At 60.8% G+C, this 230,686-nt stretch carries 195 protein-coding genes, 2 tRNA genes, 3 pseudogenes and 1 riboswitch (2 of these 201 running past the window's edge); of the genes and pseudogenes, 94 read left to right on the top strand and 106 right to left on the bottom strand.

The features are described from left to right. Both ACXX83_RS27890 and ACXX83_RS27885 read right to left on the bottom strand, forming a co-directional pair. On the bottom strand, positions 1-1,007 hold the 5' portion of the coding sequence (locus tag ACXX83_RS27890) for a multidrug effflux MFS transporter (protein ID WP_458550139.1). Its footprint begins 190 nt before the window's first position; only the first 1,007 of its 1,197 coding nucleotides appear in the window; it begins with the start codon at positions 1,005-1,007; its stop codon lies beyond the left edge, outside the window. A gap of 90 nt (positions 1,008-1,097) precedes the next feature. Next, positions 1,098-1,295 (bottom strand): cation transporter, encoded by a 198-nt coding sequence (locus ACXX83_RS27885; RefSeq protein ID WP_007971846.1) that lies wholly within the window; start codon positions 1,293-1,295, stop codon positions 1,098-1,100. 148 nt (positions 1,296-1,443) lie between these two features. Here ACXX83_RS27885 and ACXX83_RS27880 point away from each other — a divergent pair, with 148 nt between their 5' ends. From ACXX83_RS27880 to cueR, 3 genes are all read left to right on the top strand, one after another. Further along, positions 1,444-1,827 (top strand): hypothetical protein, encoded by a 384-nt coding sequence (locus ACXX83_RS27880; RefSeq protein WP_102702253.1) that lies wholly within the window; start codon positions 1,444-1,446, stop codon positions 1,825-1,827. 191 nt (positions 1,828-2,018) lie between these two features. After that, positions 2,019-4,412, top strand: a complete 2,394-nt coding sequence (locus ACXX83_RS27875) for a heavy metal translocating P-type ATPase (protein ID WP_458550138.1) — start codon at positions 2,019-2,021, stop codon at positions 4,410-4,412. Beyond that, a complete protein-coding gene (gene cueR / locus ACXX83_RS27870) occupies positions 4,409-4,822 on the top strand; it encodes a Cu(I)-responsive transcriptional regulator (RefSeq protein WP_015093328.1) in 414 nt (137 codons plus the stop codon). The genes ACXX83_RS27875 and cueR overlap by 4 nt, the downstream gene beginning before the upstream one ends. 182 nt (positions 4,823-5,004) lie before the next feature. Here cueR and ACXX83_RS27865 read toward each other — a convergent pair whose 3' ends face one another. Further along, the gene (locus ACXX83_RS27865) at positions 5,005-5,898 is read right to left on the bottom strand and encodes a PA4780 family RIO1-like protein kinase (protein ID WP_126049080.1); all 894 of its coding nucleotides are present in this window, start codon (positions 5,896-5,898) and stop codon (positions 5,005-5,007) included. Positions 5,899-6,242: 344 nt separating this feature from the next. Between ACXX83_RS27865 and ACXX83_RS27860 the strand changes: the two are divergent. Further along, positions 6,243-7,433 (top strand): annotated as a pseudogene (locus ACXX83_RS27860) (cache domain-containing protein); the annotation flags it as partial. 90 nt (positions 7,434-7,523) lie between these two features. Then, entirely contained in the window at positions 7,524-8,291 is a 768-nt protein-coding gene (locus ACXX83_RS27855) for a methyl-accepting chemotaxis protein (RefSeq protein ID WP_371319548.1), read from the top strand. A 124-nt stretch (positions 8,292-8,415) separates the two neighbouring features. Here ACXX83_RS27855 and ACXX83_RS27850 read toward each other — a convergent pair whose 3' ends face one another. Then, the gene (locus ACXX83_RS27850) at positions 8,416-9,693 is read right to left on the bottom strand and encodes an acetyl-CoA C-acetyltransferase (protein ID WP_458550137.1); all 1,278 of its coding nucleotides are present in this window, start codon (positions 9,691-9,693) and stop codon (positions 8,416-8,418) included. Positions 9,694-9,956: 263 nt separating this feature from the next. On the opposite strand from ACXX83_RS27850, the gene ACXX83_RS27845 reads away from it, so the two are divergent. Both ACXX83_RS27845 and ACXX83_RS27840 read left to right on the top strand, forming a co-directional pair. Beyond that, positions 9,957-11,309: a 3-oxoacyl-ACP reductase gene (locus tag ACXX83_RS27845; RefSeq protein WP_458550136.1), complete on the top strand. Its 1,353-nt coding sequence runs from the start codon at positions 9,957-9,959 to the stop codon at positions 11,307-11,309. Between the two features lie 2 nt (positions 11,310-11,311). Beyond that, positions 11,312-12,166: a MaoC family dehydratase gene (locus ACXX83_RS27840; RefSeq protein ID WP_458550135.1), complete on the top strand. Its 855-nt coding sequence runs from the start codon at positions 11,312-11,314 to the stop codon at positions 12,164-12,166. Positions 12,167-12,721: 555 nt separating this feature from the next. Here the strand turns inward: ACXX83_RS27840 and ACXX83_RS27835 are convergent. Together ACXX83_RS27835 and ACXX83_RS27830 are read right to left on the bottom strand one after the other, a co-directional pair. After that, positions 12,722-13,135: a response regulator gene (locus tag ACXX83_RS27835; RefSeq protein ID WP_007980910.1), complete on the bottom strand. Its 414-nt coding sequence runs from the start codon at positions 13,133-13,135 to the stop codon at positions 12,722-12,724. A 62-nt stretch (positions 13,136-13,197) separates the two neighbouring features. Then, a complete protein-coding gene (locus ACXX83_RS27830) occupies positions 13,198-13,395 on the bottom strand; it encodes a Flp family type IVb pilin (protein ID WP_458550134.1) in 198 nt (65 codons plus the stop codon). A 322-nt stretch (positions 13,396-13,717) separates the two neighbouring features. Between ACXX83_RS27830 and cpaB the strand changes: the two genes are divergently transcribed. The 5 genes from cpaB to ACXX83_RS27805 all read left to right on the top strand — a co-directional run bounded on the left by cpaB (position 13,718) and on the right by ACXX83_RS27805 (position 19,036). Next, a complete protein-coding gene (gene cpaB, locus ACXX83_RS27825; protein WP_458550133.1) occupies positions 13,718-14,662 on the top strand; it encodes a Flp pilus assembly protein CpaB in 945 nt (314 codons plus the stop codon). Positions 14,663-14,781: 119 nt separating this feature from the next. Further along, entirely contained in the window at positions 14,782-15,972 is a 1,191-nt protein-coding gene (locus ACXX83_RS27820) for a CpaE/TadZ family protein (protein WP_126049062.1), read from the top strand. Further along, positions 15,969-17,249, top strand: coding sequence for a TadA family conjugal transfer-associated ATPase (locus tag ACXX83_RS27815; protein WP_217837095.1), 1,281 nt, complete (start codon positions 15,969-15,971; stop codon positions 17,247-17,249). Before ACXX83_RS27820 ends, ACXX83_RS27815 begins: the two co-directional genes overlap by 4 nt. A gap of 9 nt (positions 17,250-17,258) precedes the next feature. Beyond that, positions 17,259-18,143, top strand: a complete 885-nt coding sequence (locus ACXX83_RS27810) for a type II secretion system F family protein (RefSeq protein ID WP_217837094.1) — start codon at positions 17,259-17,261, stop codon at positions 18,141-18,143. A 2-nt stretch (positions 18,144-18,145) separates the two neighbouring features. Next, positions 18,146-19,036 (top strand): type II secretion system F family protein, encoded by an 891-nt coding sequence (locus ACXX83_RS27805; RefSeq protein WP_126050897.1) that lies wholly within the window; start codon positions 18,146-18,148, stop codon positions 19,034-19,036. Here the strand turns inward: ACXX83_RS27805 and ACXX83_RS27800 are convergent. The 3 genes from ACXX83_RS27800 to ACXX83_RS27790 all read right to left on the bottom strand — a co-directional run bounded on the left by ACXX83_RS27800 (position 19,033) and on the right by ACXX83_RS27790 (position 21,772). Continuing rightward, positions 19,033-19,296, bottom strand: coding sequence for a DUF6124 family protein (locus tag ACXX83_RS27800; protein ID WP_217837092.1), 264 nt, complete (start codon positions 19,294-19,296; stop codon positions 19,033-19,035). The two genes, ACXX83_RS27805 and ACXX83_RS27800, sit on opposite strands and share 4 nt — an antisense overlap. A gap of 1,108 nt (positions 19,297-20,404) precedes the next feature. Then, a complete protein-coding gene (locus tag ACXX83_RS27795) occupies positions 20,405-21,187 on the bottom strand; it encodes a response regulator transcription factor (protein WP_126049055.1) in 783 nt (260 codons plus the stop codon). A 114-nt stretch (positions 21,188-21,301) separates the two neighbouring features. Continuing rightward, positions 21,302-21,772, bottom strand: coding sequence for a prepilin peptidase (locus tag ACXX83_RS27790; RefSeq protein WP_458550132.1), 471 nt, complete (start codon positions 21,770-21,772; stop codon positions 21,302-21,304). 75 nt (positions 21,773-21,847) lie between these two features. Here ACXX83_RS27790 and ACXX83_RS27785 point away from each other — a divergent pair, with 75 nt between their 5' ends. Continuing rightward, complete coding sequence (locus ACXX83_RS27785; RefSeq protein ID WP_458550131.1) at positions 21,848-22,288, top strand: TadE/TadG family type IV pilus assembly protein; 441 nt, start codon at positions 21,848-21,850, stop codon at positions 22,286-22,288. Then, on the top strand, positions 22,285-25,026 hold the full coding sequence (locus ACXX83_RS27780; RefSeq protein ID WP_458550130.1) for a PAS domain-containing sensor histidine kinase: 2,742 nt from the start codon (positions 22,285-22,287) through the stop codon (positions 25,024-25,026). The genes ACXX83_RS27785 and ACXX83_RS27780 overlap by 4 nt, the downstream gene beginning before the upstream one ends. Here ACXX83_RS27780 and ACXX83_RS27775 read toward each other — a convergent pair. The 5 genes from ACXX83_RS27775 to ACXX83_RS27755 all read right to left on the bottom strand — a co-directional run bounded on the left by ACXX83_RS27775 (position 25,023) and on the right by ACXX83_RS27755 (position 29,422). Beyond that, positions 25,023-27,005: a pilus assembly protein TadG-related protein gene (locus ACXX83_RS27775; RefSeq protein ID WP_458550129.1), complete on the bottom strand. Its 1,983-nt coding sequence runs from the start codon at positions 27,003-27,005 to the stop codon at positions 25,023-25,025. The genes ACXX83_RS27780 and ACXX83_RS27775 overlap by 4 nt on opposite strands. 149 nt (positions 27,006-27,154) lie before the next feature. Beyond that, positions 27,155-27,718, bottom strand: a complete 564-nt coding sequence (locus ACXX83_RS27770; protein WP_458550128.1) for a DUF4136 domain-containing protein — start codon at positions 27,716-27,718, stop codon at positions 27,155-27,157. 37 nt (positions 27,719-27,755) lie between these two features. Continuing rightward, positions 27,756-28,358 (bottom strand): DUF4136 domain-containing protein, encoded by a 603-nt coding sequence (locus ACXX83_RS27765; RefSeq protein WP_458550127.1) that lies wholly within the window; start codon positions 28,356-28,358, stop codon positions 27,756-27,758. A 12-nt stretch (positions 28,359-28,370) separates the two neighbouring features. Then, positions 28,371-29,120, bottom strand: a complete 750-nt coding sequence (locus ACXX83_RS27760) for a methyltransferase domain-containing protein (protein ID WP_102700479.1) — start codon at positions 29,118-29,120, stop codon at positions 28,371-28,373. Continuing rightward, positions 29,120-29,422, bottom strand: coding sequence for a MazG-like family protein (locus tag ACXX83_RS27755; protein ID WP_126049043.1), 303 nt, complete (start codon positions 29,420-29,422; stop codon positions 29,120-29,122). Before ACXX83_RS27755 ends, ACXX83_RS27760 begins: the two co-directional genes overlap by 1 nt. 260 nt (positions 29,423-29,682) lie before the next feature. On the opposite strand from ACXX83_RS27755, the gene ACXX83_RS27750 reads away from it, so the two are divergent. Together ACXX83_RS27750 and ACXX83_RS27745 are read left to right on the top strand one after the other, a co-directional pair. Beyond that, positions 29,683-29,976 (top strand): hypothetical protein, encoded by a 294-nt coding sequence (locus tag ACXX83_RS27750; protein WP_458550126.1) that lies wholly within the window; start codon positions 29,683-29,685, stop codon positions 29,974-29,976. 176 nt (positions 29,977-30,152) lie between these two features. After that, positions 30,153-31,502 (top strand): MATE family efflux transporter, encoded by a 1,350-nt coding sequence (locus ACXX83_RS27745; protein WP_015093315.1) that lies wholly within the window; start codon positions 30,153-30,155, stop codon positions 31,500-31,502. Positions 31,503-31,513: 11 nt separating this feature from the next. Here the strand turns inward: ACXX83_RS27745 and ACXX83_RS27740 are convergent, their stop codons facing one another. The 6 genes from ACXX83_RS27740 to ACXX83_RS27715 form a co-directional block, all read right to left on the bottom strand. Further along, the gene (locus tag ACXX83_RS27740; protein WP_458550125.1) at positions 31,514-32,314 is read right to left on the bottom strand and encodes a DUF4123 domain-containing protein; all 801 of its coding nucleotides are present in this window, start codon (positions 32,312-32,314) and stop codon (positions 31,514-31,516) included. Further along, positions 32,311-33,630 carry a type VI secretion system Vgr family protein gene (locus ACXX83_RS27735; protein WP_458550124.1) on the bottom strand — a complete coding sequence of 440 codons (1,320 nt, stop codon included), beginning with the start codon at positions 33,628-33,630 and terminating at the stop codon, positions 32,311-32,313. Before ACXX83_RS27735 ends, ACXX83_RS27740 begins: the two co-directional genes overlap by 4 nt. 231 nt (positions 33,631-33,861) lie before the next feature. Then, a complete protein-coding gene (gene speA / locus ACXX83_RS27730; protein ID WP_095964774.1) occupies positions 33,862-35,775 on the bottom strand; it encodes an arginine decarboxylase in 1,914 nt (637 codons plus the stop codon). 219 nt (positions 35,776-35,994) lie between these two features. Then, entirely contained in the window at positions 35,995-36,366 is a 372-nt protein-coding gene (locus ACXX83_RS27725) for a translation initiation factor Sui1 (protein WP_007991289.1), read from the bottom strand. 326 nt (positions 36,367-36,692) lie between these two features. Further along, positions 36,693-37,226, bottom strand: a complete 534-nt coding sequence (locus ACXX83_RS27720; protein ID WP_458550123.1) for an NUDIX hydrolase — start codon at positions 37,224-37,226, stop codon at positions 36,693-36,695. 3 nt (positions 37,227-37,229) lie between these two features. Continuing rightward, positions 37,230-38,297, bottom strand: a complete 1,068-nt coding sequence (locus ACXX83_RS27715; RefSeq protein WP_217837079.1) for a DUF2333 family protein — start codon at positions 38,295-38,297, stop codon at positions 37,230-37,232. A gap of 483 nt (positions 38,298-38,780) precedes the next feature. On the opposite strand from ACXX83_RS27715, the gene gcbA reads away from it, so the two are divergent. From gcbA to tspR, 14 genes are all read left to right on the top strand, one after another. Then, entirely contained in the window at positions 38,781-40,397 is a 1,617-nt protein-coding gene (gcbA, locus tag ACXX83_RS27710) for a diguanylate cyclase GcbA (protein WP_458550122.1), read from the top strand. Between the two features lie 106 nt (positions 40,398-40,503). Continuing rightward, positions 40,504-42,450 carry a methyl-accepting chemotaxis protein gene (locus ACXX83_RS27705; protein ID WP_458550121.1) on the top strand — a complete coding sequence of 649 codons (1,947 nt, stop codon included), beginning with the start codon at positions 40,504-40,506 and terminating at the stop codon, positions 42,448-42,450. Between the two features lie 168 nt (positions 42,451-42,618). After that, on the top strand, positions 42,619-44,364 hold the full coding sequence (locus tag ACXX83_RS27700) for a protein-disulfide reductase DsbD (RefSeq protein WP_458550120.1): 1,746 nt from the start codon (positions 42,619-42,621) through the stop codon (positions 44,362-44,364). Positions 44,365-44,496: 132 nt separating this feature from the next. Continuing rightward, on the top strand, positions 44,497-44,952 hold the full coding sequence (gene aroQ, locus ACXX83_RS27695) for a type II 3-dehydroquinate dehydratase (RefSeq protein WP_217837075.1): 456 nt from the start codon (positions 44,497-44,499) through the stop codon (positions 44,950-44,952). A gap of 24 nt (positions 44,953-44,976) precedes the next feature. Beyond that, positions 44,977-45,441, top strand: coding sequence for an acetyl-CoA carboxylase biotin carboxyl carrier protein (accB, locus tag ACXX83_RS27690; RefSeq protein ID WP_007971363.1), 465 nt, complete (start codon positions 44,977-44,979; stop codon positions 45,439-45,441). Positions 45,442-45,458: 17 nt separating this feature from the next. Further along, positions 45,459-46,817, top strand: a complete 1,359-nt coding sequence (gene accC, locus ACXX83_RS27685; RefSeq protein WP_095964765.1) for an acetyl-CoA carboxylase biotin carboxylase subunit — start codon at positions 45,459-45,461, stop codon at positions 46,815-46,817. A gap of 273 nt (positions 46,818-47,090) precedes the next feature. Then, positions 47,091-47,969, top strand: a complete 879-nt coding sequence (gene prmA / locus ACXX83_RS27680; protein WP_015093304.1) for a 50S ribosomal protein L11 methyltransferase — start codon at positions 47,091-47,093, stop codon at positions 47,967-47,969. A 30-nt stretch (positions 47,970-47,999) separates the two neighbouring features. Next, positions 48,000-49,253: a DUF3426 domain-containing protein gene (locus tag ACXX83_RS27675; protein WP_458550119.1), complete on the top strand. Its 1,254-nt coding sequence runs from the start codon at positions 48,000-48,002 to the stop codon at positions 49,251-49,253. 184 nt (positions 49,254-49,437) lie between these two features. Further along, positions 49,438-50,448 carry a tRNA dihydrouridine synthase DusB gene (gene dusB, locus ACXX83_RS27670; protein ID WP_015093302.1) on the top strand — a complete coding sequence of 337 codons (1,011 nt, stop codon included), beginning with the start codon at positions 49,438-49,440 and terminating at the stop codon, positions 50,446-50,448. Then, positions 50,445-50,765: a DNA-binding transcriptional regulator Fis gene (fis, locus tag ACXX83_RS27665; protein WP_015093301.1), complete on the top strand. Its 321-nt coding sequence runs from the start codon at positions 50,445-50,447 to the stop codon at positions 50,763-50,765. The genes dusB and fis overlap by 4 nt, the downstream gene beginning before the upstream one ends. Positions 50,766-50,847: 82 nt before the next feature. Further along, positions 50,848-52,455 (top strand): bifunctional phosphoribosylaminoimidazolecarboxamide formyltransferase/IMP cyclohydrolase, encoded by a 1,608-nt coding sequence (gene purH, locus ACXX83_RS27660; protein WP_015093300.1) that lies wholly within the window; start codon positions 50,848-50,850, stop codon positions 52,453-52,455. A 155-nt stretch (positions 52,456-52,610) separates the two neighbouring features. Then, complete coding sequence (gene purD, locus ACXX83_RS27655; protein WP_095964762.1) at positions 52,611-53,906, top strand: phosphoribosylamine--glycine ligase; 1,296 nt, start codon at positions 52,611-52,613, stop codon at positions 53,904-53,906. Between the two features lie 100 nt (positions 53,907-54,006). Further along, a complete protein-coding gene (locus tag ACXX83_RS27650) occupies positions 54,007-56,784 on the top strand; it encodes a hybrid sensor histidine kinase/response regulator (protein WP_458550118.1) in 2,778 nt (925 codons plus the stop codon). A gap of 65 nt (positions 56,785-56,849) precedes the next feature. Continuing rightward, positions 56,850-57,446: a type III secretion system genes modulator TspR gene (gene tspR / locus ACXX83_RS27645; protein ID WP_007971378.1), complete on the top strand. Its 597-nt coding sequence runs from the start codon at positions 56,850-56,852 to the stop codon at positions 57,444-57,446. On the opposite strand, the gene ACXX83_RS27640 is transcribed toward tspR, so the two are convergent. The 6 genes from ACXX83_RS27640 to cobG all read right to left on the bottom strand — a co-directional run bounded on the left by ACXX83_RS27640 (position 57,443) and on the right by cobG (position 63,645). Further along, a complete protein-coding gene (locus ACXX83_RS27640; RefSeq protein ID WP_458550117.1) occupies positions 57,443-58,177 on the bottom strand; it encodes a hypothetical protein in 735 nt (244 codons plus the stop codon). The genes tspR and ACXX83_RS27640 overlap by 4 nt on opposite strands. A gap of 54 nt (positions 58,178-58,231) precedes the next feature. Further along, positions 58,232-59,047 (bottom strand): hypothetical protein, encoded by an 816-nt coding sequence (locus ACXX83_RS27635; protein ID WP_225923719.1) that lies wholly within the window; start codon positions 59,045-59,047, stop codon positions 58,232-58,234. Positions 59,048-59,266: 219 nt separating this feature from the next. Further along, on the bottom strand, positions 59,267-60,973 hold the full coding sequence (cobJ, locus tag ACXX83_RS27630; protein WP_458550116.1) for a precorrin-3B C(17)-methyltransferase: 1,707 nt from the start codon (positions 60,971-60,973) through the stop codon (positions 59,267-59,269). Beyond that, positions 60,973-61,704, bottom strand: coding sequence for a precorrin-2 C(20)-methyltransferase (locus ACXX83_RS27625; protein WP_217838358.1), 732 nt, complete (start codon positions 61,702-61,704; stop codon positions 60,973-60,975). The genes cobJ and ACXX83_RS27625 overlap by 1 nt, the downstream gene beginning before the upstream one ends. Further along, a complete protein-coding gene (locus tag ACXX83_RS27620) occupies positions 61,704-62,330 on the bottom strand; it encodes a precorrin-8X methylmutase (RefSeq protein ID WP_015093293.1) in 627 nt (208 codons plus the stop codon). Before ACXX83_RS27620 ends, ACXX83_RS27625 begins: the two co-directional genes overlap by 1 nt. After that, entirely contained in the window at positions 62,323-63,645 is a 1,323-nt protein-coding gene (gene cobG, locus ACXX83_RS27615; protein ID WP_458550115.1) for a precorrin-3B synthase, read from the bottom strand. The genes ACXX83_RS27620 and cobG overlap by 8 nt, the downstream gene beginning before the upstream one ends. 286 nt (positions 63,646-63,931) lie before the next feature. On the opposite strand from cobG, the gene ACXX83_RS27610 reads away from it, so the two are divergent. From ACXX83_RS27610 to ureC, 25 genes and pseudogenes are all read left to right on the top strand, one after another. Then, positions 63,932-64,579: a hypothetical protein gene (locus tag ACXX83_RS27610; RefSeq protein ID WP_458550114.1), complete on the top strand. Its 648-nt coding sequence runs from the start codon at positions 63,932-63,934 to the stop codon at positions 64,577-64,579. A gap of 158 nt (positions 64,580-64,737) precedes the next feature. Further along, positions 64,738-65,949 (top strand): precorrin-6y C5,15-methyltransferase (decarboxylating) subunit CbiE, encoded by a 1,212-nt coding sequence (gene cbiE / locus ACXX83_RS27605; RefSeq protein WP_217837068.1) that lies wholly within the window; start codon positions 64,738-64,740, stop codon positions 65,947-65,949. Further along, on the top strand, positions 65,942-67,039 hold the full coding sequence (locus ACXX83_RS27600; protein ID WP_217837067.1) for a cobalt-precorrin-5B (C(1))-methyltransferase: 1,098 nt from the start codon (positions 65,942-65,944) through the stop codon (positions 67,037-67,039). Before cbiE ends, ACXX83_RS27600 begins: the two co-directional genes overlap by 8 nt. After that, positions 67,036-67,764, top strand: coding sequence for a cobalt-precorrin-6A reductase (locus ACXX83_RS27595; RefSeq protein ID WP_458550113.1), 729 nt, complete (start codon positions 67,036-67,038; stop codon positions 67,762-67,764). The genes ACXX83_RS27600 and ACXX83_RS27595 overlap by 4 nt, the downstream gene beginning before the upstream one ends. Before the next feature lie 258 nt (positions 67,765-68,022). Then, positions 68,023-68,342 (top strand): annotated as a pseudogene (locus ACXX83_RS27590) (addiction module antidote protein). Between the two features lie 37 nt (positions 68,343-68,379). Beyond that, positions 68,380-68,778 (top strand): DUF2946 domain-containing protein, encoded by a 399-nt coding sequence (locus ACXX83_RS27585; RefSeq protein WP_015093286.1) that lies wholly within the window; start codon positions 68,380-68,382, stop codon positions 68,776-68,778. 47 nt (positions 68,779-68,825) lie between these two features. Then, positions 68,826-69,305, top strand: a complete 480-nt coding sequence (locus tag ACXX83_RS27580) for a copper chaperone PCu(A)C (RefSeq protein ID WP_458550112.1) — start codon at positions 68,826-68,828, stop codon at positions 69,303-69,305. A 21-nt stretch (positions 69,306-69,326) separates the two neighbouring features. After that, complete coding sequence (locus ACXX83_RS27575) at positions 69,327-69,770, top strand: DUF2946 domain-containing protein (RefSeq protein ID WP_458550111.1); 444 nt, start codon at positions 69,327-69,329, stop codon at positions 69,768-69,770. A 239-nt stretch (positions 69,771-70,009) separates the two neighbouring features. Beyond that, complete coding sequence (locus tag ACXX83_RS27570) at positions 70,010-72,079, top strand: TonB-dependent copper receptor (protein ID WP_458550110.1); 2,070 nt, start codon at positions 70,010-70,012, stop codon at positions 72,077-72,079. Between the two features lie 101 nt (positions 72,080-72,180). Then, positions 72,181-73,560 (top strand): PepSY-associated TM helix domain-containing protein, encoded by a 1,380-nt coding sequence (locus tag ACXX83_RS27565; protein WP_458550109.1) that lies wholly within the window; start codon positions 72,181-72,183, stop codon positions 73,558-73,560. Between the two features lie 180 nt (positions 73,561-73,740). Further along, complete coding sequence (locus ACXX83_RS27560; RefSeq protein WP_458550108.1) at positions 73,741-74,529, top strand: ABC transporter ATP-binding protein; 789 nt, start codon at positions 73,741-73,743, stop codon at positions 74,527-74,529. Next, complete coding sequence (locus ACXX83_RS27555) at positions 74,526-75,485, top strand: ABC transporter substrate-binding protein (protein ID WP_458550107.1); 960 nt, start codon at positions 74,526-74,528, stop codon at positions 75,483-75,485. The genes ACXX83_RS27560 and ACXX83_RS27555 overlap by 4 nt, the downstream gene beginning before the upstream one ends. After that, on the top strand, positions 75,482-76,492 hold the full coding sequence (locus tag ACXX83_RS27550) for a FecCD family ABC transporter permease (RefSeq protein ID WP_458550106.1): 1,011 nt from the start codon (positions 75,482-75,484) through the stop codon (positions 76,490-76,492). The genes ACXX83_RS27555 and ACXX83_RS27550 overlap by 4 nt, the downstream gene beginning before the upstream one ends. 200 nt (positions 76,493-76,692) lie before the next feature. Then, positions 76,693-77,115, top strand: a complete 423-nt coding sequence (locus tag ACXX83_RS27545; protein WP_217837059.1) for a hypothetical protein — start codon at positions 76,693-76,695, stop codon at positions 77,113-77,115. A 228-nt stretch (positions 77,116-77,343) separates the two neighbouring features. Continuing rightward, positions 77,344-78,609, top strand: a complete 1,266-nt coding sequence (gene urtA / locus ACXX83_RS27540; protein WP_458550105.1) for an urea ABC transporter substrate-binding protein — start codon at positions 77,344-77,346, stop codon at positions 78,607-78,609. Positions 78,610-78,772: 163 nt separating this feature from the next. Further along, positions 78,773-80,275 (top strand): urea ABC transporter permease subunit UrtB, encoded by a 1,503-nt coding sequence (gene urtB, locus ACXX83_RS27535; RefSeq protein ID WP_458550104.1) that lies wholly within the window; start codon positions 78,773-78,775, stop codon positions 80,273-80,275. Then, complete coding sequence (gene urtC / locus ACXX83_RS27530; protein WP_102700441.1) at positions 80,275-81,354, top strand: urea ABC transporter permease subunit UrtC; 1,080 nt, start codon at positions 80,275-80,277, stop codon at positions 81,352-81,354. Before urtB ends, urtC begins: the two co-directional genes overlap by 1 nt. After that, the gene (urtD, locus tag ACXX83_RS27525; RefSeq protein ID WP_458550103.1) at positions 81,351-82,220 is read left to right on the top strand and encodes an urea ABC transporter ATP-binding protein UrtD; all 870 of its coding nucleotides are present in this window, start codon (positions 81,351-81,353) and stop codon (positions 82,218-82,220) included. The genes urtC and urtD overlap by 4 nt, the downstream gene beginning before the upstream one ends. Before the next feature lie 132 nt (positions 82,221-82,352). Then, positions 82,353-83,051 (top strand): urea ABC transporter ATP-binding subunit UrtE, encoded by a 699-nt coding sequence (urtE, locus tag ACXX83_RS27520; protein WP_458550102.1) that lies wholly within the window; start codon positions 82,353-82,355, stop codon positions 83,049-83,051. Between the two features lie 165 nt (positions 83,052-83,216). Further along, positions 83,217-84,056 (top strand): urease accessory protein UreD, encoded by an 840-nt coding sequence (locus ACXX83_RS27515; protein WP_217837056.1) that lies wholly within the window; start codon positions 83,217-83,219, stop codon positions 84,054-84,056. Positions 84,057-84,211: 155 nt separating this feature from the next. Then, positions 84,212-84,514: an urease subunit gamma gene (locus ACXX83_RS27510; RefSeq protein WP_015093271.1), complete on the top strand. Its 303-nt coding sequence runs from the start codon at positions 84,212-84,214 to the stop codon at positions 84,512-84,514. Positions 84,515-84,523: 9 nt separating this feature from the next. Further along, positions 84,524-85,057 (top strand): GNAT family N-acetyltransferase, encoded by a 534-nt coding sequence (locus tag ACXX83_RS27505; protein ID WP_015093270.1) that lies wholly within the window; start codon positions 84,524-84,526, stop codon positions 85,055-85,057. Between the two features lie 6 nt (positions 85,058-85,063). After that, on the top strand, positions 85,064-85,597 hold the full coding sequence (locus ACXX83_RS27500; protein ID WP_104451521.1) for a GNAT family N-acetyltransferase: 534 nt from the start codon (positions 85,064-85,066) through the stop codon (positions 85,595-85,597). Then, positions 85,597-85,902: an urease subunit beta gene (locus ACXX83_RS27495; RefSeq protein ID WP_007979653.1), complete on the top strand. Its 306-nt coding sequence runs from the start codon at positions 85,597-85,599 to the stop codon at positions 85,900-85,902. Before ACXX83_RS27500 ends, ACXX83_RS27495 begins: the two co-directional genes overlap by 1 nt. A gap of 160 nt (positions 85,903-86,062) precedes the next feature. Further along, entirely contained in the window at positions 86,063-87,763 is a 1,701-nt protein-coding gene (ureC, locus tag ACXX83_RS27490) for an urease subunit alpha (protein WP_458550101.1), read from the top strand. A gap of 65 nt (positions 87,764-87,828) precedes the next feature. Here ureC and ACXX83_RS27485 read toward each other — a convergent pair whose 3' ends face one another. Then, a complete protein-coding gene (locus ACXX83_RS27485) occupies positions 87,829-92,916 on the bottom strand; it encodes an NEL-type E3 ubiquitin ligase domain-containing protein (protein ID WP_458550100.1) in 5,088 nt (1,695 codons plus the stop codon). A 262-nt stretch (positions 92,917-93,178) separates the two neighbouring features. On the opposite strand from ACXX83_RS27485, the pseudogene ACXX83_RS27480 reads away from it, so the two are divergent. Then, positions 93,179-93,373: pseudogene (locus ACXX83_RS27480) on the top strand (DnaJ C-terminal domain-containing protein); the annotation flags it as partial. A gap of 81 nt (positions 93,374-93,454) precedes the next feature. On the opposite strand, the gene ACXX83_RS27475 reads toward ACXX83_RS27480, so the two are convergent. Next, positions 93,455-98,725: an NEL-type E3 ubiquitin ligase domain-containing protein gene (locus ACXX83_RS27475; RefSeq protein WP_458550099.1), complete on the bottom strand. Its 5,271-nt coding sequence runs from the start codon at positions 98,723-98,725 to the stop codon at positions 93,455-93,457. A 248-nt stretch (positions 98,726-98,973) separates the two neighbouring features. On the opposite strand from ACXX83_RS27475, the gene ACXX83_RS27470 reads away from it, so the two are divergent. Continuing rightward, entirely contained in the window at positions 98,974-100,101 is a 1,128-nt protein-coding gene (locus ACXX83_RS27470; RefSeq protein WP_458550098.1) for a sensor histidine kinase, read from the top strand. A 114-nt stretch (positions 100,102-100,215) separates the two neighbouring features. On the opposite strand, the gene ACXX83_RS27465 is transcribed toward ACXX83_RS27470, so the two are convergent. Next, positions 100,216-100,521: a chaperone modulator CbpM gene (locus tag ACXX83_RS27465; protein WP_007979663.1), complete on the bottom strand. Its 306-nt coding sequence runs from the start codon at positions 100,519-100,521 to the stop codon at positions 100,216-100,218. Positions 100,522-100,548: 27 nt separating this feature from the next. Further along, positions 100,549-101,496, bottom strand: a complete 948-nt coding sequence (locus ACXX83_RS27460; protein ID WP_015093265.1) for a DnaJ C-terminal domain-containing protein — start codon at positions 101,494-101,496, stop codon at positions 100,549-100,551. A gap of 297 nt (positions 101,497-101,793) precedes the next feature. On the opposite strand from ACXX83_RS27460, the gene ACXX83_RS27455 reads away from it, so the two are divergent. Continuing rightward, complete coding sequence (locus ACXX83_RS27455; RefSeq protein WP_458550097.1) at positions 101,794-103,068, top strand: Hsp70 family protein; 1,275 nt, start codon at positions 101,794-101,796, stop codon at positions 103,066-103,068. A 117-nt stretch (positions 103,069-103,185) separates the two neighbouring features. Here ACXX83_RS27455 and ACXX83_RS27450 read toward each other — a convergent pair whose 3' ends face one another. The 3 genes from ACXX83_RS27450 to ACXX83_RS27440 all read right to left on the bottom strand — a co-directional run bounded on the left by ACXX83_RS27450 (position 103,186) and on the right by ACXX83_RS27440 (position 105,619). Beyond that, on the bottom strand, positions 103,186-104,199 hold the full coding sequence (locus ACXX83_RS27450; RefSeq protein ID WP_015093263.1) for an AI-2E family transporter: 1,014 nt from the start codon (positions 104,197-104,199) through the stop codon (positions 103,186-103,188). Between the two features lie 252 nt (positions 104,200-104,451). Next, complete coding sequence (locus ACXX83_RS27445) at positions 104,452-104,760, bottom strand: PsiF family protein (RefSeq protein WP_111284342.1); 309 nt, start codon at positions 104,758-104,760, stop codon at positions 104,452-104,454. 64 nt (positions 104,761-104,824) lie between these two features. Continuing rightward, positions 104,825-105,619, bottom strand: coding sequence for an AraC family transcriptional regulator (locus ACXX83_RS27440; protein WP_458550096.1), 795 nt, complete (start codon positions 105,617-105,619; stop codon positions 104,825-104,827). Positions 105,620-105,716: 97 nt separating this feature from the next. Between ACXX83_RS27440 and ACXX83_RS27435 the strand changes: the two genes are divergently transcribed. Then, positions 105,717-106,604: a DMT family transporter gene (locus tag ACXX83_RS27435; protein WP_015093260.1), complete on the top strand. Its 888-nt coding sequence runs from the start codon at positions 105,717-105,719 to the stop codon at positions 106,602-106,604. A gap of 103 nt (positions 106,605-106,707) precedes the next feature. On the opposite strand, the gene ACXX83_RS27430 is transcribed toward ACXX83_RS27435, so the two are convergent. From ACXX83_RS27430 to ACXX83_RS27420, 3 genes are all read right to left on the bottom strand, one after another. Continuing rightward, positions 106,708-107,598, bottom strand: a complete 891-nt coding sequence (locus ACXX83_RS27430; RefSeq protein ID WP_458550095.1) for an alpha/beta fold hydrolase — start codon at positions 107,596-107,598, stop codon at positions 106,708-106,710. Positions 107,599-107,705: 107 nt separating this feature from the next. After that, positions 107,706-108,011 carry a DMT family transporter gene (locus tag ACXX83_RS27425; RefSeq protein ID WP_007979676.1) on the bottom strand — a complete coding sequence of 102 codons (306 nt, stop codon included), beginning with the start codon at positions 108,009-108,011 and terminating at the stop codon, positions 107,706-107,708. Continuing rightward, entirely contained in the window at positions 108,012-108,650 is a 639-nt protein-coding gene (locus tag ACXX83_RS27420; RefSeq protein WP_458550094.1) for an FMN-dependent NADH-azoreductase, read from the bottom strand. It lies immediately after the preceding gene. 110 nt (positions 108,651-108,760) lie between these two features. Here ACXX83_RS27420 and ACXX83_RS27415 point away from each other — a divergent pair, with 110 nt between their 5' ends. From ACXX83_RS27415 to ACXX83_RS27405, 3 genes are all read left to right on the top strand, one after another. Continuing rightward, positions 108,761-109,687, top strand: coding sequence for a LysR substrate-binding domain-containing protein (locus ACXX83_RS27415; protein WP_458550093.1), 927 nt, complete (start codon positions 108,761-108,763; stop codon positions 109,685-109,687). A 253-nt stretch (positions 109,688-109,940) separates the two neighbouring features. Further along, the gene (locus ACXX83_RS27410) at positions 109,941-110,723 is read left to right on the top strand and encodes a hypothetical protein (RefSeq protein ID WP_458550092.1); all 783 of its coding nucleotides are present in this window, start codon (positions 109,941-109,943) and stop codon (positions 110,721-110,723) included. A 68-nt stretch (positions 110,724-110,791) separates the two neighbouring features. Then, positions 110,792-111,490 (top strand): hypothetical protein, encoded by a 699-nt coding sequence (locus ACXX83_RS27405; RefSeq protein ID WP_458550091.1) that lies wholly within the window; start codon positions 110,792-110,794, stop codon positions 111,488-111,490. Between the two features lie 77 nt (positions 111,491-111,567). Here ACXX83_RS27405 and ACXX83_RS27400 read toward each other — a convergent pair whose 3' ends face one another. Further along, positions 111,568-113,637 carry an AsmA family protein gene (locus tag ACXX83_RS27400; RefSeq protein ID WP_458550090.1) on the bottom strand — a complete coding sequence of 690 codons (2,070 nt, stop codon included), beginning with the start codon at positions 113,635-113,637 and terminating at the stop codon, positions 111,568-111,570. 387 nt (positions 113,638-114,024) lie between these two features. Here ACXX83_RS27400 and ACXX83_RS27395 point away from each other — a divergent pair, with 387 nt between their 5' ends. The 7 genes from ACXX83_RS27395 (at position 114,025) to ACXX83_RS27365 (ending at position 119,394) form a co-directional block, all read left to right on the top strand. Continuing rightward, positions 114,025-114,537, top strand: a complete 513-nt coding sequence (locus ACXX83_RS27395; protein ID WP_458550089.1) for a WD40 repeat domain-containing protein — start codon at positions 114,025-114,027, stop codon at positions 114,535-114,537. A gap of 171 nt (positions 114,538-114,708) precedes the next feature. Continuing rightward, the gene (locus ACXX83_RS27390) at positions 114,709-115,341 is read left to right on the top strand and encodes a TetR family transcriptional regulator (RefSeq protein WP_007979686.1); all 633 of its coding nucleotides are present in this window, start codon (positions 114,709-114,711) and stop codon (positions 115,339-115,341) included. A 308-nt stretch (positions 115,342-115,649) separates the two neighbouring features. After that, on the top strand, positions 115,650-116,150 hold the full coding sequence (gene ureE / locus ACXX83_RS27385; RefSeq protein WP_015093252.1) for an urease accessory protein UreE: 501 nt from the start codon (positions 115,650-115,652) through the stop codon (positions 116,148-116,150). Then, complete coding sequence (locus ACXX83_RS27380; protein ID WP_458550088.1) at positions 116,147-116,821, top strand: urease accessory protein UreF; 675 nt, start codon at positions 116,147-116,149, stop codon at positions 116,819-116,821. The genes ureE and ACXX83_RS27380 overlap by 4 nt, the downstream gene beginning before the upstream one ends. Before the next feature lie 23 nt (positions 116,822-116,844). Then, entirely contained in the window at positions 116,845-117,459 is a 615-nt protein-coding gene (ureG, locus tag ACXX83_RS27375; protein ID WP_007979691.1) for an urease accessory protein UreG, read from the top strand. Positions 117,460-117,485: 26 nt separating this feature from the next. Next, a complete protein-coding gene (locus ACXX83_RS27370; protein ID WP_015093250.1) occupies positions 117,486-118,058 on the top strand; it encodes a HupE/UreJ family protein in 573 nt (190 codons plus the stop codon). A 202-nt stretch (positions 118,059-118,260) separates the two neighbouring features. Continuing rightward, positions 118,261-119,394, top strand: coding sequence for an AGE family epimerase/isomerase (locus ACXX83_RS27365; protein WP_458550087.1), 1,134 nt, complete (start codon positions 118,261-118,263; stop codon positions 119,392-119,394). A gap of 102 nt (positions 119,395-119,496) precedes the next feature. Here ACXX83_RS27365 and ACXX83_RS27360 read toward each other — a convergent pair whose 3' ends face one another. The 10 genes from ACXX83_RS27360 to amaB all read right to left on the bottom strand — a co-directional run bounded on the left by ACXX83_RS27360 (position 119,497) and on the right by amaB (position 130,641). Further along, the gene (locus ACXX83_RS27360; RefSeq protein ID WP_015093248.1) at positions 119,497-120,402 is read right to left on the bottom strand and encodes a cation diffusion facilitator family transporter; all 906 of its coding nucleotides are present in this window, start codon (positions 120,400-120,402) and stop codon (positions 119,497-119,499) included. Positions 120,403-120,574: 172 nt separating this feature from the next. Beyond that, positions 120,575-121,345 (bottom strand): SDR family oxidoreductase, encoded by a 771-nt coding sequence (locus ACXX83_RS27355; protein ID WP_217837041.1) that lies wholly within the window; start codon positions 121,343-121,345, stop codon positions 120,575-120,577. Positions 121,346-121,639: 294 nt separating this feature from the next. Continuing rightward, positions 121,640-121,888: a hypothetical protein gene (locus ACXX83_RS27350; RefSeq protein ID WP_083884527.1), complete on the bottom strand. Its 249-nt coding sequence runs from the start codon at positions 121,886-121,888 to the stop codon at positions 121,640-121,642. A gap of 292 nt (positions 121,889-122,180) precedes the next feature. Further along, positions 122,181-122,897 carry an ABC transporter ATP-binding protein gene (locus tag ACXX83_RS27345; protein WP_007979701.1) on the bottom strand — a complete coding sequence of 239 codons (717 nt, stop codon included), beginning with the start codon at positions 122,895-122,897 and terminating at the stop codon, positions 122,181-122,183. Beyond that, positions 122,894-123,766, bottom strand: coding sequence for an ABC transporter ATP-binding protein (locus ACXX83_RS27340; RefSeq protein WP_015093246.1), 873 nt, complete (start codon positions 123,764-123,766; stop codon positions 122,894-122,896). Before ACXX83_RS27340 ends, ACXX83_RS27345 begins: the two co-directional genes overlap by 4 nt. Beyond that, complete coding sequence (gene livM / locus ACXX83_RS27335; RefSeq protein WP_015093245.1) at positions 123,763-125,046, bottom strand: high-affinity branched-chain amino acid ABC transporter permease LivM; 1,284 nt, start codon at positions 125,044-125,046, stop codon at positions 123,763-123,765. The genes ACXX83_RS27340 and livM overlap by 4 nt, the downstream gene beginning before the upstream one ends. Before the next feature lie 3 nt (positions 125,047-125,049). After that, positions 125,050-125,964: an ABC transporter permease subunit gene (locus ACXX83_RS27330; protein ID WP_008048116.1), complete on the bottom strand. Its 915-nt coding sequence runs from the start codon at positions 125,962-125,964 to the stop codon at positions 125,050-125,052. A gap of 250 nt (positions 125,965-126,214) precedes the next feature. Beyond that, positions 126,215-127,348 (bottom strand): ABC transporter substrate-binding protein, encoded by a 1,134-nt coding sequence (locus ACXX83_RS27325; RefSeq protein ID WP_007979707.1) that lies wholly within the window; start codon positions 127,346-127,348, stop codon positions 126,215-126,217. Positions 127,349-127,712: 364 nt separating this feature from the next. Beyond that, positions 127,713-128,996 carry an L-pipecolate oxidase gene (amaA, locus tag ACXX83_RS27320; protein ID WP_015093244.1) on the bottom strand — a complete coding sequence of 428 codons (1,284 nt, stop codon included), beginning with the start codon at positions 128,994-128,996 and terminating at the stop codon, positions 127,713-127,715. Between the two features lie 154 nt (positions 128,997-129,150). Further along, positions 129,151-130,641, bottom strand: coding sequence for an L-piperidine-6-carboxylate dehydrogenase (gene amaB / locus ACXX83_RS27315; RefSeq protein ID WP_007973303.1), 1,491 nt, complete (start codon positions 130,639-130,641; stop codon positions 129,151-129,153). Between the two features lie 174 nt (positions 130,642-130,815). Between amaB and ACXX83_RS27310 the strand changes: the two genes are divergently transcribed. From ACXX83_RS27310 to nadE, 3 genes are all read left to right on the top strand, one after another. Further along, entirely contained in the window at positions 130,816-131,727 is a 912-nt protein-coding gene (locus ACXX83_RS27310) for a LysR family transcriptional regulator (RefSeq protein ID WP_217837038.1), read from the top strand. 192 nt (positions 131,728-131,919) lie between these two features. Beyond that, complete coding sequence (gene pncB, locus ACXX83_RS27305) at positions 131,920-133,146, top strand: nicotinate phosphoribosyltransferase (RefSeq protein ID WP_458550086.1); 1,227 nt, start codon at positions 131,920-131,922, stop codon at positions 133,144-133,146. 4 nt (positions 133,147-133,150) lie between these two features. Beyond that, the gene (gene nadE / locus ACXX83_RS27300) at positions 133,151-133,978 is read left to right on the top strand and encodes an NAD(+) synthase (RefSeq protein ID WP_407799674.1); all 828 of its coding nucleotides are present in this window, start codon (positions 133,151-133,153) and stop codon (positions 133,976-133,978) included. A 176-nt stretch (positions 133,979-134,154) separates the two neighbouring features. Here the strand turns inward: nadE and azu are convergent, their stop codons facing one another. Next, positions 134,155-134,601, bottom strand: coding sequence for an azurin (azu, locus tag ACXX83_RS27295; RefSeq protein ID WP_015093240.1), 447 nt, complete (start codon positions 134,599-134,601; stop codon positions 134,155-134,157). Positions 134,602-134,945: 344 nt separating this feature from the next. Between azu and ACXX83_RS27290 the strand changes: the two genes are divergently transcribed. After that, positions 134,946-135,533: a cytokinin riboside 5'-monophosphate phosphoribohydrolase gene (locus tag ACXX83_RS27290; RefSeq protein ID WP_007973290.1), complete on the top strand. Its 588-nt coding sequence runs from the start codon at positions 134,946-134,948 to the stop codon at positions 135,531-135,533. Positions 135,534-135,601: 68 nt separating this feature from the next. Beyond that, on the top strand, positions 135,602-135,781 hold the full coding sequence (locus ACXX83_RS27285) for a hypothetical protein (RefSeq protein ID WP_007973286.1): 180 nt from the start codon (positions 135,602-135,604) through the stop codon (positions 135,779-135,781). A gap of 225 nt (positions 135,782-136,006) precedes the next feature. On the opposite strand, the gene ACXX83_RS27280 is transcribed toward ACXX83_RS27285, so the two are convergent. The 11 genes from ACXX83_RS27280 to rnr form a co-directional block, all read right to left on the bottom strand. Further along, positions 136,007-136,897: a transglutaminase family protein gene (locus tag ACXX83_RS27280; protein ID WP_458550085.1), complete on the bottom strand. Its 891-nt coding sequence runs from the start codon at positions 136,895-136,897 to the stop codon at positions 136,007-136,009. Then, complete coding sequence (locus ACXX83_RS27275) at positions 136,897-139,383, bottom strand: circularly permuted type 2 ATP-grasp protein (RefSeq protein WP_458550084.1); 2,487 nt, start codon at positions 139,381-139,383, stop codon at positions 136,897-136,899. Before ACXX83_RS27275 ends, ACXX83_RS27280 begins: the two co-directional genes overlap by 1 nt. A gap of 88 nt (positions 139,384-139,471) precedes the next feature. After that, positions 139,472-142,744 carry a transglutaminase family protein gene (locus tag ACXX83_RS27270; RefSeq protein ID WP_458550083.1) on the bottom strand — a complete coding sequence of 1,091 codons (3,273 nt, stop codon included), beginning with the start codon at positions 142,742-142,744 and terminating at the stop codon, positions 139,472-139,474. A gap of 362 nt (positions 142,745-143,106) precedes the next feature. Continuing rightward, positions 143,107-145,410 (bottom strand): YgiQ family radical SAM protein, encoded by a 2,304-nt coding sequence (locus ACXX83_RS27265; RefSeq protein ID WP_217837035.1) that lies wholly within the window; start codon positions 145,408-145,410, stop codon positions 143,107-143,109. A 188-nt stretch (positions 145,411-145,598) separates the two neighbouring features. Then, positions 145,599-146,996, bottom strand: a complete 1,398-nt coding sequence (gene dnaB / locus ACXX83_RS27260; protein ID WP_007973277.1) for a replicative DNA helicase — start codon at positions 146,994-146,996, stop codon at positions 145,599-145,601. A 134-nt stretch (positions 146,997-147,130) separates the two neighbouring features. After that, a complete protein-coding gene (gene rplI, locus ACXX83_RS27255; protein ID WP_007973276.1) occupies positions 147,131-147,577 on the bottom strand; it encodes a 50S ribosomal protein L9 in 447 nt (148 codons plus the stop codon). 19 nt (positions 147,578-147,596) lie between these two features. Further along, entirely contained in the window at positions 147,597-148,490 is an 894-nt protein-coding gene (locus tag ACXX83_RS27250; RefSeq protein ID WP_458550082.1) for a YybS family protein, read from the bottom strand. 36 nt (positions 148,491-148,526) lie between these two features. Then, entirely contained in the window at positions 148,527-148,757 is a 231-nt protein-coding gene (gene rpsR / locus ACXX83_RS27245) for a 30S ribosomal protein S18 (RefSeq protein WP_002551829.1), read from the bottom strand. Positions 148,758-148,785: 28 nt separating this feature from the next. Continuing rightward, positions 148,786-149,208 (bottom strand): 30S ribosomal protein S6, encoded by a 423-nt coding sequence (gene rpsF / locus ACXX83_RS27240; protein ID WP_007973274.1) that lies wholly within the window; start codon positions 149,206-149,208, stop codon positions 148,786-148,788. A gap of 306 nt (positions 149,209-149,514) precedes the next feature. After that, entirely contained in the window at positions 149,515-150,282 is a 768-nt protein-coding gene (gene rlmB, locus ACXX83_RS27235; RefSeq protein ID WP_007973273.1) for a 23S rRNA (guanosine(2251)-2'-O)-methyltransferase RlmB, read from the bottom strand. Then, positions 150,279-152,906 carry a ribonuclease R gene (rnr, locus tag ACXX83_RS27230; RefSeq protein ID WP_458550081.1) on the bottom strand — a complete coding sequence of 876 codons (2,628 nt, stop codon included), beginning with the start codon at positions 152,904-152,906 and terminating at the stop codon, positions 150,279-150,281. Before rnr ends, rlmB begins: the two co-directional genes overlap by 4 nt. Positions 152,907-153,130: 224 nt before the next feature. Here rnr and ACXX83_RS27225 point away from each other — a divergent pair. The 4 genes from ACXX83_RS27225 to ACXX83_RS27210 all read left to right on the top strand — a co-directional run bounded on the left by ACXX83_RS27225 (position 153,131) and on the right by ACXX83_RS27210 (position 156,348). After that, positions 153,131-153,217, top strand: a tRNA-Leu gene (locus ACXX83_RS27225). A gap of 168 nt (positions 153,218-153,385) precedes the next feature. Then, positions 153,386-153,472, top strand: a tRNA-Leu gene (locus tag ACXX83_RS27220). A gap of 309 nt (positions 153,473-153,781) precedes the next feature. After that, the gene (locus ACXX83_RS27215; RefSeq protein WP_458550080.1) at positions 153,782-154,792 is read left to right on the top strand and encodes an extracellular solute-binding protein; all 1,011 of its coding nucleotides are present in this window, start codon (positions 153,782-153,784) and stop codon (positions 154,790-154,792) included. After that, the gene (locus ACXX83_RS27210; RefSeq protein ID WP_458550079.1) at positions 154,792-156,348 is read left to right on the top strand and encodes an ABC transporter permease; all 1,557 of its coding nucleotides are present in this window, start codon (positions 154,792-154,794) and stop codon (positions 156,346-156,348) included. Before ACXX83_RS27215 ends, ACXX83_RS27210 begins: the two co-directional genes overlap by 1 nt. Before the next feature lie 120 nt (positions 156,349-156,468). On the opposite strand, the gene ACXX83_RS27205 is transcribed toward ACXX83_RS27210, so the two are convergent. The 12 genes from ACXX83_RS27205 to ACXX83_RS27150 all read right to left on the bottom strand — a co-directional run bounded on the left by ACXX83_RS27205 (position 156,469) and on the right by ACXX83_RS27150 (position 171,463). After that, positions 156,469-158,403 carry a methyl-accepting chemotaxis protein gene (locus ACXX83_RS27205; RefSeq protein WP_458550078.1) on the bottom strand — a complete coding sequence of 645 codons (1,935 nt, stop codon included), beginning with the start codon at positions 158,401-158,403 and terminating at the stop codon, positions 156,469-156,471. 138 nt (positions 158,404-158,541) lie between these two features. Further along, a complete protein-coding gene (locus tag ACXX83_RS27200; protein ID WP_007973267.1) occupies positions 158,542-159,831 on the bottom strand; it encodes an adenylosuccinate synthase in 1,290 nt (429 codons plus the stop codon). 54 nt (positions 159,832-159,885) lie between these two features. Then, positions 159,886-161,073 (bottom strand): ATP phosphoribosyltransferase regulatory subunit, encoded by a 1,188-nt coding sequence (locus tag ACXX83_RS27195; protein WP_007973265.1) that lies wholly within the window; start codon positions 161,071-161,073, stop codon positions 159,886-159,888. Positions 161,074-161,386: 313 nt separating this feature from the next. After that, positions 161,387-162,256: a protease modulator HflC gene (gene hflC, locus ACXX83_RS27190; protein WP_102673159.1), complete on the bottom strand. Its 870-nt coding sequence runs from the start codon at positions 162,254-162,256 to the stop codon at positions 161,387-161,389. Beyond that, entirely contained in the window at positions 162,256-163,431 is a 1,176-nt protein-coding gene (gene hflK / locus ACXX83_RS27185; protein ID WP_007973262.1) for an FtsH protease activity modulator HflK, read from the bottom strand. Before hflK ends, hflC begins: the two co-directional genes overlap by 1 nt. A 96-nt stretch (positions 163,432-163,527) precedes the next feature. After that, a complete protein-coding gene (gene hflX, locus ACXX83_RS27180; RefSeq protein ID WP_096819817.1) occupies positions 163,528-164,829 on the bottom strand; it encodes a ribosome rescue GTPase HflX in 1,302 nt (433 codons plus the stop codon). Positions 164,830-164,841: 12 nt separating this feature from the next. Further along, positions 164,842-165,102: an RNA chaperone Hfq gene (gene hfq / locus ACXX83_RS27175; RefSeq protein WP_003221112.1), complete on the bottom strand. Its 261-nt coding sequence runs from the start codon at positions 165,100-165,102 to the stop codon at positions 164,842-164,844. 94 nt (positions 165,103-165,196) lie between these two features. After that, positions 165,197-166,168: a tRNA (adenosine(37)-N6)-dimethylallyltransferase MiaA gene (gene miaA / locus ACXX83_RS27170; RefSeq protein ID WP_015093229.1), complete on the bottom strand. Its 972-nt coding sequence runs from the start codon at positions 166,166-166,168 to the stop codon at positions 165,197-165,199. Beyond that, positions 166,168-168,078, bottom strand: a complete 1,911-nt coding sequence (mutL, locus tag ACXX83_RS27165; RefSeq protein ID WP_458550077.1) for a DNA mismatch repair endonuclease MutL — start codon at positions 168,076-168,078, stop codon at positions 166,168-166,170. Before mutL ends, miaA begins: the two co-directional genes overlap by 1 nt. Beyond that, positions 168,075-169,505, bottom strand: coding sequence for an N-acetylmuramoyl-L-alanine amidase (locus tag ACXX83_RS27160; protein WP_458550076.1), 1,431 nt, complete (start codon positions 169,503-169,505; stop codon positions 168,075-168,077). Before ACXX83_RS27160 ends, mutL begins: the two co-directional genes overlap by 4 nt. After that, entirely contained in the window at positions 169,506-169,976 is a 471-nt protein-coding gene (tsaE, locus tag ACXX83_RS27155; RefSeq protein WP_007973252.1) for a tRNA (adenosine(37)-N6)-threonylcarbamoyltransferase complex ATPase subunit type 1 TsaE, read from the bottom strand. Beyond that, entirely contained in the window at positions 169,964-171,463 is a 1,500-nt protein-coding gene (locus ACXX83_RS27150; RefSeq protein WP_458550075.1) for an NAD(P)H-hydrate dehydratase, read from the bottom strand. The genes tsaE and ACXX83_RS27150 overlap by 13 nt, the downstream gene beginning before the upstream one ends. A 63-nt stretch (positions 171,464-171,526) precedes the next feature. On the opposite strand from ACXX83_RS27150, the gene queG reads away from it, so the two are divergent. Continuing rightward, a complete protein-coding gene (queG, locus tag ACXX83_RS27145; protein WP_458550074.1) occupies positions 171,527-172,591 on the top strand; it encodes a tRNA epoxyqueuosine(34) reductase QueG in 1,065 nt (354 codons plus the stop codon). A gap of 87 nt (positions 172,592-172,678) precedes the next feature. Here queG and ACXX83_RS27140 read toward each other — a convergent pair whose 3' ends face one another. Together ACXX83_RS27140 and orn are read right to left on the bottom strand one after the other, a co-directional pair. Continuing rightward, entirely contained in the window at positions 172,679-173,290 is a 612-nt protein-coding gene (locus ACXX83_RS27140; RefSeq protein WP_007973246.1) for a trimeric intracellular cation channel family protein, read from the bottom strand. Positions 173,291-173,475: 185 nt separating this feature from the next. After that, positions 173,476-174,018 carry an oligoribonuclease gene (orn, locus tag ACXX83_RS27135; RefSeq protein WP_007995036.1) on the bottom strand — a complete coding sequence of 181 codons (543 nt, stop codon included), beginning with the start codon at positions 174,016-174,018 and terminating at the stop codon, positions 173,476-173,478. Positions 174,019-174,124: 106 nt separating this feature from the next. Here orn and rsgA point away from each other — a divergent pair, with 106 nt between their 5' ends. From rsgA to ACXX83_RS27115, 4 genes are all read left to right on the top strand, one after another. After that, positions 174,125-175,156 (top strand): small ribosomal subunit biogenesis GTPase RsgA, encoded by a 1,032-nt coding sequence (rsgA, locus tag ACXX83_RS27130; protein WP_015093224.1) that lies wholly within the window; start codon positions 174,125-174,127, stop codon positions 175,154-175,156. 197 nt (positions 175,157-175,353) lie between these two features. Then, positions 175,354-175,761, top strand: a complete 408-nt coding sequence (locus ACXX83_RS27125) for a TIR domain-containing protein (protein ID WP_007978807.1) — start codon at positions 175,354-175,356, stop codon at positions 175,759-175,761. Positions 175,762-175,763: 2 nt separating this feature from the next. Next, positions 175,764-176,723: a caspase family protein gene (locus ACXX83_RS27120; RefSeq protein WP_015093223.1), complete on the top strand. Its 960-nt coding sequence runs from the start codon at positions 175,764-175,766 to the stop codon at positions 176,721-176,723. Then, positions 176,723-177,214 (top strand): toll/interleukin-1 receptor domain-containing protein, encoded by a 492-nt coding sequence (locus ACXX83_RS27115; RefSeq protein ID WP_015093222.1) that lies wholly within the window; start codon positions 176,723-176,725, stop codon positions 177,212-177,214. Before ACXX83_RS27120 ends, ACXX83_RS27115 begins: the two co-directional genes overlap by 1 nt. A 238-nt stretch (positions 177,215-177,452) precedes the next feature. Here the strand turns inward: ACXX83_RS27115 and motB are convergent, their stop codons facing one another. Next, the gene (motB, locus tag ACXX83_RS27110; RefSeq protein WP_458550073.1) at positions 177,453-178,481 is read right to left on the bottom strand and encodes a flagellar motor protein MotB; all 1,029 of its coding nucleotides are present in this window, start codon (positions 178,479-178,481) and stop codon (positions 177,453-177,455) included. Positions 178,482-178,484: 3 nt separating this feature from the next. Then, complete coding sequence (gene motA / locus ACXX83_RS27105; protein ID WP_015093220.1) at positions 178,485-179,336, bottom strand: flagellar motor stator protein MotA; 852 nt, start codon at positions 179,334-179,336, stop codon at positions 178,485-178,487. Between the two features lie 167 nt (positions 179,337-179,503). On the opposite strand from motA, the gene ACXX83_RS27100 reads away from it, so the two are divergent. The 3 genes from ACXX83_RS27100 to asd are packed head-to-tail and all read left to right on the top strand — an operon-like array spanning position 179,504 to position 182,779. Continuing rightward, on the top strand, positions 179,504-181,042 hold the full coding sequence (locus ACXX83_RS27100; RefSeq protein ID WP_458550072.1) for an HDOD domain-containing protein: 1,539 nt from the start codon (positions 179,504-179,506) through the stop codon (positions 181,040-181,042). A 42-nt stretch (positions 181,043-181,084) separates the two neighbouring features. Continuing rightward, positions 181,085-181,900: a rhodanese-like domain-containing protein gene (locus ACXX83_RS27095; protein ID WP_217837024.1), complete on the top strand. Its 816-nt coding sequence runs from the start codon at positions 181,085-181,087 to the stop codon at positions 181,898-181,900. Between the two features lie 18 nt (positions 181,901-181,918). Further along, positions 181,919-182,779 (top strand): archaetidylserine decarboxylase, encoded by an 861-nt coding sequence (gene asd / locus ACXX83_RS27090; protein ID WP_015093217.1) that lies wholly within the window; start codon positions 181,919-181,921, stop codon positions 182,777-182,779. Between the two features lie 131 nt (positions 182,780-182,910). On the opposite strand, the gene serB is transcribed toward asd, so the two are convergent. Next, positions 182,911-184,125 (bottom strand): phosphoserine phosphatase SerB, encoded by a 1,215-nt coding sequence (gene serB / locus ACXX83_RS27085; protein ID WP_057395688.1) that lies wholly within the window; start codon positions 184,123-184,125, stop codon positions 182,911-182,913. A gap of 135 nt (positions 184,126-184,260) precedes the next feature. Here serB and ACXX83_RS27080 point away from each other — a divergent pair, with 135 nt between their 5' ends. Further along, the gene (locus tag ACXX83_RS27080) at positions 184,261-185,778 is read left to right on the top strand and encodes an AhpA/YtjB family protein (RefSeq protein ID WP_458550071.1); all 1,518 of its coding nucleotides are present in this window, start codon (positions 184,261-184,263) and stop codon (positions 185,776-185,778) included. A 260-nt stretch (positions 185,779-186,038) separates the two neighbouring features. Here the strand turns inward: ACXX83_RS27080 and ACXX83_RS27075 are convergent, their stop codons facing one another. The 9 genes from ACXX83_RS27075 to ACXX83_RS27035 form a co-directional block, all read right to left on the bottom strand. Next, positions 186,039-186,752, bottom strand: a complete 714-nt coding sequence (locus ACXX83_RS27075) for a PqiC family protein (protein ID WP_458550070.1) — start codon at positions 186,750-186,752, stop codon at positions 186,039-186,041. 175 nt (positions 186,753-186,927) lie between these two features. After that, positions 186,928-189,195 (bottom strand): DNA topoisomerase IV subunit A, encoded by a 2,268-nt coding sequence (parC, locus tag ACXX83_RS27070; RefSeq protein WP_015093214.1) that lies wholly within the window; start codon positions 189,193-189,195, stop codon positions 186,928-186,930. Positions 189,196-189,202: 7 nt separating this feature from the next. Then, on the bottom strand, positions 189,203-189,727 hold the full coding sequence (locus ACXX83_RS27065) for a retropepsin-like aspartic protease family protein (RefSeq protein WP_458550069.1): 525 nt from the start codon (positions 189,725-189,727) through the stop codon (positions 189,203-189,205). Beyond that, positions 189,724-190,713 (bottom strand): esterase-like activity of phytase family protein, encoded by a 990-nt coding sequence (locus ACXX83_RS27060; RefSeq protein WP_458550068.1) that lies wholly within the window; start codon positions 190,711-190,713, stop codon positions 189,724-189,726. Before ACXX83_RS27060 ends, ACXX83_RS27065 begins: the two co-directional genes overlap by 4 nt. Further along, entirely contained in the window at positions 190,713-192,617 is a 1,905-nt protein-coding gene (gene parE, locus ACXX83_RS27055; RefSeq protein ID WP_458550067.1) for a DNA topoisomerase IV subunit B, read from the bottom strand. Before parE ends, ACXX83_RS27060 begins: the two co-directional genes overlap by 1 nt. Positions 192,618-192,667: 50 nt before the next feature. Then, positions 192,668-193,276, bottom strand: a complete 609-nt coding sequence (locus tag ACXX83_RS27050; protein WP_458550066.1) for a YqiA/YcfP family alpha/beta fold hydrolase — start codon at positions 193,274-193,276, stop codon at positions 192,668-192,670. A gap of 203 nt (positions 193,277-193,479) precedes the next feature. Next, on the bottom strand, positions 193,480-194,295 hold the full coding sequence (gene cpdA, locus ACXX83_RS27045; RefSeq protein WP_217837019.1) for a 3',5'-cyclic-AMP phosphodiesterase: 816 nt from the start codon (positions 194,293-194,295) through the stop codon (positions 193,480-193,482). Positions 194,296-194,407: 112 nt separating this feature from the next. Beyond that, positions 194,408-194,860 carry a DUF1249 domain-containing protein gene (locus tag ACXX83_RS27040; protein ID WP_007977461.1) on the bottom strand — a complete coding sequence of 151 codons (453 nt, stop codon included), beginning with the start codon at positions 194,858-194,860 and terminating at the stop codon, positions 194,408-194,410. Next, entirely contained in the window at positions 194,851-195,468 is a 618-nt protein-coding gene (locus ACXX83_RS27035) for an NUDIX domain-containing protein (RefSeq protein WP_015093209.1), read from the bottom strand. The genes ACXX83_RS27040 and ACXX83_RS27035 overlap by 10 nt, the downstream gene beginning before the upstream one ends. A gap of 224 nt (positions 195,469-195,692) precedes the next feature. Between ACXX83_RS27035 and ACXX83_RS27030 the strand changes: the two genes are divergently transcribed. Further along, a complete protein-coding gene (locus ACXX83_RS27030) occupies positions 195,693-196,439 on the top strand; it encodes an RsiV family protein (protein WP_458550065.1) in 747 nt (248 codons plus the stop codon). Here ACXX83_RS27030 and cytX read toward each other — a convergent pair. Both cytX and thiC read right to left on the bottom strand, forming a co-directional pair. Continuing rightward, entirely contained in the window at positions 196,408-197,700 is a 1,293-nt protein-coding gene (cytX, locus tag ACXX83_RS27025) for a putative hydroxymethylpyrimidine transporter CytX (protein ID WP_458550064.1), read from the bottom strand. The genes ACXX83_RS27030 and cytX overlap by 32 nt on opposite strands. A 151-nt stretch (positions 197,701-197,851) precedes the next feature. Next, complete coding sequence (thiC, locus tag ACXX83_RS27020; RefSeq protein WP_007977453.1) at positions 197,852-199,741, bottom strand: phosphomethylpyrimidine synthase ThiC; 1,890 nt, start codon at positions 199,739-199,741, stop codon at positions 197,852-197,854. 150 nt (positions 199,742-199,891) lie between these two features. Next, positions 199,892-199,997, bottom strand: a riboswitch (TPP riboswitch). 205 nt (positions 199,998-200,202) lie between these two features. Here thiC and ACXX83_RS27015 point away from each other — a divergent pair. Next, entirely contained in the window at positions 200,203-201,642 is a 1,440-nt protein-coding gene (locus ACXX83_RS27015) for a TolC family outer membrane protein (protein ID WP_458550063.1), read from the top strand. Positions 201,643-201,775: 133 nt separating this feature from the next. On the opposite strand, the gene waaA is transcribed toward ACXX83_RS27015, so the two are convergent. Together waaA and ACXX83_RS27005 are read right to left on the bottom strand one after the other, a co-directional pair. After that, positions 201,776-203,053 carry a lipid IV(A) 3-deoxy-D-manno-octulosonic acid transferase gene (gene waaA / locus ACXX83_RS27010; RefSeq protein ID WP_458550062.1) on the bottom strand — a complete coding sequence of 426 codons (1,278 nt, stop codon included), beginning with the start codon at positions 203,051-203,053 and terminating at the stop codon, positions 201,776-201,778. An 11-nt stretch (positions 203,054-203,064) separates the two neighbouring features. Beyond that, positions 203,065-203,967, bottom strand: a complete 903-nt coding sequence (locus ACXX83_RS27005) for a LysR family transcriptional regulator (protein WP_458550061.1) — start codon at positions 203,965-203,967, stop codon at positions 203,065-203,067. A gap of 103 nt (positions 203,968-204,070) precedes the next feature. Here ACXX83_RS27005 and ACXX83_RS27000 point away from each other — a divergent pair, with 103 nt between their 5' ends. From ACXX83_RS27000 to ACXX83_RS26985, 4 genes are all read left to right on the top strand, one after another. After that, positions 204,071-204,403 (top strand): DMT family transporter, encoded by a 333-nt coding sequence (locus ACXX83_RS27000; RefSeq protein WP_015093202.1) that lies wholly within the window; start codon positions 204,071-204,073, stop codon positions 204,401-204,403. A 201-nt stretch (positions 204,404-204,604) separates the two neighbouring features. Beyond that, on the top strand, positions 204,605-205,780 hold the full coding sequence (locus ACXX83_RS26995) for an NAD(P)/FAD-dependent oxidoreductase (protein WP_458550060.1): 1,176 nt from the start codon (positions 204,605-204,607) through the stop codon (positions 205,778-205,780). Next, the gene (locus ACXX83_RS26990; RefSeq protein WP_458550059.1) at positions 205,777-206,589 is read left to right on the top strand and encodes an aldo/keto reductase; all 813 of its coding nucleotides are present in this window, start codon (positions 205,777-205,779) and stop codon (positions 206,587-206,589) included. Before ACXX83_RS26995 ends, ACXX83_RS26990 begins: the two co-directional genes overlap by 4 nt. Positions 206,590-206,621: 32 nt before the next feature. Next, positions 206,622-207,590: a hypothetical protein gene (locus ACXX83_RS26985; RefSeq protein WP_007977441.1), complete on the top strand. Its 969-nt coding sequence runs from the start codon at positions 206,622-206,624 to the stop codon at positions 207,588-207,590. Positions 207,591-207,732: 142 nt separating this feature from the next. Here ACXX83_RS26985 and hldE read toward each other — a convergent pair whose 3' ends face one another. Next, positions 207,733-209,157 carry a bifunctional D-glycero-beta-D-manno-heptose-7-phosphate kinase/D-glycero-beta-D-manno-heptose 1-phosphate adenylyltransferase HldE gene (gene hldE / locus ACXX83_RS26980; protein WP_015093200.1) on the bottom strand — a complete coding sequence of 475 codons (1,425 nt, stop codon included), beginning with the start codon at positions 209,155-209,157 and terminating at the stop codon, positions 207,733-207,735. Between the two features lie 176 nt (positions 209,158-209,333). Beyond that, complete coding sequence (gene msbA / locus ACXX83_RS26975; RefSeq protein WP_015093199.1) at positions 209,334-211,136, bottom strand: lipid A export permease/ATP-binding protein MsbA; 1,803 nt, start codon at positions 211,134-211,136, stop codon at positions 209,334-209,336. A gap of 154 nt (positions 211,137-211,290) precedes the next feature. Here msbA and ACXX83_RS26970 point away from each other — a divergent pair, with 154 nt between their 5' ends. Continuing rightward, complete coding sequence (locus ACXX83_RS26970; protein WP_458550058.1) at positions 211,291-213,153, top strand: O-antigen ligase family protein; 1,863 nt, start codon at positions 211,291-211,293, stop codon at positions 213,151-213,153. 84 nt (positions 213,154-213,237) lie between these two features. Here ACXX83_RS26970 and ACXX83_RS26965 read toward each other — a convergent pair whose 3' ends face one another. From ACXX83_RS26965 to glnE, 15 genes are all read right to left on the bottom strand, one after another. Then, positions 213,238-214,122 (bottom strand): glycosyltransferase, encoded by an 885-nt coding sequence (locus ACXX83_RS26965; RefSeq protein ID WP_015093197.1) that lies wholly within the window; start codon positions 214,120-214,122, stop codon positions 213,238-213,240. Beyond that, positions 214,119-215,273, bottom strand: a complete 1,155-nt coding sequence (locus ACXX83_RS26960) for a glycosyltransferase family 4 protein (RefSeq protein ID WP_458550057.1) — start codon at positions 215,271-215,273, stop codon at positions 214,119-214,121. Before ACXX83_RS26960 ends, ACXX83_RS26965 begins: the two co-directional genes overlap by 4 nt. After that, on the bottom strand, positions 215,270-216,712 hold the full coding sequence (locus tag ACXX83_RS26955) for a PIG-L deacetylase family protein (protein WP_458550056.1): 1,443 nt from the start codon (positions 216,710-216,712) through the stop codon (positions 215,270-215,272). The genes ACXX83_RS26960 and ACXX83_RS26955 overlap by 4 nt, the downstream gene beginning before the upstream one ends. An 8-nt stretch (positions 216,713-216,720) precedes the next feature. Beyond that, a complete protein-coding gene (locus ACXX83_RS26950; RefSeq protein ID WP_458550055.1) occupies positions 216,721-217,617 on the bottom strand; it encodes an antimicrobial resistance protein Mig-14 in 897 nt (298 codons plus the stop codon). After that, complete coding sequence (locus ACXX83_RS26945; protein WP_458550054.1) at positions 217,617-218,747, bottom strand: glycosyltransferase; 1,131 nt, start codon at positions 218,745-218,747, stop codon at positions 217,617-217,619. The genes ACXX83_RS26950 and ACXX83_RS26945 overlap by 1 nt, the downstream gene beginning before the upstream one ends. Further along, positions 218,731-220,488, bottom strand: a complete 1,758-nt coding sequence (locus ACXX83_RS26940; protein ID WP_407799743.1) for a carbamoyltransferase family protein — start codon at positions 220,486-220,488, stop codon at positions 218,731-218,733. Before ACXX83_RS26940 ends, ACXX83_RS26945 begins: the two co-directional genes overlap by 17 nt. Before the next feature lie 166 nt (positions 220,489-220,654). Further along, entirely contained in the window at positions 220,655-220,990 is a 336-nt protein-coding gene (locus ACXX83_RS26935) for a YceK/YidQ family lipoprotein (RefSeq protein WP_217837005.1), read from the bottom strand. 210 nt (positions 220,991-221,200) lie between these two features. Then, entirely contained in the window at positions 221,201-222,652 is a 1,452-nt protein-coding gene (locus ACXX83_RS26930) for a lipopolysaccharide kinase InaA family protein (RefSeq protein ID WP_458550053.1), read from the bottom strand. Next, a complete protein-coding gene (locus ACXX83_RS26925) occupies positions 222,652-223,404 on the bottom strand; it encodes a lipopolysaccharide kinase InaA family protein (RefSeq protein WP_217837003.1) in 753 nt (250 codons plus the stop codon). The genes ACXX83_RS26930 and ACXX83_RS26925 overlap by 1 nt, the downstream gene beginning before the upstream one ends. Beyond that, entirely contained in the window at positions 223,401-224,135 is a 735-nt protein-coding gene (locus tag ACXX83_RS26920; protein WP_015093188.1) for a lipopolysaccharide kinase InaA family protein, read from the bottom strand. The genes ACXX83_RS26925 and ACXX83_RS26920 overlap by 4 nt, the downstream gene beginning before the upstream one ends. Continuing rightward, positions 224,135-224,941 (bottom strand): lipopolysaccharide core heptose(I) kinase RfaP, encoded by an 807-nt coding sequence (gene rfaP / locus ACXX83_RS26915; RefSeq protein WP_218483235.1) that lies wholly within the window; start codon positions 224,939-224,941, stop codon positions 224,135-224,137. Before rfaP ends, ACXX83_RS26920 begins: the two co-directional genes overlap by 1 nt. Then, positions 224,942-226,063 carry a glycosyltransferase family 4 protein gene (locus ACXX83_RS26910; RefSeq protein ID WP_217837002.1) on the bottom strand — a complete coding sequence of 374 codons (1,122 nt, stop codon included), beginning with the start codon at positions 226,061-226,063 and terminating at the stop codon, positions 224,942-224,944. It lies immediately after the preceding gene. Beyond that, positions 226,063-227,124: a lipopolysaccharide heptosyltransferase I gene (waaC, locus tag ACXX83_RS26905; RefSeq protein WP_458550052.1), complete on the bottom strand. Its 1,062-nt coding sequence runs from the start codon at positions 227,122-227,124 to the stop codon at positions 226,063-226,065. The genes ACXX83_RS26910 and waaC overlap by 1 nt, the downstream gene beginning before the upstream one ends. Position 227,125: 1 nt before the next feature. Beyond that, positions 227,126-228,160, bottom strand: a complete 1,035-nt coding sequence (waaF, locus tag ACXX83_RS26900) for a lipopolysaccharide heptosyltransferase II (RefSeq protein WP_015093185.1) — start codon at positions 228,158-228,160, stop codon at positions 227,126-227,128. 307 nt (positions 228,161-228,467) lie between these two features. Then, positions 228,468-230,686 carry the 3' portion of a bifunctional [glutamate--ammonia ligase]-adenylyl-L-tyrosine phosphorylase/[glutamate--ammonia-ligase] adenylyltransferase gene (gene glnE, locus ACXX83_RS26895; RefSeq protein WP_458550051.1) on the bottom strand. It continues 721 nt past the right edge of the window, so 2,219 of the gene's 2,940 nt are visible here — the last part of the coding sequence; its start codon lies off the right edge, out of view — the gene reads right to left on this strand; it ends in the stop codon at positions 228,468-228,470.

Below are 230,686 nucleotides of genomic sequence, written 5' to 3'. Positions count from 1 at the left end.
GCGCTACCGGCCCGTGCGCCCTGCCCGCTCATCGCGCAGGCGGCGGCGTTGGGGCTGATGCAACCGAGGCTGGAAATACAGATGAACAATGGAATCAGCAGCGGCCACAGCTGGGCCGTGTGCAAAGCGCTGACAGCGAGCAGGGTCAGACCGGCCGCGAGATAAACCCACACCGCGCGCGCCAGCAAGAACGTCGGGCCACGTTTGGCCAGCAGCCGCGCGTTGACCTGCGCCACCAGAATGAAGCCCGCCGCATTGGTGCCGAACAACCAGCCGAAATGCTCGGCCGGAACGCCGTAGAGCTTGATGATGATGAAGGGTGAACCGGCGATGTAGGCAAACATCCCGGCGATGGCGATGCCCCCGGTCAAGGCATGGCCAAGAAATATCGGGTCGGCCAGCAACCGACCGTACTGGCGCAGCGCGCCCGACAGCGGTTGGCGCGGTATGTGGGCCGGCAAGCTTTCCGGCAATCCCGTGGCCACCGCCAGCCCCGCCAACGCACTGAACCCGGTCAAGGCCAGGAAGATCGACTGCCAGCCTGTGGTGTTGACCAGCAACCCACCCAGCAATGGCGCGAGGATAGGCGCAAGCCCCATCACCAGCATCAACTGTGAAAAGACTTTCGCCGAGCCCACTGCATCACACTTGTCGCTGACCACCGCCCGGGAAATCACCATGCCCGCGCAGCCACCCAACGCCTGGACGAAACGCGCACCGATCAGCCATTCCAGATTCGGCGCATAGGCGCACGCCACCGAGGCCGCGGTGAACAGACCGACACCGGTGAGCAACGGAATGCGTCGCCCGAAACGATCCGCCACCGGGCCATAGGCCAACTGACCGATGGACAAGCCGAGGAAGTAGGCCGCCAACGTCATCTGGACGTGATTTTCGTCCGTACCAAAAGCCAGCGCCATGGCCGGGAAGGCCGGCAGGTAGAAATCGATCGCCAGCGGACCGAAAGCGCTCAAGGCGCCGAGAATCAGAATGGTACGGAAGTTCATCAGGCATCCAGTGAGGCAGGAGTCGGCAGCCCGACAGTCTAGCCGCGCATGGACGCCTTGAACATTCCGGTAGCTCGCTAACTATCAAAATCAGGCCAGTTTGACACCATACCCCTCTTCGCTGATCGCCTCGATCACTTGCTGGGCAGTCAGCGCACTTTCGACACCGACTTCTTTAGCCGCCAGATCGACCCGCACACTGGCTGCCGGGTCCCTGGCCTGCACGGCCTGAGTGATGGCCTTGACGCAGTGGCCACAAGACATGCCTTCAACGTTGAACACTTGCATGGGATGACTCCTTTTCCGAGGGTTGAGTCCAGTTTCGAGCTTGCCACCATGGCAAGGTCAAGTTCTGAAGATTGCTGCCGGGCTGGCAATCGGCGCTACGCTCGGCCAAGCTGCGTCCATCAATGACTCGAACTCAGGAGATTCAGCCATGCGCTGGTCGGTTTTCAGCCTGTTTGGCTTTCTCAGCCTTTTCGCCGCCGTGCCTTCGGTCAATGCTGCCGGTCAGGATTATGGCGTGCTGATCATTTCCCGCGAACGCCTGGAAGTCGCGACCAGCTGCGAGATCGGTGTGTACATCCAGGATCAATTGGCGGCGCGGCTGTTTCAGGAGCAGAGCACCTCGTTCAACCTGCCGCCCGGCATCGTCTCGCTGCGCCTCAAGTTGCTCCCTGGTCAGATGCCGGGTTGCAATCCGGGCATGCTCGCGCCGGGATCGCAGGATATCCAGCTCAAGGCCGGGGATGTCCTCAAATACCGGATCGCGATGACGCAGGAAGGCATGTATCTGAAACGCGCCGGTCTCGGCTACTGACACACACCCCTTGTGGGAGCGGGCTTGCTCGCGAAAGCGGTGCGTCATGCAACATTGATGTCGACTGACACGACGCCTTCGCGAGCAAGCCCGCTCCCACATTCAATCAGTGACACGTCTAAGATTGGCACTTGACCTTGCCAGCATGGCAAGGTTGATCCTGTGGTCATCTACTACAGGGAGTGCGACCGATGTCCGAATCCACCACGTTCGACCTGCCGATTGCCGGCATGACCTGCGCCAGTTGCGCCGGGCGTGTCGAGCGCGCCTTGAGCAAAGTCATTGGCGCCAGTGCCGTCAGCGTCAACCTCGCCACGGAACAGGCCCGGGTCCAGGCACCCAGCGACAGCCTGCCAGCCCTGATGGATGCCGTGGCCAAGGCCGGCTACAGCGTGCCACAGCAAAATCTGGAACTGAGCATCGACGGTATGACCTGCGCGTCCTGCGTCGGTCGGGTCGAGCGGGCACTGGGCAAGGTGGCGGGAGTGAAAAGCGTCAGCGTCAACCTGGCCAACGAACGCGCCCACCTTGAACTGCTCGGCCACGTCGATCCGCAAACCTTGATCGCGGCCGTGACCAAGGCCGGTTACACCGCCAGCGTATGGGAAGCCGAACACCCACTGGCCGACAATCAGCAACAGCGCCTGCATCGCGAACGCCTGGCCTTGATCATGGCCATCGTCCTCGCCTTGCCGCTGGTCTTGCCGATGCTGCTGCAACCGTTCGGCGTGCACTGGATGCTCCCGGCCTGGGCGCAATTCGTCTTGGCCACGCCAGTGCAATTCATCTTCGGTGCACGGTTTTACGTCGCTGCCTGGAAAGCCGTACGCGCCGGTGCCGGCAACATGGATTTGCTGGTGGCCCTGGGCACCAGCGCCGGTTATGGCTTGAGTGTGTATGAATGGGCCACCGCCGCCGGGCGCATGCCGCACCTGTATTTCGAAGCCTCGGCGGTGGTGATCGCCCTGGTATTGCTGGGCAAGTACCTGGAAAGCCGCGCCAAGCGCCAGACCGCCAGCGCCATCCGCGCCCTCGAAGCCTTGCGCCCGGAACGGGCGATTCAGGTGCTCGATGGCCGCGAGCAGGAAGTCGCCATCAGCGCCCTGCGCCTCAATGACCTGGTGATGGTCAAACCCGGTGAGCGCTTCCCGGTCGATGGCGAAGTGATAGAAGGCCAGAGCCACGCCGACGAAGCCCTGATCAGTGGCGAGAGCCTGCCGGTGCCCAAACAGCCCGGCGACAAAGTCACGGGCGGCGCGATCAACGGTGAAGGCCGGTTGCTGGTGCGTACCCAGGCCCTCGGTGCGGAAACCGTACTGGCACGGATCATCCGCCTGGTGGAAGACGCCCAGGCCGCAAAGGCACCGATCCAGAAACTGGTGGATAAAGTCAGCCAGGTGTTCGTGCCCACCGTGCTGCTGATTGCCCTGGCAACCCTGATCGGCTGGTGGCTGTATGGCGCGCCGATGGAAACCGCGCTGATCAACGCCGTGGCGGTGCTGGTGATCGCCTGCCCTTGCGCACTGGGCCTGGCCACGCCGACGGCGATCATGGCCGGCACCGGCGTTGCGGCACGCTACGGGATTCTGATCAAGGACGCCGAAGCACTGGAGCGTGCCCACGAAGTCAGCGCAGTGGTGTTCGACAAGACCGGCACCCTGACCTCCGGCGCCCCGCGCATTGCTCATCTGAGTGCCATCGACGGCAATGAAGCGAGCCTGCTGCAACTGGCCGGCGCCCTGCAACGCGGCAGTGAGCATCCGCTGGCCAAGGCTGTTCTGGATACCTGCGCCGAACGCCACTTGAAGGTGGCCGACGTCAGCGACAGCCAGTCCCTGACCGGCCGCGGCATTGCCGGCACACTGGAAGGTCGTCGCCTGGCCCTGGGCAATCGTCGCCTGCTGGAGGACAGCGGCTTGAACGCCGGACCGTTGGCCGACTCGGCGATCGCGTGGGAACAAGAAGGCCGGACCTTGTCCTGGTTGATCGAACAATCCCCCGCCCCCCAGGTGCTGGGCCTGTTCGCCTTCGGTGACACCCTCAAGCCCGGCGCGCTGCAAGCGGTGCAGCAACTGAACGCACGGAACATCAGCAGCCACCTGCTGACCGGCGACAATCGCGGTAGCGCCAAGGTGGTGGCCGAGGCGCTGGGCATCCAGGACGTGCATGCCGAGGTGCTGCCGGCGGACAAAGCCGCCACCGTCGCCGCTCTGAAGGAAACAGGCGTGGTGGCGATGGTCGGCGACGGCATCAATGACGCCCCGGCACTGGCCGCCGCCGACATCGGCATCGCCATGGGGGGCGGCACCGACGTCGCCATGCACGCGGCCGGCATCACCCTGATGCGCGGCGATCCGCGACTGGTACCGGCTGCATTGGAGATCAGCCGCAAGACCTACGCCAAGATTCGGCAGAACCTGTTCTGGGCCTTTGTCTATAACCTGATCGGCATTCCGCTGGCGGCGTTTGGCTTCCTCAATCCGGTGCTGGCCGGTGCAGCCATGGCGCTGTCGAGCGTCAGCGTGGTGAGCAATGCGCTACTGTTGAAAACCTGGAAACCCAAGGACCTGGAGGACAACCGATGAACATCGGCCAAGCGGCCCGCCACAGCGGCCTGAGTGCAAAGATGATCCGTTATTACGAATCCATCGGCCTGCTCAAGGCGGCCCATCGCACCGACAGCGGTTATCGAGTGTATGGCGATGACGATCTGCACACGCTGGCGTTCATCAAGCGCTCGCGGGACCTTGGGTTTTCCCTGGAGGAAGTCGGCAAGTTGCTGACCCTCTGGCAAGACCGCCAGCGCGCCAGCGCCGATGTGAAGGCTTTGGCCCGTCAGCATATCGATGAGCTGAACCGGAAGATCCGTGAACTGGGGCAGTTGCGCGACACGCTGCAGGATCTGGTTGAGCACTGCCATGGCGACCATCGGCCGGATTGCCCGATTCTGAAGAATCTGGAGTCGGGGTGCTGTGCCACCCCGGCCCGCGCGTGATTGCAGGGCACCGCAAAACCCTGTGGGAGCGAGCTTGCTCGCGATAGCGGTGTATCTGATACATCAATGCTGGATGTGCCGACGTCATCGCGAGCAAGCTCGCTCCCACAGGTATGGTGTCTGTCACATTGAATCTGTAACCCACAAAAAACCCGGCCGAAGCCGGGTTTTTCTTTAGCCGATCACTGCATCCACGGCGGAGGCGGTTCTTCGGTCTTGCCCGGCGGCGCATCGTCCGCCGCGCGTACGGCTTGCTTGCGCTCTTCATCCAGGCGTGCGGCCTCGATTTCGCGCATGATGCCGCCCACATCGGCCAGCTCTTCCGTATCGGCGAACTCGCCGGTCAGGACACTGGCCGGGTGCAAGGTGCCGGCCTCGTACAAGGCCCACATTTCCTTGGCGTATTTGGTCTTTTTCAACTCCGGCGCAAATCGCCCGAAGTAGGACGCCATGTTGCCCACGTCGCGCTCGAGCATGCTGAACGCGTGGTTGTTGCCCGCCGCATCCACCGCTTGTGGCAGGTCGATGATCACCGGGCCGGTCGGCGTCAGCAGCACGTTGAACTCGGACAGGTCGCCATGCACCAGACCGGTACACAGCATCAGTACGATCTGCGAAATCAGGAACGCGTGATATTCACGGGCCTGGTCCGGTTCCAGCACCACATCGTTCAGGCGCGGCGCCGCATCACCGTACTCGTCGGCCACCAACTCCATGAGCAGCACGCCTTCAAGGAAGTCGAACGGCTTGGGCACGCGCACACCGGCATTGGCCAGACGGAACAGCGCCGCCACTTCAGCGTTCTGCCAGGCGTCTTCGGTTTCCTTGCGGCCAAACTTGGAGCCCTTGGCCATCGCCCGGGCCTGACGGCTGTTGCGCACCTTGCGGCCTTCCTGATACTCGGCCGCCTGACGAAAACTGCGTTTGTTCGCCTCCTTGTAGACCTTCGCGCAACGTAACTGGTTACCGCAGCGCACCACATAAACAGCTGCTTCTTTACCACTCATGAGTGGGCGCAGCACCTCGTCGACCAGACCGTCCTCGATCAGGGGTTCAATGCGTTTTGGAGTCTTCATCAGCTTTTATTGTGGGTCCTTTATTACCAAACACGCGAAAGTCATTCGTTATACGGCAATCCACTCACGGGGGGGAGGGGTTGCCGACTTATGAACATTGCACAAGCACACAATGTGCCGATTTCAACGGGTAAAACCGACGACCGCCACGGGTCACACCGGATCATAGCCGAGCCTGCGTCACTTGTTGTGCAAGGACATTGAGGGCAATTGCGACAGAAGCCGACACCACTTCTCAATCCTTCCGTAGGATTTTTCCCAACAGGCCTCAATTTCCTCCGACAACAGCCGAAGTCCTTAGTGACAAAGTGATTTGTCCGACAATCGCAGCCACAACAAAAGCGATGCCGCACTCAAGGACCCGGGTTGACCAAGAACGATTACGGCTGCCAATAAACCGCGAGTCATCTGCACTGCGTGGGCCTACAAGAAAATCTGGAGCGCGGATGAACATCAAACAGAAGTTGACCTGGGCGTTTGCAATCATCGCCTGCCTACCCGTGGTGCTGGTCGCCACCCTCGTTGTGCTGAACCTGCGCAGTGATGCCAGGGACGAATTTATCGACGGCAGTGCCCGCGAGATTCGTCAGGTCAGCAACGCCATGCAATTGTTCTTTGACAGCATCAGCCAGAACGTCGATTACCTGGCCAGGCAGCCGCTGATCCGAAACTCCGACGACAGCCTCAAGACTTACATGGCTGCCAACGCCGAGAGCGTTCCCCAGGGCGAGATGGACAAGAAGGTCTTCACCCTGCTCCAGGACCTGGGCAACAGCCACCCGTCCTACGCCTATGCCATCCTCGGCACGGCGGCGGGCGGCTACGTGTCGTGGCCGGATGATCCGAAGCTGAACAACTACGACCCGCGCCAGCGCCCCTGGTACAAGGCCGCCCAGGCCAAGCCGGGCAAGCCGTTCCGCACCGAGGCCTACTACTGGGCCCAGGACGACGCGACCTACGTCAGCACCGTGCGCACCATCGACAACAAGTTGGGCACCAACGGCGGCGTGGTCAGCATCGATGTGACGCTCAAGCAGCTCACCGAAATCGTCAAACAGATCAAGCTCGGCGAAACCGGCTACCTGATGCTGCTGGAAAACACCGGCACGGTCCTGGTGGATCCGAAACAACCGGAACACAACTTCAAACCCCTGAACAGCCTGGGCGACGGCTACGCGCAACTGGCCAAGGCCGGCAAGGGCCTGGTGGAAGTGGAGCTCAACGGCGAGCGCTACATGGCCAACGTCTGGCCATCGGAGCAACTGGGCTGGACCTTCATCGGCCTGATCAAACAGAACGACGTGATGAGCTCCGCGACCCGGTTGACCTGGTTGATCGCCATTATCGCCGCCGTCCTGGCCGTCATCTTCGCCATCGTCGGCGCCAGTTTTGCCAGCCTCATCGTGCGTCCGATCCGCAGCGTGGCCAGCGGCCTTGAGGGCATCGCCCAAGGCGAAGGCGACCTGACTCAGAACCTGCAAATCCGTGGCAACGACGAAACCGCGCAGCTGGCCAACTGGTTCAACCAGTTCCTGACCGCGATTCGCAACCTGATCCAGAACATCGGCGGCGCGGCGGGCAAGATCCTCGCCACCTCCAAGAGTTCGACCCAGGTCTCCAGCGACATGGCCGAAGCCGCCGGACGCCAGCGTGAAGCGGTGGACATGGTGTCCACGGCATTCCACGAAATGGTCGCCACCGCCAACGAAGTTGCGCGCTCTTGCAGCCAGGCGGCGGAATCCGCCGACAGTGGCCAGCGCCAGGCGCGCGAAGGTCAGCAACAGATCGATGCGGCGGTAAACAGCGTTGATCGCCTGAGCCAGGAAATCGAACAGTCAGCCCAGTCGATGCAACAACTGGAGCGCGACAGCAACGACATTCAGTCGATCCTGGGGACCATCCGTTCGATCGCCGAACAGACCAACCTGCTGGCGCTGAACGCCGCGATCGAAGCGGCCCGGGCCGGTGAACAGGGCCGCGGCTTTGCCGTGGTGGCCGACGAAGTACGAGCCCTGGCCAAGCGCACGGCCGACTCCACGGCGGAAATCGACGGACTGCTGGGCAACCTGGCCAAACGCACCAGCCAGGTGACCCAACAGATGCACGCCAGTCTGGAAGTGTCCCAGCAATCGGTGACGCGCATCGGTGAGGCGCGCAACAGCTTCGGGCAGATTCGCGAGTCGGTGGACGTGATCCGTGACATGAACACCCAGATCGCCACGGCGGCGGAACAACAGCATCAAGTGGCCGAAGACATCAACCGGCACATCAGCCAGATCCATGGCGATGCGCAACTGGTGGCGGAACTGGCCAACTCGGCACGCCTGGACTCCCAGAGCCTGGCCGGGCTGTCGAACGAACTGGACGGGCTGGTGCGCAGGTTCCGTACCTGATTTGCAAACTCACCACTAAACCCTGTGGGAGCGAGCTTGCTCGCGATGAGGATGGTTAATCCAACATAGATGTTGGCTGACACTCCGCCATCGCGAGCAAGCTCGCTCCCACAGTTGTTTTAACTCAGCGTTCGATGATCGCGGTCACGCCCTGCCCACCCGCCGCGCAAATCGAAATCAGTCCCCGCCCCTTTCCCGCCGCATCCAGCAACTTCGCCAGGTTGGCGACGATGCGCCCGCCCGTGGCGGCAAACGGATGCCCTGCCGCCAGTGAACTGCCCTTGACGTTGAGCCGACTGCGGTCAATCGAGCCCAACGGCGCATCGAGCCCCAGACGGGTTTTGCAGTACTGCGGATCCTCCCACGCCTTCAATGTGCACAGCACCTGCGCGGCGAAGGCTTCGTGGATTTCGTAGTAGTCGAAGTCCTGCAAGGTCAGGCCATTGCGCGCGAGCAAGCGCGGCACAGCGTAGACCGGCGCCATCAACAACCCTTCGGCACCGTTGACGAAATCCACCGCAGCAGCCTCGCCGTCACGCCAATACGCGAGAATCGGCAGACCGCGCTCCTTCGCCCATTCCTCGCTGCCCAGCAGCACCAGTGACGCCCCATCGGTCAGCGGCGTGGAGTTGCCCGCCGTCAGGGTGCCCTTGGCGCTTTTCTCGTAGGCCGGCTTGAGTGCGGCGAGCTTTTCCAGGGTCGAATCCGGGCGCAGATTGTTGTCGCGAGTGAGTCCCAGGAACGGCGTCATCAGATCGTTGTGCCAGCCTTCGGCATAGGACGCCGCCAGTTTCTGATGGCTCTCAAGCGCCATTTGATCCTGGGCTTCGCGCGGGATGTTCCAGGTCTGGGCCATCAGCTCGCAATGCTGGCCCATGGACAACCCGGTGCGTGGCTCGCCGTTGCGCGGGAACTCGGGGATCAGATGTTTGGGGCGCAATTGCAGGAAGGTCTTCAGTTTGTCGCCGGTGGTTTTGGCGCGATTGGCTTGCAGGAGGATTTTACGCAGCCCTTCGCTGACACTGATCGGTGCATCCGAAGTGGTGTCCACGCCACCGGCGATGCCGCAATCGATCTGGCCCAGGGCAATCTTGTTCGCCACCAGCAACGCCGCTTCCAGCCCGGTGCCGCACGCCTGCTGGATGTCATAGGCCGGGGTGGCGGGCGACAACCGCGAGCCGAGTACGCACTCGCGTGTGAGGTTCATGTCCCGCGCCAACTTGAGCACGGCCCCGGCGACCACTTCGCCGATGCGCTGGCCATGCAGGTTGTAGCGCTCGATCAGGCCTTCGAGGGCAGCAGTGAGCATCACCTGGTTGCTGGCCGTGGCGTAGGGGCCGTTGGAGCGGGCGAAAGGAATCCGGTTACCGCCGATGATCGCGACGCGGCGCAGCTGGGTCATAAGAACTCCTGATGAATTATCTGAACTGAACACTGCCCCTTGTGGGAGCGGGCTTGCTCGCGAAGGCGTCGTGTCAGTCGACATCAATGTTGCATGACACTCCGCTTTCGCGAGCAAGCCCGCTCCCACAGGGACAGCGTTGCACCATAAATCCTGCGACAAACTAATCTGCTGTAACCAAGCGTAGGCCTTATCTCGTGGATCGAACGACTGATCGCCATTCATGGTCCACACTTTGAACCTCAGCTTTCGGAGCGCGTTCCATGTCTGACCGCTATATCGACTTCGCCAATTCGTCCATCGGCCATCGCCTGGTCGGTGCCCTGGGGTTGCCGGCACCGACTCGACTGGAGCGCTGGCAGGCAGGCCGGCTGCGGCCCGTGGAAGGTGCGCTACTGATCGGCGGCGGGCCATTGGCGGAACACGTCAGTGCCTTCGCCAACCGCCTGACCGACGCGATCTACAGCTACGGCACCGAGCCTTCGATGGCCACGGCCTGGATTCCCGGCCATGGACCGAAACTCAAGGCCGTGGTGTTCGACGCCAGTGACCTGCTGCACACCGATCAGCTCAAGCAACTGCGCGAGTTCTTCCAGCCGCTGATGAAGAACCTCGATCACTGTGCGCACCTGGTGATTCTCGGACGCGATCCGCAAACCCTGCGTGACCCGTTCGCTGCCAGTGCCCAACGCGCCCTGGAAGGTTTCAGCCGTTCCCTGGCCAAGGAATTGCGCAGCGGTGGCACCCTGCAATTGATCTACGTCGGCGAAGGGGCCGAGGCGCAACTGGAAGGCCCGCTGCGGTTTTTCCTCTCGCCCAAAAGCGCCTTCGTGTCCGGGCAGGTCATTCGCCTGAATCCGTGCTCGACGCCCGTCAGCGACTGGACGCGCCCGCTCGCCGGGCGCAAGGCACTGGTTACCGGCGCGGCGCGCGGCATTGGCGCCGCCATCGCCGAAACCCTGGCCCGTGACGGTGCCGACGTCATCCTGCTCGATGTGCCGGCGGCCAAAACCGATCTCGATGCCCTCGCCGCACGCCTTGGCGGGCGAAGCATCAGCCTCGACATCTGCGCCGAAGATGCAGCCTCGCAGTTGATCGAACAATTACCCGACGGCCTCGACATCGTGGTGCACAACGCCGGCATCACCCGCGATAAAACCTTGGCCAATATGACCCCGGACTTCTGGGACGCCGTACTGGCAGTCAACCTCAACGCACCGCAAGTGCTGACCAAAGCCCTGCTCGATAGCGGCGCCCTGCACGACAACGCTCGGGTGATTCTGCTGGCCTCCATCAGCGGCATCGCCGGCAATCGCGGGCAAACCAACTACGCCGCGAGCAAGGCCGGGCTCATTGGCCTGGCGCAAGCCTGGGCGCCGCTGCTCGCCGAACGCGGCATCAGCATCAACGCCGTGGCACCCGGATTCATCGAAACGCAAATGACCGCGCACATCCCCTTCGGCCTGCGCGAAGCCGGACGGCGCATGAGTGCCCTCGGCCAGGGCGGCCTGCCACAGGACGTCGCCGAAGCCGTGGCCTGGCTCGCGCAACCCGGCACCGGCGCATTCACCGGACAAGCGTTGCGCGTATGCGGGCAAAGCGTTCTGGGGGCTTGAGGATGATCACCGACTGGCACACTCTCAACCGCGAACCGAGCCTCCCGGGGCTGTACGCACGAGCGGCGACACGGCGAAAAATCACCGGCACCACCCTGCCCGATTCGGGTTTGCGCTGCTGGGTCGACGTCGATCCCAAACGCCTGGCGGCCTATCGCAAGGTCTGTGGCTTCGCCGACAACGGCCTGCTGCCGCCGACCTATCCGCATATCCTCGGCTTTGCCTTGCAGATGCAATTGCTCACAGCCAGGGACTTCCCGTTCCCGCTGCTGGGCCTGATTCACCTGAGCAATCGAATTCGTCTGCTACGCCCCATGGGTGGGGTGAATCGGGCGCGTGTCAGCGTGCAGGTGCAGAACCTGCAACCCCACGCCAAAGGCGCGACATTCGACTTGCTGACCACCCTCGACGATCAACTGGGGCCGTTGTGGGAGGCACAAAGCCGGATGCTCTGCCGCGGCGTCAAACTCGAGGGCGAACCGCTTGAGGAGAACCTGGAAACGAGTCTGGACATGAACGAAGTCGAACACTGGAAAGCGCCCTCGGACATTGGTCGGCAATACGCCAAGGTGTCCGGCGACTACAACCCGATCCACCTGAGCGCGGCCAGCGCCCGACTCTTCGGTTTCCCGACCGCCATCGCCCATGGCCTGTGGAACAAGGCGCGCACACTGGCGGCACTGGCCGGGCACCTGCCAGTGGCGAACGTCGAGATCGCCGTGCAGTTCAAGAAGCCGGTACGGTTGCCCGGTGAGGTGACGCTGCTGGCCAGCGAGCCGGGGGCGAGCGGGGATTTTCAGTTGGTGGGTGTCGGGGATCTGGAGCACATGGTCGGGCACTGGCGGCCGGTGGCCTGACAAGGCCGATGTTTGTGGCGAGGGCTTGCTCTCGCCGGGCTGCGTACATCCAGATAATCAGGCCGGCCGGTAGGCCGCCTTCGCGAGCAAGCCCGCTCCCACAGGGTCGAGGTACATCCGCCAGGTTCAGGTCGGCTGTCAGGCCGCCTTCGCGAGCAGGCTCGCTCCCACAGAAGAGCAAAGACAGAGCGGCGTACATAGAGGCTCTTCACCACTCAACAGGCCGAGCGTTAGCTCGCCTGCCGCTTTTGATCTTGATCCACCCGCCCCCTCGGCAGGCTGAGCGCAGGTGTTCATCCGGGGATGGGCGCGCAGCGCCGTTCGACGCAGTCGAACTCATTGCATGTAGGTCGAAGCGAAGCCGACCGGAGGGCAATGCCCCTGGATGAATACCGGAGCGAAGGAACCCCGAGCCTCAGCGAGGGGCCGTACGTAAGGGGCGAGACTTTTTGGTTCCTTTTGTGTCGTTTGACAAAAGGGACTCGCCGTAAGGGCGAAACCATAAGTCGCCGTTACCGAAGAACCGGATATGTACTCAACCCAGAGGTCACCCAATCACCCCTTGACCAAATAAACCTGCGGCAACGGAAACAGATTATTCAACGTCTCCAACAACCGCACGTGATAAATCGGCTTGCGAAAAAGATCCAGCACCTGCAAGCGCAACATATCACTGACATCATCCATGCCCGCATGCCCCGACATCACAATCACCGGCAAATGCTCGCGAGACGTATGCTCGCGCAACCGCCTGATCAACGACATGCCGCTCTCCTCCGGCATGCGCAAATCAGTGATCACCAAAGCGATATCGGGATGCCGGGTCAGATGCTGCAGTGCAAGCTTGACCGAAGTGGCGGTAAAACAATTGAACCCCTCACCCTCCAGCAACTCCGCCAACTCAAGCAATGCGTCCTCTTCGTCATCCACCAGAAGCAGCTGTTGGCGTGGCTGTGCGTGAGCGTTCATGAGGTGACACCTGCAAGGGACAAAGCGCTGACGTTAGAAACCCTAAATTGTCGACGTCCTTGTCACAGCGCCGCTTGGATAGCGGTGAACGTGGTCGTGATGGCGGTCTGGACACCCGGGCTGAAACCGGCGAGCACCACCGCGACCATGGCGGCAATGATCGCGTACTCGATACCGGACGCACCCTCGGTATCCTTGGCCAGGCCCTTGTAAAAAGCGATCCCGGATTTGACCTTCTCAACAAGCTTGGAAAAAGACATGACATTTCTCCTGGACGACGACGGGTGTTGCACGGACGCAACATGATTCCCCAGTGCCAGCACCAGCATTGTCGGCATTCCCCGGCCCAACAACTGTAAATACGCATTAACACTAAAGTATTAACCGTTTCGTTGACGTCAAAAACGGGTCGTTTTATCGCAACTTTGCACTTTCGTTAGATATTTTCCACGCGCTAATGGCATTTTGCTCTACCTGCGCTACGGTCAAATAGCGAAATAGTTCCATGTTCATAGCTGCCTGATTGCGAAGTTTTCTCGTTGGACTTGACGGGGTTTGCGCAGCAGGAAAGGGAGAGCCTTCATGAACAGCCGTGTCACTCTGGGTCTCGCCGGATTGTTTCTGGTCGGCGCCATCATTACCGGTTACTGGGGACTCACATTAAGTCGCCAACCGGCTCCCGAGGCCGTTGCCCAGCCCACCGTCAATGCACCGCTGGTCATCACACAGGCGCCACTGTCGACAAATGACCCGACCCGCCATCCCGTGGTCGTGCTGGTCAACGATGTCGCGCCCTATACGCCGATCACCGCCGCCGATGTCGTGCTGGAACAGTTGCACACTGCTCCGGCCGGCAGCCTGACCAGCCTCGACCAGGCGATTGGCCGCACCCCTTGGCGCGCCCTCACCGCCGGCAGCTGGCTCAACGACGAAAGTTTCGAAGCCGGCAGCAAGCTGTCGCGGATGATCCGCCCCAATGAACGCGCCCTGGCGGTCGCCACGGACGAAGTGGTCATTGTCGGCGGGCAACTGACGCCGGGCGACTATGTCGATGTGCTGCTGTTTCTGCGCATGGACACCCTCAATCCGCAGCCAACGGCCCAACTCGTGGTGCCGGCCTTGCGGGTGCTCGGAGTCGGCGAGCAATTGGGGTTGACCAACGACGGCCAGCCTTCCAGCCCGACACGCAACGCCGAGGAAAAACTCAAACAGGATCAATCGCGCGCCGCGGCCCGGACCGTACTGCTCGCCGTTCCTGAACAACTGGTGAGCCGCCTGATGCTCGCGACCCAAGCCGGCGTGCTGCGCCTGGCCGTGCGCAGCGCCGATGAGAAACGCCTGGCGCGCTACTGGGCCGGCGAAAGCAACTCTGCCGCCAACCTGGCCAATGCCAACCGCGAGTTGTTGCAATTCAGCCAGCTGGCCATGACCGGGCCACCCAAACCTGTCACCAACTCTGTCGCCGCCCCGCGCAAGCAGAGTGTGGAAGTCATTCGCGGTATCGAGATCACCCAACAAACACCCTGAGTCGAGCAAGGATGCCTTTCCATGCGCAGACCTTTTACGCCAATGTTCAACGGCTTGATCCGGGCCACTTTGCTCGGCGGCCTGTCGGCAAGTGCGATATCACGTAGCGAGTTATCGCAATGAGCCAGAACTTGAGTCAAACCTTCCTCGCGATCACGCGCAACAGCACCGACCTGGAATGGCTGCAAGGTGCCCTTGCGCCCCTGGGCCAGGTGGTCAGCGCCGGTGGCGGCAGCCTCGACGAACTGTTGGCACTGGTGGACGTGACCTGCGCCAGCCTGGTGTTCATCGGCCTGGACCGCGACCACGTGGTCACCCAAAGCGCGCTGATCGAAGGCGCGCTGGAAGCCAAGCCGATGCTGGCGATCGTCGCGCTGGGCGACGGCATGGACAACCAGCTTGTACTCAATGCGATGCGCGCCGGGGCCAGGGATTTCGTGGCCTATGGTTCACGCTCAAGTGAAGTCGCGGGGCTGGTGCGACGCCTGAGCAAACGCCTGCCCGCTGTCGCGCCGAACACGCACCTGGGCCGCCTGACCGTGCTGTATGGCGTGCAGAGCAGCGCCGACGGCGCGTTGCTGGCCACGCACATGGCGCAAGTGGTGCAAAAAAGCGGACAGCACACGCTGTTGCTGGACCTGGGATTACCCCGGGGCGATAGCCTGGCGCTGCTGGGCCTTGAAAGCTCGTTTCATTTCGGCGATGCATTGCGCCATTTGCGACGCCTGGACGCGACGCTGATCGACAGCGCCTTCACCAGTTGCGAAGCCGGGCTGCGCATCCTTGCCTACGCCAGTGGCGATGAACCGCTGGAGCACACCAGTGCCGCCGAGCTGTACATGCTGCTCAGCGCCCTGCGCCAACACTTCCAGCACATCGTGGTAAACCTCACCGGCCAACCCGACAGCGAAGCGCTGCGCACCTTCGTCAGCCATTGCGACAAACTGCTGTGGTACACCGATCAGAACGTGCTCGACTGCCGCCGCAACCTCACGGTGCTCAACTTTTGGCGCGAAAAAGGCATGAAGCTCGATCACGCCAGACTGCTCGTGGACCGCTACCTGCGCAACGTCGCACCGGACGCCGACACCCTGGGCAAGACGTTCGGCCTGGAGATCATCGCCACCCTCGCCTACAGCCCGGAAGTGCGGCTCAACGCCAAGAACCAGGGCCTGACCTTGTTCGAGCTGGCCCCGCGCGAGGGCCTCACCCAGAGTCTGCGAGCACTCGGCGAGCGCCTGGCCAGGCACTCCGAAGGCCTGGTCAAACCCAAGACCGGCTGGTTCAACCGCTTGAGGGGCGCACAATGAGCAGTGAAAAACTCTTCGGTTCCCCCCATCGCGGCGCGGTCGGCAATACCGACCACGAAGGCCTGAAACTGGTGCTGCACCGCTACATCATCGACGCCATCGAAGAGTCGGGGAAAAACCTGCTGGAGGGCACGCGCCAGGCACTGTCGCAATTCGTGATCGACAAGGTGGCCGAGTACATCGCGCGCTTGCACCTGGCGATTTCCCGCTATGAAATGGAGCGTCTGGCCGAGGAGATCGTCGACGAACTCACCGGTTTCGGCCCGTTGGAAGTACTGCTGCGCGACCCGGCGGTGACCGAGATCCTGGTCAACGGTCCACACCGTGTATTTGTCGAACGCGAAGGCTTGCTGCATCTGAGTGACTTGCGTTTTATCGATTCGCACCACGTCGAACGTGTCATGCAACGGATTCTCGCGCCCCTGGGCCGGCGGCTCGACGAGTCTTCGCCCATGGTCGACGCGCGCCTGCCGGACGGCAGCCGGGTCAACGCCATCATTCCGCCGATAGCCCTCGATGGCCCGTGCCTGTCGATCCGCAAATTCCGCCAGGACATGCTCAAAAGCTCCGACCTGGTGGCGATGCAATCCATCGATCACGCGATCTTCGAATTCATTCAGGAAGCCGTAGGCAAACGCTGCAACATTCTGATCAGCGGCGGCACCGGCACCGGCAAGACCACGCTGCTGAACATTCTCAGCCAGTTGATCAACCCTCAGGAACGCCTGGTCACCATCGAAGACGTCGCCGAACTGCAACTGGGCCATCCTCACGTCGTGCGCCTGGAAACCCGTCCACCGAATGCCGAAGGCCATGGCGAAGTAAAAGCCAGCGACTTGATTCGCAACGCCCTGCGGATGCGCCCGGACCGGATCATCCTCGGCGAAATTCGCGGCGTCGAAGTGGTCGATGTGTTGACCGCGATGAACACCGGCCACGACGGCTCGATGAGTACCGTACACGCCAACAACGCCCAGGATGCGCTGCTGCGCCTGGAGACCCTGGTGGGCCTGACCGGCCGCAGCATCGCCGAGCGCACCCTGCGGCAGATGATCTGCGCGGCGCTCGACGTGGTCATCCAGCTCACGCGCATGCCCGACGGCCGCCGCTGTGTCAGCGAAGTGGTGGAAGTCGTCGGTGTGCGCGACGACGTGTATGTCACCAACACGCTGTTCCGTTTCGACCGCCACACCGGGTTCGGTTTCCTGCGCGAAGCCGTGAACCCGGCTGGCGACAAATTGCGCCGGGACTCGGCGCTGTCTCCCTCGGCGTACTGAGGCCACGGCATGCTCAAACCGGCGCTGCTCACCCTCGTTTGCCTGATCTTTCTCGGCCTGGCGCTGCGCCTGTTCTATGACGGCTTACGCCAGACCGGCAACGAACGAATTCTGGGACGCCTGAGCCAGGGGCTACCGCTGCGGGTCGAGCACAAGTCGTCATGGGCGGGCCTTGAGCGGGCGTTCCTGCGCGCAGGACTCGGACGGCCCACCGAACGCCTGGGTCAATGGCTGCTGTTCTGGATGCTCGGCGTGCTGCTGGGGATTGCCCTGGGAGGCTGGATCGGCGCGCTGCTGGTGCTGCTGGTGCCTCCGGTGGCGGTAAGACTGTTCGTCAGCTGGCGTTACCAGCGTCGCCTCAGTCGCATGATCGAACAGCTGCCGATGTTGCTCGACCATGCCGTACGCAGCCTGAAGTCCGGGCGGACCCTGGCCGATGCCGTGCTCGGCGCCATCGATGCGGCCGAAGACCCGTTGAAAAATGCCATGGGCCGGATTCAACGCAATGTGCAACTGGGGGTCAACCTGGCAGACGCCGCTTCGGACTTCGCCGAGCTGTACGAAAAAGACGAACTGCGCCTGTTCGCACTCGGCTTGAAGGTCAACCACCGTTACGGCGGCAATGCCAGTGAGCTGCTGGAAAACCTGATCAAGATGATCCGCGAACGCGAGCAAGCGGCACGCCAGTTGAAGGCCATGACCGGCGAAACCCGCATCACCGCCGTGGTCCTGGCCCTGCTGCCGGTCTCGGTCGCAGGCTATTTTCTACTCACCAATCCGACCTACCTGCTTTCCATGTGGCACGACAGCTCGGGGCAAACCATGCTGGCGAGTGCCTTCGGATTTCAGGTGATCGGCTGCCTGGCGCTTTGGCGCATGTTGCGTAGCCTATGAATATGAAGATGCTCTTGCTGGTGAGCGCGCTGCTGCTTTTCGGGGCTGCACTGTTGTTGCTCAGCGCTTTGCTGGAGCAAAGCCGACGGGCACGCCAGGTGGCCCAGCGACTCGATGGCAAGGCGCCGGGTGATAGCCACCTCACCCAACTGCTGCAAGCCCTGGGCGCCAGCCGCCTGGGGCAACAGTCGGTCAAAATGGACAACGAAACCCAGACCCTGCTCAACCGCCTGGGCTGGCGCAGCGTACGCCAACGCTCACTGTTCGCCGCCTTGCAAGTAGGCGTGCCGGTACTGGCGCTGTCCTTGTGCCTGTTGATCCAGGGGCTGTTCTACCCGAATGTGGAGAACCACTGGATCGCCCCGATGCTAGCCACCTGCATGGGCTATCTGTTGCCCAAGCGCTGGCTGGCCGCCGCTGCACAGCGTCGGCAAAAACAACTGGCCACTGAAACCTCGACCTTCATCGCGCTGCTGCGCACCCTGTTCGAATCGGGCATGGCGGTGGAGCAATCACTGCGTGTACTGAGCCAGGAGGGCAGGCAGTTGCTGCCCGCCCTGACCCATGAACTGCGTCTGATTCTGACCCGCGTCGATTCAGGCCTGGAACTGGGCGAAGAGCTGAACAAGACCACCCGCTTGCTTGCGGTAGACGAGTTCACCGACACCTGCGTGATCCTTCAACAATTGATCCATCAGGGTGGCGGCGCGATGAAATCCCTGCTGGCGCTCAAACAGTTGCTCGACGACCGGCGCCTGACGCGCCTGCAGGAATACATCTCCAAGATGTCCGCCAAAATGTCCGTCGTGATGATGCTGTTTCTCTTCCCGGCGTTATTGATCGTCCTGGCCGGCCCGGGCTTCACAGCCCTGGCCCGATCCTTTGGCCACTAATCCTGCGGATCGAGATTATCCAGCGCCCGATTCACTGCCAGCTCACCCAGCATGATCACCTGCGCAATCCCCAGCATCGTATTGCGCTGCGAGCCCTGCAGAAACCCCGCGAAATCACTCGCCATCACACTCGCCGACGCCAGTGATTCACAGGCGTGGGCCAGCAGGGTTTCGGTGTCGATGTCCGGGGCGATGACGAACATCGTGCTGGGTTTGCGGGGGACAGATTGTTTGGGGGGATTTGGGGTGGGTTTGATCATGGTGAAGCTCCATTCTTGGATTGGAGTTCGCCATCACTGCGACCAAGCAGAAGGGTGGCGAACTGTACGCAGGTTGGTCGACCAGGGAATGGAAACCCGGCAGGGCCTGGGCCCTCCCACGCACGGCTCGCCATTAAGCAAGCACAAAAATGCCGCTCGCGCGGCACTGTGCGCCATTCTAAACCCGGGCGACCAAACCCGATCACTGAATTTGCAGTGACCGACAAAGGCTAGAGATCGCGCTTCCGACGGACAACCTGAAAAGCGTGTCGGAGATTTCCTGGGGATTTGAGGAAAACTACACAGGAATGTGTCGACTGGAAGGACGTCATCGCGGGCAAGCCCGCTCCCACAGGGTCGAGGTATATCCGCCACATTCAGGTCGGCCGGTAGGCCGCCTTCACGAGCAAGCCCGCTCCCACAGGGTCGAGGTACATCCGCCAGATTCAGGTCGGCCGGTAGGCCGCCTTCGCGGGCAAGCCCGCTCCCACAGGGTCGAGGTATATCCGCCAGATTCAGGTCGGCCGGTAGGCCGCCTTCGCGAGCAAGCCCGCTCCCACAGGGTCGAGGTACATCCGCCAGATTCAGGTCGGCCGGTAGGCCGCCTTCGCGGGCAAGCCCGCTCCCACAGTGTCGAGGTACATCCGCCAGATTCAGGTCGGCCGGCAGGCCGCCTTCGCGAGCAGGCTCGCTCCCACGGAAGAGCAAAAGCAGAGCAGCCCACACCGCGCCGCGTCTCACCACTCATCAGGCCGAGCGTTAGCTCGCCTGCAGCTCTTGATCTTGATCCACCCGCCCCCTCGGCAGGCTGAGCGCAGGTGTTTATCCGGGGATGGGCGCGCAGCGCCGTTCGACGCAGTCGAACTCATTGCATGTAGGTCAAAGCGAAGCCGACCGGAGGGCAATGCCCCCGGATGAATACCGGAGCGAAGGAACCCCGAGCCTCAGCGAGGGGCCGTACGTAAGGGGCGAGACCTTTTGGTTACTTTTGGGGCGTTTGCCAAAAGTGACCCGCTGTAAAAGCGGAACCGTAAGCCGCCGTTACCGCAGGAATGGATATGTACTCAACTCAAACCACCAGCATGGTCGGCCCAGAGGCCGCCAAGCCTCAGTGCGCCGTAACCCGCTGCCGCCCCCCGGAACCATTGGGCGACAAAGCCAACGCCAACTGCGTCCGATTATGCATATGCGTCAACCGCAAAACCTGCGACACATACAACTTCACCGTGTTCTCGGTAATCCCCAGCTCACAGGCAATCTGATAATTGGTCTGCCCCTTGCCCACCAACCGCGCCACTTCCAGTTGCCGCGGAGACAGCTGATTGAAAATCGCCGGAACCTCCACCGCATCAGTATCAGCAACACCCCGGCCACCCGCGTCTGCCGCCTGCGGCCCGCGCCGAACCTTGTCCAGGTCCTGGTACAGATCATCGATCGACTCGGACAAATACTGCAGCTTCTGGTTCAAATGCCCCAACTGCAGGTTCTTGTGCCTCTCCTGCAAGGCCACTTCCTGGCGCTGCAAACCTTCGAACAACTCATTCAGATCGATCGGTTTCTGGTAATAGTCGGACACGCCAGCGCGCAAGGCCTTGATCACGTCCTGCTTGTCGGCACACCCGGTGAGCATGATTGCCTCGAACGCCCGGTGCTTGCCTGACAATCGTTGCAGCTCCTGCATCAGCTCGATGCCGTCCATGCCCGGCATGTGAAAGTCCAGCAACACCAGGCCGATATCGAGGTCTTCGCTGAAACGCTTGATCGCCTGATAGCCCGATTCGCAGGGAACACAGCGGTAACCTTTGCCTTCCAGAAATTCGCAAAGCTCTTCAACGATCAATGGCGCATCGTCGACCACAAGGACTTTTACTGCCGAAGTAAACTTGCTCACGAGCAACTCCCTGTCAGGTCAAAGGTTGACCCGTCCCCCACCGACAGCCAGCGGCTGTACAACTTCTGTCTGAAAAGTAGACGTACTTTCCGGCTCTGTACACAAAAGGGTCGACTAGTGGAACCAGGCCAATGTCAGCATCAGCCCCGCCAGTACGAAGGGTGCAAATGGCTGCTTTTTTGACATTTCGGGCGCCATATAAAAAAGATGGGTTCTAAGCCATTGACTCATATGAAGCCAGACTCTTGGCGCCAGCAGCAGCCAGAAAACGCTGGCCAATCCGGCGCCAATAAACGTGCCGAGCACGTGCATACCGTCCGTCGCAAGACCCAGGGCGGCCATGAGCTTCACGTCCCCGCCGCCCATTCGCTTCATGGCGTAGCCCGGTAGTGTGAAGCCCACGGCCAACAAAAAAGCCCAGCCGCCCTGTTGCGCTTCGGCCCCCAGCCAGGTCGTGCCGTTCCACAACAACCACGCCAGGGCCAGGGCGCCGGCGCCCAGGGTCAGTCCATTGGCGATGTGGCGTTGCCGGGCATCCTGTGCGGCGCAAAGCGCCAGCCAGATCAATAGGACAAAGCTCTGCATTCGGTAAAAAACGTCCGTTTTGGCTGAATGATTCTATGCTGACATTACTCAGTGTTGGTCAGGGTAGACGCACTCATGAAAGCCAGCCTCCCCCACAAACAAAAAGGCGCCGCCGCGATTGAATTCGCCCTGGTGTTCATCATTTTTTTTGGCGTGTTCTACGGCATCGTCAGCTATAGCCTGCCGCTGCTGTTGATGCAGTCATTCAACCAGTCGACCGCCGAAGCCGTGCGCCGCAGCGTGGCGCTGGACCCGGCCACCCCCGGTTACAGCGCCGCGCTGATCGCCCGCGCCACGACGGAGCTGACCACGCAAACGGCCTGGATTTCACCGGCCCTGAATTTCAATGTCGCCACCGACGCCAACATCACTTACGTGGGTGGGTTGCTGACAGTCCGCATCAGTTACCCCACCAATAAAATCAGCGCCGTCATTCCGTTCCTGAACCTGCCCGGCATCGGTCGGGTACCCAATCTGCCGGCGACCCTAACGGCCAGTGCGAGCCTGCAATTTTGAGTGCCGGGGATAAATTGTTCGGGCGCCTGCTCCACCGCCACCCGCCGCCCCCACCGGAGCCGCCGGAAGCACTGCGGGTGCACAGTTTCGGATTGCAGATGCAGCTCAATGCCGATGGGCGTGTCGTTCAATTGAGCGGTCCGCTGCGGCACTTGCTGGCCCAGCATCCCCCCGGCGCACAGGAACCACACCTGCTCGACTTCCTGTTGCCCCACAGCGGCCTCGTCATCGAAGGCGCGCCGGCGCACTGGCAGGGACAAACCCTGGACCTGGACTTCTACAGTCTCAATGGTCCGCCCTTGCATTTGCGCGGTTGGGTGCAACCCTTGGCCGACGCCTGGCTGTTGCAGATGCTCGACATCGGCGACTTGTTGCTCGAGCGCCGGCAATCGCGCAATCGTGAGCAATGCCAGGTGCTGGCGCTGCAAATCGCCGAACAGTTGCGCCTGTGCAGCCTGACACGCCTGCCCGAGGTGCTGGGCGAACAACTGCAAAGCCTGGCCCAGCGCTTTCAGATCCCCTGCATTGCCCTGGCCTTGCTCGATGAGCAGGAGCAGGGTTGGCAGATTCACCAGCACTACACGGCTTTCGATGCACCGCAGCTATGGCAAAACGACCAGCGCCTGGGCACGGGGCTGGACAGTTTGAGCGGCTCGGCACCCCAGTACCTGATCCCGCGCGAACACCCGCGCCTGCAAGGCACGTTCGGCAATACCGATGGCTTCGCCGTGCCCTACCACGATGCGCAAGGGGTGGTCGCCTGGTTGCTGTGCGGTTTCTACACGCCGCAACAACGCGCCCCCGATGTCACCGAACGCGACTGGCTGCAAATCACCGCCGCGCTCGCCAGCCCCTTGCTCGAACGCCTGCGCGAGCACCGGCATCACCTGCAACTGGAACGCCTGGAATCGCTGCAAGCGTTGCTGGGCACAGGCTGGTGGGAAGTTTTCAGCGACAGCGAAGAAGTACAGTTGGCACCTTCGCTGGCGACGACCCTGAACCTTGGAACGTCGCGTTTATCCGTACAAGACTGGCTCGACCAGGTGTATCCCGCCGACCGCGAAGAGCTGCGCATCCGTCTGCAGGACTTGCAGGTGTCGGGCATGCCGCTGCTGTTGTGCGTGCGCCTGTATCGTCCCGACGATGCACTCGAACCCGTCTGGTATCGCCTGCAAGGCCAGGCACTGGGCGTGGGCAAAAACCGTCGGCTGGTGGGTTTCATGCACGACATCAGCGACATCAAGAATCAGCAGCAGAGCGCCGCCGCCGCCCATGCACGCCTGGACAATCTGATCGCCAGTTCACCGGCGGTGATTTATGTACAGCGCTATGAAGAAGGCGCACTGCGACCGGTGTTCTTCAGCGACAGCCTGCTCCCGTTGCTCGGCTGGACCCTGGCCGACTGCGCACCCGGGGCACTGGTGGAGCGGGTGCACCCCGACGACCGCCTGCAGTATTTCGAGCGCACGCGGCGGCTGCTGCGTGAAGGCTCGGTGCGCGCCCGCTATCGGTTGCGCGACAGTCAGGGTGACTATCACTGGCTGCTCGATGAAGCGAAGTTGTTGCGCGACGACCTCGGCTTGCCGGTGGAGGCCGTGGGCTTGTGGCTGGACGTCACCGAAGCGACCCTGGCTGCCGAGCAGGTCCGGCAGAGTGAAGAACGCTACCGGATTCTGGTGGAAGACTCGCCGGCGATGATCTGCCGCTACCAGCCGGACCTGACCCTGACCTTCGGCAATCGCCCGCTGGCCACCTATCTGGAATTGGCGCCCGAGCAATTGCCGGGGGTGAATCTGGGCAACTGGATGTCCGGGGAACAGCGCGAGGCATTCACCCGGCGGCTGAACCAGTTGAGCCCGGAGTTTCCGGTCAGCACCGCCGAGATCAACCTGCAACTGCCCGGCCGCGAACACGCCTGGTGGGTCTGGTCCGATCGCGGGGTATTCGACGAACAGGGCCGCTTGCTCGAGGTCCAGGCCGTGGGGCGCGACAACACCGAGGTACGACGCTCGCAGCAGCAGCTCACACAAAGCGCGAAAATGGCCACCCTCGGCGAAATGGCCACCGGCCTGGCCCATGAGATCAACCAGCCGTTGAACGTAATGCGCATGGCCATCGTCAATGTCCTCAAGCGCCTCAACAACGGCGACGTACAGGTCGATTACCTGATCGACAAGCTCACCCGTATCGACAGCCAGGTGCAACGCGCCGCGCGGGTGGTGGACCACATGCGGGTGTTCGGCCGCCGCTCGGAAATCGAGCAGCAACCGTTCAACCCGGCCCAGGCCATCGAAGGCACGCTGGCGCTGTTGTCCGAAGGGATGCGCGGCAAAGGTGTTGACCTGCGCATCAGCGAGACCGGTTTTGATGTGCTGGTGCGCGGCTACGTCGATCAGCTTGAGCAGGTGCTGATCAACCTGATGGTCAACGCCCGGGATGCATTGCTCGGCAAGCGCCAGGCCAACCCCGATTTCAAACCGTGGATTTCGGTGTACGCCGAACGGGATACACACGCGGTACGCCTGTGGGTCGAGGACAACGGCGGCGGTATCGACCCGCGTTTGCTGGAGCGGATTTTCGAGCCGTTCTTCACCACCAAACCGGTGGGTGTCGGCACCGGCCTGGGACTCTCGGTGAGCTACGGCATCGTCGAGAACATGGGTGGAAAACTGAGCGTGCAAAACGCCACCGAGGGTGCGCGTTTCTGCATTGAACTGCCGATAGTGAATCCGGATTAGTTCACCAGCGTCGCTCGACCCGAGTGACAACTGAGGTTGGCACCCACCTCGACTTTGTTCAGGTCGATCCCCAGGCTCGCCAGCAACGTATTGATCAGCGTATCCAGTAACGGACTGAGTACCGTATTGATCGCATTGACCAACGCAGTCGTGACCTCACTCAAAATACTGCCCAGGCCACCGACGATACTGCCCGACGGCCCGTACATGTTCACGCCAAGGTCGCTCACGGTAGTGCTCAGACTGTTGACGATGTTGGTCGTGGTGTAGGCGTAGTAAAACGGCGGCTGATTGATCTCCGGCAAGTTGATGGCCGCCGGCGCGGAATAGACGTGAGGCATGTTGGCATTCTGGGCAACCGCGGTGTTGACCATGATATCGACGCTACCGCCAACGCCAGGCTGATGGTTGTAACAGGTTGGCGGCAAGATCAGCAGCCGCTGGCAGGTCTTCACGCCGATATCGATGACCTTCAAGGGATTGACGTTGTTGCTGGGTGGAACAGTGGGCGAGCCAAACACATCGGCAGGGTTGATCTGCCCGATCTTCAATCCGATCAGTGTGGTGGTGGTGTTGGTCGTCAGGCTTTTGTTCGTCGCACTCACACAACTGTAAGCCGTGACATGACTCCAGCCACCGGCCGCCTCCAGCGCCACGTCGATGCGTATCGGAGATGGCAAGAGCTTGATGTCCGGCGTGTCGCACGGCACGAGCAACGCACAGGTCAATGAGTTGACGACGCCCACCAGGTCCAGATCAAACAATGCGTTCAACGTGTTGGCCAGGGGTGCAGCGAGATCGATGACAGCGTTGACCAGAGGCGTGATGGCGTCCAGCACGGGCAGGTTGATCGATAACAATGTCTTGACCTGAGCCGTGCGTACATAGATGCGGTTGGGGCCCAGAGGGGCCAATGCCGCGTTTTTCGGATTGCCGATGGCCGACAATTGCGGCGGCTCCATCACCTGCACCCGTGCAGTGATCTGCGCCAGGCCCGCGAGGTTGATCGGCAAAGTCGCGACCAAGGCGTTCTTCTTGTTGGCCAGTTGCACAAAGCCTTCAATCAGATCGAAGGCTTTGAGATTCACGGCAAGGGTCGAGATGTCGGTGCCACTTTCAACATGCAACATATTACCCAGCACAACGGACGTCGTACCCGCTGCCACCTTCAACGCTTGCAAGCCGACAATGGCTTCGGATGCTGCAAGTGTGCCGTTGGTGCCCAGTACGTTGATAGCGGTCTGGATCAACTGGCTGACATTGACCGTGCTACCCAGTACCTGATCGTAGCCGCCAGCAGTCAGGCCGAGGTCAATTTTCAACCGATTGAGGTAGCCGAGCAGGCTGATGTCGGTATTGACCAAACCGTTCCAGCCCGCTGCACTGATACTGACATTGCCTCCCAGCAATCCCCCGAACAGCAGACTGGTAATGGCCGCCTTGCTGTCATCGAAAGTCAGGGTCGCACTGCGGATCGTCAATGAAGCCACTGGGGGCGGCAGCGCAGCGACCGCCGTAGCGCTCAGCGTCAACGTCGAGCCCGCCGGTGCACCGCCGGCCAGCGCGCCGATACCACCGGCAATGCTCTGTTGCACGACATGGCTGGCGATAACCCGGATAGCTTCGCTTTTGCTTGGGTCTGCACCGAATACCCGAAGGTTGTTGGCATCCAGGGTCAGCGTGCCACACGCCACCGCCAATGCTCGTCCAGTGGAGGGAATGGCGAAACCATTTCGTTGCGCGCTGGCCGTGGCATAGGTGTTCGCGGTTGAGCCGGAGGAACAGTCTCCTCCCCTTGTGGCGGCCTCAAGGGCGGCCATGTCAGCCACGCGCTGCAAACTGCGTTTTTCCAGGTACAGCCTGCCGGTATCGACCACCAACAACATGAATGCCAAAGCCAAAGTCAGGGTCAAAGCGGCCATCAAGCCGATCGCCCCCCGTTGCCGGGCCGGGCCGCGAAACTGCAGGCGGGGAGACATGGCGCACTCCTTTGCCGGCGCACTGCCGGGCGCAACCTCCGTTGGTGAAAAGCAGTGTAGACAAGGGTGGCCGAGACTGCTGGCAACTCGCCAGCGCAGGCAACAAAAAACCCCTGTGAGGCACAGGGGCCTTTATGAGCTGGCTGATTCTAGGAGGCGTGCGGTGGATAGTTGGCCAATATCCGCGTGACCGTTTCCCAGATGGCATCGCGTCGATCCGAAGGGTTCGGCGTGCGGCTGAGTATCTGTTCGTCACTGCCACGCCACACCAGTTTGCCGTCCTTGCCATCGAGCAGGTCGATCTGGATGGTCGCTACCTTGTAGCTGACATTGCGGGTTTCGTTATACATGGGCGCGCCATAGTAGCCATACCACGGGTACCCCCACCCGCCGCCGTAGTTGGTGGTCACCTGCTGTTGCCGCTCTTCGACAATCAGGTAGGTCTGCACATTCAAGTCACCCTTGGCACCTGCGGCGGCTGGGCGCAAACCGCGCTGGTCCAGTTGATCGGCAACCGCCTGACGGATGCGCTGGTCGGTCAGGTCGCTCTTGATCCGTGGATCATCGGGACGATATTGCACGGCGGGTTCTTTCCACGCCCAGCTGCGATAGGCAGCAAAGTCGCGGCTGGCGTCAAAATCATGATTGACCTGGTTGGCGGCGCAGGCACTGAGCAGCGCGACCATGGCCAGTAGAATGAAACGGCGGAACATGATGGTTCTCCTGCGAAATGCTTCTTATCTACAGAAGCTAACTGGGAGGATACGCCGACATCGCCTTTTCCACAGCCTCCCGTATGGCATCGGCGCGCTCGCTTTCGCTGCCCCGGTTGCCGGTTTCAGCGCTGGAACTCCATATCGGCTGACCGCTTTTGGCGTCATACATATCCACCTGAACCACCACGACCTGTTCCGAATAGGTGCGCACGACTGGCACGCTGCCGTACATGCCGTATCCCGGACCGTAGCCACCGTAACCGCCGTAGTAACCGTAATCGTCCTGAACCTGGCGCAAGCGGGTTTCCATCCGCAGGTCTGCGCTGACAAACAGGTCCGCTGGACGATTGTCGTGCAACGGGCGCAGGCCGCGCTGGTCCAGCGCATTGCTGACCGCTTCGGCAATCTGTGCGGAATCAGCCCAGGCCGTGCCCGGTGGCAGGTGCCCGTCGAGCCAGGCCCAACTGCGATAGCGTCCATAGTCACGGGGTGGTGCCGGATAAGCGCTGCGGTCGAAGGTCTTGGCGGCCTGTGGTGGCGCCGGAGGCAAAGGGTTGGACGTGGCGACATAAGGGTTGCTGCCCTGACAGGCCGCCAGCCCCAGGCAGAACAGCAGTACACCTGAATGACTTTTCATTGCGTGCTCCGATCACACAGGCCGACAGATCCAGTGCAAGTAACGCCCAAGTCCGGCATAGGCAGGATGGCGGCGGTGGGCCAGTTCCATTTCCAGCAGGTCCACCAGCTCAGCGCGAGCCTGGAATTCCACCGGCATGTAATCGTGAAAAACCCGCACGCCACTCTGGGTTTCGACCCGCCATAGCCCCTCAAGTTGCGCCGCCAGCTCCCGCGGATCAAGGGGCTGCTGCGGGGTCAGGCTCTGCTTTTCACCGGCCATGTCGTTCTTGCGCATCTTGCGGAAATGGCCCTTGAGCAAGTTGCGGTAAATCAGCGCATCGCGGTTGTAGAACGCCAGGGACAGCCAGCCGTCCGCCTTGGTCAGTTGATGCAACACCGGCAGGATGGCGTGGGGTTCGGCCAGCCATTCCAGCACGGCGTGGCACAGCACCAGGTCGTAGGGTTCGGTAAGCTGCCCGAGCAGTTCCTGCCAGGGTGCCTGTATGAAGGTGGCGCTCTGCCCGGCTTCGGCAAAACGTTGGCGGGCGCCTTCGAGCATCGGTTCGGCAGGTTCGGCGAGGGTCACCTGATGGCCACGCTGGGCCAGCCACAACGACATATGGCCAAGGCCTGCGCCGATGTCCAGCACGCGCAGCGGGCGGTCGGGCAAGGTTTCGGCCAGATCGGCCTGCAACACCGCCAGACGGATCGCACCCTTGGCACCGCCGTAGATTTTTTCGGCGAAACGGGTCGCCAGTTGATCGAAATGACGGTCGCTCATCAGCTGAACCTCCGCTCGCTGTCCGCCAGTTTGCTGCGCACCACGGCCTCCATGTCCAGGCCCAGCTCGCTGCACAACAGCAACAGATAAAGCACGATGTCACCGACTTCCTGCCCGGCATGGGCGAGTTTGTCCGCCGGCAACTGGCGTGACTGGTCTTCGCTCAGCCACTGGAAAATCTCCACCAGCTCGGACATTTCCACGCTCGCGGCCATGGCCAGGTTTTTCGGGCTGTGAAATTGCCGCCAGTCATTGCGGTCACGGATGGCGTGCAGGCGTTCGGTCAGTTCAACAAGGTTCATCGGGTTCTCCTGAAGGCGTATAGCTTCGGGGGGATGACGAGTGAAGGCAAGTGACAAAGATTGAGCGGTTGGCATTGTTTTTTTGTGGGAGCGGGCTTGCTCGCGAATGCGGTTGTCCAGTTAATAATGATTCGACTGACACGCCGCCTTCGCGAGCAAGCCCGCTCCCACAGTTGCGGTGCAACGCTCTATGCTTGTGGGAACTCGGCGCATGATCGACAGCCCAAGGCTCAATTCTCTTTGATCAGGACGTTCACTCAATGCAGGTAGAAGATTTTTCCGAATGGCTCGGCCAGGTACTCGGCTCGATCATCCGCTTCATCGTTGATGGCCTCAGTGGGCTGTTCAATCTGTTGAGCAACGCCAGCAGCAATTTTATCGAAGGCTTGTCCCAGGCGCTGGGCATGGAGACTTCGGTCATCAGCATCGTGACCTTGATCCTCGGGCTGATCCTGCTGTGGACGGCGATCCGCGCCTTTCTCAATGCGTCGTTCATCATGGGGATCATCTGGTTGATGCTGGGGCTTTGGCTGCTCAGCTGGATCATCCACTGACCCCACCGAACACTGTGGGAGCGGGCTTGCTCGCGAAGAGGGAGTGTCAGTCGAATCAATATTGACTGGACGACCGCTTTCGCGAGCAAGTCGGATCGCCGCACCGCCGCTCCCACAATTGAACACGGCATGCTCTGAATGTGCCGCTACAATGCCCGCTCCCCCAAGGAGCCTGCATGTCCGACCTGACCGCCGACTGGCGCGACCGCCCTACCCATCGCCGGGTCTGGGCACTTGCCGCGCCGATGATTCTTTCGAACATTTCCGTACCGCTGGTGGCACTGGTCGACAGCACCGTCATCGGTCACCTGCCCCACGCCCACCAACTCGGCGCCGTCGCGGTCGGGGCCAGTCTGTATACCTTCCTTGCCTGGGCCATGGGTTTTCTGCGCATGGGCTCCACCGGGTTCGCCGCCCAGGCGGCCGGGCGCGGGGATGGCGCGGCCTTGCGGCAGATTCTGTTGCAAGGCCTGTTGCTCGCCTTCGGCCTGGCCCTGGTCCTGGGTGCTGTGGGCGTACCGTTGAGCACAGTGGCGCTGCACTTCATGCAACCGTCGGCGGAGCTCGATCAGCTGACCCGCGAGTTTTTCCACACCCGCCTGTTCGGACTGCCCGCGGCGCTGGCCAGTTATGCACTGGTCGGCTGGTTTCTCGGCACCCAGAATGCCCGGGCACCGCTGGCGATTTTGCTGAGTACCAACCTGGTCAATATCGCCCTGAACCTGTGGTTCGTCCTCGGCCTCGAATGGGGCGTGGTCGGTGCCGCCCGAGCCTCGGTGATTGCCGAATGGACGGGGGCGCTGATCGGCTTGCTGATGACCCGCAAGGCCCTGCGCGCCTATCCCGGGCATATCGTCTGGGCGGCATTGGCGCTGTGGCAGAGTTGGCGGCCATTGCTGGCGGTCAACCGCGACATCTTCATCCGCAGCCTGGCGCTGCAATCGGTGTTTTTCCTGATCACGGTGCAGGGCACGCGGCTGGGCGACGCCACGGTCGCGGCCAATGCCCTGCTGCTCAACGGTTTGCTGCTGACCGCCCACGCCCTCGATGGCCTGGCCCACGCCGTGGAAGCGTTGTGCGGGCATGCCCTCGGTGCCCGCGACCGCGATGCCCTGCGTCGTTCATTGGTGGTGGCGGGCGGCTGGTCGTTGTTGGCGAGCCTGGGCTTTGCCGCGCTGTTTCTGTTCGTCGGGCATTTGTTCATCGAGATGCAGACCGACATTCAAAGTGTGCGCGACACCGCGTTCATCTACCTGCCCTACCTCGCCGTATTGCCGCTGATTGCCGTCTGGAGCTACCTGCTCGACGGCCTTTTCATCGGCGCCACCCGCGCCAGGGAAATGCGCAACGGCATGCTGCTGACCGTGGTGCTGGTGCTGCCTTTCGGCTGGGCACTGCAAGGCTGGGGCAACCATGGCCTGTGGATAACCTTTTTGCTGTTCATGCTGCTGCGCAGCCTGACCCTCGGCGTGATCGCCTGGCGCCTGCGCCGTCACGATGGCTGGTTTGCCGGCAGCACTCACTGAGCGGGTCGAGCTCATGGCCAGGGTCGGTCGTTCTGCCACCGGTGGCGCAGGCTGTCGAGGCGCTCCTGCTGAGTCCTGCCCGGCAATGGCTGCACGGGCACGGCGTCGGGATACTGCAAACGTAGCCATATCCAGCCATCAAGCACCGGGCGCTCGCTGAAACCCAGCGCCAGCCCTTCCTGCACATGGGCCCACAGGCGGGAGAAATCGGCCCCGGTGGATCGGTTCCAGCGCCAGGCATGTTGTTCGAGCAGGCAGGTTTGCAGTTTTCCCTGTTGCCCGGCACTGAGGCTCTCCTCGACGGCCAACGGGCTGACCGCCAGCCCGGGGTTGGACAAGCGCTGCCAACCCTCGCATCCCGTCGCGCGATCTGCCCAACTGCCGCCGAACCAACGCAACTGCTGGATGGGCCCTAGCCAGCGACTTAGTTCAGCGGCATCGCAAGCATCGAAAAAATAGCTGGCCGTGATCGGGTTGTAGTAGTTCAAAAGGGCCCGGTGCAAGCCAAGCGTAACCGTGAGCATGCGCCGTAAATGCGCCAGCAACGACGCAGCGCCGGCCTCGCTGACCATCAGCAATCCGGGCCAGCGTTGGCCGTCGACAATGCACAGATCGGCCAGTGCCGGGCAGGTGCGCAGATCGACCAGGACCGGCCCCTGCTCTCGCAGCGCATGCCACTCCGTCCCTTCGAACAACCCATACCACCGGGCTTGTGCAAACATCTGCCGAAGCGTGACACCCGCCTGCGGCGTGCCCGGCACATCCAGCAACAACCACTGCGGGGGCGCCTCGGTCGTGCGTGTGACGATCATGCTCCAGAGCTCTGGCCAAGCTGCGTCGCCAGACGACAGGTGCACAACGCCTGTGCGCAATGATTGAAACTGCCACCGCCGGGCAGCAGGCACAGCATCAGCAGCGGTTCTGCCGAGTGCAACCATTGCTCCAGGCCCTCATCAGGGGTACAGATGACCTGGGGAGTGTCCGCGCTCATCTCCTCGATCGTTGCCGGCGCATGCAACACCCCGGTTATCTGCGGCTGATCGGGATCACCTTCGACAAAACTCACGACCAGCTCGGTTCCTTCGCGCAATGGCGAGTACGTCTCGGCCTGCAACGGCCCGGCCAATGGCAGCCAACAGTGACTGGGCGCTGCCCCTTCGCCCTGGTAAAGCCAGTCGAATTGCACCGGTACCGGCCTTGCCGGGTCGGGGCCTTGCTCATCGACCTCGACGACCCACGCCCGCTGCAGGCTGTGCATCTGAGGTTTGCTCGTTGCGCAGGGCGGCTCGAAGCGGGCCGGCCATTGCAGGGCGCGGGCCTGGTTGTAGTACGGCGTCGCCGTATCCTGGCTGCCCCAATGTTCAACGTGGGTCACCAGCCAGAGCCGATTGCAATCGGCAACCGGATGACCGGACAGCGGCATCACCCGACCGCTGCGCAAAGTCGCCAGGTCTGTCCGGCATTCGAGACATTGCGCCGCTGTCGCAGCGCTACGCTGGCGTTCGAGCTGCCGCACTGCCGGCCGATCACCCTCACTGCGCATTACCTCAGGCTCACCGGTTCGAAAATGTTGCTGATCGTCGCTGAACACCACGCAGCCCCCCCCGACCCGGTTTTCGAAGTGGTAATGCAGGCCTTCCTGGGCGCAAAGTCGCTGGAGAAACTGCAGGTCCGACTCTCGATATTGCGTGCAGAAATCCCGGGGCGGGTGGTCGCCGCTCAGCGCCAGGCGCCGATCTTTACCGGTAATGCCGTGCTCCTTGAGCACCTGATCGAGGATTTGCGGCACCGAACGGGCACTGAAGATTCGTTGGCTGAAGCGCTGGGCCAGACAAGCCAGTCCTGGTCCCAGGCGCACCTGGCAGAGTCGGGGCCCCGAGGCATGATCACGCTGGACGAGTTCATGCAATTGTCCATGCACATGGTTTCCGGCTGGCCCGAAATGCAAGGAGGCCGGACGGTACAGCAAACTGGCAAGGTCAAGCACCGGGTCATCGATCAGCAGCTCCAGGTCGAACACGAACGGCTCGCTGATGGCTTCTCTACCGGTAAAGGCCAGGACCTCAAGGGAGTCGGGCAAACCTGCAACATCCAGACGAAATAACGGTTCGCTGACTGGATTGAACATCGGCGTTTCTCTACGGGAGGGGCGGCCGGGGATTCTCGCTGAGAGACATGGCCGAGTAGAGTGCCGAAATACAACTTAGGAAATAACCTACGCGAAAAGAAGACCAAATGCGCTAAGTAGTCGAAACGCAGGTAATTTCCCATGGAATCGGAGAATTGTCGCACCAGGTCATCTGAAATTTCCGAGGCAAAAGGAAAATTTTCAGACAACCTGGTGAGCGTGGAACTTACCTCAGGAAGACAGGTAAGACGAACGGGTCAGCCCCAGACGCAAGGCATCGAGGAACTGCGTGCGCTCGGTTGCGCTGATGCGGGCACTGGCGCACTTGTCGCGGTAGTGAGTCATCAACTCCTCCGGCGACAAGTGCACGTAACGCAGCATGTCTTCGATGGTGTCGTGGGTTTCGATACCGGCGTGGTACACGCTGCCGTCGGCGTTCTGGTAGATATTCACCGAGTCGGTGTCACCGAACAGGTTGTGCATGTCGCCAAGAATTTCCTGGTAGGCACCGACCAGGAACACACCCAGCAAGTAGTCCTCACCTTCCTTCAGCGCGTGCACCGGCAAACTGGTTTCGATGCTTTGCTCGTCGACGTACTGGTTGATCTTGCCGTCGGAGTCACAGGTCAGGTCTTGCAGCACCGCACGACGCAACGGCTCTTCGTCGAGGCGGTGCAGCGGGATGATCGGCAGGACCTGATCGATGGCCCAGGTGTCCGGCAGGCTCTGGAACACCGAGAAGTTGCAGATGTATTTGTCGGCCAGTTTGTCGTTGAGTTCGTCCAGCACCTGACGGTGGGAACGCTGGCGCGCCTTCAGCGAGTTGTGCAGGCGACGGCACACCGCGAAGTAGCACTGCTCGGCCAGGGCTTTCTCGGCCAGGGTCAGCTTGCCGTCGGCGTACTGGGAGGCAACATCGCTCATGTAGTGCGTGGCGCGCCAGTAGGTTTCGGTGACCATCTCGATGTCGGTCGGACCCAGAAGGTCCACCAGCCACTGTACGGTTTCCGGCAGCGCTTCCTTGTTCTCGATCTGTGGCACGTCGTCGTTGTGTTTCTCGACGTCGGTCACCTGGATCACCAGCATGGCGTGGTGCGCGGTCAGGGAACGGCCGCTTTCGGAGAAGATGTTCGGGTGCGGCAGGCTCTGCGCATCGCAGAACTCCTTGAGCATCCCGACCACGACACCGGCGTAATCGTCCATGTCGTAGTTGATCGAACTGGCGTTACGCGAGTGCGTGCCGTCGTAGTCCACGCCCAGGCCGCCACCGACATCGATGTGGTCCACCGGCAGGCCGAGGTTGCGCAATTCGCCGTAGTAACGGATCGCTTCCTTGAAGCCGTGCTGGTAGTCCGCCAGGTTGGCGATCTGCGAGCCCATGTGGAAGTGCAGCAGGCGAATGCCCTGGTCCAGGCCGGCCGCGCGGAAACGCTCGACCACCGACAGCAGTTGTGCCGCCGACAGGCCGAACTTGGATTTCTCGCCGCCGGTGTCTGCCCACTTGCTCGACGCCAGGGATGACAGGCGCACGCGCAGGCCGACCTGAGGCTTGACCTTGAGCGAGGCCGCTTCTTCGATCACCAGGCCGACTTCGGATTCTTTCTCGATCACGATGAACACGTTGTGGCCGAGCTTCTGGCCCATCAGCGCCAGGCGGATGAACTCACGGTCCTTGTAACCGTTGCAGACGATGGTGCCGCCCTTCGGCGCCAGTGCCAGCACCGCCAGCAGTTCGGGCTTGGACCCGGCTTCCAGACCGATGGAAACGTTCTGGGTGGCGATGATGTTTTCAATCACCGCTTCCTGCTGGTTCACCTTGATCGGATACAGTGCGGTGTACTTGCTCTGGTATTCCAGACGCTCGATGTTGGCATCGAACGCGCCGGTCAGCTGACGCACGCGGTCTTGCAGAATGTCCGGGAAACGGACCAGCAACGGCAAGGACAGGCCGCTTTTGCGCAGCTGGTCGACTTGCTCGAACAGGTCGATAGGCGAGCTGCTCGGACCGTTCGGACGAACTTCGACGCGACCGGCGTCATTGATCGCGAAATACCCGGCCCCCCAATGGCGAATCCCGTAAACACTGCGGCTGTCCGCAACTGTCCATTGGCTGCCATCGTCTTTGCGTGTGCGTCGTACGGACATCGAAGTCCCCTATAAAGAAGTCATAGTGCGTCGCCTGGATTCAGGCCGGCGCAGTCTAAAGAATGAAAATGACGGTTCGTCAACGAGGCAATAGACCCCGCCGACCGCAGTGAGTTTAGAAACCGGTCATGAACAGGCTCTGTGAAAACCATGTGGACGGCGCCAGGCCTGAATGCCATCAGGACCGGATCAAGCCGAGGGTGGTTTTCACAGAGGCTGCTAGCCGCCGGACTTCTTCGCCTTGAAACCGAGCTTGATCAGTTCTGCCAAGAGTAGCTCGACATGATCGCCCTGGATTTCGATGACACCGTCTTTCAACGCCCCACCGGTACCGCAACGCTTCTTCAACGTCGTGGCCAGTTCCTTGAGCGCATCTTCAGCCAATGGCACGCCGGTGATGGTGGTCACCGTCTTGCCGCCACGGCCCTTGCTTTCGCGACGCACGCGCGCAATGCCGTCGCCGGCCGGGATAACGGTCTGTTTGCAGATGCAGGCGTCCACCGGTTTACTGCATTCCGGGCAATGACGACCTGCGTCGGTGGAAAATACCAGGCCGCCCAAGGCGGCGAAGGATGCGGCTTTTTTGGCCACCGGCAATCCTCTTCGGAGGACAAAGACTGGTCGCAGCACTTGGGAAGGCTATCGACCGCGAAGCCCCACTCAGGCAGGGGCAGCGCTACTGAAACGGTACAACATTCACTTCACTGTGGGAGCGAGCTTGCTGGCGATGAACTCAAAGGCGACGCGTTCATTCTGGATGCCCGCGTAATCGTTGACATCCATCGCGAGCAGGCTCGCTCCTACAGCAACAACCAGCGATACCGTTACAGTTTAAAAAGGTCGCGCAGTGTAACGGCAAAAACGCCGATTGCTAAGAGCCAATCGGCGCCAATTTATAGTTGTTTTGCGACGTTGCTTTATTGAGCCTTCAGATAGCGCGTCAACGCTGCCAGAGAGTCCGGGCAATAAGGCTTTTGCTTGATCTCCAGCATGACCTGATCGATGGAGATAAAGCGTGCTTCGAGTACCTCTTCCGGTTGCAGGGTCAACGGGCCGTCCCACACCGCCGAGAACGCCGAGCACCACAGGCGATTGCCAGTGTCCTCGAAGAAGAAATGGTCATGGGCGGTCAGCTCCACCCCACTCACGCCCAGTTCTTCTTCCAGTTCACGGGCTGCCGATTCGGCGTAGGTCTCAGTGGCGAGCACCATGCCCCCCGCTGCCACGTCCCAGTAACCGGGATAGATCGCCTTGCTCAGGGTGCGGCGATGCACGCACAACTCGCCAGCGGAATTGAACAACATAATGTAGGTACCGCGCCCGATCAGCCCGCGCTTGCGCAAATCGGAACGGACCAGGGCGCCGAGCAGGTTGTCCTGCTCGTCGACCCAGGCGATCTGTTCGGCATCGGAAGCCGCACGGTGCGCGGCTTCCCTGGTGTTTTCGACCATGACTCAGCCCTGATTGAGCAGTTGACGCAAATCGATCACCGCCGCGTTGGCCCGGGAAATGTAGTTGGCCATGACCAGCGAGTGGTTGGCCAGTACGCCGAAGCCACTGCCGTTAAGGATCATCGGGCTCCATACCGGCTCCTGCGAAGCCTCCAGCTCACGAATGATCTGGCGCACGCTGACCGTGGCGTTTTTCTTGGCCAGTACATCGGCGAAGTCGACTTCGATGGCGCGCAACAGGTGCGACAGCGCCCAGGCCTGGCCGCGGGCTTCGTAGAACACGTTGTCGATCTGCAGCCATGGAGTTTCGACGATTTCCTCGTCGACTTGCGGCGCCACACCCGGTGTCACTACCTCGGTCTTCAGCGCAGTGTTGAGCTTGACCCGACCCACACTGGCCGACAGCCGTTGCGACAGCGAACCCAGGCGGGTACCGACATCACCCAGCCAGTTGTTCAGGTTGTCGGCACGGGCATAGAACAGCGCGCTCTTCTGGCTCGGATCGGACAGGCGCGCCTGATAGCGGCTCAGGGAGTTGATGCCTTCCTGGTACTCGGACTCACTGGACGGCAGCACCCAACTCTTGTTGTCGAAGTTGAAACGCGGCTCGGCCTTGGCCAGGTCGGCGTCTTCGGCGGACTGCGACTGCGAACGGGCGAAATCTTTGCGCAAGGCCCGGCTCAGGTCGCGGACCTGCACCAGCACGCCATATTCCCAGCTCGGCATGTTGTCCATCCACAGGCCTGGCGGGAAACGGTCGTTGGATATATAGCCGCCTGGCTTGGTCAGCAAGGTGCCGGCGACGGTCTTGAGGGTTTCCACCGTGGTGTAGCCGACGACCATCTGCTTGCCTTCTTTCTCGGCCGCCAGTTGTGCGGTTTGCTGGACCGGGAAAAGTGCCGGCTCCTGGCTCCAGTACCAGCCCAGGACACACGCCACCAACAGGTAGATGCCCAGCAGAGTGGCCAGCGCCCGGCTGAACAACAGACCGCCCAGGTAACTGCGGGCCTCCGACTTCGGTTCAGCAGTACGTTCAGGCGCACTGCCTGTGCGGTTCTTCCAGTCCAGCATGGCGATATCCTTTAAATCTCTTGAGTTCAACGGTTCGACCACAACCATACAACAACGTGCCTTGGCCCGGCACCCGCCAATGCACCGATGCGGAAAATTACCGGGCTTGTGGATGAAAAGTGTTCCTGGTCTCCCGACGACGCTACGACCTTCAAAATCCGGCTAATGCCCTGAACTACCGCCTAAGGGAATCCCCTACCCCCCGAAACCGAAAAAAAGGGCCACTGCGCAGAGGCTGGAAAATCATGAATCTCCAAATGCCAGTCACATTTCAATTACCGCGCCACGCCCACCAAGTGCCCTGAATAAAGCGTTTCACCCCCGCACACCGCGACTTTAAAGGGCCAAACCAGACTGATCGGTCACAAACTGAATGAGGTTGCATTGCAGATTATTGACGTACAGCACTCATGTAATGGAAAAGTGATGCTAGCATAGAGCCACCAGTCGACCTCAGTGTGCACCCTAACTAGTAGTCAGGATATGACCGAGCCAGAAGACCCCAGCCGCGAGCGCCTCAAGCACCACTTTGCCCAGCGGGTAATTCATCAGGCTCGTCAGATTCTTGAGATATGGCAGCGCCTGCAACGCAGCGAGTGGTCCACCGCCGACCTGTCGGAACTGAGCGAGGCCAATCTGCGCCTGCTGCGTTTCGCCGAGCGCTTCGAGCAAACGGAACACACGCAACTGGCGCGTCATATCGGTCAATCCCTGGAGGCGGTCGACGCCAACCGCGGACGCCTGAGCAGCGGTCTGATCACCGACCTCAACCGCTTGATGCAGCGCCTGTCACGCACCGGCCTGCGCCATGGCGACCAACTCGATCAAACCTTCCTGCCGCCACTGCGCAAGCCCATCTATGTAATGCTGCAGGATCACGACCGCGCCGAGCGCCTGGCCAAACAACTGGAATTCTTCGGGCTCAGCGCCCAGTCCCTGGACAGCGTAGACGCGTTTCGCTCGTCGATGGTCGAGCGCTTGCCGGCGGCGATTGTCATGGACGTGGATTTCAGCGGCCCCGGCGTCGGCCTGAAGCTGGCCGCCGAAGCCCAGGAAGGCCTGGACCATCGCTTGCCACTGCTGTTCTTCAGCCTGCACGAAACCGACACACCTACCCGCCTCGCCGCCGTGCGGGCCGGAGGCCAGGAGTTCCTCACCGGCACCCTCGAAGCGTCGAGCCTGCTGGAGAAAATCGAAGTCCTGACCTGCGTCGCCCAGTACGAACCTTATAAAGTGTTGATCATCGACGACTCCCGCGCCCAGGCCCTGCACACCGAGCGCCTGCTCAACAGTGCCGGGATCGTCACCCGGACGTTGATCGAGCCGATCCAGGCCATGGCCGAACTGGCGGACTTCCAGCCGGACCTGATCATCCTCGACATGTACATGCCGGCCTGCACCGGTACGGAACTGGCCAAGGTGATCCGTCACAACGACCGTTATGTCAGCGTGCCAATCATTTACCTGTCGGCCGAAGACGACCTGGACAAGCAACTCGACGCCATGAGCGAGGGCGGCGATGACTTCCTGACCAAACCGATCAAGCCCCGGCACCTGATCACCACCGTGCGCAACCGCGCAGCAAGGGCCCGCAACCTCAAGGCACGGATGGTCCGCGACAGCCTCACCGGCCTGTACAACCACACGCACATCCTGCAATTGCTCGAAGACTGCTCGTTCCGCGCCCGTCGCGAGAACAAGCCACTGAGCTTTGCCATGCTCGACATCGACCATTTCAAACGGGTCAACGACAGCCACGGCCACCCCATGGGCGACCGGGTGATCAAGAGCCTGGCGCTGTTTCTCAAGCAACGCCTGCGCAAAACCGACTTCATCGGCCGCTACGGTGGCGAAGAATTCGCCATCGTCATGCCGGACACCGATATCGAAGCGGCCTACAACGTGCTCGATGAAATCCGCCAGCGTTTTGCCGAGATTCACTACCCCGCTCAACCCCAGGACCTGTGGTGCACCTTCAGCGCCGGGGTGGTGGAGTTATGCGAAAGCTCTGACAGCCTGATGATGGCCAGCCTGGCAGACGAGGCGCTGTACCGCGCCAAGGGCGGCGGACGCAATCGCGTGCAGGCCGCCCGCACATAAAAGCAAAGTGCCACTTTTTCATCGGATTCGACCGACACGGTCATAACCCTGTAACAGAAACGCAATAACTTCAGGCGCTTACCATTTCTGCCGTTGGTAGTCCTTAATGCGCCTGAAGCTGCTGACCAATCTCAATACCCTCCTTTTGGTGGCTGTGTGCGTGGCCCTCGGCGCCACGCTGTGGTGGTCGCAAAAAGCCCTTGAGCGTCCGTATCTATTAATGGCGCGCTACCTGGGCCTGTCGCAGCAGTTTCAGAATGAAGTCGCCCGCAGCGTCGAGGATTACCTTGACAGCGGCGATGCCCTGCGCCTGAGCAGTGCCGCCCAAGGCATCGACAGCCTGCAAAAACAGCTCGGCGAATTGCCACCCGCCCTGGCCGAGACCTTGCGTCCGAGCCTGTCGACCCTTGAAGAGTTCAGCAAAACCGACCTGCTGGCAGCCGGCAAACTGGCCGGCGATCCGCAGGCCCTGCTGCTGCAGGCCGAACGGGAGCTGAGTGCCAGTCTCGATCAGCTCAGCCAGTACGCCAGTGGCAATGCCGCCTATCTGACGCCGCTGCTCATCGCATCGCAGCACCTGGGCAAGTTGTCCCTGGCGCGGGACAAACTGGTCAGTAGCGGCCGCAGCGAACTGGCCGCCGACGTCGAACGCGAAGTGACCAACATCCGCACCCAGGCAGAAAAACTCGATGCCCTGCCCTTGCTGGGGGTGACCTCCAGCAGCGAATCGAACACCGATGATTTCGCCGCGATGATGGGCCTTGAGAACCAGGAAAAAACCGTCGCCGAAGATGCCGGCGTCGGCCTAAAGCGTGAACTCAACAGCCTGCTTACCCGCTACCCGGCCGAGCTCGCACGTACCCGCGATCAAATCGGCAAACGCGCTGACCTGAGCACCGCGACTCACCTGAAAATCGCCGACGTGCAACAGGCCATCGCCGGGCTGGAGCCGGTGGTACGCGCCCAGCACGGGCAGATCCAGGGTGAAGTACGGCTGATGCAAGGCGTGATGATCGGCTTGATTCTGTTGATCGCGCTGCTGATCGACACCTTGCAACGCAAACTGGCCCGGACCCTGACCAACCTCGCCCCGGCCCTGTCGACCTGGGCCGAAGGTGACTTCAGCCGCGACATTCAACTGGGCAACACCAACCGCGAACTGCATGACATTGAAGCCTCGCTCAACCGCCTGCGCGCTTACCTGGTGGACCTGGTAGGGACCATCCGCCTCAATGCAGAGCAAGTGGCCGGCAGCAGCCGCACCCTGGCCGACCTGAGCAATGATTTGCATGACGGAGCAGAACATCAGGCCGGCGACACGGCGCTGATCCGCGACTCTCTCAGCGAACTGGAAGCGACCATTCAGCAAGTCGCCGGCGATGCCAGCCAGGCCGCCGACGCCAGCCGCCACGCCGGCCTGGCCGTGGAGCACGGACAGAAAGTCATCGGCCTGAGCCTCACCGGCCTGCACGCGCTGGTGGATGAAGTGCAAGGCAATGCGCAAATGATCGAACACCTGGCCGAGGAGTCGGCCACCATCGGCGGCGTGTTGACGGTGATCCGCTCGATCGCCGACCAGACCAATCTGCTGGCCTTGAACGCTGCCATCGAGGCGGCCCGGGCCGGGGAAATGGGCCGCGGCTTTGCCGTAGTGGCGGAAGAGGTGCGCTCACTGGCGCAACGGACCGCCGGGGCCACGGCAGAAATCCAGACGCTGATCGCCGGGCTGCAAACCGCCGCGCGGCAGTCGGTGGAAGGCATGCGTGCTCAGGTCGAACACGCCGAAGCCACGGCCAGCCAGGCCCAGGCCGCCGACGGCGCGCTGGATAAAATCGTCGGGGCGATCCAGACCATTTCCGACACGGCGGTGCGCATCGCCGATGTCACCGCCCAGCAAAGCGGCGCGGTCAGCGAGATTCGTGATCACAGCGAGCGGATTCATCAGTTGGGTGGGGATAACTTGCTGCGCATTGGCGAAGGTCGTGAGCAGGGGGAGAACCTGCTGGTGCTGGGTGGGCGATTGCACACCGCCGTTCAAGCCTTCCGCGTCTGATAGGCCGCCATCGCGGGCAAGCCCGCTCCCACATTGATTTGTGCACGACGCCCCCCTGTGGGAGCGGGCTTGCTCGCGAAGGCGCCAGATCAATCACCACAGATTCCCAGCCTGCACACCCCGCCGCTGTCCGCTATCATCCCCCCTATTCCGATACGCGAGATTGTCATGCGCCGTTTGCTCTGCCTGCTGCTTTTAGTATTCGCCCTGCCGGCCAGCGCCACCGGCTTGCTGGAAAATCGTCCAAGCTCGACCTTGGGCTCGATCAACAACAGCGCCGACTTCCTGCCCGTGCGCGAAGCCTTCCAGTTGAGCCTGGTAGAAAGCACGCCGCAATCGATCAAGCTGCGCTTCGTCGCCACTGAAGGCTATTACCTCTACCGTCACCGCTTCCAGTTTCGCGCCGATCCGGCCGAAGTCGTGCTCGGCGCGGCGAAACTGCCCGATGGCCAGAAAAAGCACGACGAGTACTTCGGCGACGTCGAGGTCTACCACGGCATTCTCGACGTCGAACTACCGCGCACCGATCAGCGGGCCTTCACCCTGGCCGTGACGTATCAGGGTTGCGCCGACAAAGGCCTGTGCTATCCGCCGGAGACCGAGCGCCTGAGCATCGACGGCAGCGGCGCGACGACGACGGCTTCTCAATGGAGCTGGCGCGAACTGGCATTGTTTTTCCTCGCGGGCCTGGGCCTGACCTTTACACCCTGCGTGCTGCCCATGCTGCCGATCCTGTCCGGGGTAGTGCTGCGTGGCCAGGTCGGCGGCTGGCGCGGCTTCAATCTGTCACTGGCCTATGTGCTGCCGATGGCCGCGTGCTTTGCCCTGCTCGGCGCGCTGATGGGCCTGTTCGGTGCCCAGCTCAATCTGCAGGCGCGGCTGCAATCGGCCTGGGTGCTAGTGCCTTTTGCGATGTTTTTTGCGCTGTTCGCGCTGGCGATGTTCGGCGTCTTCGAACTTAAGCTGCCGCAGGCCATCAGCAGTCGCCTGGACCGCATCGCCGGTCGCACCGAAGGCGGGTCACTGTGGGGCGCCGCGGTGTTGGGCGTGGTCTCCAGCTTGCTGGTTTCACCCTGTGTTTCGGCACCACTGGCCGGCGCGTTGCTGTACATCAGCGCCAGTGGCGATGCGCTGGGCGGCAGCCTGAAACTGTTCATGCTCGGCCTCGGCATGGGGGCACCGCTGTTGCTGGTGGCCACCGGTGGCGCAGCCTGGTTGCCAAAAAGCGGTCCTTGGCTGGTCTACGTGAAAAACGCGATTGGTGTGCTATTGCTCGGGTTGGCCGTCGGCCTGCTCAGTCGCGTCCTGCCGGGCCAGGTCACCTTGCTGCTGATCGGTTTGCTGGCCGGCGGTGTCGGCCTGTTCATGGGGGCGCTGGAATTCGTCTATAAACCACCACGCAAACGTCTCGGACAGTTGCTCGGCATGTTCCTGGTGTTTTACGCGCTGGCCTGCTGGTACGGCGCGTTCAGCGGCCAGACCGACCCGTTCAACCCGATAGGCCAGCCCCGTATCGTTGCCAACGGCGGCGCCATGCAAAACACCAGCGCCTGGCAAACCGTCAGCACGCCAGCCGATCTGGACCGCGCTCTCGCCGACGCACGCGCCTCCGGCACACCGCTGCTGCTCGACTGGTATGCCGACTGGTGCATCAGCTGCAAAGTCATCGAGCGTGAGGTGCTGGACGACCCTGTCGTCATCGAACGCCTGAAGGGTTACCGGCTGATCCGCTTCGACATCACCGCCAGCAACGCCGAGCAACGCGCCTTGCTCGACCGCTACCAGTTGTTCGGCCCCCCGGCCCTGATGTTTTTCGGCAAGGACGGCGTCGAACGCGCCGATGTGCGGGTGATCGGCGAGATCAACGCCAGGGACTTCGCCGAACGTGTTACCAGGGCGAATGACCGCATTTAATCAAGCAGTCATATATTTCGCGCAAACATCGGTCATCGTGCTGCCTATTGCAGAGAACTGGACAGTCACAAAGGCTTTGCGGCATAGTCGCCGGGTTCTGACAATTGCTCACGGAAAATAAAGGAACAGCCGATGGCGACCCTACTGGTTCTGCACGGACCCAACCTGAACTTGCTCGGCACTCGTGAACCGGGCACCTACGGCGCCACGACGCTGGCGCAGATCAACCAGGACCTGGAACGCCGTGCCCGCGAATCCGGTCACCATCTGCTGCACCTGCAAAGCAATGCCGAGTACGAATTGATCGACCGTATTCACGCTGCCCGCAGCGAAGGCGTGGACTTCATTTTGATCAACCCGGCAGCTTTTACACATACAAGTGTCGCATTACGTGACGCGCTGCTGGCGGTGAGCATCCCATTCATCGAAGTGCATTTGTCGAACGTGCACAAACGCGAACCTTTCCGCCATCACTCTTACTTCTCCGACGTAGCGGTGGGAGTGATCTGCGGCCTTGGCGCCAGCGGTTATCGACTGGCCCTGGAGGCCGCCCTGGAACAACTTGAACAACAAGTTAACCGCCCCTGACCGACCCTTGGGAGTTGATGATTCATGGATATCCGTAAAGTTAAGAAACTGATCGAATTGCTGGAAGAGTCCGGCATCGACGAGCTCGAGATCAAGGAAGGCGAAGAGTCCGTACGCATCAGCCGTCATAGCAAGACCCCGGCTCAGCAGTACTACGCGCCGGCTCCAATGCCTGCTCCGGCTGCCGCGCCTGTCGCTGCCGCTGCTCCGGCTGCCGCTGCCGCACCTGCTGCCGCCGCCGCACCAGCGCTGAACGGCACCGTTGCCCGTTCGCCGATGGTAGGTACGTTCTACCGCAAGTCTTCGCCAACCTCGCCGTCCTTCGTTGAAGTCGGCCAGACCGTGAAGAAAGGCGACACCCTGTGCATCGTTGAAGCCATGAAGATGATGAACCACATCGAAGCTGAAACCAGCGGTGTGATCGAATCCATCCTCGTCGAAGACGGCCAGCCGGTTGAGTACGACCAACCGCTGTTCACCATCGTTTGAACCGCGGAGAGCCTTTGATGACTGCGAAGTTGGAAAAAGTTCTGATCGCCAACCGCGGTGAGATCGCCCTGCGGATCCTGCGCGCCTGCAAAGAGATGGGCATCAAGACCGTCGCCGTTTACTCCAAGGCCGACAAGGAACTGATGCACCTGGGCCTGGCAGACGAATCCGTCTGCATCGGTCCGGCATCGGCCGCCCACTCCTACCTGCACATTCCGGCAATCATTGCCGCAGCCGAAGTGACTGGCGCCACCGCCATTCACCCGGGCTACGGCTTCCTTGCGGAAAACGCCGACTTCGCCGAACAGGTCGAGAAATCCGGCTTCGCGTTCATTGGCCCGAAAGCCGAAACCATTCGCCTGATGGGCGACAAGGTATCGGCCAAGCACGCCATGATCGCAGCTGGCGTACCGACCGTTCCGGGTTCTGACGGCCCGCTGCCGGAAGACGAAGAAACCGCTCTGCGCATTGGTCGCGAAGTGGGTTACCCGGTGATCATCAAGGCCGCTGGCGGCGGCGGTGGTCGCGGCATGCGCGTTGTGCACAAGGAAGAAGACCTGATTTCCTCGGCGAAACTGACCCGCTCCGAAGCAGGCGCGGCGTTCGGCAACCCGATGGTCTATCTGGAAAAATTCCTGACCAACCCACGGCACGTGGAAGTCCAGGTTCTTTCCGATGGCCAGGGCCAGGCTATCCATCTGGGCGACCGCGATTGCTCGCTACAACGTCGTCACCAGAAGGTTCTTGAAGAAGCGCCGGCACCGGGCATTGACGAAAACGCACGCCAGGAAGTACTCGCACGCTGCGTCAAGGCGTGCATCGACATCGGCTACCGTGGCGCAGGCACTTTCGAGTTCCTGTACGAAAACGGTCGTTTCTACTTCATCGAGATGAACACTCGTGTCCAGGTAGAGCACCCGGTTTCGGAAATGGTCACCGGTATCGACATCGTCAAGGAGATGCTCAGCATCGCCGCCGGCAACAAGCTGTCGTTCACCCAGGATGACGTGGTCATCCGCGGTCACGCGCTGGAATGCCGGATCAACGCCGAAGACCCGAAAACCTTCATGCCGAGCCCTGGCACGGTCAAGCATTTCCACGCTCCAGGCGGCAACGGCGTTCGCGTCGACTCGCACCTGTACAGTGGTTATGCCGTTCCGCCGAACTACGATTCGTTGATCGGCAAGCTGATCACCTACGGCGCAACCCGTGACGAAGCCATGGCGCGCATGCGCAATGCGCTGGACGAGATCGTGGTTGACGGGATCAAGACCAACATCCCGTTGCACCGCGACCTGACCCGCGATGAAGGCTTCTGCAAAGGGGGCGTGAACATTCACTACCTCGAGCACAAGCTGGCTGGCGAGAAGCACTAAGCTTTAGCTGGCACATGACAAAGCCGCCTCTGGGCGGCTTTGTTGTATCTGGACATTTCATCAGATAGGTGGCTTTGCACAATCCCTGTGGGAGCGGGCTTGCCCGCGAAGACGTCGGCACATCCAACATCAATGTGACAGACAGTACGCATTCGCGAGTAAGCCCGCTCCCACAGGCACAGCGGACTCCCACAAAAGCCCCGCTCTCGCGTAAACTTGCGCCCTTCTCGCAGCCCGCCTGGCTGCAATCAACATTTTTCAAAGGTGCCCGCCATGCCTTGGCTGCAAGTACGTCTCGCCATCAGCCCAGAACAAGCCGAAACCTATGAAGACGCTTTCCTTGAAGTGGGAGCCGTGTCGGTGACCTTCATGGACGCCGAAGACCAGCCGATCTTCGAGCCGGAACTCAATACCACGCCGCTGTGGTCGCACACGCACCTGCTGGCCCTGTTCGAAGGTGGCACCGAGCCCGGCCCGGTACTGGCCCACCTGGAGCTGCTGACCGGCAGCCCGCTGCCTGAACACCACAGCGAAGTCATCGAAGACCAGGATTGGGAACGCAGCTGGATGGACGGATTCCAGCCAATGCGCTTCGGCCAGCGCCTGTGGATCGTGCCGAGCTGGCACGCCGCGCCGGAACCTGACGCAGTGAACCTGTTGCTTGATCCGGGCCTGGCGTTCGGCACCGGGACCCACCCGACCACCGCACTGTGCCTGGAATGGCTCGACGGTCAGGACCTGAAAGACTGCAACGTGCTGGACTTCGGCTGCGGCTCGGGGATCCTGGCGATCGCCGCGCTGTTGCTGGGCGCCAGGGAAGCCGTGGGCACCGACATCGACGTGCAGGCGCTGGAAGCCTCCCGCGACAACGCCGGGCGCAACAACATCGCCGAACACCTGTTCCCGCTGTACCTGCCGCAGGACCTGCCGCAGGTGCAGGCCGACGTGCTGGTGGCCAACATTCTCGCCGGCCCGCTGGTTTCCCTGGCGCCGCAGCTGTCCGGCCTGGTCAAGTCGGGCGGTCGCCTGGCGCTGTCGGGCATCCTCGCCGAACAGGGTGACGAAGTCGCTGCCGCCTACGCCAAGGACTTCGATCTGGATCCGATCGCCAATCGCGATGGCTGGGTGCGCATCACTGGCCGTCGGCGCTAGAATGGCCGCCTGCATAATCCGGAATGCCGCATGACCGATAGCTTCGTCACTCAATGCCCGCATTGCCAAACCAGCTTCCGCGTCAGCCATGCCCAATTGAGCGTGGCTCGCGGCGTGGTTCGCTGCGGCTCCTGCCTGCAGGTGTTCAATGCCGCCAGGCAATTGCTTGAGCAGGCCGGCAAGGAACCACCGGTAGCGGCGCCGTTACCGCCTGTGCAGCCTGCCGAACCGCTCGAGCCATCGGCACCACGCGCCATCAGCCAAAAGCAATGGAGCGCGACTGAACTGGACCTGGACAGTCTCGACCTCGACGAAGAACTCGCCCGGCTCGAACAGCGGGAAATCCAGCCAGCCACCGAGCTCGGCCGCCATCGCGACGACTCGCTGAGCGCCCGTCGCGACAGCACCAGGCAGGATGACGAGGAGCCCTGGCCCGACAGCCTGTTCAGTGAGTCGGCGGCCGATCGCGCGCAAGTCGACGAACCGTTAGACCACCCTGAATTGCCAGAGCCGACGGTTGAACCGGGCAAAGTCTCGCGCACCGAACCTTCGCTATCCCTGGAACCGGTCGATCTCGACGACGAACTGCAGCCACCCCAGTTGCGCTTGCATGACCCACTCGATGCGCCGCTGCACCACGAACGCCTGTCGGCCGCCGACGAGAACGAAATCGACGACAACCTGCCCTCGATCGAACCGCTGCGCAAGCGACGCGAACGCAGCGAGACGGGCCCGCGTGCCGAAGTGCTGCAAGACCTGACCGACGACCCGCTGCAACTGGACTGGCAAAAACGCCGCTCGCCCTGGGGCCGACGGCTGTTGTGGTTGCTGCTGGTGCTGATTGCCGCTGGCGCGCTCGCCGGCCAGTACATCGCCTACCATTTCGACGAACTGGCGAGACAGGATCAATATCGCCCGTGGTTCCAGCAACTGTGCCCGCAAATCGGCTGCACGGTGCCCTCCAAAGTCGACATTGCAAAAATCAAAAGCAGCAACCTGGTGGTGCGCAGCCATCCTGAATTCAATGGCGCGCTGGTGGTCGATGCGATCATCTATAACCGCGCAACCTTTTCCCAGCCCTTCCCGCTGCTGGAACTGCGCTTCGCCGACCTCAATGGCCACCTGATCGCCAGTCGCCGCTTCAAACCCGGCGAGTACCTCAATGGCGATCTCGAAGGCATGGCGGAAATGCCTCCGCAGACGCCGATCCACATCGCCCTGGACATTCTCGACCCCGGCGCCAAGGCCGTGAACTACAGTCTGAGCTTCCACTCTCCGGAGTGAAACGCTTCATCGCTCCCCGATTGAAGTCGGCTTTCTGACTCCCCCTGGCCAACCAAACCACGGGGAATAACAGAATAACTGTTCAGATTTTGTTCAATTCAGCCTTTATCCAGTCATCGAGAGCGGGTATCATGCCCACCCTTTTTCGAACTCTCATGATCCGGCCCCACAACAGGGAAGTCCTATGTCGGCGGTACGCATCGGCCCATACACATTGCATAACAGCTTGATTCTCGCCCCCATGGCGGGTGTCACCGACCAGCCCTTTCGTCAGCTGTGCAAGCGCTTGGGCGCGGGACTGGTCGTCTCGGAAATGGTCACCAGCGACATGAGTTTGTGGAACACCCGCAAGTCGCGAATGCGCATGATCCACACAGGTGATCCCGAGCCACGCTCGGTACAGATCGCCGGTGGGGACGCGCAGATGCTGGCGGACGCTGCCCGTGCCAACGTTGAAATGGGCGCGCAGATTATTGATATCAACATGGGCTGCCCGGCCAAGAAAGTCTGCAACAAGGCTGCCGGTTCTGCACTGCTGAAGGATGAAACCCTGGTAACCGAGATCCTGCAGGCCGTCGTGGCTGCGGTCGATGTGCCGGTTACCCTGAAGATCCGGACCGGCTGGGACCGGGACAACAAGAACGGCCTGACGGTGGCGAAGATCGCCGAGCAGGCAGGCATTACGGCGCTGGCAGTGCATGGCCGCACCCGTGCCGACCTGTACACAGGTGTTGCCGAGTACGACACCATTGCCGCGATCAAGCAGGCGGTGTCGATTCCGGTCTTCGCCAACGGCGATATCGATTCACCGGAAAAAGCCCGGTACGTGCTCGACGCGACCGGTGCCGATGGTTTGTTGATTGGCCGGGCTGCCCAGGGGCGGCCATGGATTTTTCGCGAGATCGACCACTTCCTGCGTACCGGCGAGAAACTCCCGGCGCTGGAACTGATCGAGGTGGAACGCATCCTGCTAGAGCATCTGGCTGCCCTGCACGCCTTCTATGGCGATGTCATGGGTGTACGCATTGCTCGAAAGCATGTGGGCTGGTATCTCGCAACCCTGCCGGGCGCCAGGGAGTTTCGCGCCCACTTCAATCGTTTGGATGGTACGGATACACAATGCGCCAACGTTCGGGCGTTTTTCGCCGAGCGTTACAAGAGCCTGACAGGGGACGGAGAGTGGGTGGCCGCATGACGATGATGACCGAGACTTTAGTGAGTGGAACAACACCCGTGAGCGACAACGTGAATTTGAAACAGCACCTCAATACACCGAGCGAAGAGGGCCAGACCCTTCGCGGGAGTGTCGAGAAGGCGCTGCACAATTATTTCGCCCACCTTGAGGGCGCTGCCGTCACTGATGTGTACAACCTGGTGCTCTCCGAAGTCGAGGCTCCCCTGCTCGAATGCGTGATGAACTACGTCAAGGGCAACCAGACCAAGGCCAGCGAGATGCTCGGACTGAACCGGGGCACGCTGCGCAAGAAACTCAAGCAGTACGATTTGCTGTAAGCATTCAATCAAACCAGAAAGGCGCCCGCGTAAAACCGGTCGCCTTTTTTGCTGACTTCCTTTGCTTTTGATGGAAATTGAGATGACCGACCAGACTACCCGCCTGCCGATCCGCCGCGCCTTGATCAGCGTTTCCGACAAGACCGGGATCCTCGAATTCGCCAAGGAGCTTGAAGCCCTGGGCGTCGAGATCCTCTCCACCGGCGGGACGTTCAAGCTGCTGCAGGACAACGGCGTTGCCGCAGTGGAAGTCGCGGATTACACCGGTTTCGCCGAAATGATGGACGGCCGGGTGAAAACCCTGCACCCGAAAATCCACGGCGGGATCCTCGGTCGTCGCGGTATCGACGACGCGATCATGAACGAACACGGCATCAAGCCGATCGACCTGGTCGCAGTCAACCTGTACCCGTTCGAAGCCACCATCAACAAGCCAGGCTGCGACCTGCCGACCGCCATCGAGAACATCGACATCGGCGGCCCGACCATGGTTCGTTCGGCCGCGAAAAACCATAAAGACGTAGCGATCGTGGTCAATGCCAGCGATTACGCCAGCGTCCTTGAAAACCTCAAGGCCGGCGGCCTGACCTACGCTCAGCGCTTCGACCTGATGCTCAAGGCGTTCGAACACACCGCCGCCTACGACGGCATGATCGCCAACTACATGGGCACCGTGAACCAGGCGGCCGACACCCTGAGCACAGAAGGCCGCAGCGAATTCCCGCGCACTTTCAACAGCCAGTTCATCAAGGCCCAGGAAATGCGCTACGGCGAGAACCCGCACCAGAGCGCGGCGTTCTACGTGGAAGCCAAGCCTGCCGAAGTCGGCATCGCCACCGCGACCCAGCTGCAAGGCAAGGAACTGTCGTACAACAACGTGGCCGACACCGACGCCGCGCTGGAATGCGTGAAGAGCTTCGTCAAGCCGGCTTGCGTGATCGTCAAGCACGCCAACCCGTGCGGCGTCGCTGTCAGCCCTGACGCCGAAGGCGGCATCCGCAAGGCCTACGATCTGGCCTACGCCACCGACACCGAATCCGCTTTCGGCGGCATCATCGCCTTCAACCGCGAACTGGACGCCGAGACCGCCAAGGCCATCGTCGAGCGCCAGTTCGTCGAAGTGATCATTGCTCCGAGCGTCAGCGAAGAAGCCCGCGCCATTGTCGCCGCAAAAGCCAACGTACGCCTGCTGGCCTGTGGCGAGTGGTCGGCTGACCGCGCCGCTGCCTGGGACTACAAACGCGTCAACGGTGGCCTGCTGGTGCAGAGCCGCGACATCGGCATGATCGGCGCCGACGACCTGAAAGTGGTGACCAAGCGCGCACCGACCGAACAGGAAATCAACGACCTGATCTTCGCCTGGAAAGTCGCCAAGTACGTGAAGTCCAACGCCATCGTCTACGCCAAGAATCGCCAGACCATCGGTGTCGGCGCCGGCCAGATGAGCCGCGTGAACTCGGCGCGCATTGCTGCCATCAAGGCAGAACATGCCGGCTTGCAGGTAGCCGGTTCGGTGATGGCTTCCGACGCATTCTTCCCGTTCCGCGACGGTCTGGACAATGCGGCCAAGGCGGGCGTGACTGCCGTGATCCAGCCAGGCGGCTCAATGCGTGATGCTGAAGTGATTGCTGCGGCCGACGAAGCCGGCATCGCGATGGTATTCACCGGCATGCGCCACTTCCGTCACTGATACAACGATCAACTGTGGGAGCGGGCTTGCTCGCGAAGACGGCGGCACATTCAATATTGATGTGACTGAAACACCGCTTTCGCGAGCAAGCCCGCTCCCACATAAGAGCATCCCAGCGGTGCTATCAAGAATTAGCGTCATCCGAGGTTTTTGAAATGAATGTTTTGATCATTGGCAGCGGTGGCCGTGAACACGCCCTGGCCTGGAAAGTGGCTCAGGATCCGCGCGTGCAGAAAGTGTTCGTGGCGCCGGGCAACGCCGGTACCGCCATCGAAGCCAAGTGCGAGAACGTCGCCATCGACGTACTGGCGCTTGAGCAACTGGCAGACTTTGCCGAGAAAAACGTTTCCCTGACCATCGTCGGCCCTGAAGTGCCGCTGGTTGCCGGTGTTGTAGACCTGTTCCGCAGCCGCGGCCTCGACTGCTTCGGCCCGACCGCTGGCGCTGCGCAGCTGGAAGGTTCGAAAGCCTTCACCAAAGACTTCCTGGCTCGCCACAAGATCCCGACTGCCGACTACCAGAACTTCACGGAAATCGAGCCGGCCCTCGCCTACCTGCGTGAAAAAGGCGCTCCGATCGTGATCAAGGCCGACGGCCTGGCCGCCGGTAAAGGCGTGATCGTCGCCATGACCCTGGCCGAAGCCGAAGACGCCGTGCGCGATATGCTGGCGGGCAATGCCTTTGGCGATGCGGGTTCGCGTGTGGTCATCGAAGAGTTCCTGGACGGCGAAGAAGCCAGCTTCATCGTCATGGTCGACGGCAAGAACGTGCTGCCAATGGCCACCAGCCAGGACCACAAACGCGTCGGCGACGGCGACACCGGTCCGAACACCGGCGGCATGGGTGCTTACTCCCCGGCGCCAGTGGTCACCGCCGACGTGCACAAGCGCGTCATGGACCTGGTGATCTGGCCGACCGTGCGCGGCATGGCCGAGGAAGGCAACGTCTACACTGGCTTCCTGTACGCCGGCCTGATGATCGACAAGGCTGGTAACCCAAAAGTCATCGAATTCAACTGCCGTTTCGGCGACCCTGAAACCCAACCGGTGATGCTGCGCCTGCAGTCGAGCCTGGTGTTGCTGGTTGAAGCCGCCCTGGCCCAGGCGCTGGACAAAGTGGAAGCGCAATGGGATCCACGTCCGAGCGTTGGCATCGTTCTGGCCGCTGGCGGCTATCCTGGTGACTATGCCAAGGGCACAGCCATAAAGGGTCTGGATGCTGCCGCCGCACTGGAAGGCAAGGTTTTCCACGCCGGTACGGCGCTCAAGGACGGTCAGGTAGTAACCGCCGGTGGTCGTGTGTTGTGCGCCACCGCCATGGGTGCCAGCGTCGACGCTGCACAGCAGCAGGCCTACAAGCTGGCGGCAACGATTGACTGGGAAGGTTGTTTCTATCGCAAGGACATTGGCTACCGCGCCATTGCCCGCGAGCGTGGCGAAAGCCAGGAATAAGGTAGACACCGCGCCAGGCAATGAACACGGTTCATTGCCTGGCTATTCCGGCGCCGCGCATCGTTATACTCTGGCATCAACCTATCGAAGGGATTTCGCCGTGCGCTGGCTCAGGATTGCCATAAGCTTAACCGTCACATTGCTGACCCTGCTCTGCATGCTACCGGCCCAGGCCGCGCAAGGCAGTGGCTGGGCGGTATTGCTCGACGAACAGGGCGATCTGCAACTGAGCGACATCCGTTCCGCACGCTACACCAATCAATTCAGCCCCATCGAACTCGACCGCATTACCGCGGCTGAACCCGATGGAGCGCTATGGTTGCGATTCAAGCTTGCACCGGGCAAGCACGAACAGGTGCTGCGATTGTTCGCGCCTGATCTGCGCCAGTTCAACATGTACGTACTGGACGGCGACAAGCTGATCGACCAATCCAGCACGGGCAACGAACAACCCCAATCCGAGCGTCCATTGCCCAGCAGCGACTTCATGCTGCCCCTGCCACAAAGCGACAGCCCACTGGACGTCTACCTGCGACTGGCCTCCGACCACCAGTTACGACCCTACATCACCCTGCAATCGGCGGTCATCGCGGCTGCCAACCAGAACCAGACGCTGATCTATGGCCTGCTGTTCGGTTGCATCGCCATGCTGATCCTGCACAACCTCATCCGCTACGCCTACACCCGCTCGCACAGCGCCCTCTGGCTGGCAGCGTGTGAAGGACTGCTGATGCTCAGCCTGCTGTTGCTGCTGAACCTCGCCGGCCCCTGGCTACCGGACTGGCCCGCACTGCAGACGCCGGGGGCTTACCTGACATTACTGCTGACGGCGCCCTGCGGCCTGATGCTTGCCTATCGCTTCTTCTCCCCGCTCGGGCCACACCCGCTGAACCGGTTACTGCTCGGCGAAGTCCTGCTGATCACCGCCTGCGGCCTGATGCTGCTGTTCGTCAATACCTTGCCGCTGAACTTCATTACCTACGGCCTGGTAGCCCTGGCTGGCCTGACCATGCTGTTCATCAGCGCCTATCACTGGCAAAAAGGCTATCGCCCGGCCCGTCTCTTCGTGGCGGCCATGGTGGTATTCAACCTCGGGACCCTGGTCATTCTGCCTGCGCTGTTGGGGCTGACCCTGCTCGAACCCCATGGCCTGATCACCACCTTGCTGGTATTCATCTGCATCAGCGGCCTGCTGATGAGCATCGCGTTGAGCGAGCGCCAGCGCCGCATCACCGAAGACCGTTTCAGCATCAGCCGCGACCTGGCGGCCAGCAATGCCGAGATCAACGCCAAGGCCGAGTTCCTGGCGAAGATCAGCCATGAAATCCGCACCCCGATGAACGGTGTTCTCGGCATGACCGAGCTGCTGTTGGGCACACCGCTTTCGGTCAAGCAACGCGACTATGTGCAGACGATCCACAGCGCCGGCAACGAGCTGCTGACACTGATCAACGAAATTCTCGACATTTCCAAACTCGAGTCCGGGCAGATCGAACTGGACGATGTGCAGTTCGACCTCAACGCACTGATCGAAGACTGCCTGAGCATTTTCCGCGCCAAGGCCGAGCAGCAAAACGTCGAGTTGATCAGCTTCATCCAGCCGCAAGTGCCTAGAGTGATCAGCGGTGACCCGACACGCCTGCGCCAGACCCTGTTGAGCCTGCTCGAAAACGCCCTGAAAAAAACCGATGAAGGCGAAGTCCTGATCGTCGTGGCGCTCGACGAGCGCAACACCAAACCGCGCCTGCGTATCGCCGTGCAGGACAGCGGTGAGCCGATGGACGCCGAAGAGCGCGACGCCCTGATGCACGCCGAACTGCACAGCCGGCATTTTCTGTCGGCCACCCACCTGGGCGGCAACCTGGGCCTGGTGATTGCCCGGCAACTGATACGCTTGATGCAAGGGGAGTTCGGAATCAAGAGTGGCAGCAACCAGGGCAGCACCCTGTGGCTGACCCTGCCGCTGGATCCGGATCGACTCGAGCACCCGACCTCTGACCTCGATGGCCCGCTGCAAGGTGCACGGGTATTGGTGGTGGACGACAACGACACCTGTCGCAAGGTGCTGGTGCAGCAATGCAGCGCCTGGGGCCTTAACGTCAGCGCCGCGCCTTCCGGCAAGGAAGCGCTGGCACTGCTGCGCACCAAGGCGCATTTGCGCGATTACTTCGATGTGGTCCTGCTGGACCAGAACATGCCCGGCATGACCGGCATGCAACTGGCGGCCAAGATCAAGGAAGACCCGAGCCTGAACCATGACATCCTGCTGATCATGCTCACCGGCATCAGCAATGCGCCGAGCAAGATCATTGCGCGCAACTCCGGCATCAAGCGCATCCTCGCCAAACCGGTGGCCGGCTACACCCTCAAGACCACCCTGGCCGACGAACTGACCCAACGCAACAAAGGCCTGGTCGTCACGCAATCACTGCCAAGCGGCCCGCCCCCGCCGGTCAAGGTCCCCAGCGATTTCCGCATTCTGGTGGCCGAAGACAACAGCATTTCGACCAAGGTGATCCGCGGCATGCTGAGCAAGCTCAACCTGCAACCGGATACCGCCTGCAACGGCGAAGAAGCCTTGCAGGCGATGAAAGCCCAGCGTTACGACCTGGTCCTGATGGACTGCGAAATGCCGATCCTCGACGGCTTCTCGGCCACCCAGCAATTGCGCGCCTGGGAAGTCGGCAACCAGCGGGTCCGCACCCCCGTGGTGGCATTGACCGCCCACATTCTGGCCGAACACAAAGAGCGTGCGCGCCAGGCCGGTATGGACGGACACATGGCCAAACCGGTCGAACTGTCACAACTGCGTGAATTGATCGAACACTGGGTCGCCCAGCGTGACCAGCAGAATCGCGCAACGACCCAAACGTCCTGAGCCGACAGACTGCGCAACCCCTGATAGACTCCCCCTCGACTTCCCTCGCCAGTGAGCCCGGCACCATGCTCCATGTGTTGTTCAGCGTTTACCTGAAGATGCTGGTGCTCTACAGCCCATTCTTCGTGTTGTCCTGCTTCATCAGCCTGACCCGTGGTTATTCGCGCAAGGAACAGCGACGGCTGGCCTGGAAAGTTGCGGTCGCCACACTGGTCTCCAGTGTGCTGCTGTACTTGTTCGGCCGAGTGATTTTCAGTGTTTTCGGCATTACCGTGGACGCATTCCGCATCGGTGCCGGTAGCGTCCTGTTCATCTCGGCGCTCGGGATGGCACAAGGCAAATCGGCGGTACAGACCGACAACGTGCAGCAGGATGTGACCATCGTCCCGCTGACCATTCCACTGACCGTCGGCCCCGGCACCATCGGTGCGTTACTGGTGATGGGCGTGAGTCAGCCGCACTGGGACGACAAACTCACGGCCATAGTCGGCATTGCCATGGCCAGTTTTACAGTGGGCGTGGTGCTGTTTTTGTCCAGTCGAATCGAGCGCATTCTCGGTGATCAGGGATTACAGATCGTCAGCCGTTTGATGGGGCTATTCGTATGCGCACTGGCGGCGCAGATTATCTTCACCGGGGTGAGGGGGTATCTGGTGCCTTAGCCCGCCCCCCCCTGAGCAAGCTGCACCGCATGTTCGCCGACCTTGATGCACAGTGCCTGCCGTTGCGGCCCTAGCCACCGCACTGTGTCTTCTCGGAATGCCGTGTATTCGTTGACAGCAAATCGGGCGTGAAGAAATGAAGTCATCACACCTCCCTCTACGCGATTCAAAGCGAAGTCTTGCCCGATAAACTGGCCTTCAATCGGCTGATCTGTTTCAAAGAACACGGTGGCCAATGTTAAAAAACCATCAGCCTCGACTACGCCTGCCAGCACTCTCACACGATGAGTACGCTTGAGATTGTCTTCGATACCGACTGAATGAGTCCCACTCTCCAATATCGATTGCTCACGGAAAACCCCAGCCCCCAGCGACTGTACCGGCAGTTGCGCAATCATGCGCAAAGCACTTCCCATCAGAATGACTTGCTGAGCGGACAGCCTTGATTGAAAGGCTGCATGCACAGCGTCATACACGGAAAAAATCGTGACGCCTGATCGAGGGAACATTCCTGAGGTTGCCCCCTGGTCATGGAACTGCCAGCCACAAGCGGCCAGCGTATCCACGAATACTTCGGCCCATTTGACGTGGGCGTGACCATTCGGAAAATCTTCCTCGGCGGTGAGTTGCGCAAACAAGACAGTGTCAAGGCTGTCCTGCAGGGCCGCAGGCGACAACGCCTTCGACATCAGCAAAACGCTGCCTGAATTTATTACTACGGAGTACGTCATTCGCTTTCCTTGATTCAGGAAGGCCAAAGACCTAAAGCCTCTGGCCTCGTTCCTTCACTTGCGCCGGCTGAACCGCCTGACCAACACATCTTTTCGGTGTTCGCCGAGGTACTCTTCGATGTCCGACTTGATTTCCGCATAACGGGCAGGGTTGAACGTTACAAACGACTTTCCGTGAAAGATTTCCAGGGAAGAAGTCTTCCAGTCGACAAACAGCGCACCGCCATCATCACTACCACCCTGATGATCAACCGCGCCTACCGCGATCAGGATAATTCCGTTGGCCATTTGCTCGCAGGGAATAGTGCTCAGGCGTACGCCTTCCGTATTCTTCGCTTCAAGGTTGAACAGATTTAGTGCATCAGGCTCTTTCTTCAATGCATCCAGCGTGGAGTTGGTGATTGCACTGAGCACAGTTGCGCCAGGAATTGCGGCCTTTGCAGCCTCGACGGCAGCCTGGATAATATCGACCATGACATTATCCATCGTGATCTTCAGCGAAGTGGCACTGTACTTTGAGTAACCTTTATCTGGAACGAAACACCCCAACTCTTCCAGGCACTTGGTAAAGGCGTGATACCAAGCCTTGGGATCCTTATTCCCCGGCACTTCGTAATTAGCTTCCATCTTCGACATGGTTATCAGGTTTTCAATGATCGCCATGTTCTCGATGCTGATCTTGTCACCGTAGCCAATCAGACTATTGCCCAACACTAGTGCGTCCAATTCCTTGGTAGGACTCGAAGCGACCGACGACATCAACGACATTGTGCGCGGCCGCTTGGCCATGGCACTTTTACGCATCTTAATGCATGCCCTTACAAAATCAGCACTTTTCGAAAAACTTACAGAACTTTTAAAATCATCCACAAGTAATACTCCTTTATTTATTAACAAGCGCTCCATCCAGAAGCGCCTTAAAACTAACGCAGCTCACTCCAACCATCAAGCGCAACTAAATACAACATGTGTATATCAATCATTACAAACTAGCGAGACACGCATTCAACAACAAATTAACAGACACCGCCCACCAGGCCATTACTAATTAATAATGGCCTGGAGTTATTCAGCAGTCCGGAATAGTAACTATTGAATGGGGGTAAGCTTGTCGCCATAACTGCGTGGCGTGTACACCCAGGTACTACCGTCCAGGCGAGGGAACACACGAGTTGTCGAAGACCCGATGAGTACCATTGTCCGCATGTCCACCTGATCGACACCCAGTTGACCCAGCGTGGTCACCCGTAACGTCTGACCCGGACGGCCAATATCCCGCCCCAATACGACGGGAGTTCCCGGCTCACGGTGTTGGCTGACAATCTCCAGCGCCCGGCCCAGTTGCCAAGGGCGTGAACGAGAGATCGGATTGTAGAAAGCCAGCGCAAGATCGGCTTGCGCGGCCAGGTCCAGACGTTTCTCAATGATCGACCAGGGCTTGAGGTTGTCTGACAGCGACAGCACACAAAAGTCATGACCCAACGGCGCACCGGCCTGGGCGGCCGTCGCCAGCGAGGCTGAGACACCTGGCAGGATTTCGAGATCGACGTTGTGCCAGGCGGCATCGCTGGACTCGTGAAGCGCCTCCAGCACAGCCGCGGCCATGGCAAAGACCCCCGGATCACCGGACGACACCACCACCACCGAACGCCCTTGAGCCGCCAGTTCGAAGGCGTGACGGGCACGCTGCATTTCTTCGCGGTTATCCGTGCAGTGCAGCACCTGGTCAGCCCGGAATGGCCCGGCCATGCGTACGTAGGTTTCGTAGCCGAGCACATCGTTGGCGCGAGCCAGTTCTGCCTTCACCGCCGGCACCATCAAGTCGGCAGCGCCTGGCCCGAGGCCAATCACCGCCAGCCGTCCGCGCGGTCGGCCGATCTGCGATGGCTCCAACGGCTGCTCGGCGACTGCAATGGCAATCACGTCATCGCCGACGATGGATACAGGCCTGATGGCATGATGCACCAGCTCACTCGCCGCACCTGCAGCGCTGACAAAACGCAACGGCACACTCAGCTCGAGCGCCGCTTCGCGCAACGTGGAGCCGGCCATTTCACTGTCGGCTGCCAACAGGCAAGCCACCGATTGCACTGCGATTCCGGCCTGACGCAAAGCCTGGCGAATGGCGGCCGATGCATCGGCCACTTCACCCGCCACGGCAACCAGCACGTTGCGTGGATAGATCCGCAATTCGTGGGCCGCAGGCGCTCGCTCGGCATGACCGACATGAACGGTCAGTCGCGCGTGTTCATTCTCAGGCAATTGCGCTTGCGCCAACCACGGTGCAGAACCTTCGATGCGCACCGTTTCACCCGCCAGCAAATCGGACACGAAACGCTTGCCCAATTCCAGATCGCCCAAGACATACCCACTGGGCGGATTGAGCAGGCAGGTGCCGAAACGCAGTTCACCGCTGGTGGTGATCGCCGCCGAGACCTCCAGTGCGGCGGCAATCTCGCGCGCCATCACATTCACGCCGCCAAGACCACCAAGCAGAGGCACCACCGCGCTGCCGTCTTCGGCCACGGCCAGCACTGGCGGCTCGGCGCCTTTTTCCAGCAGCAATGGCGCCAGCGTCCGGATCACGATCCCGGCTGCGCACAAGGCTATGATCGGCGTGTCCTGTTGATAAAGCTCACGCAGGGTCGCACCGAATTCACGGTAGACGCGGTCAGCGCCCTCAACCCGCCCGGTCAGGCCGTGGATCAACGCCCCCGGATAAAACTGCTGAATTTTCTGTGCGGTCGCGAGGCTGCCATTGCCGAGAATGACAATCGCCGGAACTGGACGGGTCATCAGCCTTGCCACCTTTCACCGGGAACGATGATCAACGAGAAGTACGGCGAAGACATCGGCTCGACCTGATCCAGCGGCACGATCTTCTGATTGGCCATGGTTGCGCGTTCGACGTACAGCGCACGCTCGGCCAGGCCGAGATCTTCGAGCACCTGGCGGACCTTGGGAAAGTTGCGTCCCAGTTTCATGATCACCGCCGCATCGGCATCGGCCAGGCGACGCTTGAGTTCGTCGTGCGGCAGCACACCGGACAACACCGACAGACTCTGATTGCGATACACCAGCGGCGCACCGAGTACCGAGGCTCCGCCGAGCATCGAGCACACGCCAGGCACGACCTCAGCCTGATAACGCTGGGCGAGCCGGTCGTGCAGGTACATGTAGGAGCCGTAGAAGAACGGATCGCCCTCGCAGATCACCGCCACATCGCGGCCTGCGTCGAGATGCGCGGCCAGCTCTGCGGCAGCGTCATCATAGAAGTCGCTGATCACTTGCTCGTAGGACAAAGGCGCCGGCAAGGCTTCTGTGGTCACCGGGTACACCAGTGGCAACAAATTCTGTGCGTCCTGCAGGTGTGCTTCGATGATACCGAAGGCGTTGCCCTTCTTGCCCTTGGCGACGAAGTACGCCACTACAGGCGACTCGCGCAGCAACCGCAGCGCCTTGACGGTAATCAGTTCCGGATCACCGGGACCGACGCCAAGGCCGATCAAACGTCCAGGTTGCTGCATCATTCGATCTCCGTGGCGAGGGCATTGACGGCGGCGGCAGCCATGGCGCTACCGCCCAGGCGACCCTGCATGATGACAAAAGGCACGCCACGGCTGTCAGCCGCCAGCGCTGCCTTGGATTCGGCGGCGCCGACGAAACCTACAGGGAACCCGAGGATCAGCGCCGGTTTCGGCGCACCGGCGTCGAGCATTTCCAGCAAATAAAACAATGCCGTCGGGGCGTTGCCGATGACCACCACGCTACCTTCCAGATGGGGCCGCCACAGTTCCAGCGCAGCGGCTGAGCGGGTGTTGCCCAATTCACGGGCCAGCTGCGGAACGCTTTCGTCGCGCAAGGTGCAGATCACCGGATTGTTCGCTGGCAACCGCGCGCGGGTCACGCCTTCGGAGACCATTCGCGCATCGCACAAAATCGGCGCGCCGGCCGCCAGCGCATCACGCCCGGCCTTGCCCGCCCCTTCGGAAAACTGCAAACCGTCGATGGCCTCGACCATGCCGCAGGCGTGAATCACACGGACCGCGAGTTTCTCCAGATCGGCAGGAATTCGGTCGAGGTTGGCCTCGGCGCGAATGATCGCGAAGGAGTTGCGATAGATCTCCTGACCGTCGCGGATGTAATCAAGCATCAAGGGGGCTCCGTGAGCGAGCGTCGAGCAAGGCCGCGACCGCTTCAATAGTAAGGTTGTGTGCGTGCAGCGCGCCGAAACCCGGCTGCGCGGCGTCGCGAAAATATAGATCGTAGTGACCGGGGGCGACGGCCAGCAACGTGACGGGCGCGATATGCGCGGCGGCGCAGGAACGCGGGCAACCGCTCAGGTGTATGTTCAGCGCCGGTCCGTGGCGGCGCAACAGCGCGGCCAATTGCAGGGCATCGCCCTTGGTCTCGGCCAGGCCTTTGGCGCAACCGTTTGAGCCGGTGCAGGCGATCAGCCGGGACAATGGCTGATCGGCTTCGCACTGCAGACCCAGACACTGCAGTCGCCGAATGACCTCAGCGGCATTTTCCGCGCGAACATTGGGCACCAGCAGACTTTGCCAGGGTGTGAAGCGCAGACTCGAATCACCGAGTTCGCACGCCACTTGCGCCACGCCCCGCAGCATCGTCGGATCGAGCCGTCCCAGTGGCGGGACAGCCCCCACATAGACAACGCCGGAGTCGGCCTGGGGATGGGCGCCGATGTGCAAATCGCTGCCAGCCGAAACCCGCTGCCAATCGACAACCGCTTGCATCGATACACACTCAGCCAGCCGAAGCAGAACGTGCTCGATCGAGTACTCGGCCAGCAAATGACGCATCCGCGTCTGCTCGGGGCGCGCCCGTTCAAGGAACAACTCAAGCACCGCGACTACCAGGGCATGGCCATCGTCGAGCGCGACCGAACCGGCCGGTTTGTCCGTCGGGCATCCGGCCAACCCAAACGCCAGCCGTCGCACACCGTTTCGCTCGAAGGCCGCGAGCCACAGGTCGTGGGGATGCTCAAGCATCGCCAGAGCCTCGCCGCCATCGAGTTGCATGGCGAACTTGGCACTGAGATCGTGAAAGCGTTCTTGCTGTTGCACCGTGGCCAAAATCCGATCGGCAAGTGCTCGGGTATCGAACAGCATCTGCCGATCGAACCCGGCGGCAGGGCTGAGCATCAGATTGCGAACATCGTCACCCGCCGCATGGCTCGGGCCCAATCCTGCGGCAAGCAGGCAGTCGATCAAGGCGGCCTGTTCGTTGCCGATGCCACGAATCTGCAAGTTGCCGCGATTGGTCGCCTCGATCACGCCACCGGCATATCGCTCGGCTGCATCGGCCACCGCGACGGCCTGCTGTGCGCGGATGGAACCACTGCTGAGTTTGATTCGGCAAATGCCGCCGTCCAACGCCTGGACGATACGCAGCAACCCGGGACAGGCCGAAGGGCGTAAAGGGTTGGATTTCTGACGAGGATTCACTGGATGACCGGTACGAGGCGAAGGGCAGCATTATGCCTGCTTTGTCAGGCGGGATGAAAAGTCCAGGCAGATGGACGACGAAAAGCGCCCGGCTCCGGCGTCAGGATATTTGTTCTGGCGCACGAGTCGTACTGGCTCATGTCAGGCATAAACGCCGCAAAAAATACTGACAACAAAAATCAACTTCACAACCCGCTCTTATTTCAACCCTATATCGACTCCTGTACTTTTAATTCGCAAACAACAATAGCAAACATATCAAACAGCTAACTATCAGGAGCAATCCATGAGCAAAAACAGCCTGTCTGGAGCATTGACCGGACACAGCCTTACTTCATGCATAGACGAACTTTCACCGCAAGATCACAAGGACCTTACCGATTGCACGCAAATAGCCACAAAATCCGCTGACATGCTTTGTAGTCGCTTCACTGATTCGTCAAAGTGGCTTCATGAGTATGTAAATACGCTGGATTTCCTGGGTTGGTCTGTCTTTGAAGACGCGATTTTCACCCGCACCCGTAGCGTCATTTCACAAAGCGTTGCGCACTTTCTGGTGCAAAGCGCTGAAGGCATGCGGGACTCCCGACAAGGCAATGCCATGATAGACACGCTCGACGCGCTGAAGCCCGACAAATCGGCGCTGCTTTCACTGGATAAAGAGAGTCTTATGGGAGAAGGTTTTCAGGTAATACCTGCACGCTACGATTCAAGGGGGGTCCTTGAAATAGCCGTTTTTAATCTTGAATTGCTAGTAACCACAAGAAAAAATGGTTTTTTGTTCTGGGACTGGGAAGATCAGGATGCACAAATCACCCAGAGACGGGCCAGTCTTAAACTGGACAGATACAAACTCGAAAGTATAAAACCGCTGATTGAAAAAAAGCTTCGCGAGATCACCATGAAGAGATTCGAACTGCGCAAACCATCATAAGATTGAATATCCTGACACTTGAACGGTGTCATCACGGTCAAAAGCACGCCTTCACCCGATGACAACAGGCGAATGCCGCGCCGCGGTATGATGCGCAACCGCCAGCCCGGCACGGACCGGCTCCGTGATTTGGCTTCGATTGATAGATGAGGAACAGCATGACCCCCTGGCTGACAGTAGTAGGCATCGGAGAGGAAGGCTTCAAGGGGCTTGGAAAAAATGCCCGACATGCTCTGCTGAAGGCTTCGCGGATCATTGGCGGTCAACGACAACTGGATCTGCTGCCAGCCTGCATCCGTGGCGAACGGCAACTGTGGCCAAGTCCTTTTTCCCTTGAACCGATCCTGGCCAGACGTGGCGAGCCCGTCTGCGTCCTGGCCAGTGGCGATCCAATGTTCTATGGCGTCGGCGCCAGCCTTGCCCGACAACTCCCTGCCAGCGAAGTGCTGACGCTTCCAGCGCCCTCCTCCTGCTCACTGGCTGCAGCGCGAATGGGTTGGCCCTTGCAGGACGTGGTCACCCTCTCGGTGGTGGCCCGGCCGCTCGCCGCACTCAACGCCCACCTGTCCAGCGGCGTGCGCTTGCTGGTATTGAGCAACGACGGCCGCAGCCCCGCGGCCATCGCTGCACTGTTGCGCGAACGAGGCTTCGGCCCCAGCCGCCTCACCATCCTGGAACACCTTGGCGGTGAAAACGAGCGGCGTATCGACGGTATCGCCAGCGACTGGAACGCTCCGCTGATCGCCGACCTGAACCTGGTCGCCATCGAATGTGTCGCTGAACCGAATACACCTCGCCTGTCCCGACTGGCCGGACTGCCGGACTCCGCCTTCAGGCACGACGGCCAATTGACCAAGCGCGATGTGCGCGCCATCACCCTCGCACGTCTGGCCCCGGTCCCCGGCGAACTGTTGTGGGATGTCGGTGCCGGCAGTGGCTCGATCGGCATCGAATGGATGCGCACCCACCCCGGTTGTCGTGCACTGGCCATCGAGGCGGATGACGGCCGCCAGGCGTTGATCGAGCACAACCGCGATGCCCTCGGCGTTCCCGGTCTGCAACTGGTTCGCGGCAATGCGCCACAGGCCTTGGCCGGCCTGGAACGACCGGACGCGATTTTCATCGGTGGCGGTGTCACCCGTGAAGGCGTGCTGGATACGTGCTGGGCCGAACTCAAACCCGGTGGCCGGCTGATTGCCAACGCGGTCACCCTGCAAAGTGAAATGACCTTGATGACCTGGCGCGAGCAACACGGCGGAGAACTGACACGAATTCATATCGCGCAAGCACAACCGCTGGGCGACTTTGACACCTGGCGCCAGGCCCTGCCGATTACCTTGCTGGACGTGACGAAGCCTTTCGATGCGTGACGAAACCGCCGAACAACCCGCCCCGCTGCGCAGTGGCCTGACCACCGGCAGTTGCGCAACCGCTACCAGCCTCGCTGCCGCACGCTTGCTGTTGGCCGGTGTAACGGCCGATGCGGTGGAAATCATGCTGCCCAAAGGCAAGCACGTGCAGATGCGCCTGGAGTTCTGCCGCCTTACCGAGGACGGCGCCGAAGCGGGAACCCTCAAGGACGCCGGCGACGATCCCGACGTGACCCATGGCGCCCTGCTGTACTCGCAGGTGCGTCTGAGCGCCGAGCCGGGGATTCGCTTCCATGCCGGCCGCGGCGTCGGCACCGTGACCCGGCCCGGGCTGGTGCTGGGGGTCGGCGAACCGGCGATCAACCCGGTGCCACGCAAGATGATCGGCGATCACCTGGCTCGACTGGCCGACGAGCTCGGTTATGCCGGCGGTTTCGACGTTACGGTCAATGTCGAGAATGGCGAGGCACTGGCACTGAAAACCATGAACCCGCGCCTGGGCATTCTTGGCGGACTGTCGATCCTCGGCACCAGCGGCATCGTCCGACCGTTTTCATGCGCGGCCTACATCGCCTCGATCCATCAGGGCATCGACGTGGCGAAAACCAACGGATACCTGCACATCGCCGCCTGTACCGGCAACGCCAGCGAAGACACCATGCGCCAGGTCTACAACCTGCCGGAAATTGCCCTGATCGAAATGGGCGACTTCGTCGGTGCCGTACTCAAGCACCTGCGCAAAGTGCCCGTGGACAAGCTCAGCCTGTGCGGTGGTTTCGGCAAGATCAGCAAACTGGCAGCCGGGCATATGGATTTGCACAGTCGTCATTCGAGCATCGACCTGCCGCAACTGGCGCAATGGGCCGCACAGGTCGGTGCCGATACGGCATTGCAGCAAAGCATCCGCGAGGCCAACACCAGCCAGCAGGCACTGGCCATGGCCGCCGCAGCCGGGGTTGCCCTGGGCGACGCAGTCTGCCAGCACGCCCTGGATTTTGCCCGCAGCGTGGTGCCGGCACAGGTTCAGGTGGAAGTCTTTGCCATCGATCGCCAGGGCGGGATTGTCGGCCATGCAGGCGCGTTTCAATGAAGCGCATCCTGTTGCTCGGCGGTGTGACCGAAGCCCTGGCCATTGCCCGCACGCTGGGGCCGCAACACATCTATAGCCTGGCCGGTATCGGTCGGGTGCCGACGGATCTGCAATGTCAGATCCGCGTGGGAGGTTACGGCGGTGCCGAGGGTCTGGCGCAATTCATTCGCGATGAAGGTATCGAACTGCTGGTCGACGCCACTCACCCCTACGCCGCCCAAATCAGCCAGAACGCTGCGACCGCCGCGCGCTTGAGCGGTGTTCCCTGCTGGGCGCTGCGACGTCCGGCCTGGCAAGCCCGGGCGGGTGATGACTGGCGGGAAGTTGCCGATTGGGCCGAACTGATCGAAGCCCTGAAACCCTTCCGCCGACCGCTGTTCACCCTCGGCCGCGAGCCCCTGCAACACCTGGATGAAATTCCTGCGGAGCAATTCTGGACTCTGCGCGCGCTGGATATCTATCCGGGCAACGAGCGCTGCGAAGTGATAGGCGCACGGGGACCGTTCCTGATCGACGATGAACGCGCGTTGTTCGAACGTCGGCAGATCGACGTATTGATCAGCAAGAACAGTGGCAGCACGGCGACCGAGCCGAAGCTGGAAGTGGCGCGTGAGCGTGGGGTGCCGGTGATTGTTTTAAAGCGCGCCGAATTGCCAAGCGTGGAACGGGAGTTCGATTCGGTCGTAGACCTGTTGCGAGCGATGACAGAGCAGTTTTTAACCTGATTTTTGCGAACGCGTCAGGACGCCTTCGCGGGCAAGCCCGCTCCCACAGTGGACCTCACCGAACACAAGTCCAGGGCTATACAAAGAAACCCTGTGGGAGCGGGCTTGCCCGCGAAGGCGCCATCAGTGGCGACGCAAAGGTTGGAACCTACTAATCACTCAGACTTTACGTACAAATCTTTAAGGAACTACTGACTGACCGGCTCAGCAATCAAGTTACGCTTTCGTTTCATGTAAGCAATGTGTCCGAGAACCGAAATGACTGAACAGTTCACCCGTTTCGATGCCGTGCAGTTTCTCAAATCGCCGGATGAAATGGCCGCATATCTTAATGCCTGCTTTGAAGAAGATGTGGGCGATGGCCTCCTGATACGCGCAGCACTCAACGACATAACCCGTGCACGAGGCGCAACACAACTTGACCGTGACACCGGTACAGCTCGTGAGATTCTGAACAATGTTTAAGCGGTGCTGGCATTCTGGAATTCGCAGCTATGATGAAATCAATGAACGCAGCGCACTGCGACACCAAACCGCACACCGCGTTTTTACTTATCGGCCCTGATCAGGCTAAATAGCCCGTGCCTGATCGCCCACCCAAACGGATTTTGTCCCATGTCCCGACAACGGCTCGCAATTGCCTGGATAGCCTGCTTCGCAGTGCTGTTCAATTTGCTCGCCATGCCGATGTCCGGAGCGATGGCGCAAACGTCGAAGTCACCTGCCGAACAGTTGTTGTGGGGCAGCTTCTGCAGCGCCAGCGGCACCAGGATGGTGGCGATTTCCATCGGCGACCTTGAACAGAAAGCCCCGCAGAACGACGATCATTCCAATATGCAGCATTGCTGGTGCTGCTCGGGTTCTGCGCCATTGGTGGCGTTGCCGGGGCATTCGCCACAGCTGTATTTCGCGCACTTCGAATCCAACCGAAGCTTGCCTGCCACCTCGCTCGACAGCCCGTCACCACGCCAGCAATGGCCGAGCCTCAACCCCCGCGCTTCACCTCTGGTGTGATTTTTTCTCGCAATTGACCTGCGTTTAAATCGTTCCGGAGAACTGCCATGTTGAACAAACTCATCGTTCTGGCCGCGTTGCTGCTGCCTGCCTGCTTTGCCAATGCCCACGAATACAAGGTCGGCACGCTGGAAATCGCCCATCCGTGGTCTCAGGAGTTGCCACCCAATGCGCCCACCGTTGCGGCGTATTTCGTGATCGACAACGAAGGCATGACCGCCGACCGCCTGCTCAGCGTCGACACCCCCATTGCCGGCGAAGCGCAATTGCATGAGCACGTGATGCAAGGCGACATGATGAAAATGCAGCATGTACCGAGCGTGGAAGTGCCCGCCGGTGGCGAGGTCACTTTCGCACCGATGGCCTATCACGTGATGTTGCTGGGTCTGAAGGACCGCAGCCTGCTGGTTGACGGCAAGCGCTTCCCCATGACACTGCACTTCGAGAAAGCCGGTGACGTGACGGTCGAAGTCGCGGTGCAGAAGCAGGCGCCGGACGGCACGCAAGCGCACATGCACAATCCATAATCGCCTGAGCTGAAAACGCCCATGCGCTCGCTTAGCGCCAGGTCATCCAGGCCACGCAGTCAGGCATTGAGCCTGACACGCGGCAGCTGGATCAGCCTGTTCGCCATGCTGATGATCTTTATCGGTCCGCTGATTTCCCAGTCGATGCCGATGGATTCGCGCGCCATGTCGATGAGCATGCCTGCGGGTATGAGCATGGACATGTCGGCGATGGAGCATGCCGACCACGGCAAGCAAACCTCTGCCGAGCATTGCCCGCCTGCCCCGGGGCACCATGTGCTGTGGGAAAAGTGCGGCTATTGCAGCCTGCTGTTCAATTGCCCGGCGCTGACCGGCGGCGTGTCCTTCGCCAACTTCGTCATTGCACCCGTCAACACCTTCACCACACCCTCTCCGCGCCTGGGCCATGCCCGGCAAACCTTCTTCCCCGGCGCCCGCACCCGCGCCCCGCCTTCCGTCGCGTAAACACCCACCTCCGATCTCACACGGTCCGCAAGACAACCCAAGCAACCGGTGGGAGCGGGCTTGCCCGCGAAGAGGGAGTGTCAGTCAACGTTGATGTCGCCTGGCACACTGCTTTCGCGAGCAAGCCCGCTCCCACAGGGAAAGCTTCAGGCTGCCGGCCGTGTCGTTTACGACTGTTCGATGGAAATTTCATGTCCAGGTTTTCTGCTGACACACGCTTGAGCCCAGCTCAAGTCTCCATGGCCCAAAACGAATCCGGCATTCGTTTCAGGCACGCCACTGCGATTTTGTGCAGTGCATTGCTGGCGCCTTCCGCGCTGGCCGATGAACACGCCGGTCACACTGAAGAACTGAGCCCGACGGTGATTACCGCCGTTGCTCCCAGCTCGCCATTGACCATCGTCACCAACCCCAAGGACCCGCGCCAACCGGTGCCGGCCAGCGACGGCTCGGATTATCTGAAAACCATTCCCGGTTTCGCCCAGGTGCGCAACGGCGGCACCAACGGCGACCCGGTGCTGCGCGGCATGTTCGGCTCGCGGCTGAACATCCTCACCAACGGCGGCATGATGCTCGGCGCCTGTCCCGGGCGGATGGACGCGCCGACCTCCTACATTTCGCCGGGAACCTACGACAAGCTGACCGTGATCAAAGGCCCGCAAACCGTGCTCTGGGGACCGGGCGCTTCGGCCGGCACCATCCTGTTCGAGCGCGAACCGGAACACTTCGGCGAGCTAGGCACACGGGTCAACGCCAGCGTGCTGGCCGGCTCCAACGGGCGCTTCGACAAAGTGGTGGACACCGCTGCCGGCGGGCCACTGGGCTACGTGCGGGTAATCGGCAACACCGCACATGCAGACGACTACCAGGATGGCAACAACGACACCGTCCCATCGCGCTACGACAAATGGAACGGCGACGTCGCACTCGGCTGGACCCCGGATGCCGATACCCTGCTGGAGCTGACCGCCGGCAAGGGTGACGGTGAAGCGCGCTACGCCGGGCGCAGCATGGACGGTTCGCAGTTCCTGCGCGAAAGCCTCGGCCTGCGCTTCGAGAAATCCAACATCGGCGATGTACTGGATACGGTCGAGGCGCAGGTCTACTACAACTACGCCGACCACGTGATGGACAACTACACCCTGCGCACGCCGTCCGGCACCGGCATGATGGCCGGCCCCATGGCCTCCAACGTCGACCGCCGCACACTCGGCGCACGGATCAAGGCCACCTGGCGTTGGGCTGATGTGCAACTGATCAGCGGCATCGACGCACAGACCAACGAGCATCGCCAGCGCGGTGCCATGGGCGTCGACACCTACAAGGACCTGCCCTACACCAAGGATGCCGACTTCCATAACTACGGTGTGTTCGGCGAACTGACCTGGTACGCCGCCGACCGTGACCGCTTGATCAGCGGCGCACGCCTGGACCGCGCCTCGGCCAAGGATTATCGGCAGACCATCGGCTCGGGAATGATGACCCGCCCGAATCCGACCGCCGACGACACCCGCGCCGACACCCTGCCAAGCGGCTTCATCCGCTACGAGCATGACCTGGCCGACAGCCCGACCACCTTGTACGCGGGCCTCGGTCACACCCAGCGGTTCCCGGATTACTGGGAGCTGTTTTCACCCAAGTCCGGCCCCGCCGGTTCGGTGAATGCCTTCGACTCGATCAAACCGGAAAAAACCACCCAGCTCGATTTCGGCCTGCAATACAAGACCGAAACACTCGAAGCCTGGGCCTCGGGTTACGTCGGGCAGGTGCGCGATTACATCCTGTTCAACTACACCCCAACGATGATGGGCACGACCTCGCAAGCCGAGAACATCGACGCACGAATCATGGGCGGCGAACTGGGCGCCGCGTACAGCCTCACTGAACACTGGAAAGCCGACGCGGCCCTGGCCTACGCCTGGGGCAAGAACAGCAGCGATGGCTCTGCATTGCCGCAGATGCCGCCGCTGGATGCCCGTTTCGGTCTGACCTACAGCGAAGACAACTGGAGTGCCGGCGCACTGTGGAGAGTGGTCGCCGCACAAAACCGTATCGACCAGAACAAGGGCAACGTGGTCGGCAAGGACTTCGGCAAGACGCCGGGGTTCGGCGTGTTCTCCCTCAACGGTGCCTATCGGATCAACAGCAACTGGAAGGTCAGCAGCGGCGTCGACAACCTGTTCGGCAAGGCTTACGCCGAGCATTTGAACCTGGCAGGGAACGCCGGTTTCGGCTACCCGGCCAATGACCCGCAAGCCATCAAGGAGCCAGGGCGCACGCTCTGGACCAAGGTGGATATGAGCTTCTGACAACAAGATCAAAAGATCGCAGGCTTCGCCAGCTCCTACAGGGAATGCGTACTGCGATCTTTTAAAAAAAACAATTGATTCGCCAATGCGGAGCACACGTGATGAAACAGCCCAAAGTGAATTTCTACAACCTGGCCTGGCGCTGGCATTTCTATGCCGGATTGTTCGTTGCGCCATTCATGGTGATGCTGGCCCTGACCGGCACCATTTACCTGTTCAAGCCGCAACTCGATTCGCTGATGTACAGCAGCCTGCTCAACGTGCCGGCCGGTCATCACACTGTCCCGGCTGACGACCTGCTCAAGCGGGTAAAAGATGCGTATCCCCAGGCGACGATCAAACAGTACCTGCCACCGGTCAATGCCGAACGCAGCGCCCAGTTCGTCGTGATCAACGACGGCACCGAGCTGAACGTTTTTGTCGATCCGTACCACGGCGACATCCTCGGCGAGCAAGATGCCAAGAAGAACCTGCAAGCCATTGCGCGCGCGATTCACGGCGAGCTGATGATCGGCACCGTCGGCGATCGGCTGATCGAACTGGCCGCCGGTTGGGGTGTGGTGCTGGTAGTGTCCGGGGTATTCCTGTGGTGGCCGCGCGGTCAGGCCGCCGGCATTCTGTGGCCACGCCTGAGCAGTCGCGGGCGGGTGCTTTGGCGTGACTTGCATGCCGTCACCGGGTTCTGGGGCGCCTCCCTGCTGCTGGTGATGCTGCTCAGCGGCATGACGTGGACCGGCTTCTGGGGCCAGCAATACGCTGCCGTGTGGAATGTCTTTCCGGCGGCAATGTGGGACAACGTACCGAAGTCCGACGTCGAGGCGCGCAGCCTCAACAGCGCCACCCGCCAGACCGTGCCCTGGGCCATGGAAAACACGCCGATGCCAATGTCCGGTGACCACGCCGAACACATGGCCCACGATGGCGCGCAAGCCGGCCCGGCCGCACCGACCATCAGCCTGCAGGACGTGCAGAACATCGCCAACCAAAGCAAGGTCGAGCCGGGCTACAGCATCACCTTGCCAACGACCGCCACGGGTGTGTTCACCATCGCCGTGTTCGCCGATGACCCGCGCAATGACGCCACGTTGCACATCGACCAGTACACCGGCAAGGTCCTTGCCGATGTGCGTTTCGAGCACTACGGCGCCGTCGCCCGCGCCACGGAAATCGGCGTGATGCTGCACGAAGGCAAGATGTTCGGCACCCTCAATCAGATCATCGTTTTGCTGATCTGCCTGATGATCCTGCTCAGCGCGGTCAGCGGCGTGGTGATCTGGTGGAAGCGTCGTCCGCAAGGCAAGTTCGGCGTTCCTCCGCTGCGCCACGACCTGCCGAAATGGAAAACCGCCATGGTGATCATGTTCGCCCTCGCGGTGGCCTTCCCGTTGGTGGGCGCTTCGCTGGTGGTGGTGTGGGTGCTGGATCGTGTACTGCTGTCGCGTTTTACCCGGCAGACTGAGAACGCCTCATCTTCATCATGAAACAGCTGAGATGCGCGGGGCTCAAGGGGCTGTAAACTGCCCCGCGCGTCACCCTCTCGCATCAAGGGTGTCCTTTCGGGCCTCTTCGCGGGCAAGCCCGCTCCCACAGGATTTGCGCAATTGCTGTGGGAGCGGGCTTGCTCGCGAAGAGGCCATCAGCATCACCTCAAGAGCCACTGCATGACCTCGCTGAACCTCGCAAACATTTCCTGGACGCCCCTGGGCCACGGCCATTGCCACCATCAATTCCAGCTGCGTGATGCCTCCGTGCACGTGGCCGCGGGTGAGTTCGTCGGGTTGATCGGCCCCAACGGCAGTGGCAAGACCAGCCTGTTGCGTTGTGCCTGGCGCTTCAGTAAACCGGAGCACGGCGAGGTCAGGCTCGATCACCAGAATGTCTGGAAACAGTCTTCACGCTGGTGTGCGCAACGCATCGCCGTGGTCTTGCAGGAGTTCCCCGACGCCTTCGGCCTGACCGTCGAGGAAGTGGTCGCCATGGGCCGCACGCCGCACAAAGGCCTGTTCGATGGCGACTCGCTCGAGGACTCGACACTCATTCATCAGGCGCTGGAGTCCGTCGGCCTCAAGGGCTTCGATGACCATGAGTTCGCCACCCTCTCAGGCGGTGAAAAACAGCGGGTTATCCTCGCCCGAGCCCTGGCCCAGCAACCGCAACTGCTGATCCTCGACGAGCCGACCAACCACCTCGACCCACGCTATCAGCTTGAGCTGTTGAAGTTGGTCAAGCACCTGAACATCGGCACCCTGGCGAGCATCCACGACCTCAACCTGGCGGCGGCTTTTTGTGATCGGCTGTACGTGATCAACCATGGCCGCATCGTCGCCAGCGGCACGCCGCAAGAGGTACTCACCACCGCCCTGCTGCGCAATGTGTTTGGCGTCGAAGCGCTTATCGATGACCATCCGCTGCACGGCTACCCACGAATCACCTGGATAACCCAACCATGAATTTGCGTTCCCTGCTGCGCTCCGGCCTCTGCCTCGTGATGCTGTCGATCAGCGCCCAGGCCTTGGCCGAAGCCACCCATTACCCGCTGACAGTCAAAAGCTGCAACCGCGAAGTGACCTTCACGCAAGCACCGCAACATGCCCTCAGCCACGACATCAACATGACCCAGATGATGCTCGCCCTCGGCCTCAAACCACGAATGGCCGGCTACAGCGGCGTCAGTGGCTGGAAGGCCGTGACACCCGACATGCAGTCGCTGCTCGACGGTCTGCCGGAACTGGCGGCCAAGTACCCGTCGGTGGAAACCCTGCTCGATGCCAACGTCGATTTCCTCTTCGCCGGCTGGGACTACGGCATGCGCGTGGGCGGCGATCTCACTCCGCAAACCCTGCAGCCGCTGGGCATCAATGTGTATGAGCTGAGCGAATCCTGCGCCTTCGTGATGAAGCGCCCACCGGCCAGCCTCGAAGACACCTACAACGACCTGCGCAACCTCGGCAGGATCTTCGACGTGCAGGACCGCGCCAACGCCCTGGTCGCCCACATGCAGGCGCAAGTGGCGGACATTCGCAAAACCCTGCCCGCGCAAAGACCGCGGGTCTTCCTGTACGACAGCGGCGAAGACCGGGCCATGACCTCAGGTCGCCTGGGCATGCCGCAAGCACTGATCGACGCCGCTGGCGGGCGCAACATCCTGGAGGATGTCGAGGCAAGCTGGACCCGGGTCAACTGGGAAAGCGTGGTCGAACACAATCCACAGGTGATCGTGATCGTCGACTACAGCGAAATCACTGCCGAACAGAAGATTCAGTTCCTGCTGGCCAACAAGGCCCTGCAATCGGTGGACGCGATCAAGCACCGGCGCTTCATCGTCATCCCGTACGTGCAGGCCACGCCGGGCATCGATAACGTGCTGGCGGTCGCCACCCTGGCCAAGGGCTTCCACAGCGAATGATCAACCGTCGCTACGCCCTGTTGCTGATTGCCCTCGGTGCGCTGTTGCTGGTGTCGTGCGTGGTGTCCCTGGGTTTCGGCCCGGCGCGGGTACCGCTGGACGTGGTGTGGCGCATTCTGTTGCACAAACTGTTCGGCTTCGGTGTGCCGCACTGGAGCCCCGGGCAGGAACATATCGTCTGGCTGATCCGTGTCCCGCGCATGCTGCTCGGCGCACTCGTGGGCGCCGGGCTGGCTTTGATCGGCGCCGTGCTGCAAGCGGTGACGCGCAATCCGCTGGCTGACCCGCATTTACTCGGCGTCACCTCCGGCGCGACGTTGGGCGCGGTGATCGTGGTGTTGCATGTCGGAGAAATCGTTGGCCTGCTGACCTTGCCGGTCGCAGCCTTCATCGGTGCATTGCTGAGCATGCTGGTGGTGCTGATGATCGCCAGCCGCCACGGTCGCCTCGACAGTGATCGCCTGTTGCTGTGCGGCGTGGCGGTGTCGTTCGTGATGATGGCGATCGCCAATTTGTTGCTGTTCCTGGGCGACCATCGAGCCAGTTCGGCGGTGATGTTCTGGATGCTCGGCGGACTCGGGCTGGCGCGCTGGGAATTGCTGGCGGTACCGACCGCCAGTGTGTTGTTCGGGCTGGTTTTGCTGCTGGGCATGGCGCGACCGTTGAATGCGCTGATGGCCGGTGAGCAGACGGCGGTGACCCTGGGCCTGAATGCGCGCACCGTGCGCCTGCGGGTATTTCTGATTGCATCGCTGATGACCGGGGTGCTGGTGTCGATCAGCGGCTCGATCGGTTTTGTCGGACTGATGGTGCCGCACATCGCACGGCGTCTGGTCGGGGCTGAACACCGAAGGGTGCTGCCGGTGTGCGTGTTGCTCGGCAGCGTGTTTCTGGTCTGGGTCGACGTCGCCGCCCGGACGATGATCGCGCCCGAAGACTTGCCTATCGGGGTGGCCACGGCGGCGATTGGCGGGTTGTTCTTCATCGGCTTGATGCGACGTCGTTAACGTCATGTTTAATTAAAACAAACTTCAAAACTGCATGCATGCCTGGAAAAACCTCGTATTGGGTTAGCACTTAACAAATCCATTACCACGCTCATACTCCGCTCCCGCGAGTTGAATAATAAAAACACTCGCGCACTTCAATGATGATTATTCCTACACCTTAATCGTCACAACTCTTACAAGAGCGGAAAGAGCTAACCATGTTCAAAAAACTCATCATATCCATCGCACTTGTTTCAACGCCTGCATGGGCAGCCAAGCCACCCTTTACTGGCGTTGACTACAGCGGCCGATATCAATGCACCGGGATGGACAGCCATATCGGTGCGTTTGAAGGAGTTGTCGACATGAAACTCAATGCCGAACAAAGCACCGGCGAACATGGCGCCTACGGTTTTACCCTGACGCTCCTCGACAACTCCCGGTATGACGGGTTTGCCGCCGCCAACTTGAATTCCCTGGCGATTTACTTTGCCCATACGGATCCGTCGCATAAGGACTACGGTGTCGGAATAGCGAACATCGCTTCCACGCCTGACGGAAAAACTTCATTCACCAAGTACTACTACGGACCGGAGTACGAAGGTGGCGGACATGGTTTTGAAACCTGCATCAAAAGCTGAGTTGATGCGCCGCTCCCACAATTGATCGATGCTGCCCGCCCCAATCTGGCGCAACGCTTCGCACCAATACGCCTGCAGCGATCCTTCATGGTGCGCCATCAAACCGCCCAACCGCTCTAAAACGCCATTCCCGTACCTTTCCCCGACCGGGCACAGCCCTTGCTAAAGACCCTTCAGTAGTCCGCATCTGCCAACCAAGAAAACTCATAAGTTCATGGAGATCGCACAATGAAGCGTCGCAGTTTGATCAAGGCTTTCACTCTCTCGGCATCCATTGCCGCAATGGGCATGACCTGGACCGTCCAGGCCGCCGAGACCATCAAGGTCGGTATTCTGCATTCGTTGTCCGGGACCATGGCGATCTCCGAAACGTCGTTGAAAGACATGGCGCTGATGACCATCGACGAGATCAACGCCAAGGGCGGCGTGAACGGCAAGATGCTGGAACCGGTGGTGGTCGACCCGGCGTCGAACTGGCCGCTGTTCGCCGAAAAGGGTCGTCAGTTGCTGACCCAGGACAAGGTCGCCGTGGTGTTCGGCTGCTGGACTTCGGTGTCGCGCAAATCGGTACTGCCGGTGTTCGAAGAGCTCAATGGCCTGCTGTTCTACCCGGTGCAGTACGAAGGCGAAGAAATGTCGCCGAACGTGTTCTACACCGGCGCCGCGCCGAACCAGCAGGCGATCCCCGCCGTTGAATACCTGATGAGCGAAGAAGGCGGCAGCGCCAAACGCTACTTCCTGCTCGGCACCGACTACGTCTACCCGCGCACCACCAACAAGATCCTGCGCTCGTTCCTGCATTCCAAAGGTGTGGCCGACAAGGACATCGAAGAGGTCTACACCCCCTTCGGTCACAGCGACTACCAGACCATCGTCGCCAATATCAAGAAGTTCTCGGCGGGCGGCAAGACCGCCGTCATCTCCACCGTCAACGGCGACTCCAACGTGCCGTTCTACAAAGAACTGGCCAACCAGGGCCTGAAAGCCACCGACGTTCCGGTCGTGGCGTTCTCGGTCGGCGAAGAAGAACTGCGCGGCATCGACACCAAGCCACTGGTGGGCAACCTCGCCGCGTGGAACTACTTCGAATCGGTCGAGAACCCGGTGAACAAGAAGTTCGTCGAAGACTGGAAAGCCTACGCCAAGAAACACAACCTGCCGGGCGCCGACAAAGCGGTGACCAACGACCCGATGGAAGCCACCTATGTCGGCATCCACATGTGGGCGCAAGCCGCCGAAAAAGCCAAATCCACCGAGGTCGACAAAGTCCGCGAAGCCCTGGCCGGCCAGACCTTTGCTGCGCCGTCCGGTTACACGCTGACCATGGACAAGACCAATCACCACCTGCACAAGCCGGTGATGATCGGTGAGATCCAGTCTGACGGTCAGTTCAACGTGGTGTGGCAGACCGAAGGACCGATCCGCGCCCAACCGTGGAGCCCGTTCATCCAGGGCAACGACAAGAAGCCGGAGTATGCGGTGAAGAGCAACTAAAGCCATTGGGTGTCGGGGCCGAACATGGAGTTCAGACCCGACACGATTCCTGTGGGAGCGGGCTTGCTCGCGAAGACGGCGGCACATCCAACAACTATGTGACAGACACACCGCTTTCGCGAGCAAGCCCGCTCCCACATTTAGTCCGCGCAAGGCCAAGCATATGCCCACTGCCCTCTACCGCTTCCTCCTCGCCATCGCACTCTTGCTGCCGATGGCCACCCACGCCGGCGACGCCGAAGACTTCGTCGCCGCCAATCCCGTGCAGCAAGCCAAACTTCTGGAAGCCTGGGCCGCGCAGCCCGATCCGGCCCGTATCGAGTTGATCGATGCCCTGCAACAAGGCGAACTGACCATCGACGGGCAACCGAAAACCCTGCGCCTGAACAACCGCCTGCGGGGTCTGATCGACTCGGCCCTGGCCAGCCATCAGTTGCTCGCCGCCGACGCCAAAATCCGTCTGGCCGCCGCGCAGCAATTGCAGAAGAGTGCCAAACCGGCGCAGTTGAAATTTCTCGACCGGCAACTGGCGGGTGAAACGGATGAAGGCGTCCACGCAGCCCTCAGCCTGGCCCTGGCCAATCTGCAACTGGTCGACGGCGATCCGGCCGTGCGCCTCGCTGCCGTGCGCCTGCTCGGCGAAACCGGCGATCCGCTGGCCCGCACCCGCCTCGAAAGCCTGCTGGAGCCGGGCGTTGAAACCGATGCGATGGTGCGCACCGCCGCTGAAACCAGCCTCGCCCAGGTCAAGCGCAAACTGCTGGTCGGCGAGATGCTGGGCCAGGCGTTCAGCGGCATGTCCCTCGGTTCGATCCTGCTGCTCGCGGCACTGGGCCTTGCGATCACCTTCGGCCTGCTTGGCGTGATCAACATGGCTCACGGCGAGATGCTGATGCTCGGCGCCTACTCGACCTATGTGGTGCAACTGATGTTCCAGCGCTTCGCCCCGCAGGCCATCGAGTTCTATCCGCTGATCGCGCTACCCGTGGCATTTTTCGTCACCGCCGCCATCGGCATGGCGCTGGAGCGCACGGTGATTCGCCACCTTTATGGCCGACCACTGGAAACCCTGCTCGCCACCTGGGGCATCAGCCTGATGCTGATTCAGCTTGTTCGGTTGCTGTTCGGCGCGCAGAACGTCGAAGTGGCCAACCCGGCCTGGCTGTCGGGCGGGATTCAGGTGCTGCCCAATCTCGTGCTGCCCTACAACCGCATCGTCATCATTGCCTTTGCGCTGTTTGTGGTGGTGCTGACCTGGCTGCTGCTGAACAAGACACGCCTGGGCCTGAACGTGCGAGCGGTCACCCAGAATCGCAACATGGCCGCCTGCTGCGGCGTGCCCACCGGGCGCGTCGACATGCTCGCCTTCGGTCTCGGCTCGGGCATCGCCGGCCTCGGTGGCGTGGCCCTGAGCCAGATCGGCAACGTCGGCCCGGACCTCGGCCAGAGCTACATCATCGACTCGTTCCTGGTGGTGGTGCTCGGTGGCGTCGGCCAGTTGGCCGGTAGCGTGCTGGCGGCATTCGGCTTAGGGATAGCCAACAAGATTCTCGAACCGCAGATCGGTGCGGTGCTCGGCAAGATCCTCATCCTCGCGCTGATCATTCTGTTCATCCAGAAACGTCCGCAAGGCCTCTTCGCACTCAAAGGACGGGTGATCGACTGATGAACCAGCCCCTGCTCGTTACCGCGACCCAAAAAGCCGGCCCCAAAGTCTCGATTGCCATCGGCGCAGTGATCCTCATTGTGTTGCTGGCGTTACCGCTGCTGTCGTTGTTACCGGTGGATAGCACGCTGCATGTTTCAGCCTATACGCTGACGTTGGTGGGCAAGATTCTCTGCTACGCCATCGTCGCCCTGGCGCTCGATCTGGTCTGGGGCTACGCCGGCCTGCTGTCCCTGGGGCACGGCCTGTTCTTCGCCCTCGGCGGCTATGCCATGGGCATGTACCTGATGCGCCAGGCTTCGGGCGATGGCTTGCCGGCGTTCATGACGTTCCTGTCGTGGACTGAAATGCCGTGGTTCTGGACCGGCACCAGCAGCTTCCTCTGGACCCTGTGCCTGGTGGTATTGGCGCCGGGGTTGCTGGCGCTGGTGTTCGGTTTCTTCGCCTTCCGTTCGCGGATCAAGGGCGTGTATTTCTCGATCATGACCCAGGCCCTGACCTTCGCTGGCATGTTGCTGTTCTTCCGCAACGAAACCGGTTTTGGCGGCAACAACGGCTTCACCAACTTCCGCACCATTCTCGGCTTTGGCATCACCGAACCGGGCACCCGCGCGGTGCTGTTTTTCGCCACGGTGCTGTTGCTGGTGGCGAGCCTGTACATCGGCTGGCGCCTGGCGCAAAGCAAGTTCGGGCGGGTGCTGACCGCACTGCGCGATGCGGAGAACCGCCTGATGTTCTGCGGCTACGATCCGCGCGGGTTCAAGTTGTTTGTCTGGGTGTTGAGCGCGGTGTTGTGTGGTCTGGCCGGTGCGCTGTACGTGCCACAAGTCGGCATCATCAACCCGAGTGAAATGTCGCCAACCAACTCGATCGAAGCCGCCGTATGGGTCGCCCTCGGCGGTCGTGGCACCTTGATCGGTCCGTTGCTCGGCGCCGGTGTGGTCAACGGCATGAAGAGCTGGTTCACCGTGGCATTCCCCGAGTACTGGCTGTTCTTCCTCGGCGCGCTGTTCATCGTCGTGACCCTGTACCTGCCCAAAGGCGTGATCGGTTTGCTGAAGAAAAGAGGTGAATCATGAGAATCACGGCAACCGCTGAATTCATGCTCGAACCGGCGTTTTTCCCCGTAGAACCCAACAAGGACGCCGGTAGCAGCCGCGACGCCATCGGTCTCGGCCAGCGCGCCGGCAAAGGCCTGAATACACGCCACGGCACCATCCTGACCCTGGAAGACATCAGCGTCAGCTTCGACGGCTTCAAGGCGCTGAACGATTTGAACCTGTACATCGGCGTCGGCGAACTGCGCTGCATCATCGGCCCCAATGGCGCAGGCAAGACCACGCTGATGGACGTGATCACCGGCAAGACCCGCCCCAGCCACGGCAAAGCCTGGTTCGGCGAAACCCTGGACCTGACGCAGATGGGCGAAGTGCAGATCGCCCAGGCCGGCATCGGGCGCAAGTTCCAGAAGCCGACGGTGTTCGAAGCCTTGAGCGTGTTCGAGAACCTGGAACTGGCGCAGAAAACCGACAAGTCGGTGTGGGCCAGCTTGCGGGCGCGCTTGAGCGGCGAGCAGAAAGACCGCATCGACGAAGTGCTGGATACCATTCGCTTGACCAGTTCGGTCAATCGCCCGGCCGGCCTGCTGTCCCACGGCCAGAAGCAGTTCCTCGAGATCGGCATGCTGCTGATGCAGGACCCGCAATTGCTGCTGCTCGATGAACCGGTGGCGGGCATGACCGACGCCGAAACCGAATTCACCGCCGAGCTGTTCAAGCGCCTGGCCGGCAAGCATTCGCTGATGGTGGTGGAACACGACATGGGCTTCGTCGGCTCGATTGCCGACCACGTCACCGTGTTGCATCAGGGCAGCGTGCTGGCCGAGGGCTCACTGGAGCAGGTGCAGGACAACGAACGGGTGATCGAGGTGTATCTCGGTCGATAGACCTGCAAACACATACCAATGTGGGAGCGGGCTTGCTCGCGAAAGCAGTGTGTCCGTCGATGCAAATGTTGAATGTCAGTCCGCATTCGCGAGCAAGCCCGCTCCCACAGGGGAATTGAGGAGTATTTGAGAATGCTACAAGTCGAAAAACTGCACCAATACTACGGCGGAAGCCACATCCTGCGCGGCCTGACGTTTGACGTGAAAATCGGTGAGGTCACCTGTCTGCTCGGGCGCAACGGCGTGGGCAAGACCACCCTGCTCAAATGCCTGATGGGCCTGCTGCCGGCCAGGGAAGGCGCGGTGAACTGGGAGGGCAACCCCATCACTGCGTTCAAGCCGCACCAGCGCGTGCATGCCGGCATTGCCTACGTACCCCAGGGCCGGGAGATCTTCGGCCGCCTCACCGTGGAAGAGAACCTGCTGATGGGGCTGTCGCGGTTTCCCGGCAGCGAAGCCAGGGAAGTCCCGGCGTTTATCTACGAGCTGTTCCCGGTGCTGTTGCAAATGAAGCAGCGGCGCGGCGGCGATCTGTCCGGCGGCCAGCAACAGCAACTGGCCATCGGCCGCGCGCTGGCCAGCCGCCCTCGCCTGCTGATCCTCGACGAGCCCACCGAAGGCATCCAGCCGTCGGTGATCAAGGAGATCGGTGCCGTGATCAAAAAACTCGCGGCCCGGGGCGACATGGCCATTCTGCTGGTGGAGCAGTTCTACGATTTCGCCGCCGAACTGGCTGACCAATACCTGGTGATGTCCCGGGGCGAGATCGTGCAACAGGGCCGTGGAGAAAACATGGAAGCGGAAGGCGTACGCGGGCTCGTTACCATCTGAGCCGTCACCGTCCGCCTTTATTGACAGGGCACCAATTTGTCGCGCCAAAGCTTCGGTTTCGCACGCTATTGGTGCGTCGCAACACTCAACAGCCTCATCCTGCCTGCAATGTCTGGCGGCACAGCCTTTGCAAACATCCTGATGACCTCTCGACAAGCATTGACTATGACTCTTCCAGCTTCAGGCGTTTTGTTCACCCCCAGTTGGCACGCCGAACTGGAACTGGGCTACGCCCGATTCGACAACACCACGCGCCCGGTCCAGCGCCGGCACAAAGGCCCGCTACGGGTACAAAAGCACCTGTATGCCGAAGGGCCGGAAGTCTGCCAGCACATCATCGTCCACCCACCCGGCGGAATTGCCGGCGGCGATCGACTGGATATTTCTGCCAGCGTCGAGGGCAATGCCTGGGCGCAAATCACCAGCCCCGGCGCGGCCAAGTGGTATCGCGCTGCCGGCCCGGCCTTTCAGCAATTGAAGTTGAAGGCGGCGGCCGGTGCGACACTGGAATGGCTGCCCCAGGAGACGATCATTTTCAGTGCGGCCCAGGCTGAACTCAGCACCGCCATCGACCTTGAAGGCGATGCGCGTCTGTTCTACTGGGACGTCGTGGCCCTGGGCCGTCCGGCCAGTGGCGAGCGCTTCGACCTCGGGCATTTCCAGGCACGCCTGGATGTGCGCCGCGACGGCCAGTTGCTCTGGCATGAACGTCAGCGCATTGTCGGAGCGGACGGTTTACTTGATTCGCCCATCGGGCTCGACGGGCAGCCGGTGTTTGCCACGTTGTTGGTGACGGGTGAGATCGATAGCGAACTGCTGGAGTCCTGCCGCTCGCTGCCCAACGACGTGCGCGGGGATTTGACCCAGTTGCCGGGGTTACTGGTTGCACGGTGCCTGGCGAGTGAGGCGTTGTTGGCGCGGGGATGGTTGATTGAACTTTGGAAGTTGTTACGCCCCGCCCTTCTGGGTCGCGAGGCCGTATCACCCAGAATATGGAGCACCTGAAATGCGATCGAATGTGGGAGCGGGCTTGCTCGCGAATGTGGTGGGCCAGTCAGCATTGATGTTGAATGACACTCCGCATTCGCGAGCAAGCCCGCTCCCACAGGGTTTGTACTCACAGATCCGAACTTTTTAATCTGCCCAGATGGATGTCTACGATGGACCTGACCCCACGCGAAAAAGACAAGCTGCTGATCTTCACCGCGGGCCTGGTGGCCGAGCGGCGTTTGGCGCGCGGCGTGAAACTCAATTACCCGGAAACCATGGCCTATATCTCCGCGGCTCTGCTCGAAGGCGCCCGTGACGGCCAGACCGTGGCCGATCTGATGCACCTGGGCACCACCCTGCTGACTCGCGAACAAGTGATGGAAGGCATCCCGGAAATGATCCCGGAAATCCAGGTCGAGGCCACCTTTCCCGATGGCACCAAACTGGTCACCGTCCACCAACCCATCGCCTGAGGTCGCGCCATGACTTACCGCATCCGCGATGCCGTGCATGCCGACTTGCCGGCCATCTGTGACATCTACAACGACGCCGTGCTCAACACCACGGCGATCTGGAATGAACAGGCGGTCGACCTCGGCAACCGCCAGGCCTGGTTCAGCGCCCGGCAATCCCAGGCTTACCCGATTCTGGTGATCGTCGATGGTGAAAACTCTGTACTGGGCTATGCCTCATTCGGTGACTGGCGACCTTTCGATGGTTTCCGCCACACCGTCGAGCACTCGGTCTACGTGCGCAGCGACCAGCGCGGCAACGGCCTCGGCCCACAACTGATGGAAGCGCTGGTCGAGCGCGCCAAAGGCTGCGGCAAGCACGTGATGGTCGCCGCCATCGAAAGCGGTAACGCCGCGTCCATTCGTTTGCATGAGCGCATCGGCTTCATCACCACCGGGCAAATGCCTCAGGTCGGCACCAAATTCGGCCGCTGGCTGGATCTGACGTTCATGCAACTGACCCTCAACCCCGGCGCGCAGCCGCCAGGCATCAACCAGGAGTAATACCCGATGAACGCCGCCCAACTGCGACGCGTCAACGTTGAAAGCTTTGCGCACTATCGTCAGGGCCTGATCGACCTGCTGCTCGACGCCGTCGGCTACGGGGCCAGTGTCGGCTTCATGGCCGGCCTCGATGCGACCCAGGCACACGCCTATTTCGATGAGGTCCAGGACAACCTGAACAAGGGCAATCTGTTGCTGTGGGTGGTGGTCAAGGACGAACAGGTGCAGGCCAGCGTGCAGTTGGGCTTGTGCCAGAAAGCCAACGGCCTCAACCGCGCCGAAGTGCAAAAGCTGCTGGTGCGCGAACATGCCCGGCGTCGCGGTCTGGGCCAGCAACTGATGAGCGCGCTGGAGGCGGCCGCCCTGCAGCACAAGCGCGGCATGCTGTACCTCGACACCGAGGCCGGTTCGCCCGCCGAAGCCTTCTACCAATCGCTGGGCTATACCCGCGCCGGTGAAATTCCCGACTACGCCTGCGACCCGAGCGGCCGCTACAAACCGACCGCCCTTTATTACAAGATTCTCCAAGGAGCCCATTGATGATTCCCGGTGAATACCAGATCCAGCCCGGTGACATCGAACTCAACGTCGGCCGCCGCACGATCAGCCTGAAGGTGGCCAACAGTGGTGACCGGCCGATCCAGGTCGGTTCGCATTATCACTTTTTCGAGACCAACGACGCCCTGGCGTTCGACCGTGCCGCCAGTCGTGGCATGCGCCTGAATATCCCGGCCGGCACGGCGGTGCGTTTCGAACCGGGGCAGAGTCGCGAGGTGGAGTTGGTGGATCTGGCGGGGCATCGTCGGGTGTTCGGGTTTGCCGGCAGGATCATGGGCGATCTCTGATTGATGCGATGTCTGCACCGGCCCCTTCGCGAGCAAGCCCGCTCCCACATTCGACCGAGTTCCTCCGGTTGGAATGCGGGCAACTGTGGGAGCGGGCTTGCTCGCGAATCTGTGAGCGAAGCGAACAGTCTCAAACACAATTGAATCCCAAGGCAAGCGCATGAAAATCTCAAGACAAGCCTACGCCGACATGTTCGGTCCCACCGTCGGTGACAAGGTGCGCCTGGCCGATACCGAATTGTGGATCGAAGTGGAACAGGACTTCACCACCTACGGCGAAGAAGTGAAATTCGGTGGCGGTAAAGTCATTCGTGACGGCCAGGGTCAGAGCCAGTTGCTGGCCGCTGACGTGGTCGACACCCTGATCACCAACGCGCTGATCATCGATCACTGGGGTATCGTCAAGGCCGACGTCGGCCTCAAGGACGGGCGCATCGCGGCGATCGGCAAGGCCGGCAATCCGGACATCCAGCCCAACGTCAACATCGCCATTGGCGCCAGCACCGAAGTCATCGCCGGTGAAGGCATGATCCTCACCGCCGGCGGCATCGACACCCATATCCACTTCATCTGCCCGCAGCAGATCGAAGAGGCATTGATGAGCGGTGTCACCACCATGATCGGTGGCGGCACCGGACCGGCCACCGGCACCAATGCGACCACATGCACCTCCGGGCCGTGGCACCTGGCGCGCATGCTTCAGGCCGCCGACGCGTTCCCGATGAACATCGGCCTCACCGGCAAGGGCAACGCCAGCTTGCCGGAGCCGTTGATCGAACAGGTCAAGGCCGGTGCCATCGGCCTCAAGTTGCATGAGGACTGGGGCACCACACCCGCGAGCATCGACAACTGCCTGAGCGTGGCCGACCGGTTCGATGTGCAGGTAGCGATCCACACCGACACCCTCAACGAATCAGGTTTCGTCGAGACCACCCTCGCCGCCTTCAAGGGCCGCACCATTCACACCTATCACACCGAAGGTGCCGGTGGCGGTCACGCGCCGGACATCATCAAGGCCTGCGGTTTTGCCAACGTGCTGCCGAGTTCGACCAACCCGACCCGGCCGTTCACCCGCAACACCATCGACGAACACCTCGACATGCTGATGGTCTGCCATCACCTCGACCCAAGCATTGCCGAGGATGTGGCCTTCGCCGAAAGCCGCATTCGCCGCGAGACGATTGCCGCCGAAGACATCCTCCACGACCTCGGTGCGTTCTCGATGATCAGCTCCGACAGCCAGGCCATGGGGCGGGTCGGTGAAGTCATCACCCGCACCTGGCAGACCGCCGACAAGATGAAAAAACAACGCGGGCCGCTGCCCGGTGATGGTGAGGGCAATGACAACTTCCGCGCCAAGCGCTACATCGCCAAGTACACCATCAACCCGGCGATCACCCACGGCATCAGCCATGAAGTGGGTTCGGTCGAAGTGGGCAAATGGGCGGACCTGGTGCTCTGGCGTCCGGCGTTTTTCGGCGTGAAACCGACACTGATTCTCAAGGGCGGTGCCATCGCGGCCAGCCTGATGGGCGACGCCAATGCCTCGATCCCGACACCGCAACCGGTGCACTACCGCCCGATGTTCGCCAGCTTCGGCGGCTCGTTGCATGCCACCAGCATGACCTTCATCAGTCTGGCGGCGCAGGAGGCAGGCTTGCCTGAAGCGCTGGGTTTGAAGAAGAAAATCGCAGTGGTCAAAGGTTGCCGCGACGTGCAAAAAACCGACCTGATCCATAACGACTACCTGCCGAAAATCGACGTCGATCCGCAGACCTATCAGGTCAAGGCCGATGGGGTTTTGCTGTGGTGTGAACCGGCGGATACGTTACCAATGGCGCAACGGTACTTTCTGTTTTGACTCGATAAAAAAACCGAATGCCGCTCCTTGCGACATTCGGGGTTCGGTTGAACCAGTGCGCATCGTCACGCGTGGTTATCGCCATCTTCCAGGTCGAGAATTTCCTGCGGAGTCAACAGATCGGCCAGCTTGCGCTCGGCCTCCCTTGCCTCATCAGCCAAAGCCCGGGACTGAGTGTTATAGGCATTGCTGGTCAGCGATTCTCTATCAATGTCCAGTTTTTCCAGGCGCTGCTCGATGGGTGCATAAGCCAGATCGAACCTGGATCGGTACTTTTCTTTCAGGTATTCGCCCCAGAAATCACGGCGCGCAATCGAATCAATCTCTGCCTTCGAATCTTTCAGGCTGTTTACATGCAGCTCTGCTGCCTTCAGTTTGGCGGCAGGCACGTACTGCGAACCGGTGTAATCGGCCTGAGTAGGCTGTCCCGGCAAATCGAGCTTTTCCCGGAGGTTCACCCGGTAGGAAAGCCGTACTTCAATTTGATCCATTAATATCAGTTGCTGGCCCTTCTCCTTTACCGTGGCATTGGAGCGGGCAATCGCTTCAATACGCTCTTTTATATCTTTGAGCGCAAATGTTTCAACCTGATCCAGACGGAACAATCCTTTGGCCAGCTTGAGCAGTTCAGCGCCCGCGCCTTTGTCGCCAACACGTGCCAAGGCTTTATGAACCTGCACCTTGATTTCCAGGTCGCTGAACATCAGGGCTGCACGATCGCTGCAGGTTTGCGGCTCTCCCGCCGCCTGGAACAGCTCGTCACGCAACTGCGCATTCTCTCCAGCCGCTTCCAGGACTGCCCAGACCCGAGCTTCGAGATCGGGATAAGCCTTCTTGTACTCCGCCGTTTTACTCAGTTTTTCCAATAATCGGAAAAACTCCTCGCTTTCACTGACTGCGCCACCCACCTCATCTCCGGCCGCTTCCCGATCGAGGGACTCTGTGTCGAGGCGCGTCCATAGCTGTTTTTTTGCTGTGTGTTCAACAGCAGGAATATTGCTCAGCCATCGATCGACCCTCTGCTCCGATGGCGCCAACGTGCCCCCTTCGGCCCCCCGATTAGCCGGTGCCTCGGCGGGAACCGGCATCAAACCCGCGCCATCCTCATCCAGGTAAATACGCGCCAGAATGTCCGCGTACTGCTGTATGCCACGCTCTGAAAGAGGATTGCCGTTCAACTCGGTGACCCTCAATACTCGATTGATTGCCCTCGCCTGGTCCGGTGGTGGATTCACCGCCCAATCGGGAAACGAAGTGAGCTGGTTATCACGCAGATCGACCATTTGCAGATGGCGTGGCCCAAAAAGACCTTCCGGCCATTGACTGATCCCGGTGGCCTGCAAGCGAACTTCGGTCAACTCGGTCATCTGACTGAAGTCAGGAGTACGCTCCAGCGGATTATGGCTGAGGTAGAGTTTTTCAAGATTACGCCTGCCAGCCAGTAAAGCTGCGTCATCGGGGGTTAGCCTGATGTTGTTTCTGGAAAGGTCCAATCTGACCAGACTCTCCAGCTCATACAGCTGCGCGGGTATGTCTACCAGTCGGTTTGCCTGGAGATTCAACTGTCGAACGTTGTAAAAGGATTCGAGAAACTCGTTGGGAGTCGCTACGAGCCCCATTTCACTCAGGTTCACAAATTCCACATGGGGAAAGGTCGCGTCCAGAGCAGGAAGCGCCCCGACGGTCCGACCTCGCAGAGTCAATTCGCCTCCACGAGGATAACCACTGGCAGAAAGCCTGTTTGTCTTTCTTTGCCAGCAGCGCTTGAGGAACTCAACGACCACTTGTTTATCATACTGCTCGACCGCCACGACACTGCCATCTGGCAAAATACGCGTAGAAGGGGTCGCCAGCCATTGCTCCGACCAATTCAGCAAACCTTGAAACTCGGCCTCCAGGTTAGACAGAATCAGTTCGGGATTCTCTGCTTCAATAAACGCCAGATAGCGCTCGGCTTGACCATCGGTGAAACCCGGGAAAAGCCTGAGTATTCGCTCCTTGTTCGACAACTGCCGCGGGTTCATACCAGCCCCACGCCCGGACAGCGAATAGCCCACGCGACCATCGGCCCAGCGCTGAGGCGCCCTGAAACCGGGCCTGATCGGTTGCATGCCCAGCCGTGAGCGCAATTCACCGCGAGTCAATACATGCCGCCTGATCAATGCCTGCAATTCCGGTCCTTGCCCCACATCGGGCAAACCTATTGCATTGCGCGCCCCATCGGGCAAGGCATGCTGAAGCGCGGCGTAGAAATTATCCGCGCCGTGCAAATGACCATCGTTCTGGTCACGGGCCTCGTACAGCCCCTCTGCACCGCGCACCAGAACCTTTCGGCTGACGGCCGTTTCCGCACCGACACTGGCCCTTAGATCACCATTGAACGAGCCGTCTCGAACTTCCAGGCGCAGATCGTTCGACCAGCCTGGCAGCTTCTCGAGTGAGTTGAGCACAAGCGTCTCGGCATCCTGATTGATCACCGCCTCCAGATACAGCCCCTCGTACGCTCGCGACAGACGCACTTCGCGCTGGATCCAGCGCAGTTCCTCCGCCAAACGCAGAGGTATGGGTTTGGTTTGAAACCTGTCGTCGAAATCCCATTTAGCCATTTGCTGTCGTTCACTGCTGCTGGCTTCAGCCAGCAACTGTTCGATCACTTTCACGGGCACACTGGAAAAGCGCGATTTGATCAAATTGAGCCGTGGATCGCTGCTCCCGCTCCTGGCGTTGTAGACATCATTGAAGAACTCGACTTTATGATGTTCGGCGAACTTGGCGAGACTTGCGCACAGCGTCTCGACACGCTTATCCAGAGTATCGCGGGGGGTTCCAGGCCGCTGACCAAGCACAACATTGGTTTCACTTTCATCAAGGCTCTCCAGGAACGTTCTCAACAGACGCCCGTCACGTATCTGCGCATCATGTATCTGCACGACCCGTATCTTGTCCGGTGCGCCCCGTGGATTGACGTATTCCCAGAGCGTATTTGCCTGCCCATCGAGAACCCGTATCGACACCGTGTCCGGCCACCTGCCATAACGCGTCATGACATGCAGTTGATTGATCGAATGATCCACTGTCGGCCCGGCGGGTAAGTCGCTCTTCATGTCGGCGATAAAGCTCTCGACCTGCTTGTATGCGTCAAATCGACTGATGGTATCGACCAGCATCGGCGCCGGTGACTCGTTTTCGACGTACATCTTGCGCAAGACGCTTTCATCGGTGCCGCTGGCTTCGCGAATCTGCACCAGCTCGGTATCGCTGAACCCGCTGACGCTATGCCCCAGGCGCCTCATGAGTTCTGGCCCCTCCCAGGTCCTCGGCTGTTCCACTTCATGACTCCAGGCGCCGGAGCCGTTATGGCTCAACTCAGGTGCATAGGCATTCGCCCGGTCAGGATGCGCGATTCTGTATTTGCCGCTAACCGGGTCCTTTTTCACGGCATAGCGCTTATCTCCCAAGGGCAAAAACTCCTGACCATCGTGCCGCAACAGGCCCAGTTCATTCGGCGTCAGACCTTCTGACAATGCCCCCGTGTGCTCATAGGGTTTTAGATCGGGTTTCCACAAACGGGCTTCCCCATTCGGTAGGGTGACCTGCTTCATACTGTCGAAGAAAGGTGAGCGCTTAAGCGGCGCAACGGGCTCAGCGCTCTCGGCGCCAAGCGCCGCCAGAAGGGCAAGCTGAGCAACGTTTTGCGTGACATCCATCAGATACGCAAATCCCTCATCCGAATCGCCCTGCGCCAATGACTCGATGCCCTCTACCAACTCATCAGTCAATTGAACGGCCATGACCGCCATCATCGCCACCCCCAGGGGCGGGACAAATAATGCAACCACGTTGAAGACAGACAGCGCGATCCCCAAATAGCCGAGCATTTTTTCATGGCGGGCCTGTGCATCGGCATCTGCCGTGGACACCGCAACATACTTCGCATCGTTGAGGAGTTTGTTCATTTGCTGGTCGAAGAGAAATACCCAAAGCGCCCCTCCGACCGGCGTTTCCTCCATATGGATCCTGGCGGCAGGATCAGGGGCTCGTACATATACACGGCTGTTCGGTTCCTGCTTAAGGGGTGTCAGGCGATCATTCAACCGCTTGAAAAAACGCGCTTTATCCTCCTGTTTGACAAACCGGCTGAAAAAATCCTGATACTTGCGATCACGCAGCCGCTCACGCAATTCGTTATGGAATTGCTGCGCGGATGCGTACTCTTTGATCGGGCTGGCGGGGTCATGGGGAATATAGACAACCAGGCGCTGCACCCGATCACTGCTGAGGCGATCAGGACCGATCAGCACAACTCCGATCAACTCGGTGTCCCCAAGCAGTTTCAACCCATTGAACTGAACGGGCTTGCCATCCAGCATCAAGTCGTTCGAGTGCTCCTTGATCTTCATCAGGACGTTAAAAACACTCGAATCATTACCGGACTTGTCAATATCCCCCTGCATTCGCGCGAGATCGATCGCCGCGTGGAACGCATCTTGTTGACTGAGCACGACCCTGGCTTTCAAGACCCCTTCGGCCACAATTTCCCCCAGACCCAGCGCCGAATTGATATGCGCCTGATACTTACCCCCCAAGTCCAACTGTCGACACAGTGCTGCAAACTGTTCAACGGTAAAAGGCAACCGTCCCTGCGACGAAAGAAGGCGCACCGAGTCACCAGTTCGCGTTGCACCATAAGTATCCGTTTCGTCATCCTCGGAAAAATTATGCAAGGCCGCGTCCAACAGGCTACTGCTCAATGAAATAGCATCGGCAAATGGTTCTGGGCTGGGGACCGAGTGCCGCAACTGCGTACGATCGACATCAACCGAGACCTGGAACTGCTCCAGGATTGCATCCCTCAAGAGAGGGCGTGCGAATGCCTTGACGTCCTCCAGATTAACCAGCAGTTGATCGACCGCGTTCTGCGAAGAGCAACTCTGCTGACTACTGTGTTTGAACGCATCCTGGTGAGCTTGCGATGCAGCTATATACCAAGCCGGAAGCGTGAGACCAACATCGCGCAAGGCCTTTCGTCGTTGTCGCGTGGCGCTCAAAAGCCAGGCTGGAAGTTTATCTTTGACAAACTCATAGTGGCGCCCATTATCTTCAGTTGACACAACTTCGCGATTACTTGTAAGCGGCACATTTAATTCAGGCATGATTTTAAACGCTCATGGTATTTTATCGAGCATAAAACCTACTAAAAGCCTGCCCAAATAAAAAACCAAATAACCACGGAAAAACCACGAAGATACATACTATAGCCATCGAACATTCGAATACTGAAATATACTTATATACCACCCGCACAGACAATCCACGCCGCGTCACTAAAAACATTACATCTCTATGAATTACTTTGACCTCTCGTACTGTTCAACACCGCTATTGCTCGATTAGTTCAATACACTCTTACAGTAACTGGGTGCCGAAGTCGCCGCGCCGACCCTGACCGGCAAGATCAACCTCAAGGTGCCGGCCGGCAGCCAGAATGGCCAGCGCATGAGTACCAAGGGCCATCGCCTGATGAACAAGGCCGGTGAGCGCGGCTACCTGTTCGTGCAGCTGAAGGCCGTCATGCCGAAGAAGTCGGACGATGACATCAAGGCCCTGTAGCAGGACCTGGCAGAATAAGGCTACCGCGACACGAGCAAAGGCCTCGCACACCCTGTGTCGAGGCCTTTGTTTTTTTCGTGATTACTGAACGGATTCAATCCGCAGCCGATCCAGCTTGGCCCGAATCATCGCTTCCCGTGTCAGTTTTTTCAGCAACTGCGTAATCTGCAGATCGATGTCATCCAAGGCTTGAACATATTCCTCGTCAGTCATCAGCTTGCCGTCCGCAAAGTCAGTTTCACTTTTGCCCAACTCACTGCACAACCCCTTGATTTCCGCCTCCACCGCCGCCTTTCCCTCGGCAGTGAGCCGCGTACCTTCGGCCCGACGCTGCAACGCATCCTGCAAATCGGTAGTGGCGTCGATCCTGCGCTTCAAGCCGTTCAATTCCTCGCGGTAAGTAGTTTCCAGCCAGGTTCGCCAGAGCGGTTGCTCGAAGAGGCGATCGACCAGCAGATCACCTTCCTCCAGCGCCTTGATCCGCTGGAACGCTGCTTCGATCATCTCCTTGCTCACACCGGCGATGTTGCGAAACTGCATGCCCCGCGCCTGCCACGGCAGATCCAGACGTTCCGCCAGATCGGTCATGTAGGCCAGGTGCACTTCCACTTCATCGATAGTGCCGATCACATCGCCATTGGCGTCGTAGCGACGGAACCGTTCGCCGTCAGCCAACCGCGCAGACACCCGCTGACGGGCGATGGCACCGAGTTCATCGAGCCGGGACTTGCCCAGGGCCAGTTCCAGCAATTGCGCCTCGATCAGGTCCGCACGCACCAGTGCGTAGGCTTCATGCACCATCACCTGCACGCCCATGGCATTGAACAGTTGCGTACCGCCATCCACGCACTCGGTGGGCGTTGCCGCCTCGTTGAACAGCTTGCTTCGCAGTTCACTGTCGCTGGCCATGGCTTCGAGCATGCGCCAGACCTTGGTCGTCAGTTCCGTCTGATAGTCACCGCCGGCCTTGAAGTCGGCGGACTGGGTGAGCTTGCGCAGTTCATTGAAAAACGGCACCGAACCAAACTCGTCTTCAACGTCGTTCCAGACTTCCTGCTTTTCCTGCCATTGCCGCTCGGTCATGCCCATCCACCATTCCGCGCTGTCGAGCAGACCTCGGGGTGGGTATGGGCGGTCCGGGTCCATGCCGACCGACTCGATGTAAGACTTGAGGATCTCGAGATTTTCCGACGAGATCCAACGCGGGCCCCGGCTGATTACGGTACGCGCCAGTAGCTCTGCGCGAAATGAACCGGGTGCGACCTCGGGTATCCGACTGATCGGGTTGCTGCTCAAGTCAAGGTAGATACTGCGCGGTCGCGATTGCGAAAACAGCCCGACGGGCCAACTGTCCAGTCCGGTTTCGCCCAGCAACAACACCTGCAAATGCGGCATTCGGCTGATGTTCGGAATGAGCTTGAGCGGGTTGCCGCGCAAGCGCAGGAATGCCATGCGCGTCAGGTTTTTCAGGTGATCGAGCGCCAATGCATCCAGTTCAATGTTATTGCCGTCAAGAAACAGGTGAGTGAGATGACGCATGTCTTTCACCGCCTGCGGAAGCGTCGTCAGCAGATTGTCTTGCAGATTGAGGTAGCGCACCTGATGGAACGAGTCGAGGAACGACAGGTTCCCGGAACGCAACTGCCCACCGCGCAGGCTCAGGCTGGTGACATGATCGAAGTTGGCCTCCAGTTTCGGCAGGGTTTCCAGCAGTCGGTTCAGTCTGGGAATGTTGTCCAGACTCAACGCCTGCGGCCGCACTACCCCGAAAGCCTCGATGCCCTCCGGCCCGGTGCGCTGCCAGCATTGCCTGAGCGTTTTGTAGATGTTGTTTCGCGCATGCCATTCCGCCACGCCCGCCGGGGTAAAACGAGCGGATTGCGTCGGCGAATTCATCCAGCGTTGCAGGGCACGGTTCAATTGGTTGAACTCGGCCTCCAGCACGGTCAGCCGTTCATGCACCGCCCCTTCACCCTGAGCGAAACCCGCCAGCAGTGCCTCGACTTCCTCCGAAGTAAAATCCGGATACAGTGCATGAGCCCGTTGTCGCAGCCCCACGCCTTGCGGTGCTTGTCGGGCATAGCCACGCATGCCGCCACGCAAGCGCATGACGCTCGGGTCGTAAGCCGGCCTGGTGATCGGGTTGTCCCGCAGAATCGGCTCAAACCGGGATCGATCCAGCGGCTGCGCCCTGACCGCTTGCTCAAGGCGTGAAGACTCATGGATTTCAAAGCCAAGCGCTGTGCGCTCAGAGTCGGGCAAGGCATGCAGCACTGCCGCGTACAGATTGTCCGCACCGTGCAGCTGTTGATCGCTGCCGTCCCGTGCCTCGTATTGGCCATCCTCACCCAGGACCAGCACTTTGCGGGTCGTCGCGTCGACGGGGCCGAGGCTGTCGGTCAGTGATCCCGTGAATGAATACTCACGGATTTCCAGACGCAGATCCGCCGGCCAGCCCGGCAATGCGGCCAGCGAGTGCAGCTCCAGGCGTGCGGTATCGCGATTGTGCAGTGCGTCGAGGTACAGGCCTTCATAAGCCCGTGTCACACGCAGTTGTTCCGCTGCCTCCCGAGCTTGTTGAGCCAGTCTCAACGGAACACGTTTTTTTTCGTTCAAATGCTGCACATCCGAGGGATGCGCTTCACTCAGCAACTCCTGCGCCTGACTGACAGAGATATCAGCCCCATCATCCTTGAGCATGTTCACCAACGGATCGTCCGACCGGGTACGGCGCTTGTACAACAGGTCGAACAACTGACTTTTGCGCTGACGCGCCAGCGCCGCCCATTGATCACAAAGTGCCTGGGCACGTTTCGCCTGGTCACCGGAATACCCTTCTCCAAGCAGTTCGCGTAGCGCTGTTTCGTCAAGGAAACCGACCACCCGTTCCGGCAACTCACCCGCAAGCAGTTCAGACCAGGTTATCTGCAAGGTATTGGTCGCTGACGCATTGGCGTAGCCATCCTTGATCGATACACCGGTCAGGCCCGGTCCCTGGAAGACTTCAATGGCCTTGTCGCCGGGCCAGCCGCGCAATTCCGTCATGAGTCGAAGCGAGTAATCCGCCCAATCGTTACTGATCCGATGGGCCAGAATCTGTTGCGCACCGGCTTCGGCATCGGCATGGGCCTTGAAGCGCTTGAGAGTATCGGCCAATGACGCGGGCGGAGTTTCATGTTCGACATGGAGCCGGCGCAAGGTGTTTTCATGCACGCCGCTGGCAGTCAAAACCTGCTCCAGGGTCTCATCGGAAAGCCCCTCCACCGAAGCGCCCAGACGCCTGAGCACTACACGCCGATCCCATTCGAGCGGTTGATCGAGCTCGGTCTTCCAGCTGCCGGCACCGTTGTGCTCCAACAGCGGCTGATAGGCTTCGGCGCGAGTCGGGTGTTGCAGCCGATGCTGGCCGGTTTCCGGGTCTTGCCTGACGGCATAGCATTTGTCATCGAGGCGTAGCAGGTCTTGCTCCTGATAACGGTACAGCCCAGTGTCACCAGCCTTCGCCCCATCGGGCAATGCGGTCTTTTGCTCATAAGGGGCGAGATCAGGATTCCACAACCGCTCCTTGCCGCCGACTTCCACTGGCTTGAGCCCCTCGACAAACGGCGACACCTTGATCGGTGCGACAGCTGTGCCGGGCAACACATGTCCGGCGCCCATCAGTGCCAGTTGCGCGAAGTTGATCAAGACCCCGTTGAAGTACGCCGAAGCCTGTTCCTTATCACCCTTGCTCCAGTCTTCGACGCCTTCGGCAACCTCGGCGAGCATTTGCGCGACCATGATGCCGAGCATGGCTTCCCCCAGCCCCGGCACCAGCATTGCGGCGAAATTGAAAACATTCCAGCCGATCGACAGGTAACCGGTCAGGCGTTTGAAGCGTGCGTTGGCATCCTCGTCGCCGGTCGGTACGGCGATCAGCCGGGCATCGGCGATGGCCTTGTCGCGGCGCTCCACAAACAGCGTGGTCCACAGTTCATCGCGGATCTGGTTAGTCACCGGTTCCGCATCGGGATTTTCGACCGCCGTTTCACGCCACCATGGGCCCATGTCCAGCGGTTCGCGCTCATGCCAGGTGTAGGTCGTGAGGCGCTCTTTGACCCGGGCGAAAAACAGCCCCTTGTCCTTCTGCGCCACAAAGCGGCTGAAAAAAGCCTGGTAATCGGTACTTCTCAACTGACCCAGCAGCGCCTTCATGAACGCGGTCAGCGAGGGATACTCCTTCAACGGATGGTCAGGATCATCGGGTACATAGGCGATCAACGGACCGCTTACACGACTCTGTTGATAGATATCGTCGCGGCGCAACAGTTCATCGCTCAACCCCTGCGGCCCATTGGCGAAGAAGGCTTGCAACAGTTTGAATTGATCGTATTCCCGGCCCGGCAGAACAGGAATGCGGCGCGACCAGTCGATCCAGAATCTCAACAGCGCCGGCGTCAATGCTTCAACTTCGCGCTTTACTTGCGATGGCTCGCTGACCGCGCTGAACAACACGATGCCGGTCAACCGAAAACCCATCAGCGACAAGCGATGAGCATGCAATGGCCGGTCGTACAGCCTGATGTTTGCCTGCCCCTCACGCACCTGGCCCAGTTTGGCGTAGCCATGGTCACTGATATCACCCTTTAATCGGGCAATCAGTGCGGCCACATGAAAGGCCGCCTGTTCACTGGCCACCGAGTCTTGTTGCAAAGTTCGCTGTGCTTGCGGGGTATCGGGCAACAGGACGGACTTGATGTGCCGCTGGTATTGCCCGCCGATGTCCAGGCTGCGACACAACGCGGCAAAATTCGGCAGGGCAATGGTCGGCTCCAAGCTGAGACTGCCCCGGCTGTCCTTGCGGTAAATACCGGAACTGTCTCGGAACGCCCCTTCGACGGTTTCAGCTTCCTCGAAGTTGTGCAGTGCCGCCTCCAGCAAGGTGGACTGGCGGACGCGACTGGCGCCGGTGTCGATGCCGAAGATGATCGTACTGGGCACCTCGAGCTGCACGCTGAGTTCGTCGGCGCGTTCCACCGAGCTGAAGTTCGCCTGCAACATCTCCCTGAGCAGCGGCTCGGCGAAGGTCTCAATGTCGTGTTGCAAGCTGCCCAGGGTTTTGTCCAGTACACCCTGAAAACGCCAGCGCTCCTCGATCAACTGCTTCAGGTACTGGCGGTCCATGGCCCGTGCGCCGCTGTACCACTCGGGCATCACCGGCTTCAGGGTTTCGAGGGATTTGAGCCTTGCAAGCGGGGCATTTTTCAGGGCGCCCGGTATCCCGTCGAATACGCGACGGTAATGCACGCCCTGGTGTTCGACGCCTGTGGTTTCAATGGTTTGCTGTGAATGGCTTCCATGCAATTCAGACACTTTTACAACACCTTGATGGCTGGATTTGAACCCACAGCTTCGCCAACCCGCCCGCCAAACAAAAGCCCAAAAAACCGTTGGGCCGCCCCCGAAAAAAGGCCTTCACCGTTCGAAATTCAAAGAGCCGTCATTACATAAGTACCGCCACAGGGGCCTGGACTTATGCCACCGAACGAGCGGTCGTGTTTTTTCCGGCAAAGGGACTACTATTCGATTCGCTGTCCTCGATTCATGCTCAGGTAACCGCCATGCGTCTTTCCGAATTCATCGTGCTACAGGTTGATCGCATCGTCGATGAGTGGGAGCAGTTCGCCAAAACCATCACCCCGGCCGCCGAGTCCATGGACAGCGCCGCCTTGCGCGACCATGCCAGGTCGATCCTGCTGGCCGCGGCCCGGGACATGTGCAAACCCCAGACACCCGCCGAACAAGCGGCCAAGGCACGCGGCGAAGGCCCGGAGAAAACCCCGAGCCTCGACGAGGCCGGCGCCAGCCATGGCGAGTTGCGCCATACCGTGGGTTTTGACCTGGTGCAGATGACCAGTGAATTCCGTCATTTGCGCGCCTGTGTCATCCGCCTGTGGGTCAACAGCCTGCAGTCACCTGACCTGGCCTACTTCCAGGACATGATCCGCTTCAACGAAGCCATCGACGAAGCCCTGGCCGAATCCACCGCCGCCTATGCCGAAATGGTCAACCGCTCCCGGGACATTTTCCTCGCGATCCTCGGTCATGACCTGCGCGCGCCTCTGCAGGCGGTGAGCATGTCCACCGAAATCCTGCTGCGCAAAGCCGCGCTGGAAGGTGATGCGCTCAAGTGCGCGATCAATATCCAGCGCAGCACCGGACATCTGGCAGTGATGGTCGGGGATTTGCTGGAACTGGTGCGCAGTCGCCTGGGCAAGCACCTGCCGATCGAACCGACGCCCATGGACCTGGCCGAAGCGGCACGGGACGCGATTGCGCGGGCCTGTGTCAGTCAACCGGAGTGCGATCCGACCCTGACGGTACAGGGTGACACCCGCGGTACCTGGGACCCGCGCAGGATCGATCAGATGCTGCAAAACCTGATCGGCAATGCCTTGCAGCATGGCTCGAGCAAACGTGAAGTGACCTTGACTCTCAAGGGCGAGGCCGACGGCGTTCGGCTGACGGTGCAGAACGACGGAGCCCCCATCCCTTGCGATGCGATCCCGACCCTTTTCGACCCGCTGGTGCGCAGTGCCAGCGAAGAACTCGGCGAGCCCACTACCAGCCTTGGGTTGGGGTTGTTTATTGTCAAGGAAGTGGTCGACGCCCATCAGGGGACGATTGAAGTCAGTTCCAGTGAGATGGATGGCACGACCTTTACCGTGGTGTTGCCACGCAAAACCTGAAGCACCCCGTGTAGGAGCTGCCGCAGGCTGCGATCTTTTGATCTTGTGTTTCATTGCCCCTGCGGATGCAAAACTTCAGAAGCAAAATCAAAAGATCGCAGCCTGCGGCAGCTCCTACTCGACCAACAACCGCCCCAACCGCTGCTTGAGCATGCGGTTCTCGGCGCGCAGCTGCTGCACTTCTTCGAGCAGGTCCAGCGCCAGGGCGACGCCTTCCCACTCCAGGTCAAGGTCGCGCCGCAGCTTGGCGGCACGCTTGGCCAGGGTCAGCTCATAGTCGTTGAAAACCCAGTCCTTGGGCTGAGCGCCCTGAGGTTCGAGGATGCCGTGCTCGACGATTTCGATCACGTAGACGTCCGACAGCTCGGTCGCCTCACAGAATTCTGCCATGTCCAGTTGAACGATCAGGGGACTGCTCATTGTCAGTGACTCCTTGGTTCTATGGGATCAAAAATGCTCTCGCGGGTCGAACGCGGCTTTTTTCGCCAGCTCCTGCCACAGGGCCTTGATGTCATCGTCGGATTTCTTCGGCATCACGGCCTTCAATTGCACGAACAGGTAACCGCGCTCACCGGCCTTGTTCATCAGGCCATGGCCCTTGGCGCGCATGCGCTGGCCGTTCTGGCTGCCGGCCGGCACCTTGAGGTTGATCTTGCCGGTCAGGGTCGGCACGGCGACTTCAGCCCCCAGCGCCAGCTCCCACGGAGCCAGTGGCAAGGTGATGATCAGGTTATCGCCTTCGACGTCGAATTTCGGGTGCGGTGCGAATCGGATCGTCAGGTACAGGTCGCCATTGGCGCCGCCACCCACACCCGGAGCGCCCTGCCCCTTGAGGCGAATGCGTTCGCCGTCGGCCACACCGGCCGGAATCTTCACGTTCAGGCTTTTGCTGGTGTTGCTCACATGCTGGCCGGCCGCGTTGTACTGCGGTACCTGGAAGGTGACCTTCTTCGATTCGGTCGACAGTGTTTCTTCGAGAAAAACCCCAAGCTCCATTTCCACGTCTTGCCCTCGACGTCCGGTGCTGCGACGCGACTGTCCACCGCCATTGAAACCAGGCCCACGGTTGCCGAAGATCGAACTGAAGAAGTCCGAGAAATCGCCCGTGTCCTGACCACCGCCACCGAAACCGCCACGGCTTTGCCAGCCTGGTGGTCCCTGGAACGGTTGGCCGTGCTGGCCATAGCGGCGCAGATCATCGTATTCGGCGCGCTTGTCGGCGCTTTTCAGCGCTTCATAGGCTTCCGAGGCGTCCTTGAACTTGGCCTCGGCGTCCTTTTCCTTGCTGACGTCGGGGTGGTATTTGCGCGCCAGCTTGCGATAGGCGGCCTTGATCGCCTTATCGTCTGCGGTCGGCTCCACACCGAGAATCTTGTAATAGTCTTTGAAGTCCATCGCGGGAATCACCATCCGTTATCAAATCGCGCCACGGGCCACAGCATGCGCTTGTTTGCAGCCGTTGGTTTGACCGATCTCAAATTTGTGACCGGGCGGCGCGGCAGAAGTTTATCGGCAGCCGGCGGGGCTTCTTGCGAGCACGCCCGCCGCTGTCCGGTTGATGCAGGGTAGTTTGGGGGGAATGCCCCATCTTTCAAGGCATTGTTTGCGAAGAATTAGCAGATAACCGGCCTTCGATTCTGGCGCGCACTGGCATACACTGCGCGGCCGTTTTTTAACCGGAACCTGAAAGACATGAACAACGCATCTCCAGCCCGTGCCGTGGGTATCGATTTTGGCACGTCCAACTCCACCGTCGGCTGGTTGCGCCCCGGCGTGGAAACGCTGATCGCGCTGGAGGACGACAAGATCACCCTGCCGTCGGTGGTCTTCTTCAATATCGAAGAACGTCGCCCGGTGTACGGCCGGCTGGCGTTGCACGAGTACCTGGAAGGCTACGAAGGCCGCCTGATGCGCTCGCTCAAGAGCCTGCTGGGTTCCAAGCTGATCAAGCACGACACCAGCGTTCTGGGCACGGCCATGCCGTTCAAGGACCTGCTCGGGCTGTTCATTGGCCAGCTCAAGAGCCGTGCCGAAACCGCCGCCGGTCGGGAATTCGAAGAAGTGGTGCTGGGTCGCCCGGTGTTCTTCGTCGATGACGACCCGATGGCCGACAAGGAAGCCGAAGACACCCTGGTCGAAGTGGCGCGCAAGATCGGCTTCAAGGAAGTCTCGTTCCAGTTCGAACCGATTGCCGCAGCATTCGACTACGAGTCGACCATCGAGAAAGAAGAGCTGGTACTGATCGTCGACATCGGCGGGGGTACGTCCGACTTCTCCCTGGTGCGCCTGTCACCGGAGCGGCGCGCTGTGGATAACCGCCAGGACGACATCCTCGCCACCGGCGGCGTGCACATCGGCGGGACCGACTTCGACAAACAACTCTCGCTGGCCGGCCTGATGCCACTGTTCGGCTACGGCAGCCGGATGAAGAGCGGCGCCTACATGCCCACCAGCCACCACATGAACCTGGCGACCTGGCACACGATCAACTCGGTGTACTCGCAGAAATCGCAACTGGCCCTGGGCAGCATGCGCTACGACATCGAGGACACCGGCGGCATCGATCGCCTGTTCAAACTGATCGAACAGCGCGCCGGCCACTGGCTGGCGATGGAAGTGGAAGAAACCAAGATCCAGCTGACCCACGCCGACAAGCGCCACGTGCCGCTGGACCGCATTGAAGCGGGCCTGAGCGTGGACTTGAGCCGTGCGTTGTTCGAGTCGGCCATCGACAACCTGCTGGAACGGGTGCGCAACAGCGTCACCCAATTGCTGACAGACGCCGATGTCCGGGTCGATCAGGTCGACACGGTGTTCTTCACTGGCGGCTCGAGCGGTATCCCGGCGCTGCGCAACAGCGTCTCGGCGATGCTGCCGAAGGCGCGGCATGTGGAAGGGAACATCTTTGGCAGTATCGGTAGTGGTCTGGCGATCGAGGCTGCGAAACGCTACGGGTCGATGGACTGATCCGAAATCTGCGGTGCGCTCTTCGCGAGCAAGCCCGCTCCCACAGGTCATGCACAGTCCTTGTGGGAGCGGGCTTGCTCGCGAAGGGGCCAGCTCAGACAACAAAGATCCAGCAGATCAAACCATCCCCACCTGCTTCAACTCACTCTTCAGATACGCGTAGTAAATCGGCCCCGCCACCACCCCCGGCAGGCCGAACGCGGCCTCGAACACCAGCATCGCCAGCAGCAACTCCCACGACTTGGCACTGATCTGCCCGCCAACGATGCGCGCGTTGAGGAAGTATTCGAGCTTGTGGATAACAATCAGGTAACCCAGCGCCGCGACGGCGACCCAGATCGACAGCGACAGACCGACGATAGTGATCAGGGTGTTGGACATCAGGTTGCCGATCACCGGCAGCAGGCCGAGCAGGAACGTCAGTACGATCAGGGTTTTGGTCAGCGGCAGTTTGATGCCGAACATTGGCAGGATCACCGCCAGGAAAATACCGGTGAAAATGGTGTTGAGCAGGGAAATCTTGATCTGGGCGAACACGATGTTGCGAAACGCCTGGACCAGCAGGTGCAGACGATCAAACAGCGCCGCCGCCAGCGGTTTGCGCTTGGTCAGATCCGGTACACGCTGCAACGCAATGATCGCGCCCAGCACCATGCCGATCAGCAAGGTCACGAACATGTGTGCCGCATCCTTGCCCACCAGTTGCAACTCGCTCAGGTGCTTGCTGACCCACTCGCCAATGGCCACACGAAACTCGGCGGCACTGGCTGGCAAATAGGCGTCGATGAACGGCGGCAGTTGTCCGCGTGCGCGGTCGACCACCCCCATGAATTTGTCGAGGGAGGCGCCGGGGTTTTCCGCTTCGTGCAACAGGAAGCTGAATGCACCGGCAAAGATCAGCGACAGTACGCTGACAATCAGCGTCCCCAGCAATGCCACCGCCAGCCAGCGCGCACGCCGGCCTTCGATCAGCCGTTGCAGTTGCGGGGTGAGCATGTTGACCAGCTCGAACACCAGCAACCCGGCGAGCAGGCTCGGCAGCAACCGCAGCGGCAGGACCAGCAGCAGCCCGCCAAAAATGATGACCCAGCTGATGACCAGCAAAACTTGACGCTGAGAAAACGTTGGCATACAGCCTCAAAAACGAACGGCGTAAAAAGGATTGGCAGTCTGCCAGCGATCCGATGCGAGCACTAGGGATTGTGTGGCTCGACCTTGGTCGGGGGCAGCTCAAGCGACTCGGCGCCCTTGTCGGCCTCTTCGCGGGCAAGCCCGCTCCCACATGGTTTCTGTGCTGAACAAAAATTGCGCAGGCATCCAGGATCCCTGTGGGAGCGGGCTTGCCCGCGATGAGGGCGGCACATTCACCACTAGCGTCCAGGTTTATTTTTTCTTCAGGCAATCGCTCATGAACGCCTTGCGCTCATCACCCTTGAGGGCTTTGGTGGCGGCGTCGGCGTTGCAGGTTTTCATTTTCTCTTGCTGCGGCGTCAAGGCCTTGCCGGCATCGTTTGCCGCCGGTGCGGCCTTCAGGCAGGTACTCATGAAGGCTTTGCGCTCGTCGCCCTTGAGGCTTTTGGCCGTGGCATCGGCATTGCAGGTAGTCATCTTTTCCTGTTGGGCTGTGGCGGCGAAACCCTGGGAGCAGAGCAGCAAACCGATCATCAACAACGGGACACGCAACATCTTCATGGAGTTCTCTCCTTGTTGCCACACCAAGGGGGGCGGCCTCGTACTGGAGTGTAGACAACCCCTGTTACACCTTCCTGTTCTCCAGATGACTGCGCCGGTACTGCTCCGGCGTACACCCGGCCTGGCGCTGGAACATCGCGATAAACGCCGAGCCGGTGCTGTAGCCCATGTCGAAAGCGATTTCCTGAATGCTGCGCTGGCTGTCCAGCGCTTCGATCGCCGCCAGAAAACGCAGGCGCTGGCGCCACTCACCGAAGCTCATGCCTAGCTCCCGCACGAACTGCCGCGCCAGGGTGCGTTCGCTGACATGGATGCGTGCGGCCCATTCCGCCAGCGGCCGGTTATCCCCAGGCTCGGCCTGCAATGCTTCCAGAATCCCCAGCAATCCCGGGCTGCTGGCGTAGGGCAGATAGCACTCGTGCACCGGGGCCTGTTGCAGTTGATCCACCAATACCTGGGCCAGACGCTGGTCCGCATCGCGCTCGGGAATTTTCACGTCCCGGGCGGCGAAGTCCTTGAGGATCGCCTTGAGGATGTCGCTTATGGCCAGGGTACAGGCTCGCGACGGCAGTTCGGCGCACACCTTGGGCGCCAGGCACACGGCGCGGTAGTTGACCGGTTGATGGCTATAGAAACTGTGCTCGATCTGTGGCGGTACCCACACCGCGTATTGCGGCGGCGACATGAAGCGGCTGCCCTCGACGTCCATGTGCAGTACGCCGTGGGCTGCATATTCCAGCGTCCCCCAGGGATGCCGATGGGGGGCGGCGTATTCGTGGGCGTCAAAATCGGCGTAGCGGAAGTACACCGCCGACGGCAGTTCGCTGAAATCCAGCAGGTCGATGTGTTTACTGCTCATGCTGTCCGTCATCAAGGGCGAGTTGTCCGGATCGAAGTATAGGCTTGCATCCAGACAAGCGGATAATTGCTCTTCATTAACGTTCTGGTTTTTCCCGATGCAATACGCTTACCCCCTGCTGGCCATTTTCATCTGGGCCGGCAACACAGTGATCACCAAAATGTCGGCCGGGGCGATCTTCCCCGCCGAGATCGGTTTCTACCGCTGGCTGCTGGCCGGGTTGCTGTTCACGCCCTTCATGCTCAAACCGGTGCTCGCCCATTGGCCCCTGATCCGCCCGAAACTGGGCAAGATCTTTGTCCTCGGTGTTCTCGGCATGGCGGTCTATCAAAGCCTGGCGTACTTCGCCGCGAGCCTGACCTCGGCCACCAACATGGGCATCATCCTGTCGCTGATGCCGCTGATGTCGCTCGCCATGGCGATCATCAGCCTCGGCCAGCGCCTGACCATGGGGGCCCTGGCCGGAGCGGTGCTGTCGTTCGCCGGTGTCCTGGTGGTGGTGTCGTCCGGCAGCCTGGGCACATTGCTCGAACACGGAGTCAACCTGGGCGACGCGATGATGCTGATCGCCACCCTGGCCTATGCGGTCTACAGCACCCTGTTGAAAAAATGGCAGCTGAAACTGCCGCCGCTGGTGCTCTTGTATCTGCAGGTGCTGGTGGCCGTAGTAGTGCTGTTTCCGCTGTTCCTCGCCTCACCGAAAGTCGGCCCGACCCTGCAGAACATTCCGCTGGTGCTGTACGCCTGCCTGCTGGCTTCGATGGTCGCGCCGTTGGCGTGGATGCAGGCGGTGGTACGTTTGGGTCCGAGCCGGACCACGCAGTTTTTCAATTTGCTGCCGTTGATTACCGCATTGATTGCAGCGGTGGTGCTGCATGAACAACTGGCGATGTACCACTTGGTGGGTGGGGTGTTGACGCTGGGCGGGGTGATTGTTTCCGAGCGTTGGACCACCGTGCTTGGTCGCAAGATAAGCGTTGCCTGATCCGGCGCTTTCGCAGGCAAGCCCGCTCCCACAGGGGATTGCATTCCATTGTGGGAGCGTGGCTTGGTCCGGGCGGCGTTCCGACGATGAACGATAACGCGGTCTAAAGCCCCGTCGCGCTTAGTCGCGCCGCATGTTCGACAAACAAACGGATCGGCTCTGCCCCCTTGCCCACCAGCCCCAGCGACTGATTGACGATGTCGAAGTGATCCAGCGGATACTCATCGCCAATCACCGTGCCCAGGTGCGAGCTGTAACGCCCGACCATGCCGTCGCAATGCCCGGCTTCACGGACGAAGGTTTTGGCGAATAACCGGCAACTGCGGTTGGTACCGTCCAGCAGATTGCGCCCACGATCGGTGATGCCCGGCTGCAAAGTGCCGGACCAGGAGTAATAGCGCACGCCGTTGACCTCTTCCGGCCCGTGACCGCCCCAGGTTTCAGGCAAGCCCTGTGGATAACGCTGGTTGAACAGCGCGACGCCAGCGGTGGTAAGGGCGTGATGGGAGGCATGGATATCCACCGGCAACTTGGGCCCGTGGTAACCGGTATCCAGCCACCCCATCAGCGTGCCGATCATTCGCAGCAAAAAGCACAGCAGATGACCACGCAGGCTGTCATGGGGATAGTGTTGATGCAGGTAATCGGCGAGCTCCGAACCGTGGTTCGGCCCCGCCACCGAGGTCACCGATGCCACCAGGTCCGGGCGTTTGGCCGCGGCGTAACGGGCGGTCAGCGAGCCCTGGCTATGGCCGATCAGGTTGACCTTGTCGGCCCCGGTTTCCCGCAGGATTTCGTCGATACGTGCCAGCAATTGCTCGCCGCGTACTTCGTTCGAATTAAGCGGCGAGACCTGCACGGCGAACACCACGGCCCCACCATGGCGCAGCGCCTCGACGATCCCGAACCAGTACGGATAAAGCACCAACCGGATGAACCCGAGCATTCCCGGGACCAGCACCAGCGGGTAACGCGGGGCAGAACCTTGCGACATGGGTGGACTTCCTTGTGGTCGGGTGGTGACGCAAGGCGGTAGACAAGACATCCGCCAAGCTACGCCTGCGAAGATGACAACTCGACGACAAGTCTATGTCATCCGCCCTACTTCAACCCTGCCACGCCCGCCACGATCAGCCCGACCGAGACCAGTTTGATCACGCTCAGGCTTTCCCCAAGCAGCGCGAACCCGAGAAACACCGTGCCCAGCGAACCGATGGCAGTCCAGATCGGGTACGCGATGCTCACAGGTAGCTCGCGCATGGCCAGGGTCAGGAAGTAGATCCCGCCCACAGCGGCCACCACCGTGATCAGCGAGGGCCAGAGCCGGGTGAAGCCCTCGGCGTATTTCATGCCCATGGCGAAGGTGACTTCGAACCCGGCGGCGACCAGCAGAAACACCCAGGCCATCTAGAACTCCCAGGCCAGCGCCAGCAAGCGCTGCTCAGCCTCGGCGGCAGAGATTTCAAAGCTGCGTTCGGCGGACTCCTCGCCCTCGGCAGCCACCACTGTGACATCGGTGATACCGATGAATCCGAGCACCGTGCGCAGTAGCGTGTCGGCATGGTTCATGGCTTCCAGCTCGCCGCCCGGACCAAAACCGAAGCCGCCACGGCTGGTGATGATCAGGGCTTTTTTGCCTTGCACCAACGGTTGGTACTGGGCCACGCCATTGTCCAGGGTGTGATCGAAGGTCACCCCTACCCGCACGATCTGATCGATCCAGGCCTTCAAGCCGCTGGGTACGCTGAAGTTGTGCATTGGTGTGGAAATCACCAGCACATCATGGCCAAGCAGTTCGCCGACCAGTTCATCGCTGAGCGCCAGATCGGCCTGCATCGACAGCGGCCGAGCAGCGGGCTCGGGGTAAAACGCGGCGGCCACGAATGCCTCGTTGACCGGCGGGATCAGTGCCCGACCGACTTCGCGCCGGGTCAGTTGCGAGTGTGGATGACGGGCCCGCCAGGCAGACAGAAACACTTCGGCCAAACGCCGGGAGTGCGAACGATCGCCACGGGGGCTGGCATGGACAGCAAGAATTTTACTCATCTGAATCTCCTCAGGGACTAAACTAAATCGGCTTGTGGCTTGCAGCTTGAAGCTCGCGGTTGCGCCACTTCAAATGAGTAAAAATCAGCCAAGATGAATCTATTTCATCTGTGGAGTGTTCAATGTTCGCCTCATTGCCCTTGACTGCCCTGCGCGCCTTCGAATCCGCCTCACGCCTGTTGAGTTTCAAGGCCGCCGCCGAAGAGCTGTCCGTTACCCCGACGGCGGTGTCCCATCAGATCCGCTCCCTGGAAAGCTGGCTCGGCGTGCCGCTGTTCGAACGCCTGCCACGCCAGGTGCGCCTGACCGAATGCGGCGAACGGCTGTTCCAGAGCCTGCACGGGGCATTCCTCGAAGTGGCGCAAAGTGTCGATACCCTGCGCCCGCAACGCAGCGGCGCCAACCTGACGATCTCCACCACCGCGGCCTTCGCCGCGCTGTGGCTGGTGCCTCGGCTGGGACGCTTCTACGCCCGGCACCCGAACATCAACGTTCGCCTCGACACCCACTGCGAAGTCATCGATTTGCATCAGGACGCCAGTGTCGATCTGGTGCTGCGCTACAGCCTCGACGATTACCCCAACCTGTACGGCCAGTGCCTGTTCGATGAGTCCTTCGGTGTCTACGGTTCGCCCGAACAAGTGGCGCTGGCGATCAATCGTGCCCCGACGCTGATCAGCGTGCGTTGGCACAACTCGAAACTCTATGCCCACGGGTGGGAGGCCTGGTGCGCGCAATCGGGCGAAACCTGGCTGAGCGGTCGGCCAGCGGTGCGCGAATACGACGAAGAGCATTACGCCCTGCAAGCGGCCGTTGCCGGGCAGGGTCTGGTGCTGGCGAGCAATATTCTGGTGTCGGAAAGCGTGGCCAGTGGATTACTGGCGCCTTATCGCGGGGACGTTCAGGTGGATGGCGCCGGATACAGTGCGCTGTGTGTTCCGGGACGCGAACGCCATCCACCGGTGCGGGCGTTTTTTGCCTGGCTGCAGGAGGAAGCAGCGTTGTCGGGACTGTTACCAAGATCGCAAACAAAGTAACAACGCAACTCCCAGCAGGAGTTGCCGCAGGCTGCGATCTTTGCTTTTACATGACCCGACAACTAACGCCCTCCAAAAAAAACATACAACAACAAACAAGCCTGATGACAAACAAACCGCCATAACACTTTTTAATGCAAGCAACCAAAACTCAACCAACAAAGTTACAAACCCTCACTAGACTTGCAAACTCAATTCTTTATATTCGACCCACAGACAAGAATGTCTGATCACCAAAAATAAAGGACTTATTATGCACTTCGAACAACGCCTTGAGTTCATTGACTCATTACCCAGGCTACCCATCACCACCCCGAGAGTGGCAGCTTTTTCCTCGAACTCCGTCACACAGACACCTCCCCCAGAGCATGATATTGACAAACCCACAGCAAGTGTAATGCCGGATAACATCAATGCCTTTCTTCCGGGCGCCACAGAAGAAAACATTAGTGACGTCAACCTTTGCAAGTTGGTCATGCAGAATGCCGCCACCAAAATGTACCCAGAGGATTCGCAGCTCTTTGAATGGTACAAATACTATGTCAACGGCCTGAGCCATCTTGGCTGGGTCACCCAGGACCGGTCCATGGAAGGGACCACCATCAGCAGAACCGGGTTGACCATGAATCAGGTTGCCGTAGAAATGGCCGCAGGATTGATAGGGGCTAATGCAGCTGCCGTATTGGCAAAAGTTGCGGAGCAGGCAGTGGGCCTTGTACAGAAGAACTCCGACATCATCCGGGTTTATGAACACAACAAGAAACTCGGAACACAGGCCAAGTTCGATATTTCGCCGGTCTGGATTGATAACTACAAACAACCGAACATGATCCTCAACTGCATCTCTCTGGACGCTCGGGAAAGCTCGCGAGGCATCCTGTTCTGGAAATCCACCACCCAATCCACCACCTTAAAAACCGGTGCCGTGCGCTCTTATCTGGATACAAAGGTATTTTCCGGATTACGTGAAACTCTGTATGGCAAGTACTCCGAGAATGGCAAGAAATACATCATTGACTTGCCGGATCTTGATTGAGTCCATTCGTTGGATCGGCGAGATATCGCCTATCCAACCCCCAACCGCCAATAAAAAGCAACCCAATCATGAACGAAGAACTAGTTGATATTCATCTTGTCAGCGGAAACATCACGGTTTTCTGCGGGCCGCATACCCAACAGTTCAAGAGCGACATTTTGAACTCCAGCTTGTATGTCGAACTTTTAGCTGCAAGAGCAAGCAACGACCGCGATATATCCTGGACGACTTATTCGAACACCCTGACGAAATTAGGATGGGTCATTAACAGTCGAGTCCCCGAGCGTTCTGAATTTAATAAATCAAGCCTGCTGGGGCTTGTAACAGAAAGCATCGACAGTTACTTGCCAGCCTATGACCATCAAGCCCTCGTCGACGCTTTTTCAAAACTGACGGCGCTTCCAGCTGACTCTTTGGCAGTTGAAACGCTCATCAATAAACTGAAGGTAAACGCCGCAGTCACGGATGATCAGAAAATCACATCGTTGACGAACACAGCGGTTCCTACCGCAATGCTGTTGACGATAGTCAGGCAGGACGAGGCCATCCTGACCCTGCAAATCGCCTTCACGACAACCGTCGGGATCGCAATCGATCTGCTCGATCAGCCCGTATTGAAAGCAACCAAGAGTACAAAAAACAACATACGGCTACTGCGCTGCTCGTTGGATAAAACCCGGTACGAGCAAATCAGAGACACCGTCATTACAAAACTCGGAAGCAAAATCAAAACCGAGTTGCTTCACGTAGAAGTACCGAGCGCTTGAAGCGAAAGTCCAACCGCACGTTGATGCCCAGGCACTGCGAACTCCGCCAGTGCCTGGGCATTTTTTACCGAGCCCCGTCAGTCTTTGACCGTTTTCGGCGCCTTGCCCGACTTCATCTGCTCCAGCAACGGCGCGCATTGATTCGGCTCACCACCACTTGGTGCCACCAGCGCCAGCAACCCTGCCGCCGGTGCGGCGATCACGCCCAGCGCCACCATCCCGGCGCCGCGCAGCATCAACGGCACGGCCTTGACCCCGGCATCGGGCTTGATGAACTTGCCGCGCACATACAGCGGCGAACGCAATGAAATCAGGCGCCAGCCCTTGGATTCCGGGGTGATGGTCAGGTCCAGTTGTTCCGTCGCCATGTTAGCGGTGCCGTCGATGTAGACGACGGCGTTCTCAGTGTCGAATACAAACAGCCGGGTGGTTGCCAGGCCGGACTGGATACCGAAGTCGGCGGCCGCGCAGTTGATCTTCACTTCCTTGTCGCCAAAGATCTTGCCAACCACGTAGTTGCCGACGTTCAGGCCCGCCAACTCCATCAATTCGCGACTGATGGCACCATCGTTGATCAGCATTTTCAGATCGCCATTGGCGCTGCCCAGCAGCCTGGCCACCGAATTGCCGCGCCCGCTGATATCAGCGTCGCCATTGAGCTCGCCAAAACTGGTTTTCATCGGCTCAAAGCCGGGGAACAACTGTTTGAGCTTGAATCCCCGCGCCGTGAGCCTGGCGTGGCCTTCCAGGGGATCGGTGTGGCCGTTCAGGCGAATCTGTGCGTCCAGCTTGCCGCCGGCCACGCCGAAGCGCAGCGGTTCGAGGCTGAGCACACCATCGGTGAGCACCAGATGGGTATAGAGGTCGTTGAATGGCAGTTTTTCGCTGTGCACGATGCGCTTGCCGGTGAACTCGACATCGGCGTCCATATCGCGCCAGCGGTCTGTCTTGAACTCTTCGACCGGCAGCACTTTGTCCGCCGGTTGTTTGCTGTCACCGCCACGGGCCTTCTGTTTGGCGTTGGAATCGGCGCCGATCAGCGGCGCCAGGTCAGCGAACAGCAATTGATTGGACAACAGCGAGCCGCTGAGTTTTGGCCGTGGCTGGCTGGCCACGTAGGTCAGACTGCCGTGGATGTCACTCTCGCCGATCTTGCCGTTGAATCCTTCATAGCGGAACACCGCGCCGCCCGGCTCGTGCAACTTGGCGATCAGATGACCGTCGGTGGCATAGGGTGGGGTGTCCGGCAGGATCACGCCGGTCAGTGGGTAGAGGTTGCCCAGGCTGGTGCCGGCCAGTTTCAGCCGCAGGTCCAGGGCGCCAAGATTCAGCGGATCGGTCAGGGTGCCAGCCAGGTCGACGCTGGAATCGGCGATCTTCACCTGCGCCTGCAGCGGAAACGGGCGTGCCGCATCCTGCAACGCCAACAACCCGCCAATCTTGCCCTGGCCGGCGAGTTTCTGGCCGTGGTACTGGCCGTTGACCTTGAGGGCGAACGCATAATCCTGGGGTGACGAGCCCTTTTCCTGCACGGCTTTCGCCGCTTTGTCGCCGACGATATCGCTGAACGGAATCGGCTTGCCCAACGGATCGATCAGTACGTCGAGCTGAGTCTTCAGGCTCTGGTCGTCGAGGATGACGCGGCCCTTGTCAAAACCGATTGCACCGATATCCACCACCCAACTGGAAGGCTCGGCGTTCGGGTCCTTGGGGTCGAACTTGAACGTCCAGTTGGCGCGCCCGTCAGCCAGGCGTTGCAGCTGCGCATTCGGCTCGGCGAGGTCGATACGCGGGATCACCACCCGCTGTGCCAGTAAAGCCAAGGGTGAAATGCGCAACTCGACACGCTTGAGAGTGGCCATCTGCGGTTGCTTCGACCAGTCCGGGTTGCCCAGGCTGAGGTCCTCGGCCACCACATGGGGCCACGGCACCCAGGCGCGCCAGCCGCTTTCATCGGGCTCGGTCTGCCAGACCACCGACAGATTGCCGTTGATGGCAAAAGCGCGGTGCAGTTCTTCGGAAACCTTGGCATTGAGCGGCGGTTTGATCCGGTTCCAGTCGAAGAACACGATGATCAGCACCAGCAACGCCAACAAGGTAAGGAAGGTGGAAAGGGTCCAGACAAACGTCTTTTGGGTGCGCGTCATTGCACAGGGCTCCTGATACGACTGAGCGCCCCGACTGCGACGCACAGGTGAAACGGTGGGCCGGAAGCGGCTCGCCATGAAGTCTACGACTGATAAAGACCCGGCAGGTTTAATCGATAGACCGATTTCGCCGAATTCAGCCAGTCCAATACTGACCAATCAGTCATTCAACGTTACCGACCCCGCACTTTTACACGTCACGAGTGGGTCGAAAATACCCAAACCAGTGCCAGACAACTCGCCGGAAACGCCCGGCCTAGAGCCTCCCCAGCAAACAATCAATTCCGTTGATTATTACCATTGCGTTTATGAACTTTTATATCGACTTATCGAGAGTAGCATTGCCCTCGTACCCACTTTTTCGCACCCCCGAGGAGCACAACAATCATGAAACGCCAATTACTGCTTAGCCTTTCACTCTCGATGCTGGCCAGCACTGCTTTTGCCCTGCCAGCAGCTGACCAGGCCACCCCACAAGTGAAGCAAGACCACTCTGTGTTCAGCCAGACCGTCGCCGCCGATGGCTCCGACCGCACCCCACAAGGCCAGACCCTTGCCGAAGGCGGTAATGATCGCCTGAAAGAAAAAGGCCTGATCACTCAGGATGGCTCGGAACGTACTCCACAAGGCCAGACCCTGGCTGCCGATGGTTCCGATCGCACCCCACAAGGCCAGACCCTCGCCGCTGACGGCTCGGATCGCACCCCACAAGGTCAAACCCTCGCTGCCGACGGCTCGGATCGCACCCCACAAGGTCAAACCCTCGCTGCCGACGGTTCGGATCGCACCCCACAAGGTCAAACCCTCGCTGCCGACGGTTCGGATCGCACTCCACAAGGTCAAACCCTCGCTGAAGGCGGTGGTGACCGAGTGATCGAACGCAACAGCACTCTGAGCTAAGCCCCATGGCCGCCCAGAAAAAAAGCCCAATCCCCGGATTGGGCTTTTGACTTTTCAGCACTGCGCTTTATAGATGCCGCACTTCCCCGCTTGATCCCTCACAGTCGTTCGACGCCGGCAAAGCCGATTTGCTAGAGTGCGCCGCGTCCTTGTCCAGAAAACGCCCTTGCGATGCTGCCCCGCGCCGAACAGAAACAACAGACCCGTAATGCCCTGATGGACGCTGCCCGGCGCCTCATGGATGGTGGCCGAGGATTCGGCAGCCTGAGCCTGCGTGAAGTCGCGAAAACCGCCGGCATCGTACCGACCGGTTTCTACCGCCATTTTGCCGATATGGATGAACTGGGCCTGGTGCTGGTCAGCGAAGTCGGCCAGACCTTCCGCGAAACCATTCGCCTGGTACGGCACAACGAATTCGTGATGGGGGGCATCATCGATGCCTCGGTGCGGATCTTTCTCGACGTGGTCAGTGCCAACCGCTCACAGTTCCTGTTTCTCGCCCGCGAGCAATACGGCGGTTCGCTGCCGGTGCGCCAGGCCATTGGCCGTCTGCGCGAAGGCATCAGTTCGGACCTGGCGGCGGATTTGTCACTGATGCCGAAACTGCAGCACCTGGACATCGCCGACCTGAGCGTCATGGCGGATCTGATCGTCAAAAGCGTGTTCGCCACCCTGCCGGACATCATCGATCCGCCAGCCGAGGCCTTGCCTGAGCACCTGACGCCCCAGGCCAAGATTACCCAGCAACTGCGCTTCATCTTTATCGGTCTCAAGCACTGGCAAGGGCTCGGCAGTACCGAGTAACCCTTAACCTTCAGTCTGGATCAAGCCCCTGTGGGAGCGAGCTTGCTCCGGGCGGCGTTCCGACGATAGCGTCGGCACATACAGAATCAATGTGACAGATACGCTGTCATCGCGAGCAAGCTCGCTCCCACAGTGAACTGCATCGCTTCAACTTGGTGCGCAAATCAAAAACAACGCACCAACTTCAACCAAAAAACTCACTCAATCGATAACCTTCCTACGCCTCTGTCAGCCATTTCCTACGCATCATGTCAATTGGCAAGCCCCTTGCTCTAGCCTGAGCATCGTCCATTGCTGGAAGCCTTCCGATGCTGGTGATTCATCGCAGAATCGACCCTCAACCCGTTTGGGCCGCCGAACTGCACCTGACGTTCGAAGCCCGCAGCAAAAGCCGTTTGCGCTGTTTCAGTGCCGAGGGCGAAGACGTCGGGTTGTTTTTGGAGCGCGGTCAACCGCCCCTGCATGACGGCGAATGCCTGCAAGCCGAAGACGGGCGAATCGTGCGTGTCTGCGCCCGCCCCGAACAACTGCTACACGTCACCTGCGCCAATGCCTTCGAACTGACCCGCGCGGCCTACCACCTGGGCAACCGCCATGTCGCCTTGCAAGTCGGCGACGGCTGGTTGCGCCTGCTCGACGATTACGTGCTCAAGGCCATGCTCGAACAACTCGGTGCCATTGCCTCGAACATCGAAGCGCCATTCCAGCCGGAACATGGCGCTTACGGCGGTGGCCATCATCATTCGCGCCACGGTGATGAAGACTTCAACTACGCGCCGAAACTGCACCAGTTCGGCGTACGCCCATGAACCCGGCCTGGGCGCTGCTGCGCCTGGCCAGTCCGCAATTGCCAATTGGCGGCTACAGCTACTCCCAAGGGCTGGAAATGGCTGTGGATAACGGCCGGGTAAACGACCCCGACAGTGCGCGTCGCTGGATCGGCGATCAGTTGCTGTTGAATCTGGCACGCTTCGAAGCACCCTTGCTGCTCGCCCATTGCGTGGCCGCCAGCGAGGACAACTGGGGCCAATTGTTGCAACGCTGCGAGGAACACCGCGCCAGTCGCGAAACTCGCGAGCTGCATCAGGAAAGCCGGCAGATGGGCTACTCGTTGCAGCAGTTGCTCAACGGCTTGCCGGAACTCGACACACCCGCCCGTGCCTTCCTCGAACAATGCAGCGAGCCCCATCTGGCCCTTGGATGGGCCTTGGCCGCGCGCGCCTGGCAGATCAGCCCGCAGGACGCCTTGGCTGCGTGGCTATGGAGCTGGCTGGAAAACCAGTTGGCGGTGCTGATGAAGACCTTGCCATTGGGTCAGCAAGCCGCCCAACGCCTGACCAGCGAACTGTTGCCGCTGCTTCAACAGGCGCAACAGAACGCCACCCGAATCGATCCCGATCAATACGGCAGCGCCGCTTTCGGCCTGTCCCTGGCGTGTATGGCCCATGAGCGCCAGTACAGCCGTCTGTTCCGTTCCTAGGGCCTGTTATTTTGGAGAATCACATGAACACACAACCTCTGCGAGTTGGCATCGGCGGCCCGGTCGGTTCCGGCAAAACCGCCCTGACCCTGGCCCTGTGCCTGGCCCTGCGCGAGCGCTATAACCTGGCCGTGGTGACCAACGACATCTACACCCGCGAAGACGCCGACTTTCTGGTGCGCAACGAAGCCCTGGCGCCGGAACGCATCATCGGCGTGGAAACCGGCGGCTGCCCCCACACGGCCATCCGCGAAGACGCTTCGATCAACCTTGAAGCCGTGGATCAACTCAATCGCCGTTTTCCGGGGCTGGACCTGATTCTCGTGGAGTCCGGTGGCGATAACCTCTCCGCGACCTTCAGCCCGGAACTGTCCGACCTGACGATCTACGTAATCGATGTCTCCGCTGGCGACAAGCTGCCGCGCAAGGGTGGGCCGGGGATCTGCAAATCCGACCTGCTGGTGATCAACAAGATCGACCTGGCGCCGCTGGTCGGCGCCTCGCTGGAGATGATGAACAGCGACACCCAGCGCATGCGCAACGGCAAGCCATTTGTCTTCAGTAACCAGAAAACCGGCCAGGGTCTGGAACAGATCATCGCCTTCATCGAACGCCAGGGCTTGCTGACCGCGGCCTGATCACCCCTTCAACAAGGAAGCTTTCCATGACACTGAAACGCATTCTCGGCGCCCTGGCCCTGCTGCTGACGCCAGCCCTCGCCCTCGCCCATCCGGGGCACGGCGACAATGGCTTGATCGCCGGTATCAGCCACCCGCTTGGCGGTCTCGATCACCTGCTGGCGATGCTCGCGGTCGGCCTGTGGGCCGCACAGCAGCAGGGTACTGCGCGCTGGGCGCTGCCGTGTACCTTCGTTGGCACCATGCTGATTGGCGGGATGCTGGGTTTTGAAGGGTTGAACCTGCCTGCACTGGAGAGCGGGATTGCCGCTTCCGTTTTGGCCTTGGGGCTGGCGGTGGCGCTGGCTGTGCGTCCACCGTTGGTGATGGCGGTAGGTGCGACGGCGTTGTTTGCGCTGTTTCATGGTGTCGCGCACGGGCTGGAACTGCCGGACATGTCGAGTCCATGGACCTATGCCGCAGGCTTTGTCGCCGCGACGGCGGTGTTGCATGCGGCGGGTTATGCGCTGGTGCGGACCTTGCCGCTGGCGGCAGCACCGCTGGTTCGACTGGCGGGCGCGGCTTCGGCGGCGACCGGGGTGTGGTTGCTGGCGGGTTGATTCTCTAGCGCCTTCCACGGCCTCTTCGCGAGCAAGCCCGCTCCCACATTTGATCTTTGTTGTTCACAAGTACTGTGTTCACAGCAAATTCATTGTGGGAGCGGGCTTGCTCGCGAAGGCGGCCTGACAGACACAGCCTCTCTCAAGTCAGCCTCTCTGCTAACATGTCGCGCAATCGCCCTTGCCGTGACGACGCCAGCCAATGCCACCTGTTTCCCGCTCCGCCTCCCAGCCTGAATTGACCGCCCTGTTCGCCTCGGTGCAGCAGCATTTCCTGAACGTCATCGTGCCGCTTTGGCAAGGTCCGGGCTGGAATGCCGACATGGCGTTGCCTTATGAGGCGCTGGATGCCGGACACCACCCGCTGCCACCGCAACGCTACCGGGCCATGGCCTGTGCGCGGCAGTTGTATCTGTTTGCCAGCCTGATCGGTCAGGTGCCGGGCGCCGAAGAGCGTGCCGCCGCTTTGTTCCGCTCGTTGCAGCGGCACTTCCACGATGCAGAGCACGGCGGCTGGTTCTACAGCGTCGATGCACATGGTGCGCCGCTGGATCAGCGCAAGGACCTCTATACCCACGCGTTCATACTGTTCGCCTGCGCCCATTACTGGGACAAGGTCCGCGAGCCGCTGGTCGAGTCGGTACTCAACGCCTCGCTGGAAGTGATCGCGCAGCGTTTCGCCACGGACGACGGTCTGTATGAAGCCACGCTCGACCGCGACTGGGCATCGCTGGGCAGCGGCCCCTTGCAAAACCCGCTGATGCACCTGGCCGAAGCATTCCTCGCCACCCTGTCGGTGCGTGAAGACCTCGACGTGCAACAAGCACTCACCGAGTTATGCACAGCCATGCACGCGCGCTTCATCGATCCGCAGCACGGCGTGTTGATGGAAAAGCCGCTGGGGTCTGTGGATAACTGGTTTGAACCGGGGCATCAGTTCGAGTGGTATTTCCTGCTGGAATCCTCGGCGCTGCTGCGCACTTCAACCCTGCATGCCGATCTGGAAAGGGCCTTCGCCTTTACCGAGCAATTGGGCGTCGACCAACAGACCGGTGCGGTACGGGCCATGCTCGATCTCGAACCAGGTGGCGGCGTCCGGGATGGCACACAGCGTATCTGGGCCCAGGCCGAGTACCTGCGCGCCCTGACGCTGCGACCCGATAGCGAGTCGGATGTTCTGCGCCAGTTGCAGGCGTTGCAGCAGCGCTCGCTACATACCGGCGGCTGGTATGAGTGTCGTGACGCCCACGGTGAAGTCAGCCGCCGCGACATGCCGTCGACCACGCCTTATCACCTGGCGACCTGTTATCGCGGGCTGGCGGAATATCTCGGCTGAGTGTTTGGTTGCTTTCGCGAGCAGGCTCGCTCCCACAGTTGATCGCATTTCAATGTGGGAGCGAGCCTGCTCGCGAATGACCTCAAAGAGGTCACCTGACTGTCACTCAATCCACTTGCGATCCCCGGTAAAGCTGATGGTCAGCCATCGTGCGGCATCCGGCTCGCCAAGCTTTGTGGAAATTTCCTCGCGCAAACTGTCCAGTTGCCCCACACCGTCCAGCCAGTAATCCTTCGGCAATACGATGTGGATCTCGATAAAACACGCCCTGCCGTGCTTCTGCACGTAGGAAATGTAGTCGTCGAAACCATGCTCGACCTTCGCCACCTCCATCACCTGACGCACCTTGTCGTCCAGCTGATCCGGGACGATCCCCAACACATCGCGCAAGGCTGGTCCGAGGATTTTGAGCGCTGGAGGGAGCATGCCCAAGGCCAGCAGAATCAGGATCATCGGGTCGACATACACCGCCCACTTGTCGTAACCCTGAGTCTTGAGCAGCAGCGCGATGAGGAAACTCACCAGCAGGCCCGCCGACAGCATCGCGTCCACCAGCCAACTGATGTTGTCGAACTGGATCAGCGATGAGTTGAGCGTGCGGTTGCGGTGGCGGACGTAGAAAAAATAAATGAGCTCGACGACGGTAAACACTGCCGCATAGACGATCACCAGTCCGAGCTCGACCTCGCGGCCACCATTGATGATGCCGAACACGCCGTTGAGAAAGGCGTAAATGGCGACCAGGAAAATGAAGCTACCCTCGATCACCAGCACCATGGGTTCCAGGTGCCAGGAACCGAACTGGAAGCGCTGGTTGCTTTCCTTGGCGATCAGCCGGGCGGTGATCAGCATCAGGACCTTGATGAAGGCCGCGATCAACGAAAAGAAGCCATCGAACAGGATGGATTGAGCGCCCGACACAAAACCGGTGATGATCCCGGCGAATGTCACGGCGAGCATCAGGAAGGTCGATTGTTTGAGCAGCGCCTGCTCGCCTCGATTACTCACTGGATCTCCTCTAAGACCTCTAGACCGCCGGGTGCGGCGGCGTTAGTAGGTGAGGAGTCTAGCCGATCTACAGCGGTGGCCGAACTGGCCTCATCGCGGGCAAGCCCGCTCCCACAGGTTCAGCGCGATTCCTGTGGGAGCGGGCTTGCCCGCGATGAACGATGACTCGGTATTAAGCCTTGCCACCGCTTCGATCAATAGCAAACCCGGCCCAGGTCTGGCTCACTGGCATCAGCTCCAGGCTGTTGATGTTGATGTGCGCAGGCGCATTGAGCACCCAGAAAATAGTGTCGGCGATGTCCTGCGGCTGGATCGGCTCGGCGCCGGCGTAGGTGGCGTTGTAGCGCTCCTGGTCACCGGCAAAACGCACCAGCGAGAACTCGCTCTCGCACAGGCCCGGCTCGATGTTGCTGACCCGTACGCCAGTACCCTGCAGGTCGCAGCGCAGGTTCAGGGAGAACTGTTTGACGAACGCCTTGGTCGCGCCATACACATGGCTGCCCGGGTACGGGTAGTTGCCGGCGATGGACCCCAGATTGACGATGCCGGCGCCACGACCGTGGGCAATCAGGCGTGGCAACAGCAGACGGGTGCTGTACATCAGGCCTTTGACGTTGGTGTCGACCATGGTGTCCCAATCGTCCAGGTCGCACTTGGGTGCCGGATCGACGCCCAGGGCCAGCCCGGCGTTGTTGATCAACCCACGCAGCTTGGCAAAGGACGGCGGCAGATTGGCAATCGCTTCCTCCATGGCCTTGCGATCACGCACATCGAGCACCAGGCCGTGGACTTCGGTCTGCTTCGACAGCTCGGCGCACAGTGCATTGAGGCGCTCTTCACGACGGCCTGTCAGCACCAATTTCCAGCCAGCGTCGGCAAAACGACGGGCACAGGCTTCACCAAAACCGGAGGTCGCGCCGGTAATAAACAGGGTGTTGGACATCGTGTTCTCCTTGCTTCGGCTGATCGCCAGCCATTGGAATGGTAAATCAGCAGGCAGAATGCCCGGCCTTGCCCATAGCGGCAACCGCACTTTCTGTACAAAAAACGATCAATCCTCGCAATCCCTTGGCCAGCCTGGCTTGCAGCCATGTGCGCGCACGTTATCCACAGGCCGGTCCACAGTCTTTGGGGGCAAGTGGAAAAGCTGCAAGCCGCTGTCCACAAGGCTTTGCGCGGTTTTTTGAAACTTTTTTGCTTGACCCTCAATAGCCCGCCGTGTAGCCCCTGGGGATTTTCATGACTGACGGGTCAAACCAGCGATGGCGCCAAGCCAGTAACCACGGCCTTCAGCCGGGTCTTTCCAGAGTTTAATCACAGACTTATCCACAGGTTTGTCCACGCTGATTCCACCCACTTTCATCTCGAACAAAAAGGTTGACAAAGCGCTCTTCAAGTTGCGCAAAAACACTTGATCAAAAACTGAACACGCCTCTGCAGGCCACGGTTTAAAAGGCCTGCAGCCAGCTACTCCCACGTTATTCACAGCCGGCTCCACAGCAAACGGGGACAAGTCAAAACCGTGACAAAACAACTATTTGCAGCGGCTTTATGTCGCGCTTCGGGAGCTCTTGAATATTGTTTTCCACAATTTCCTGAATGCCGCCGCTGAACCTGTGGGAGCGAGCCTGCTCGCGAAAGCAGACTCACATTCAACATCCTCCTTGCCTGACACACCGCTTTCGCGAGCAGGCTCGCTCCCACAGGGTTTGTGGCGTTACAAGAATGAAAAAGCCCCGGCGATTGCGCGCCGGGGCTTGTGCATAACCCACTGAAACTCAGTGGCCGCCGAGGTAAGCGTTACGCACATCCTCGTTGACCAGCAGCTCCTTGCCGGTGCCGGTCATGCGGATTTCGCCGTTGACCATCACGTACGCCCGGTCCGACAACCGCAGGGCGTGGTTGGCGTTCTGTTCCACCAGGAAGATGGTCATGCCGGTCTTGGCCAGTTCTCGCAGGGTCGCGAAGATCTGTTTCACCACGATCGGCGCCAGCCCCAGGCTCGGCTCATCAAGCAGCAACAACTTGGGCCGGCTCATCAAGGCGCGAGCGATGGCAAGCATCTGCTGCTCGCCACCGGACATGGTCATCGCCCGCTGGGTACGCCGCTCTTCCAGTCGCGGGAACAGCTCGAACATGCGCTGCATGTCTTCCTTGGCGTACTTGTCACCGATAGGGATGGTACCCATCAGCAGGTTTTCTTCGACTGTCATGTCGGGGAACACCCGCCGCCCTTCCGGCGATTGCGCGATGCCGTTGGAGGCGATGTAGTGGGACGACTTGTGGGTAATGTCCACGCCCTGATAAAGGATCTGCCCATCGGCGGCCCGTGGCTGGCCGAAGATCGACATCAGCAGGGTTGACTTGCCGGCGCCGTTGGAGCCGATCAGGCTGACGGTCTCCCCTTCGTTGATGTGCAGCGAAACGCCTTTAAGGGCCTGGATCGGGCCGTAGAACACGTCCAGGTCCTTGAGTTCGAGGATGGGTTTGCTCATACCACCTCCTCTTCGTCGGCGCCCAGGTACGCGGCAATCACTTTCGGATCGTTGCGGATGTCATCGGGACCACCCTCGGCGATGACGACGCCGTGGTCCAGCACCACAATGTGGTCGGAAATGCTCATTACCATGCCCATGTCGTGTTCGATCAGCACCACGGTCAGATCGTGCTCATCGCGCAGCAGCCGGATCATCGCGCTTAGCGCTTCGGTTTCCTGAGGGTTGAGGCCGGCGGCCGGTTCGTCGAGGCAGATGATCTGCGGACGGGTGCACATGGCGCGGGCGATTTCCAGGCGGCGTTGCTGACCGTAGGACAGTTCACCGGCCAGGCGGTTGGCGCAGTCCACCAGGTCCACCACTTCCAGCCAGTAGAAGGCATGGTCCAGCGCATCGCTTTCGGCCTTGCGATAGCCCTTGGTGTTGAGAATGCCGGCCAGCATGTTGCGGTTGACCCACATGTGCTGGGCCACCAGCAGGTTTTCCAGCACCGACATTTCCTTGAACAGGCGAATGTTCTGGAACGTCCGCGCCAGGCCGGCACGGTTCACCAGGTGGGTACCGCCGAACATCTTGTAGCGCAGCCGGGTGATGAAGCTTTTTGGCGAAACGAAATCGGTCGGCTTGAACGATTCGCCCAGCAACTTGATGACGTTGGTCTGTTGCCCGCGCACGTTCAGTTCGATCTTGCCGCCGGAGGCCTTGTAGAACCCGGTCAGGCAGTTGAAGACCGTGGTCTTGCCGGCGCCGTTGGGGCCGATCAGGGCGAAGATCGAGTTGCGCTTGACCTTCAGGCTCACATCATTCAACGCCTTGATGCCGCCGAAGTGCATCATCAGCTTCTCTACGGAGAGTACGACTTCGCTCATGGCGCTACTCCTTTACGCGGCGTCACACCGGTACGGCTGATCCGAATCAGGCCGCGCGGTCGCCAGATCATCATCAACACCATCAGGATGCCGAACAGCAGCACGCGGTACTCGGCGAAGCCACGCAGCAGTTCCGGAGCGACGGTCAGCACGAAGGCTGCAATCACCACACCTATGGTCGAACCCATGCCGCCCAGTACCACGATGGCGAGGATCAACGCCGATTCGAAGAAGGTGAACGAGGTCGGGTTGACGAAGCCCTGGTAGGTGGCGAAGAACACCCCGGCCAGACCGGCCGTCGAGGCGCCGATGGTGAATGCCGAGAGCTTGACCAATACGTGGTTCAGGCCCATGGAGCGGCAGGCGATTTCGTCTTCACGCAGGGCTTCCCAGGCGCGGCCGACCGGCATCCGGGTCAGGCGATGCTTGATGTACAGCACAGCCAGTACCACCAGGAACAGCACCGCGTAGATGAAGTAGTACTTCACGTCGGGGTTGTAGGCGATGCCGAAGAACTCATGGAACGGCACACCGCCGTCCTTGGCTCGCTTGCCGAACTCCAGGCCGAAGAAAGTCGGCAGCGGTGCCGGCATGCCGTTCGGGCCGCCAGTGAGCGACAACCAGTTGTTGAGGACCAGGCGGATGATTTCACCGAAGCCCAGGGTCACGATCGCCAGGTAGTCGCCGTGCAGGCGCAGCACCGGGAAACCGAGGATGCAACCGGCCAGGCCGGCGATGATCGCCGCCAGCGGCAACACCGTCCAGAAGCCCAGGCCGAGGTATTGGTAACCGAGTGCCAGGCCGTAGGCGCCAATGGCGTAGAACGCCACGTAACCAAGGTCGAGCAGGCCGGCCAGGCCGACCACGATGTTCAGCCCCAGCCCCAGCAGTACGTAGATCAGCCCGAGGATGACCACGCCCAGCAGGTAGGAGTTGGAGAAAAACGGAAACACCACGGCAATCAAGATCACCAGCGGGATGATCCAGCGCAGCCGCGACTTGTAGTCAGGCGCCAGCACATGCACCCCGGAGCCTGTCGTTTCAAAGCCTTCGAGGATTTTCAGGCCCTGGGCTGTCTGCAGGAACATGCTCAGGGCAAAACGTCCGGCCATGACGATCGCCACGATCCACGCCACCCGGGTGGTTTCCAGGTTGAAGCCATAGCCATCGAGAACGACACCGACAATCGGCCCGAACACAATCAGGGCAATGAGACCGGCAAGAATCGCGTCAACCAGGCTTTTTTTGATATCGATTGTTTTATGAGTGGTTGAAGACATCGCTTACACCTTCGACACAAGAGGACGGCCGAGCAGGCCTTGAGGCCGAAAGACCAGAACGAGGACCAACAGCGAGAAGCTGAAAACGTCTTTGTAGTCCGAGTTCACCAGGCCGGAAAACAGCGACTCGGAAATCCCGAGAATGATCCCGCCAAGCATCGCGCCGGGCAGTGAGCCAATCCCGCCGAGCACCGCGGCGGTGAACGCCTTGATCCCGATGATGAAGCCGGCATAGAAGTCGAATGTGCCGTAGTTCATGGTGATCAGCACGCCGGCCAGGGCCGCCATCGCTGCACCGATGATGAACACGTAGGAAATCACCCGATCGGTGTTGATCCCCAGGATCGAAGCCATCTTGCGGTCTTGCTGGGTTGCACGGCACATGCGACCGAGCTTGGTGTACTTGATGATGTAGGTAAGCGCGGCCATCCCGACAAACGCGGCGACCAGAATGAAGACCTTGGTGTAGGTCAACTGAACGAAACCGGTACCGATATCAACGCGCCAGGCACCCGAGAGCAAAGTCGGAACGCCTTGTTGCTTCGCGCCTTGGGAGATCTGTGCGTAGTTTTGCAGGATCAGGGAAATACCGATCGCACTGATCAGCGGTGCGAGTCGAGTGGAGTTGCGCAGGGGTTTGTAGGCGACACGCTCGATGACCCAGCCATACACCGCCGTGACGACGATGGTGAAGATCAGCGTGCCAAGCATCAGCAGCGGAAAGGATTCGATACCGAAGTAAGCCAGCAGAGCCAGACTGATTGCCGCGAGGTAAGCGGAAATCATGTAAACCTCGCCGTGGGCGAAGTTGATCATGCCGATGATGCCATAGACCATTGTGTAGCCGATGGCGATCAGGCCATAGACCGACCCGAGGGTCAGGCCGTTGACCAGTTGCTGCAGGAAAATACCATCCATAACGCAATCTCACGCAATGAGAACCTGCACATGTGGCTGTGCGGTTCTTCTAAGGAAAATACAGATATACGTCGGAGCAATGACAACCAAGATCAGGCTGGCCACCACCGCCCCCTGTAGGAGCGAGCTTGCTCGCGAAGAACCTGAGGACAACGCGTTGAACCAGCAAGCACGCGTTATCGTTGACGTTTTTCGCGAGCGTGCTCGCTCCTACAGGGAATCAGTGGGGTTCAGGTGATCGAGTCAGCCCTTACTTCTGTTTTTCCAGCTGGTGGTATTTGCCGTCCTTGTCCCACTGGTAAACCACGTAGTCGGAGACTTTCAGGTCGCCCTTGCTGTCCCAGGTCTTCTCGCCCATGACGGTCTTGACCGGGTTCTTCTTCAGCCATGCGGCCGCTTCTTCACCCTTGTTGGACTTGGCGCCGTTGAAGGCTGCTGCCAGGGCCTGGACCGAAGCGTAGGCGTACAGGGTGTAGCCTTCAGGCTCGGTACCGGCCTTGCGGAAGGCGTCTACCACGGTCTTGCTGTCTGGCAGCAGGCGTGGGTCGGCGCCAAAGGTCATCAGTACGCCGTCAACGAATTGCGGACCGCCAGCGGTGGTCACCAGTTCGTCGGTCACGATGCCGTCGTCGGACATGAACTTGACGTCCTTCAGGCCTTGTTCACGCAGTTGACGCACCAGAGGACCGGCTTCCGGGTGCAGGCCACCGAAGTAGACGACGTCAGCGCCAGCGCCGCGGATCTTGGTCACGATGGTGCTGAAGTCTTTCTCGCCACGAGTCAGGCCTTCATACAGCACAGGTTTCACACCACGCTTCTCAAGCTGAGCCTTGGTGGCATCCGCCAGGCCCTGACCGTAGGTGTCCTTGTCGTGCAGCACGACCACTTTCTTGCCCTTGAGCACGTCGACAATGTAGTCGCCGGCCACGATGCCTTGCTGGTCGTCACGCCCGCACATGCGGAACATGGCGCTCAGGCCGCGCTCGGTCACAGCCGGGTTGGTGGAGCCTGGAGTGATGGCGATGATGCCTGCTTCGTCGTAGATCTCGGAGGCCGGGATGGTCGACGAGGAGCAGAAGTGACCGACCACGCCGGCGACTTTCTGGTTGGTCAGGTCCTTGGCGACCGTCACAGCCTGTTTCGGTTCGCAGGCGTCATCGCCCTTGACCAGTACGATTTTTTCCCCGTTGACGCCGCCCGACGCGTTGACCGCATCGGCCGCCGCTTGTGCACCCTTCATGTACTGTTCGCCAAATGCCGCGTTGGCGCCTGTCATTGGTCCCGCTACGCCGATCTTGATGTCAGCCTGAGCAAACGCAGAAACACCCAGCGCAGTTGCCACTGCGAGGGCCAGAAAGCCTTTCTTGTAAAACGTCTGGGACATGAGGTGGTGCTCCATGGTTTTTTTTAATTGGCACTGCGACTTCACTGAATGCTCAGAGCAAGGGCCGTGCCATCGGTTTTTTATTCTGAAAAAAGTCGCTGCTTTCTTGTTATTTCGACTGTTTCGATCCCATTTTCATTGGGCGTGCAACCGTCTAAACCGCGGAAGGTAAAACCATTATTTTTTTGAGGCGCAACCCGCCCGCGCCATCATTGCAACCGCGGCTTTAAACGACGTGCAACCAGCCTGTAACAACGTGCGTCACCGAAGTGCACACTGCTGGTGCGAGACTGCTACAACCCGCACCACTACAGGCTAGCTGCAGATCGAAAAAGCGCCGCTTGCGCCCTGCAAAAATCAACATTCAGATCACGATCCGCAGGCACTGGCCTGCGTGATACAGCGAGAACCCCGCCTCGTACAGACAGCTGCGCAACCCCACCCCGGCCAATGGCTGCATGGGCGCGAAAGGAATCGGTAGCGCTTGAGGATTTCCGTTACACAGGTAATCGGCAAAGGCCTTGCCGACCACCGTTCCCGTGGTCACGCCCCGACCGTTGTAACCGGTGACTGCCACCAAACCGGGCGCTGGCTCGAACAGGCGCATCAGATGATCGGGGGTGAAGGCGATGCGGCCGGTCCAGGTGCACTCCCATTCCACCGGTTTGAGGTACGGGAAGTAGTGCTGCTGCACCCGGTCGGCCCAGGCCTTGAGGAACCAGGTCGGCTTCTGATTGCCATTACCCAGGCTGCCCAGCAGCAGGCGACCGTCTTTATCCCGGCGGATGCTGCTGAGCACCTGTCGGGTGTCCCAGGAACCCTGGCCACCGGGCAGAATTTGCCGGGCGGCTTCTTCGGTCAGCGGCACCGAGGCCACCTGATAGTAATAACCGGGGAAGAAATTGCGCCGCAGTTCCGTCCAGTCGCCTTCGGTGTAGGCATTGGAGGCAATCACCACTTTCTCGGCCATCACCGAACCCTGGGCGGTTTGCACCGACCAGCGCTGGCCCTGGCGTTCGAGCCGGGTGACCGGGGAATGATCGAACAATTGCCCGCCCAGGCCGATGGCCGCCTTGGCCAGCCCCGTGGTGTAAGCCATCGGGTTGAGCGTGCCGGCGCGGCGATCGAGCAATGCCGCGGCGATCTTTTTCGTGCCGGTGGCTTGCTCGCAGGCCTGACCGGTGAGCAGCTCTACCGGCGCACCGCGACGTTTCCATTGTTCTTCACGACTGCGCAAGTCGGCTTCGCCACGGGCGTTGTGCGCCATGTGCAGCGTGCCTTCGCGGCGCAACTGGCAATCGATGTTGTACTTGTCCACAAGGCTGAACACCAGGGATGGCGCCGCGCCCAGCATGCGGTTGAGCTGGCTGCCGACCTCAGTGCCGAACCCGGCTTCGATCTCGTCCGGGGGAATCCACATCCCGGCATTGACCAGCCCGACGTTGCGCCCCGAGCCACCATGGCCGGCACGATGGGCCTCCAGCACACAAACGGTCTTGCCTTGCTCCAGCAGATGCACCGCCGCCGACAAACCGGTAAACCCGGCGCCGATGACACAGACATCCACCGTGACCTCACCCTTGAGGGCCGAATTGTCCGGCCTCTGTGGCGTCAGTTTTTCCCACAGACACTCTTCGCGTAACGGCATTGCCAGACTCCAACAGAAACCTAACAAACACATTCATTCAATGTGGGAGCGGGCTTGCTCGCGAAAGCGTCGGCACATCCAGCATCAATGTGACTGATAAACCGCTTTCGCGAGCAAGCCCGCTCCCACAGGGGATCACTGTCCGACTCGAGAATCAGTCGAACGTGATGCCCTGCGCCAACGGCAACTCCAGCGAATAGTTCACGGTGTTGGTCTGGCGGCGCATGTAACCGCGCCATGCATCGGAGCCGGACTCACGACCGCCGCCGGTTTCTTTTTCGCCACCAAACGCGCCACCGATTTCCGCACCGCTCGGGCCGATGTTGACGTTGGCGATGCCGCAATCGCTGCCCACCGCCGACATGAACTGCTCGGCCTCACGCACATCGGTGGTGAAGATGCACGAGGACAGGCCTTGTGGCACGGCGTTGTTCAGGCGCAGCGCTTCCTGGAAGTCGGTGTAGCCGACCACGTACAGGATTGGTGCAAAGGTTTCGTGGCAGACCACATCGCTCTGCTCCGGCATTTCGACAATGGCTGGCGACACGTAGTAAGCGTTCGGGAACTGGTCTTCCAGCTGGCGCTTGCCGCCGAACACCTTGCCGCCTTCGCTCAACGCCTGCTCCAGCGCATCCTGCATGTTGTCGAAGCTTTGCTTGTCGATCAGCGGGCCGACCAGGTTGCCTTCCAGCGGATGGCCGATACGTACTTTCGAGTACGCGGCTTTCAGGCGGGTGACGATTTCTTCTTTCACCGATTCATGAGCGATCAGTCGACGCAAGGTGGTGCAGCGCTGACCGGCGGTGCCGACGGCACTGAACAGGATCGCGCGAACGGCCATGTCCAGGTCGGCGCTCGGGCCGAGGATCATTGCGTTGTTACCGCCCAGTTCGAGAATGCTGCGGGCAAAGCGCGCGGCCACTTTCGGTGCCACTTCGCGGCCCATGCGGGTGCTGCCGGTGGCGCTGATCAGGGCTACACGCGGGTCGTCCACCAAGGCTTCGCCGGCATCGCGACCACCGATCACTACCTGGCACAAATTCGCAGGCGCATCGCTGAAGTTCTTCACGACGCGGTCGAACAGCGCCTGACAGGCCAGCGCGGTGAGCGGGGTCTTTTCCGAGGGTTTCCACACCACAGGGTTGCCGCACACCAGTGCCAGCGTGGTGTTCCAGGCCCAGACCGCAACCGGGAAGTTGAAGGCGCTGATCACCCCGACAACGCCCAGCGGGTGCCAGGTTTCACGCATGTGGTGGCCAGGACGCTCGGAAGCGATGGTCAAACCGTACAGTTGACGGGACAGGCCGACGGCGAAGTCGCAGATGTCGATCATTTCCTGAACTTCACCCAGGCCTTCCTGGGTGATCTTGCCGGCTTCCCAGGACACCAGCTCGCCGAGGTCGGCCTTGTATTCGCGCAGCACTTCTCCGAATTGACGCACCAACTCACCACGGCGCGGTGCCGGAACCTTGCGCCACAGTTCGAACGCATGATCTGCGCGACTGATGTGCTGCTCGACTTCAGCCGCGCCTTCCCAGTTCACGGCGGCGATCCTGCTGCCATCGACCGGCGAATGCACCGGCACTTTGCCGTTCTGGTACAGGGCCGGGTTCACACCTAGACGATCAAGCAATGCGGCAACCATGGGTCACTCCTCAAGCAAAAGACAGAACACGTGCAGCCGGAAAATCACGGCTGATCAGACCTGTAGTTTTAGCTGCCCGGAGGTTACTCAACAAACGACCTTTAAGAGAGATATCATTCCGTTTATTCATGCTGTGCATTGCTGGCAATAAGAAACAAGAACCAAGGACCGCCCATGCTGAATAAACGCTACCTGCCATCGATCGCTGCGTTGCAGTGCTTCGAAGCCGTCACCCGGCACTTGAGCTTCACCCGGGCTGCCGAAGAACTGAACCTGACCCAGAGCGCCGTGAGCAAACAGGTCGCGCAACTCGAGGAACTGTTGCAACACCTGCTGTTCCGCCGTGTGCGCCGCCGCTTGCAGATGACGCCGGCCGGCGATCTGTACCTGGTCGAGGTGCGAAAAATCCTCACTCAGGTCGAGATGTCGACCCACTACCTGCGTTCCTACGGTGGCGAAACCGAAGTCCTGCGGGTTTCGACACCGCCCACCTTCGGCGCCCGCTGGCTGGTGCCGCGCCTCAAAGGCTGGCGTCTGCGCCATCCGTCGATCCATCTGGACCTGTGCAGCGAGCAGGAAGCCGACGACCTGCTGCAAGGTCGCAGCGACCTGGCGTTCTACTTCGGCCAGGGCTCGCGGCCCGGTACCGAATGCCTGAAGCTGTTCGGCGAAGAGCTGGTGCCAGTGTGTGCCCCGGGCAGCCTGCCGGACACGCCGTTCACCGACCCGACGCAACTGACCGACCTGGTCCTGCTGCAAAACGCCTCACGCCCCCAGGCCTGGCATGACTGGTTCGACCACCAGGGCTACCACACCGAGCACAGCTACCACGGCCCGCGTTTCGAAACTTTTTACATGTGCATCCGCGCCGCCCAGGTTGGCTGCGGCGTGGCGCTGCTACCGCGCTTTCTGGTGGAAGAGGAACTGGCCGACGGCAAGCTGGTCATTCCCTGGCAGCATGCAATGCCCAGCAGTGACGCCTATTACCTTGCGTACCCGGAACACTCGGCGGAAGTGCCCAAGGTGCGGGACTTTGTGAAATGGATGCTGGAGCAGATTGATAGCCCGGAGCTGTCGCAAATCTAGGGTTGCACGCCGTACCTGTGGGAGCGGGCTTGCCCGCGAAGAGGCCTGCACATTCAATATCAATGTTGACTGTACTTGCGCCTTCGCGGGCAAGCCCGCTCCCACAGGGATCTAAGGCGCTCTAAAAAATTGCTGGCAATCCCCATCACCGATATGCGCCACTAGCTCTATTGAATGTGGAGAACCCCCGTTATGAGCGAGAGTGTGTTTGCCGATCGCATCGTGCAGAACCTGCTCGACACCGACTTCTACAAGCTGACGATGATGCAGGCGGTGCTGCACAACTACCCCAACGTCGAAGTCGAATGGGAGTTTCGTTGCCGTAACGGCGAGGATTTGCGCCCGTACCTGGCGGAGATCCGTTTCCAGATCGAGCGTCTGGCCGAACTGAGCCTGAGCGCCGATCAATTGAGCTTTCTGGAACGCATCAGCTTCCTGAAGCCGGATTTCCTGCGCTTTCTCGGCTTGTTTCGCTTCAACCTGCGCTACCTCCACACCGGTATCGAAAACGGCGAGCTGGTCATCCGCCTGCGCGGCCCCTGGCTGCATGTGATCCTGTTCGAAGTGCCGCTGCTGGCGCTGGTCAGCGAGGTACGCAATCGCTATCGCTATCGCGAAGTCGTGCTGGAGCAGGCCCGCGAGCAGCTCTACCGCAAGTTCGACTGGCTGAGCGCCAACGCCAGCAGCGAGGAGTTGTCCGAATTGCAGGTGGCCGATTTCGGCACGCGCCGACGTTTTTCTTACCGCGTGCAGGAAGAAGTGGTGAATGTGCTCAAGCACGACTTCCCCGGACGCTTTGTCGGCACCAGCAACGTGCACCTGTCCCGGGAGCTGGACATGAAACCGCTGGGCACCATGGCCCACGAATGGATCATGGCGCACCAGCAGCTCGGCCCGCGGCTGATCGACAGCCAGATCGCCGCACTCGATTGCTGGGTCCGCGAATACCGTGGCCTGCTGGGGATTGCCCTGACCGACTGCATCACCATGGATGCCTTCCTCGGCGATTTCGATCTGTTTTTCGCCAAGCTTTTCGACGGTTTGCGCCACGATTCGGGCGATCCGGTAGTCTGGGCGGAAAAAGCCATCGCCCACTATCACAAGCTCGGTATCGACCCGATGAGCAAGACCCTGACCTTCTCCGACAGCCTGACCCTGCCCAGGGCCCTGGAGATATTCCGGGCGCTGCGCGGTCGGATCAATGTCAGCTTCGGCATCGGCACCAACCTGACCTGTGATATTCCGGGTGTCGAACCGATGAGCATCGTGCTTAAAATGGCCGCCTGCAACGGCCAGCCGGTGGCGAAGATCTCGGACGAGCCCGGCAAGACGCACTGCAAAGACCCGAATTTCGTCGCGTACTTGCGACACGTTTTCCAAGTACCTGCCGCCCTTTCAAGTACATCAAGCAAGGAGTGAATTCATGCAAGCCGTACAGCGTGAGATTGCTGAACAGCTCAAGGTCCAGCCGCCATTCGCCGACGAAGCCGCCCTTGAGGCCGAAGTCGCCCGGCGGGTGACTTTCATTCAGGACTGCCTGGCCAACTCCGGGCTCAAGACCCTGGTCCTGGGCATCAGTGGCGGTGTCGACTCCCTGACCGCCGGCCTGCTGGCCCAACGGGCCGTGCGTGAACTGCGCCAGCGCAGCGGTGATGCCGCGTACAAATTCATTGCCGTGCGCCTGCCCTACGAAACCCAGTTCGATGAACACGACGCCCAGGCTTCGGTAGATTTCATCAAGCCGGACGAGCGTCACACCGTGAACATCGGTCCGGCGGTCAAGGCCCTGGCCAATGAAGTGGCGGCCTTCGAAGGCAAACATGCGGTGTCGGTGGACTTCGTGCTCGGCAACACCAAGGCGCGCATGCGCATGGTCGCCCAGTACACCATCGCCGGTGCGGCCCATGGCCTGGTGATCGGCACCGATCACGCGGCGGAAGCGGTGATGGGGTTCTTCACCAAGTTCGGTGACGGCGCCTGCGACCTGGCGCCACTGAGCGGCCTGGTGAAAAACCAGGTCCGCGCCATCGCCCGCAGCTTCGGCGCGCCGGAATCGCTGGTGGAAAAAGTCCCGACGGCGGACCTTGAAGACCTGTCGCCCGGCAAACCGGACGAAGCCTCCCACGGCGTGACCTATGCCGAGATCGACGCGTTCCTGCACGGCCATCCGGTGCGTGAGGAAGCGTTCAAGATCATTTGCGACACCTACAACAAGACCCATCACAAGCGTGTGATGCCATTTGCGCCTTGAAGCGTGAGTGAATGAAAAAGCCCGCTGAAGTGTTGAGCTTCATCGGGCTTTTTCTTTGGCCAAAACATATGTCGATGCTTCTGGCCCCTTCGCGGGCAAGCCCGCTCCCACATTTGATCGCGGTCTAAATGTGGGAGCGGGCTTGCTCGCGAAGAACGATGACGCGGTGTACCTGATTACTTCAGGGTCACGGTGCCTTTCATCATCGAGATGTGGCCCGGGAACGAGCAGAAGAACCCGTACTTTTCACCGGCCGCGAGCTTGGACACGTCGAAGGTCACCGAATCGGTTTCCTTGGCGCCGATGATCTTGGTGTGGGCGATCACACGGGCGTCACCTTCTTTCAGGTAGTTCTTGTCGATGCCGGCGCTCAGGCCATCGGTGGCGATCGGCTGCATGTCGGCTTCTTTACTCAGCACCCAGTTATGGCCCATGACGTTCTTCGGCAAGCTGCCGGAGTGCTTGAGTTCCACGGTAAACGTCTTGCAGCTCTTGTCGATTTCAATGGCCTTCGTGTCGAAAGACATCTGGTCGGTGGAGTCGACAGTGACTTTGCACTCGGCAGCCATCAATTGGCTGCTGGCCAGTGTCAACAGGGATACCGCAACAAGTTTGGCAAACATGGTGAATCTCCAAGGCAGGGTTAACGAAATCGCGAATAAACAGAAGACTGCCTGAAAACTTCGCAAGTTCATATGACTTGAATCAAAAATTGTATACAACTTTCGAGCTATGGCACCGATGCGAAATATCTAACGGCCAAGTGTCTGGCCCGGGCCTATCATCAGGCCGTCCCCCTTCAAATGGAATACCTGTCATGTCGATCAACAGCCTGTTGTGCAGTTTGCTGGCCGCCTACGCCTGCGGCGCCAGCGGTACGTACGAAACGCCAAAACACCAAGTCTAGCCCTTGGAGTGCCGCGCGCCTGCCTTTACTCTGTGGCCCTGATCGACCATGGAGCAAGGCATGTCTTTAACATCCGTTTGTGTATTTTGTGGCGCCAGCACCGGCACCCACCCGGCTTACCGCGAAGCAGCCGTGGCCCTTGGCCGGGCTCTGGCCGAACGCAAGCTGACCCTGGTGTATGGCGGTGGCGCCGTGGGGCTGATGGGCATCGTCGCTGATGCGGCCCTGGCGGCCGGCGGAGAAGTGATCGGCATCATCCCGCAAAGCCTCAAGGACAAGGAAATCGGCCACAGTGGCCTGACCCGCCTGGAAGTTGTCGATGGCATGCACGCGCGCAAGGCGCGGATGGCCGAACTCAGCGATGCCTTTATCGCGCTGCCCGGTGGCCTTGGCACCCTCGAAGAACTGTTCGAAGTCTGGACCTGGGGCCAGCTCGGCTACCACGGAAAACCGCTGGGATTGCTGGAAGTGAACGGTTTCTACAGCAAATTGACGTCTTTTCTTGATCACATCGTCGGCGAAGGCTTCGTTCGCGGCCAGCACCGTGACATGCTGCAAGTGAGCGAATCGCCGCAAAACCTGCTCGATGCTCTGGATGCCTGGCAACCGTCCGTAGCGCCAAAGTGGGCCGAGCAAAAACCCAGCTAACGGCTCGGCACCGATACAGGGCAGAATATGCGCCGCTCAACCTCACCTTCGACCCCAGAGGATCGCCCATGGCTAAACCTAATTATTCCTTCGCCAAACGTCAGAGAGACTTGGCCAAGGAGCAGAAGAAAGAGGAAAAGCTTCAGCGCAAGAAAGCTACAGCTGAAGAAGCGGCACTGAACCCTGAGGGTGAAGTGGCGGCAGAAGACGATGTTGATGCACCGAAAGACTCGGCGCCCGACGCCTGAGAACCTCCGGGCCGGTTGATCTGATCTGGCCCACCGGATCTGTGTAATGGATTGGCAGTTTCGCTGCCGATCCTCACAGGCCAATCGAATGACTCCCCACTCTCGAATCAAAATGCAGTTCCCTGTGGGAGCGGGCTTGCTCGCGAAAGCGGTTTCACATCCAAAAATGATGTTGCCTGATACTCCGTCTTCGCGAGCAAGCCCGCTCCCACATTTTGATCGTTGTTATTCCAGTGGCATCACGGTTACCCGAACTTCCGGGTCGTGGTTCCCTCCTCCCAGGATTACCCCCCGCAACGGCGACACATCGGAAAAATCCCGTCCCCAGGCCAGGGTGATGTGCTCCAGCGCCGGCTGCACATTGTTGGTCGGATCGAAATCCACCCACCCCGACACCGGACAAAACACCGAAACCCAGGCGTGGGACGCATCGGCGCCGATCAGCCGTGGCTGGCCCGGTGGTGGCTGGGTCAGCAGGTAACCACTGATGTAGCGCGCAGCCAATCCACGGGAGCGTACGCAAGCGAGCATCAGGTGAGCAAAGTCCTGACAGACCCCGCGTCGGCGCTCCAGCACTTCCACCAGCGGCGTCGCCACTTGGGTAGCTTCAGCATCGAAGGTGAATTCGCTGAAGATTTTCTCCATCAGCGCCTGCACGCCGAGCAACAACGGTCGACCGGGTGGAAAACAGCTTTGCGAGAACTCGACGAAGTTTTTCTTCAAATGCACATACGGCGATTCGAACCGGTATCGACAGGCTTCGAGCAATTCCGGCGACAACGGTTGGCTGCTGTAGGTCAGTGCGCTTCGTGTGTGTTCCCACGCCGCAGACCCACTGAAGTCCAGCACAGGTCGGGGCAACACTTCGATCGTGAGACTGGCGTTGACCAGCAACTCATCGTGGGGACGCTCGAACGCCAGCCGGGTCAGCGGATTGCCGAATACATCGAGCTCATCGCGACGCGAGGTTGGCTGCGGACTGATCTGCAATTGCCGGTCGGTGCAACGCTGCCAGGCACAAGGGCGCGGCCACAAATGCGCCAACTGCTGGGCCAGGGACACCGGGCTGTCGTAGTGATAATGGGTGTCGTGGAAAATCTGGTAACGGGCGCTCATCAGACAGACACCGTGCGCTGGCTGACATCGTCGACATGGGCGAAATGCCGCAGCGCCAGGCGATCGGAGACTTGCCCGCTGGCGTCGGCGATCTCCTGCAACAGTGCGGCCAGCCCTTCGATGGCGGCGCGAACACTGGCGTCGCCGAACAGCGGGTTTTCCAGGCAACCCAGATCGAATCGCGCCAGACGCTCGACCAATTGCGGCAGTACTGTTTCACGCGGTACGCCAAAGTCGTCGTTGAGACGCTTGAGGGTGCGTGTCACCAGTTTCAACTGGAACAACACGGCGTGAGGGTTCTGCTCGTCGAGCAACAACAGGTCGAGCACCGGGATCAACTGCGCGACCGCCAGATAGCGCGAGCGGTAGGTGATGCTGCTGTTGCCCAGTTCCAGCAACCATTCCAGCCCGGCCTGATCGAAGACCCCGGCGCCCCGCAGGAACGCCGCCAGACTGCCGCTGAGAAACTGCAAGCGTTCGATCCGCCGGCCAATCATCAGGAAACGCCAGCCTTCGTCCCGGGTCATGTCGTCCAGGGCAAAGCCGGACAGCGCCGCCAGGGACATCACCAGACGGTTGAGGAAATCCAGCAACTCGCCGAAATCCGGTTCTTCGGTTTCCAGCTCCATGGCTTCGCGCTGCAACTCCACCAGCGCCTGCCAGTTTTCCCGCGAGAGCTTGCCGCGCACTTGCGAAGCGGCCCACTGCAAGCGTTGCAGGTTGGAACGCAGGCTGAACGGCCAGTCGTCACCGAGCAATGCCGCCAACAGGCGTTCGGGTAATTCGCCCTCTTCGGGCAGCAGCATCAACCGTTCGCCGAGATCGACTGCGGCCTGCAAGGCTTGCGGGTCGTCGCCGTCGACATAGCGCGCGAGCATGATGCGCAGCAAACGGGCACTGTCGTCGCAACGTTCGCAGTAACGACCAAACCAGAACAGGTTTTCCACCACCCGCGATGGCAGATACGGATCGCGCCGCACCAGATCATGCACGCCGATGTTGCGCTGGGCCTTCCATTGCTCGCCACTGGGCGCTCGATCGCCCAACACCCAGGTGTCCTTGCTGGCGCCGCCGCGTTGCATCGACACCACTTCGGCATCGGCTTGCGCGGCGACCCGGGTCAAGCCACCGGGCAACACCCGATATCCCTCGCGGCTGGCCACCGCATACACGCGCATGCCGATGGCCCGGGGTTGCAGTTGACCGTCTTCGGCTTGCCAGATCGGCGCCTGGGACAGTTGCGCAAGTTCTTGCGCCACATAAGCATATGGCCGTGCCTGCATGCGCTCGGCGAGCTCCTGGCGCTGTTTTTCACTCAAGTCGCGGCCAAATACCGGTGCAAAGCTCTGGGACGGAAACGCCGGTTTGATCAGCAGCTCCGGCAGTTTTTCCAAAGCCTGGGCCAATACCGGCGCTTCGCCGCACCACCAGGTGGCGATGGACGGCAGGATCAGCTCTTCGCCGAACAGGAACTGATTGATCTTCGGCAGGAAACCCAGCAAGCCCGGCGATTCCAGCACACCACTGCCGAGCGCGTTGGCTACCAGCACCCGCCCCTGCCGCACCGCTTCCAGCAGGCCCGGCACACCGAGGGCCGAATCAGTGCGCAGTTCCAGCGGGTCGCAGAAGTCATCGTCGAGCCGACGCATGATCGCGTGCACCCGGCGCAGTCCACTCAGGGTCTTCAGGTAGACCGTGGCGTCGCGCACCGTCAGATCGCCGCCCTCCACCAGCGGATAACCGAGCTGACGCGCCAGGTACAGATGTTCGAAATAGCTTTCGTTAAACCGCCCGGGTGTCAGCAGCACCACCAAGGGTGCGTCCTCGTCACTCGGGGCCTGACGCGCCAGTGTTTCCTGCAAGGTTCGGAAGAACCCGGCCAGGTGTTGCACCTTCAAATCACGGTACAACTCGGGAAAGGCCCGGGACACAATCGTGCGGTTTTCCAGCGCATACCCGGCACCCGAAGGCGCCTGGGTGCGGTCCGCCGTGACCCACCAGCGGCCATCGGGTGTGCGCGCCAGATCCACGGCATACAGATGCAGAAAGGCTCCGTCAGGCGGGTTGATCCCCTGACAGGGCCAAAGGAAGTTGTTGTGACCGAACACCAGTTCGGCGGGCAGCAGACCTTCGGCAATCAGCCGTTGCGGACCGTAAAGGTCAGCCAGCACGGCATTGAGCAAACGCGCCCGCTGCGCGATGCCGGCCGACAACTGTTGCCACTCATCGGCAGCGATGACGTGGGGTAGCAGGTCCAGCTCCCACGGCCGGTCAGCGCCCTTGGGGTCGGCATAGACGTTATAGGTAACGCCGTTTTCCTGGATTTGCCGGGTCAGCAGAGCCTGACGCTGCACCAGTTGCGCCGGCGTGCTGCGTTGCAACTGCTCGAACAGCCGGCGCCAGTGCGGGCGCACGGCGCCACTGTCGTCGAGCAGTTCGTGATAGGTGCCCGCCGTCAGCGGGTAGCGGTCTAGCAGGTCAGGCATGGAAAGCTCGGCAGACAGCAATGATCGGTCAGACTAGCGCATGCTCGTGACGCCCGGACATACGAAAAATCCGAGCGTCGCGGACGGTTTAGAAACGTCGTAAATCGAGCGTCATCGGTAGCTCATCGTTAATGTCCAGATGGGGTACAGTCAGTTTCCCCGGTGTGTGCCCGATGCGGAAGAAGCGCGCCATCCGCCGGCTCTCGGCCTCGTTGGCATTGACCGGCAAGCTGTCGTAATTGCGCCCGCCCGGGTGGGCGACGTGGTACTGGCAGCCGCCGAGCGAACGCTGCATCCAGGTATCGAGCAGGTCAAATACCAGCGGCGCGTGGACCGGGATGGTCGGCTGCAGGCAATTGGCCGGTTGCCAGGCACGAAAACGCACGCCCGCGACGAACTCGCCGACTCGCCCGGTGGGCTGCAATGGAACAGGAATGCCGTTGCAGGTCAGCAGATAACGCTGGGGCGGCAAGCCGCTGAGCTTGACCTGCAAACGCTCCAGCGACGAATCCACATAACGCACCGTGCCGCCCATGGCGCCCTCTTCACCCAGCACATGCCAGGGCTCGAGCGCCTGGCGCAGCTCCAGTGCAATACCGCTGACGGCGTAATCGCCCACCTTGGGAAAACGAAACTCCAGATGCGCGGCGAACCATTCAGCCCGCACCGGATAACCGGCGGCGTTGAGGTCGACGATGACATCGGCAAAATCCTGCTCGATAAAGTGCGGCAACAGGAAGCGATCGTGCAGCTCCGTGCCCCAGCGCGCGAGTTTTGGCGGTGCATAGGGCTCGCGCCAGAACCGCGCCACCAGCGCCCGCAGCAACAATTGTTGCGCCAGGCTCATGCGGGCATGGGGCGGCATCTCGAACGCACGCAGCTCCAGCAATCCGAGGCGCCCGGTGGCACCGTCCGGCGAATAGAGTTTGTCGATGCAGAACTCGGCGCGGTGGGTGTTGCCGGTGACATCGATCAGCAGGTTGCGCAGCAGTCGATCCACCAACCATGGCGGACACTCCTCACCCGGTGAGGGCATTTGTGCAAATGCGATTTCCAGTTCGTACAAGGCATCGTTACGCGCTTCGTCGACGCGGGGCGCCTGGGACGTCGGGCCGATGAACAGACCGGAAAACAGATAGGACAGCGATGGATGGTTATGCCAGTAGCTGATCAGGCTGCGCAGCAGATCCGGGCGACGCAGAAACGGCGAGTCCCCCGGGGTCGCGCCACCCAGCACGAAATGGTTACCGCCGCCCGTACCGGTGTGCCGGCCGTCGATCATGAATTTCTCGGTGGTCAGGCGGGTCTGGCGCGCTTCTTCATAGAGGAACTCGGTGCGCTCGACCAATTCATCCCAGGTGGCGGACGGCTGCACGTTGACTTCGATCACCCCCGGGTCCGGGGTGATGCGGAAGTTGCTCAGGCGTGGATCGCTCGGCGGCTCATAGCCCTCCAGCAATACCGGGCACATCAGTTCTTCAGCGGTGGCTTCGATGGCCGCGACCAGTTCAAGGTAATCCTCGACCCGCTCCAGCGGCGGCATGAACAGGTACAACCGGCCTTCCCGCGCCTCGGCACAGAAGGCCGTACGGGTCAGCCAGTCGGCGGACTCATCGATTTTTGGCGCACGCTCTTCTGTAACGGCTGCGCCTTGGCTCTGAAGCTGACCGGTGTCAGGCAACGGCGGGAACGCCTGATTCGGGTCTTGCGCATGAATGAATGGATATTCCGCCGCTTTCACCCAGGGTTGCGACCCCAGCGGCAAGCGATAGCCCAGCGGCGAGTCCCCCGGCACCAGACGGCAGTGCTCTTCGCGCAGATACCAGCGGCCGCTCTGCCACTGATCGCCCTTGGCGGTGCGCGCCAGCGGAAGGACCTGGCCAATCACCTTGTCCAACCCCTGGCTGAACACCTTGCGCAGACGTGCCCGCTCCAGCGGTTCCTCCAGACGGGAATCTTCGGCGCTGACGTTTTGCGGCAACATCCCTTCGCGCCAGAGGTAATAGAAATTGTCTTCGTAGGCTGGAAAAACGAAGCGAGTCGGAATTTTCAGGCGTTCGGCGACACTCGCCAGAAAACGTCCGGCCAGCGCGCCATCGGCGCCGTAGTCTTGTTGTTCGTCGGCGATCAGCGCGCTGTTGTGCCAGATCGGCACGCCGTCGCGGCGCCAATAACAATTGAGCGACCAGCGCGGCAGTTGCTCGCCGGGGTACCACTTGCCCTGCCCGAAATGCACCAGTCCATTGGGCGCGTAGTGTTTACGCATGCGCTGGAACAGTTCGGCGGACAATCGCCGCTTGTCCGGCCCCAGTGCCGCGGTATTCCACTCGGCACCGTCCGGGTCATCGATGGACACAAAGGTCGGCTCGCCGCCCATGGTCAGGCGCACATCGCCCTCCAGCAAGTCGGCATCGATCTGTCGGCCCAGGGCCTGGATCGCCATCCACTGGTCGTCGGTGTAGGGCTTGGTGACCCGCGGCGCTTCCCAAATCCGCTCCACGGACATTTCGTGGCTGAATTCGCACTCGCAGGGTTCCACCAAGCCACTGATCGGCGCCGCAGAAGACGGATCGGGACTACAGGCCAACGGAATATGTCCTTCACCGGCAAACAGCCCGGAGGTTGCGTCCAGGCCGATCCAGCCGGCACCGGGCAAGTACACCTCGCACCAGGCGTGCAGATCGGTGAAATCCACTTCGGTGCCGGACGGACCGTCGAGACTTTTCACGTCGGCGGTCAGCTGGATCAGGTAACCCGACACGAAGCGCGCCGCCAGTCCCAGGTTGCGCAGCAGTTGCACCAACAACCATGCCGAGTCGCGGCAGGAACCGGAGGCGTGTTCGAGGGTGTGTTCCGGCGTCTGCACGCCGGGTTCCATGCGAATCAGGTAGTCGATGTCTTCGCTCAGGCGCTGGTTGAGCGCGACGAGGAAGTCCACGGCAGGCAACGGTGTGCGGTCGATGCCGTCCAGATAGGCCTTGAATTTCGGCGTCAGCGGCAGGGTTTCCAGATACGGCGCCAATTCCTTGCGCTCATCTGCTGCATACACGAAGGGGATCTTTTCCGCGTAGGGTTCGAGGAAGAAGTCGAACGGATTGAAGATCGCCATCTCCGCCAGCAGATCGACCTCGATCCGCAGTTCTTCGGTTTTCTCCGGGAACACCAGCCGCGCCAGGTAATTGCCCTGGGGGTCCTGCTGCCAGTTGATGAAGTGCTGCTCGGGCGAGACTTTCAGCGCATAAGACAGAATCCGCGTGCGGCTGTGGGCGGCGGGACGCAGGCGAACAATCTGCGGACCCAGCTCGACAGCGCGGTCATAGCGGTAATGCGTGACGTGGTGCAATGCGACATGAATCGACACGGCGTGCCTCCTGCGAGCCTTGAGCGTATTGGAAAGCGCGCAAGACTTATGCCATCCCGCATTGCTGGCGCTTTCTTCGGTTGCCTGAGGCAGTACAGCACCAAAACCGGGCGAGACGGAGAATTGGATTGCAAGAGTTGCACGTATTTGTGGCGTTCCGTTGCATAGTCGCCGCCAAAACCGGCCTCTTCGCGGGCAAGCCCGCTCCCACAGGTTTAGAGGCGTTCGCAAAATTTGTGTTTGACTCGGACACTGTGGGAGCGGGCTTACCCGCGAAGAGGCCAGCAGCCCTGCACACCCTCCAAGCCCGGAATGCAAAACGCCAACCCGAAGGTTGGCGTTCTGTTCAGCGCAGTCGAGGCTTAGCGCGGTACGACGGGCTTGCGAGCCGGCTTCGGCCCCTTGCCCTTGGCCGCGTCCTTGCGTTCCTTGGCCGCCTGCTGGTTGCGGGCAAAAGCCGCCGCCTTGGCCTGTTCGCGCTTGTCCCACGGGTTGCCGCCATCGCTGGCACGCGGTGGCAGGCCGGTGTGCTGGGTAAGGATCTTGGTGGTCTTTTCCTTGGCCACCTTATGGCTACCGGCCGGCGTCGAGTTCTTGCGACGGGCGCTCTGGTAGCTGTCGGTCGACGGCTGGTGCAAAGGAATCAACTGATTCTTGCCCGGCCCGATCAGGTCGGCGCGGCCCATGCGGGTCAGTGCCTCACGCAGCATCGGCCAGCCTTTCGGGTCGTGATAACGCAAGAACGCCTTGTGCAGACGACGCTGCTCCTCGCTCTTGACGATGGTCACCGCGTCACTCTTGTAGGTGACCTTGCGCAGCGGGTTCTTGCCCGAGTGGTACATCGCGGTGGCGGTGGCCATCGGCGACGGGTAGAACGCCTGCACCTGGTCGGCACGGAAACCGTTGCCCTTGAGCCACAGGGCCAGGTTCATCATGTCTTCATCGGTGGTGCCCGGGTGGGCGGCGATGAAGTACGGGATCAGGTACTGCTCCTTGCCCGCTTCCTTGGAGTACTTCTCGAACATGCGCTTGAACTTGTCATAGCTGCCGATGCCCGGTTTCATCATCTGGTTGAGCGGACCTTCCTCGGTGTGTTCCGGGGCGATCTTCAGGTAACCACCGACGTGGTGGGTCACCAGCTCTTTAACGTATTCCGGCGACTCGACCGCGAGGTCATAACGCAGGCCGGAAGCGATCAGGATCTTCTTCACACCCGGCAATTCACGGGCACTGCGATACAGCTTGATCAGCGCCGAGTGGTCGGTGTTCAGGTTCGGGCAGATACCCGGGAACACGCACGATGGCTTGCGGCACGCGGATTCGATTTCCGGGCTCTTGCAGGCAATGCGGTACATGTTCGCGGTCGGGCCACCGAGGTCGGAGATCACGCCGGTAAAGCCAGGAACCTTGTCGCGAATTTCTTCGATTTCGCGAATGATCGACTCGTGGGAACGGTTCTGGATGATCCGCCCTTCGTGCTCGGTGATCGAGCAGAAGGTGCAGCCGCCGAAGCAGCCACGCATGATGTTTACCGAGAAACGGATCATCTCGTAGGCCGGGATCTTTTCCTTGCCGTACGCCGGGTGCGGAATGCGCTGATAAGGCATGCCGAACACGTAGTCCATTTCTTCGGTGGTCATGGGAATCGGTGGTGGGTTGAACCAGACATCGACTTCGCCATGCTTCTGCACCAGCGCGCGGGCGTTGCCCGGGTTGGTTTCCAGGTGCAACACACGGTTGGCATGGGCGTAGAGCACCGCGTCGTTGCGGACCTTTTCCACCGACGGCAGACGGATCACGGTCTTGTCGCGGGTCATGCGCGGGCTGGCCAGGATCTGCACGACCTTGGCTTCCTGCGGATCCTCGACCGGCCCCTTCTCCTGCTCGATGGCGCAGGCCTGGGTGTCCTGGGTGTTCACGTACGGGTTGATGATCTTGTCGATCTTGCCCGGACGGTCGATGCGTGTGGAATCGACTTCGTACCAGCCTTGCGGTGTATCACGACGGATGAACGCGGTCCCGCGCACGTCGGTGATGTCTTCGATCTTGTGACCGTAGGACAGACGCTGGGCGACCTCGACGATCGCGCGCTCGGCGTTGCCATAGAGCAGGATGTCGGCGCTGGCGTCGATCAGGATCGAGTTGCGCACGCGGTCCTGCCAGTAGTCGTAGTGGGCGATGCGGCGCAGCGACGCTTCGATGCCGCCGAGCACGATCGGCACGTGCTTGTAGGCTTCCTTGCAGCGCTGGCTGTAGACCAGGCTGGCGCGGTCCGGACGCTTGCCCGCCAGGCCACCCGGGGTGTAGGCATCGTCGGAGCGGATTTTCTTGTCCGCGGTGTAGCGGTTGATCATCGAGTCCATGTTGCCGGCCGCGACACCGAAGAACAGGTTCGGCTCGCCGAGCTTCATGAAGTCGTCTTTGGACTGCCAGTTCGGCTGGGCAATGATCCCGACGCGGAAGCCCTGGGACTCCAGCAGCCGGCCGATGATCGCCATGCCGAACGACGGGTGATCGACGTAGGCATCACCGGTGACGATGATGATGTCGCAGGAATCCCAGCCGAGCTGATCCATCTCCTCCCTGCTCATGGGCAGGAACGGCGCTGGCCCGAAACATTCGGCCCAGTACTTGGGATAGTCAAATAACGGCTTGGCTGCTTGCATGTCGATAACCGGTGTTGGCTTTCATTGAATTTCGCGGGCGCGGAATATAGCACAAATTTTGACCAATTCCGACGGCTGTGGTCGGAAATTGCGGCGACCCCATCGCGAGCAAGCTCGCTCCCACAGGTTCAATGAAGTTCCTGTGGGAGCGAGCCTGCTCGCGAAGAGGCCCGCACAGTCGCTACAACTTACTCATCATCATCGAAGTTATAGCTACCCGGCGCCAGGTTCTCGAACCGTGTGTACTTACCGATGAATGCCAGGCGGATAAAGCCGATCGGCCCGTTCCGCTGCTTGCCGATGATGATCTCGGCAATGCCCTTGTGCTCGGTTTCCGGGTGATACACCTCGTCGCGATACACGAACATGATCACGTCGGCGTCCTGCTCGATCGCTCCGGATTCCCGCAAGTCGGAGTTCACCGGGCGCTTGTTCGGCCGCTGTTCCAGGGAACGGTTGAGCTGCGAGAGCGCCACCACCGGGCAGTTGAATTCCTTGGCCAGGGCTTTCAGGGATCGGGAGATCTCGGAAATCTCGTTGGTCCGGTTGTCACCGCTGGAACCCGGGATCTGCATCAGCTGCAGGTAGTCGATCATGATCAGGCCGACATCGCCGTGTTCGCGCACCAGACGGCGGGTCCGGGCGCGCATTTCCGACGGGCTGATGCCCGCGGTATCGTCGATGAACAGCTTGCGGTCGTTGAGCAGGTTGACCGCCGAGGTCAGGCGCGGCCAGTCGTCGTCTTCCAACTGACCGGAACGCACCTTGGTCTGGTCGATGCGGCCGAGGGAAGACAGCATACGCATGATCAGCGATTCGCCAGGCATCTCGAGGGAGTACACCAGGACAGCCTTCTCGCTGCGCAACACGGCGTTTTCCACCAGGTTCATCGCAAAGGTGGTTTTACCCATGGACGGACGGCCGGCGACAATGATCAGGTCGGCCGGTTGCAGGCCGCTGGTTTTCTCGTCGAGGTCGGTGTAGCCAGTGGACAGGCCGGTGATGGCGTTGTCGGTGTTGAACAGGGTGTCGATGCGGTCGATGGCCTTGGTCAGCAACTCGTTCACACCCACCGGGCCGCCGGTTTTTGGCCGGGCCTCGGCGATCTGGAAGATCTGCCGTTCAGCTTCATCGAGGATTTCTTCTGCCGTGCGCCCTTCAGGGTTGAAGGCGCTGTCGGCGATTTCGGTGCTGATGCCGATCAATTGACGCAGGGTCGCGCGCTGGCGAACGATCTGCGCATAGGCCTTGATGTTGGCGACGGACGGCGTGTTTTTCGCCAGCTCGCCGAGGTATCCGAGGCCACCGACTTGCGAAGTCTGACCTTCCTTGTCCAATTGCTCGGCAAGGGTCACAACGTCGATCGGCGAGTTCTGATCGGCCAGTTTGGCGATCGCACGGAAAATCAGGCGGTGGTCATGTCGATAGAAATCGCCGTCGGAGACTTGATCGAGCACACGCTCCCAGGCGTTGTTGTCCAGCATCAGACCACCGAGCACGGCCTGTTCGGCCTCGATGGAATGCGGCGGCACCTTCAGCGCGGCGGTTTGCAGGTCGTATTGCTCGGGAGCTAAGATTTCGTTCATGGCCACTTGGTTTTTTTTTGGAAAGCAGGAATGTAAAAACTGGGATGCCAGAAAGACAAAGGGCACGACCTGTAAACAGGATCGTGCCCGATGTTACCGGCAAGCACCCGAGGGTGCCAGCCGACAAGTGCTGCTTAAGCTGCTACCACGACAACGCGTACGGTGGCTTCAACTTCGGCGTGCAGGTGCACGGCTACGTCGAATTCGCCTACGTTGCGGATGGTGCCGTTCGGCAGACGAACTTCGCTCTTCTGCACTTCAACGCCGGAGGCGGTCAGTGCGTCAGCGATGTCGTGAGTACCGATCGAACCGAACAGCTTGCCTTCGTCGCCAGCGGTGGCAGTGATGGTCACTTCCAGCTCGGCCAGTTGGGCAGCGCGGCTTTCAGCCGATGCTTTGCGATCTGCTGCAGCTTTTTCCAGCTCAGCGCGACGCTCTTCGAACGCAGCCAGGTTGGCTGGGGTCGCAGCGGTAGCTTTGCCGTAAGGCAGCAGGTAGTTACGACCGTAACCAGCCTTAACGTTCACTTTGTCACCCAGGTTGCCCAGGTTGGTGACTTTTTCCAGAAGGATCAGTTGCATGTGAAAATCCTCTTAACTTTTAACCTTCACCGTTCGCGTTATCGGCATCTTTCGGTGCCGAACGACCGCGAAAATCAATCAGGCTGTCGACGATGGCCAGGACCACCAGCAACGGATAGATCAGTTGCATGAACAGCAACAGCGTCACGTACAACCCCACCAGCCAGAACCTGGCCAGTCGCTTCTGCGCCACCAGCCCGTGAATCAGGGCCAGCCCGGCGAACACCAGCGGTACGCTGCACAACGGCGTCAACATGGCCAACTGCGGACCGATGTTCGGCCCCAGAAGCATGCACGCCAGCAGCAACATCGCCGGCAACAGCGGGATGCGGATGGCGCGAAACTCGCGACCAAAACCGCCCGGGTTGTACAACAACGCCTGCCAGTAGCGCCCGACAAGCAGGCTCAGCAAGCTGACGATTTGCAACAAAGCCGCAATCAGGCCGGTCAGGACCGGTGCAATCAGGGACGCGAAACGCGCTTGTTCGTCTACCGACAACTTCTGGTAGACATCACCGAGTAGCGACGGCATGACTTTGATCAAAGCCTGCGCCAGCATCTCGATCTGGGGAGCAAAAGCTGTCCCCAACACCACTGAAAACACCACTCCCATCGCTATGCTGACCAGCAGCACGCGGTTCCAGGACTCGCTTGCGCGCAAAACCAACGCAAGACTCGCAGACCCCAGCAGCACCAGAAGTGCCCGTGGGTCGTCGGAGTAAAGCCACCAGGCCAATGCCGGCAGCAGTCCCAGAGCAAGAACGCCCAGGGCGTCCCTCAATCCGCGCCGCAGGAGCACAAGGCATCCGGCGGCAGCACCCAACCAATACAACAACGGCATCGCCGCGCCTCCAGCCACTACCAGAGTGGCCTGCATACGGCCGCGCATGATGAACTCAGCTATGGCCCGCATGCATTCAATCCTTTGCTACGTGTCGACTGCCCGGTCTCAGCGGCCGTGGCTGTCGGTGTAGGCCAGCAGGGCCAGGAAGCGGGCGCGCTTGATAGCGGTGGCCAGCTGACGCTGATAACGAGCTTTGGTACCGGTGATGCGGCTTGGAACAATTTTGCCGGTCTCGGATACGTAGGCTTTCAGAGTGTTGAGATCTTTGTAATCGATCTCTTTCACGTCTTCAGCGGTGAAGCGGCAGAATTTACGACGACGGAAGAAACGTGCCATTTGATAGGCTCCTTAAAAGGTCCGTGGATTACTCGTCAGCGTTATCGCTGTTGTCGCTGTCATCACTGTCAGCGCTTTCAACGCCTTCGTGCTCAGGACGGTCGCGACGCTCACGGCGCTCACTGCGGTTTTCTTCAGCCTTGAGCATCTCGGACTGGCCGGTAACGGCTTCGTCGCGACGGATGACCAGGTTACGGATCACTGCATCGTTGTAGCGGAAGTTGTCTTCCAGCTCGGCCAGGGCCTTGCCAGTGCACTCAACGTTCAGCATCACGTAGTGAGCCTTGTGAACATTGTTGATTGCGTAGGCCAGTTGACGACGGCCCCAATCTTCCAGACGGTGGATTTTGCCGCCGTCTTCTTCGATCAGCTTGGTGTAACGCTCAACCATGCCGCCGACTTGCTCGCTTTGATCCGGGTGGACCAAAAAGATGATTTCGTAATGACGCATGAATGCTCCTTACGGGTTGTAGCCTGCCGCTCAAAAGCGGTCAGACAAGGAGTGAATGACACTTATGGACTTGCGTGGGTAAGGCACATGCGTGCCTGCCGTCACAGCAAGGGGCGCAATTGTAGAGAAGGGGCGAGGGAGGCGCAAGGTAATTGGTGATTATTTGAACAGCCACCAAATTCATGCCACACCGCAAAACACTGTGGGAGCGGGCTTGCTCGCGAATGCGGTACGACATTCAACATCTTTGCTGAATGTTACTCCGCTTTCGCGAGCAAGCCCGCTCCCACAGGGACTGCAACCGGATCAGGATTTCTTGGCGGCGGCCTTGGCTTTGACACTGCGCTGGCGCTGCGCTTCGAACAGGCAAACGCCGGTGGCCACGGAAACGTTGAGACTGCTGACGCTACCGGCCATCGGCAGGTTCACCAGATAATCGCAATGCTCACGGGTCAGGCGACGCATGCCCTTGCCTTCGGCCCCCATGATCAGGATGGTCGGACCGGTGAGATCCTGGTCATACAGACTGACCTCAGCTTCGCCAGCCGTACCGACAACCCACAAGCCGCGCTGCTGGAGCTTTTCCAGGGTGCGCGCCAGGTTGGTCACGGCAACCAGCGGAATCACTTCCGCCGCGCCGCAGGCGATTTTTCGTACAACCGGCGTCAGGGTCGCCGACTTGTCCTTCGGCACGATCACTGCCAGCGCGCCCGCTGCATCGGCGGAGCGCAGGCAGGCGCCGAGGTTGTGCGGATCGGTCACACCGTCGAGCACCAGCAACAACGGTGCACCGTCGGTGCGATCGAGCAGTTCGTCGAGCATTGCCTCGCCCCAGACCTGGCTCGGACTCACGTCCGCGACCACGCCCTGGTGCACGCCTTCAACCCAGGCGTCCATTTCGCGGCGCTCGGCCTGGCCGACCTGGACCCGGTTTTCGTTGGCCAGCTCAATCAGCGTCTGGACCCGAGGATCATTGCGGCCTTCGGCCAGCCAGATCTGCTTGACGCGTTTCGGGTGGTGACGCAACAACGCTTCTACAGCATGGACGCCGTAGATCTTTTCCAACTGACTCATGGCTTGGCCTTAGGTTTACGCGCCCCGCCACTCTTGGCTGGAGCCGAGCCCGCTTTTGGCGGGCCTTTACGATGTTTGCTCGGTTTGGCTGGCTTGCCGCCGACGGCCTTGTCAGGCGCCGACCGGCTGGTCTTTCCCCCAGACGCCGCTTTACCGCCGCTTTTCGCACCGGCCAGCAACGCCTGTTTCATTTCACGACTTTTGCGCACTTCGGCGTTTTTCGCCGCTGCATCGCTCGGGCGATAGGCCTCGACAACCTTTTCCTTCGCAGGACGACGGCCGGTTTTCGCCGGGGTAGGTTCTGCTTCAACTTTCGCTGCAGGCGCTGCACTTTCGGTACCGCGTTTTTTACGGCCGATCGGTGCACTGATGGTTTTTTCAGCCATCTCGAAGTCGATCTTGCGCTCGTCGAGGTCGACGCGCATGACCCGCACTTCCACGGTGTCGCCCAGGCGGAAGCTGCGACCGGTGCGCTCACCGGCCAGGCGGTGGTGCACAGGATCGAAGTGGTAGTAATCGCCCGGCAGCGCAGTGACGTGCACCAGGCCTTCGACGTAGATGTCGGTCAGTTCGACGAACAGACCAAAACCGGTCACGGCCGTGATCACACCCGGGAACGACTCGCCCACGCGATCTTTCATGAACTCGCACTTGAGCCAGTTCACCACGTCGCGGGTCGCTTCGTCGGCACGGCGCTCACTCATCGAGCACTGCTCGCCGAGTTGCTCCAGGGCCGCTTCGTCGTACGGATAGATGCGTGCCTTCGGAATGGTCATCGCACCGGCACGGCGAACGTGCGGGGTATTCTGCTTCGAATGGATCACGCTGCGGATTGCGCGATGCGTGAGCAAGTCCGGATAGCGGCGGATCGGCGAGGTGAAGTGGGTATAGGCTTCGTAATTCAGGCCGAAGTGGCCCTGGTTATCAGCGCTGTACACCGCCTGGCTCAACGAACGCAGCATGACGGTCTGGATCAGGTGGAAATCCGGACGATCCTTGATACCGGCCAGCAATGCCTGGTAATCCTTCGGCGACGGACCGTCCTTGCCTTTGTGCAGGGACAAACCAAGTTCACCGAGGAAGGCGCGCAGTTTTTCCAGACGCTCCGGCGGCGGACCATCGTGAACGCGGTACAGCGCAGGAATTTCGTGCTTTTTCAGGAATTCGGCAGTGGCCACGTTGGCCGCCAGCATGCATTCCTCGATCAGCTTGTGTGCGTCGTTGCGTACGGTCGGACGAATTTCGGCAATCTTGCGCTCGGAACCGAAGATGATCCGGGTTTCCTGGGTCTCGAAATCGATCGCACCACGAACGTGACGAGCCGCCAGCAATACCTTGTACAGCGAGTACAGCTGCTTGAGGTGCGGCACGACGTCGGTGTATTCGCCGCGAAGCTTGCGCGCCTCGGTGGCTTTCGGCGTTTCCAGCATGGCGCTGACTTTGTTGTAGGTCAGGCGCGCATGGGAGTGAATCACCGCTTCGTAGAAGCAGTAGTCGGTCATTTCGCCGGACTTGGAGATGGTCATCTCGCAAACCATGGCCAGACGGTCGACTTGCGGGTTCAGCGAGCACAAACCGTTGGACAGCTGCTCAGGCAGCATCGGAATCACGCGCTCGGGGAAGTACACCGAGTTGCCGCGAACCTGCGCTTCGGCATCCAGCGCCGAACCGAGCTTCACGTAGCTCGATACGTCGGCAATCGCCACGTACAGCTTCCAGCCGCCCGAGAACAGACGCAGCTTGCCCGGACGGGCTTCGCAATAGACCGCATCGTCGAAGTCGCGGGCATCTTCGCCGTCGATGGTGACGAACGGCAGATGGCGCAGGTCGATGCGCTTCTCTTTGTCTTTCTCTTCGACTTCCGGCTTGAGCTTGGCGGCTTCCTTGAGCACGGCGTCAGGCCAGACGTGAGGAATGTCATAGGTACGCAGGGCGACGTCGATTTCCATGCCCGGCGCCATGTAGTTGCCCACGACTTCAACCACGTCGCCTTGCGGCTGGAAGCGCGGCGTCGGCCAGTGAGTGATCTTCACTTCGACGAACTGACCGATCTGCGCGTTGGCATTACGGCCCGGCGTCACCAGCACTTCCTGCTGGATCTTCGGGTTATCCGCAACGACGAAACCGATACCGCCCTCTTCGAAGTAGCGACCGACGATGGTCTCGTGAGCGCGGGACACCACCTCGACGATCATGCCCTCTCGGCGACCACGACGATCCAGACCGGAAACACGCGCCAGGGCACGGTCACCGTCGAACACCAGACGCATCTGCGCCGGGCTCATGAACAGATCGTCACTGCCGTCGTCCGGCACCAGGAAGCCGAAACCATCGCGGTGACCGCTGATGCGGCCCAGGATCAGGTCAAGCTTGTCCACCGGCGCATAAGTACCGCGACGGGTATAGATGAGTTGAGCATCGCGCTCCATGGCGCGCAGGCGGCGGCGCAGGGCTTCGATCTGGTCTTCTGTGGTCAGACCAAACTCTTCGACCAGTTGCTCGCGGTTAGCAGGCGAACCCCTGTCAGCAAGGTGCTGAAGGATCAGTTCGCGGCTAGGAATAGGGTTTTCATATTTTTCCGCTTCACGAGCGGCCTCGGGATCGAGGGACTGCCAATCGGCCATTAGAGAGTTTTCACCTTGTCTATATGCGGGTTAGTTTGGCATAGGCGTAATGAAACGGGAAATTTCAGGCTAAGACGACCCATCTAAAGCCCTGTATCGACACCGCAAAGCTGTTTTGAAGACCGCTGGCGAAATTTTCCAGGTTTTTTTGATTCCGGGGGTTTACAGTTAAAAAGACGCTCCGTATAGTGCGCGCCATCGACGACGGAGACGTTGCCGATACTGCCCAGATGGTGAAATTGGTAGACACGCCAGCTTCAGGTGCTGGTGACCGCAAGGTCGTGGAAGTTCGAGTCTTCTTCTGGGCACCAATTTCGAGCTTGAGATTAGATCAATTTCAAGGCTCACACAAAAACCCGCGAAAGCGGGTTTTTGCATTCTGGACCACTGGTTTATTAATTTTTAAAATCAGGGGTTTACAGATCAAAACGCTCTCCGTATAGTGCGCCACATCAACAGCGGCAACGCTGAAGATGAATGCCCAGATGGTGAAATTGGTAGACACGCCAGCTTCAGGTGCTGGTGACCTTACGGTCGTGGAAGTTCGAGTCTTCTTCTGGGCACCAATTCAAGTTCAAGGTTACGGCCTTTAACTTCACAAAAACCCGCGAAAGCGGGTTTTTGCGTTTCTGGCATCCAGAAATGTTCTCTACCGCCCTTCTGTAGGAGCGAGCCTGCTCGCGATGCACGCCCAGACAACATTTGCATGCAGGCACCCCGCGTTATCGTTGGAGACCATCGCGAGCAGGCTCGCTCCTACAGGGTCATCGGCAGCCCGTACCAAAAGCAAATCCAACCCGCAAGGCGCATTTGAGAAGCAATATCGTTTATCATTGTTACAAGTTTTTGCAATGCGACAGTGAGGAACCCTGCGAATGATGTTTCGAAATACCCTGCGCCGCGGCTTGACCATTACCCTGCTCGGCCTGGCACTTGCCACTCCCCTCACCCAAGCCGCCGACCCGGTTTCCCTGACACTCTACAACGGCCAACACAAAGAAGTCGGCGACGCGGTCGCCAAAGCCTTCGAAGCCAAGACCGGGATCCACGTCAATGTACGCAAAGGCAGCAGCAACCAGCTCGCCAGCCAGGTCGTCGAAGAAGGCGATCGCTCCCCTGCCGATGTGATCTACACCGAAGAATCGCCGCCACTGAACAAACTTGGCGAACAAGGCCTGCTGGCCAGGGCGGATGACACCACGCTGGCCGTTCTGCCCAAGGAATACGTCGCCAGCAATGGCACCTGGATTGGCGTGACTGCCCGGGTGCGCGTCGTCGCCTACAACCCCAAGCTGATTGATGAAAAAGACCTGCCGACCTCGGTGATGGAATTCTCCAATCCAAAATGGCAAGGCAAGGTCGGCTTCGTGCCCACCAGCGGCGCCTTCCAGGAACAAGCCGTCGCCATCATCAAAGTGCACGGCATGGACGCTGCCGAAGAATGGCTGACCGGGCTGCGCGCATTCGGCAAGACCTACAGCAACAATATGGTCGCGCTCAAAGCCGTGGAAAATGGCGAAGTGGCCACCGTGCTGGTCAACAACTACTACTGGTTCGCCTTGCAGCGTGAAAAGGGCCAGCTCGATTCGAAACTGCACTACTTCACCGGCGGCGACGTTGGCGGGCTGATCACCGTGTCCAGCGCAGCAGTGCTGAAATCCAGCAAACACCCAACAGAAGCACAGCAATTGCTCGCCTACATGGCCAGCGAGGAAGGCCAGCGCGTGATCACCCAGACCACCGCCGAATACCCGCTGCACAAAGGCATGGAGTCTGATCGCGGACTCAAGCCATTCAGCGAGCTGCAAGCACCGAAAGTCACGCCAGCCGACCTGGGCAATGCCGAAGAAGCCCTGGACCTGGAACGTGACGTTGGCCTGAACTGATGAGCGCATCGCTTTCCGCACATGGCGGGTACATGCCACGACGCAAGCGGCCGTCAATCTGGCTGGTCCTGCCGGTTTTGCTACTGGTGGTGCTCAGCCTGCTGCCGTTGGCCTATGTCGGGCTCAAGGCCTGGCAAGCAGGCTGGGCCGAGGCGCTGCATTTGCTGTGGCGCCCCTATGTGTTCGGACTACTGCGCAACACTCTGGCGTTGATGGTCGGCGTGACGCTGGCCTGCGGCGTGATCGGCCTGTCGCTGGCGTGGTTGCTGGAGCGCAGCAGTCTGCCGGGGCGACGCCTGTGGGGTGTGATCCTGTGCCTGCCCTTCGCCGTACCGGCGTTTGTCAGCAGCTTCACCTGGGTTTCATTGAGCGCTCATTTCGAGGGACTCGGCGGGGCGATTCTGGTGATGACGCTCTCTAAATACCCGCTGATTTTCCTGCCGGTGGCGGCGACCCTGCGCAATCTCGACCCTTCACTGGAAGAATCGGCGCGCACCTTGGGACAGAACCGCTGGGGCGTGTTCTTCAAGGTCACCCTGCCCCTGCTCTGGCCGTCGCTGCTCGCCGGTTCCTTGCTGATTGCCCTGCACATGCTGGTGGAATTCGGCGCGCTGTCGATCATCGGCCTGCAAACCTTCACCACCGCGATCTATCAGCAGTTCGAGCTGGAATTCAGCAATGCCAATGCGGCGATGCTCTCCGCCGTACTGCTGATGTTGTGCCTGGCGTTGTTGTGGCTGGAGCTGCGCGTGCGCGGCAAGGGGCGACACGTGCGCACCGGCCAGGGTGCGGCGCGGCAGGCGGAGCAGGTTCAACTGGGGCCTTGGGCAGTGGCGGGACAGCTTTATTGCCTGCTGCTGGCAATCATCGGCAGCGGGATTCCGTTGGGCATGCTGGCTTACTGGCTGGCAGTCGGATCATCGGCGGCCTTTCCAATGGCAGCCATCGGTGAAGCATTGCTGTCATCCCTCGCGCTGTCGCTGGGTGGCGCTGCGTTTTGCCTGGTGCTGGCGGTGCCGGTCGGCCTGCTGGTCGTGCGCCATAAGGGCCAACTGGCGATCTGGGCCGAGCGCTTGCCGTATCTGCTGCACGCCCTGCCGGGACTGGTCATTGCCCTGACCCTGGTGTATTTCGCCCTGCACTACGTGCCGATGCTGTACCAGACTTCGGCATTGCTGCTGATCGCGTACGCCCTGCTGTTTCTGCCGCTGGCCCAGGCGCCGATCCGCACCGCCCTGAACAAGGCGGCACCGCAGCTTGAAGAAGCGGCACGTACACTGGGCGCCTCGTCTTTCAGCGCTTTCTGCCGAGTGACACTGCCGATCATTTTCCCGGCACTGGGCGCAGCTTTTGCCTTGGTATTCCTGGATGCGATGAAGGAACTGACGGCGACCTTGCTGTTGAGTCCGACGGGGCTGAATACACTGGCGACGGAAGTCTGGGCGCATACCGCGAATGTGGAATTTGCCGCTGCGGCGCCTTATGCGGCGTTATTGATATTAGTGTCGGGGTTGCCGGTCTATCTGCTGACGACCCGGATGTATCTGAGTCGTTAAGACCGTATTCGCGAGCAAGCCCGCTCCCACATTGGCCCTTTGTGAACATCATATTTGTGTTCGACAGAGGACCACTGTGGGAGCGGGCTTGCTCGCGAAGGGGCCGGCACCAACAACCAATCAAGCCCTGAACTGCCCCAGGCTCGCCTTCAACTGCGCCGCCAGGCCATCCAGCACCTTGCCGCTGGCCGTGGTCTCCACCACAGCTTGCGCGGCTTTCTCGGCCTGGGCATGAATGGTCTGGACCCGCCCTCGCACCGCTTGCGCCCCTTGCGCCTGATGCGCCGCGGCCTGGGTCGCCAGACCGATCGCCGCATGCACCTGCTCAACCGACGCCTGCACCGACTGCTGCAATCGCGCACTGTCACGCAGCACCACCAAACCTTCGTTGGCCTGGCGTCCGGCCTGACCGATTGCCGCGACCGCCTCGCGCGCGCCCTGCTGCAACGCCACGATGTGCGCCTGGATATCGCCAGTGGAGCTCTGCGTCTTGCTCGCCAGCGCCCGCACCTCATCTGCAACCACCGCAAATCCGCGCCCGGTCTCGCCGGCACGCGCCGCTTCAATAGCCGCGTTCAGCGCCAGCAGGTTGGTCTGCTCGGCGATGCCGTGAATCACCGTCAACACCACTTCAATCTGCTCGCTTTGCTGCGCCAGGCGCTCGATCACCTGGGCGCCGGTATTGACCTGCCCCGCCAGCTCCTCGATCAGGCTGCCGACTTTCGCCGAGGTCCGGGTGTTTTCATCGGTGGCCTGACGAATCTCCACCACCTGTTTCAGCGCCGCCTGCATGGCGTGGCTTTCCGACTGCGCCTCATCCGCCATTTGCGACAGGGCACGCAAACTCTCCGCCACTTCGTCGCGCTGCATGCCAGCCGCTGCGTCCGCACCCGCGTTGCGCAGGGTCATGGCACCAATCTCGACGCCGGTACGCTGAGCCACATCGCCCGCCTCGCGCACGATCGGCTGCAACTTATCCACAAAGCGATTGACCGCCGAGGCCATGTCGCCGATTTCGTCCTTGCTGTTGATCTGCACACGCTTGGTCAGATCGCCCTCGCCCGCCGCCAGGTCATCCATGGCAACGATCAGCATTTTCAGGCGATTGACCACTCGACGACCGAGCACCACCGCCAGCAACAGCAGGACACCAAAACCCACCACCGCCAGACACACGCCGATGCGCCAACGCAATGTTGCAGCGGCTTCCTGTACGGTGCTGGTGGTGTTGGCTTTCATTTCAGCTGCTGTGGATTGCGCGGACTGCAGACGCGCGCGCATCGCCGTTGCGCTGTCGGCAGCCGCGCCTTTGAGGCTGTCGCCGACCAGTTGGTCGCTGCTGGCGATCAAGGCCGAGAAGCGCTTGTCGAGGGCCGCAAGGTCCGTCTCCACGGAAGCCGTCGAGACCCCCATCAGGACCTTGCCGATTTCCACGCCATTGGGGTTGATCGAAGCCTCGATGTAGAAGACCGAAGGATCATTCTTCGCTGCATCCAGCACCTTGTCGAGCGCCCGCTCGCCCTGGCCTTTTTCCAGCAGCGCCTTGTTGATCGGGTTTTCCCGGTTGAGGTAGCGCGTCAGGTGCTGACCGGTAGCGTCGTCATACACCACGAACAGCACATTGGGATTGCGCTGGGCCCGGCGGGCGAATTCGGACAGCGTCGGAATGTCGTTGTCCCACATGGCGCGGGGCGCGACCGAAGCCAGAAGCTGCGCCATATCGTTGGCGGAGTCCTTCAGGTCCTTTTCCAGGGTCGAACGCAATTGCGCCTGCTCTTCCTCAAGACGCGAGGACAAACCGGCCGTGAGGCGCTGACGCGTACTGGTAGAAAGGCTGTCCAGACTGGACGTGACTTCACGCCCGGCCTGCTCGAGCTCGGCGGAAAGCTTTTGACTGTCCGCACCCAAGCGCGTGCCCAGATCGGCTTCGAGCGCGGTTACCGTGCTCCGGGTCAGAGCAACAGCCACCAGCACCTGCACCAAAAGGGCGATACCCAGGGTAACGAACACAGGCCGCAACAAACGGCTTTGTAACAGTGAGAGAACGGCCGACACTGTGAATCCCTCTACTTGGACGCCATTAATTTGATGGCATTCTTTTGAAGATATTTACAGCAAAGGTCATGCCGTCCTGCAGACAAATACGACAAAGGCCCCGATTAAGGAGCCTTTGTGTTTTACATCAACGACTTATCAAGCAAACGGATGACGCAGAACGATGGTTTCGTTGCGGTCCGGGCCCGTCGAAATAATGTCGATCGGCGCACCGATCAGCTCTTCAACGCGCTTGATGTAAGCACGGGCGTTAGCTGGCAGCTCTTCCAGGGTCTTGGCACCCACGGTCGACTCGGTCCAGCCCGGCACTTCTTCGTACACAGGCTGCAGGCCCACGTAGCTGTCAGCATCAGTCGGGGCAACGGCCTTGCCTTCTGCGTCTTTGTAGCCGACGCAGATGTTGATGGTTTCCAGACCGTCGAGCACGTCCAGCTTGGTCAGGCAGATGCCCGAGATGCTGTTCACATCGATAGCGCGACGCAGGATAACAGCGTCGAACCAGCCACAACGACGAGCACGGCCGGTAGTCGCGCCGAACTCGTGACCTTGTTTGGCCAGGTGCGCACCGACTTCGTCGAACAGCTCCGTCGGGAATGGACCCGAACCTACACGCGTGGTGTAAGCCTTGGTGATGCCCAGGATGTAGTCCAGGAACATGGGGCCAACACCCGAACCGGTAGCAACGCCGCCAGCGGTGGTGTTGGAGCTGGTCACGTACGGGTAGGTACCGTGGTCGATGTCCAGCAGGGAGCCTTGGGCGCCTTCGAACATGATGTCTTTGCCAGCGCGACGCAGGTCGTGCAGCTCGGCAGTCACGTCCAGCATCAGCGGCTTGAGCAGCTCAGCGTATTCCTTGCACTCGGCCAGGGTCTTGTCGAAGTCGATGGCCGGCTCTTTGTAGTAACCCACCAGCATGAAGTTGTGGTAATCCACCAGTTCACGCAGCTTGTCTTCAAAGCGCGGCATGTTGAGCAGGTCGCCCACACGCAGGCCACGACGTGCAACCTTGTCTTCGTAGGCCGGGCCAATGCCGCGACCGGTGGTACCGATCTTCAGCTCGCCACGGGCCTTTTCACGGGCCTGGTCCAGCGCAACGTGGAAGGACAGGATCAGCGGGCAGGACGGGCTGATACGCAGGCGCTCGCGCACCGGCACACCTTTTTCTTCCAGCTTGGTGATCTCGCGCAGCAGGGCGTCAGGTGCTACCACCACGCCGTTGCCGATCAGGCACTGTACGCCTTCGCGCAGCACGCCCGACGGGATCAGGTGCAAGACGGTTTTTTCGCCATCGATCACCAGAGTGTGACCCGCGTTGTGGCCACCCTGGTAGCGCACTACGGCGGCAGCATGTTCGGTCAGCAGATCAACGATCTTGCCTTTGCCCTCATCACCCCACTGGGTGCCCAGGACTACGACATTCTTACCCATAACACTTGTCCTCATTCGCGCAAACTTGGTGCCGGCGGCAGCCGGCGGGAAAACTCAAGAAGCCAGTGGCGATACTTGCCAAAGCCCGTTCTGCTGAATCAATTGCCGGTCGCAGTCCGCTTCACGGGCGGCGGCCAAAGGTTGTCCAGGCAAGGCCTGAACGACACGCTGACCCTCACTGCGCAACTGGCAAACCTGCTGCCAGAGTGCCGCATCCGTACTGTCAGGCATCCAGATACCGCCAGACGGTAGCTCGATCTCAGCACGCCCCAGGGTCACCAGGGTTTTCAAATCGGTGGAAAAACCGGTCGCCGGACGGGCACGACCGAAGTCGGCGCCGATGTCGTCGTAACGACCGCCCTGGGCAATGGACTGGCCAACACCCGGCACGAACACGGCGAACACCACACCGGTGTGGTAGTGGTAGCCACGCAGCTCGCCCAGGTCGAAATACAGCGGCAGTTCAGGGAAACGCACGGACAACCGCTCGGCAATTGCCAGCAAGTCGTCCAGCGCCGCCAGAACCGGGGCAGGCGCCTTGGCCAGACGCTCACGGGCCGCAGCCAGCACTTCACGGCCGCCACACAGGTCGACCAACGCCCGCAGCATGCCCGACAGATCGGCAGGCAAGCCTTCGGTCAAGGTAATGACCTCATCGATGGCCTTGCGTTGCAAGGCATCGAACAACTGCTGCTCGACTTCACCGGATAAACCGGCGGCGCGGGCCAGGCCGCGATAGATGCCGACATGACCGAGGTCCATGTGCACATCCGGCACATCGGCCAGTTGCAGCATGGCCAGCATCAGGCTGATGACTTCGACGTCGCTGCTCGGGCTGCCGTCGCCGTACAACTCGGCACCCAGTTGAATCGGGCTGCGCGAGGACGACAAGGCACGCGGCTGAGCATGCAGCACGCTGCCGGCATAGCAAAGGCGGCTTGGGCCTTCACGACGCAGGGTATGCGCATCGATGCGCGCCACTTGCGGCGTGATGTCGGCACGGAAACCCATCTGGCGACCCGATTGCGGGTCGATGACCTTGAAGGTGCGCAGATCCAGGTCCTGGCCCGCGCCGGTCAGCAGGGATTCCAGGTACTCGATATGGGGAGTCACGACAAACTCGTAACCCCAGCTCTGGAACAGATCCAACACCTGACGACGCGCGACTTCAATACGCGCAGCTTCCGGTGGCAGTACTTCTTCGATGCCATCTGGCAGAAGCCAGCGGTCTACCGTTGCCATTACGCCTTCCCCTATCTCCGGGCGACCAGCCTGTCGGCGAGCCTTGAGTGAAGCAGAAAATGATCGACTTGCGCACAAACCACGCGCATGAGCGACGGAGCGAAAAGCCCTTCTACCGGCTTCGCCAACCACTTTCCTCGAAAAACTGTCGAGCCAATCGGCCCGGCATCTGCTTTAAAACAGCAATCAAACATGCAGACGCAAAAAAGCCGGGAATTTCCCGGCTGCCGCATCATACACACGTTTTCCCAAAGGATCACCCCGCCAGAGGTTTTAGCCGCCCGGCGGGGGGATAAATCAGGTCAACGCCGTATCAAGGCTTGGCTTTTTCCAGGTAGTGGAAGAAGTCGCTGCTTGGGTCGAGGACCATGACGTCGGATTTGTTCGCGAAGCTTTCACGGTAGGCACGCAGGCTGCGGTAGAACGCGTAGAACTCCTGATCCTGGCCGTAGGCCTTGGAGTAGATCGCAGCGGCCTGGGCATCGCCGTCACCGCGAACCTCTTCGGATTCACGATAGGCTTCAGCCAGCAGCACGCGGCGTTGACGATCGGCGTCGGCACGGATGCCTTCGGCCAGTTCGTTACCCTTGGCGCGGTGCTCGCGAGCTTCACGCTCACGCTCGGTGCTCATACGTTCGAACACGCTGCGGTTTACTTCTTTCGGCAGGTCGATGGTCTTGACCCGGACATCGACCACTTCGATGCCCAGTTCTTTTTCAGCCATCTTGTTCAGCGAAGCAGTAATGTCCGCCATCAACGCATCGCGCTCACCGGAGACCACTTCGTGCAAGGTGCGCTTACCGAACTGGTCACGCAGGCCCGATTCCAGACGACGGGACAGGCGTTCGTCGGCGATCTGCTTGAGGCCGGAAGTCGCGGTGTAGTAACGCTCTGCGTCCTTCACGCGCCATTTGGCGTAGGCATCGACCATCACGGCTTTCTTTTCCAGCGTCAGGAAGCGTTGTGTCGGTGCATCCAGCGTCATCAGGCGTGCGTCGAATTTACGCACCTGGTTAACGTAAGGCACTTTCACATGCAGGCCTGGCTGAACATCGGTCTGGACCACGCGACCGAACTGCAGCAACACCGCACGCTCGGTCTGAGCCACGATGTAGAAGCAGTTCCAGGCAGCGATCGCCAAGACGACGCCGACAATAAGGGCGATCAGCGATTTATTGCTCATCAGCGACTCTCCCTGGTACGTGCTTGCTGTTGCTGCAGATCAGCTGCCGCACGCGCATTCGCTTCATTGCTGGTGGCTGCCGCACTGGTCACCGGAGTGCCGGTGTTGCGACCACTTTCGACCATCTTGTCCAGCGGCAGGTACAACAGGTTGCTCTGGCCGTTCTTGTTGCCGGTCACGAGAACCTTGCTGGTGTTGCTGAAGACTTCCTGCATGGTGTCCAGGTACAGACGCTGGCGGGTGACTTCAGGCGCCTTGCGGTACTCGGCAACCAGCTTGGTGAAGCGATCGGCCTCACCCTTGGCGCGCGAGACGGTTTCGTCACGGTAACCATTGGCATCCTCAAGGATGCGCTGGGCCTGACCACGGGCTTCCGGCACGACGCCGTTGGCATAGGTTTCGGCCTGGTTGCGCGAACGCTGCTCGTCTTCCCGGGCACGGATCACGTCATCGAAGGCTTCCTGGACTTCGCGCGGTGCCGCTGCGCTCTGAACGTTGACCTGGGTAACGGTGATACCTGTGCGATAGGTGTCCATGAAGCGTTGCAGACGCTCCTTGATCTCGCTGGCCATCAACTCACGACCTTCGGTCAGTACCTGGTCCATTGCGGTGGAACCCACCACATGGCGCAAGGCGCTGTCGGTCGCGTGCTGCAGGCTGATTTCCGGCTGATCGACGCTCAGCACGAAATCCTGCAGGTTGCTGATCTTGTACTGCACGGTCAGCGGCACTTCGACGATGTTCTCGTCTTCGGTCAGCATCTGGCCCTGCTTGGTGTAGGCACGCTCACGCGTGACGTTTTCCATGTACTTCTTGTCGATCGGCGGGAAATAGATATTCAGGCCAGGCCCCACGGTTTCGTAGTACTTGCCGAAGCGCAGCACCACGGCTTGCTCCTGCTCGTCGACGACATAAACCGCGCTGTACAGCCAAACAGCGGCCAACACGACCAGGCCGATGCCGAGCAGGCCGCCAAAGCCGCCACTCTTGCCCGGACCACCGCCGTCGTCGCCACCACGTTTCTTACCACCACCGAACAAACCGTTCAGGCTTTCCTGCAGCTTTCGGAAGGCCTCGTCGAGATCCGGTGGCCCCTTGCGGTCGCCGTTGTTACGACGCTTGCCACCCCAAGGATCCTGATTATTCGAGTTGCCACCCGGCTCATTCCAAGCCATAGCGCTCTCCATCTGATAAAGCAAAGACGCACCCACGGCGCGCCGACCAATGCTACAGAATGCCTGTCACCACGGCACAACCGCTTTCTCAGGCTTTTATTGCAAAGTGTGTTGCTCGATAAACTCCGTCGGCACAACGCCTTCACGGCTGACCAGTCGATTGAGCTCCGAGCGCGGCAATCGAATGGCCAGCAAGCTGACACCTTCTTCGTCGTATTCTTCTTTCTGTACCGCGCCCAACTCGAAAAACTGTGCACGCAGGCGCGCAAAGCGCTGAGGCAAGCGCAAGGTACCGACAAACAAATCACTGCCCAACAACTCGGCAATGGCTTGCTCAAGCAATTCCAGACCTGTGCCATCACGTGCCGAGAGCCAGACCCGTTGGGGCCTGCCGTTTTCGTCGCGCTGGATTTGTGGCTCAACGCCTTCAAGCAAATCGAGTTTGTTATAGACCTCGAGGATCGGCAAGTCCTGGGCACCAATCTCGCCCAGCACCACCATCACCTGCTCGATCTGCAACATGCGATCCGGTTCGGCCGCATCGATCACGTGCAGCAACAGGTCGGAGTTGCTCGACTCTTCGAGCGTAGACCGAAATGCCTCGACCAGCTTGTGGGGCAAGTGGCGAATGAAACCCACAGTGTCGGCCAGGACAATCGGCCCCAGGTCGTCCAGTTCCAGACGGCGCAAGGTCGGGTCCAGCGTGGCAAACAACTGGTCAGCCGCGTACACGTCGGATTTCGTCACGTTATTGAAGAGCGTGGATTTACCGGCGTTGGTATAGCCCACCAGGGACACGGTAGGTATATCCGCACGGGAACGGCCGCGTCGCGACTGTTCGCGCTGACTGCGCACTTTTTCCAGCCGGCCCTTGATCTGCCGCAGGCGAACCCGGAGCAAACGGCGGTCGGTTTCCAGCTGGGTTTCACCCGGGCCACGCATGCCGATACCGCCACCCTGGCGCTCAAGGTGGGTCCAGCCACGAACCAGCCGGGTGCTCATGTGGTCAAGCTGGGCCAGTTCTACCTGGAGCTTGCCTTCATGGGTGCGGGCGCGTTGGGCGAAAATATCGAGAATCAGACCGGTGCGGTCGATCACGCGACACTCGAAGACACGTTCGAGGTTACGTTCCTGACTGGGTGTGAGGACGTGATTGAAGATTACCAGGTCTGCTTCTTCGGCATGGACCAGATCGCGTAGCTCCTCGACCTTGCCGCTGCCAATCAGAAATTTGGCGGTTGGCCGATGACGCGGCACGTTAAAAAACGCAACGGTCTCGGCGCCGGCCGAATTAGCCAATTCCTGAAACTCCTGCGGATCTTCGCGCGCCTCAGGGTCCTGTCCATCCAAGTGAACGAGGATCACTCGCTCACCACCACCGTGGCGCTCAAAGAACAAAGGAGACTCCTATCAGGCGTTACCTGGCTCAGCGTCACCTGCATCGGATTCGGTTGCGCTAGGCAGACGAATTGGACGCACCGGTACCACTGTAGAGATAGCGTGCTTGTAGACCATCTGGCTTACGGTGTTTTTCAGCAGGATGACGAACTGGTCGAACGACTCGATCGTTCCTTGCAGTTTGATACCGTTGACCAGGTAGATGGACACCCCAACTTTCTCTTTACGTAAAGTATTCAAGTAAGGGTCTTGTAGCGAATGCCCTTTTGACATGTGCCGCACTCCTTTAAGGATTCAATATAAAAAAATAGGTAAACAGATGGCTTTAGCCGCCACACCCCCAAGGATAGACGGCAATTGCAAGGACTCAGCTCAATATGGAGATGGTCCCCAGGTATTTCAAGGCGCGCGGCAGATTGTCGCAATCCAGACTGTCCAGCCAATGCAGGTCAGTCCAACTGCGCAGCCAGGTGAACTGGCGTTTCGCCAATTGGCGCGTGGCAATGATTCCACGCTCCTGCATCTCGGCTGACGTCAGCTTGCCATCCAGGTAGTCCCAGACTTGGCGGTAGCCTACTGCACGTATAGACGGCATCCCGGCATGCAGGTCACCTCTATTACGCAGGGCTACGACCTCGTCAATGAATCCCTGTTCCAACATTAAAGTGAATCTTTGTTTAATTCGCTCGTGCAGTACCTGGCGATTTGCCGGAGCAATAGCCAAGTTCGCGACAGTATAGGGCAATTGTTGCTGTCCCGAAGCGGCTGCTTCGGTACTTTGCGCAGATTGTTGCAAGCGTAGCGCAGTCATGCTCTGACCGCTTACCCGATAGACTTCCAGTGCTCGACTCAGACGCTGCGGATCGTTCGGATGAATACGCGCGGCAGAAACCGGGTCGATCACTGCCAACTGGTCGTGCAGGGCTTGCCAGCCAAGGCGTGCAGCCTCTTCCTCGATCTGTGCGCGCACTTGCGGGTCGGCGGCCGGCATCTGCGCCAGGCCTTCAACCAAAGCCTTGTAATAGAGCATCGTACCGCCTACCAGCAGCGGAATTTTCCCGCGCGCGGTGATTTCGGCCATGGCTTGCAGGGCGTCACGGCGGAAATCCGCAGCCGAATAGCTCTCGGCCGGGTCGAGAATATCGATCAAACGGTGCGGATATTGTGCCAGCAGCTCTTTGGAAGGCTTGGCGGTGCCGATGTCCATGCCACGGTAGACCAGCGCCGAATCGACGCTGATCAACTCGCAAGGCAGGACCTTGGTGAGTTCAATGGCCAGGTCGGTCTTGCCGGCGGCGGTCGGGCCCATCAGGAAAATCGCAGGTGGGAGCTGGCTCATCAACGACCGCGCAAGAACAGTTTGTCCAGATCGTCCAGGCCCAGTTGGGTCCAGGTCGGTCGGCCATGGTTGCATTGACCGCTGCGCTCGGTGTTTTCCATGTCACGCAGCAGGGCATTCATTTCCGGCAGGGCCAGACGCCGGTTCGCCCGAACCGCACCGTGGCAGGCCATGGTCCCGAGCAACTCGTTCAGGTGCGCCTGAATGCGGTCGCTGGTGCCGAACTCCATCAGATCCGCCAGGACGTCCGCGACCAGCCGGTTGGCTTCGGCCTGCTTGAGCAGTGCCGGAATCTGCCGGATGGCCAGGGTTTCCGGGCCCAGGCGCTGCAACTCAAAGCCCAGGCGCTGGAACCAGGCGACATGCTCCTCGGCGCAATCGGCTTCACGCTGACTGACGGCCAGGGACTCCGGCACCAGCAACGGCTGACCACTCAGGCCCTCGCTGGCCATCGCCACCTTCAGTCGCTCATACATGATCCGCTCGTGGGCAGCGTGCATGTCCACCAGCACCAGGCCCTGGGCGTTTTCCGAAAGGATGTAGATGCCCTTGAGTTGGGCCAACGCATAACCCAGCGGCGGGATGTCGTCCTGCCCGGCCGGTAGCGCGACGGCATTGGCCTCGGGCAGCGGCGCAAAAAACTCGCGGTAGGCGGCCTGCGCTTCAGCGACAGGAACACCGGACTGCGGGCGCGGCGTGTATTGATACTGATAACCCGCGCCAGCACCCGAACCTGCCGGTGCATTGAGCGACGGCTGGGCCTGAGGCTGTTCCAGCAGGGCATTGGCGGCCAGGCGCATTTCGCCCTGGGGCCCGAATTCACCGGCTTCGAGGCCGGTAGGCCGGACGATGGCCGTGGCAACCGGTGCCGCCAGATGATCATCGGGGCGCACATCGCCCAAGGCACGGTGCAAGGTACCGTAGAGGAAATCGTGAACCATGCGCCCTTCGCGGAAGCGCACTTCGTGTTTGGTCGGGTGCACGTTGACGTCGACGCCGGTCGGATCGACTTCGAAAAACAGCACGAAGGTCGGGTGCCGACCGTTGAACAGCACGTCGCGATAGGCCTGGCGTACCGCGTGGGCCACCAGCTTGTCGCGCACGGCACGGCCATTGACGAAGAAATACTGCAAGTCGGCCTGGCTGCGGTTGAAGGTCGGCAGGCCGACCCAGCCCCATAGATGCAGGCCGTTGCGCTCGATTTCGATCGGCAGGGCCTGTTCCAGGAAGCCCGGCCCGCAAATCGCCGCCACGCGCCGGGCACGGGCCGCATCATCATGGGCCTCGTGCAGGCTGAGAATGGTCTTGCCGTTGTGGCGTAGATGGAACGCCACATCGAAGCGCGCCAGGGCCAGACGCCTGATGACTTCCTGCAGGTGATCGAATTCGGTTTTTTCGGTTTTGAGAAACTTGCGTCGCGCCGGCGTGTTGAAGAACAGGTCGCGCACTTCAACCGAGGTGCCCACCGGATGCGCCGCAGGCTGCACGCGGGGCGCCATGTCACGGCCTTCGGTCTCGACCTGCCAGGCCTGATCGGCGTCGCGGGTGCGAGAGGTCAGGGTCAGGCGCGCGACGGAGCTGATCGATGCCAGGGCCTCACCGCGAAAGCCCAGGCTCATGACCTGCTCGAGGTCTTCCAGGTTGCGAATCTTGCTGGTGGCGTGACGGGCCAGCGCCAGCGGCAGGTCATCGGCGGAAATGCCACTACCGTCGTCGCGCACCCGCAGCAATTTGACGCCGCCCTGCTCCACATCGACGTCGATGCGCCTGGCACCGGAGTCGAGGCTGTTTTCCAGCAGCTCCTTGATCACCGAAGCCGGGCGTTCGACCACCTCACCGGCGGCAATCTGGTTCGCCAGTCGCGGGCTGAGCAGCTCGATGCGAGCGCCGCTTTTCACGACCTGATTCATTCTTTGGCCGCCAGTTCAGTGCCCGGAATGGTCAGGTGCTGACCGACCTTGAGCTCATCGCTCGACAGGTTGTTGGCACTGCGCAGGGCCGCGGGCGACACCTGATAACGCACGGCGATCATCGCCAGGGTCTCGCCCGGGTTGACGCGGTGGTCACGTGGCCCCTGCACGATCTTGCCGGAGTCGCGCAGCCAGGCAATGTAAGTGCCCGGCGGCGGGTTCTGCTGGAAGAACTGGCGCACGCCACTGCTGATCGAACGCGCCAGCGCCTGCTGGTGGCCAGACGCGGCCAGTTTCGAGGCTTCGTTGGCGTTGGAAATAAATCCGGTTTCCACCAGGATCGACGGAATATCCGGCGACTTCAGCACCATGAACCCGGCCTGCTCGACCCGCTGCTTGTGCAGAGGCGTGACCCGGCCAATGTTAGTCAGCACCTTCTGGCCAACGTTCAGGCTGGACGTCAGGGATGCCGTCATCGACAGGTCGAGCAGCACGCCGGCGAGCATGCGGTCCTTGTCATCGAGGCTGACGTTGCCGGCCCCCCCGATCAGGTCGGAACGGTTTTCACTGTCAGCCAGCCAGCGGGCCGTCTCCGAGGTCGCACCGCGATCAGACAGGGCAAATACCGAGGCACCGAAAGCGGCAGTAGAAGGCGCGGCGTCGGCGTGGATCGAGACGAACAGGTCGGCGCCTTTCTTGCGGGCAATTTCGGTACGGCCGCGCAAAGGAATGAAGTAATCGCCGGTTCGGGTCAGTTCGGCGCGGAAACCTTTCATGCCGTTGATCTGGCGTTGCAATTCGCGGGCGATCTGCAACACCACGTCTTTCTCACGCTGACCGCGAGAACCCGATGCGCCCGGGTCTTCGCCTCCGTGTCCGGCGTCGATCACCACGATGATGTCGCGTTTGCCGGCCGGGGCCGGCGGCAGTTTGATTGCAGGCTCCACAGGCGTGACCGGCACGGCGGGCATCGTGGCCACAGTTGGTGTCGGCGCTGGGGGAGGCGCGGCATCCGCGGCGTTATCGAACAGATCGACCACCAAGCGGTTGCCGTACTGGGCGTTCGGCGCCAGGGAAAAGCTTTTTGGTGTCACCGCCTTTTTCAGATCGATGACCACCCGCAGGTCGGTCGGCGTGCGTTGAGCCGAGCGCATGGCGGTAATCGGAGTATTCGACGTGTTGACGTTGAGTGGCGCACCGAGGGTCGCACCATTGATGTCGATGACCAGGCGATCCGGCGCGGTCAGGGTGAAGACGCTGTGTTGCACCGGGCCGGTCAGGTCAAACACCAGACGTGTGTTGTCCGGTGCCCGCCACAGACGAACACTGTTGACCTTCGAATCGGCCACAGCGTCGACGGTCACCGCCAGAAACAACACCCCTACGGCAGCAACCAACGCGCGAAAGCGCATACCTAACCCCATCATCTATTTGGATTCCAATGCCAAAGCGGCACACCAGGCCTCGCCACGCGAGCCCTGGGATAAAATTTTCAGCGAACGCCCGCTGTCTTGCGGGCTAATGGTAATGGTCAGGTCCGGCTTTGGCAAAAAGCCTGCACCTTTGTCGGGCCACTCGATCAGACACAGGGCATCGTCTTCGAAATAGTCGCGGATACCGAGGAACTCCAGCTCTTCCGGATCGACCAGACGGTACAAATCGAAATGGAAGGCGCGAATGTCGCCAATCTCGTAGGGCTCAACCAGGGTGAAGGTCGGACTTTTTACTGCCCCGACATGCCCCAGGCCGCGGATAATGCCTCGGGACAACGTGGTTTTGCCCATCCCCAGGTTGCCCTCGAGGAAGATCAGGCCATGGCCTTGGGTGATTCGGGCAATGCGTGCGCCAAAGTCGCTCATGGCCTGCTCATCGGCCAGGTACAGGGTTACTTCAGACACGGTGCTTGCTCCTCCAACAACTGACGAATGGCTGGAATCAGATCACTGGCCGCCAGCCCACGGCCGAATTTTCCTTGTTGCTCGCCGGCATTGGCGTGCAGCCAGACCGCCAGGCAGGCCGCGTCGAAGGGTTCCATGCCCTGGGCCAGCAATGCGCCGAGCAAACCGGCCAGTACATCGCCCAGACCGGCAGTAGCCATCGCCGGGTGGCCCTGATGACAGACGGCCAGCCGTCCGTCGGGACTGGCGATCAGGCTCCCGGCCCCCTTGAGCACCACGACCGCCGAATATTTCTTGCTCAATGCATGGGCCGCTGCCGGCCGGTCGGCTTGAACCTGTGCCGTACTCATCCCGAGCAAACGCGCCGCTTCGCCCGGATGCGGAGTGATCACGCAATCCCTGGGCAAACTCACACCTTCCTCGGCCAGCAGGTTCAGCGCATCGGCGTCCCAGACTTGCGGCAGCGGTGCGTTAGCGGCGGCCGACAACAAGCTGCGCCCCCAACCCGCTTGCCCCAGCCCCGGACCGACAACCAACACGGAAACCTTTTGCAGCAAATCCATCAGCTGATTGGCCGAGGAAGTGCCCAGCACCATCGCCTCGGGGATCCGCGCCAGTGCGGCCGCGACATGTTCGCTGCGGGTCGCCACCGACACCATGCCCGCACCGCTGCGCAGCGCACTTTGCGCGCTCAGTAGAATCGCGCCACCCAACCCGCGATCGCCACCGATCAGCAACACATGGCCGAATCTGCCTTTGTGGGAAGCCGGTGCCCGCGCTGCTGGACGCGGCAGATTAGCTGCGGTCAGGCGACGGGCGGTGAAAGCAGCGCCTTCTATCAACTGTGGGTCTGCGTGCAAGTCGTTGAACAGCAGCTCGCCGACCACATCCGCCGCCTCGCCGGTGAACAATCCCAATTTCAAGCCGATGAAGGTCACTGTCAGGTCGGCCTGCACCGCCACGCCGAGGATACGACCGGTATCGGCGCACAGCCCTGAAGGAATATCCACCGCCGCGACCGGCAGCCCGCTCATATTGATCGCGGCGACGGCACCGGCATACGGCTCACGCACCTCGCCGCTCAGTCCGGTGCCAAGCAAAGCATCCAGGACGATGCCGCGCAATCCGGATTGTGCGGTCCAGGGCTCGATGAGCACTTTTTCAGACACCGCCTCGGCATGTGCCAAGGCCGCGTCCCCCTGCAGGCGCTGCGGATCTCCCACCGCCAATACCCGGACAGGCCAGCCTGCGCGCAGGGCCAACACGGCCACCAGATACCCGTCCCCGGCGTTGTTGCCATGGCCGGCGAGTACGGTCAGTTCATTCGCTGTCGGCCATTGCCGCACCAGCGCGCGCCACGTCGCCCGCGCCGCGCGCTGCATCAATTCGAAGCCCGGTGTGCCGGCGGCGATCAGGCTCGCGTCGAGTGCTCGCACTTGCGCGGCACTGTACAGCGCGTCGGGTAATTCATCTTTAGTGTGCGGCATGCGTCTTCGGGCTCCGATGTCTGGCAGAATTATACGCACCTCAGCTCCGGTTTCTCTCGCCTCATGCCCGCTATTACCACAGACCTGCCTGCCCTCGCCCAATCCATCAAGGACTGGGGCCGCGAGCTGGGCTTTCAACAAGTCGGCATCAGCGGCCTCGACCTGGGCGAGCACGAGCAACACCTGGAGCGCTGGCTCGCCGCCGGCTACCACGGCGAGATGGACTACATGGGCGCCCACGGCAGCAAACGCTCACACCCGGAGGAGCTGGTGCCCGGCACTTTGCGCGTGGTTTCACTGCGCATGGACTACCTGGCGGGCGACACCCACATGGCGAAAATGCTCACCCAGCCGGAAAAAGCCTACGTCTCGCGTTATGCCCTGGGTCGCGATTACCACAAATTGATCCGCAAGCGTGTGCAACAACTGGCGGACAAGATTCAGGCCGAAATCGGCCCGTTTGGTTTCCGCGCCTTTGTCGACAGTGCACCGGTGCTGGAAAAAGCCATCGCCGAACAGGCCGGCCTGGGTTGGATTGGCAAAAACACCCTGGTGTTGAATCGCAAGGCAGGCAGTTATTTCTTCCTCGCCGAGCTGTTCGTTGACTTGCCGCTGCCGGTAGACCCGCCCCACGCCACCGAACACTGCGGTCGCTGCAGCGCCTGCCTCGACATCTGTCCGACCAATGCTTTCGTCGGTCCCTATGTGCTGGATGCCCGACGCTGTATTTCCTACCTGACCATAGAACTCAAAGGCGCGATCCCGCAAGACCTGCGGCCGCTGATCGGCAATCGGGTGTTCGGTTGTGATGATTGCCAGATTGTCTGCCCCTGGAACCGCTTCGCCCGCCCGTCCGGTGAAAGCGACTTCAAGCCGCGGCACAACCTGGATAACGCCGAACTGGCGGAACTGTTCATGTGGGATGAAGAGAAATTCCTGAGCAGCACCGAAGGCTCGCCGCTTCGTCGGACCGGTTACGAAAACTGGTTGCGCAACCTGGCGGTAGGCCTGGGCAATGCGCCTTCGACGATTCCGGTGCTGGAGGCGTTGAAGGCGCGGCGCGAGCATCCGTCCGAACTGGTTCGCGAACACGTCGAGTGGGCCCTGAAACAACACGGCCTCGCGTAGGAGCTGCCGCAGGCTGCGATCTTTTGATCTTGATCTTTAAGATCAAAAGATCGCAGCCTGCGGCAGCTCCTACAGGGGATCGGGGCTTCAAGCCTCGTCGTTGTAGACGAACTTGGGCATTTCCCAGTGAAAACGAATCGCCAACAAGCGCAACAGGAAACCGCCGAACAGGGTGATCAGAATCGCCTGCTCCCCAGGCAAGTTCAGGTATAGACAAAGCATGTAGCACCACGCCGCCGCAAACGAGACGCTGGCATACAGCTCACGCCGGAAGATCAGCGGAATATCGTTGCAGAAAATGTCCCGCAGGATTCCGCCAAATACTCCGGTGATCACGCCGCTGACCGACGCGACCAACATGCCATGGCCCATTTCCAGAGCGGTGATGCAGCCGATCAGGGTGAAGGCCACCAGCCCCATGGCATCGAGCACCAGAAACAGTGAACGCAAATGCCGCATCCAGCGTGCCGTGAACACGGTAATCATTGCCGCAGCCGTGGTCAGCACCAGGTATTCCGGGTGTTTGACCCACGTCAGCGGGTAATGCCCGAGTAGCACATCGCGCACCGAACCGCCCCCCAGTGCCGTGACGCAAGCGATCAGCACCACGCCAAACCAGTCCATGCCACGACGCCCGGCAGACAGGGCGCCGGTCATGGCTTCGGCGGTGATGGCGATCAGGTAGAGCATCAGCAACATGGTGGCGGTCCTTGCGAAAAGGCGCGCAGTCTACCCACTTCGCCAAAGCACCAAAAGAGGGCGCTACCAGACCACTGGTGGCGACTGTGCCTACGCCATCGCGAGCAAGCTCGCTCCCACAGGGGCGGCGATGTACCTGTGGGAGCGAGCTTGCTCGCGATGGGGCCGGAGCGGACGACCGTGAATTAGAACTTGATGAAATGCTTGCGGTAGTGCTGCAACTCGGCGATGGATTCGCGGATGTCGTCCAGCGCCAGGTGGGTGCTGCCCTTCTTGAAGCTGTCACGCACGTCCGGTGCCCAGCGCGCAGCCAGCTCTTTGAGCGTGGACACGTCGAGGTTGCGGTAGTGGAAATAGCTTTCCAGGGATTTCATGTGGGTATAAAGGAAGCGACGGTCCTGGCAAATGCTGTTGCCGCAGATCGGCGATTTGCCCTTCGGTACCCACTTCTCCAGGAAGGCGATGGTTTCGGCTTCGGCTTCGGCCATGCTGATACGGCTATCGCGAACCCGCTGGGTCAGCCCGGAACCACCATGCTGACGGGTGTTCCACTCGTCCATGCCGGCGAGGATTTCGTCGCTGTGGTGAATGGCGATCACCGGGCCTTCGGCCAGGGTGTTCAGGTCACTGTCGGTGACGATGGTGGCCATTTCGATGATGACGTCGGTATCAGGGTTCAGACCGGTCATTTCCAGGTCGATCCAGATCAGATTCTGCGGATTTTGCATGTTCGGCTCCTAAGCAATGCTGCGCAGTTTAGCCTAGGCCGGTGGCCGGGCGTGCTAAACTCGCGGCCGTTTTACCTAATCGCTGCATTCTTTATACGGAACACCCATGGCCAAACGCCAACTCAATCGCCGCCAAAACTGGCGCATCGAAAAGATTCAGGGCGAACGCGCTGCCCGCGCCGCCAAACGCGAGTCCTCGGCTGTCGAGGCACTTGAGGGCGGCGATCTGGGCCCGGAACAGCACGGCCTGGTGATCGCGCACTTCGGTGTGCAGGTCGAGGTCGAGGCCCGCGACGGCGAACTGGCCGGCCAGGTGTTCCGTTGCCACCTGCGCGCGAACCTGCCGGCGCTGGTGACCGGTGATCAGGTGGTGTGGCGCGCCGGCAACCAGGGCATCGGTGTGATCGTGGCGCAACTGCCGCGCAACACCGAGCTGTGCCGCCCGGACAGCCGTGGTCAGCTCAAGCCGGTGGCGGCCAACGTCGACATGATCGTCATCGTGTTTGCACCGCTGCCCGAGCCCCACGCCAACCTGATCGACCGCTACCTGGTGGCGGCCGAACATGCGGGTATCAAACCGCTGCTGCTGCTGAACAAATTCGACCTGATCGACGAAAACAACGCCCCTGCACTGAATGCCTTGCTCGCCGTATACCGCACCCTCGGCTACCCGGTGCTGGAAGTGTCGGCGCATCACGGTAATGGTATGGAGCAGTTGCAGGCGCAGCTGGACGGACGCATCAGCGTGTTCGTCGGCCAGTCCGGTGTCGGCAAGTCGTCGCTGGTCAACAGCCTGCTGCCGGATGTCGAAACCCGCGTCGGCCCGCTGTCCGAGCTGTCCGGCCAAGGTACCCACACCACCACTACCGCACGGTTGTTCCACTTCCCAGGCGGCGGTGAGTTGATCGACTCCCCGGGTATCCGTGAGTTCGGCCTGGGCCACGTCAGCCGTGCCGACGTCGAAGCCGGCTTCATCGAGTTCAACGACCTGCTGGGCACCTGCCGCTTCCGCGACTGCAAGCATGACCGCGAACCCGGTTGCGCCCTGCTCAAAGCCCTTGAAGATGGCCGCGTGCAGCAGCAACGGATGAACAGCTACCGCTCGATCATCGCCAGCCTGCCGGAAAACGGCTACTAAACAGACGTGCCGACCGCCCGGCTTACGCGGGGTGGTCGGCGGCTGGATCTTCCCCCGCTTAAACGTCAGACCTTTCTGTAAGACGTGCGCACGCTCGCTTGTAGGGCATTTCTCTTTCCGCACCGACCTCTTGTAGCCGCCCTGTAATCGCCTAGTTTCAAACCCTCTTCGCACTCCAGCGACACCGAGGGACACCCATGCAAACCTACCATCTGTTCATCAGCCACTCGTGGAACTACTCCGACGCCCACGACAATCTCGTGCGTCTGCTCAACGCCAAGCCCGGTTTCACCTACAAGAATTTTTCGGTGCCACCGGACAACCCGATTGTCGGCGCGAAAACCGACAAACAGCTTGAGGAGGCCATCGAAAACAAGATCCGTCCGTGTTCGGCGGTATTGATCATGGCCGGGATGTATTCCACCTACAGCAAGTGGATCAACAAGGAAATCGAGATCGCCAAGCGCATGGGCAAGGTGATCATTGCGATCAAACCGTTCGGCGCCGAGCGGATTTCCACGGTAGTACGTGAGGCGGCACATGCCGAGTGTGCCTGGAACACCAACAGCATCATCAGCGCCATTCGCCAGCACACGGCGGTGTAACCATGCGCAAGGGACTGTTTATCGGCATCAACGACTACACCCACGTTTCGCGGCTGAGCGGTTGCAGCAATGACGCCATGGCCATGGCTTCCGTGCTGAAGACCGACGCCAATGGCGATCCGAACTTCAAGAACATCGTGCTGACCTCCGCCGAGGACTACCTGAGCCGGGAAAAGCTCGAAGACCAGATCCGCGAACTGTTTTCCGGGGACTGCAATGTCGCGCTGCTGTATTTCGCCGGCCACGGCAGCTTCGACACCGACACCGACGAAGGCATGTTGATCCCGCAGGATTACAAGAGCGCCAAGGACGGGATTCGCCTCAGTGACATTCTCAACTGGGCGAGCAAGGCCACGAAGATCAAAAACAAAGTGATCATCCTCGATTGTTGCCAGAGCGGCTCGGCCGGCGAACTGCGCGCCTTGCGCAGTGAGGGCAGCGTGGTCGGCGAGGGCATGACCATTCTGACCGCCTGCAAAAAGGAAGAGCCGGCGATGGAGGGCGGGCAACACGGCGTGTTCACCGGACTATTGCTCCAGGCCCTGCACGGCGGAGCAGCGAACATCCTGGGCAAGATCACACCCGGCAGCCTCTATTCGTTTGTCGACAATGCCCTCGACGCCTGGGAACAGCGCCCGGTGTTCAAGACCAACGTCTCGCAGTTCATTTCCCTGCGCGAAGTGTCGCCGCTGATCCCCAAGGAGATCCTGCGCAAACTCCCCGAATGGTTTGCCGAAGCGGAGTCGGTGTACCCCCTCGCCCCCAGCTTTGAGCCCACCGAACCTGAATTCAACCCGGAGCACGGCGACGTCTTCGCCCAGTTGCAAAAGTGCAACCGTCACAGCCTCATCGAACCGGTGGACGCCGAGCATATGTACTACGCCGCCATCCACTCCACCGGCTGCCGCCTCACCGCCCTCGGCGCCTATTACCGCGAACTCGCGATCAAGGGACATTTCTGATGCCAGTGTTTATCAGCTACCGCCACATGGACCGCGCCCACGCGGTCAAGATCAACGGGCGCCTGATCCAGGCCAATATCAAGACCTACCTCGATGTGCTGGATGCCGAATCCCAGACCACCGACGACATCACCGGGGTGATTACCCGCAACATCAGCGAATGCACGCACCTGCTGGCAGTGGTCTCGGAGAAAACCGCGCTGTCCTGGTGGGTGCCGTTCGAAATCGGCGAGGCGACCATCACCAACCGACGCATCTGCTCGTTCAAGACAGGCCCGACCGAGCTGCCGCTGTACCTGGACAAATGGCCGAAGCTGACCAGCGACCGGGACATCGACTTCTTTATCGATGCCTATCGCAATGAAGCGACGCTCAAGCGCTCGATGGCACTGGATTCGGTGACCGGTAGCGAGTCGGTGCGCAGCGTCAACAAGTCCAATGCGGATCGCTTCCACTCCGACCTCAAGTCCCGAATCATCCGCGGCTTCTGAGTCACTCTGCTCCCCGATCCGTCCTCTTGACCGGTCGGGGTTTCTCTCACCCCATCATCTGTAGGAGCCAGCTTGCTGGCGATGGACTCCAGTACGCCGAGTGGATTCAGACAGCACGCGTTATCGTTGACGACCATCGCCAGCAAGCTGGCTCCTACAGGGGATCATGCCCCTGGCGGCCTCCAAATCAGTGAAAGCCGCACAAAAAAGCCGACATCGCTGTCGGCTTTTTTGTACGTCACTGCCTGGGTGGTTCAGCCGTTTTCGGCGCCGGATCATCAAACAGATTCAAACGCTCGCGCAGTTCGTGGGCCGGCAGCGGTTCCTTGTCCGCCGGCAATGCGTTCGGGTCGACCGGTGCGGTCGGTGCTGCACCTGGTGCAGCCGAACCTTGAGGCGCATCGGGAGCAGGCTCCGCGCCTTGCGAGCCTTCGATCGCACGCTGGGCTTTCTTGGTCAGCACCACGATGTCGATACGGCGGTTGACCGGGTTGAACGGATGCTCGCGATCGAACAACGCCGACGAGGCATAACCGACCACGCGCGCCACCTGTGCATCCGGATAGCTGCCCGCCACCAGCGCACGCCGTGCGGCGTTGGCACGGTTGGCCGAGAGTTCCCAGTTACCGAAATCACCGGTGCCGGTGTATGGCTTGGCATCGGTGTGGCCGCTGATGCTGATCTTGTTCGGCACCGCCTTGATGGTGTCGGCCATGGCCAGCAGGATGTCTTCGAAATACGGTTTCAAGCGAGCTGAGCCCGAGTCGAACATCGGGCGATTTTCCGCGTCCATGATCTGGATACGCAGGCCGTCCTGAGTGATTTCGAACAGGATCTGGTCCTTGAACCTCTGCATCTGCGGGTTTTCTTCGACCTTGTTCTGCAGTTCCTGCAGCAACAACTCGAGGCGCTCCTTTTCGACCTGCTCGGCCATGCCTTCGACCTGGTCGACATCGACGGTGACTTTGTCCGGCTGCGGCTGGGACTTCACCTCGGGGTTGAGGGTGTTTTCCGGCGCCAGGGTCGGCGTGCCGCCCAGATCGATGATGTACGGCGTGCCGCTTTCGGAAAAGCCGATCGGGTCCTTGAAGTATCCGGCGATGGCAATCTTCTGTTCCGGCGTGGCGGTGGACAGCAGCCACAACACCAGGAAGAACGCCATCATCGCCGTGGCGAAGTCGGCGAAGGCGATTTTCCACGCGCCCCCGTGATGCCCGCCAGCGATGCGCTTGACGCGCTTGATGATTATCGGCTGATTATTTTCCATAACTTAACGACCGCGAACCGCTTGTTCCAGCTCGGCGAAGCTTGGACGGTGCGCCGGGTACAGGACCTTGCGCCCGAACTCTACGGCCAGCGATGGCGGCATGCCGGAAGCCGAAGCCACCAGCGAGGCCTTGATGGCTTCGTAGACGTTCAGCTCTTCCTTGGCATCGTGGGCCAGGGAATGGGCCAGCGGGCCAAAGAAGCCGTAGGCGGCGAGAATACCGAAGAAGGTACCGACCAGTGCCGCACCGACGTGCAGGCCGATGGACTTCTGGTCACCCTCACCCAGCGAGGCCATGGTCACCACGATACCCAGTACCGCCGCGACGATACCGAAACCGGGCATGGCGTCGGCGATGCCGTTGACCGCGTGGGATGGGTGCTCCAGGTCTTCCTTTAGGCTGAACAGCTCCATGTCGAACAGGCCTTCAAGCTCGTGCGGGGCCATGTTGCCGGAGGACATGATGCGCAGGTAATCACAGATGAACGCGGTCATGCGTTCGTCCTTGAGGACCGTCGGGTACTTGGCGAAGATCGGGCTCGCGGCGGCATCTTCGATGTCGCCTTCGATGGCCATCATGCCTTCGCGGCGGCTCTTGTTGAGGATCTCGTAGATCAGGCCCAGCACTTCAAGGTAAAAGGCGTGGTTGAAACGCGAACTGAACATGCTCAAAGACTTCTTGAGCACGTGCATCGTCATGTAGCCGGGGTTGGCCTGCAAGAAGGCGCCGAGGGCCGCACCACCGATGATCATGACCTCGAAAGGCTGGATCAGGGCGGCAATCTTGCCGTGGGAAAGCACGTATCCGCCGAGCACGCTCGCGAATACGACGATGATGCCGATAATTTTAGCCATAGGTTAGGAGAGCACTTACTGAGTCGGGTTCAAGGTCATATTCGGAAGTTAAAAAATCTCTTCTTCTACTTATCGGCAAAACTGCGCCAGACTATAGCCAGTTCAGGCGAAAAGCTAATTTGACCCCTTCAGGGCACAGGTATTGTTGACGATGATCGCCTCCCACCATGGTTAACGAAACGAACGTTCCAACACCAAAACCGACGACGCTCGAAGGCTGGGTCAAGCTGCTCGATGGCGTGCGCCTGCCGGTTCCGCAAGCCAGCCACGACCGGGTCTGCAAGGCCATCCGCGACAATCGCAGCTCGCTACGCGATATCGCCGACCTCATGCAAGGCAGCCCCGCCCTGGCCTTGAGCGTGATTCGCGAAGCCAACCGGCACACCCACGGCGGTATGGCCGAGCCGGCGGAAAACCTCGAGATAGCGATCAATCGCCTCGGCTTGAAGCGCGCCGAAGAGCTGCTCGCACGCCTGCCCGCCGAACCCCAGTCCGAAATCCCCAAAGCCTTGCGTCAGCTGCAGATGATCAGCCAGCACGCCACACAACAGGCCAATGGTTTTTTTGCCAGTCGCCTGGCGCGCCTGTGGCAGGACATCCACTGGGGTAGCCTGCTGTTTCTTTCGCCCCTGTGGCCTTTGGCGCTGACCCATCCAAAACTGCTCGAAGACTGGGAACTGCGGGTCATCCATAAAGGTGAGTCGGCACGTAAAGTCGAAATGCAACTGTTTGGCGTACGCCTGCTGGACATCGGCCAGGCGCTGGTGGAGGTCTGGCGCTTGCCGATCTGGGTGCAACAGGGCTATCGACTATTGCTCACCGAGCAGCGGGAGCTGGTGAAAGTCCTGCGCATCGCCCGAGACAGCGAGCACCCGTTGCGCCAGCGGAACCGCCTGGATGACGATCCGACCCTGCGCCGCTGGCTCAATCAACCGGCCAATACGGTGCTGCTGGCCAACGGGCTGGCGCTGTCGGCACAACACGCCTGGGACAGCCCGCACAGTGAACGCTGGCAGTACCTGACCAGCCTTTACCTGCAAATGCCAATGGATGAGGTGCAACAACAACTGCACCAGCAAGCCGCCAACAGCGCGCGCCATCACGCCATGCCCGACCTCTGGCACCCCGCCGAATCGCTGATCTGGCCGTGGGGCATGAACCGTGTCCACGCAGGTTTGCTACCAGCCGCGGCACCCACTGCCGAAGATCTGGCGAAATGGCGCAAGCAATGCGCCGAATTGCTGGTCGAGCCGAGTCGCTTCACCAACGCCATGCACTTGACCATCGCCGCCCGGGACGCCCTCGTGGCCTGCGGCATGCGTAGGGTGATGATCCTGATGGCCGACCGTACCCATGCCAACCTGCGTGTGCACCAGACGGCCGGCCTGGCGAAGGAGACAGCCGGGCTGAACTTCGTGGTCAGCCAGAGCAACGTGTTGCAACGCCTGCTCGCGCAACAGGCCCAGGTCCGCCTGACGCCGGCCAACAACGCGCAATTCTCGGCCCTGCTGCCCAACAGCCTGCGTTCGCAGTTCAGCGGCGAACACCTGCTGCTGCGCTCGCTGGTCAATAATGGCCGGGTGATCATGATCGTCGTGGCGGACCAGGGCGGCGGGCCGTTTTCGGAAATTTCCGTACAGGCCTTCGGCAAAACCGCGCAGTGCATCGAAAAAGCCCTGCATAGCTTTAGCCACCGCGGCCAATAAGGCTGCGCTACAATCCTCCCTTTTGTGCTCTGGAGACCTCACATGTCTGACTTCTCTGGCTTGCCGCTGGTGATCGAGCCGAGCGACTTGCTCCCTCGCCTCGACGCCCGCGAACTGATTCTGGTGGACTTGACCAGTCCCGCCCGCTACGCCGAGGGACACATTCCCGGCGCGCGCTTTGTCGATCCGAAACGCACGCAACTGGGGCAGGCCCCCGCCCCGGGACTGATGCCCCCGCAGGCAGCGCTCGAAACGCTGTTTGGCGAGCTGGGACACAATCCCGATGCGGTCTACGTGGTGTATGACGACGAAGGCGGCGGTTGGGCTGGACGCTTCATCTGGCTGCTGGATGTCATCGGCCACAGCAAGTACCACTATGTCGACGGCGGCCTGACGGCCTGGCTGGCAGAAGGTTTGCCCATGTCGATCCAGATCCCCCCAGCCGTGGGTGGCCCGGTTTCTCTGACCTTGCACGATGAACCCACCGCCACCCGCGAATACCTGCAAAGCCGGCTCGGCGCTGCCGACCTGGCCATCTGGGACGCACGCGGGCCGCTGGAGTATTCCGGCGAGAAAGTCCTGGCGGCCAAGGGCGGGCACATTCCCGGCGCGGTCAATTTCGAATGGACCTCCGGCATGGATCGGGCACGCCAGCTGCGCATCCGCACCGACATGCCGCAGATCCTCGAAAAACTCGGGATCAGCAAAGACAAAGAAGTGATTACCCACTGCCAGACCCACCACCGTTCTGGCTTCACCTATCTGGTGGCCAAGTCCCTCGGTTATCCGCGGGTCAAGGGCTACGCCGGCTCTTGGGGCGAATGGGGCAACCATCCCGATACCCCGGTAGAAATTTAAGATTTTTAAGGACTGTTAATGAACAAGCGTCTGTTTCTCCTCGGCCAGTACCTGCTGCCCCACAACTTGCTCTCGCGACTGGCCGGCTGCATCGCCGAATGCCGCGTGCGCTGGTTCAAGAATGCCTTTACCGCCTGGTTCGCCAAGCGCTATCAGGTGGACATGTCCCAGGCGCTGGTCGAAGACCTGACTGCCTACGAGCACTTCAACGCGTTCTTCACCCGCGCACTGAAAGACGGTGCCCGTCCGTTGGACGAAACTCCGGGCGCGATCCTCTGCCCGGCCGACGGCGCGATCAGCCAGCTCGGCCCGATCGAGCACGGTCGTGTTTTCCAGGCCAAGGGCCACAGTTTCAGCGTGCTGGAACTGTTGGGTGGCGATGCGGCGAATGCTGCGCCGTTCATGGGCGGTGACTTCGCGACCATCTACCTGTCGCCGAAGGACTACCACCGCGTGCACATGCCGCTGGCCGGCACCCTGCGCGAGATGGTCTACATCCCGGGCCGTCTGTTCTCGGTCAACCAGACCACCGCTGAAAACGTTCCGGAACTGTTCGCCCGCAACGAGCGCGTAGCGTGCATTTTCGACACCGAGCGCGGGCCGATGGCCGTGGTGCTGGTGGGCGCGATGATCGTGGCTTCGATTGAAACCGTCTGGGCCGGCCTGGTCACGCCGCCGAAACGCGAGCTGAAAACCTTCCGCTACGACGAAGCCGCTCGCGCGCCGATCCATCTGGAAAAAGGTGCGGAACTGGGCCGCTTCAAACTGGGTTCGACCGCTGTCGTGCTGTTCGGGCCGGATCAGGTGAAGTGGGCTGAAGAAATGACTGCCGGTACAGCGGTGCAGATGGGTCAGGGCATGGGTTCGCCAAAGGCCTGATAGACACCGCCATTCACTGTAGGAGCGAGCCTGCTCGCGATGAACCTGAGAACGACGCGGGTATTCAGAAAGCCCGCGTCATCGTTGGCGACCATCGCGAGCAAGCTCGCTCCTACAGGTGTTTTGCGGCGTTACAGCTGTCCGTCGCGATCGCGGAAGCCCAGCAGGTACAGCACGCCATCCAGGCCCAGCGTCGAAATGGCCTGCTTGGCCGACTGCTTGACCAGCGGCTTGGCGCGGAACGCTACGCCCAACCCGGCAATCGCCAGCATCGGCAAGTCATTGGCACCGTCACCGACCGCAATGGTCTGCTCCAGGCGCAAGCCTTCCTTGTGTGCCAGTTCCTTCAGCAAATCCGCCTTGCGCTGCGCATCGACAATCGGCTCGACCGCTACGCCGGTGACTTTGCCGTCGACCACTTCCAGTTCGTTGGCAAACACGTAGTCGATCCCCAGCTTGGCCTGCAGTTGCTTGGCGAAGTAGGTGAAGCCGCCCGACAGGATCGCGGTCTTGTAGCCCAGGCGCTTGAGTTCGGCGAACAGGGTTTCCGCGCCTTCGGTCAGGCGCAACGAAGCACCGATGGAATCCAGCACATTGACGTCCAGACCTTTGAGCAAGGCCAGGCGCTCCTTGAAGCTGGCGCGGAAGTCCAGTTCGCCGGCCATCGCCCGCTCAGTGATTTCCGAAACCTTGTCACCCACGCCAGCCGCCTTGGCCAGTTCGTCGATCACTTCGGCTTCGATCAGGGTCGAGTCCATGTCGAACACCGCCAGGCGACGATTGCGACGGAACAGCGAATCTTCCTGGAAGGCGATGTCGACGTTCAGTTCCTGGGCGACACTGAGGAATTCGGCCCGCAGCGCCTGCGGATCAGCCGCCTCGCCACGCACGGAAAACTCGATGCAGCCCTTGCCCTTGTCGGCCGGGGTGTCCAGCGGCATGCGCCCGGACAGACGATCGATGTGGTCAATGTTCAGGCCATATTTGGCGGTGATCGAACTCACGGCCTGCAACTGCCCGGCTGTCACCTTGCGGGTCAACAGGGTCACGATGTGGCGCTTTTTGCCCTGGTTGCCGACCCACTGCTGGTAATCCTGTTCGGACACCGGTGTGAAACGCACCTGTTGATCGAGCTCGTAGCCCTTGAACAAGATGTCCTTGAGCACGGACTTGCCTTGCTCGGTGTCGGGAATTTCAACCAGGATGCCGAACGACAAGGTGTCGTGGATCACCGCCTGACCGATGTCGAGAATGTTCACACCACCCTGGGCCAGAACGCCGGTAATGGCCGCAGTCAGACCCGGACGGTCGACTCCCGTGATGTTTATCAGGACGATTTCGCGCAAGGCGCACCCCCGCAGGTGGAAAAAAACCGCATTCTACCCACTTTCAGTGACCATCGGGCACCGTGAGCGCTTTGACGGTCTAGGGCCTGTCGCTATACTGCGCGTCAACTTCACGGACAAAAGAGCCGAGCTCAAGTGAACCGGCCTACGCCAGTAAAAACCGATAACTTCTTCCTGCTGATCTTCCGGGCACTGCGCCACCGCCGTGTACCGATTGCATTGCGCATCGCCAGCCATAACGTGATCCTGGTCGCCCTGGCCCTGGTCATCTATGCCGGCGTGATGGGCCTGCAATTCAAGCAGGCCATGCATGAGCAGGCGGATGCGCTGGGCGAAAGCCTGACAACGCAGACGGCCACTTCGGCCACGGAGCTGTTGGTGTCCAACGACATCCTCAGCCTCAATGTGCTGCTCAATAACCTGACCAAGAACAAGCTGGTGGCCCACGCCGCCATCTACAGTCCGGACAACCGCATCCTTGCCGAATCCGGCCAGCGTCCCAAGCATGGCCTGCTGGGCGAAGCCGAAGGCATGTACCAGAGCAAGATCACCTTCCAGGACGTGACCGCCGGGCAATTGCGCATAAGTCTGGACATGGACCAATTCCAGCAGCCGATGACCATCAGCCTGCAAAGCATGGGCATCCTCAGCGCCATCCTGCTGGCCCTGTCCCTGGCCCTGAGCCTGCGCATGGGGCGGTATCTCTCAACGCCCCTGCTGCAATTGCGGGTGTGGCTGCGCAATATCGATGAATACACCCCGGCCACCGACCGCCAGGACGAAATCGGCGACCTGGCGCGTCAGCTGCACGCCAACTTCGCCCCGGAGCCTGCCCCTGTGCCGGAACCGGAGCCGGAATTCGACGAGGCCGATGACGAGGTCGACCCGGCCTTCGAAGTCCGTAACCTGCGCGATCCGAGTTTCGACGAGAGCCGCCCGGTAGCGGCGCTCAAGCCAGCGCCACGGCAGATCGTCAGCACCGTCGAAGACGACGATGACGAAGACCCGTTCGCCGACCTGCGCGACGAGTCGCTGGACAGCACCCCGCAACCGGTGATTCGCAAGGCTACGCCGAGCGTGCCACAACACAGCGCGGTACTGGCGGTGCAACTGGGTTCCCAGGAGCAACTGCGCCGCCTGCCGCGGGCGCGCCTTGAAGAACTGCTGGAGCGTTATCGCGATTGCCTCGACCAGGCCGCATCGCTGTATCAAGGCGAAGTGGAGACATTGAACGATGGCAGCACGCTGATGCTGTTCCACACTGAAGACAGCGGCGACGATTACCTGACCAACGCCATTTGCTGTGGCGAGCTGTTGCGGGCCCTGGGCCACCAGTTGCAGATCGAAGTCGCGGACAGCGGCATCACCCTGCAATTGCAGTTGGGCCTGACCCTGGGAGACGAACTGTTCGGCCTGAGCCAGATCGACCTGCTGCTGACCGACCCTGCCCAGGACGCCCTGGCCCTGTCGCAACACAGCCGCAACCTGCTGCTGGTGGAACGCAAGATCAGCGACGACGCCTTGATCCGTCAGCGCGCACGGATCCGCCCGATTGCCAGCCCTGAAGGTGCATGCTGCGTGGAACGGTTGATGGAGCCGTATCCATCGATGCTTGAACGGCAACTGGCGCGGATGCACGAGCGCCGGGCTTAAACCTTAGGCCCGACCACAATGAAGCCCGCAGATGAGTGATCGTCTGCGGGCTTTTTTGTTGTCTGCACCTACGCCTTCGCGAGCAGGCTCGCTCCCACAATTGATCCGGGTTTACCACAACGGAGTGCTCACTGAAGATCCCCTGTGGGAGCGAGCCTGCTCGCGATGAGGCCACCAGCCACACTAGAGATCGCCAGCCGGCAGAAACAATAAAGCCCGCACAAGGCGGGCTTTATTGAGGGAACAGCTTCAGCTCTGGCTTAGAAGCGGAACACTTCCATATCCGTACGAATAGGCGCGGCCATCGGGATCTTCGGCTGCTTTTCCTGTTCTACCGCAGGTGCAGCCGCCTTGGCTGGCGCTTTACGCGGGACTTCGGCGATCGGTGGCTGATTGGCCAGTGGCTTGAGCGCCACCGACAATTGCTCGGCCAGGCGTTGCAACAACACGCCCTGTGCCTGGACCTGAGCCGCCGTACTACCGGCATGCTGTTCCTGCAAATGGATGATGCGATTATCACGGACCTGCCCGCGACGGTCGATCAGGCGCCATTGCGCATCGAGGATCGCCGGTTGTTTTGCACCCGAATCAAGGCGCGTGATGGTCAGCAGCACCTGAACGTCCGGGGTGAACCCCAATGTTGCCGGGGCGAGCACTACGCGCTGGCTGTCCAGGTGACCTGCGACCTGACGCAGCAGCAACTGATCGATATCCGACGAAAGGCTGCCGGCCCAACGACCGTCGGTCGATGCTTGCAAGCTGCCATCCGGCTGACGCTGCAACAGGGTTTCGCGCTGCAGGTAGTCGGCCACGGTGACCGGGCCCAACAATACCGCCATGCCCGCGTTCTGTGCAGGCTGAACAGGGTTTCCAGCGTCCAGCTGATACAACGACACCGGTTGGTGAACGCTGCAACCCGCCAGGCCAAGAACGCCGGCGAGCATAAGAATAAAAGGAAGGCGCAGAGCAGTCATCGTCCCATCCAGGTGATCAATAAAAGGCTGATCACAGTGAAAATACTCAATAAATATGAAGAACGCGCGGCAGTGCCGGCGCTTGAAAGGCCATATCATCCGTGAATATGCGTTCCGACTCCAGCGCAAAGCGCCGAACTACGGGTTAATTCGTAGTTCGGCGCTTCTATGTCGCCTAATTGAGGTTTTCGACGAGCAGCGCATCTACCCGCTGGAAGCCACGCGGCAGTTTGTTGCCACGACGGCCACGTTCACCCTTGTAGTGTTCGAGGTCGTCCGCTTTCAGTGACAAGGTACGTTTCCCAGCCTGCAACACCAATGTTGCACCGTCCGGCAATACGGCGATGTCCGTCACATACTCTTCGCGACTGGCCACTCGCTCACCGGGAATCCCGATGATCTTGTTGCCTTTGCCTTTCCCTAATTGTGGCAGGTCGCTGATCTTGAAGATCAACAGGCGACCTTCGGTCGTCACCGACGCCAGCCAGTTCTGCTCACGATCGGCCACAGGGCGCGGCAGCATGACCTTGGCGTTGTTCGGCAGGCTCAACAGGGCCTTGCCCGCCTTGTTCTTGGCTTGCAGGTCCTCGCCCTTGACCACGAAACCGTAGCCGGCGTCGGAGGCGATCACGTACAGCGCGTCGTCCTCGGGCATCAGCACGCATTCGAAACTCGCTCCCGGCGGCGGCGTCAGGCGACCGGTCAGCGGTTCGCCCTGGCCACGGGCCGACGGCAAGGTATGGGCCGCTACCGAATAACTGCGACCGGTGGAGTCGATAAACACGGCAAACTGGTTGGAGCGCCCGGCGGCCAGCGCCTTGAAACCGTCCCCGGCCTTGTAGGAAAGCCCGGTGGCATCGATCTCGTGGCCTTTGGCGGAACGAATCCAGCCCTTTTCCGACAGTACGACCGTCACTTTCTCGTTCGGCAGCAGATCATGTTCGGTCAGGGCCTTGGCCTCGGCGCGCTCGACAATCGGCGAACGACGGTCGTCGCCGTAGGTTTCGGCGTCCTTGATCAGCTCGGTGCGCACCAGTTTCTTCAACTTGGCTTCGCTGCTCAGCAGGGCTTGCAGCTTGGCTTGTTCCTTGAGCAGTTCATCCTGCTCGGCACGCAGCTTCATCTCTTCCAGTCGCGCCAGCTGACGCAAACGGGTGTCGAGGATGTAGTCGGCCTGGATCTCGCTCAGGGCGAAGCGTTCGATCAGTTTGGCCCGTGGCTGTTCCTCGGTACGGATGATGTGGATCACTTCATCCAGGTTGAGGTAGGCAATCAGCAAACCGTCCAACAGGTGCAGGCGACGCTCAACCTTGTCGAGGCGGAATTGCAGGCGACGACGCACGGTCTGCACCCGGAACTCCAGCCATTCGACCAGCAGCGCGCGCAGGTTTTTCAGCTGCGGTTTGCCGTCCAGACCGATGATGTTGATGTTGACCCGGTAGCTCGACTCCAGCTCGGTGCTGGCGAACAGGTGTTGCATCAAGGCATCGTGGTCGAAGTTTTTGCGCGCCCCCGGAATGATCACGATCCGGCACGGGTTTTCGTGATCGGATTCGTCGCGCAGGTCGGCGATTTGCGGGGCCTTGGACGGCTTGGCCTGCATCATCGCGGCGATCTGCTCCAGCACCTTGGCGCCCGAGACCTGATGCGGCAACGCGGTGACGATGATGTCGCCGTCTTCGATGTGATACACGGCGCGCATGCGCACCGAGCCGCGACCGGTTTCGTAGATTTTCAGCAGGTCGGCGCGCGGGGTGATGATTTCCGCTTCGGTCGGGTAATCCGGGCCCTGGATGTGTTCGCAGAGCTGTTCGACCGTGGCCTTGGGCTCATCGAGCAAACGCACGCACGCCGTGGCGACTTCGCGCAGGTTGTGCGGCGGCACGTCGGTGGCCATGCCCACGGCGATGCCGGTGGTGCCGTTGAGCAGGATGTTCGGCAAACGGGCCGGCAGGACCAGCGGCTCGTCCAGCGTGCCATCGAAGTTCGGCCCCCAGTCCGCCGTGCCCTGGCCCAGCTCGCTGAGCAGCACTTCGGAATAACGCGACAGCCGCGCTTCGGTGTAACGCATGGCGGCGAAGGACTTGGGATCATCCGGCGCACCCCAGTTGCCCTGGCCGTCGACCAGCGTGTAGCGGTAGCTGAACGGCTGGGCCATCAGGACCATGGCTTCGTAGCAGGCCGAGTCGCCGTGGGGGTGGAATTTACCGAGCACGTCACCGACGGTACGCGCCGATTTCTTGTGCTTGGAATCGGCGTCCAGCCCCAGCTCGCTCATGGCGTAGACGATACGCCGCTGTACCGGTTTCAGACCGTCGCCGATATGCGGCAAGGCACGGTCCATGATCACGTACATGGAGTAGTTGAGGTAGGCATTTTCGGTGAAGTCAGCCAGTGACCGGCGTTCTACACCGTCCAGGCTGAGATCAAGGGAGTCGCTCATGCGGGCCTCATCGGTTCGTTGTCTGGCGCAGCAGCATGGTGCCACCGCGCTGGGTAAATTCAAGTTTGTTCAGTGCGCTCATGCCGAGCAACACCTGATCGCCATGCAGCCCCGGGGCCACCAGTGCGCGCACATCCCGCAGCACGATGTCGCCCAGTTGCAGCCGTTCAATACGGGTGCGATAGCCCTGGCTCAGGCCATTGGCCGTGCTCAGGGTCACGCCGAATCCTTCTTCGAGCTTCAAACGCCTGGCCAGGTCCGCCGGAATCGACACATCGGTCGCCCCGGTATCAAGCATGAAGTCCACCGGCTGGCCGTTGATCTGGCCGCTGGCAACGAAATGCCCCTGCACATTGCTGACCAGTTTCACCTCGATGAAACCTTCGCCCTGCTCCGAGCTGACCACCACGTTCGGATTTTGCTGCCGCGCTTCCCAGTGGCCGAAAAAGCGTGTGGCCAGAAACAGCGCTGCGCACCAGGCCAGCACCATGAACACCCGACCGATGCGCCGCCCCGGCGTTTGCTGCTTCACAGTCTGGCACTCCAGCCACCGTCCGGCGCCGCGAAGCGCCAGACCACCGGACGCACTTCACCATCGGCGCGCGCACCGAAGTTATTGTCGACACCAATCCAGGCACCATCGGCATCCACGATCAACGCTTCTTCCAACCCGTAGTCCTGTGGATAACGACGGTTTTCCTGCAATAACTCGGCGGCGTACGACCAGCAGCGCTCGACCCTGGCCGTCTGCGGATCCCGGCGACAAATCTGATAGGCGTTGCGCTCAAGGGTGAACAGCTTGCCGTTGAACAGCGACAGGTCAGAGAAATCCCGCGAGACAGCTCTGGCGCGGGGAAACTGCTCGGGTTGCATTTCCATGCCCGCCTCGCTCAGCAGCACGCAGCCACCGTCGCAATCCCACAACGTCTGCTTGCGTTTGATCATCAGCAGTCCGCGACCTTTACGCTCGGCGGCGAGCCACATCTGATCGCCCGCCGGATTGACCGCCAGCCCTTCGAACAGTGCATTGAATTGCAACAGCAAACCTCTGGCCCGTGCCTCGCGAACCATCATCGGCGAAATTTTCAGCCAGGTAGCAGGCCCCGTTGGCGGCACTTGCAAGACAGCGGCATGGCCTTCGCTGACGATGTAGCGATTGCCGACGCTGTCGCAGGTGATGCCTTCGAAGTCCAGATCGCCGCCACGCACGAACGAAGCCCCCCAGACACGAGACTTCAGCCCCCAGGGCAAACCGCTGTCAGGCACCGGTGGTACATCAATGTGCACCGTTTGTGCCTGCCACACGGATTCGCGGGTATCGAGGCGGTAGATCTGATCATCGTCGCGGTCGGAAACTGCCCACAAGTCATTGCCGCACTGCGCCAGCCCGGACAGGTTGCCACCGGGCATGCCATCGATGACATGCCCGGACAACACGCGCAGCTGTGGCGCCGGCTCGGCAGATACCGTAATCGACGTCAGCAGCAACGCACAGGCCAGGGCAAAGCCCAGACGCATCAGCCCAGCACCTCGGCCAGGTTGCCCTTGGACTCCAGCCAGGTCTTGCGGTCACCGGCGCGTTTCTTCGCCAGCAGCATGTCCATCATTTCCGAGGTAGCCTCGAAATCTTCCAGCGTCAGTTGCACCAGACGCCGAGTGTTCGGGTCCATGGTGGTTTCACGCAGCTGCGGCGGGTTCATTTCACCCAGGCCCTTGAATCGGGTGACCTGTGGTTTGCCGCGTTTCTTCTCGGCTACCAGACGATCGAGGATGCCGTCGCGTTCGGCTTCGTCCAGGGCGTAGTAGATTTCCTTGCCCAGGTCGATGCGGTACAGCGGCGGCATGGCCACGTAGACGTGACCGGCATCCACCAGCGGGCGGAAGTGCTGGACGAACAAGGCGCACAGCAAGGTCGCGATGTGCAGACCATCGGAGTCGGCGTCGGCGAGGATGCAGATCTTGCCGTAGCGCAGTTGGCTCATGTCGGCCGCACCCGGATCGACACCGATCGCCACGGCGATGTTGTGCACCTCCTGGCTGGCCAGCACTTCGCTGCCGTCAACTTCCCAGGTGTTGAGGATCTTGCCGCGCAACGGCAGGATCGCCTGGAACTCTTTGTCCCGCGCCTGCTTGGCCGAGCCACCGGCGGAATCACCCTCCACCAGGAACAGCTCGGAACGCATCGGGTCCTGTCCGGCACAGTCGGCCAGCTTGCCCGGCAGCGCCGGGCCCTGGGTAATGCGTTTGCGCTCGACCTTCTTGCTGGCCTTGAGGCGACGGCCGGCGTTGTTGATCGCCAGTTCCGCCAGCAGCATGCCGGTTTCCGGGTGAGCGTTGAGCCACAGGCTGAACGCATCCTTGACCACACCGGAGACGAACGCCGCCGCCTCACGGGACGACAGGCGCTCCTTGGTCTGGCCGGAGAATTGCGGCTCCTGCATCTTCATCGACAGCACGAAGGCGATACGTTCCCAGACGTCTTCCGGCGCCAGCTTCACGCCGCGCGGTAGCAGGCTGCGGAATTCGCAGAACTCGCGCATGGCGTCGAGCAGGCCTTGGCGCAAGCCGTTGACGTGGGTACCGCCCTGGGCGGTCGGGATCAGGTTGACGTAGCTTTCCTGTACCGCGTCGCCACCTTCTGGCAGCCACAGCAGCGCCCAATCCACCGCTTCCTTATTACCGGCCAGGCTGCCGCAGAACGGCTCTTCCGGCAGGCGCTCGAATTCGCTGACCGCATCCACCAGGTAGGAACGCAGGCCGTCTTCGTAATGCCATTCGACTTTCTCGCCGGTGGCCTTGTCTTCAAAGCTGACCAGCAGCCCCGGGCACAACACGGCCTTGGCCTTGAGCACGTGCTTGAGGCGGCTGATGGAGAATTTCGGGGAGTCGAAGTATTTCGGATCCGGTGCGAAGAACACACTGGTGCCGGTGTTGCGTTTGCCAACAGTGCCAACGATCTCCAGTTCGGTGGCCTTGTAGCCATCCTTGAAGGTCATCTGGTACTCGTTGCCGTCACGCTTGACCCGCACCCGCACTTCGGTGGACAAGGCGTTGACCACGGAAATACCCACCCCGTGCAAACCGCCGGAGAACTGGTAGTTCTTGTTGGAAAACTTGCCACCGGCATGAAGCTTGGTGAGGATCAACTCGACGCCCGAAACACCTTCCTCGGGGTGAATGTCCACCGGCATGCCACGGCCGTCATCGCTGACTTCCAGCGAATGGTCGGCATGCAGGATCACCTGTACCGATGAGGCATGCCCGGCCAGGGCTTCGTCGACGCTGTTGTCGATGACTTCCTGGGCAAGGTGGTTCGGCCGACTGGTGTCGGTGTACATGCCGGGGCGTTTGCGCACCGGGTCGAGGCCCGAGAGGACTTCGATGGCGTCGGCGTTATAAGAGCTAGCGCTGGGAGTGGCCATGGGGTCTCGTCGTCAGTGTTCGGTGAAAAAAGAATTCATGGGGCTATCGCTCACAATGCGGTGAAATCGATTGCCTGATACAAATCGGCGCCGATGCCGGCAAAACTCAACATGGCCGGCAATCGCGCGGCAAAACCCTGGAAACTGTGGTCGCCACCGGCTTGGATACGCAAGGCGCATGCCCGGTAATACTGCTGGGCGAGACGATAGTCCAACGTTTCGTCAGCTGTCTGCAACCATACCTGATAACGCTGCGGATCCTGGGGTGCCGGCACTTCCAGTTCGGCCAGGGCCGTCACGTGGTCGTGGGTCAATTCCCAGGCCTCTTCGGTATACAGGTTTTTCTGCGTCCCCAGATAGCCGTCGAACATCCGGTGCGGGCTGACGGCAGGGTTGATCAACAGGGCTTTCAAGCCATGGCGCTCGGCCAGGTGAGTGGCATAGTAGCCGCCGAGGGAGCTGCCGACCAGCAGTGGCCGTCCCAGTTCGGCGATCGCCTGCTCCAGCTGCTCGATAGCCTGGCGCGGGTGGTGGTGCAATGCCGGAACGCGCAACTGTTCGCTCAGGCCCAGACGTTCCATCACCTCGACCAACTGGCAGGCCTTCTTCGACAACGGCGAGCTGTTGAAGCCGTGGATGTAAAGGATCGAACCGGACATTTGAGTTCCCTGTGCGTCGGCTAAAGAGGCGGAGTTTACAGGGACTCTGGGGAATCGGGGATATCCGCGAAATTCGAGGTGTCTTTGAAGACGTCATCGCGAGCAAGCTCGCTCCCACAGGGGATTTGTGAATGACGCAGATCCAATGTGGGAGCGGGCTTGCTCGCGAAGGCCGCGCCCCGGTTTTCCAGAAAAATGAAAAATCAGTAGCCGCTGGAACCGTAATCCACAGTGAAATCGAACCCGGTGACCCGCTCTACCCCGGTTTCAAGCCCCCCATCGGGCAGCAGTCGCAACCAGCGATAGCCCGGTGCCTGTTCCCCGACCTTGAAATCCTCGCTGCCCGGCTCGAACTGGATGCAGGTCGAGGGTGAGGCGATCAAACGTACGCCGTTGCGCATCTGATCGATTTCCTGGTGCACATGCCCCCACAAAACCGCGCGCACCTGTTCGAAACGGTCCAGCACGGCGAACAGCGCCTCGGGATTGCGCAAGCCAATAGGTTCCATCCAGGCACAACCGATGGGCACCGGGTGATGGTGGAAGCACACCAGATGATGGCGTTCCGGTGCTTCGCTCAATGAACGCGCGAGCAACTGCAGCTGTTCATCCTGCAAATACCCCGGCACCGAGCCCGGCACCGCCGAATCGAGCATCGTGACCCGCCAGTTGCCGATATCCACCACCGGTTCGAGCAAAGCGCTCTGCACCGCCGCCTCGGCCATGATCTGCGGCTCATCGTGATTGCCGGGAATCCAGCGCGCCGGCGCATCCAACTGGCTCGTCATCTCGCGAAATTGCCGGTAGGACGCAAGCGTCCCATCCTGGGACAGATCACCCGTGGCCAGGATCAAATCGATCTGCGGCTGTTGCGCGCGCACCAGTTCGATGACCTTTTGCAGGCTATCGCGGGTGTTCATGCCCAGCAGCGTACCGTCCGCTTCGGCAAACAGATGGCTGTCGGAGAGTTGCACCAGCAACGCCGGATCGGCGGTGGTCAATGTGGATACGCTCGGCAAGGCGTTCTCCCAGGGCGTGATCACGGGAATGGGTAAGTGCCGCAATTATGCTGGGGGACGATCGAAAGGGGAAATCCGTGAACCTGACGCAGTTCACAACTGCGCTTCGCAGTTAACGTACTACTTCGTACTCATGCCCCAGCGCCAGGCAATGGCTCAGCCATTCGCCCAGAAACATGTTCAGCTGGGCCTTTTCGTCCGGCTGGTGCATCGAGGCGTTCGGGTAAGGATAGATGCCGCGAAAGCGTCGTGCATGTTCGGCGCTGACCACTTCGGCCATGCGTGCATCGTGATAGACCTGCACTTCCAGTTGCGGCACCGGCAGCCACGGCAGGCTGTGTTCCTGGCGCACTTGCAGGGTCGTGGTGTAAGGACAGGTCAGCAGTACCTCCAGGGCCAGCACGCCGAGCATCTGGTCGCCATGGGTCACGGCGATGCGCCGCGCAGCAGGCTCGCTGCGCATGTCCGGCAGCAGTCGCATCAGGCGCGCGTAGTTCGCCTCGCAGGACGCTTGCAGCCCCACCAGATCTACCCGATAGCGATCGCGCAGCTTGTTTACGACCATAACCCCCTCACTTCAACGCGGTTCAAAGCCAGCCATTGCAAGGCAATGATGCTCGCCGCGTTGGCAATACGCCCGTCGCGCACGGCTTGCAGGGCATCTTCGAAAGCCCAGACCGTGACGCGGATGTCTTCTGCCTCTTCCTCCAGCCCATGCAGGCCGCCAACCCCGGTGGTGTCACAACGCCCCAGGTACAAATGCACGAACTCGTTACTGCCGCCCGGCGATGGAAAATATTTGAGCATCGGCCAGAGCGCCCCGATTTCCAGCCCAGCTTCCTCCTGCGCTTCGCGGTGAGCAACTGCTTCCGGCACTTCATCCTTGTCGATCAGACCAGCGACCAGTTCGATCAGCCACGGGTTGTCGGTCTTGCCCATGGCGCCGACGCGAAACTGCTCGATCAGCACCACTTCATCGCGCTGCGGATCGTAAGGCAGCATGCAGACCGCATCATGGCGCACGAACACTTCACGATTGATCTCACGGCTCATGCCCCCGGCGAACAATTCGTGGCGCAAGTGCACGCGTTCGAGTTTGTAGAAGCCCTCGTAGCATTTTTCGCGCCGCACGATATCAACGGCGGTCGGAATGGCGTTGGCAAAATCCGTCATGACAATCCTCGTTACTGCGAATCCTGTTCGAGGTTCCTTTTTTCCTGGGCCTCGACTTCGCGCCATCCTAACGCGCCCGTGATGTTTGATGCAGCCCCTTTCCCGTCAGCGGGATGGACGGTGAAGGCGAAACCCTCTCTAATTAGCTTAGTGGCGAACTGATTGCTTTGTTGAGAGTCGAAGCCGGTAACTTTTTGCCTTCCCCTGTTTCAGAAAGGACGCCCATGTCGCTTTTCAAAATCGCCTCCGTGGCCGCCATCGCCCTGACCCTGGGCGCTTGCGCGAGCCTGTTCCAGCCCAACTACCGGACGCCGCTGGAAACCACCCGCGACGCTTCCGAGCAACTCAAGCCCGGTTGCAGCAACCCGGAATGCCCGCTGGTCAACATCGACACCCTGCACTTTCCGGACGAGCCTGCACTGGACGGCATCATCGAAAAGCGCCTGCTGCAAATGACCCGCACCTCGCCCGACGCGCCGGTGGCACCGACCCTGGCGGCCTATCGCGAAGAGTTTTTGCGCACCGCCGGCCCGCGCAACAGCAGCTATCTGCAGGCCAAGGTACGTGAGCAGCATGACGGCTTGGTGATCATCGAATTGTCCAGCTACCTGGACACCGGCGGCGCCCATGGCACGCCGGGGAGGGGTTTCATCAACTACTCGCGCCAGCAGCATAAAGTGCTGACGTTGTCCGACATGTTGGTGCCGGGGCAGGAAGAAGCATTCTGGAAAGCCGCGCAAGTGGCGCACAACAGCTGGCTGATCAGCACCAAGCTCGATCAGGAGCCGGAGTTCGTCAAGAGCTGGCCGTTCCAGAAAACCCAGAACGTGGCGCTGACCTACGGCGGGGTGATCCTCAAGTACGAAACCAGCACCATTGCGCCTTACGCGCTGGGCCATGTCGAACTGAAGATCCCCTACCCTCGCCTGAACGGCATCATCAAACCCGAGCTGTTTCCCGGCCGTAACTGAAAGCCCGGCCCAGCACCAGCTGCAGCAACCCTGCCAGGACCAGCGCCGGCAGGGTGGCACCCACGTCCGGATACAGATTGGCCAGCAGATGGTAGGTGCTGACCCCGCCCAGCCAGGCGAGCAGCGCCGGCCAGCGCAAAGCGGTTGAAGCCACCTGGCCACTGCGCTTGCGCAGGATGAAGTGGTCCACCAGCACCACGCCGAACAACGGCGCAAACACCGATCCGATCAGCAGCAGGAAGTTCTGGTACTGGGCCACTGGCGCCAGGAAGGCGATCAGGGTGCAGATTACACCGATGGCAAGCGCCAGATGCTCGACCTTCAAGCGCAACAGAATCCCGCTGGAAACGGCCGCAGAGTGAATATCGGCGAAGGCTTTTTCCGACTCGTCCAGCAGGATCAGCAGCAGCGGAATCCCCAGGCCGGCGCCGGCCAGCGCCAACAGCAAGGCATTGACTTCACCGCTCGGCGCGAATGCCAGGGTGTAGGCCACGCCCAGGCTCATCAGCCAGAAGTTACCGATGAAGAAACCGATGGCGGTGCCACCGAAGACGTTTTTCGCCCGCTTGCCGAACCGCGAGTAGTCGGCGATCAGCGGCAGCCAGGAGAGCGGCATGGCAATAGCGATGTCGAAACCCACGGCAAACGGCATCGAACCATCACCGGCCTGGGCCCACAACGCGGCCAGGTCAGCCTTGGCGAACAGGTTCCAGGTCAGCCAGATGCACGCGGCCAGCAGCAGCCAGATGCCCCACTTGCGCAGGATCTGCCGGACGAAAGTCAGCGGACCACTGACCGCCAACAGGGTCGCCAGGCCGCCAAAGAACAGGGTCCAGAGCAGCGGATTCGACAGCAGGCTGCCTTCGTTGAAGGCCTTCGCGCCCAACAGGCTGGCGGCATCGCGCATGACAATGATTTCGAACGAACCCCAGCCGATCAGCTGCAGCAGGTTCAGCACCGCCGGCAGGCTCGCGCCCTTGGTACCGAGGCTGAGCTTGAGGGCGGCCATCGACGACAGGCCAGTGTCACTGCCAATCACCCCGACCGCCGCCAGCAGCAGAACGCCGACCAGGGTACCGAGGAAAATCGCCAGCAACGAACCGGACAGGCCCAGGCCCGGCGCGAGCAATGCACCGGTCTGCAACACCATCAGGCCGATGCCGAGGGAGAACCACAGGGAAAACAGATCGCGACCGCCGAACACACGTTTGTCGGTCGGCACCACGATGTCGGGTGAATAAGTGCTGGGTTGAATGCTCAAGGGTGTTATCTCAGAGGGACATTTGTTGTTGTGTTGATCGCTTTCGCGGGCAAGCCCGCTCCCACACTGGATCTGCGTCTTGCACAAATCCCTGTGGGAGCGGGCTTGCCCGCGATGAGGCCCTTTCAGGCCCCACCTTATTCAGGTCAGATCAAACCTTCTTGTACAACTGACTGCCTTCCTGCTTGAAGCGCTCAGCCTGTTCGGCCATGCCTTGGGCGACGTCCACGTCGACCGCTTCGATCCGTTGGTTGGCCGCATACTCGCGGACTTCCTGGGTGATTTTCATCGAGCAGAACTTCGGCCCGCACATCGAGCAGAAGTGCGCGACCTTGGCCGAATCCTTCGGCAGGGTTTCGTCGTGATACGAACGCGCGGTGTCCGGATCGAGGCCCAGGTTGAACTGGTCTTCCCAGCGGAACTCGAAACGCGCCTTGCTCAAGGCATTGTCGCGGATCTGCGCGCCCGGGTGCCCCTTCGCCAGATCGGCGGCGTGCGCGGCGATCTTGTAGGTGATGATGCCGGTCTTCACGTCATCCTTGTTCGGCAGGCCCAGGTGCTCCTTCGGCGTCACGTAGCAGAGCATGGCGCAACCGAACCAGCCGATCATCGCCGCACCGATGCCCGAAGTGATGTGGTCGTAGCCCGGCGCGATGTCGGTGGTCAGCGGACCGAGGGTGTAGAACGGCGCCTCGTCGCAGCACTCCAGCTGCTTGTCCATGTTCTCCTTGATCAACTGCATCGGCACGTGGCCCGGGCCTTCGATCATGCACTGCACGTCGTGTTTCCAGGCAATCTTGGTCAGCTCGCCGAGGGTTTCCAGCTCGCCGAACTGAGCTTCGTCGTTAGCGTCGGCAATCGAGCCCGGACGCAGGCCATCGCCCAGCGAGAAGCTGACGTCGTAGGCCTTCATGATTTCGCAGATTTCGTCGAAATGGGTGTAGAGGAAGTTCTCTTTGTGGTGCGCCAGGCACCACTTGGCCATGATCGAGCCGCCACGGGACACGATGCCGGTCACGCGCTTGGCGGTCATCGGTACGTAGCGCAGCAACACCCCGGCGTGGATGGTGAAGTAGTCGACACCCTGCTCGGCCTGTTCGATCAGCGTGTCGCGGAACAGCTCCCAGGTCAGGTCTTCGGCCACGCCGTTGACCTTCTCCAGCGCCTGGTAGATCGGCACCGTACCGATCGGCACCGGTGAGTTGCGGATGATCCACTCACGGGTTTCGTGGATGTGCTTGCCGGTGGACAGGTCCATGACCGTGTCCGACCCCCAGCGAATGCCCCAGGTCAGTTTCGCCACTTCTTCTTCGATGGACGAACCCAGGGCGCTGTTGCCGATGTTGCCGTTGATCTTCACCAGGAAGTTACGGCCGATGATCATCGGTTCCAGTTCGGTGTGGTTGATGTTGGCCGGGATGATCGCGCGGCCGCGGGCGATTTCCTCTCGGACGAATTCAGGGGTGATTTCTTTCGGGATGCTCGCGCCGAAACTGTGGCCGGCGTGCTGTTGCTTCAACAGGCCGGCGGCGCGGGCCTCTTGCAGCTTCATGTTTTCGCGGATGGCGACGTATTCCATCTCGGCGGTGATGATGCCTTTGCGCGCGTAGTGCATCTGGCTGACGTTGGCCCCGGCCTTGGCGCGGCGCGGGTTGTTCACGTGGGCAAAGCGAAGTTTGGTCAGCTCAGGATCGGCAAGGCGCTCCTGACCGAAGTTCGAACTCAGGCCACTCAGGCGTTCGGTGTCACCACGGTCGTCGATCCACGCTGAACGCACGTCGCCCAGGCCTTTACGCACGTCAATCACCACGTTGGGATCGGTGTAGGGACCCGAGGTATCGTAGACAGTCACCGGGGCGTTGATTTCGCCACCGAAGTCAGTCGGCGTCACGTCCAGGGTGATTTCGCGCATCGGCACGCGGATGTCCGGGCGAGAGCCCTGGACGTAGACTTTTTGCGAACGGGTAAAAGGTTGAACCGACTGCTCATCGACCTTGGCCGACTCACTGAGGTTGATCGCGTTTTTTGCTTTTATGGTCATCACGGGCTCTCCAGACAGCATCCAGGCAGTGGATTGTCGGAGCAGAACCTGAAAGGCACGGACGCACCAGGACTGGTGCTGTGCGTCGTCACACGGGGAGCGTTCGATTGTCGAACAATTTCCCGGACGAAGCACAAGAGGACTCGCCGGGTGACGAGAAATCTTGTTCCCTACGCAGGCGCTAACCTGATCAGGTTCAACGGGATCCGAAATTATTCGATCTCAGCCTCATAGCAAGGCACCCCGACAAGAACCCGGCCAGTCTAGACACAACTGGCAGAGAACGCCAACCCCCCGGCAAATACCATGATGAATGGCGTAATAACACGCAGTATCAGGATTGTTGCCACCCCATTGCGCAACTACACTCGCTACGCTGAGCCGCGCATTGACGCTGTCGAAGCAGAGCCTTAGCCTTGGCGCTCAAATTACCTTTGTAATATCAATTCTAGGGATCGTCTATGCTGCGCAAACTCTCACTGGCCCTTGCCGTGTCTTGTGCGTCCAACGGATTGGCCTGGGCAGCAGATGCGCCCTTATCGAACAAGAACGACCTCGTCAGCGTTTATCAGGAAGCCGTCAACAACAACGCCGATCTGGCGGCTGCCATCGCCCAATATGGCGCGCAGAAGGAAGTCGTCCCCCAGGCCCGCGCCGGGCTGCTGCCGAACCTCTCGGGCGGTGCCAATGTTTCCGAGGTGCGGACCTCGCTCGATCAACCGTCGGGCACGTCCAACCGCGATGCCCATTCCTACCAGGCCACTTTGGCGCAGCCGCTGTTCCGGGCAGACCGCTGGTTCCAGTTCCAGGCCGCCAAGGAAGTCAACGAACAGGCCGCCCTGCAACTCTCGGCGACCGAGCAGAACCTGATCCTGCAAACCGCCGACAGCTATTTCAACGTGCTGCGCACCCAGGACAACCTGGCCTCGACCAAGGCCGAAGAAGCGGCGTTCAAGCGCCAGCTCGATCAATCCAACGAGCGTTTCGATGTCGGCCTCTCGGACAAGACCGACGTGTTGAACTCACAAGCCAGCTACGACACCGCACGCGCCAACCGCATCGTTGCGCAGCGCCAGGTGGACGACGCCTTTGAAGCATTGATCACCCTGACCAACCGTCAGTACAACTCGATCTGGGGCATCAGCCATAACCTGCCGATCCTGCCGCCAGTGCCGAACGACGCCAAGGCCTGGGTCGAAACCGCGGGCAGGCAGAACCTCAATCTGTTGGCCAGCAACTATGCCGTCAGCGCCGCCGAGCAAACCCTCAAGCAACGCAAGTCCGGGCACTTGCCAACGGTTGACGCGATCGCCAAGTACGAGAAAGGCGACAACGATGCACTGGGCTTCAGCAACCCGAACACCCTGCCCCAGGCGTACGGTGGCGACGTCGATCAAACCACTGTCGGCCTGCAACTGAACATCCCGATCTACAGCGGTGGCCTGATCAACTCCCAGGTGCGCCAGTCGTATGCACAACTGGACCAGACCGAGCAGCAACGCGAAGCGCTGCGCCGCAGCATCGTGGAAAACACCCGCGACCTGCACCGCGCGGTGAACACCGATGTCGAGCAGGTACAGGCGCGCAAGCAATCGATCATCTCCAACCAGAGTGCGGTGGAAGCGACTGAAATCGGCTATCAGGTGGGGACGCGAAACATCGTCGACGTGCTGGATGCGCAGCGCTCGCTCTACAACTCGGTGCGCGACTACAACAACACCCGCTACGACTACATCCTCGACAACCTGCGCCTGAAGCAACAGGCCGGCACGTTGAATCCGGGGGACCTGCAAAACCTGGCACGCTGGCTCAATCCCAACTACAACCCGGACAAGGATTTCCTGCCACCGGATCTGGCCAAGGCGGCAGAGGAGCAGTTGAAGGCGCGACCGGAGCAGTAAAAGCAAAAGCTTCGCGAGCAAGCCCGCTCCCACATTGGATCTTCTGCGAGCACAGGTTTTGTGTACGACAGTAGCCCAATGTGGGAGCGGCGGTGCGACGATTCGACTTGCTCGCGAATGAAGGCAGCGCGGTCTACCGCTCGATCAACCGCCCCAATCCATCCAGCAAGCGCTGCAACGCCCCCTGGTTGGCGCGCATCACCCTCAACCCGGCCTCTGCCATGCGCTGTGCATCACGCGGCAGTTCGAACAGCCGCTGCACCGCCACCGCCAGCCCTTCGGCATCTTCCACCTCCTGCAACGCCCCGGCACTGCGCAACTGCGCAGCGATTTCGAGGAAGTTGAAAAGATGCGGCCCGCTCAGCACCGGTTTGGCGAGGGCTGCCGGCTCCAGCAGATTATGCCCGCCGTTCGGCACCAGGCTGCCGCCGACGAAAGCACTGTCAGCCAAGGCGTAGAGAAACAGCAACTCGCCCATGGTGTCGCCCAGCAACACTGAAGTATCGGCACTGACCGCGTCGCCACTGGAGCGCCGGACGGTGGCAAACCCCTGTTGCTGGCACAGCCCGTACACCGAATTGAAGCGTTCCGGATGACGCGGTACCAGAATCAGCAACGCATCGGGGTGACTGACCAGCAACTGACGATGAGCCGCGAGCACGACCTCGTCTTCGCCGTCATGGGTGCTGGCCGCGATCCACACCGGTCGCTCCAGCGCCTGCCATTGCCCGCGCAACTGGTTGGCGCGCTCGAGCAGTTGCGGGTCGATGGTCAGGTCGAACTTGATCGAACCGGTGACCTCGACGGTTTCCGGCCACGCGCCCAGATCACGGAAACGCTGGGCTTCGGCCTCGGTCTGCACCGCGAACAGGCTCATCTCGGCCAGCATCGGCTGGGTCAGCTTACGGAAGCGGCCATAGCCCCTGGCCGAACGCTCGGACAGTCGTGCATTGGCCAGCGCCACGGGAATCCCGCGTTTGGCACATTGATGGATATGGTTGGGCCACAGCTCGGTTTCCATGATCACCGCCAGTTTCGGCCGGACCCGATCGAGGAAGCGCCGAGCGGCGCACGGCAAATCGTACGGCAGATAGCAGTGCTGGACGCGCGGCTCATTGGCAAACAGGGCCAGGATGCGTTCCGAACCGGTCGGAGTCATGCAGGTCACGGTGATCGGCAGATTCGGGTAACGCGCCAGCAAGGCGCGGATCATCGGCGCGGCAGCAATGCTTTCGCCCACCGACACGGCATGCACCCAGATGCCGCCCGGTTTCATCGCCGGCATCCCGTAGGAGAAGCGCTCGCCGATGCGCCTGGCATACGCCGGCGCCTTGCGCGCGCGCAGCCAAAGCCGAATCGCTACCAGTGGCAGCCCCAGATAAAACAGCGCGGTGTAGAGAGTTCTATTCATGGCGGCGGAGTTTATCGGCTTTTTTCGCCAATCGTCTGCAAGTGCACGGCAAAACGTTCGGCGAGCCAGCGCGCGGCCGGACCAAGCGGCTCGTCCCGGCGCCATACCAGCTCCACCACCAGGGCCGGCGGGGTCCATTCGCTGACCAGTTCGACCATCTGGTTCTGATAGGTCGGGTATTGCACCACGTGGCGCGGCAACCACGCCCAGCCGAGGCCGCGCACCAGCCATTCAGCCATCACATAGAAACTGTCGGCGCGCCAGACTTGCGGACTGGCGGGATCACTGCCGGGATAAATGCTCGACTCCGTGGACATCAGCAACTGCCGATGCTGCGCCAACTGCTGGCCGTCCACCGTGCCTTTGCCCGCCAACGGATGGTCCTTGCCGCACACCGTGACCATTTCCACGCTGCCCAGCACACGACGCTCAAGCGCCTCGGGAATCTGATCGTGAAAGAACAGCAACCCCAGATCGGCGCGCCGCTCCACCAGCTTGCGCGCGACATCGCCTTGGGCGGCGCTGGTCAGTTGCACTTCAAGGCTGGGGAATTTTTCCGCCAGGGCCTCGAAGCTTTCGATGATCGGCTGATAAGGCATCGCTTCATCCTGCGCCACGCGCAGTCGTGCCTCCTGGCCGCGCATCATCGCCAATGCCCGGCCATTGAGTCGTTCACACTGACGCAACACTTCCCGTGCTTCGTCCAGCAAAGCGGTACCAGCTTCAGTGAGCTTCGGCTGACGGCCGCTGCTGCGGTCGAACAGGCTGACGCCCAGGTCATCCTCCAGCAACGCTATCGAACTGCTGACCGCCGACTGCGCCTTGCGCTGATCCCGCGCCACGGCAGAAAACGATCGCTGCTCCGCTACGCTGACAAACAACCGCAACTGCTCCAGATTCCATTGCATGCTCATGGCTCAACCCATCTTCAAAACAGATAGGTAATGACTTTACCGCATCTGGCAAATCACTAGAATGCCGACCTCAGAGAGCAACACTTCACACGAGGATTGACCCATGACCGCTTACTACTACCTGGCCATTGCCATCTGCGCCGAAGTGATTGCCACTGTTTCGATGAAAGCGGTCAAGGGCTTCAGCACCCCGCTGCCACTGGTGCTGGTCATCGTCGGCTACGGCATTGCCTTCTGGATGCTGACCCTGGTGGTGCGCAGCGTTCCCGTGGGTGTGGCGTATGCCGTGTGGGCCGGCATGGGGATCGTGATGGTCAGCGTCGCGGCGCTGTTTATCTACGGGCAGAAGCTGGACGTGCCAGCGATGCTGGGGATGGCGTTGATTGTGCTGGGGGTTGTGGTCATCCAGCTCTTCTCCAAAACTGCAGGGCATTAGAACTCGAAACGCGACCCCCTGTGGGAGCGAGCTTGCTCGCGATGACGGCATGGAATTCAACATCAATGTTGACTGACCCACCGCTATCGCGAGCAAGCTCGCTCCCACAGGGTTACTCGTTGGCTCGAGAGTACTGGCGTCAGCCCCTCCAATCTTCGAGTCTGTATACTGCGCCCTCGTCTTGAACACAGAGGTCGCTGCATGCCATCCGTTATTTCCACCGACGTTCTGATTGTCGGCGCTGGTGTCGCCGGCCTCTGGCTGAACGCGCGCCTGCGCCGCCAGGGTTTTTCGACCGTGCTGGTGGAAAGCGCCAGCCTCGGCGGCGGGCAGACCGTGAAGTCCCAGGGCATTATCCACGGTGGTGCCAAGTACGCATTGCACGGTGCCCTGACTGGCGCTTCGGAAGCCATCGCCGATATGCCGCGCCGCTGGCGTGCAGCCCTGGCCGGTGAGGGCGAGCTGGACCTGTCTGGTGTGCGCCTGCTCTCCGAAGCCCATTACCTGTGGTCCCCTGGCACCCTCGCCGGCAACCTGACCAGTTTCTTCGCCAGCAAGGCCGTGCGCGGTCGCGTCGATCAGGTCAAGGGCGACCAGTTGCCGCCTGCGCTGCAAGACAAGCGCTTCAAGGGCAAGGTCTATCGCCTGGCGGAACTGGTGATCGATGTGCCGAGCCTGATCCAGCGCCTCGCCGACCTCGCCGGTGACGGCTTGCTCGCCGGGCAGAAAATCGAACCGCTGCTGGAAGGTGGCAAGCTGGTCGGCCTGATCGTCGATGAGCGCGAGATCCGCGCCCAGCGCATCGTCTTGAGCGCCGGCGCAGGCACGGCGCAACTGCTCGAAGCATTGGGCCTCAGCGAGCCGGCGATGCAGCGTCGACCGCTGCACATGATCATCGCCAAGGGGCCGAGCCTCAAACCGCTGTACGCCCACTGTCTGGGCGGCGGCACCAAACCGCGCATTACCGTCACCACCCACCCGGCCGCCGACGGTCAATGGGTCTGGTACATGGGTGGCGACATCGCCGAAAGCGAAGGCGTGCTCCGTGAGCCTGCGGAACAAATCGCCACCGCACAGAAAGAACTCGGCCAGTTGCTGCCGTGGATCGACCTGAGCACAGTGCAATGGGCCACCCTGCGCGTGGATCGCGCCGAACCTCTGCAATCGGGCCTGACCCGCCCCGACAATGCGTTTCTCGCAGAAGAAGGCCGGCTGCTGGTGGGCTGGCCAACCAAACTCGCCCTGGCGCCGGACTTCGCTGACCGGGTCATCGCCAGCCTGACCCGCGACGGTATCCAGCCAGGCCACCCGGCAGCGCTGCCTGAACTGCCGAAGCCACCGATGGGCGTACCGGCCTGGGAGCAACTGCTGCCATGAGCCAACCGACCCTGCATGACTTGCATCGCCCGCTGGGCAGCAGCGGCCTGCTGGTTTCACCCTTGGGCCTGGGTACGGTGAAACTGGGCCGCGACCAAGGCGTGAAATACCCCAGCGGCTTCCGGATTCCCAATGACGATGAAGCGCGCATGCTGCTCAAGCTCGCCCGCGACCTGGGCATCAACCTGATCGACACTGCCCCGGCCTATGGCCGCAGCGAAGAACGCCTCGGCCCATTGCTGCGCGGTCAGCGCCAGGATTGGGTGATTGTCAGCAAGGTGGGTGAAGAATTTGCCGACGGCCAGTCACGTCACGACTTCAGCGCGGCACACACGCGCATGTCCGTAGAGCGCAGCCTGCAACGCCTGGAAACGGACTTCATCGACCTGGTGCTGGTGCACTCCGATGGCAACGACCTGGCGATCCTCAATGACTGCGAAGTCTACGCAACCCTCGCCGAACTCAAGGCCGAAGGCAAGATTGGCGGCTTCGGGTTTTCCGGCAAGACCGTCGAAGGCGGATTGAAGGCGCTGGAGCAAGGCGACTGCGCGATGGTCACCTACAATCTGAACGAACAAAACGAGAAGGCCGTCATTGACTATGCTGCTGCACACGGCAAAGCCATTCTGGTCAAGAAAGCCCTCGCCAGCGGTCACGTATGCCTGAGTCCGGGCGTGGACCCGGTGCGCGCCAGTTTCGAGTTGTTGTTTGAACATCCGGGTGTTGCCAGTGCTATTGTCGGGACCATTAATCCGCTGCACCTCGCCCACAATGTCGCGACCGTTGCCCAGGTCCTACGTAGCCACTGACGCCGCCCACGCGGCCTTAAGCAGGAGCCGACATGTCGCGCACGCTCATCAGAAAGAACCCGAGCAACTTCAAGACCCTGCCGTTATTCGTCGAAGCGACTCCTGAAGGCCTGAGTTACCAGAGCGTCGGCAGGCCACTGAATTTCTCCCAGACCCTGCAACGTCGTCGGCCAGTCACGGTCGGCGACAGCGAACGATTTGCCCTGGAACTGGCCAATCTCGGGGTCTCGGTGCGCCTGACCCTGCATTGGCAGAATCGCGACTACTGGGTGCTGGTGCGTCAGCGTCGGCAGGACCGTGGCGACGTGGTGCTCAAGCTGATCTCCGGTTACGTGCCGGCCCACGAACTGAACCTCCCCCTGCACACGGCGATCCAGGAGATTGCCGAAGAATGCCTGCTGGAAACCCCGGAGGGCTGGCTCGGTGGCCGGTTCAATGACACCTGGCTGCCGGCGCCCTACTCGGCCGCCCTGCATTACCGCGAAGCCCTGCCGTTTCGCTTGTCGCCACTGTCCGGCTCGGCGCGGCCGGTGCGTTGCGCCAACCTGACGTTGATGGAGCGTCCGCGGGCTTACGTGCATTTGCCGACGGCGTCGCTGCAACTGATTTACGACCTGCGCCTGGACGTTCCCAAGGAAGCCAAGTCCCTGAGCCTGTTCCATGTCGATGAAAGGCTCGAAGGCGATCAACTCGTCGCCCGTCTCGACCGCAAGCGCCCCGACCTGTACTTGATGCCCTTGCAGGACGGCCACCCGATGGCTGAACTCTACACCCTGAAAAAGGATCAGTTGCACCCGGCCAGCACGCGCGGCCTGTACCTGGCCGAGAGCTTTGCCCGACAGGAAGGCTGGCTGGTGCGCGATGAACGAATTCGCTGGAAGGACTGGGTGAGGCAGCAGGGTTTGACCCCGCCGGGGAAGGATTCGGGTTTGGCGCGGTTGCGTGGGAAGGCAAAGCTGCTGCTGAAGAAAATCGTGCCGCGCAAGAAGGTCAGCTCTTAAAAGCAAAAGATCGCAGCCCCTGTAGGAGCGAGCTTGCTCGCGATGAACTCAGCGGCACCGCATTCAATCAGTCAGCACGCGGTATCGTTCACGTCCATCGCGAGCAAGCTCGCTCCTACAGAGGATGCGATCTTTTATGGCCTCACTCGGACTTGCGGATCTTCTCGACAATCGCCGTGGTGGAGCTATTTTCCACCAGCCCCAGCACTTTTACGGTACCGCCGTAGGCCGTCACGATGTCCGCGCCGACCACCTGGTCGATCCCGTAGTCGCCCCCCTTGACCAGCACGTCCGGCTTGATCGCGCTCAGCAGGTTTTCCGGGGTGCCTTCCGGGAAACTGATGACCCAGTCCACCGCGCCCAGGCCGGCCAGCACCGCCATGCGCCGGTCGACACTGTTGATCGGACGGCCCGGCCCTTTCAGGCGGCTGACCGATGCATCGTCGTTGATCGCGACGATCAGGCGATCGCCCTGGGCCCGAGCCTGCTCCAGATAGGTCACGTGACCGGCATGCAGGATGTCGAAGCAACCGTTGGTGAACACGATCCGCTCGTTGTGCGCGCGGGCATCATCGACCGCCAGCAACAGCTGCTCAAGACCCAGCACACCGCGCTCGGAACCCTCAGCGCGCTGGATCGCACGACGCAGTTCCGGCGCACTGATGGCCGCCGTACCGAGCTTGCCGACCACGATACCGGCCGCCAGGTTGGCCAGGGCCACGGCGTGAGGCAGTTCTTCACCGGCGGCAATCGCCGCTGCCAGGGTGGAAATCACTGTATCGCCGGCACCGGTCACGTCGAACACTTCGCGGGCACGGGCCGGCAGGTGCAGCGCCGGATGATCCGGACGCAGCAAGGTCATGCCGTGCTCGCCACGGGTCACCAGCAAGGCACCGAGGTCCAGGTCGTGCATCAGTTGCGCGCCCTTGTTGACCAGATCGTGTTCATCGGCGCAACCACCGACGATGGTTTCGAATTCGTTGAGGTTCGGCGTGATCAGGCTTGCGCCACGGTAGATCGAAAAATCCTTGCCCTTGGGATCGGCCAGCACCGGAATGCCGCGGGCCCGGGCGGCCTGGATCAGCGCCTGATGATTTTTCAATGCGCCTTTGCCGTAGTCGGACAGCACCAGCACCTTGATGCCTTCGAGCAACTCGTCGACCTGCGCGGCCAGCGCCAGCGCGTCGGTGGCGAAGGGTTCTTCGAAGTCGATACGCAGCAGTTGCTGGTGACGACTCATGACCCGCAGCTTGACGATGGTCGGCTGGTGCGCAATGCGCTGGAAGATAGCCCGCACGCCAGCGCCCTTGAGGCTGTTGACCAGGCTATTGGCGGCTTCATCGTCGCCGGTTACACCGACCAGCGAGGCGGGCGCGCCCAGGGCGGCAATGTTCAAGGCAACGTTGGCAGCGCCACCCGGACGGTCCTCGATGTGATCGACCTTGACCACCGGCACCGGCGCCTCAGGGGAAATCCGTGAGGTACCACCATGCCAGTAACGGTCGAGCATGACATCGCCGACCACCAAGACAGGGGCTTGATCGAATCGCGGCATGGACAACTTCATGGTGCAACCCACATACAGAATGAACAGGGGCGCGATATTAACACAGGGTTGGCGTCGGCTTGTGCGGTGGCTGCAACGGGATGAGTTGCCGGGCATTTTTGCTCATTTTTTGAGCAAAAATACCGTCAGGCGACGGCACCGGTACGAAAGGGCGAGCCAGGCTCGCCCTTTCGGGGTCAGGCGATGTCTTCGGCCGGGGCGTCGAGGCCCATCGCGTTGAGGCGTGAGTAGTAGCCGTTTTGCGCCAGCAGTTGCTCGTGGGTGCCGCGCTCGACGATTTTCCCCTGATCCATGACCAGGATCAGGTCGGCCTTCTCGATGGTCGACAAGCGGTGAGCGATCACCAGAGTGGTGCGACCTTTCATGACCTGATCCAGGGCCGCCTGGATATGCCGCTCGGACTCGGTGTCGAGTGCCGAAGTCGCCTCGTCGAGAATCAGCAGCGGGGCATTCTTCAACAGCGCCCGGGCAATCGCCAGGCGCTGACGCTGGCCACCGGACAGCAACACGCCGTTTTCCCCGACCTGGGTGTCCAGGCCTTCGGGCAATTGAGCAATGAAGTCCATCGCGTAGGCATCTTTGGCCGCTTTTTCGATATCTTCACGGGGTGCGCCGGCCAGGTCGCCATAGGCGATGTTGTTGGCCACGGTGTCGCTGAACAGGGTCACGTGCTGAGTCACCTGGGCGATATGCCGACGCAGGTTCAACAGCTTGTACTGTTCCACCTCGACGCCGTCGATGAGGATTTCGCCCTTGTCGTGGTGATAGAAACGCGGAATCAGGTTGGCCAGGGTCGACTTACCGCTGCCCGAACGCCCCACCAGCGCCACCATTTGCCCGGGCTCGACCGAGAAGCTGATGTCATTGAGCACCTGACGCTCGGTGTCAGGGTAGGTAAAGCTGAGGTTGCGCACTTCCAGGCGACCGCTGACGACATCACGCTCGACGGTACCGGTATCGACTTCAGGCTCGACATCCAGTTGCTCGAAGATACTTTCGGCACCGGCCACACCTTTCTGGATGGTCGAGCTGACTTCGGACAGCTGGCGAATCGGCTTGGGCAGCAGGCCGGCCAGGGTGATGTAGGCCACCATGTCGCCAGCAGACGCATCGCCACGCAGGAACAACACCAGGAACATCAGCACGGCCATGGCGGTGTAGATCACCAGTTGCAGCAGCGGCGTATAGATGGCGCCGGTGCGGGTCATGCGCAATTGCTTGTCGGTATTGCCCTGGCTGGCGTCGAAGAAGCGTTTCTCTTCGTACTTTTCACCGCCGAAACTGCGCACCACGCGATAGCCCTGGATCGTTTCGGACGCCACGTGCGTCACGTCCCCCATGGCCAGCTGGATTTTCTTGCTCTGCTTGCGGAATTTCTTGCTGGCCGTGCGCACCATGATGGCAATCAGCGGCAGGATGGCGACCATCACCAGTGTCAGGCGCCAATTCATGAACAACAGCGAGGCAAACAGGAAGACCACCGTCATGCCTTCACGAATTACGACCTTGATCGCATCTGTTGCCGCCCCCGTGACCATGGTCACGTTGAAGGTGATACGTGAAATCAGGTGCCCCGAGTTATGCTTGTCGAAATACCGGTTCGGCAACACCAGCAGGTTGTTGAACAGCTGGACCCGCAAGTCATGGACCAGGCCCAGGGAAACCTTGGCCAGGAAGTAGTTGCCCAGGTACGACCCCAGCCCCTGCCATGCGGCGATCAGGATGATCAGCAATGGCACCGCCTGCAGCAGTTGCAGGTCGCGCAGGTAGGGTACGGTTGGAAACAGCGCCGCTTCAGGATTGGATAGACCGTCGACGAAGTACTTGAGGATGTAGCCCAGCATTGGCTGCGTCGAAGCGAAAATCAGAAAACCGACGATGCTGATCAGGAACAGGCTGATATACGGCCGGACATAGCCGAGCAGACGGAAGTAGATTTTCAAGCTCGATGGGCTTGCGCAGAGACTGGAGTCGGTCATATCACGCGAATGTCGATGAAAAGGACGCTGACTTTAGCACAGCTTCCCCAGGGTTCTGGCAATCGCATACAGTCTGTGTATTGTGGCGCGTCAAATAGCCACCCGCTGTCCCTGCCTTGGTACGGTCGCTCATTTCAGGAATAAGTTACTCAGCATGCAATTAAACGCTTTGAACAGCACGCCCAATAGAATCTTCGATTTCATTTGTTTGTGGATCCTTCCACTCGGTTATTTATTGCTGCTTTGTGCACTGTTTTTCCTGCCGGGGCGCAGTGAGCATCACAAGCTCTACTATGGCCTGTTCAGCATTCCGGCGCTGATTGCACTGTGCTTGCGACCGCGGCTCGCCAAGGAGCTGCTGCACGAACCAATCGTCGTTGCTGTCCTGCTGTTTGTGGCGTGGGCATTGCTCAGCCTGAACTGGGGGCCGGAAAATGACGTCCCGGCCGGTCAGATCAAACCGTCACTGCATACCCTGATGCTGTTCGTTGGCTGCTACCTGCTGGTGCGCTATCGCAGCGAAATCATTCAGCCCCTGCTGTTCTGCGCCGCGACGCTGGCGCTGATCATCTCTGCCTACAACCTGTACAGGTTCGGCCTGATCTACCAACCGGAAATGCGCCTGATCGGTGTCGGCGCGTTCGACAATCCACTGCTCAGCTCCCACGTCTTCGGCTTTTTCTGTACCTACTGGCTAAGCCTGAGCATGACCTGCAAGCGCCCCCGAATACTTTGGTTGAGCTTGCCAGCGATGGCGATCATGTTCGCCGCCGTGCTGGCCACCGGTTCCAGGACGCCACTGGTTGCACTGACAATCGCTGCGCTGTGGCTGTGTTACATCTGCTGGAATCGACGCTCGGTCCTCTTGCTTGCCTCCATGTTCATCGCCGGAACGGCGACTTTCGCGCTATTTGCCGACAAAATCATCGCAAGAGGCAGCTCCTTCCGCATCGAGCTCTGGCAATTGACCCTGGGCAAGATCGCTGAACATCCGTGGATCGGACATGGCTACAACGCCAAGTTGAGCCTGGACCCGGGCGTCGGCTACACCCTGCAAGAACCCCATAGCTTTGCCTTGGGCGTGCTCTACTACGTCGGCATTATCGGCCTGCTGCCATGGCTGTTCTTTCTCGCATGGGGCCTCATCAGTAGCCAGCGCCATCGCGTGCAACCGCTGTTCATCATTGCCTCCGCCTGGCTGGCCTTCGGCATCGGCGCGGGCCTGACTGAAGGTGGCGGGATTATCTCGCGCCCCAAGGAGCACTGGTTCCTGCTGTGGATCCCCCTGGCGCTGGTTGCCGCATTGAGCATCAATCAACGGGCCAGACGCCTGCTGGACTTGCCGATCAAGACCGCGACGCCAAGCGCCCTGCAGCAGCTGACAGCCGATGCCCGGGTCATCGAAGAAGACGGCTTGGGCCCCAAAGTCCTGCGCCTGACCGACGGCAGCTTTCTCAAGCTGTTCCGCCGTCGCCGCTGGTATACCTCGGGCAGTTTCACGCCCTATTCCGATCGTTTTGCCGTCAACAGCATGCAACTGCGCGGCATGGGCATCCCGACCCCGCAAATCCTCGATCTCTACCGCTTCGAAGACGGCAGCACCGCGGTGCACTACTCGCCGTTGCCGGGCAACACGCTACGCCAGATCCTGCAAGGCATCACCGCCCCGGCAGTGCGCCAGGCACTGGTGGAGCGCTTCGGCAAGTTCATGGCTCAACTGCATCAGAAAGGGATCTACTTCCGCTCCCTGCACCTGGGCAATGTGCTGGTGCTGGAGGACGGCGAGTTCGGCCTGATCGACCTGGCCGACCTGCGAAGCTACCCGTCATCACTGAGCCCTTCCCTGCGTCGACGCAATCTGCGCCACATGCAGCGCTACGCAGAGGATCGGCGTTGGCTGTTCGAGGACCACTTCGAAGCGCTGCTGCAGGGATACGCCGCGGTGGCCTCGAAAGCCGACGTGGATAATTTGCACAGGCAAGTGCTGGCCGGGAGCCCTTCGGCCCAGGCTCACTGATGACGTAAACCAGCCCGATGATCGCGATGACGGCCTATCGGCTGGTTATCGCGACCGCGCCGGGCAAAGCTTCCAACCCCTGGCTCAGTCTTTCTCCAGCCGTGAGAAATACATCCGGCCCAACCCGCGCCAGGTTTTCTTGTTCCAGGCCTTGAAGGGAATCTGCGCCAGCAACTCACGCGCCAGCTTGCGATCACGGTTGGCGGTCTTGAGGAACATGGAATTGAGAAACTTGTAGCGCACTTCGTCATACAGCGGGTGATCGCTGAAGAGCGCGTAGGTGCGCAGGATGCTGTCGATCATGAAGCGGTGGTTCTTGTAGGAGTTGGTGGCGTGCTTGCGATAGCGCGCCATCAACACGTTCAGACCATCGATGAAGTAACCGGCATGGGTCACCTTCAACTCGATCAGCAAATCTTCCAGGCGAATGGTCGGGTCGAAACCGCCCACCTTCTCCAGCGCTTCGCGCCGGATCATCAGGGTGGGTGCCGGAGGATAAGGCTTGCGCTCCAGGAACATGTCATCGAAGTCCAGGCGACGGAACGGCACATCCCGGCGCTGGCGCTTCTCCGGGTAGAGGTTGCCGTCGGCATCGATCAACTCGATGTTGCCGGCGCAAATGCCGACCTCCGGCTTGCCGTCCATATGCGCGACCTGGATGGCGATTCGCTCCGGCAACATGATGTCATCCGAACCGAACGGCACGATCAGGCTGCCCTTTGCCCGGGCAATCGCCCCATTGAGGGTGTTGGTCAGTCCCTGGTTTTCCTGGACCCGGAAATCGAAACCATGGGTGGCCTGCAACGCCTTGATCCGCTCGACGCTGTCATCCTTCGAGCCATCGTCGATCACCAACAACTCAATGTTCCGATAGGTCTGGTTGAGGACGCTGAGAATGCTCTGCTCGATGTAGGGGCCGTGGTTGTACGACGCGATGATGACCGTGACGATGGGTTGCGCGTCGTTCATGGCTGTTCCTTGCGGGCCTGTTCCAGGCCGGAGTCGATCAGATTGAGGTATTCGCGACGGAATTCCTCGATGTCATGGTGTTGTTGCAGATAACGGAAAGCCTGCTCACCCTTGGCCTTGAGTTCGTCATCCGACAGCCCGAGGTAGGTGTCCAGCGCAGCTTGCAGCGTCGGCACATCCTTGGGCGTAATCGCCAGGCCACCGGCCCCCTCGATGAGCGGCAACATGGCCGGCACGTTCGAGGCAATCACCGGCAAATGCCCACTCATGCCTTCAAGCAGCGCCAACCCGAGGCCCTCGGCCAGGGACGGCATGGTCCAGATGTCGAACGCGCGAATGTACTGCAGGGCAATTTCCTTGAACCCCAGCAAATGGGCGCGACCGCCGAGGCCGAGTCGGTCGATTTCCGCAGCCAGGCGCGACTCTTCGCGGCCGGCACCGATGATCGCCAGCTGAGTATTCGGGTACTTGTCCTTGAGCGCGGCAAAGGCCTGCAGCAAATAGATGTGGCCCTTGACCGGCACCAGCCGCCCCAGTGCACCGATCAGCCGTACCGACGGATCGATGCCGAGCATTTCACGGGCCCTTTCACGACTGTGCTGCAGACCTTCGGCTTGCTCGATGTCGATGGCATTGGTGATGGCGTAGGTATTCTGGTCGGTGAAACCACAGTCACAGTCCAGCAGATACTGTTTCACCGCAGGCGACACGCCGACGAAGCGCCAGTGACGATCGATCAGGCGCTGAGTCTGGCGGCGCCGGTAAAAACGGTCGTACTCGCCAAAACCGTGGGAAATGCCAATGCACAACGGCACTTTTAACCAGCGGTTGAGCGCCAGCATCATGTTCACCGGCTTGAAGCGGTTGCAGATCACCACATCGAATTTTTCCCGGCGGCAGAACTTGTACAACTGCCACATCGCCCGCAGGCGCATGCCCTTGAGGGACTTGTCGGAAAATTCGAAGTACACCGAACGATCAGCCCGGCTCACTGCTTCGCCCGGCTCGGGTTTGCCCCGCAGAAACGCGGCGGTCACTTCATATCGATCGGTGGGCAGGGCCTTGACGATTTGCTCCGCGAGGTCGGCGAAATCATGGGCTTTGACGTTGTAGTCAGGCTGCAGCTGCAGGACCTTTGACCGCTGACTCATAACTCTCCCCGCTGAGAAACATTACCTGGTGTGTGCTTGATGGACCACAAAAGCTCGTGACGCCGGACAGCCTTGCGAAAGAATTCGTTCTCGCCATAGGTGGACGGCACCCGGCCGGCCAACAACCGCTGGATCAAGCGACGCAAGCGGCGCTTGAACGGCATCGGCGGCTGCAGGTCGTGCATCATGCCCAACGCCATGGCCTTGTCCCGCTGTTGCTCCAGCGGCATCGGCAGGCAATAAGGCTGCATCGGCTGGACGGAATCGAAGGCCGGCGGCAAGGCGATGCCGTCACCGCTATCGCCCATCGGCCAACGGTCGTTGTCGTGCAGGTGGTTGGCGTAGCCCAACAGCGTGGTCGGTTGCCAGTCCAGGCCTTGCAAGGCCTCGAGGACTGCCGCCTGGGCGCAGATATGATCGGGATGCGGATCCAGGGTCGGATGCGGCAGCACGATGACCTCGGGTCGGGCCCGCAGCAGCAACTCACGCAGATCCGCCAGCAGATTGTTCCAGGTCGGCGCGCCATCGGCATCGCCCGGCAGCGCGAACGGATTCAGCTGACGGAACAATCGGGTGTCGCTCAGGTCGGCTTCCCGCGATCCCGCCGGCACGCCAGGCGCAGCCTGCATGCTCGCCAGTTGCAGGCAGAAATAACCCAGCTGTACGCAGCGAGCCTCGGGCACACCGGCCCAACGCGGTACGGCAATACTGTCCCAGGTGCGCAGGCGGCCTTTCAAGCGGGCCGCATCGACCTTGTTCAGGCCCATCTGCCGGTAGTGTTCGGCTTCGATTTCGCCTGCTGTCAGCGTGACAATCCAGGTTTCGTCGGCCTGGCTGTACAAACCGTAGGCTGCCAGCTCGGCGTCATCGGCGTGGGGCGCGATGACCATCACCCGCTGACGCCGGTAATCCGGATGTTCCAGTGCCCACAGCACAGGCTCACCGAACACCCGACAGAAACGCCCGCGCAAGCGCAGGTCACCACGGGACAGCGCCTGAGCCTGACCACTGAGATTGAGGTAACGCAGGCCGTTTACGCCCCGTTCGAAGGTTTGTCGGTCAGGGTTTTCGCCCCCCGCCAACTCGACCACCGGATCGAAAAAACGACCCAACCAGGTGCTTTTTACCCGCAGGGCCAGCACCAGCGTCGCGTCGTCGACCAGCATCACGCCCTCGTCCAGCCGCAAATGTTCACCGCTCAGGTGCACCTTGGGCTGGGGCGTGTACGGGGGAAAACTGTACTGATAATCGTCTTTCGGCGAGTAGAACAGATGGTCGGCAAACCAGGCTTCGTGGGCAATCCAGCCGAGAACCGCTACTACCAGCGGCAACCACCAGGCCACCAGCACACCGATGACGATCAACAGCACCAGCGCAATCAACAGGCCGATGCGTTTAGTGCGCCGATGGCGCTTGAGCAGTTGCTGTTTGCGGCTCATGGCTTGGCTCATACGGTGAAGACCGGCACAGGGTTGCACCAGCGATCCTTGTATTCACGGTCGGCGCGACCGAAAGAAAAACGCAACGGCTTGTCCAGCGCCCGGGCATGTTCCCAAGCACTTTGCGTATTGAGAAAACTCAGTACGCTGCCGGGGCTGAACTCGCGAGTCTCGGGATCGACCCCGCCGTTGATGTACTCGACGCTGATCCACTGCGAAGTTTCGACGCGGTACACCAATTGAATCGCAATCGGCGCATCGTTGAGAAAAATCACCGATCCGATCAGCAACTCGCGCAGCAACTCGATGACCTCGGCCATGCGTTCGGCACCCGTCGCCGGGAAGCCCCAACGGCGCTGGAACAGGTCGCAATAAATCGCCGCCAACTCAGCGCTGGAGAATTCGGACACCGGCCGCACCACGCCCCCGGCCTCTTCCAGCAGGCGCAATTCACGGCGCTGGTTGTAGCGAAATTTCTTCGACAGCTCCTCGGGGGTACGAGCCATGGCCAGTTGCTCGGCCTGCAACCTGATGCCGGTGAACCGCCCCTCGTTCAACGCCGACAGATAGCGCGCGCGATGACGCAAAGGCGCCTGGGCATCGGCCGCGGCGGGCAGGATGATCTCGGCGTTACCCAGGTCGAACAGGCCCTTTTTACCGCGACGCTTGAGCACGTCCTTGGACAAGGCCAGGTCGCGACCCCAGGTCGGGATCGCCGCCTTGACCTCATCACCCTGCATCCAGGCCAGGTAGCGCACCGGGATGTCGGCCAGTTGCGCCAGGCGCTCGACCACCATGGGATGAGTTGCGACGCTGCCGCCATAACGCTGCCAGGTTTCGGCGTAAATCGAGGCGTCGACTACCGCCCAGCCACGCTCGCGCCAGCCTTGAAATCGGTTGAGCATCAGCCCCTCTGTGCCAGTTCGGTAACGTGCGGCAAGTGCCAGAAAGCATCGCGCACTGCGCGGTCGGAAAAGCGTTCGCGCAAGCGCTCGAGCATCATCTCGGCACACTGGCGGCGTTGCTGATCGTCCATGGCAGCCAGGTGTTGCAGCCCCTGGGCCAGATGCTCGGCATCGCCCAGCGGGAACAGGATGCCCACGCCTTCGACCACTTCTTTCGCTCCGCCGCACGCCGTGGCGAGCAAGGGTACGCCAGCGGCCATGGCCTCCAGCAGCACCATGCCGAACGGTTCGTGATCGGAACTCAGGGCGAACACATCGAAGGCCCGGAAATAGTTGCGCGCATCCGGCACCTGGCCGAGGAACAGCACCCGGTCGCCGATACCCAGCTCGCGGGCCTGAGCCTTGAGGTCTTCCTCCAGGCGCCCCTTGCCGAGAATCACCAACTGGCTGTTGGCCGGCAACTGCGGCAATGCCTGGGCGAAACCATCGAGCAGCGTGGCCTGATCCTTGTCGGGATGCAGGCGTCCGACGTTGCCGACAATCCAGGCATCCGCCGCCAGCCCGAGGGTTTCCCGGGCCTCGCGAGCCGACACCTGCGTGGCTTGCAAGGCATCCACGTCGATGCGGTTGTACAACGTCTGAATTCGCGAAACCGGCCACTTCAGCAGGCAACTGCGCATGTCGTCGCGCACCGCGTCGGACACACCGAGCAGGCTCAAACGCTTGCGGAATATATGAGCGAACAGTTTGCGGCTGCCGCGCTTGTAGTCTTCAAACCCGTGGTGCACGCCAATGACCGGCAACGACGTACCGAGCAAGGCAATATAGATAGGCTTGAAGCGATGAGCGATGCAAAAACTGAAGTTGCGCGACGCGGCGATCTTGCGCAGATCGCCGATGGCGCCCAGTTTCAGGCCACGAATGGCCTTGGAACTGTACTCCATGAACAGCACCTCGTCGGAGGCGCAGCCCGCGGCGACTTCGGCATCGGCAACCCCGGTGAGAAACACCGTGGTCACGCGATAGCCAGTCCCCGCGAACAGGCTGGCGTACTGCCGTGCGCAGTCCAGGAACGGCCCGTCATAGCCGTGGCAGAACTGCAGCACATGACGCTCAGCCGAACGTGTCATAGGCGTTTGCGCCCTCTTTGACCACCAGGATGTCTTCCATGATCAGATACTGTAGATCCGAACCGAAGAACATGTTCAGCGCATCGGTCGGCGAGCAGATCATCGGTTCGCCGCGACGATTGAGCGAAGTGTTGAGCGACACGCCGTTGCCGGTGAGCACTTCCAGCGCCTTCATCATGTCGTAGTAGCGCGGGTTGTATTCGCGCTTGAGCACCTGGGCGCGGGAGGTGCCGTCTTCGTGGACGACTTCCGGCACGCGGGTCTTCCATTCTTCCGCCACTTCAAAGGTGAAGGTCATGAACGGAGCCGGGTGATCGATCTTGATCATCTGCGGCGCCACGGTGTCGAGCATCGACGGGCAGAAAGGCCTCCAGCGCTCGCGGAACTTGATCTGGTGGTTGATGCGATCAGCCACGCCCGGCACGCTCGGGCAACCGATGATCGAACGACCGCCCAGTGCACGCGGACCGAACTCCATGCGACCCTGGAACCAGGCCACCGGGTTGCCATCGACCATGATTTTGGCGATCTGCTCCGGCATGTTGTCGAGCTTGCGCCACGTTGGCTTGTCGGCATGACGGGCGCAGGCCGCGATCACGTCTTCGTTGCTGTACGACGGGCCGAGGTAGACGTGCTCCATCTTCTCGACCGGTACGCCACGGGCGTGGGACACATAGGCTGCCGCGCCCACTGCGGTACCGGCATCGCCGGACGCCGGCTGTACGAACAGCTCCTTGACGTCGTCGCGGGCGATGATTTTCTGGTTGAGCTTGACGTTCAACGCACAGCCACCGGCATAGGCCAGTTTGCCGGTTTCCTTGAGCACGTCACCCAGGTAGTAGTCGATCATCTGCAGCGCAATTTTTTCGAACAGCGCTTGAATACTGGCGGCGTAGTGGATGTAAGGCTCGTCGGCGATGTCGCCTTCGCGCTTGGGACCCAGCCACTCGATCAGCTTCGGCGAGAAGTAGTAACCCTTGCCCTTCTCTTTATAGCGACGCAGGCCGATGACGTTGGCGTAGTCGGTGTTGATCACCAGTTCGCCGTTTTCGAACGAAGCCAGGCGCGAGAAATCGTATTTGCTGGCGTCGCCGTATGGCGCCATGCCCATGACCTTGAACTCACCGTCAAGCATGTCGAAACCGAGGAACTCGGTGATCGCGCCGTACAGGCCGCCAAGGGAGTCCGGATCGAAGAATTCCTTGATCTTGTGGATCTTGCCGTTTTCGCCATAACCGAAGAACGTCGTGGCGTACTCGCCCTTGCCGTCGATGCCCAGGATCGCGGTTTTCTCCTTGAAGCCGGAGCAGTGGTAGGCGCTGGAGGCGTGAGCCAGGTGGTGCTCGACCGGTTCGATCTTGATCTTCTTCGGATCAAAACCCAGTTGCTCCAGGCACCAGACGATCTTGTTGCGATAGCGCTTGTAGCGACGGTTGCCCATCAGGATCGCGTCGAGTGCACGGTCCGGGGCGTACCAGTAACGCTTGGCGTACTGCCAGCGGGCCTTGCCGAACAGGCTGATCGGGGCGAACGGGATCGCAACCACGTCGACATCGGACGGCTTGATGCCAGCCTGTTCCAGGCAGAACTTCGCCGATTCGTAGGGCATGCGGTTCTTTGCATGTTTATCGCGTACGAAGCGTTCCTCTTCAGCCGCCGCGACCAGCTTGCCGTCGATGTACAGGGCTGCGGAAGGATCATGGCTAAGGGCGCCGGACAGGCCAAGAATCGTCAATGCCACAGGGGTCTAGCCTCTTTAGTCTGCATGCAGGCGCAAGCGCCTCAAAAATTAATGTGCCCTCGCAAGGGGCGAGAGACAGCTAAAGGGCGGGATTATAGCGTAAAAGCAGCGGCTAGCCTCTAGCTACAAGCGGCAAGCCACCACGGTGGTGCCCTTGCGATTACTTTTAACCGCGCGAAGGCCGCCAGTAGACAAGGATATTGCCGTCCACGCTCTGCCGGTAAATCGTGTAGGGCAAGGCGGCGGTGTCCAGTGCGCCGGACAGGGCCAGGTCGAGCAAAATGAGCGGTACAAGGACACCCGTGGGATCGGGCGGTGCGTTCAATACGCAGAAGTCATAAGCGAGGCCGCTATAGACCCGGGGGATGGACTGGCAATAGGTCTTTTGCCTGCGCAGCCCGTGCGCGGCTTCGGCTTCATCCTGCAGGACCGTAGCGGCGGTACCGCAGCCCATTAGCGACACGGATAAAACACCTGTTGAAACTGCCATTTTGATCGACAAAGCCTGCCCTCCAAGAACGACAGGCAAACTAGCATCGGGGCAATTTCGGCCACAGTTCATGGCTTCCCAAGATCGCGTAGGACGGTTCACAAGAACCTGTCTGCTTTCTCGGTTGGCAGTTCCGGCCTCTTCGCGGGCAAGCCCGCTCCCACATTTGATTGCATTTAAGTGTGGGAGCGGGCTTGCTCGCGAAAGGACCGAAGGTCCGATTCAGGCTGCGCTAGAGATGTCTTTGGGCAAACGCTGATCGATGACCTGATAAAGCGCACTGCCTTCAGGCCAATTGCGCATGAACCGCGCCCGATCCCGCGCATATGCCGGTGCATAACTGGTCAGCGAGCCGTGCTGGCACATCGAGTCGAGGTCGATCAACGCCCAGCGATCCTGCTGCCAGAACAGGTTATGGCCCTTGAAGTCGCCATGACTGATACGCAAACGAATCAGCTCGGCAAACAGATGATCCAGTGCCGCCAGTTCGGCTTGCGGTGCATCACCGCTTTCAACATAAGGCGCAAAACGCTCGATGATGTCCGGCCCCGGCAGATACTCGGTGATCAGGTACGCCCGGCTGCGCAGCCACAGGAAACGCTTTTCCAGCAACGCCAGCGGCTTGGGCGTGGCAATCCCGAGGAACGCCAGGCGATTGCCTTCGCGCCATGAATGCCAGGCCCGGCTCGGGCGCCAGAAACGCTTGAGCCAGTGGGCAAAACCCTTGATGTTGTAGCGCTTGATCACCAGCGTGCGGCCATCCACCTCGACCTTGCCAACACTCGCCGCGCCGCCGGTCTTGTACAGATGCCCCTGATCGAGCAAGGCATCGGCCTGCTCCAGCACCGGCACCATCGACGCCTCTTCCTCGCGGCGAATCGCCCGCAGTTCGAAGGCCCCGCGCCGGACACTGAACAGCGTGCACTCGCGGCCGACCTTGATCAGATAGTCCTTGAGGCGCCAGTTGCGGACCTTGTCGATCTGCTTCTGCAACGCCTCCATGGGCAAGGCGTGCTCGCCGTTGCTGAGCAGGTAATACACCAGCAACTCTTCAATGAAGGGTTCAATCGACTTCGGCAACTGGGCGAAGAACACCCCGAGGTTTTCCAGGACTTTCTGCCGCGACAGCGGCTGGCCAGGCGTCTCGCTGCAGATACCGGCACCATCGATCAGGTACAGGCGGCCGCCCTGGCGCAGTAGATTGTCCAGGTGCAGGTCTTCCTGCCACAGGCCCTTGCGATGCATCTGACCGATCGCGCCCAACGCCTCGGCCAGCACCGCCCCTTGTCCATCGGACAGTACAGGCTGCTGCTCAACCCGTTTCCAGGTGTCGCCCAGGCTTTCGGCATGCTCAAGGAAATCAAACAGCAGCCAGCCACCCTCGCCGTCTTTCAGGCCATCGGCCAACAACTGCGGCGTGGTCAGCCCCTGGTCGGAAAGCAGGCGCACGCCGTCCAGTTCACGCTGAAAATGCCGTGCGGCCTTGCTACCAACCAGCAACTTGGCCAACACCGGCCGGCCACGCCAGACACCGGCACCGACATAACGCTGCCCCGGCAATACCCGCAACAGGCTCAACAACTGCAAGTCGGCGGGGCCGGCGGCATCGGCCAGCGAAACGCTCAGCGGCAAAGCCGGATGGCGGCCAGCGGATTTCAATTCGGACAAACGCATTAACGTGGCCCCTTTTGGCTGCGCCGTGCGGTCAAGCGCTGCAGCCAGCTGTCGATCAGCGAGCTGTCCTGCGGCTGATCCAGATAGGCCGCCAGCAATTGCCGCAGCTGCGATTCGCCCCACTCGGGCGCGCGGCGCGTCAGCGGTTCCAGGTCCTTGATTCGGTCGCGCTGCCCGTACAGCAGCGGCCGGGTCTTTTCCAGGTCGATCAATTGAGCCTGGTAGCCGTGGCCGGTGGCACGCATGAAAATGTGTTTGGGATAGAAACACCCGTGCACCTGGCGTGCCGCGTGCAGTTGCCGGGCCAGTTCGCCACTGGCCTTGAGGATCTCCGAGTGCTGCTCAGGGCTCAATTGAGCCCAGCGCTGCAACAGCGAGTCGAGGTCGTCCCAACCGTCCAGGGCGCGGGTCAGCAGGATCGCGCGGACTTCGCCATTGACCTTGCGCTGCCCGTAGAACACCGCTTCCAGCGCCGGAATGCCCATCTTCCGGTAACGGGAGATGTTGCGAAACTCGCGGGCGAAACTCGGCTCGCCGAACGGCGCGCGCAAGGTGCGGGTCAGGTAGTTGCTTTGACGCTTGAGGTAGTAGCCATGACCTTCCAGATCCAGCCGAAACACGCTGCTCCAGCCGCCGCGACCGGTGTTGGGTTCGTCCACCGCATCGAGCTCTTTGGCCCAGAGCGCCTCGAACGTGCCGAGACCATGGCGCTCAAGCAGCGCCCGGTCTTCAGCGGCCAGAAAATCAGTCATTCGCGTCCCTCGAAAAATCTCACCACATGCCGGATGCGCTTCTTGTCCGCAGCGTTGAGCCGGGTCCGGTTGCGGTATTGCAGGTAAAAGCGCAGGCGCTGGGTAGCCGACAGTTGATACTTGGCGACCTTGTCCAGGCACGCCAGATCCTTGGTGATTCGGTACTTGAGCCAGAAACCGCGCCAGAAGTCGCCGTTGGGGCAATCGATCAGAAACAGTCGAGCCTCGTCGTCGATCAGCAGGTTGCGCCACTTCAGATCATTATGGGTGAAGCGGTGATCGTGCATGGTCCGGGTGTACTGGGCCAACTGACGACTGACGGCATCGACCCAGGCGCGATCCGACAGTTTCGGATCACGTCGCTCGGCCAGTGCCGACAAGTCTTCGGTACGCGGCAGTTCCCGGGTAATCATCGCACCGCGAGCGTAGGCCGCACCGCGACGTTCCAGCCCCCAGGCCACCACCTCGGCAGTGGGAATGCCCCACTTGGCGAAACGCTTGAGGTTCTGCCACTCCATCTTCACCCGAGGCTTGCCGAGGTAACGCCGCAAGCCTTTGCCAGCGCCCACGTAGCGTTTGACGTAATAGTTGACGCCATTGCGCTGAACGCGAATGACCTCGGAGAGCAGGTCCTTGGTCAACCGCTCGCCCTGAAGCGCAAACACCGCTTCAAGGCTGCCGAAGTCATCGGCCAGATCGCTGTAGGCAGGCTCCAGTTTCCAACCCGACATCAGAGCGCATCCCCGTATCGCTGTTTACGCTCGTAGAGCTTGTTGGCCTTGCCATCGAGCCAGCTCAGCAGCCCGGCTTCTTCGCTCAGGATCTGCCGCAGCGGCTGCTGGAAATAACCTTTGAGAAAACGCAATTTGTCGCGGCGGGTCAAGCCGATGTCCAGGGCGGAAAAGTACAGGGCGGCCAGATCCTTGTTGCGCCAGCGCGAGGTGATCGCCGGACGGGTCTGGGCGCGATGCAGGTCGATCACCGAAAGCTTGAAGTCGTCAGCGGTCACCGGTTTGTCGGTGTGCAGCAGGAAATGGCAGATGTAGCAGTCGCGGTGGTTGACCCCGGCGCGGTGCATCATGCCGGTCATGCGTGCGACTTCGGCGATCAGCGCGCGCTTGAGCTTTGGCTCGGGCGGCTGCTTGACCCAGTTGACGCTGAAGTCTTCGAGGCTGACGGTGGGCGCCAACTCTTCGGTAACGATGAACGAGTGCTGGTCGGCCGGGTTACTGCCCTTCTCGCCATACGCGACAGCGGTCATGGTCGGCACGCCGGCTTCCTGCAGGCGCTGAATGGCCTTCCACTCCTGGCCGGCACCCAGTACCGGGAGCTTGGCAGTGAGCAGGTTCTTGAAGATTTCGCCCCAGCCGATGCCACGGTGGATTTTCACGAAAAACCCGTTGCCGTCGACTTCCGTGCGCAATGTCCGGCGTGCTTCCAGCTCGCGGTACACCTCGCCCTTGAGCCCCTCGACTTCGGCGAACGGGTCGCGTCCGGCCCAGAGGCTCTTGAACGGTTCAGCCAGCATCAACTTCATTTAAGCGTGCTCCGCCAGAATCACATCGGCCGCGTGTTGCGGCATGCTGTAGAGGTCGGCCGTTTCGGCGAAGGCCAGACCATTGCGGCTCCAGGCCGCCCTTGCTTGAGCGTCGTTCAACATGCCGGTCAGGTATTGCGTCAGCTGCGCCTGATCGAAGGGTTCGTCCAACACCAGGCCAGCATCGGCCTCGGCGATGTAATGGGCGTAACCGCACACCGCGCTCACCAACACCGGCAAGCCGGCCACCAGTGCTTCGAGCAGCACGGTGCCGGTGTTTTCGTTGTACGCCGGGTGGATCAACAGATCGGCACCCAACAGGAAACGCGGGATATCGCTGCGCCCCTTGAGGAACGTGACGTTGTCACCCAACCCCAATGTCGCACTCTGCATCTGGAATAACTTGGGGTCATCCTGGCCAATTACAAACAGCCGGGTGCGCCTCCTCAGCTCGGCAGGCAATGCCGCCAGCGCCTTGAGGCTGCGATCGACGCCCTTGGTCTTGAACCCGGAGCCGATCTGCACCAGCAGCAGTTCGTCGTCCTTGAGATTGAACTCAGCGCGGAACCCGGCACGAATGTCATCGGCATCGGCCGGTCGGCGACGGTCCTGGGCGATACCCGGTGGCAGCAGGTGGAAACGCTCCAGCGGCGTGTCGTAATGCTTGATGAACAGCGGCTGCTGGACCTCGGAAATCATCAGCACTTCGGTCTTCGCATCCTTGGCGAACACCGCGCGCTCGTATTCGGCGAAGTGGCGATAGCGGCCCCAGCGGCGGTAGAGCGAGTTGCGCAGGTTCTGCGCCTTGTCTTCGAAGCAGCCGTCGGCGGCGTAGTAGACGTCCAGGCCCGGCATCTTGTTGAAGCCGATGAGCCGGTCCACCGGGCGCTTGGCCAGGTCGGCTTCCATCCATTCGCTGAGTTTTTCGTTGCGTCGATGGTTGAAGAACGCCTTGACCGGCGCCACCAGCACTTCGAAACCCGGCGGTACGTCGCCCTCCCAGATCAGCGTGTAGACGCGAATCTGATGACCGCGTTTCTGACACTCCAGGGCAATGCGCATGAAATCGCGCTGCAAGCCGCCAAACGGAAAATATTTGTACAGGACAAATGCCAATTGCATCAGCGCAGCTCCTCAGCCATTAACAACGTGCTCAGTCGGCTGGCGACACGCTCGGGGTTCAGACGCGTGAAGCACAGGGGCCACTCGCGTTTCAGGTCAAATTGACGGGTATCTTCGGCCGTCGGTTGATAGGTGCATTTCTTTTGCAGGCACGGCGCACACGGGAAGTCGCTGGCCAGGTGAATCTGCACCTTGCCGTAGGCGCCGGTCAGGCCCGGATTGGTCGGACCGAACAGCGACAGCGTCGGCACATCCAGCGCGGCGGCCAGGTGGCCCAGGCCGGTATCCACCGCCACGCAGGCTTGCGCGCCCGCCAGCACCTTGCCAACACCGGCCAGGTTCAATTTGGGCAACACTTCGGCGTGTTTGAAACCGGCAGCGATGCGCTCGGCCCGGGCTTTCTCCTGCGCATTGCCCCAAGGCAACTTGACCCCGACGCCCAGGTAGCCGACCCGTTCGGTCAGCTCGCGCCAGTAAGCTTCAGGCCAGTGCTTGGTGTCCCAGGTAGTGCCATGCAGAAACACCACGTACGGATTCTTGCGTGGCAATTCCACCAGGCGCTCGACATTCAGACCGTAGTCGCCCATGCCTTTTGGCAAGTCATAGCCCAACGCGATGGCGAACAACTGACGCACTCGCTCCACCGCGTGCTGCCCGCGGGCCACGGCCAGACGCCGATTGTAAAAGCGCGCAGCGATGGGCTCGCGCGCCGAGCTTTTATCGAGGCCAGCCACCGGTGCCTTGACGTAACGGGTCAGCCAGGCGCTTTTCAGCAGGCCCTGGGCGTCGATCACCAAGTCGTATTTCGTGGCGCGAACGCTTTGCTTGAAGCGCTTCCACTCACCGCTCTTGATGGTCTGCCAGATGTTTTTGCGCCAGCGACGGATCGCCACCGGAATCACCTTGCCCACCGCCGGATGCCAGGTCGGGATTTCGGCAAAGCCTTCTTCCACCACCCAGTCGAACTTGATGCCGGGAATCGCCCGCGCCGCGTCGGTCAACGCCGGCAACGCATGAATGACGTCGCCCAGCGAAGACGTCTTGATCAACAGAACCCGCAAGCTATTTGACCTCGACCACAGTGCCTTGCAACCGCTGCAAGGCTTCGTTCACCGCTTGCGGCATGAGCTGACGCAGGCAGTTGTAATGGCCGAAACGGCAGGTGCGATCGAAGCACGGGCTGCACTCGATGCCCAGGCGTACGATTTCCACGTGCTCGGCCAACGGTGGCGTGAAACCCGGCGACGTCGAGCCGTAGACCGCGACCAGCGGGCGGTTCAGCGCGGCGGCGACGTGCATCAGGCCGGAGTCGTTGGACACCACCGAGTCGGCACAGGACAGCAGGTCGATGGCTTCGGCCAGCGAGGTGCCGCCGCTGAGGTTGACCGATTCTTCGCGCAGGCCGGGAATCAGCCGCGCGCGGATCTCTTCGCCCACGGCGTGGTCGTTTTTCGAACCGAACAGCCAGACTTGCCAGCCTTCACGAATCTTCGTTTCGGCGACCTTGGCGTAATGCTCCGACGGCCAGCGCTTGGACTCGCCGAACTCGGCGCCGGGGCACAGGGCCAACACCGGACGGTCGAGGGTCAAGCCGAACCTGGCCAGCGCCGCCTCGCGGGTGACCGGGTCGATCTGCAGCGTCGGACGCGGATAGGGTTTTGGCAACTCGACGCCCGGCTCGTAGGCCAGAGCCATGAAGCGCTCGATCATCAGCGGATAACGATCTTTGTCCAGCGTGCGCACGTCATTGAGCAGGCCATAGCGGAATTCGCCACGCCAGCCGGTGCGTTTCGGGATGCCGGCAAAGAACGGCACCAGCGCCGACTTCAGGGAATTGGGCAACAGGATCGCCTGATCGTACTGGCCGGCCAGGGATTTACCGATGCGCCGGCGCGTCGCCAACTCCAGCACGCCATGACCGAGCGGAAAGCTCAAGGCCTGGCGAACTTCGGGCATGCGCTCAAGAATCGGCCGACTCCACTCGGGGGCCAGCACGTCGATTTCGCACTGCGGGTGGCGTTGCTTGAGACACTGGAAAAGTGTCTGCGCCATCACCATGTCACCGACCCAACTGGGCCCAACGATCAGAATTTTCATGTGGTTTCCATAAACGAACCGGGGAGGCCTACGCCTCCCCGCCTCGAGAATCTCTGCGGGAACATGCTGGCTTGCGATGGGTCATCACCTTCAACATTGCTGTCGACTGTCACTCCGCTATCGCGAGCAGGCTCGCTCCCACATTGGGTATTGGTGTACTTCGATCGGCATGACACTGCAGATCTACTGTGGGAGCGGGCTTGCCCGCGATGAGGGCGTCACATCCGAACATCAATGGTGACTGTGCCTCCGCTATCGCGAGCAAGCTCGCTCCCACAGGGGTATCGGGCGTATCAAAAATCCCGTTTCAGTTTAGCCCCAGCTCACGCCAGATCCGCATGACCTGCTGCCGTTCGTCCACGAACTGGTCGGCCGGTATCACCCCCGGGTTCTTCTGCAGAGCCTGCCGGTGGGCGGCGGAACGGTACGCTTTATACGCTTCACGCAACAGGCTGGCATCTTCGACGGGCATCAGCCCTTCGTGCTCCAGCTCTTCCAGAATGCGGATGTTATCGGTCCAGCGCAGCAATGGCGGGTGTGTTTCAGACCATGCCAGGGCCGCGTATTGCACCATAAATTCAATATCGACGATACCTCCGGCGTCCTGCTTGATATCGAACGGCGCCGTGGCTTCGTAGGCATTTGCCCCGGTACCGGCCGCCGTGCTCTTGCTGCCAAGATTATCGCGCATCTTGGCCCGCATCTCGCTGACCTCCTGGCGCAAGGTCGGCAAATCACGCGTCTTGCCCAATATCGCGGCACGGACTTTCTCGAAGGCCTGGCCGACATCCTGACTGCCCACCAGCACCCGCGCCCGCACCAGCGCCTGATGCTCCCAGGTCCAGGCTTCGTTCTCCTGATAACGGGCAAACGCCCCCAGAGAACTCACCAGCAATCCCGACGCACCGGACGGCCGCAGACGCATGTCCACTTCATACAACTGCCCGGAGTTGGTCTGCGCCGTCAGCAGGTGAATGATCCGCTGCCCCAGCCGGGTGAAAAATTGCGCGCCGTCGATGGGTTTGGGCCCATCGGTTTCAGCTTGCGGATCACCGTCGTGGATGAACACCAGGTCCAGGTCCGAACCATGCCCGAGTTCCAGGCCGCCGACTTTCCCATAACCGACAATGATGAAGCCGGGATCGCACAAGGTGCCATCGGTGCGCAGCGGCGTGCCGTACTTGGCCACGGTCTGGCGCCAGGCCAGTGCGAGCACCTGTTCCAGAATCGCTTCGGCGAGCCAGGTCAGGTAGTCGCTGACTTTCATCAACGGCAGGCTGCCGGCGATTTCCGATGCGGCCACCCGCAAGCGGTGCGCCAGCTTGAAGTGACGCAGCGCTTCCATTTGCTGCTCGAGGTCGTCCTCGGGAATCCGCGTCAGGCGCTCGCGCAACTCGGCTGCCAGTTCTGGCGCCAGTGGCGGCTTGAACAGTCGGCCTTCGTTGAGCAATTCGTCGAGCAGCAGCGGGAAACGGGTGATTTGCTCGGCGATCCACGGGCTCGCGGCGCACAGCGTCAGCAAACGCCGCAAGGCGCCAGGGTTCTCGGTCAGCAGCACCAGGTATGCAGAGCGACGGGCCACGGCTTCAACCAGCGGCAACACGCGTTCCAGCACCAGATCCGGTTTGGCATGTTCCACGGACTGCGCCAGCAAACGCGGAATAAACGCATCGAGACGTTCGCGCCCCAGACGCTGCATCGCCCGCAATTGCGGACTGCTGCGCAAGCCGGCCAAGGCTTTCAAGGCCTTGGGCGCATCCTTGAACCCACCCTCTTCAAGTTGGCGGCAAGCGGCCTCATCGTCCTGAGCCTCTTCCCACAGCGGCAACCACTCACCGCCGACCACCACTTCGCTTTCGGCACCCTGCTCTTCGTCGGGATCGGCGATCACCTGACCGAAGTGCCAGGCTACGCGGCCACGCCAGTACATCAGTTGTTCGTGGAAAGCCGTCCAGTTGGCGAAACCCAGCATAAAGGCAATGCGCGCCTGATCCTGCTCGCCATCGGGCAACATTTGCGTCTGGCGGTCAGCGATCGCCTGAATCGCATGTTCGGTGTAACGCAGGAATTCGTAGCCTTCGCGCAGCTCGCTGATCACCGCCGGCGGCAGATAACCCTGACCTTCCAGCGTGCTCAGCACCTTTAGTAGCGGGCGCTGCTGCAAGCTCAGATCGCGGCCGCCGTGGATCAGCTGGAACGCCTGGGCGATGAACTCGACTTCACGAATACCGCCGGATCCGAGCTTGATGTTGTCGGCCATGCCCTTGCGTCGCACTTCCTGCTGGATCAACTGCTTCATGGTGCGCAGCGCCTCGATGGCCGAGAAGTCCAGGTAACGCCGGTAAACGAATGGCCGCAGCATCTCTTGCAGTTGCGCGCCAGCCACCTGGTCACCGGCCACCACCCGCGACTTGATCATCGCGTAGCGTTCCCAGTCGCGACCCTGGTCCTGGTAATACTGCTCCAGCGCATTGAAGCTCAGCACCAGCGCGCCCGCCGAACCGTAGGGGCGCAAGCGCATGTCGA

The organism is Pseudomonas sp. GNP012 (genome assembly GCF_054343835.1).
Note: the sequence above shows the minus strand (reverse complement) of the source record. Positions and strands in the feature narration are given on the sequence as shown.

What these genes read in the sequence shown, in the direction of transcription:
- ACXX83_RS27885 (WP_007971846.1), bottom strand. Translation starts at nt 1,295, where the DNA reads ATGCAAGTGTTCAACGTTGAAGGCATGTCTTGTGGCCACTGCGTCAAG.
- ACXX83_RS27880 (WP_102702253.1), top strand. Translation starts at nt 1,444, where the DNA reads ATGCGCTGGTCGGTTTTCAGCCTGTTTGGCTTTCTCAGCCTTTTCGCC.
- ACXX83_RS27875 (WP_458550138.1), top strand. Translation starts at nt 2,019, where the DNA reads ATGTCCGAATCCACCACGTTCGACCTGCCGATTGCCGGCATGACCTGC.
- cueR (WP_015093328.1), top strand. Translation starts at nt 4,409, where the DNA reads ATGAACATCGGCCAAGCGGCCCGCCACAGCGGCCTGAGTGCAAAGATG.
- ACXX83_RS27865 (WP_126049080.1), bottom strand. Translation starts at nt 5,898, where the DNA reads ATGAAGACTCCAAAACGCATTGAACCCCTGATCGAGGACGGTCTGGTC.
- ACXX83_RS27855 (WP_371319548.1), top strand. Translation starts at nt 7,524, where the DNA reads ATGGCCGAAGCCGCCGGACGCCAGCGTGAAGCGGTGGACATGGTGTCC.
- ACXX83_RS27850 (WP_458550137.1), bottom strand. Translation starts at nt 9,693, where the DNA reads ATGACCCAGCTGCGCCGCGTCGCGATCATCGGCGGTAACCGGATTCCT.
- ACXX83_RS27845 (WP_458550136.1), top strand. Translation starts at nt 9,957, where the DNA reads ATGTCTGACCGCTATATCGACTTCGCCAATTCGTCCATCGGCCATCGC.
- ACXX83_RS27840 (WP_458550135.1), top strand. Translation starts at nt 11,312, where the DNA reads ATGATCACCGACTGGCACACTCTCAACCGCGAACCGAGCCTCCCGGGG.
- ACXX83_RS27835 (WP_007980910.1), bottom strand. Translation starts at nt 13,135, where the DNA reads ATGAACGCTCACGCACAGCCACGCCAACAGCTGCTTCTGGTGGATGAC.
- ACXX83_RS27830 (WP_458550134.1), bottom strand. Translation starts at nt 13,395, where the DNA reads ATGTCTTTTTCCAAGCTTGTTGAGAAGGTCAAATCCGGGATCGCTTTT.
- cpaB (WP_458550133.1), top strand. Translation starts at nt 13,718, where the DNA reads ATGAACAGCCGTGTCACTCTGGGTCTCGCCGGATTGTTTCTGGTCGGC.
- ACXX83_RS27820 (WP_126049062.1), top strand. Translation starts at nt 14,782, where the DNA reads ATGAGCCAGAACTTGAGTCAAACCTTCCTCGCGATCACGCGCAACAGC.
- ACXX83_RS27815 (WP_217837095.1), top strand. Translation starts at nt 15,969, where the DNA reads ATGAGCAGTGAAAAACTCTTCGGTTCCCCCCATCGCGGCGCGGTCGGC.
- ACXX83_RS27810 (WP_217837094.1), top strand. Translation starts at nt 17,259, where the DNA reads ATGCTCAAACCGGCGCTGCTCACCCTCGTTTGCCTGATCTTTCTCGGC.
- ACXX83_RS27805 (WP_126050897.1), top strand. Translation starts at nt 18,146, where the DNA reads ATGAAGATGCTCTTGCTGGTGAGCGCGCTGCTGCTTTTCGGGGCTGCA.
- ACXX83_RS27800 (WP_217837092.1), bottom strand. Translation starts at nt 19,296, where the DNA reads ATGATCAAACCCACCCCAAATCCCCCCAAACAATCTGTCCCCCGCAAA.
- ACXX83_RS27790 (WP_458550132.1), bottom strand. Translation starts at nt 21,772, where the DNA reads ATGCAGAGCTTTGTCCTATTGATCTGGCTGGCGCTTTGCGCCGCACAG.
- ACXX83_RS27785 (WP_458550131.1), top strand. Translation starts at nt 21,848, where the DNA reads ATGAAAGCCAGCCTCCCCCACAAACAAAAAGGCGCCGCCGCGATTGAA.
- ACXX83_RS27775 (WP_458550129.1), bottom strand. Translation starts at nt 27,005, where the DNA reads ATGTCTCCCCGCCTGCAGTTTCGCGGCCCGGCCCGGCAACGGGGGGCG.
- ACXX83_RS27770 (WP_458550128.1), bottom strand. Translation starts at nt 27,718, where the DNA reads ATGTTCCGCCGTTTCATTCTACTGGCCATGGTCGCGCTGCTCAGTGCC.
- ACXX83_RS27765 (WP_458550127.1), bottom strand. Translation starts at nt 28,358, where the DNA reads ATGAAAAGTCATTCAGGTGTACTGCTGTTCTGCCTGGGGCTGGCGGCC.
- ACXX83_RS27760 (WP_102700479.1), bottom strand. Translation starts at nt 29,120, where the DNA reads ATGAGCGACCGTCATTTCGATCAACTGGCGACCCGTTTCGCCGAAAAA.
- ACXX83_RS27755 (WP_126049043.1), bottom strand. Translation starts at nt 29,422, where the DNA reads ATGAACCTTGTTGAACTGACCGAACGCCTGCACGCCATCCGTGACCGC.
- ACXX83_RS27750 (WP_458550126.1), top strand. Translation starts at nt 29,683, where the DNA reads ATGCAGGTAGAAGATTTTTCCGAATGGCTCGGCCAGGTACTCGGCTCG.
- ACXX83_RS27745 (WP_015093315.1), top strand. Translation starts at nt 30,153, where the DNA reads ATGTCCGACCTGACCGCCGACTGGCGCGACCGCCCTACCCATCGCCGG.
- ACXX83_RS27740 (WP_458550125.1), bottom strand. Translation starts at nt 32,314, where the DNA reads ATGATCGTCACACGCACGACCGAGGCGCCCCCGCAGTGGTTGTTGCTG.
- ACXX83_RS27735 (WP_458550124.1), bottom strand. Translation starts at nt 33,630, where the DNA reads ATGTTCAATCCAGTCAGCGAACCGTTATTTCGTCTGGATGTTGCAGGT.
- speA (WP_095964774.1), bottom strand. Translation starts at nt 35,775, where the DNA reads ATGTCCGTACGACGCACACGCAAAGACGATGGCAGCCAATGGACAGTT.
- ACXX83_RS27720 (WP_458550123.1), bottom strand. Translation starts at nt 37,226, where the DNA reads ATGGTCGAAAACACCAGGGAAGCCGCGCACCGTGCGGCTTCCGATGCC.
- ACXX83_RS27715 (WP_217837079.1), bottom strand. Translation starts at nt 38,297, where the DNA reads ATGCTGGACTGGAAGAACCGCACAGGCAGTGCGCCTGAACGTACTGCT.
- gcbA (WP_458550122.1), top strand. Translation starts at nt 38,781, where the DNA reads ATGACCGAGCCAGAAGACCCCAGCCGCGAGCGCCTCAAGCACCACTTT.
- ACXX83_RS27705 (WP_458550121.1), top strand. Translation starts at nt 40,504, where the DNA reads ATGCGCCTGAAGCTGCTGACCAATCTCAATACCCTCCTTTTGGTGGCT.
- ACXX83_RS27700 (WP_458550120.1), top strand. Translation starts at nt 42,619, where the DNA reads ATGCGCCGTTTGCTCTGCCTGCTGCTTTTAGTATTCGCCCTGCCGGCC.
- aroQ (WP_217837075.1), top strand. Translation starts at nt 44,497, where the DNA reads ATGGCGACCCTACTGGTTCTGCACGGACCCAACCTGAACTTGCTCGGC.
- accB (WP_007971363.1), top strand. Translation starts at nt 44,977, where the DNA reads ATGGATATCCGTAAAGTTAAGAAACTGATCGAATTGCTGGAAGAGTCC.
- accC (WP_095964765.1), top strand. Translation starts at nt 45,459, where the DNA reads ATGACTGCGAAGTTGGAAAAAGTTCTGATCGCCAACCGCGGTGAGATC.
- prmA (WP_015093304.1), top strand. Translation starts at nt 47,091, where the DNA reads ATGCCTTGGCTGCAAGTACGTCTCGCCATCAGCCCAGAACAAGCCGAA.
- ACXX83_RS27675 (WP_458550119.1), top strand. Translation starts at nt 48,000, where the DNA reads ATGACCGATAGCTTCGTCACTCAATGCCCGCATTGCCAAACCAGCTTC.
- dusB (WP_015093302.1), top strand. Translation starts at nt 49,438, where the DNA reads ATGTCGGCGGTACGCATCGGCCCATACACATTGCATAACAGCTTGATT.
- fis (WP_015093301.1), top strand. Translation starts at nt 50,445, where the DNA reads ATGACGATGATGACCGAGACTTTAGTGAGTGGAACAACACCCGTGAGC.
- purH (WP_015093300.1), top strand. Translation starts at nt 50,848, where the DNA reads ATGACCGACCAGACTACCCGCCTGCCGATCCGCCGCGCCTTGATCAGC.
- purD (WP_095964762.1), top strand. Translation starts at nt 52,611, where the DNA reads ATGAATGTTTTGATCATTGGCAGCGGTGGCCGTGAACACGCCCTGGCC.
- tspR (WP_007971378.1), top strand. Translation starts at nt 56,850, where the DNA reads ATGCTCCATGTGTTGTTCAGCGTTTACCTGAAGATGCTGGTGCTCTAC.
- ACXX83_RS27640 (WP_458550117.1), bottom strand. Translation starts at nt 58,177, where the DNA reads ATGACGTACTCCGTAGTAATAAATTCAGGCAGCGTTTTGCTGATGTCG.
- cobJ (WP_458550116.1), bottom strand. Translation starts at nt 60,973, where the DNA reads ATGACCCGTCCAGTTCCGGCGATTGTCATTCTCGGCAATGGCAGCCTC.
- ACXX83_RS27625 (WP_217838358.1), bottom strand. Translation starts at nt 61,704, where the DNA reads ATGCAGCAACCTGGACGTTTGATCGGCCTTGGCGTCGGTCCCGGTGAT.
- ACXX83_RS27620 (WP_015093293.1), bottom strand. Translation starts at nt 62,330, where the DNA reads ATGCTTGATTACATCCGCGACGGTCAGGAGATCTATCGCAACTCCTTC.
- ACXX83_RS27610 (WP_458550114.1), top strand. Translation starts at nt 63,932, where the DNA reads ATGAGCAAAAACAGCCTGTCTGGAGCATTGACCGGACACAGCCTTACT.
- cbiE (WP_217837068.1), top strand. Translation starts at nt 64,738, where the DNA reads ATGACCCCCTGGCTGACAGTAGTAGGCATCGGAGAGGAAGGCTTCAAG.
- ACXX83_RS27600 (WP_217837067.1), top strand. Translation starts at nt 65,942, where the DNA reads ATGCGTGACGAAACCGCCGAACAACCCGCCCCGCTGCGCAGTGGCCTG.
- ACXX83_RS27595 (WP_458550113.1), top strand. Translation starts at nt 67,036, where the DNA reads ATGAAGCGCATCCTGTTGCTCGGCGGTGTGACCGAAGCCCTGGCCATT.
- ACXX83_RS27585 (WP_015093286.1), top strand. Translation starts at nt 68,380, where the DNA reads ATGTCCCGACAACGGCTCGCAATTGCCTGGATAGCCTGCTTCGCAGTG.
- ACXX83_RS27580 (WP_458550112.1), top strand. Translation starts at nt 68,826, where the DNA reads ATGTTGAACAAACTCATCGTTCTGGCCGCGTTGCTGCTGCCTGCCTGC.
- ACXX83_RS27575 (WP_458550111.1), top strand. Translation starts at nt 69,327, where the DNA reads ATGCGCTCGCTTAGCGCCAGGTCATCCAGGCCACGCAGTCAGGCATTG.
- ACXX83_RS27570 (WP_458550110.1), top strand. Translation starts at nt 70,010, where the DNA reads ATGGCCCAAAACGAATCCGGCATTCGTTTCAGGCACGCCACTGCGATT.
- ACXX83_RS27565 (WP_458550109.1), top strand. Translation starts at nt 72,181, where the DNA reads ATGAAACAGCCCAAAGTGAATTTCTACAACCTGGCCTGGCGCTGGCAT.
- ACXX83_RS27560 (WP_458550108.1), top strand. Translation starts at nt 73,741, where the DNA reads ATGACCTCGCTGAACCTCGCAAACATTTCCTGGACGCCCCTGGGCCAC.
- ACXX83_RS27555 (WP_458550107.1), top strand. Translation starts at nt 74,526, where the DNA reads ATGAATTTGCGTTCCCTGCTGCGCTCCGGCCTCTGCCTCGTGATGCTG.
- ACXX83_RS27550 (WP_458550106.1), top strand. Translation starts at nt 75,482, where the DNA reads ATGATCAACCGTCGCTACGCCCTGTTGCTGATTGCCCTCGGTGCGCTG.
- ACXX83_RS27545 (WP_217837059.1), top strand. Translation starts at nt 76,693, where the DNA reads ATGTTCAAAAAACTCATCATATCCATCGCACTTGTTTCAACGCCTGCA.
- urtA (WP_458550105.1), top strand. Translation starts at nt 77,344, where the DNA reads ATGAAGCGTCGCAGTTTGATCAAGGCTTTCACTCTCTCGGCATCCATT.
- urtB (WP_458550104.1), top strand. Translation starts at nt 78,773, where the DNA reads ATGCCCACTGCCCTCTACCGCTTCCTCCTCGCCATCGCACTCTTGCTG.
- urtC (WP_102700441.1), top strand. Translation starts at nt 80,275, where the DNA reads ATGAACCAGCCCCTGCTCGTTACCGCGACCCAAAAAGCCGGCCCCAAA.
- urtD (WP_458550103.1), top strand. Translation starts at nt 81,351, where the DNA reads ATGAGAATCACGGCAACCGCTGAATTCATGCTCGAACCGGCGTTTTTC.
- urtE (WP_458550102.1), top strand. Translation starts at nt 82,353, where the DNA reads ATGCTACAAGTCGAAAAACTGCACCAATACTACGGCGGAAGCCACATC.
- ACXX83_RS27515 (WP_217837056.1), top strand. Translation starts at nt 83,217, where the DNA reads ATGACTCTTCCAGCTTCAGGCGTTTTGTTCACCCCCAGTTGGCACGCC.
- ACXX83_RS27510 (WP_015093271.1), top strand. Translation starts at nt 84,212, where the DNA reads ATGGACCTGACCCCACGCGAAAAAGACAAGCTGCTGATCTTCACCGCG.
- ACXX83_RS27505 (WP_015093270.1), top strand. Translation starts at nt 84,524, where the DNA reads ATGACTTACCGCATCCGCGATGCCGTGCATGCCGACTTGCCGGCCATC.
- ACXX83_RS27500 (WP_104451521.1), top strand. Translation starts at nt 85,064, where the DNA reads ATGAACGCCGCCCAACTGCGACGCGTCAACGTTGAAAGCTTTGCGCAC.
- ACXX83_RS27495 (WP_007979653.1), top strand. Translation starts at nt 85,597, where the DNA reads ATGATTCCCGGTGAATACCAGATCCAGCCCGGTGACATCGAACTCAAC.
- ureC (WP_458550101.1), top strand. Translation starts at nt 86,063, where the DNA reads ATGAAAATCTCAAGACAAGCCTACGCCGACATGTTCGGTCCCACCGTC.
- ACXX83_RS27485 (WP_458550100.1), bottom strand. Translation starts at nt 92,916, where the DNA reads ATGCCTGAATTAAATGTGCCGCTTACAAGTAATCGCGAAGTTGTGTCA.
- ACXX83_RS27470 (WP_458550098.1), top strand. Translation starts at nt 98,974, where the DNA reads ATGCGTCTTTCCGAATTCATCGTGCTACAGGTTGATCGCATCGTCGAT.
- ACXX83_RS27465 (WP_007979663.1), bottom strand. Translation starts at nt 100,521, where the DNA reads ATGAGCAGTCCCCTGATCGTTCAACTGGACATGGCAGAATTCTGTGAG.
- ACXX83_RS27460 (WP_015093265.1), bottom strand. Translation starts at nt 101,496, where the DNA reads ATGGACTTCAAAGACTATTACAAGATTCTCGGTGTGGAGCCGACCGCA.
- ACXX83_RS27455 (WP_458550097.1), top strand. Translation starts at nt 101,794, where the DNA reads ATGAACAACGCATCTCCAGCCCGTGCCGTGGGTATCGATTTTGGCACG.
- ACXX83_RS27450 (WP_015093263.1), bottom strand. Translation starts at nt 104,199, where the DNA reads ATGCCAACGTTTTCTCAGCGTCAAGTTTTGCTGGTCATCAGCTGGGTC.
- ACXX83_RS27445 (WP_111284342.1), bottom strand. Translation starts at nt 104,760, where the DNA reads ATGAAGATGTTGCGTGTCCCGTTGTTGATGATCGGTTTGCTGCTCTGC.
- ACXX83_RS27440 (WP_458550096.1), bottom strand. Translation starts at nt 105,619, where the DNA reads ATGAGCAGTAAACACATCGACCTGCTGGATTTCAGCGAACTGCCGTCG.
- ACXX83_RS27435 (WP_015093260.1), top strand. Translation starts at nt 105,717, where the DNA reads ATGCAATACGCTTACCCCCTGCTGGCCATTTTCATCTGGGCCGGCAAC.
- ACXX83_RS27430 (WP_458550095.1), bottom strand. Translation starts at nt 107,598, where the DNA reads ATGTCGCAAGGTTCTGCCCCGCGTTACCCGCTGGTGCTGGTCCCGGGA.
- ACXX83_RS27425 (WP_007979676.1), bottom strand. Translation starts at nt 108,011, where the DNA reads ATGGCCTGGGTGTTTCTGCTGGTCGCCGCCGGGTTCGAAGTCACCTTC.
- ACXX83_RS27420 (WP_458550094.1), bottom strand. Translation starts at nt 108,650, where the DNA reads ATGAGTAAAATTCTTGCTGTCCATGCCAGCCCCCGTGGCGATCGTTCG.
- ACXX83_RS27410 (WP_458550092.1), top strand. Translation starts at nt 109,941, where the DNA reads ATGCACTTCGAACAACGCCTTGAGTTCATTGACTCATTACCCAGGCTA.
- ACXX83_RS27405 (WP_458550091.1), top strand. Translation starts at nt 110,792, where the DNA reads ATGAACGAAGAACTAGTTGATATTCATCTTGTCAGCGGAAACATCACG.
- ACXX83_RS27400 (WP_458550090.1), bottom strand. Translation starts at nt 113,637, where the DNA reads ATGACGCGCACCCAAAAGACGTTTGTCTGGACCCTTTCCACCTTCCTT.
- ACXX83_RS27395 (WP_458550089.1), top strand. Translation starts at nt 114,025, where the DNA reads ATGAAACGCCAATTACTGCTTAGCCTTTCACTCTCGATGCTGGCCAGC.
- ACXX83_RS27390 (WP_007979686.1), top strand. Translation starts at nt 114,709, where the DNA reads ATGCTGCCCCGCGCCGAACAGAAACAACAGACCCGTAATGCCCTGATG.
- ureE (WP_015093252.1), top strand. Translation starts at nt 115,650, where the DNA reads ATGCTGGTGATTCATCGCAGAATCGACCCTCAACCCGTTTGGGCCGCC.
- ACXX83_RS27380 (WP_458550088.1), top strand. Translation starts at nt 116,147, where the DNA reads ATGAACCCGGCCTGGGCGCTGCTGCGCCTGGCCAGTCCGCAATTGCCA.
- ureG (WP_007979691.1), top strand. Translation starts at nt 116,845, where the DNA reads ATGAACACACAACCTCTGCGAGTTGGCATCGGCGGCCCGGTCGGTTCC.
- ACXX83_RS27370 (WP_015093250.1), top strand. Translation starts at nt 117,486, where the DNA reads ATGACACTGAAACGCATTCTCGGCGCCCTGGCCCTGCTGCTGACGCCA.
- ACXX83_RS27365 (WP_458550087.1), top strand. Translation starts at nt 118,261, where the DNA reads ATGCCACCTGTTTCCCGCTCCGCCTCCCAGCCTGAATTGACCGCCCTG.
- ACXX83_RS27355 (WP_217837041.1), bottom strand. Translation starts at nt 121,345, where the DNA reads ATGTCCAACACCCTGTTTATTACCGGCGCGACCTCCGGTTTTGGTGAA.
- ACXX83_RS27345 (WP_007979701.1), bottom strand. Translation starts at nt 122,897, where the DNA reads ATGAGCAAACCCATCCTCGAACTCAAGGACCTGGACGTGTTCTACGGC.
- ACXX83_RS27340 (WP_015093246.1), bottom strand. Translation starts at nt 123,766, where the DNA reads ATGAGCGAAGTCGTACTCTCCGTAGAGAAGCTGATGATGCACTTCGGC.
- livM (WP_015093245.1), bottom strand. Translation starts at nt 125,046, where the DNA reads ATGTCTTCAACCACTCATAAAACAATCGATATCAAAAAAAGCCTGGTT.
- ACXX83_RS27330 (WP_008048116.1), bottom strand. Translation starts at nt 125,964, where the DNA reads ATGGATGGTATTTTCCTGCAGCAACTGGTCAACGGCCTGACCCTCGGG.
- ACXX83_RS27325 (WP_007979707.1), bottom strand. Translation starts at nt 127,348, where the DNA reads ATGTCCCAGACGTTTTACAAGAAAGGCTTTCTGGCCCTCGCAGTGGCA.
- amaA (WP_015093244.1), bottom strand. Translation starts at nt 128,996, where the DNA reads ATGCCGTTACGCGAAGAGTGTCTGTGGGAAAAACTGACGCCACAGAGG.
- amaB (WP_007973303.1), bottom strand. Translation starts at nt 130,641, where the DNA reads ATGGTTGCCGCATTGCTTGATCGTCTAGGTGTGAACCCGGCCCTGTAC.
- ACXX83_RS27310 (WP_217837038.1), top strand. Translation starts at nt 130,816, where the DNA reads ATGCTGAATAAACGCTACCTGCCATCGATCGCTGCGTTGCAGTGCTTC.
- pncB (WP_458550086.1), top strand. Translation starts at nt 131,920, where the DNA reads ATGAGCGAGAGTGTGTTTGCCGATCGCATCGTGCAGAACCTGCTCGAC.
- nadE (WP_407799674.1), top strand. Translation starts at nt 133,151, where the DNA reads ATGCAAGCCGTACAGCGTGAGATTGCTGAACAGCTCAAGGTCCAGCCG.
- azu (WP_015093240.1), bottom strand. Translation starts at nt 134,601, where the DNA reads ATGTTTGCCAAACTTGTTGCGGTATCCCTGTTGACACTGGCCAGCAGC.
- ACXX83_RS27290 (WP_007973290.1), top strand. Translation starts at nt 134,946, where the DNA reads ATGTCTTTAACATCCGTTTGTGTATTTTGTGGCGCCAGCACCGGCACC.
- ACXX83_RS27285 (WP_007973286.1), top strand. Translation starts at nt 135,602, where the DNA reads ATGGCTAAACCTAATTATTCCTTCGCCAAACGTCAGAGAGACTTGGCC.
- ACXX83_RS27280 (WP_458550085.1), bottom strand. Translation starts at nt 136,897, where the DNA reads ATGAGCGCCCGTTACCAGATTTTCCACGACACCCATTATCACTACGAC.
- ACXX83_RS27275 (WP_458550084.1), bottom strand. Translation starts at nt 139,383, where the DNA reads ATGCCTGACCTGCTAGACCGCTACCCGCTGACGGCGGGCACCTATCAC.
- ACXX83_RS27265 (WP_217837035.1), bottom strand. Translation starts at nt 145,410, where the DNA reads ATGCAAGCAGCCAAGCCGTTATTTGACTATCCCAAGTACTGGGCCGAA.
- dnaB (WP_007973277.1), bottom strand. Translation starts at nt 146,996, where the DNA reads ATGAACGAAATCTTAGCTCCCGAGCAATACGACCTGCAAACCGCCGCG.
- rplI (WP_007973276.1), bottom strand. Translation starts at nt 147,577, where the DNA reads ATGCAACTGATCCTTCTGGAAAAAGTCACCAACCTGGGCAACCTGGGT.
- ACXX83_RS27250 (WP_458550082.1), bottom strand. Translation starts at nt 148,490, where the DNA reads ATGCGGGCCATAGCTGAGTTCATCATGCGCGGCCGTATGCAGGCCACT.
- rpsR (WP_002551829.1), bottom strand. Translation starts at nt 148,757, where the DNA reads ATGGCACGTTTCTTCCGTCGTCGTAAATTCTGCCGCTTCACCGCTGAA.
- rpsF (WP_007973274.1), bottom strand. Translation starts at nt 149,208, where the DNA reads ATGCGTCATTACGAAATCATCTTTTTGGTCCACCCGGATCAAAGCGAG.
- rlmB (WP_007973273.1), bottom strand. Translation starts at nt 150,282, where the DNA reads ATGAGTCAGTTGGAAAAGATCTACGGCGTCCATGCTGTAGAAGCGTTG.
- rnr (WP_458550081.1), bottom strand. Translation starts at nt 152,906, where the DNA reads ATGGCCGATTGGCAGTCCCTCGATCCCGAGGCCGCTCGTGAAGCGGAA.
- ACXX83_RS27215 (WP_458550080.1), top strand. Translation starts at nt 153,782, where the DNA reads ATGATGTTTCGAAATACCCTGCGCCGCGGCTTGACCATTACCCTGCTC.
- ACXX83_RS27210 (WP_458550079.1), top strand. Translation starts at nt 154,792, where the DNA reads ATGAGCGCATCGCTTTCCGCACATGGCGGGTACATGCCACGACGCAAG.
- ACXX83_RS27200 (WP_007973267.1), bottom strand. Translation starts at nt 159,831, where the DNA reads ATGGGTAAGAATGTCGTAGTCCTGGGCACCCAGTGGGGTGATGAGGGC.
- ACXX83_RS27195 (WP_007973265.1), bottom strand. Translation starts at nt 161,073, where the DNA reads ATGGCAACGGTAGACCGCTGGCTTCTGCCAGATGGCATCGAAGAAGTA.
- hflC (WP_102673159.1), bottom strand. Translation starts at nt 162,256, where the DNA reads ATGAGCAATAAATCGCTGATCGCCCTTATTGTCGGCGTCGTCTTGGCG.
- hflK (WP_007973262.1), bottom strand. Translation starts at nt 163,431, where the DNA reads ATGGCTTGGAATGAGCCGGGTGGCAACTCGAATAATCAGGATCCTTGG.
- hfq (WP_003221112.1), bottom strand. Translation starts at nt 165,102, where the DNA reads ATGTCAAAAGGGCATTCGCTACAAGACCCTTACTTGAATACTTTACGT.
- miaA (WP_015093229.1), bottom strand. Translation starts at nt 166,168, where the DNA reads ATGAGCCAGCTCCCACCTGCGATTTTCCTGATGGGCCCGACCGCCGCC.
- mutL (WP_458550077.1), bottom strand. Translation starts at nt 168,078, where the DNA reads ATGAATCAGGTCGTGAAAAGCGGCGCTCGCATCGAGCTGCTCAGCCCG.
- ACXX83_RS27160 (WP_458550076.1), bottom strand. Translation starts at nt 169,505, where the DNA reads ATGATGGGGTTAGGTATGCGCTTTCGCGCGTTGGTTGCTGCCGTAGGG.
- ACXX83_RS27150 (WP_458550075.1), bottom strand. Translation starts at nt 171,463, where the DNA reads ATGCCGCACACTAAAGATGAATTACCCGACGCGCTGTACAGTGCCGCG.
- queG (WP_458550074.1), top strand. Translation starts at nt 171,527, where the DNA reads ATGCCCGCTATTACCACAGACCTGCCTGCCCTCGCCCAATCCATCAAG.
- ACXX83_RS27140 (WP_007973246.1), bottom strand. Translation starts at nt 173,290, where the DNA reads ATGTTGCTGATGCTCTACCTGATCGCCATCACCGCCGAAGCCATGACC.
- orn (WP_007995036.1), bottom strand. Translation starts at nt 174,018, where the DNA reads ATGCAAAATCCGCAGAATCTGATCTGGATCGACCTGGAAATGACCGGT.
- rsgA (WP_015093224.1), top strand. Translation starts at nt 174,125, where the DNA reads ATGGCCAAACGCCAACTCAATCGCCGCCAAAACTGGCGCATCGAAAAG.
- ACXX83_RS27125 (WP_007978807.1), top strand. Translation starts at nt 175,354, where the DNA reads ATGCAAACCTACCATCTGTTCATCAGCCACTCGTGGAACTACTCCGAC.
- ACXX83_RS27120 (WP_015093223.1), top strand. Translation starts at nt 175,764, where the DNA reads ATGCGCAAGGGACTGTTTATCGGCATCAACGACTACACCCACGTTTCG.
- ACXX83_RS27115 (WP_015093222.1), top strand. Translation starts at nt 176,723, where the DNA reads ATGCCAGTGTTTATCAGCTACCGCCACATGGACCGCGCCCACGCGGTC.
- motB (WP_458550073.1), bottom strand. Translation starts at nt 178,481, where the DNA reads ATGGAAAATAATCAGCCGATAATCATCAAGCGCGTCAAGCGCATCGCT.
- motA (WP_015093220.1), bottom strand. Translation starts at nt 179,336, where the DNA reads ATGGCTAAAATTATCGGCATCATCGTCGTATTCGCGAGCGTGCTCGGC.
- ACXX83_RS27100 (WP_458550072.1), top strand. Translation starts at nt 179,504, where the DNA reads ATGGTTAACGAAACGAACGTTCCAACACCAAAACCGACGACGCTCGAA.
- ACXX83_RS27095 (WP_217837024.1), top strand. Translation starts at nt 181,085, where the DNA reads ATGTCTGACTTCTCTGGCTTGCCGCTGGTGATCGAGCCGAGCGACTTG.
- asd (WP_015093217.1), top strand. Translation starts at nt 181,919, where the DNA reads ATGAACAAGCGTCTGTTTCTCCTCGGCCAGTACCTGCTGCCCCACAAC.
- ACXX83_RS27075 (WP_458550070.1), bottom strand. Translation starts at nt 186,752, where the DNA reads ATGACTGCTCTGCGCCTTCCTTTTATTCTTATGCTCGCCGGCGTTCTT.
- parC (WP_015093214.1), bottom strand. Translation starts at nt 189,195, where the DNA reads ATGAGCGACTCCCTTGATCTCAGCCTGGACGGTGTAGAACGCCGGTCA.
- ACXX83_RS27060 (WP_458550068.1), bottom strand. Translation starts at nt 190,713, where the DNA reads ATGCGTCTGGGCTTTGCCCTGGCCTGTGCGTTGCTGCTGACGTCGATT.
- parE (WP_458550067.1), bottom strand. Translation starts at nt 192,617, where the DNA reads ATGGCCACTCCCAGCGCTAGCTCTTATAACGCCGACGCCATCGAAGTC.
- ACXX83_RS27050 (WP_458550066.1), bottom strand. Translation starts at nt 193,276, where the DNA reads ATGTCCGGTTCGATCCTTTACATCCACGGCTTCAACAGCTCGCCGTTG.
- ACXX83_RS27040 (WP_007977461.1), bottom strand. Translation starts at nt 194,860, where the DNA reads ATGGTCGTAAACAAGCTGCGCGATCGCTATCGGGTAGATCTGGTGGGG.
- ACXX83_RS27035 (WP_015093209.1), bottom strand. Translation starts at nt 195,468, where the DNA reads ATGACGGATTTTGCCAACGCCATTCCGACCGCCGTTGATATCGTGCGG.
- ACXX83_RS27030 (WP_458550065.1), top strand. Translation starts at nt 195,693, where the DNA reads ATGTCGCTTTTCAAAATCGCCTCCGTGGCCGCCATCGCCCTGACCCTG.
- thiC (WP_007977453.1), bottom strand. Translation starts at nt 199,741, where the DNA reads ATGACCATAAAAGCAAAAAACGCGATCAACCTCAGTGAGTCGGCCAAG.
- ACXX83_RS27015 (WP_458550063.1), top strand. Translation starts at nt 200,203, where the DNA reads ATGCTGCGCAAACTCTCACTGGCCCTTGCCGTGTCTTGTGCGTCCAAC.
- waaA (WP_458550062.1), bottom strand. Translation starts at nt 203,053, where the DNA reads ATGAATAGAACTCTCTACACCGCGCTGTTTTATCTGGGGCTGCCACTG.
- ACXX83_RS27005 (WP_458550061.1), bottom strand. Translation starts at nt 203,967, where the DNA reads ATGAGCATGCAATGGAATCTGGAGCAGTTGCGGTTGTTTGTCAGCGTA.
- ACXX83_RS27000 (WP_015093202.1), top strand. Translation starts at nt 204,071, where the DNA reads ATGACCGCTTACTACTACCTGGCCATTGCCATCTGCGCCGAAGTGATT.
- ACXX83_RS26995 (WP_458550060.1), top strand. Translation starts at nt 204,605, where the DNA reads ATGCCATCCGTTATTTCCACCGACGTTCTGATTGTCGGCGCTGGTGTC.
- ACXX83_RS26990 (WP_458550059.1), top strand. Translation starts at nt 205,777, where the DNA reads ATGAGCCAACCGACCCTGCATGACTTGCATCGCCCGCTGGGCAGCAGC.
- ACXX83_RS26985 (WP_007977441.1), top strand. Translation starts at nt 206,622, where the DNA reads ATGTCGCGCACGCTCATCAGAAAGAACCCGAGCAACTTCAAGACCCTG.
- hldE (WP_015093200.1), bottom strand. Translation starts at nt 209,157, where the DNA reads ATGAAGTTGTCCATGCCGCGATTCGATCAAGCCCCTGTCTTGGTGGTC.
- msbA (WP_015093199.1), bottom strand. Translation starts at nt 211,136, where the DNA reads ATGACCGACTCCAGTCTCTGCGCAAGCCCATCGAGCTTGAAAATCTAC.
- ACXX83_RS26970 (WP_458550058.1), top strand. Translation starts at nt 211,291, where the DNA reads ATGCAATTAAACGCTTTGAACAGCACGCCCAATAGAATCTTCGATTTC.
- ACXX83_RS26965 (WP_015093197.1), bottom strand. Translation starts at nt 214,122, where the DNA reads ATGAACGACGCGCAACCCATCGTCACGGTCATCATCGCGTCGTACAAC.
- ACXX83_RS26960 (WP_458550057.1), bottom strand. Translation starts at nt 215,273, where the DNA reads ATGAGTCAGCGGTCAAAGGTCCTGCAGCTGCAGCCTGACTACAACGTC.
- ACXX83_RS26955 (WP_458550056.1), bottom strand. Translation starts at nt 216,712, where the DNA reads ATGAGCCGCAAACAGCAACTGCTCAAGCGCCATCGGCGCACTAAACGC.
- ACXX83_RS26950 (WP_458550055.1), bottom strand. Translation starts at nt 217,617, where the DNA reads ATGCTCAACCGATTTCAAGGCTGGCGCGAGCGTGGCTGGGCGGTAGTC.
- ACXX83_RS26945 (WP_458550054.1), bottom strand. Translation starts at nt 218,747, where the DNA reads ATGACACGTTCGGCTGAGCGTCATGTGCTGCAGTTCTGCCACGGCTAT.
- ACXX83_RS26930 (WP_458550053.1), bottom strand. Translation starts at nt 222,652, where the DNA reads ATGCGTTTGTCCGAATTGAAATCCGCTGGCCGCCATCCGGCTTTGCCG.
- ACXX83_RS26925 (WP_217837003.1), bottom strand. Translation starts at nt 223,404, where the DNA reads ATGACTGATTTTCTGGCCGCTGAAGACCGGGCGCTGCTTGAGCGCCAT.
- ACXX83_RS26920 (WP_015093188.1), bottom strand. Translation starts at nt 224,135, where the DNA reads ATGTCGGGTTGGAAACTGGAGCCTGCCTACAGCGATCTGGCCGATGAC.
- rfaP (WP_218483235.1), bottom strand. Translation starts at nt 224,941, where the DNA reads ATGAAGTTGATGCTGGCTGAACCGTTCAAGAGCCTCTGGGCCGGACGC.
- ACXX83_RS26910 (WP_217837002.1), bottom strand. Translation starts at nt 226,063, where the DNA reads ATGCAATTGGCATTTGTCCTGTACAAATATTTTCCGTTTGGCGGCTTG.
- waaF (WP_015093185.1), bottom strand. Translation starts at nt 228,160, where the DNA reads ATGAAAATTCTGATCGTTGGGCCCAGTTGGGTCGGTGACATGGTGATG.